Genomic DNA, 225033 nt, shown 5'->3' with positions numbered 1-225033 from the left:
CAACGTGTTAGCTGCTGGCTAGCGGGATGCGCGGCAGCTTGGGCCACTCGACGGCGTCGAGCATGTTCTTGACGATCAGCCCGAGTTCGGTGTCGCCGGTGATTTCCAGTTCGCGATTGAAGAACAGCGTATCCGGATCTTCCTGACGGGCGAGCAACTGCAGGAAAGCCGACAGGTTGGCGGCGAAGGCCAGGTCGGGTTCGCGTTCGGGCCTGAACACCGGGCGGAACAGGCCATTGCGGTAGGTGTAAGACGCCTCGCCACCGGTATCCAGGACGCGGACACGGAACAACTTGTCTTCCAGCATCGCCAGTTCGCTTTCCGGCAGCAGTTTCATTTTGAGCGCCGCGTTGAGCGCACCGACCAGAACCAGCGCGTGCGGCCATTGCGGGAGTTTCTGCCCGAGGCTGGCGAAGAAGTCGGGCAGCTTGAATTTGGGGATGGTGAAGTTGCCGTTCATGGTCATGCTCCCAGGGTTGCGAGGGCTTGCGTATGGTGTTGGCGGATGCCCGCATCGCCAAACCAGTAACCGTCGACCTGACCGCTGGTGCTCCAGTTCCGGCTGTCGGCCACGACCGGCAGTCCGCGCCGCGCGGTATCGAAGGCGGCGATGATGTCGTTCATGTGCTGTTGCTGCGGGCTGAGGCGGACGATGTCGATGCCCATGGCGAGCATGTCGGGAATCTCGTGCAGTAAATTGTAGCTCTGCGCCGACATGGTCTGGATGCCGTTGATGGTCAGGAAATCCTGCCCCTCGCGGGTTTTCAGCGTCAGGCCTTCGGCGTGGTCGAGGCACTTGAACTGGCAGTCGTCCTTGTTCAGGTTGTAATGGCGGGCCGTAAAGCAGCGAGCCGAGAAGGCGAGCGGAATCTTGCCAAAGGCGAATACCTCTGTTTCGACCCCGGCTGGACGGCTGCGGTGCAGGGTGTCGACCAGGGTTCGGGTGGCCTCAAGTGGAGGCACCCAGCGCTTCAGGCCGAAGCGGGCGAAGGTGGCCAGGGTTTCCTCGTTGTAGATATTGAGGTGCGGTCCGGCGACAAAGTCCTTGCCGGCGGTCAGATTGACCGCGCCTAGATCGTTGGCTTCGAGCTTGCAGCCGGCCTCATCGACCAATCGGCGCAACGCCTTCAGATCGCTTTCCGATTCGAGCAGTGCCTGGGCGGAGACGACGACTTCCTTGCCAGCATCGGTCAGGTCGCGCGCCAGGCCGATCCAATCGGCGGTGCGAAGTTGTTGGCGGCGCGAGCAGACGACCTCGCCAACGTAGATGATGTCGATGGCCGGGTTCTGCGCCATGTCGGCGTAGAACGCCATGAGTTCGGCCTTGGGCCAAAAATAGAGCAGGGGTCCGAGAGACAGTTTCATGGGTGATCCTTCAGCGCCACGGCCGGTTGTAGGCACCAAGGGTAGCCTGGCTGCCTTCGGAAACCTTGGCCAGTTCGGCCTGCCAGGCCGGCTTGACGTGGAAGCGTTCGGCGCTGTCGCGGGCTGCGTCGAGGGCGGCGCGCAAGGTGCGGGTGACCTGGGCGACATAGGTCGGGCTGCGCTGGCGGCCTTCGACCTTGATCGCCTTGACGCCGATCTTGATGATGTCGGGCAGCAACTCCAGCACGTTCAGGCTGGTCGGCTCCTCCAGCGCGTAATAGGTTTCGCCCTGGACTTCGAAGCGCCCCTTGCACAGCGTCGGGTAGCCCGCCGGCTCATCGTCGCCGAAGCGGTCGATCAGGATGCCGTTGAGGCGGGTTTCCATGGCGCCCGGCTTCTTGTCCCATTTGACGTACTTGGCCGGCGAGCAGGCGCCGACCGTATTGGGCGATTCGCCGCAGGCGTAAGAGGATAGCCAGCAGCGCCCCTCGTTCATGACGCACAGGCTGCCGAAGCCGAATACCTCGATCTCGACGCTGGTGTTCTTGATGACATGCTCGACTTGCGCCAGGGTCAGTACCCGCGGCAGCACGGCGCGGCGGACGCCGAATTCGCGCTGGCAGAAGTTGATTGCCTCGTAGCTGGTGGCCGATCCCTGAACCGACAGATGCAGCCGCTGTTGCGGGTACTTGTTGCGGGCATAGTCAAGCAGGCCGATGTCGGCCAGGATGATGGCATCGACACCTTGGTCGACTGCGCCATCGACAGCCTTGTGCCAGTCGCCCGTGCGGCCGGCCTGCGGGAAAGTGTTGATCGCCATCAGAACTTCGCGCCCCTTGGCGTGCGCGTAGCGGATGCCTTCGGCCATGGTTTTGGCGTCGAAGTTGAGGCCGGCGAAATTGCGGGCGTTGGTGTCGTTTTTGTAGCCGAGATAGACGGTGTCGGCGCCGTTGTCGACGGCTGCCTTGAGGCCAGGCAGGCTGCCAGCGGGACAGACGAGATCGGGCAAGGAGCTCATGGGAGGACTCCAGAATATCAAGCGCCGGAGTATAGCCACACCAAATTGCACGCCATTGATCCTCGTCAAACACCTTGGCGATGCGAAGATCAGAATCAAAACGGAGGGTAAGTAAAATGTGCGCACAATCTCGGCAAGCGATTCATGCGGACCCGGAGGGTCTTTCGGTGCGAGCCGCGCGACCTGCGGTGGCGTGGGGCGTGCTGTTGCTGATCCTGAGCCTGGTAATGCCTGGCGTGCATCTGCTGCTTGAGTATTTGCGTCTCTCCGAGGATATGGCGACGCAGGCCAACGCCCAGGCTGAAATTGCGGCGCGTTTCGCAGCCGAGGCGCCGGGGGCTTGGCGTTGGGCACCGGGAGAGATGCTCGACGCGATTGCCGAGCGTATTTATCCCGAGCACCGAACCACGCTCGAGGATTCATTGGGCTCGACTATCGCCGCACTCAGCGATCCACCTTCCTGGCCCAGTGTTTCCGGGAGCGCGCCGATCAAGCTCGATGAGCGTACCGTTGGGCTGCTGAAGGTCGAGAGCAGCCTGCGCGATGAAATCCACGATACCTTGTTTGCTTCGCTAGTCAGTGCGGTGCTTGCGGTACTCATTCTGTGGCCTCTCTATAATTGGCACCTGGCCAGCCTGCGCCAGGTGAACGCCGCCCTGGCGCGGAGTGAGGCGCGGTTTCGCGATCTGGCGACACTTTCTTCGGATTGGTTGTGGGAGCAGGAAGAGGTGGTTCCGCGAATCCGGACATCGAGTTAAGTGAAATCTCTGCTTCAATGGGCGATGGAAATCGCCTGCCTAGGAGCAGAAGCAATGAGAAGACCCCGCCGTAACCACACAGCCGCCTTCAAGGCCAAAGTGGCGATTGCCGCCCTCAAGGGCGATGAGACGCTGGCTGCGTTAGCAGAGAAGTTTGACGTTCATCCGAATCAGATTACGCAATGGAAGACACAATTGCTCGAGAACGCCTCGGGTGTCTTTGCGACGGCTGCCGAGAAGCAGGCGGCCACGCCGGACCTGAAGGATTTGCATGCAAAGATAGGCCAGCAGGCGTTGGAGATTGATTTTTTGGCCGTCGCGCTCGGTCGCATCGGCGATGCGAGCGCAAAACGATGATCGACAAGGCCCACGATCTGCCTGTCGTCAGGCAAGTCCAGTTACTTGAGCTTTCGCGTTCTTCTGTCTATTACCAGCCGCAGCCCACATCCGAAATCGATTTGATGCTGATGCGGCGGATTGATGAACTGCACCTGGAGCATCCCTTTGCCGGTGCGCGGATGTTGCGCGATATGCTCAAGCTCGAAGGCCATGAAATCGGTCGCAAACATGTCGGTACGCTGATGAAGAAGCTCGATATCCAGGCCATCTACCGCAAGGCCAACACCAGTCGGCGCAACCAGGCACACCGCATCTATCCCTACCTGCTGCGCGGCCTTGCCATCGAGCGTCCGAATCAGGTCTGGGCCATGGATACGACCTACATCCCGATGCGCCGGGGCTTCGTCTATCTGAGCGCGGTGCTTGATTGGGCAACCCGTCGGGTGCTGAGTTGGCGCCTGTCGAACAGCCTGACGGCTGATCCCTGCGTCGATGCTCTGGAAGAGGCCATCATGAAGTATGGCCGACCGGAAATCATGAACACAGACCAGGGCAGCCAATTCACCAGTTCGGCCTTCATTGGCTTGCTTCAGGAGCACAGCATTCAGGTCAGCATGGATGGCAAGGGCTGCTGGCGCGATAACGTATTCGTCGAACGCCTCTGGAAATCGGTCAAGTACGAGGAGATTTACCTGCACGGCTACGACACCGTTTCCGAGGTCCGACAGGCGCTGGCCCGCTACTTCGATTTTTACAATCGTCGTCGCCCGCACTCAACGCTTGACGGGCAAACCCCGGATACGGCTTACTTCAACCAGCCGCTGCTCGCCGCAGCGGCTTAACCCGCAGAGAACTCACTTAAGAAAACCAAATTTCTGTCCAACTGCGCGGGGCCACCTCTGGATGCCGATCTTCGTTTTTGCGAGCTCTCGTCCGGATTGAGCCGGGCAGGCATGTGTATCCGTGGTACCCATGGCAAGCGACGCTGGGAATTACCGATCTTGCTTGCCGAGGCGGATTGGGCGGCACACAAGGCATTGTTGGCGGAGCGCCGGCCATTTGCCGACTTCGAGTATCCCATCCGCGGAGACGATGGGCTTCTCCACTGGTATTCGGTGTCAGGCAATCCCATTTTTGACGAGGCGGGGCGCTTCGTCGGCTATCGGGGCACGGGCCGGGAGATTACCCGTGCCAAGGCTGCCGAGGCGGCGTTGCGCGAGCGCGGGGAGCATTTGCAAGCCTTGGTAGATAGTCGCACGACCGACCTCCTGCACGCCAAGGAGGAAGCCGAGTCGGCCAGCCGGGCGAAATCGGAATTCCTGTCGAACATGTCGCACGAACTCAGGACCCCGATGCATGGCATTCTTTCATGCGCTCGCCTTGGAGCAGACAGGGTGGGTAAAGTCGATGACGAGCGTCTGCGTGGCTATTTCCAGTTGATCCAGGATAGTGGAAAGCGCTTGCTTGTATTGCTCAACGATCTGCTCGATCTTTCCCGGCTGGAGGCCGGAAGGATGTTGACGCACCCGGTTGAGCTTGATCTTGCCGAGATCGTGCGTAGCGTGACTTTTGAGTTGAATGCCTTGTTCGCGCTCCGCGGACAACGGATTGCCTTTTTCTGCGAAGGGGATGCGCATATGCATGGCGATCCCGAACGCCTCGCCCAGGTCGTTCGCAACCTGCTTTCAAATGCCGGGAAGTTTGCTCCTCAGGGGAGTGTGGTCTCCGTCCGACTAAGCCCTGACAGCATGGTGTTGGGCGGTGATGGGGTGGCGGCCCTTAGGTTGGTCGTTGAAGACCGTGGGGCAGGCATCCCGGCGGACGAACTGGAGAGTATCTTCGATAATTTTGCCCAAAGCTCGCAGACAAATCGCGGGGCTGGGGGTTCGGGTCTGGGACTCGCGTTGTGTCGGGAAATTATTCGTCTGCATTGCGGTATGATCTATGCACAGAATCGCCAGGATGGCGGAGCATGCTTGACCGTGCAGCTACCGATTCGGCATCTGGCCCTTGGCGAAGGAGAGAGACTGAGCAATGGATAAGGAACGTGTTCTCGTTGTCGATGATGAACAATTGAACCTGTTCATCATCGAGGAGTTTCTCGAACAGGAAGACATCGAGCTCGAGATGCACAGTAATCCGTTGGATGCCTGGGCGAGCCTGAGCGCTCCGGAGAGCAATTTTTCGCTGGTTGTGCTGGACCGCATGATGCCGGAACTCGATGGCATGGAACTGCTGCGCCGGATGAAGCGCGAAGCGCGTTTTGCCGACGTTCCGGTCATCATGCAGACGGCGGCTTCGTCGCCCGATCAGGTGCGAGAGGGGCTTGAAGCGGGGGCTTATTACTACCTGACCAAGCCCTATGAGCCGGAAGCGCTGATCTCCATTGTGCGGGCCGCACTGGAGGACAGGCGTGGTCGCCGCCAACTGCGCAGCCGTGCGGCGCGCCTGGAGGAAGCGCAGGCGCTGATCCGGAATGTCGAGTACCGTTTCACGACACTTGAGGATATTACCTCGCTGGTTCCTGTGCTGGCCGATATGTGCCCGGTTCCGGATGTGGTCGCGCCAGGCTTGTCGGACCTGATGATCAATGCTGTGGAGCACGGGAATCTGGGCGTGACCTACCAGGAAAAGTCCCTGCTCAAATGGGAAGGCGACTGGGAGGGGGAAATCCAGCGGCGCTTGGCTTTGCCTCAGTTCCTGGGGCGCTTCGCCACGGTGCGGGTTGAACGCAACGTCGAGTGTTTGACGTTCACGATTGCCTATCAAGGGGCCGGCTTCGTGTGGGAGAAATTCCTGAGCTTCGATCCCGATCGGGCGTTCGATCCCAACGGCCGCGGTATCGCGATGGCCAGGATGATGAGTTTTGCGTCGCTCGAATATCAGGGCAAGGGCAACGTAGTGGTTGCCAAGGTCATGCTCTGAACTCGATCAGCGGGTGACGAAAGTCGGCTTGAAGCCGAGCACGGTGCGAATTTTGTCCGCGACTTTTTCCGCGTCGCCGCGATTGGCATAAGGGCCCAAGTGCAGGCGGTGAATGCCGCCTGCCGGATTGATCCGCATCGGCTCGACCAGCCAGTCCAGTTCGCGTGTCAGGTGGTTTTTCAGATTTTCGGCATTGTCGACGCTGGAGAAGGCCCCTAGTTGCAGATACACCCCTTTGGGGATATCCGCTTCGCCGCTCATTCCCGCCATGGTGGCGGTTTGCTGCGGCTTCTCCTCAAGTGCCATGCGTCGGGCGAGTTGGGCGATGTCGTCGCTCTCGCTGGCACTTGGGCGAGAGGGTGGTGTGACTTGGGCGTAGGTCGTCCCGCTTGCCTCACCCGGAATGATCGCCTCGACCTCAACCTGACCACTGCCACCGTTGATCAATCCAAGCTTGTAGGCTGCCGTGTAGGACAGATCGATGACGCGGTCGGCGTGGAACGGCCCACGGTCGGTGATGCGCACGATGACCGATTTGCCGGTCTGCACGTTGGTGACGCGCGCGTAGGAGGGCAGGGCCAGCGTGGTGTGTGCAGCGGTCATCGCGAACATGTCGTAAGGCTCGCCAATCGACGTTTTCTGACCATGGAACTTCTTCCCGTACCAACTGGCGATACCACGTGCCTTGTACGGTTTGAGCGCGGTGTTGGGAACGTATTCCTTGCCAAGAACGACATAGGGCTTGGTCGCTGGTTTGTGCAACGGTTCCCATTTGGGCTCGGCGTCCGGAATGTCTTCCAGGCCATCGGGAATTTCGTCGGCCGGGCCGTCGTCCTTGTAGAAACCGCCTCCCCGCTTGAGTACCGCAGTCGGTTTCCTGGTCGGTGTCTTGGCTGCCGGTGCCTTGGGCGCTTCAGCACCTGGCTCGCGAACCGGCCCAGGGCCTCCGCAGGCAGCCATGAGCAATGCTGCCACGAGGGGGGCGAGTAGTCGTCTCATTTCTTGACCAGCATCCGGTGCGTATGAATCGACATCAGGATGCCGATGCCCAGGAACAGGGTGACCAGCGCCGTGCCGCCATAGCTCATGAAGGGCAGTGGGACGCCGACCACGGGCAGGATGCCGCTGACCATGCCCATGTTGATGAAAGCATAGGTAAAGAAGCCGAGGGTGATGGCGCCGGCCAGCAGGCGGGAAAAAGTGGTCGGTGCGGCCGAGGCGATCATCAGGCCGCGGCCGATGAGCAGGGTGTAAAGAAAGAGCAGCGTGGCGTTGCCGAGCAGCCCCCATTCCTCGGAATAGACGGCGAAGATGAAGTCGGTGTGCTTTTCCGGAATGAACTCGAGGTGAGTTTGTGTGCCGTTCAGGAAGCCCTTGCCGAAGGCTCCACCTGAACCGATGGCGATCGTCGCCTGGATGATGTGGTAGCCGGACCCGAGCGGATCGGTCGTCGGGTCGATGAGGGTCAGGATGCGCTTCTGCTGGTAGTCGTGCAGCATGTTCCACAGCACGGGGGCGGCGGCACCAGCCGCGGCGATGAGGCCGACGATGATCTTCCATGGCAGGCCGGCGAAGAAGATCACATAGAAGCCGGCGGCACCGATGAGCAGCGCGGTGCCGAGGTCGGGCTGCTTGGCGACGAGGCCGAATGGCACGAGAAGCAAGAGCGCTGCGATGCCATAGTGCTTGAGTTTCAGGGTGGCCTCGTATTTGTGGAAATACCAGGCCAGCATCAGTGGCATGGCGATCTTCATGATTTCCGACGGTTGTACCCGTGTAAAACCGATGGAGAGCCAGCGTCGGGCGCCGTTGACCTTGATGCCGAAGAGGAAGACGGCAATCAACAGGATGATGCCAACGATATACAGTGGAATCGCGAAGCTCATCAGCTTTTGCGGCGGAATGCGGGAGATCACCCACATGACGACCATGGCGATACCCATGTTGGCAGCCTGCGACATCATGCGGTGGGTGCTGTCGTAGGTGGCGGAATACACCGTACCGAGGCCGACCGCCATGATGGCAGCGGTAATCAGCAGCAACGGGAAGTCGATATGGGCGATGGCGTTGGCCCAGGCACGACGCAAGGTTCCGGCGATATCCATCATTCGTCGTGTTCCTCTTCGATGGCGTCGCTGTCTTCCTTGGCGGCGCCGGCCGGCAGTTTGCCAAGCAGGTAGTAGTCGAGCACCATGCGGGCGATCGGTGCCGCCGATTGGGCTCCGAAGCCGCCGTTCTCAACCAGTACGGCGAGGGCGATCTTCGGATTTTCGACCGGGGCGTAGGCGATGAACAGGGCGTGGTCGCGCAGGTTTTTCTTGACGGCCGACTCTTTGTACTGAGCACCTTTCAGCGAGAAGACCTGAGCCGTGCCGGTCTTGCCGCCGACACTGTAGGGAACGCCGGCGAAGGCTCGCGTGCCAGTACCTTCCTTGTTTACCCCGATCATGGCGCGGTGGATGACTTCCAGATTCTTTTGTTTCCAGCCAAGATCGCGCAGGGGCTTGGGTTCGACCGGCCTTTTGTCACCGGTCTTGGTGTCGACGATGTTTTGAACCAGATGGGGGCGGAACATGACGCCATTGTTGGCCAGCGTAGCGGTCGCCTGGGCCAGCTGGATCGGCGTATAGGCGTTGTAGCCCTGGCCGATGCCGATGGAGATGGTCTCGCCGGCGTACCATTTCTGCTGTTCCGGCTTCTTGAAGCGTTGTTTCTTCCATTCCTGCGAGGGAAGCACGCCCTTCGATTCGCCGGCATCGTCCTTCCCCAAATCGATCCCGGTACGCTGACCCAGGCCGATGCTACCCATGAACTTGGCGATATTATCGATCCCCATGTCGTTGGCCAGGATGTAGTAATAGGTATCGCAGGAATGGACGATGGACTTGTACATGTCCACGATGCCGTGTCCGCCCTTCTTGTCGTCGCGGAAGGTATGGTTGCCGAAGGTGAAGAATCCCGGGTCGCTGATGGCCTGCTGTGCCGTGCGTTTGCCCATTTCCAGCGCGGCCAGGGCCATGAAGGGCTTGAACGTCGATCCCGGAGGGTAGGCGCCGTTGATGGTGCGGTTGACCATCGGTTTGTCCGGATGGTCGTTCAGTTCCTTCCAGTTTTCCGGTGTGATGCCATCGACGAAAAGGTTTGGGTCGTAAGTCGGTGTGGACACCAACGCCAGCACGCCACCGGTCGCCGGGTCGATGGCGACCAGGGCGCCCTTGCGATCGCCAAAAGCCTTCTCGGTGATTTCCTGCAGTTTGATGTCCAGCGTCAGTTGCAGGTTATTGCCCGAAACCGGGGGGATGCGTTTCAGGCTGCGCAGGGCGCGGCCGCCGGCGTCAATCTCGACCTGCTCGTAACCGGTCTCGCCGTGCAGTTCGAATTCGTAGTGCTGTTCCAGCCCGGTTTTGCCGATATGGTCGGTGCCCTTGTAGTTGGCTTGCCGCTCGGCCTCCTCGATCCACTTCAGGTCGCGTTCGGTGATCCGGCCGATATAGCCGATGGCGTGAGAGGCCACGCTGCCAAGCGGGTACTGACGGAACAGGCGAGCCTTGACTTCGACGCCAGGGAAACGATAGCGATGGGCTGAGAACTTGGCGACTTCGGCGTCGCTCAAGCGGGTGCGGATAGGAATGGATTCGAAGTTCTTGGCTTCGTCCATCAGGCGTTTGAAGCGTTTGCGATCCTTGGGCTGGATGTCGATCACTTCGGCCAGCGCATCGATGGTTTGTTCGAGGTTTCCCGCTTGCGAGGGCGTGATTTCCAACGTGAACGCGGAGTAATTGTGGGCCAGCACGACGCCATTGCGGTCGGTGATCACTCCCCGGTTGGGAACGATGGGGATCAACGCAATCCGGTTGTCTTCGGCACGGGTCTGGTAGAAGTCGTGCTGGATCACCTGCAGCCAGACGAAGCGGCCGATCAGGATGCCAAAACAGACAAGGACGAAGACAGCCGCAAAACCGAGTCGGAATCGGAAGCGGTCGAGGTCGGCTTCCGGATTGTTGAAATCACCCACTAGTGATCCGCTCCGTAAGTGGCCGGGCAGTATGGAAGTAGCGGATTCATCCCGATCGCTGGGCGCGAACCGTGGCGATAGGAATTTCTATCGCGAGGGTGGGCAACAACGCCAGGGAGGCAAAGGCAGGCTGTCATGTTCGGTTAATGGCGGAGCAGACCACTTGCCTCAGATTGGACGGTTGGGATCCTGCTCGACCGGGCGGTATTGCGGCAGCAGCAGGATGAAGGTGGCGGGAATCCACAGCAGTGTCGCCACGAAGGGGCCGATGAAGTAGCCCCAGCCCGGAAAGTCGGCGCCGACGGCCAGGCGCATCAGCGCCTGGATAACTTGGGTACCGACGAGCAGCGGCATGATCTGCAGGGCCTGTTGGGCAAGCGGGAACCACAGGATGCGGCGCGACAGCGACGAGGCGGTGTAGGCGAGCAGCACATAAGCAAAACAGTGCTGGCCGAGGACGGCACCGTCGGCGACGTCCATCAGCAGGCCGAGAACGAAGCCCCAGCCCATGCCGACGCGGCGGAATTCGCGTACGCTCCAAAAGCACAGGACCAGCGCTACCCAGTCCGGCATGCCGGGCCAGTGCGCGGTGGGCAGGAAATTGAGCACGGCCGCCGCGATCAGGCTCAGGAAAATGAACCAGGGGCGAACCGGTAGCAGGATGCGCGATGAAGAAAAGGTCGGTTGCATCAGTTCTTGGTCATCCGTTTTTTCTTGACGCGCTGCCCGTCATTGGGCGCAGCCCGACCCGCGCTTTCCGGGGGGCGCTCCGGTCTCGCCTGGCGGGGCGCGAGGATCATCACCTCGCCGAAGTTTTCGACACCGGCGATCGGTACGCAGAACACGCGGGCAAAAGAGTAGGCGCTGTCGCGCTCGATGTTGATCACCTTGGCAACCGGGAAGCCGGGTAGGTAGATATCGTCGAGGCCCGAGGTGACCAGCAGGTCGCCGACCTGGATGTCGGCGTTGGCTGGCATGTAGCGCAGTTCGAGCTGGCCGTTGCCGAGACCGAAGACCACGGAACGTTGGCCGGTACGTACTACCTGCACCGGGACAACCTGATCCTTGTCGGTGATCAGGGTGATTTCGGCGGAGAACGGGAAGACACGGGTGACCTGACCGACGACGCCAGCCTCGTCGATGGCCGGGAGCCCTGCCGCGATGTCGGCTTGTTGGCCTTTATCGACAATCACCTTGCGGGAGAACGGGTCGCGAGCTGTGTACATGATCTGGGCGACCTGGCCGTTGGCTTTTTCGCGTTCCTTGACGTCGAGCAGCTTGCGCAGGCGGGTATTCTCCGCCTCCAGTTGAGCGAGGCGCTGCAGGTCCGGAGCAGTGGTTAGCTTGGCATGCTTGAGTTCGTCGTTTTCGACCTGCAAAGAGCGCATGCCCTGCAAGTATTGTCCGGCGTAATCAACCAGGCTGCCCGGCGTCTGGGCCACGCGCTGAACCGGGTCGACGACCAGTGCGATGCTCTGGCGCAGCAATTCGAGGCTCTTGAAACGCAGGTCGACGACAAAAATCGCCAGCGAAACGGCGATGTAGAAAGTCAGAAGGGCCAGCGGTGCTGGCCCTCGCTTGAAGAACGGTGGTGGCGCGTGATCCATGCCGGCCATCGCTCACTCCTGCCTTGCAGCGGTCAAGGTTTAGTCCGAGGCAAAAATGCTGCCCAGCTTGTCCATCTTTTCCAGCGCCATGCCGCAGCCGCGGGCAACGCAGGTCAGCGGCTCGTCGGCGACGATCACCGGCAGGCCGGTTTCTTCCATCAGCAGACGGTCGAGGTCGCGCAGCAGGGCACCGCCGCCGGTCAGGACCATGCCCTTTTCGGCAATGTCGGCACCGAGTTCGGGTGGCGTCTTTTCCAGCGCGGATTTCACGGCGGAAACGATCTGGTTCAGCGGGTCGGTCAGCGCTTCGAGGATTTCGTTGGAGGAAATCGTGAACTTGCGCGGGATACCTTCGGCCTTGTTGATGCCGGAGACTTCCATTTCCTTGACCTCGGCGCCCGGGAAAGCGGAACCGATGTTCTTCTTGATATTCTCGGCAGTGTTCTCGCCGATCATCATGCCGTAGTTGCGGCTGATGTAGTTGATGATCGCTTCGTCCAGCTTGTCCCCGCCGACACGCACGGAGCCGGCATAGACCATGCCGCCGAGCGAGATGACGCCGACTTCGGTCGTGCCGCCGCCGATATCGACGACCATGGAACCCGTCGCGTCGGCCACCGGCAGGCCGGCACCGATGGCGGCAGCCATCGGTTCCTCGATCAGGTACACCTGGCTGGCGCCGGCGCCGAGGGCGGATTCACGAATGGCGCGGCGTTCGACCTGGGTCGAACCGGACGGCACGCAGATGATGATGCGCGGGCTCGGCGAGAACAGCTTCGAGTCATGCACCTTCTTGATGAACTGCTTGAGCATTTGCTCGGTGACGGTGAAGTCGGCGATCACGCCGTCCTTCATCGGGCGGATGACGGTGATGGTGCCCGGTGCCTTGCCGAGCATCTCCTTGGCTTCCTTGCCGACAGCCTGGATGGTTTTTTTGGCGTTGGGGCCGCCTTCGAGGCGGATGGCGACGACCGAAGGCTCATCGAGAACGATCGAGCGGCCGCGCACATAAATGAGCGTATTGGCCGTGCCGAGGTCGATGGCGAGGTCGTTTGAAAAATATTTGCTGAGGAAACCGAACATCAATAGCTCCGCGTTGGGGGGGTGCGGTAGGGAAAACTTTTATGATACCTTATAACGCTTTCCATTTTAAGACTTTGTGCACTGCAAAAAGTCTTTGGCTCCCATGTCGCTCACATTAGAACAGGTTAAGCGCATCGCCCATTTGGCTCGTATCGAGACCAGCGATGCCGAGGCACTTTCCACACAGGGCCACCTCAACGGAATCTTCCAGTTAATTGAACAAATGCAGGCGGTGGATACCACCGGCGTCGAGCCGATGGCGCACGCTCAGGATCTCGGTCAGCGCCTGCGTGAAGACACGGTGAGTGAAGCCGATCGCCGCGCTGCTTACCAGTCCGTTGCCCCGGAAACCGAAGCGGGTCTCTATCTTGTGCCGAAGGTAATCGAATGATCCACGCCAGCCTCAAGGAATTGTCGCAGGCACTGACCGCGAAGAAGATTTCCAGCGTTGAATTATCGACGCTGTTCCTCGACCGTATCGAGCGCCTGAATCCGGATATCAACGCCTTCGTTACCGTCGACCGCGACAAGAGCCTGGCCATGGCGCGTGCCGCCGATGCCCGCATTGCCTCCGGCACAGCCGGTCCGCTGACCGGCATTCCGGTCGCCCAGAAGGATATTTTCTGCGCCGAGGGTTGGACGACGACGTGTGGCTCGAAGATGCTGGCCAACTTCGTCTCGCCCTACGATGCGACGGTGATCCGCAAGATGCACACGGAAGCCGGCCTGGTGTCGCTGGGCAAGACCAACATGGACGAGTTCGCTATGGGCTCCTCCAACGAAACCTCGTACTTCGGCCCGGTCAAAAACCCGTGGGACCGCGCCCGTGTGCCGGGTGGCTCGTCAGGAGGCTCGGCGGCAGCCGTGGCGGCGCGCCTGGCTCCGGCAGCAACTGGCACCGACACCGGTGGATCGATCCGCCAGCCGGCCGCGCTGTGCAACCTGACCGGCCTGAAACCGACCTACGGTGTGGTTTCTCGCTATGGCATGATTGCCTTCGCCTCGTCGCTCGACCAGGGCGGCCCGATGGCAGCCAGCGCCGAGGACTGTGCGCTGCTGCTCAACACCATGGTCGGCTTTGACGAGCGCGATTCGACATCGCTCGATCGCCCGACCGAGGACTACACCCGCGATCTGGACAAGCCGTTGAACGGCCTGCGCATCGGCCTGCCCAAGGAATTCTTCGGTGAAGGCTGCGATCCCGAGGTGATGGCAGCCGTGCGCGCTGCCATCGCGGAATATGAAAAACTTGGCGCTACCTGCGTCGAAGTGTCGCTACCCAACTCCCACCTGTCGGTGCCGGCCTACTACGTCATCGCACCGGCCGAGGCCAGCTCCAACCTGAGCCGCTTCGACGGCGTGCGCTACGGCTATCGCGCTCCGGAATACGGCAACCTCGACGACATGTACATGAAGACGCGTGCCCAGGGTTTCGGTGCCGAGGTCAAGCGCCGTATCCTGATCGGCGCATACGTGCTGTCGCACGGCTACTACGATGCCTACTACCTGCAGGCGCAGCGCATCCGCCGCCTGATCGCCAACGACTTCGTCGAAGCATTCAAGCAGTGCGACGTGATCATGGGGCCGACCTCCCCGTCGACCGCGTTCAAGCTGGGCGAAAAGGCGGCTGATCCGGTCCAGATGTACCTGTCGGATATCTACACCATTGCTGTGAACCTGGCCGGCTTGCCCGGTATGTCGATTCCCTGTGGTTTTGCCGGGGGCCTGCCGGTCGGCTTGCAGTTGATCGGCAACTACTTTGCTGAAAACCAGCTGCTCAATGTTGCCCATCGCTTTCAATTGGCAACGGATTGGCATGCTCGCCGCCCGGGGGCGATCGACTGATGATGCGCTGGCTGGCGCCGATTGGGGTGCTGCTGGTGTTGGCGGGTTGCGCGAGCGAGCCGGAAACGCCAGCCCGGTCCGAACACCCGGAAGCTGTTCAGCCGGCCAGTCGGCCGTCATCAACCCGGCCCAGTCTGTCGCCCGCAGCGCAGCGCGCCTTGGCCAAGCACGGTATCAAGCCGCACGACACTAGCCCGGTTAGCGTCAAGTCGCAGTGTTCGCGTGTGGACGAAATTGGTACTGCGACCAAGCTCAAATTGGCTGTGGGTGATGGCGAGGTCAGTGATTTCAGTGCTGATATCCTGATCAAGGGGCGCGGGCGTTGCCGTTTTGACTTGGCCAATTTCCGCCAGGAGTCGCGTGAGCCGCAAGTCCTGTTGCGTCATGCCCGCGACCAGAAATGCACCGTGCGCATGTGGCGCGAGCAGGCCGAGCGGGTCACCATCGCCTTCACCGGTTGTCAGAAATCCTGCGAAGGCAAGGCATTTGATTATTTGTGGCCGATACTCGTCGAGTCGAAGACCGGCCAATGTTCGTGAAACGGATGAAGCTATGAATCAGTGGGAAGTCGTCATTGGCATCGAAACACACGCGCAACTGGCGACGGTTTCGAAAATTTTCTCGGGTGCTTCGACCGCCTTTGGCGCCGAACCAAATACCCAGGCCTGCGCGGTCGACCTTGCACTACCTGGCGTGCTGCCGGTGCTCAATAAAAAGGCTGTCGATTGTGCCATCCGTTTCGGCTTGGCGATTGGCGCCGAAGTAACAAGAAAATCGGTTTTCGCCCGCAAGAACTACTTTTACCCCGACCTGCCCAAGGGCTACCAGATCAGCCAGTTCGAACTGCCAGTGGTGGTCGGTGGCAACCTGACCCTGCAGATCGGCGCTGGTGACAAGGCTTACGAGAAAGTCGTCCGTCTGACGCGTGCCCATCTGGAAGAAGATGCCGGTAAGTCGCTGCACGAGGATTTTCACGGCAAGTCCGGCATTGACCTGAATCGCGCCGGAACGCCGCTGCTCGAGATCGTTTCCGAGCCTGACATGCGTTCCTCCGACGAAGCCGTGGCTTACGCCAAGGCTTTGCACGGCCTGGTGCGCTGGATCGGCATCTGCGACGGTAACATGCAGGAAGGCTCCTTCCGCTGCGACGCTAACGTGTCGGTTCGTCCTAAGGGCCAGGCCGAGTTCGGCACCCGCCGCGAAATAAAAAACCTGAACTCCTTCCGCTTCCTCAAGGAAGCCATCGACTACGAGGTCCAGTGGCAGATCAACGAGATCGAGGAAGGCCGCAAAATCCAGCAGGCCACCGTGCTGTTCGACCCGGATACCGGCGAAACCCGCACCATGCGAACCAAGGAGGATGCGCACGACTATCGCTACTTCCCTGATCCCGACCTGCTGCCGCTGCTTATCGGTGCCGACTGGATTGCCCGTATCGAGGGCGAGTTGCCTGAACTGCCGGGGCAAAAGCGCGAGCGTTTCATGAACACGCTCGGCCTGTCGGCCTATGACGCCAGCACGTTGACAGCCAGTCAGGAAATCGCTGCCTATTTCGAGGCGACGGTTGACGTGGCAGGCCAAGCTCACGCCAAACCCTGCGCCAACTGGGTGATGGTTGATCTGGCCGCCCGCCTGAATAAGGAAGGCAAGGAGATTGTCGAATCTCCGGTTTCGGCCCAGCAACTCGGCGGCTTGATACAGCGCATCGCCGACAACACCATTTCCAACAATATCGCCAAGAGGGTTTTTGAGGCGCTGTGGAATGGCGAAGGCGCGACGGCTGACGAAGTTATCGACAAGCAGGGGCTGAAGCAGATTACCGATACCGGCGCCATCGAAGCGCTGGTTGATGAGGTGCTCGCCGCCAATGCCGCCAATGTGGCGGAATTCAAGGCTGGCAAGGAAAAGGCTTTCAACGCCTTGGTGGGGCAGGTGATGAAGGCCGCCAAGGGCAAGGCTAACCCGCAACAGGTCAACGACCTGCTGAAGAAGAAACTGGCCAGCTGATCAGCGCATCGGCGTGGTCGCGCTGCCTGGCGGCGCGGCCGGCGAGCGACGGGTCAGTTCGAAATAGCGCTTGCGATCCGCGTCGTACTTGGCTTTGATGGTGTCGAACTCCTTTTTCTTGAGTTCGACCAGTTCCTGTTGCAGCCGGATCTCATGGTCGATGGCGCGCAAATCCTTGTCCAATTCGGGTGGCATGGTCTTTTTCTTGTAGAACTCTGCTTCATCGGCCAGTTTGTTGCGCTTTTTCTGGGCGGTTGCGATACGTTCGTTGGCTGCCTGTATTGTGAAATTAACGTCGGCCTCAGCCTTTTTCTGGGCGATGTCGATGTCTTCCGGCGTTGAATAGGTATCCAGCAATGCCTGGTCGCGTCGTCTTTGCTCGCGGCCGGCATCTTCCATCTGCTTGCGTCGCTTGTTTTCCAGTATCTGCTCGGCTCTTTGTTCGGGTGTCAGCGGTGCACCGACCTCCTTGATGGTATTCCCACCGTTGTCCAGAACCCGGTAAGCTCGCCCGCGACATTGCTCGGGCAAGGTGTCACCGCAGACGCGGCGGCCGCTGGCCGCATCCTGGCAACAATAGAACTCGCCCCCTGCCTGGACCGTGGAGGCCAGCAGCAAGGCGAGAAAAGGAAGGGCAGCGACCTTACGCATCGACCCCGTACTTTTCCCGGTAACGGGCAACTGCTTCGCGGTGGGTGGAAAACTCGGGGCGCTCGGTCAAAAAGGCCATCAAGTCCTTCAGCCCGGCGACGGCAACGACCGGAATACCGTAATCGCGTTGTACTTCCTGCACGGCCGAGAGTTCGCCCTGGCCGCGTTCCTGGCGGTCGAGGGCAATCAGTACGCCGGCCGGCGTGGCGCCGGCGGCACGGATCAATTCGACCGATTCGCGCACCGAGGTGCCGGCAGAAATGACGTCGTCCACGATGAGGACGCGACCTTGCAGCGGGGCGCCGACAATGCTGCCGCCTTCGCCGTGATCCTTGGCTTCCTTGCGATTGTAGGCAAAGGGGAAGTTGCGGCCGCGCTGGGCGAGGGCCATGGTGATTGTGGCAACCAGCGGAATCCCTTTGTATGCCGGGCCGAACAACATGTCGAACTGAACGCCGCCGGCTTCGGCGGCTTTGGCGTAGAATTCAGCGAGTTGACCGAGCGAATTGCCGTCATTAAATAGCCCGGCATTGAAAAAATAGGGCGACATGCGCCCCGCCTTGGTCTTGAATTCGCCAAAGCGCAGAACTTGGCAAGCGAGCGCGAATTCGATGAAGTCTTGACGAAAATCCATGGTTTCCTAATTACAAACGACCCAAAATACGGCCTAGTTTAAGCACAATGTTACGCATCATATCCCTGAACCTCAATGGTATCCGCTCTGCCTGGAGTAAAAATGTACTGCCTTGGGTGATCGCTCAAAACGCTGATGTTATATGCCTGCAGGAGTTGAAGGCTCAGCGCCCCGATCTGACGGCTGAAATGTTGGCCCCCGACGGTATGCATGCGTACTATCATTGTGCCGAGAAAAAAGGTTATAGCGGTGTCGGTATCTGGAGTCGGCACGCGCCGGATCGTGTCGTCGAGGGCTTCGATGGTGGTGAGTTCGATGCCGAAGGACGCTACATCAGGGCGGATTTTGGCAATTTGTCCGTGATTTCACTCTATCTTCCTTCCGGGTCGTCGTCGCCGGAGCGCCAGGAGGCAAAATTCCGTTTTCTCGACGTGTTTTTCCCGCACATGCAGGCATTACGTGCCGAAGGACGCGAGATTGTGTTGTGCGGGGACTGGAATATCGCCCACAAGGAAGCCGACCTTAAGAATTGGAAGTCGAACCAGAAAAATTCGGGTTTCCTGCCCGAGGAGCGAGCCTGGTTGAGCAAGGTCTTTGACGAGCAGGGCTGGATCGATGTCTATCGCCGTCTGTATCCCGATACCACTGGCGAGGCTTATACATGGTGGAGCAACCGCGGTCAGGCTTGGGCCAAAAATGTCGGTTGGCGGATCGATTACCAGATCGCCACCCCTGGAATCGCGGGGAAAGCGGTGGCCGCAGGGGTATACAAGGCCGAGCGTTTTTCCGATCATGCTCCCCTCAGCGTCGACTACGACGCCAAATAAGTATCCGGAGTGAATTGCTTTCGCAGCACGCTAGGGATACCCTTGAAACGTTCCGATCAACACGATTCACAACGAGGTTTGAAAATGTCTGAACAATTGTCCGTAGCCAACAAGGAAAAACTGGTCTCCGACCTCAAGGTCGTCATCTCCGATACCGAAGAATTGCTGCGTGCCACGGCAGGCGCTGCAGGCGAAAAAGTTGGCGAACTGCGCGAACGTCTGGGTGTCCGTCTGCGTGATGCCAAGGAGCGTGTGCTCGATCTGGAAGCCGCCGTTGTCGACAAGACCAAGGCTGCTGCTCGCGCTACTGACGATTTCGTGCACGAGCAGCCGTGGAAGGCGGTCGGCGTGGCGGCTGCACTGGGCCTGGCCCTTGGCGTTCTGATCGGCCGTCGCTAAGCGAATGACGCAGTCCACAGGGGGCGAGGAAGGCCGCGAAGGCCTTTTTTCCTCCTTGAAAAACCTCCTCGCGACCTTGCTCGCGATCGGGAAGACGCGCGCCGAACTGCTGATTACAGAGCTAGAGGAGGAAAAGTTTCGCCTCATGTCGCTCTGGGCGAGGGCAATCGGCGCGGCTTTCCTGCTCGCTCTGGGGGTCGTGATGCTCGTTTGTAGCATTGCCTTGGCGTTCTGGGAGCAACGTGTCATCGTCTTCGGCATTTTTGCTGTCGTGTTTGTAGGTGGCGGATTCCTGTTACTCAGATCACTCCAGCGTCAGGCCAGCCAGCCGAGCAAGATGTTCAAGGCCAGTTTGGCGGAGCTTGAAACCGACATGGCCCAGTTGCGCCGTTACCGCAACCGGTCGGAATGAACCCCAAGCTATTCGAACTGGCTACTCGTCATGCTGTGCTGCAGGCGCGTATCGCCGAGCAGCGCCGCCAGTTGGCACGCCATGCGGTACCGCTGGAAGCCGCGTTGGCCAAAGGAGACGTCGTGCTCGACGGCGTCGACTGGCTCAAGCAGCATCCGGCTGCCGTTGGCGTCGCCGCCGCCGCCGTGGCTGTTGTGCGTCCGAAAAGAGCGTGGCGCTGGGCTCGCCAGGGGGTTTTCCTGTGGCGCGGCTGGCAGGCCGTCAAGAGTCGCCTGGCCGGGGGGGGCTGAGCGTGCCTGGAGGCGGGGTCAAGGATGCTGCGCTACCGGGCTGGTGGCGCCAGATGGTCTTGTCGCAGCGGCGTGAAGCCGGCCGCATCCTGTCCGAATTGATGGAAACGCGCGGCATCATGCCCTTGCTGATGAAGGCACGTAATGGGCAATCCTGGAATGCAAGCGAAAAGGCCCTACTGCTAGCCCACCTGCGTCGTATGGCCCACCTGTCGCCTTATTTGATCGCCTTGCTGCTGCCCGGTTCGGTGCTGTAGCTGCCGGTCTACGCTTGGTGGTTGGACCGACGACGTCTCAGGCGGGGCGATTAGCCTCTGCTGCCGTTTCGTTCCACGGGGCTACTTTCAGTAGCAGCACCATGCCCGGTACAGCCAGGGCGGAACACAACCAGAAGAAATTTAGCCAGCCCAATTGCTCGACCAGCCAACCGGCTGAAGCGTTGATGAAGGTACGCGGTACGGCGGCCAGGCTGGTGAAGAGCGCCATCTGCGTCGCCGTGTAGGCGGGATGCGTGGCACGGGCGATGAAGGCGACGAAGGCTGCTGTACCCAGGCCGACGCCGAGGGCTTCGAGGCCGATGACGAAGGCCAGTGCCACACGCTCGCCGGCACCAATACTATCGTAGTGGCCTTGCGCGGCCAGCCAGGCGAAACCGAAAATCGACACCAGTTGGACCACACCGAACAGCCATAGCGCCCGGTTGATGCCCAGTTTGACCATCCACAGGCCACCGAGCAGGGCACCGATGACCGCCGGCCACAGGCCTGCATGCTTGGCGATCAGGCCGATATCGGTCTTGGTGAAACCCATGTCGAGATAGAAGGGGGTGGCTAGTGCGGTGCACAGGCTGTCGCCCAATTTGTAGAGAAAGATGAAACCAAGGACCATGGCGGCGCCGCGCCAGCCTTGGCGGCCCATGAATTCATGGAAGGGTTCCGTAACAGCCTGACGCAAGGTTTTCGGTACCCCTGTGACGGTCGGTTCGCTGACCAGCCAGGCCATCGCCATGCCAGGCAGCATGAAGGCGCCGGTAATCCAGAACACCTCGTTCCACGGCAGGCGGTCCGCCAGGATCAGCGACAAGGAGCCGGGAATGAGGCCGGCGATGCGGTAGGCGTTCACATGGACGGCATTGCCGAGCCCCAACTCATTGTCGCTCAGGATTTCACGGCGGAAGGCGTCAAGCGCGATATCCTGTGTGGCGGAAAAAAGCGCTACGCAAAAGCAGGTGACTGTTATTGGATGAGTTACGAAAGCAGTTACTGACGACCAATCTGGGACGGGAATGATTTGAAAGCCCCAGACCGAACGCCATTCGATGACAGGCGCAACCAGCCCTGCGGGCGAAATTGTGCCGAGGCCGGCAATGGCAAGTAGAAGCATGCCAGCAGTCAGGATCATCCAACCTCTACGACGACCAAAACCAGGTATAGAGAAGCGGTCGAGAAGTGGAGACCACAAAAACTTCCAAGTGTAGGGAAGCTGGATCAGGGCGAATAGGCCGATTGCTTTTAGACTAATACCTTCGCTCTTCAACCAGGCGGGGAGCAGGTTGAGCAGCAGGTAGAGGGGAAGGCCGGAGGAAAAGCCCGTGAAGATGCAGATCAGCATCTTCCGGGTGAGCAGGGCCGCGAGCCAGGCCGGCATCAGCGCTGCTGGGTCAGGCGATAGACCGCCAGGCTGCCGAGGAAGTTGAGTTCGCGTTCATCGTCGTTGGTGACCATATTGCCCTGCTCATCGAGGACGTGGCGTTCGCGGATGATAAGGCCCATTTGCGCGCACAGCGCTTCGAAGTCGAGCAGCGTGAAAAAGCGTACGTTCGGCGAGTCGTACCACTGGTAGGGTAGGTCTTCCGATACCGGCATGCGGCCGTCGAGGACTGACCGGAGGTTCTTCCAGTAGGCAAAGTTGGGGAAGGAGACGACTGCTTCGCGGCCGACGCGCAGCATTTCGCGCAGGACGCCCTCGGTATGGCGCACGGTCTGCAGGGTACGCGACAGTACGACGTGGTCGAAGGACTGGTCGGTGAATTCGTCGAGGCCCTTTTCCAGGTTGCCCTGCAGCACATTGATGCCGTTCTTGATGGCGGCGAGGATGTTGGCGTCGTCGATCTCGACGCCGACGCCTTGCACGCCGCGGGTGTCTATCAGGTGCTTGAGCAACGTACCATCGCCGCAGCCGAGGTCGAGTACGCGGTGGCCCGGTTCGATCCAGGCGGAGATGATGTCGAAGTCGGGACGTCCCAGCGTGTGCGCCGTCATAGCTTGATGTTCCGCAGGTAGGCATCGACGATGCCGTGATAGTGGGCATCGTCCATCAGGAAGGAGTCGTGGCCGAAGTTGAGGTCGATTTCGGCATACGACACATTGCGGTTGCAGGCGAGCAGGGCGGCGACGATTTCCTTCGAGCGTGCTGGGGTAAAGCGCCAGTCGGTGGTGAAGGATGCGATCAGGAAGCCGGTATTCGGATTGCTGCGGCTCATCGCCTTGGTCAGGTCGCCACCATCGAGGCGGGCCGGATCGAAGTAGTCGAGTGCCTTGGTCATCAGCAGGTAGGTATTGGCGTCGAAATAGCCGGCGAATTTATCGCCCTGATAGCGCAGATAGGATTCGACTTCGAATTCGACGTCGAAATCGAAGCCGAACGAGCCATTGCGCAGTTCTCGGCCGAATTTCTCGCCCATCTGATCGTCGGACAGGTAGGTGATGTGGCCGAGCATGCGCGCCAGGCGCAGGCCGCGCACCGGGCGGGTATTGTGTTCGTAGTAGTTGCCGCCGTGGAAATCGGGATCGGTCAGGATGGCCTGGCGGGCGACGTCGTTGAAAGCGATGTTCTGCGCCGACAGTTTGGGTGCCGAGGCGATGATGATGGCGTTGCGTACGCGCTCCGGCTGGCTGATCGTCCACCGCATGGCCTGCATGCCGCCGAGGCTGCCGCCGATGACAGCCGCCCAGGCGTCGATGCCAAGCCGATCGGCCAGCCGTGCTTGAGCTTCGACCCAGTCGCTGACCGCGACGATGGGGAAATCGGCGCCCCACGGTTTGCCGGTGCCCGGATTGATCGACGACGGGCCGGTCGATCCATGGCAACCGCCGGGGTTGTTCAGGCCGACGATAAAATAACGGTCGGTGTCGAGCGGCCGGCCGGGTCCGACGATGTTGTCCCACCAGCCGATATTGTTCGGGGCGTCGGCATAATGGCCGGCGACGTGGTGGTGGCCGGAGAGGGCGTGGCAGACGAGTATGGCGTTCGACTTGGCGGCATTGAGCGTGCCGTAGGTCTCGTAGACCAGATCGTAGGCCGGCAGAACGCCGCCGCTGCGCAGTTGCAGCGGCTGGTCGAAGTGGGCGCGTTGCGACGTGACGACGCCGACGGATTGTCCTGGCATGCTGTTCCTGAAAACAAAAAACCCAGTTGGCCGAAAACGCGAACTGGGTGGTTCCCGTTTTAGCAGTATTTATAAGCGCCCGCAATCAGAGCTCAAATCGGCGCGGCCGAACTTGCATTCGACGTTCACGGACGATACCGGCGGTGCATCGAAATGTCAATGAAACGAGGCGCTTAAGCCTTTTGGATGGTCAAGTTTTGTTAGAATCCACCGCTTGAACCTTTGGAAAGAATCTGGCCCATGTTGGATCAACGAAGGCATCAGCGCATTCGCTTTGGCACGCCGCAGACGATCAGTATCGGCTTTGGCGGGCAGGTGGGCGAGGGGGTGATCGAGAATCTCTCGCTATCGGGACTGATGCTGCGGACGCCGATGCCGCTCGAGATTTCCCATAACATCGGATGCGAATTCAGCGTTTTCGATTCGCCGGTGATTGACGTTCCGGCCGTGGTGGTTAGTCGTGTCTGCGATTTGTACGGGGTGCGCTTTCAGCAAGGGCCGATCAGTCAGATCATCATCGAGGATGCGATCAATGCGGCGCTGGCCTGTGGCAAGGCTTCCATCCTCTCCGTCCACGAACTGGGCGGGCGCAAGACGATGCGCATTACCGGCGGCCTGTCGGCCGTCTTGCGCAGCGATTTCATGCATGCCTTGACGCGCATGGGCGTCGATGAAATCGACCTGGAGGGCGTGACGGCGGTGGAGCAGGCGGGGCTGGCACTGTGCCTGGTTGCCACGAAAAGGCATGGCGTGACGATCGGCGACCAGTCCGCTTGTTTTGCCGAGGCTTGGGCACTGGCGCTGGCGGCCCCTGGCAACCTAGAGCGCTTGGACGTCGGCGGGTGAGCGAATCCCGGGGGGGGAGCGGTCGGCGGATGCTGACCGCCTGGATGGCTTTGACCTGGGGCGGGATCGCTCTGGCGGCGGATGAAGAGGCCTATTTCAGCGATTTTCCGGTGGTAGCATCGGTCAGCCGCCTGCCGCAGCGTCTGGCCGATGCGCCGGCTGCGGTGACGGTTATCGATCAGTCGACGATCAGGGCTTCCGGTGCGCGCAGCCTGAACGACGTGTTCCGGCTGGTGCCTGGGTTCCAGACCTATCCGCACAGCACCGAGCCGGCACGCGTGAGCTACCACGGATTGAGCGACGAGGATTACTCGCCGCGCGTGCAGGTCTTGATCGACGGCCGCTCGATGTATTCCCCCTTGTTCGGGAGCGGCGTCAACTGGGCGACCTTGCCGGTGGCGCTGGAAGATATCGAGCGTATCGAGGTTGTGCGTGGAACCAACAGCGTATCGTATGGCAGCAATGCTTTTCTCGGCGTCATCAACATCATCACTGTCGATCCGTCGCTGACGCGGGGATTCTCGGTATCGGCCAGCCACGGCAGCCAGAATGTCCGCGATTACGGTCTGCGCGTCGGGGGGCGGATCGGCGATGTTGGGGATTTTCGCTTCACCTATCGCCAGCAGAATGACGACGCCCTCGCGAACCGAGGGGATTGGATAGACGATTTCCAGTCGCGCTTGTTTGATTTTCGCGCTGATGTCGCCATTGACGACCGGAATGCCCTGCAGTTGAATGCCGGGCGAGCCGAAGCGGTGACCGGGGTCGGTCGCCTGAATCAGCTGACCGGCACCGGCAAGCCGGACAATCCGATTCGCGGCCTGCACCAGAGCGATACCTATGCCCAACTGATTTGGCGGCATGTGGTTTCTCCGTCAGCGGATTTCCAGCTGCGATATGCCTATGTGGTGGACCGCGCGAACGATGCATTCAATTTTGTATTTCCTACCGTTCCTCCGCAGACCTTTTACATCAATCAATCAGGTGACGAGGGTGTACGGCACGAGCTCGAATTCCAGAACAACGTTCAGTTTGCATCCGTCGGGCGCCTCTCCTGGGGGGGGAGTTGGCGGGACGATTCGATGCGATCGGCATGGGTCTTGCCCGCGCAAGGTACTGTTCATCGCGAGACGGCTCGGGTGTTTGGTAACTGGGAAGCCAAACCCGCTTCGTGGTTGACCACCAATATGGGCCTGGCCGGCGAGAATGATTCAATGGCTGGCTTCCTGTGGTCGCCGCGCCTCAGTGCCAATTTTCATCTGGGTGCCGAAAACACATTCCGCCTAGGCTATTCGCGAGCGCATCGGACAGGCAGTATCTATGATTACCGGGCTGACTACAGGTTGACGGTGAAGAGCGGCGGCATGACCGTGTATGACCGCTATCCCTATTCAGCCGACAGAAATCTGCAGCCCGAAAGCATGGATACCTGGGAGCTCGGATATCTCGGCAACTGGCGTAATTGGCGCGCCAGCCTGGATGTGCGCCTGTTCCACGAAAAGGTAACGGACAGGCTCTACACGATAGATCGAAATGCCAACAACAATCTCGTTCCCGGATTGACGACACCGATACAGGATGTCGTGATTCGTGGCATCGAGTACCAATTCAAATGGCAGCCGCTTGAACAAACACGGCTTGCACTTACCCAGTCATTTGCAAAGATCGACAGCGACTATCTGGCTTCGGCGCTGAGCTATCCAAACGGTACGTTGAGCCGCCCGGAAGATTATCGGAACATCGAAGACCTGACCGAACGCTCAATGCCGCGTCGCGCGACTTCCTTGCTGTGGATGCAGAGCCTGCCCTACGGAATACAGTTCTCGCTGGCCGGGTATTGGCAGGACAAGATGAAATGGTCGTCCAACTCCTGGTCGGCAAAATATCGTCGATTCGACGGCCGGTTGGCCTATCCGTTTCGCTTGGGCGGGGTCAGTGCCGAACTGGCCTACGTGGTTCAGTCGATCAACGGGGCGCATAGTGAATACAAGACCTTCGATGGATCAGGCAGCGACCCCGGTGGTTTCGGGAGAATCGTCGACCGCCGCCAGTGGATCAGCCTGCGTCTCGATTTCTGATTTGCCGCTGCGGCCTGGGCGTTTCAATCAGACGGAGCGCATGACAGCGCCTTCAAACCAGACATCGAACGGCTCGTTCGGGGCGATGGCCTTGCCCTGCGCAAAATCGATTCCCAGGTCGCGCAATTGTTCCAGCGTTTCCAGATCGTCGATGTCTTCGGCTATTGAACGAATATGCTGGTCGGCGGTGATTTCCTGCACGGCGCGCAGGAGGGCCGTGGAGGCGCGGCTGCCGCCCAGGTCGCGGGTCAGGCTGTGGCTGAGCTTGACGTAACCGGGATAGATGCTGCGCAGGTGGCTGAAGGAAGACAGCCCGCCGCCAAAGTCTTCAAGACCGATCTGGCAGCGCAGGTTCTTCATCTGGCGGGAGAATTCGATGGCCTGACTGGTCTGGTGCGTGAGGATGTCTTCGGAGAATACGAAGCATAGCCCTTCTCCAGAGAGGTTATGGGCGGTCAGGCTATGCGCAATGTAATCGACGGTTTCGCGGCTGCTGATCGACCCGCGGGACAGGGGTACCAGGCAATACAGCGAGCGCTGCTGCAGCCTTGCCCGGGCTTGGGCGGCGATGGCGCAGTCGATCAGACGGCGGTCGATGGCGGGTGCCAGATCGTAGCGCTCGGCCGCATCGATCAGCGCGGCCAGGGTGACGGGGGGTTGCCCCGGCTCGTTGAGGCGGGCGGTCAAAGACACGGTGTGGCCGCCGGAGGATACCTGCAGGGAACGCAGGGGAATGGCTTCGATCAGCAGGCGATCTTCGGAGAGGGCAATGGCGATCCGGCTTGCCCAGTTACTGCTTTCCTGGCGCCTGTCCTGCGTCTGAGCAACTTCCTGCTCGCAAACCCGGTTGCGGCCGCTTTCCTTGGCCCGGTGGCAGGCGGCATCTCCGGCGGCGAGAATCTCGTTGATGTTCCGGACCTTGCGGGTGACCGTCGTGACGCCGATACTGGCTCCGATGGCGAAGACCTTGTCCTGCCAGATGAAGCGATAGGCGGAGGCCAGTCCGCAAAGATCCTCGGCGACCTGACGCGCCCGGGCTCCGGTGCAGTTGGCCAGGATGATGCTGAATTCATCGCCACCGAGGCGGGCGAGCGTATCGTCTTCACGCAGGCGTCCCTGGAACAGCAGCGCAATCTGGCGTAACAGTTCGTCGCCAGCGAGATAGCCGCAGGTGTCGTTGACCTGCTTGAAGCGGTCCAGGTCGGCAAAAATGACGGTGAACTCCTCGTCCCCCGCTTGAACGCTGGCCAGCGCCTTTTCCAGTCGGTGTTCGAATTCGCGCCGGTTGAGCAGGCCGGTCAGTGCGTCGTGACGAGCCTGGAAGGCGAGCTGGGCTGTCGCTTCCTCGATGCGTGCCTGCATCGATAGGTGGACCTCCTCGATGCGCGCGGCCATCTGGTTGAAGCCGTTTTCGAGAACGCCGAGTTCACCGCTGGAGGTCGTGGGTACACGGGTTTCCAGCTTGCCCGACGACATACCATTTACCGCCTGGACCAGGCGCATGACCGGGCGGGCCAGGTTGTCGGCCATGGCGATGGCGAGCGCCGCCAGCACCAGCATGCCGAAGAGAACGATCATCAGGCCGCGCATGACCAGCTCCCGCTGCTTGTCGGCGAGCTCCGTCTTGTCCAGTTCGACAAAAATGTAGCCGATGATCTCGGGGGTCGAGGTTTTTCCGGGGTTTGACGGCGGATCGAAGAATAGGTCCGTATCGGTAGTCGAGCGCTTGACCGGGGCGCCGAACGCGATCCAATGCTTGGTTTCGGCCACCAGTCGTGGTTCGCTCAGTGTATTGCGGAGCTCCTCGGCGGACAGGGAGACCCGCCCGCTGACGGCGATGGTCCGGCCTTTCTGATTGACGACAACGGCCGCCTTGACCCCCGATTCCTGGACGGTGGCCTGGGCGAGCCCATGCAGGCTTTCGACCTGGCCGGCGATGATCCCGTATTCGCTGATCGGCGCAAGGTAGCGGACAGTGGCCAGGCCCTTGAGCCGTAGTTCGCCTTCGAGGGCCTGGATGCCGCTCAAGGTGAAATAAACGACCAGAACGACTGCGATCAACGCACTGGGGAGCAGCGTCAGAAAAAGCAATCGATGGCGCAGGGTCAGATGGTTCATCGCGACTCCCTGTCGGCGTTCATGGCGCGCCGGATGGCAGCTTCGTCTGAAATTTTCAGGCCAAGCGACTGTGCGACGTTGGCATTGATCGCAACGGCGAACTGGTTCGGCCCGCTCGGCGGGGGAAGGCTGGTTCCATTGGAGAGGATCAAATCCGCTGTCTGGCGTGCAATTTGTGTCGGCGTGGTGTGCAGTGCGGCCAGTGCGCCGGCGGTCACGAAGGCTGGCGAGTAGCCGATCACGGGACGCTGTTGGCGGAAGGCAGTAATCAGGATGGCCTTGATGTTGTTACGGCGGTAGATGCTGTTGTCCGGAATGGCAATCAGGGCGGTGGAGCGTTCCAGGACCGAATTGAGTGCGGGGAGCAAGGCGCGGTCGGTATCGGCATCCTCGACGTCGAGATTGAGCCCGGCGTTACCGAAGGCTTGCCTGAACTGGGGCAGCATCCCGCGGCTTTCGGCGCTGACCAGCATGCCAAAGCGTTTCTGGTCCGGGAACAGGTGGCGCAGGAAGGCCGCCTGGCGAGCCGCCGGCTGATCGAGGTAGATAGCGGTGATGCGGCCAGGCCGACGATGCTCGGCCAGAATGCGTTCATAGCTTTGACGAGGCAGCAGCGTGGCGATGATCGGTGGGCTGTCGCCGCGCGTGAGCGCCTTGCGCAAGGCATCGCTGCCGGCTGTAACGACCAGGTCGGAAGGGGGCGGTTGGCCGCCATCGGCCTGGATTGTCGAATTGATGTTCCAGGACGAGCCGCTCAGCGCATCCTCGAGGACGCCGGCAAATTCGCCGTAGGCACCCCCGCTTTCGCTGAGAATGAGCGCAACGCTACCGCCCCAGGCTTGAGTGGCCAGGGAAAGCAGAAAAAAGAGGAAAAATGACGCCAGCTTGCGCATTTGGAAAATATCGCATGCCCAGTATGCCAAGGCAATGAGGGATTTCGGCAAATCAGCGACTATTTAACAGTTGGCCAAGTTGTTTCGTCACTTCAATGACGGGCGTCGAGAAGGCGAATTTCTTGATGAATTCACCATCGGGACCCAGCAGGATCATTCCTGCCGAGTGATCGACGGCATAACGACCGGGGTCTGCACCGGGTTGGCGGACCTTGGCGTAGCGAATCTTGAAATTGTCGGCAGCGCGGCGAACCAGGGCGGGAGAACCGGTCAGGCCGAGAATGCGCGGATCGAAAAATTCGGTGTAGGTCTTCAGGACCTGGCCGCTGTCGCGCTCCGGATCGACAGAGATGAAAATGGCCTGGAAGCGGTCGGCCTGCTCCCCCAATTGCTTCAGGATTTCCGCCATTTCGACCAGGGTGGTCGGGCAGACATCCGGACAGTAGGTGTAGCCGAACGAAATCAGCTGGAAGCGGCCGCGAAAATCCTCGCTGGAGACGGCGCGGCCATTGGGGTCCTGCAGCAGATAGCGCGGGTTGATGCCGCTGTTTTCCCCGCGCAGCAATTCCAGGCTGTGGCCCGCCTGGGCGGCAGCCGGGCCGGCAAGCAGCAGCGCGAGGCAAAGTATTCCCAGGCGGATCATGGGGCCTTGGGGAAGGCGGCCTGCAGGCGCTTTTCACCGGCGGCGATCCGGCTGGACAGCGTGGCCCCGTCCGGGCAAGGGGTCTTGCCCTTGCCTTGCTCGAGATAGGCGGCATTGGTCGCATTTTCGAAAATCTCGCCGATGTCGCGGGTCTTGGGGGCGGTGGTGACGATGGCGTTGCGGGCGCGGGTGACCAGAGCCGGCTGCTGGCAGGCGAGGGCGATGCCGTTCAACTGGCCGAGCTCGGTAACGGCGGCAGCGCCGTCGTCGGCGGCATATCCCGGATTGCACAGGGCGGCCAGGGACAGGAACAGCAGCGGGGCAACGATCTTCATGGGGTATCTCCTCAAGTCTGGCCGCCGATTATAGGCGCTCGGTCGAGAGCGACCTTTTCACAGATCAAAAATGTCGAGCAGTGCCGGAAGGCCTTCGCTGATGGCGACCGGCCCCGGGGTCAGGATGACTGCCGACTTGATTTCATGCATCCGGCCGTCGCGAACCGCCGGGATGTTTTCCCAACCCGGGCGGGCGGCCACGCGCTCGGGGCGGAAATGCTTGCCGCACCACGATCCGATGATGATGTCCGGGGCCATGGCGATGACCTGCTCCGCTGTCGGCCGGCGATCCTTGGCCAGTGGGGAGTGGGCCTGTTCGGCGAAGACATCCTCGCCGCCGGCGATTTCGATCAGCTCCGAGGCCCAGCGGATGCCGCTGATCAGCGGTTCGTCCCATTCCTCGAAATAGACGCGCGGCCTGCGGCCGGTGCGGGCGAAGCGCTCGGCGGCGATGCGTCGGGTCTTGTCGATCTCGGCTTCCAGTTCGGCAACCATGGCCAGCGCCCTGGCTTCGGCGCCGACCAGGCGGCCGACGGTTTCGATCATGGCCAGGATGTCGTCGACGCTGCGCATGTTGAGGGCGTAGACCGGCACGCCGGCCTTGATCAGGTCGCGCGAAATCTCGCTCTGCAGGTCGGAGAAGGTCAGCACCAGGTCGGGCCGGGTGGCGAGGATTTTCTCGATGTCGCCGCTGGTGAAGGCGAAGACCTTGGGCTTTTCCTTGCGCGCCTCGGGTGGTCGGACGGTATACCCGGAAATGCCGACGATGCGGTCCTGTTCGCCGAGGGCGTAGAGAACTTCGACGGTTTCGGTGGTCAGGCAGACGATGCGTTGGGGCAGGCGGGGCATGTTTTATTTGGCGGGACGACGGCTTCTTGCGACATCGAGGTGGGCGCAAAGTTTCTCGGCGCCGTCGAGAATACGCGGCGTATGGCGTTGCATGATGTCCGGGTTGATATGGAACAGGTTGTCACGCTTGACGGCCGTCAATTGGGTCCATTTGTCCCAGTCGTGCAGCCATTCCGGCTTCGAGTCGCCCATGCCGGTGGCGACGATGGCCTCCGGGTCGGCTTCGAGCACCGCCTCGACGCTGACGGTCGGCGCCATCTTGCCGAGATGGCCGAAAACATTTTCCCCGCCGCACAGCTTGATGGCGTCGCTGATGATCTGCGGTCCGCCGACCGTCATCAGCGGGGCTTTCCAGATCTGGTAGAAAACGCGCACCTTGGGCTTGGCCGCATTGGCCTTGCGCAAGCTCTCCAGTTTTTGCCGGAAGCGCTCGGCTGCCGGCTTGGCAACCGCTTCGGTACCGGCCAGCTGACCGAGGCGTTCCAGTTGATCGGCGATGTTCTCCATCTTGTTCGGTTGGGAAACGTAGACGGTCAGCCCCAGCGCCTTCAGCTTGTTGACCTGGGTCATGTTGTTGCCGCTCTCCCAGGCCAGCACCAGGTCGGGCCTGAGTGCGGCGACGGCTTCAAGGTCGATGCGGGAATAACCGCCGACCCGGGCGAGTTTTTTCGCTTCCGGCGGGTAGTCACTGTAGTCCACGGTGCCCACCAGCTTGTCCCCGGCACCCGCTGCATAGAGGCTTTCCGCGATATGCGGGGCGAGGGCGACGATGCGCTTGGCGGGGACCTTGAGGCGGACTTCCTGGCCAGTATCGTCCTTGAGGTTGAGGTCGGCGCGAGCCAGGCCGGCCAGGGCAAAACCCGAGAGCAGGATTGCGAGCTGGCCGATGGTCATGCGGGCTGCCATTCGTTCAGGGCGTCTGCCAGGCGCTGCCATTCGGTCGCATCGCCGGGCAGGCCGAAGCGGAGCAAGGGTTGCTGGTCGAAGCGGCGGGTCAGGATGGCGCGGCTGGCCAGGTGTTCGTGGAGTTCGCCGGCCTGGGCCGAGTTCAGCGTGGCGAACAGCGAAGTCGCCTTGACCTCGCCGAGCGGCGATAGCAAAGCCTGCAGGCGGTCGGCCTGTGTCTGCAGACGGCTGCGGGTGGCGTTTTGCCATGTCGTGTCGAGCAGCGCCTGGCGGGCTACCTCGCGGGATGGGCCGGGGATTGTCCACGGGCCCATGGATTCCTGCATGCGGTTCAGCAACTCGGGGGCGGCGAACACGAAGCCGACCCGCGCCCCGGCCAGGCCGAAGAATTTGCCGAGCGAGCGGAAGACGACGAGGTTGGGCGCCTCGTCGGTGCCGGCCAGCGGCGTCAGGCTTTGTTCGGGCGTGGCATCGATGAAGGCTTCGTCGACGATCAGCCAGCCGCCGCGTTTTTTCAGCTGCCGGGCGGCGTCGATCACCACCTCGACCGGATGGCGGTCGGCGGTCGGGTTGTTCGGATTGCACAGCAGGACGTAGGGCGTGATCGCCGCCAGCGCGCGGGGCAGCGTGGCATTCTGCAGGAAGCGGAGCTTGTGGCCGGCCTGGTGCCATGCTTGCGGATGCTCGGCATAGATGGGAGCGATGCAGGCGACCGCGGCCTTGGGCAGCAGGGCCGGGAGGCACTGGATGCCGGCCTGGGAGCCGGCCAGCGGCAACAGATTGGCGTTGCCGTAATAGGCCGTGGCGGCCGACTCCAGGCCATCGCCGGTTTCCGGCAGGCGCTGCCAGACCGAGGCAGGCAGGGCAGGGACCGGCCAGCCCTCCGGATTGATGCCGGTAGACAAGTCGAGCCAACGGTCGAGCGGAATGTCGTAGTGCGCTGCGGCTGCGCGCAGGCGGCCACCGTGTTCAAGCATGCAGGAATCCAATCACGAAAAAGACGGCCAGCCATAGCCACAGGCTGTGCCGGATCAGGGCGATGGCCCGGTCGAGGTCGGCCGCTACCGGGGCGGGGCCGGTGCCGAGCGGCGGGCGGATTTCCTCCTGCCCGTGGTAGATGGCGGCACCGCCGAGCAGGACACCGAGGCTGCCGGCACCGGCCGACATCACCGGCCCGGCATTCGGGCTTTCCCAGCCCGGTGCCTGGGCGCGCCAGCAGGCCAGCGCCTGCCGCGTCTTGCCGAGCAGGGCGTAGGTCAGCGCTGTCAGGCGAGCGGGTATCCAGTTCAAAAGGTCGTCGATGCGAGCCGCCGCCCAGCCGAAGCGATTGAAACGCTCGGTTCGGTAGCCCCACATCGCATCCAGCGTGTTGGCCAGCCGGAACAGCAGGGCGCCGGGGCCGCCGAGCAGCGCGAACCAGAACAGGGCGCCGAAGATGGCGTCGTTGCCGTTTTCCAGTACCGATTCCATGCCGGCCTTGGCGACGCCGGACTCGTCGAGTTGCGTCGTATCCCGCGACACCATCCAGCCGACACGCTGACGCGCCTCGTCGAGTCGCCCTGCGCGCAGCGGGCGGGCGACCGCCTCGGCATGTTCGGCCAGGCTGCGGGCGCCGAGCGCGAAATAGAGCAGCGCGACATCGACGGCGAACGCTGCGTGCGGGCGCAGCACGGCGGCCAAGGCGACGAAAGGCAGCACGACGAGCGCCCAGGCGGCGATGCCGGTCAGGCGGCTGCGTCGGTTGAAACGTTTCTCGACGGCGCCGGCCAGTTTGCCGAAACCGACCAGCGGGTGAAAACGGCGCGGCTCGCCGAGCAGGCGGTCGAGCACCACCGCCGCGAGGGCGGCCAGCGGCATGGCGAGCGCGCCGTCCGGCATCATTTCGGGAAGATGCCCCGCTGCTGGATATCGTCCTGCATGGCGGCCAGCGCCCCGGTCAGCGATTCCTGCCGGGTGGCGTCGGCCTGGCCCCACTGGTCGTAATAAAGCAGGTCGGCAATCGGCAGGCGCGGCAGCCAGCCGGCTTTTTCCAACTCCGGCTTGTCGTGGAAGTGGCTGACGTAGCCGATGCACAGGTAGGCGATGGGTACGATGTCGGCCGGCATGCCCAGCGCTTCCTGCAATTCCGGCTGGTTGAAGATGCTGACCCAGCCGACCCCCAGCCCCTCGGCGCGGGCCGCCAGCCACAGGTTCTGCACGGCGCACACGCTGCTGTACAGATCCATGGTCTTGATGTGGGTACGGCCGACGACGACCGGGCCGGTGCGTTCGCGGTCGCAGGTGATGCACAGGTTGACCGGCGATTCGACGATGCCTTCCAGCTTGAGCTTGCTGTAGGTTTCCCGTTTGCCCTCCGGGAACATCATCGCTGCTTCGGCATGGGCCTTGGCGAAGACGTCGCGCACCCGCTGCTTGACCTCGGGCGAACGGACGAGCAGGAAGTTCCACGGCTGCATGAAGCCGACCGAGGGGGCATGGTGGGCGGCCAGCATGACGCGGGCGAGCACCTCGTCGGGCACGGGGTCGGGCAGGAACTGGCCGCGCACGTCGCGACGGTTGAAAATGGTGCGATAGACGGCGGCGCGCTCGGCGTCCGAAAAGGCGTGGTCGTTCTGGTTTTCCATGAATTCCCCTTGTGGAAAAACGCTGGCTGCCTGTCCATGCAGCCTTGTTTCGTCCCCCGGCCGGTCTTCTGACTTGGATTCATCCGTTGCCGCGCCTTCCCGGCCGAAGCCAGTGGCAATGTGCGGCAAACGTCCTCCTTACAGCGTTGGGCACGTGGCGGAATCGCACCGCCTTCCCGATTCTCCGCCTGCATGAACAAGCGGCACCGAGAGACTTGAAGTGCGAAGGATAACAGGTCGAGGCGGGGTCGCGCGACGGCGGTCTTACGACAGGTCGAGAGCGAGGAAGGCGGTGCCGGGAACGGGGTTGTAGCTGACCGGCGGCGCCGGCGCGAAGCCCAGCGTTTCATACAATTGTCGCGCGGCCGCGAACTCGGGCAGCACATCGAGGCACATCGTCGCATAAGCGGCCTTCTTCGCTTCGTCGATCATCCGTTCGACCAGCATCCGGCCGATGTGGCGACCTCGGGCGGCGGGGCGGACGTATACCCGTTTCAATTCGCAGCGCCGGCCATCGACCCGACGCAGCGCGGCGCAGCCGACGACCGCGCCATCGTGCCAGGCGAGGAGGATGCGGCCATCGGGTTCGGCGTATTTTCCGGGCAAGTCGGCGAATTCCGCTGCGTAGTCCTGGTACGCCAGACTGACCGTCGGGCTGGCGACGTATTCCCGGAAGATGGCGGTCACTGCCTCAAGATCGGCCGGTATCGCGGCAGGCCGGATCGCAATGCCCTGCTGCAGCATGATCAGCGTGGCCAGTGCCTGCTCTCCGCGCTCGACCGGAACGAAGAGGTGGTCGTGAAAGGTGCCGGCAACCACGTTGCAGCTGATGTCCGCCTGCCCCAGCGCGCCGGCAAAGGCCGCAGTCAGGCCGACAGCCTGGAGGTCCGAATGAACCGTCAGGGTGATCCATGCCGCGCGAAACACAATGGCCAGCCCGGCTTCGACGGCCTGTTCCTCGGGCAGGATCACCGTGATGCCTTCGCTCTCGACAATCGTCGCCACGGGCTTGAGACCCGCCATGTCGCTGCCGTGCGGAACGACGCAGTAGGCATAGGTGCCGGCATGGAGCACCGGTTCCATCGAACGGATCAAGGTGGCGAGGTTTGAGATGGCGGTCGTCATGGTTTTCGGTTTTTGAACGGGGCTGCCGGTGCGGATCGTCGCACCGCCGTCGATTCGGGATTTTATCGCCGTGGCGCACCGCGCGCTTTATCGCGTATTGCCGGTCCAGCCCATCCCATTTCCGCGATAATCCACGTTTTTGTCTATTTGGCTCGCCATGCTCCGTTCTGCCCTGATGGTCCAGGGGACCACTTCCGATGCCGGAAAATCCACGCTGGTCGCTGCGCTATGCCGCATTCTCAAGCGCCGGGGCGTGCGCGTCGCGCCGTTCAAGCCGCAGAACATGGCCCTCAATTCGGCGGTGACCGTCGACGGGGGCGAGATCGGTCGGGCGCAGGCGCTGCAGGCGCTGGCCTGCGGATTGGCGCCGCATACCGATTTCAACCCGGTGCTGTTGAAGCCGACCACCGACAAGAAGGCGCAGGTCGTTATCCACGGCAAGGTGGCGGCCGACCTGAACGCGCGCGACTATCAGGAATACAAGCCGCGGGCGATGAAGGCCGTGCTCGAATCCTGGGAGCGCCTGATGGCAGGCTACGACTGCGTGCTGGTCGAAGGCGCCGGCTCCCCGGCCGAGATCAACCTGCGCGCCCGCGATATTGCCAACATGGGCTTCGCCGAGGCGGTGGATTGTCCGGTGATCATCGTCGCCGACATCGACCGGGGGGGCGTGTTCGCCCATCTGGTCGGCACGCTCGAACTGTTGTCGCCATCCGAGCAGAACCGGGTCGTCGGTTTCGTCATCAACCGCTTTCGCGGCGACATCAGCCTGCTCGAATCCGGCCTGACCTGGCTGGAGGAGCGTACCGGCAAGCCGGTGCTCGGCGTCCTGCCCTACCTGCACGGCTTGATGCTCGACGCCGAGGACGCTATTGCCACGTCAGCCATCGGCGACAAGCGCGGCGCGAAACTGAAGGTCGTTGCGCCCGCTTATCCGCGTACCTCGAACCACAACGATCTCGACCCGCTGCGCCTGCATCCGGAAGTCGACTTCCGCTGGGTCGGGCCGGGCGAAGCGCCGCCGGCGGCCGACCTGATCGTCTTGCCCGGCTCCAAGGCGGTGCGGGCCGACATCGACTGGCTGCGCACGCAGGGCTGGGATCGGGCGATCCGCAAGCACCTGCGTTATGGCGGCAAGGTCATCGGTCTGTGCGGCGGCTACCAGATGCTCGGCCGGACGATTCACGACCCGCTTGGCCTGGAGGGAGGGGCCGGCAGCACGCCGGGCCTCGCGGTACTCGACGTTGAAACGACGCTGGAAAGCGAAAAGCAGTTGCGCAACGTGAGCGGTCGCCTGGCCCTGCCCGGAAATCCGGCCATGACCGGCTACGAAATCCATCTCGGCGTGACGCGCGGCGCGGGGCTGGCTGCTGCCGCCGTCGAACTGGCCGATGGCCGGCAAGATGGCGCCATTTCCGATGACGGCCAGGTACTCGGCACCTATTGCCACGGCGTGTTCGACCATCCGGAAGCACTCGGCGCCCTGCTCGCCTGGGCCGGCATGACCGAAAGTCAATCCGTCGATTTCGCCGCCCGGCGCGAGGCCGATCTGGATCGGCTGGCCGATTCGGTTGAGGCGGCGCTCGACTGGTCGAAGCTGGCCCCCTGGCTGCCGCGCTGAAGGGTGCCGCCGTTCAGGCGGCGGGTGTCTCGTGCTTGATGCGCTTGAGCGCGACCTGCTTCTGGATGTTGCGGAAATCCATTTCCCGTCCGTGCAGGGCGTAGAGCTTGCGCGTGCTGCCAAAGGTCTTCTTGGCGTCGTCGGCCTCCATCAGGGTTTCGGCCTGATGGTCGGCCAACTCATGGTCGCTTAGCGTCAGCGCGGCGCGCAGGATGTCCAGGCGCGGCGTGGATTCCAGTGCGGCCGACATCAGCGCCGGGCGCAGGCCGGCAAAGCGCGGCTTGCCTTTGCCGGGCGAAGAGATCGCCAGCAGCGCCGCATAGCTGGCCTGCAGATCGAGTGTCAGGTTCTGCAGTTCCGACTCCTTCAGGCCGACCAGCGTTTTTTCCGCCGATATCAGGTCGTTGGCGTTGACCTGGCTGCGCGCCAGGGCGAGCCGGTCTTCCGGCTGTACGGCGCCGGGCATGGTGTCGTTGGCGATGACGTCGGCCATCGCGGCGCGCGCAGCCTCATCGTCGCCATTGAGGGTCGCGGCTTCGGCCAGCAGGCGCTTGCGCAAGTAGTTGCGCGGGGTCTTCTTGGCTACCTCGTCGAGTACGCGCTGCGCCTCTTCGGCTTCGCCTTGGGCCATGCAGATGCTGGCCTTGAGATCGGCGGCATCGAAGAACGTTGGCGTGTTGCTGACCACGCGCTCGATTTCCTCGCGTGCCTCGCTCAGGCGCTCCTGCTTGTGCAGGCTGCGCGCCACGCCGGCGCGGGCCCAGGGAAATTCGTAGTTGTTGAGGATGGCGCGGTAGGTCTCTTCGGCGGTCTTGGCATCGCCGCTGGCCATTTCCGTTTCCGCCTGCTGGCGGAGAATCTCGAAGCGATAGGGGCGGCCCGCCTCGCTGTCGCGCTTCTGGGCGAGCATGGCCAGCGCCTCGGCATATTCCTGCTTGCGCTTGGCCTGGTAGTAATCCTTGAAGAACTCTTTCTTGGCGACGATGCGGTCCAGGCGCAGGAGCAGTTTCTCCGGCGAGAAAGGCTTGATGATGTAGTCGTCCGGCACCAGTTCGACGGCCGAAACGACCTGCTCGTAAGACTGCTCGCCGGTCACCATCATGAAGATGTTTTCGTCGGCGAGCAGGTTGAAGCGGCGCAGTTCCTCCAGCAGTTGCTGGCCGGAGCGGCCTTCGCCCAGCATGTAGTCGCACAGGATCACGTCCGGCGTATTGTTGCGGATGCGATAGAGCGCGTCCTGATAATTGGCGGCGAACTCGACCGAAAAGGCGCCGATGTTCTGCGCGACCGTGCGCAGGGCATCGCGGGCCGTCGGCATGTCGTCGACGACCAGGAAGCGTTTCTTGGCGTAGAGGTTGCTCATGGCAGCCACAACGTGAAGCGAGCACCGCCAAGCGGACCGCCGTTGTCCAGATGCAGGTGGCCGTGCCGCTCCTTGCGCGCATGCAGGGCGGCCAGCGTCTTGGCCAGCTTGAGCCCGGTGCCGCCGGCCGGTGGCAGTTCCGCGTAGCCCGGGCCGTCATCCTCGACGCGCAGCAGCAAGCCGCCGTTGTCCATCGCCGCGCTGAGGCGGACGCAACTCTTGGCGAAACGCCCGGCGTTCTGGACAGCATTGTTGAGAATGTCGGTCAGCAGGTCGCGGTCGAGCGGCCATTCGTCGAAGGCCTGGCAGTCGATTTCGAGCCGGATCTGCGCGGCGGCAAGGTGATGGCGCTGGGCCAGGGCAACCTCGTCGCAAAGGTCGCAGACCACGGTCGGCACGACGGCCAGCGCCTGGTCGTGGCGCCCGAGCCGGTAGGCGGTCAGCGTGCGCGACAGGCGCTGGGCAGCGGCCTCGATGGCGTAGCGCGCTTCGCCGAGATCGATGCCGTGTTTGCTTTCCGCCTCGATCAGCGTCGACTCGGCCTGGAACAGCTGATTTTTTGCGTCGTGGATGCCTGACGCCAGAATGTCGAGCAGCTTTTGCATATCGTTATATTGCCGATGGCGGTTGTCCCTTTGCGCGCAAGCATACGCCGGCCGGCGGGAGGAGGGAACCGTTGCCGCCGGTCGGGTGACCGGCGGTACAAGCCGGTATCTCAGCGGGGTTTCAGCTGCAGCGGCAGTCCGGCGCTGACCAGCGTTACCTGGTCGCAGACGGCGGCGACGCGCTGGTTCAAACGGCCTTGTTCGTCGGCAAACAGGCGGGAAACCGGGTGCATGGGCACGATGCCCCAGCCGACTTCGTTCGACACGAGGATGATGTGCCCCGGCAGCGTTGGTAGCGCTTCGATCAGGTTTGCGGTCTGCGTGCGGAACAGCGGGCAGTCGATGGCCTCGCCGGCTTCGGCCTGCGCGGCGGCCTTTCCGGCAAACAGCAGGTTGGACAGCCACAGCGTCAGGCAATCGACCAGGATGCAGGTATCCGGCGCGGCCAGGTCGTGCAGGCGGTCGGTCAGGTGCAGGGTTTCCTCGACGCAGCCCCATTCGGCCGGTCGCCGTTCGCGATGGTGGGCGACGCGGCGTGCCATCTCGCCGTCCAGGGCCTGGGCGGTGGCAAGGTAGATGACCTTGAGTCCGGATGCTTGGGCGCGCTTTTCAGCGAGCAGGCTTTTGCCCGAGCGCGCGCCGCCGAGGATCAGTTCTTTCATGGGCGGCATTGTGGGTGAAGGCGGGCAGGGCGGCAACCGCTATAATCGCCGCTTCGACAATACGGAACCCGGTGCGAGTTGGACTCAATTCCGGGGCGGGCCCGCCGCTGTAATCGGGGACGGTCGCTGCAAGATGTCACTGCCAAGGGGAAACAGACCCGGCGGGAAGGCGCGGCGAACGGACGATCCGAGAGCCAGAAGACGTGTCGAAAACGCCAACAAAATGATCCTGGCGTCGTTGTGCTGCCTTGCCGTACTTTTTGTACTGCCTTCAGCGGCGCGCCTAGCCAGGAACGCTTCGCTTCATGTTGTTGGCGTTTCTTGAAAATGGAAGCCTGTGGACAGGGCTTCGCGGCAGCGTTTGGACAACGTCGCCGCGAGGCCCTTTTGCTTTTGGAGAATCGGATGCATTCGTTTGACCACCAGTTCAACATCGCGGCCCCGAACCGCGACATCGACACCGCCCTGCAGCACAAGATCGACCGCAAGACCAAGCCGCTCGGCGCGCTCGGCCTGCTCGAAAAGACGGCCAAGAAAATCGGTCTGATCCAGCAGACGCTGACCCCCAGCCTGAACAACCCGCAGATGCTCGTCTTCGCCGGCGATCATGGTGCTGCCAAGGCCGGCGTGTCGGCCTACCCGCAGGACGTGACCTGGCAGATGGTCGAGAACTTCCTGGCCGGCGGCGCGGCGATCAACGTCTTCGCCCGCCAGAACGGCTTCGGGCTGTCGGTGGTCGATGCCGGCGTGGCGCACGATTTCGGCGGCGAGCGCGAAGGGCTCATCGATCTGAAGATCGCACCGGGTACCGCCAACTACATCGAGCAACCGGCGATGACCGTCGCCCAGTGCGCCCAAGCCATCGAGCAGGGCGCCGGCATCGTCCTCGGATTGGCAGCGGCCGGCTGCAACGTCGTCGGCTTCGGTGAAATGGGCATCGGCAACACCGCCTCCGCCTCGCTGCTCACCCACTGCCTGACCGGCCTGCCGTTGGCCGAATGCGTCGGGCGCGGTACCGGTCTGGATGACGCCGGCCTCGCCCGCAAGCAGGACCTGCTCGAACAGGCGCTGCTGCGCTACCGCAACGGCGGCGGCGACAACGATCCGTTCGCCGTGCTCGCCGAATTCGGCGGCTTCGAGATCGCCACCATGGTCGGCGCCATGCTCGCTGCTGCCGAAGCGAAGATGGTCCTGCTCATCGACGGCTTCATCGTCGGCTCGGCGGCGCTCGTCGCCTCGCGCCTCGCCCAGGCCCTGCTCGACTACTGCGTCTTCTGTCACCGCTCCGCCGAAGCCGGCCACCGCACGCAACTGCTCGCCATGGGCGCCGAACCGCTGCTCGATCTCGGCCTGCGCCTCGGCGAAGGCACCGGCGCCGCGCTGGCCTACCCGCTGGTCCAGGCGGCGGTGAATTTCCTCAACGAGATGGCCAGCTTCGAATCGGCCGGCGTCTCGGACAAGGAATAAGCCGCTTACCCAGGCAAACCCCCGCCCGTCTCAAGGCTTGCCTGAGGCGTGGGCGGGAATCGAGGGCTGCAACATGATCCGTCGCGAACTGGAATATTTCTTCGGTGCCATCCGCTTCTTCACGCGGCTGCCGGTACCCGGCTGGGTCGGGCATTCGGCCGAGGCGCTCAACCACTCGGCCCGCTACTTCCCGGCTGTCGGCCTGCTGGTCGGTGGCATCGGCGCGCTCGTCTATTGGCTGGCCCTGCACCTGTGGCCTCAGTCTGTCGCCGTCCTGCTGTCGATGGCGGCGACGCTGTACGCGACCGGAGCCTTCCACGAAGACGGCTTGTCGGACACCGCCGACGGCCTCGGCGGCGGCTGGGAAAAACAACGCATCCTCGACATCATGAAGGACTCCCGCGTCGGCAGCTACGGCGTCGTCGCGCTGGTGCTGGCCTTGCTCGGCAAGTTCGTGCTGCTCACGTCGCTCGACCCGGCGCTGGTCCCCGTCGCCCTGCTTGCCGGCCACGCCGTCTCCCGCTTCTGCGCGACGATGCTGCTGGCGACCATGGACTACGTGCGCGAAGACGCGTCGAGCAAGGCCAGACCGCTGGCGACGCGGATGTCCGGCGGCAATCTGCTCGTCGCGTTGTGTTTCGCCGCAGCGCCGCTGGTGTTGTTGCCGTGGTGGAAAGTGCTGGCCGGTGTTGCGTTGGCTGCCGTGGCGACGCTATGGCTGGTCGGGAAATTCCGGCGCTGGCTGGGGGGGTATACCGGGGACTGCCTGGGGGCGGTGCAGCAGGTGGCCGAGATCGGGTTTTATCTGGGTTTGGTGGCGAACTGGGTGGCGTTTGCGTCTTAACGCCGTTGTATAGCGGATGTCGAGATTCGGCCACAATCAGCCATCCAGAAGTCTGCTTCACGGCAGACAGCCACAATTAACTCGAACGAGAAGAAAAGCAGTTGGTATCCCATGTGATTTAATGCATGACTTTGGTATCAATCTGTAACCTCAACTTTTGCGGCTACCCAACCCGTAAGCAATGTCCTGTATATGATCAAATTTTTCGCGCTTCTCTTAGCTGTCATCGGATTGTTATTGCTCGGGATAGGGATAGCCTTAGCACGCGAGTATCCCGCTATGTTGGCAATTGGGCTTGCCGGAGCTGCCATTAGCTATTTTGCGTACTCTTTAGATAAGCGTCGAGAGAAATTACTCCAAGAGAAACATGCCAAGGAAATAAAATTTCGGGTCGAAGCTCTGGCGAAAGCTCCTTGGGAAAATGGAAAATCCCTGGAGGTGAAAACCAGCAGCACAAATGTTCTGATTACATTTCTAATGCTAATCGCGAGCGTTTTGTTTGCTTACTCTTCCGCTTCTGCCGCCGAACCCAGATGGGGAATGTTTGTTGGTAGCGTCTTATTGGCCACATTTGTTTTTCTTGCTTTATTTCGAATATTCCCCGGCATGGGAAAACCAGCTCTGGTGCTCAGTATCCGTGGCTTTCAAACGCCATTACACGGAATTGTTCCATGGTGCGAAGTTGGTGGAATAAATCTTCAACAGATCACGCTTCGAGGCACTACAACTAATACGCTGAATTTTCAAGTTGAGAACTACGCCAAAGGAGTTGGCCACATCCATTGGACGGATAGGGTATTGGCTGTTTTTGGGCTTGGCGTTCTAAAACGAAAAGTAATTCCCATACCGTTGAATGGGGCAAGTGAAGAGCCAGAGACTGTTTACGCAATCGCTAGGCTCCTTTGGCAACAAAATACTGGCATGAGCCATGAATGGAACCCGATGTTCTCAAATGAGTTTAATCAGGCTGCCCGGCGAGTTCATGAATTTCTCGATCACTATAAAGACCCAAATTCATCCGCAGGTGGCATTCTCAGCAACCCTGAAAAGGCACTTAAGGAAGTGGAACAATTTCGTCAGGATATGGGTACCGTAAATTCGGAACGTCGGCGCACCATAAGCAAGATCAATTGGATGGTAGCAATCAGCATATTCGGCATTGTCGCCACCCTTCTTTGGTCTATTTTGATGAGACATATTTAGTTGAAGGTCAGTTTCCCAAAGGCTTGACCGTCGGTATTGGGGCGAAAACCGACTCAATAGTTTGTAAATTACTTCGATGCACCTCCACCTAATCCGCCATCCCACGCCCTTGATCGATACCGGTATCTGCTATGGCCGGGTCGATTGTCCGGCGGAAAATGCGGTTTCGGCGGCCGCCATGCTGCTGGCTAAGCTACCGGCCGGACTGCCAGTGTGGACCAGCCCCCTGATCCGCTGCCGCGCCCTAGCCGCAAAACTTCACCCGCAACCCATCATCGACCACCGCCTCGCCGAGATGCATTTCGGTGATTGGGAGGGCCAGCGCTGGGAGGATATTCCGCGCGCCGAACTCGATGCCTGGGCGGCCGATGTGGCTGGGTATACGCCGCCGGGCGGGGAGTCGCCGCGCGATTTGCAGCGGCGGGCGCTCGATTTCGTGGCGTCGCTGGACGTGCCGGAGGCGGTGATCGTCACCCATGCCGGGGTGATCCGCACCTTGCTCGCCCACTGGCAGGGGCTGCCGCCGGAACGCTGGACGGAACTGAACTTTGCCTACGGTTCGTGCACGGTGGTCGATGTGCCGCGCTGAAGCGGCGTGAATGGCTACAAGGCCGCGAGCTAGTAGAATGCCGGCCATGGAAAACTTCAATCCCTTGCGCGACGCCATCCCGGTCGGCGAAATCCGTCGGGCGCTGGTCATCAAGCTGCGCCATCACGGCGACGTGCTGGTCAGTTCGCCGGTGTTCTCGGTGCTCAAGGCGCGTGCGCCGCAGGCCGAGATCGACGCGCTGGTCTATGCCGATACGGCCGAGATGGTGACGCTGCATCCGGCCATCGCGCAGGTGCATACCATCGACCGCAAGTGGAAGCAGTTGGGGGCGATGGGCCAGCTCAAGGCCGAGCTGGCGCTGTATAACGCCTTGAAGGCTCGGGGTTACGACCTGATCATCCATCTCACCGAGCATTGGCGCGGTGCCTGGCTGTGCCGGCTGTTGAAGCCACGCTGGGCGGTCGGTCCGGCGGTGCGCGGGCGGAGCAAGCGCTGGAAGCAGAGCTTCACGCACATTCAGGCGATGCACAACCCGCTGCGCCACATGGTCGAGACCAATCTCGATGCGTTGCGCCGGCTGGGCATCCAGCCGGGGGCGGATGAGCGGCGTCTGACGCTGGTGCCGGGGGCTCCAGCCGAGGCAAGCGTGGCGGCGCATCTGGCCGGCTTTGGCCTGCAGGGCAAGGATTTCATTCATCTTCATCCGGCTTCGCGCTGGTTCTTCAAATGCTGGCCGGTCGAGCGCATGGCGGCGCTGGTCGAGCGGCTGCAGGCGGCGGGCCACACGGTGGTGCTGACGGCGGCGCCGAGCAACGATGAGAAGAAGATGCTGGATGCCATCCAGGCGAAGCTGGCCAAGCCGGCGTTAAGCCTGTCCGGCCAGTTATCGCTGAAGGAGCTGGCGGCACTGACCCAGGCGGCCAAACTGTTCATCGGCGTCGATTCGGCACCCATGCACATCGCGGCGGCGGTGGGTACGCCGACCGTGGCGCTGTTCGGGCCATCCGGCGACAAGCAGTGGGGGCCGTGGAGTGCGAATAGCCGCGTCGTGGCCAGCACGGCGCATCCGTGCCGCCCCTGCGGCGTGGATGGCTGCGGCGGCGGCAAGGTCAGCGATTGCCTGGTCTCGTTGCCCGTCGATCAGGTATTCCTGGCGGCGCAGGCGATGCTGCATCAAGCGGGCGGGGGTGGGGAATGACCATCAGGCTTGCGTTGGTTCGCCAGCGTTATAACCCGTTCGGGGGGGCGGAGCGCTTCGTTGCGACGACCCTGGAAGCATTGATGCGCAAGAATGACGATTTGTCGCTGACGCTGATTACCCGCAAATGGTCGGGGGGCGAGCTCAAGCATGGGGTGATCGAGTGTGCGCCGCCGTACCTTGGCCGCCTTGGGCGCGATCGCTCGTTTGCCCGCTGCGTGCAGCGGACGCTGGCGCGCGAACGTTTCGATCTCGTGCAGTCGCATGAGCGGATTGCCGGGTGCGACATCTTTCGCGCCGGCGACGGCGTGCATGCCGCCTGGCTGGAGCAGCGAAGTCGCCAGCAGAGCCTGCTTGGCCGTATCGGTACGGCCTTGTCACCGTGGCATCGCTATACCTTGGCGGCGGAGCGGGCGATGTTTGCCGATCCGCGTTTGCGGGCGGTGATCTGTATTTCCGAGCTCGTTCGCGACGACATTCGGCGCTTCTACGGGGTGCCCGAGCAGAAGCTGCACGTGATTTATAACGGGATCGATCTCGAGCGCTACCACCCGGGGCTGGCGCTTGAGCACCGGGCCGAGGTGCGGCGGCAGCACGGCATTCCCGAGGCCGCGCCACTGTTTGTTTATGTTGGCTCCGGTTTCGAGCGCAAGGGGGTTGCTCCGCTGCTTGCCGCCTTGTCTCGCGCCCAGGCGACGGACAGCCATCTGGTGGTTGTCGGCGCCGACAAGAAGCTGGAATCCTATCGCCAGCAGGCGGAACGTCTCGGTTTGGCGGAGCGTGTCGTCTTTACCGGCGGGATCAAGAATGTGCTGCCCTACTACGGTGCGGCCGACGCATTCGTTTTGCCAACACTGTACGAGCCTCTCTCGAATGCGGTGCTCGAAGCGTTGGCCTGCGGTTTGCCGTGTATCGTCAGCGACCATTGCGGCGCGGCCGAGCTGATCGAACCGGGTGTCAACGGGCATGTTTGCGATGCGCTCGACGTGGCGGCCTTGAGCGCGCATCTCGACCGGCTGGCCCAGCCGGGAGTGGCTGCCGGCATGCGCGAGGCTGCGCGCGCGGCAGTCGGGCATCTTGGCCTGGCGGCGATGTCGGAGCGATTGCTGGGGCTTTATCGGAGCCTGCTCTGAGGCGGGTTGGTGAAACGGTATAATGCTTGTTTAACCGTCCTGCGCCCATGACTAAATCCGCGAGCAGTCGAGAGCTTTACCTGCGCCTTCTCCAGTACGTTCGTCCCTACTGGAAGGCCATCCTGCTTTCCTTGGGGGCAACCGCCATCATGGCGGCAACTGAGCCGATGTTTCCGGCCTTGTTGAAGCCGCTGCTGGACGAGGGATTCGCCAGTCAGGGCGGAGGCGTTGGCAATCCCTTGCTCATTCCGCTCGGCATTGTCGGCGTGTTCATTTTGCGCGGCGTTTTCAACTACTTGTCGTCGTATGGGTTTTCGTGGGTGTCGAACCGGGTCATTTCGGATATTCGTGCCGAGATGTACGGCCGAATGGTTCGCCTGCCCAATAGCTATTTCCAGAAAAACGCTTCCAGCGTGCCGCTGACCAAGATCGCCTACGACGTCAACGGGGTGGCCTCGGCGGCCACCAACGTTATCGTCACGGTGCTCAAGGACGGTTTGGTCGTGATCGGCCTGCTGTGCTGGCTGTTGTGGCTGAACTGGCAGTTGACGCTTATCTGCTTCGCGCTGATTCCGGCGGTGGCGTGGGCGATGCGGACTTTTTCCGGGCGCCTGCGCAAGGCCAGCCGAGCGGCTCAGGTCAGCACCGCGCACATGGTTCAGGTGCTGCAGGAAACCGCGCATTGCGAGCGGGTGATCAAGGTTTTCGGCGGCGAGTCGCAGGAGGCGGAGCGTTTTCACCGGACCAATGATGAGGTGCGCCGCCAGAACATGCGTCAGGCGGTGGCTGCTGCGGCGACCAACCCGATTGTCCAGATGTTTGCGGCGATGGCGGTGGCGGTGGTTATCTATGTCGCGCAGGTACAGTCGGCATCGGGGCAGATCACGGTGGGCAGTTTCGTTTCGTTTATCACCGCGCTATTGATGCTGCTTTCTCCGTTGCGCCACCTGGCCGATATCAATGCGCCGCTGCAACGGGGACTGGCGGCAGCTGAAAGCGTTTTCCAACTGCTCGACGAGGTACCCGAGAGCGACGACGGTAAGCTTGATGCCGGTCATGTCTCCGGACACCTGCTCTTCCGCGATGTGACCTTCCGTTATCCGCGTGCGGAACGTAATGCACTGTCCGGCATCAACCTCGATATCGCGCCGGGCCAGACCGTCGCGCTGGTCGGTCAGTCGGGGGGGGGTAAGTCGACGCTGGCGGCGCTGGTCCCGCGTTTTCACAACCCGGATGGCGGCGCCATCCTGATCGATGGCAACGATGTGCGGACCTTGAGCATGCATAGCCTGCGCCGCAATATCGCGTATGTCAGCCAGGACGTTCTGCTGTTCAACGATAGTGTTGCGGCCAATATTGCCTATGGCGACATGGCCGGGGCGCCGCTTGAGGCCATCGAGGCCGCTGCTGCTGCGGCCAACGCGCTGGATTTCATTCGCGCCTTGCCCAATGGTTTCGATACCGTGATCGGTGAAAACGGCAACAACCTCTCCGGCGGCCAGCGTCAGCGCCTGGCGATTGCACGCGCCATTCTCAAGGATGCGCCGATCCTGATCCTCGATGAAGCGACTTCTGCGCTCGATAACGAATCGGAGCGCCTGGTGCAGGGAGCACTGGAAAACCTGATGAAGAAACGAACCACGCTCGTCATCGCCCATCGTTTGTCGACCATCGAGAAAGCCGACCTGATTGTTGTGCTGGGCGAGGGGCGAATCCTGGAGTCCGGTCGCCACGGCGATCTGTTGGCCATGAATGGTGCGTATGCCCGTTTGCACAGCCTGCAAATGCAGACCGAATCGATGCGGGAAGAAGCATGAAAATTCTACATACCGAAGCCTCGTGCGGCTGGGGCGGCCAGGAAATCCGTATCCTGACCGAGGCGCGTGGTTTGATTCGGCGTGGTCATCAGGTCGAACTGGTTTGCCCGGCCGAGGCCCAGATTTTTGCTGCGGCGCCGGATTACGGCGTGCCGGTAAGGGCGTTGCCTATCGGCAAGAAGCGCCTCGGGCCGCTCATGGCAATGCGTGCCTTTCTTCGCGACAACCGTTTCGATGTCATCAATACGCACAGTTCAACTGACTCCTGGCTGGCCGCGCTGGCTTGCCGGACCCTGGCCGATGCGCCGCCCATCGTGCGCACCCGGCATTTGTCCACGGCGGTCAATCGTTCGAGCTCGACGCGCTGGTTGTACGAAAAAGGTTGCGCCCATGTGGTGGTGACCGGTGAAGCCCTCAAGGCGCAGTTGATTCGCGACAATGGCTTCCCGGCAGCGCAATTGACCTCGGTGCCGACCGGCATCGACCTCGAACGTTTTCGTCCGCAGCCGTGTGTGCAGGCGCGTGCCGAACTCGGCCTGCGCACCGACGTCACCTATATCGGCATCCTGGCCACGCTGCGCGACTGGAAGGGGCACACCGTCCTGTTCGATGCGCTGGTCGAGCTGTTGCCGCAACGCCCCGGCTTGCGCGTGCTGATCATCGGCGACGGGCCTTACCGCGACCGCCTCGATGCTCGTGCTGCGCTGCTGGGTATCGCCGACAAGCTCGATTTTGTCGGCCATCGCAGCGATGCCGAGCGCTGGCTTCCGGCCATCGATGTATTCGCCCTGCCATCCTGGGGCGACGAAGGCGTATCGCAGGCGCTGATGCAGGCCATGGCCTGCGCCCTGCCTATCGTCACCACGCCCGTCGGTAGCCTGACCGAGGTCATTCTCGATGGCGAAACCGGACTGATCGTGCCGCCGCGCGATGCCCATGCGCTGGCGGGTGCCATTGCCCGTCTGCTCGACGATCCGGCGCGGGCGGCACGTCTGGGGGAGGCGGCCCGCGAACTGGCTGTTTCCCGTTGTGGCGAAGCCCTAATGCTCGACCGCATGGAAGCTATTTTCCGCCGTTTCGGGCGCCCCGGAGCTCGCTGATCCATGTGCGGCATCGCCGGATTTTTTGGCCACCGTCCGCTCGCCGCACAGGCTGTCGATGCCATGCGCGCGGCCATTGCCCGTCGCGGTCCGGATGCCTTCCATGTTGCCGGAGTACGCGACCTGGACGCAGACTTTATCGAGCAGGCGGAGTTCGGTGGCCTGCAGCGCGCCCTGTTGCACGCCCGCCTGTCGATCCGCGATCCGCGTCCGGCGGCTGATCAGCCGATGCGCAGCGAGGATGGCGATATCTGGCTGTGCTACAACGGCGAGGTCTACGGCTGGGAGGCTGACAAGGCGGAACTGCAAGTCGCTGGTCACGTCTTCAACACGACGTCGGATACCGAATTCATCCTGCGCGCCTATCGGCAATGGGGTTGGGATGGCCTCCTGCCCCGCCTGCGCGGCATGTTTGCCCTGGTGATAGTGGACCGCAAGCTCGGAAAGGTGTTTGCCGCCCGTGACCGCATGGGCCTCAAGCCCCTAGTCTACTACCACGATCCGGCCAGCGGCGAATTCGCTTTCGCCTCGCTGGTGCGCGGTGTCCTGCCTTACTTGCCGGCCGATAAGCGCGAATTCTCGCCGGCGGGCATAGACGCCTACCTAGCGCACCGCACGATCCCGGCGCCGCATACCGTTTTCACGCATATCCGCCGTCTGGAAAATGCCCATGCGCTGGAGTTCGATCTCGCCAGCGGTACGCTGAAGAAGCACCGCTACTGGTCGCCCGATCCTTTGGACGACAGCGAATGCACGTGGCAGGCCGAACTTGATCGGGCGATTGCGCTGCGTACCGCAGCCGATCGTCCGGTCGGCCTGTTTCTCTCCAGCGGTATCGATTCGACCGTGATCGCCAGCCGTCTGGTCGAGCAGGGATATCGCAACATCAAGACTTTCACCGCGGCATTCGACAATCCGGCCATGGATGAAAGCCGCGATGCCGCCGCCATTGCCCGGCGCCTGGGCATGGAGAACGAGCGTGTCGCCATGCCGGCTGATACGGTGGCCGATTTTGCGCGGATTGTCGCCGATCTCGACGAGCCGTTCGCCGACCCGTCGAGCTTCCCGACCTGGTATCTGGCGCGGGCAGCGGTGGAGACCGTCAAGGTCGTGCTGTGCGGCGATGGCGGCGATGAGATGTTCGCCGGCTACAAGCGATATCGCCAGCATTTGCGCTCGGCCTGGCGGCGGCATCTGCCTGCCATCGGGGTGCTGCGCCCGGCGCCCTCTGTCCGCCCTGCCAAGTCCGGCCGCCTCGCACTCGAAGCATCGTTGAGTTGGATCGATGCCTACCCATTGCGCTTTTCCGGTATCGGCATGAGCGAGCGCGCCGCCTTGCAGCCGGCCTTTGCCATCAATGCCCATTATTGGCGAATACCCGAGAATCTGGACGAACAGACAGCGATCGAACAGTTACTGGCCATCGACGGCGAGAATTACTTGCCGGAATACATTCTGCGCAAGGGCGACCTGTTGACCATGGCCCACGGTCTCGAAGGGCGTGCGCCGCTGCTCGACCAACTGTTCGTGCGTCGGGTTCGCGCCATGCCCGCTGCCGAGCGCTTTACCGACCCCGCAAAGCAGGCACTGGCCGGCGTTTGCCCGCAGGCTGACGAATTCGCCTTTTTCTCGCGCAAGAAAATGGGTTTCAATCCGCCGGTCGCCGGTTTGTTGCAATCGCTGCAAGGCCGGTTCCACGGTTTGCCGGAGCGTCTGGAAAAACAGACCCGGGGCCAGCTATCCGCCGCCGCCTTGCATGAGGCACTGGTGCAATGGCGTGGCGACAAATCGTATGGCGAGCAACTGCTGCAACTGTTGATCCTTGACGAATCGCTGGGCCAACTCAAGGTGCTGGCCGAGGCCGCCCATGGCTAAGAAAAGCCGTTTATGGTCGCGTCTTCTGGTCGTGTCGCATGCCTTGCCGCGCCTGATATTCGGCCGGACCAAGCCGGGCCGTCCGCAGCGCATCCTTATCGCCCATCATTTGCTGCTCGGCGACACGATCATGCTCGCCGGCTTGTTCAAGAAATTGCGCCGCGATTACCCGGAGGCGCAAATCGATGTGCTGGTGCCGGCGGCCTGGCTGCCGATCTTTGCCGGCCGGCCTTACGGCGTGCGTGGCCTGGCTTACAACCCGCGCGTCCTGGATGGCCAAAGGAAACTGATTTCGGAAGGCCCGTACGATTGGGCGCTGGTACCGGCCGATAACCGCTGGGCATGGATCGCCCGTGCCATGGGGGCACGTTGGGTGAGCGCCTTCGCTGGAGGTGGCGGAGGTGTCAAGGATTGGCCGGTGGATGAATTCATCGACTGGCCGCTCATGCCGGAAGCCTGGGGCGATATCGCAGGTCGCTTGGCGCCGGGGCTGGAACCGGCACCGTTCACCCTTGGCGAATGGCCGGCGCCGCCTTTGCCGGCGCACGCGCCGGCCTTGCCGCTAAAGCCATACGTCGTTCTGCATCTTGGCGCCTCCAGTCCGCACAAACTGTGGCTGCCGGAGCGCTGGCTGGCTTTGGCCGATACCTTGAGCGCGGCTGGCCTGACGGTGGTTTGGTCGGGTGGTCCCAATGAGCGAGGCTTGGCCGAGGTGGCCGATCCGCAGGGGCGTTTTGCCAATCTTGCCGGGCAATTCGACGTGGCCGGACTCTGGCACCTGATCGCCGGTGCCGCCTTGCTGGTCAGCCCGGATACCGGCGTGGCCCATCTGGCTCGGCTGACCGGCACGCCGGCCGTGGTGCTTTTCGGGCCGGGTTCGCCCGTTGTTTCCGGACCGGGCCGTTTCTGGCAGGACAGCCCTTTCGCGGTGGTGTGGGAAGAGCAGATCGACTGTCGTAACCAGAATCTGTTGTTCGAGCGCCCCTTGCCGTGGGTGCGCCATTGCTGGCGTGGTGTCGCCGAATGCGGTCGTCCGCGCTGCATGTGGGAAATCGACAATCAACGGGTTATGCGGGCCATTGAACAAGTGACTGACATCAAACTGGTCGGGGAGCGGGCATGAGTCCGGAAAACAAGAAACGAGTCGGCCTGTTTGTCGATTCGCTGATGGGGGGCGGAGCCGAGCGTGTGGCGCTCAATTTTGCCGAGAAATTCATCGAGCTGGGCCACGACGCACGGGTCTTCGTGCTACATCCGCCGATCGAGCACCAGACCGGTAATGTGCCGATCCATCTGGTCAGCGAGCACTTCAAACTGGCTAATTGGCGACCATTGAACAAGTGGCTGTACGCCCGGCGCATCCGGCAATTGGTGCTTGAGATAGAGGCCGACGGCAAACCCTTCGATTTCTTCATTTCCAATGCAGAAGATTCAGATCGTTTGACGCGAATGGCTGGCTTGCGCCCGGTTTTTATCCGCTACCGCAACTCGCTGCTGCATTTCCTCGATGCCAAGGTTGGCGATACGCGGGGGATCAAGCGGCGTATTCGCCACCTGCGCTGGCTGAACAAATTCCGCCGCCTCTACAGCGGGCATCTTGTCACCGTGTCGCAGGCGCTACAGGACGAGCTGGTCAACGAGGTCGGGTTGAAGCCGCAGTCGATCAAGACCATCTACAACCCTTTCGATTTCGAGCTGCTGCGCCGTCGGGCTGCCGAGCCACGCGACCTGCCGAACGAACCTTACATCCTGTATCCGGCGCGCCTGACGCCGCGCAAGCGTCAGGATCTGCTATTGCGTGCCTATGCCCAATCGGGCGTGACGCTGCCGCTGGTCTTGCTGGGTGGGGTCAGTGGCGCCGAAGGCGAGCGTTACGAAGTGGAAATGAAGGCACTGGCCGACCAACTCGGTATCTCAGGGCGCGTCCGTTTTCAGGGCTTTGAGCAGAATCCGTATCCGTGGATCAAGGGGGCAGCCTTGGTCGCAATGTCTTCGGACAGCGAAGGGCTGCCCACGGTGTTGATCGAATCGCTGATTCTCGGCACGCCAGTGGTCAGCACCGATTGTCCGACCGGCCCGTCGGAAATCCTCACCGGTGATCTGGCGCGCTACCTGTCACCGGTCGGCGATGCGCCGTCACTGGCGGCCAACATCCGCGCGGCGCTGGAAAGCTATCCGCCGATTACCGAGCGGCATATCGAGCGTTTTCGCGCCGAAAACACCATACGCACCTATATCGCCCATAGCGAGGCGTTGATTGCGAAGGGGCTGGCATGAGCACGCCGCTGTTTGTCCAGATCAAGCTGCATACCTATTTCGGAGGCGGCGAGGTCTTCGCCGCCCATCTTGCTGAAGCAGCCTCCAATCTCGGGGGCAACTCGGTACTGGTCGTACATCCGGCCGCCCGGCATTGGGCCGACATGCATTTGCCGCAGACCCGGTTGATCGAAGCGCACGACTGGGCGGAGGCCGTGGTCAAACTGCCCCCGGGAATTCCGGTGATTGTCCATGCGGCACCGCCGGAGGCGATTGCTCGCGAGATTACGGCGACCCGACCTCTGATCGGTTTCGTCCATATGCCGCTGAACCATTTTTATGCCGAGAGCCGCCACGCCTATGCGGCTTGTACGCGGGTGGTCGGAGTATCGAACTATGTTCTCGAAACCATACGCGGGTTGGGTGTCGAACCCTGGCAGGAGCCGTTCTATGGGGTGGCCAGTACCAAGCGGTCGGGAGATGGGCTGGGCATCGTTTCCGCGTCCGAGTTCGAATGGGACAAGCGAAAGTTTCGCGACCGCCTGCTCGGGTTGAGCGAGCCGGTCTGGTCCAAACTGCGCCGCCGGGCTGCTTACCGGAAACGTGATGGCCTGACCTTGGGCATTGTCTCGCGACTGGCGCCGATCAAGCAGTTTCCCTTGCTGATGGGCTTGTTGGCACCGCATCTGGTCCGTCGACCAGACATTAATCTGGAAATATTCGGGGCCGGCGGCTATGCCGCTGTGCGCGATTTGCGGCGGGCACTCAGGCCGCTGGGCGATCGCGTGCGTTTCTGGGGGCACCAGCGCGACGTTGCCCAGGCCTACGCCGGTATCGATGTACTGCTTACCGGCCTGCCGGAGCGCGAGGCGCTGGGCTTGAACGTTATCGAGGCGCAGGCCTGCGGCATACCGGTCCTGGCGCCGGGCGCGCCACCATTCACTGAAACCGTGGTTCCTGGCGAAACGGGTTGGTTGTACGCCGATCCCAGGCGGCATGACCAAAACGGGCTTTACCCCGAATTCGCCGTGCTGCTCAAGAGCATTGCCGAGCAACGTGCTGGCGATAGCTGGCTCGACCCCCGCCGGTCCGTCGGGCACATGCAGAAATTCTCCAAGGAGGCGTTTGCCTCGCGACTGGGGCGTCTGCTCGCCGAGTTGGGCTGACTCCTGACGAACGTTCCGGAGCGCGTAGATCGCTATAATGTTGTCGCCATGCCCGGTGCCTGGCTTTCGTGTAGACGATTTTCGATAGTCGCCGCCAGGCGTCCTTATCGCTCACCCCAGAGGCCCATGTGATCAGAAAAGACGGTCGTACCATGCGTCGCTTGCGCAAGCTGCGTTTTGCGCTGAGCAAACCGAAAACGGCAGAGAACAGCGGCGTTTTCCTGCCGGTTGGGGCGCGGGGTATTTCAGCGTCGTTGCGACGGGCAATCTACCTGGACCCATACGAGGCACATGAGCGTGGGGTAATCGAGAAAAAACTGGGCGCTGACGATGTGGTGCTCGAACTCGGAGCCGGAATCGGCTTCATCTCGACGTTCTGCGCCAAGCGCATCGGCAGCGAGCGTGTCTTTGCGGTCGAGGCCAATCCGGTAATGGCGGAAACGATACGCGAAACCTATCGCCTGAACGGTGTCGCTCCGACATTGACCTGCGGCCTGCTGGGATGCGGCGACGGGGAGGAAACCTTTTTCGTTGAGGGCGACTTCATTTCATCCTCGACCCATCAGCGCAGTACTTCAGCACAACCGGTCAAGACCCGGCGCTATGATGCGCGGGCATTCATTGCGCAGTGCAAGCCGACCTTCCTGATTTGCGATATTGAAGGTGGCGAGCGTGAATTGTTGGCCTATATGCCCCTGACCGGGGTCAAGAAACTGTGTATCGAGTTGCATCCCCATGTGATCGGCAACACGGCCACCAGTGAAATTGTGGGGCGTTTGCTCGCAGAGGGTTTCGTCTGCGACTTTCTTTCTTCTTCCGGAAAAGTGTTCTTTTTCGAACGCTCGTGAGTTCTTGCATGTCGTTCGCTTCTGCCGACCGCGATAAGCGCTTCGCCTTGTTTGCCTGGGGCGGGATTTCACTGCTCGGTGTTTTTGCCTTGCTGGCCAACGCACCGGCACCCCGCCGTATATTTCTGTTGCTGGCCTTGGTGGCGTGCGCAATCGACTGCATTCGCCAGATACGGATACGCCCTGTTGCGCTGCTGTTCTTGCCGTGGCTTGCGGTGGTGCTGCTTTCTGCCGCATGGTCGCCCGCACCGACTGTCACCCTGGTGGATGCCCTGCAAGAAGTCGTTTCCCCGTTGGCTGCCGGCTTGCTCGCAGCCTCAGTGGCATCCCGCCTCGAATGGCGTCATGTCGGGTGGTTGTTTGGGGTGTTGGCACTGGGAGGGCTGTTGGCCGCTCTCGGTGCGCTTCATGTCCATACCGGTTTCTGGCCGACTGCACCGGCATGGCTGCGTGGGGCCTATGCGGGTCGTGGGGTGGCGAGCACGCTGGGCGTATTTCTGGTGCTGGCCGGGGGGGGCTTGCTTGTAGTCAACCGGGCTGCGCTGTCGGTTGGCACGCGCGGTATGCTTTTGCTGGGCGGCGGTCTGTTGCTGGTTGGCATGTTGCTGGGAATGCTGGGACATAACCGGATGTTCTGGTTTGCGCTGCTGGTCGGTGCGTTGCCGTGGCTGGTTTTGGCCGGGCAGATTTCGCGAAAGTGCCAACTTGCGGCCGGGGGAGCCTTGCTGCTCTTGTTCATGGGCGGGATGGCGTATTCCAGTTATTTTGCCAAGGCACAATCCGATTCGCCTGCGAATGCTGTCGTTACGCAGATCGGCGCCAGTTATGCCAGCGATCCGCGCTGGCTGCTCTGGCAAAGCTGGGTGCCGGTCATCGCTGAGCGCCCCTTGCTTGGCTTCGGTTATGGCAGTCGTGTGTTGCCCTTGGTTGGGGCGGCCCACGTTTCCTCCATTGGCAATTCCGAGCCCGACGAAGTAATCAAGCACCATACCCACAATGTTCTGTTCAATACCGTGGTACAGACCGGATTCGTCGGGTTAGCAGCTTTTCTGCTCCTTTTGTTCGGTGTCTGGCGCTGGATAGGTGGAGAGAGTTCGCCGGCCGACGATGTGGCGAGAAAGTGGCGCTTGGCGGCTATTTCCGTATTGATTGGTGGTTTGGCAAAGTCGATGACAGATGATTTCTTCTGGGGGCCGGCCGGTATTGTGATGTGGTTGCTGATCGGCACAATGGTCGGGCTCGGACGGCGTACAGGGCAAAGGTGATCATGATGGAGAATCGACAGTCCTTCCTGATCATCCGACGCGATAACATTGGCGACCTGGTGCTGACGACGCCGATGCTCGAAGCCATTCGGAAACGTTACCCCGAGGCCTATATCGCCGTCCTGGTGAATAGCTACAATGCGCCGGCAATCGCCGGAAATCCCTTTGTCGACGATGTGTTTTCCTATACCAAGGGCAAGCATGCCGCCGGGGCTTCCATTCTGCATGCCCATTGGCAGCGGCTGAAGCTGATCTGGCGTTTGCGGCAGTGCCGCTTCGATTTCGTGATCCTGCCCAACGGCGGCTTTGCTGCCCGTGCCTTGAGTTTCGCTCGTTTACTCAAGCCTCGGCGGATCGTCGGGTTCGTTTCGGGCGAAGCTCCCAGCGGACTCAGTCTGCCGATTGCTCATGCGGGCGGCGAACATTTGCATGAAACAGAAGATATCTGCCGCCTGCTTGCTCCGCTGGATGTGACGGAGCCGATCCCCGGTTTGACCGTGGTGGCGGACAAGGCGCTGGCGGCAAGAATATCCGCCGGCTTTCCTGCTACCTTCACCCAGGCGTCCGGGCCGGTTGTTGCCTTGCATTTGAGTGCGCGCAAGGAAAAACAGCGCTGGCCGGTGGAGCGCTTTGCAGAATTGGCGCATCGCCTGCATGCAGCGTATGGAGTGCGTTTCCTGGTGTTCTGGTCGCCGGGCGACGAGAACAATCCCTTTCATCCTGGCGATGACGGCAAGGCTGCACGCCTGTTGATCGAAATCGCCGATCTTCCGGTGGCTCCGGTTCGTACTGAAGCCCTGGCCGAACTGATTGCCGGTTTGTCGCTGGCCGACCATGCCGTCTTGTCGGATGGCGGTGCGATGCATCTGGCTGCGGGGTTGGGGAAACCCTTGGTCTGTTTCTTCGGCAACTCGCCGGCCTACCGCTGGCATCCTTGGGGCGTGCCCTATCGGCTGCTGCAAAAGCCATCGGAGGATGTCGGCGATATCAGCGTGGATGAGGCCTGCCAGGCTTACGGGGAGTTGGTGGCTGCAATCGCTCTGGCGGAAGACACCGGGCCAGAGAATTGAATCGGCGAACTTCCGAAAGATAACGAAGCTTTCTCGGCGCCCGCGTCACCGAGCAGGGGCTTGTGCCCCCCTGCTCAAGCAAGACTTTCCACGGCGCTGTTTTGCAGCTTAATGCGCCGCTTCCCAGTTCGGCCCAACGCCGACCTCGACGACCAGCGGCACCTTCAGTTCAGCCACCTGGCTCATCAGCTTCGGCAGGTGGGTGCGGACCTCCATCAGTTCGCCATCCGGCACTTCGAGCAGCAGTTCGTCGTGCACCTGTAGCACCACTTTTGATTGCATGCGGTTCGCCTCCAGCCAGTTCTGCACGGCGACCATGGCCAGCTTGATCAGGTCGGCGGCGGTGCCCTGCATCGGCGCGTTGATCGCGGCGCGCTCAGCGCCCTGGCGGCGCATGGCCTGGCTGGAGCGGATTTCCGGGAACCACAGGCGGCGGCCGAAGGCAGTTTCGACATAGCCCTTGTCGCGCGCCGTCTGGCGAGCTTCTTCCATGTACTGGGCAACGCCGGGGTAGCGGGCGAAATAGCGGTCGATGTAGGTCTGTGCGGCACTGCGCTCCAGCCCAAGCTGGCGGGCCAGGCCGAAGGCGCTCATGCCGTAGATCAGGCCGAAATTGATGCTCTTGGCGACGCGGCGCTGGTCGGGCCCGACTTCGAGCGGCGTGACGCCAAAGATTTCGGCAGCGGTTGCGCGGTGTACATCCTCGCCGTGCGCAAAGGCCTCGCGCAGTCGTTCATCGCCGGACAGGTGGGCCATGATCCGCAATTCGATCTGCGAATAGTCGGCCGACACGATGCTGCTGCCCTGTGGGGCAATGAAGGCGGTGCGGATGCGCCGGCCTTCCTCGGTGCGTACCGGGATATTCTGCAGGTTGGGGTCACTGGAGGCGAGACGCCCGGTGACCACGGCTGCTTGTGAGAAGTGAGTATGTACTCTCCCGGTCTGTGCGTTGACCATGCGCGGCAGCTTGTCGGTGTAGGTGCCTTTCAGTTTCGACAGGCTGCGGTGCTCGAGCAGTAACTTCGGCAGCGGGTAGTCGAGCGCCAGTTCGGTCAGCACTTCCTCGTCGGTCGACGGGCCACCGGTGGCGGTTTTTTTCTTGACCGGCAGGCCGAGCTTGTTGAACAGGATGTCGCCGAGTTGCTTGGGCGAAGCCAGGTTGAACGGCTGGCCGGCCAGTTCGTAGGCCTGGCTTTCCAGCGCCATGATCTTCTGGCCCATCTCGTGGCTTTGCCGCGCCAGCAGATCAGGGTCGATCAGGATGCCGTTGCGCTCAATCCGCCAGATGACCTGCCGTGCCGGCATCTCGATGTCGTGGTAGATGTGGTTGAGGCCAGGTTCGCTGGCAAATTGCGGATGCAGCACGTCATGGACGCGCAGGGTGACGTCGGCATCCTCGGCGGCGTAGGTCGCGGCCCGTTCGATATCGACCTGATCGAAGGTGATCTGCTTGGCGCCCTTGCCGCACAGGTCTTCGTAGGCGATGGTGTCGAGGCCGAGGTGGCGGCTGCATAGCTGGCCGAGGTCGTGGCCCTTGTCGGACTCGATGACGTAGCTCTGCAGCATGGTGTCGTGGGCGATGCCGGCCAGCGTAATGCCGTGGTTGGCGAACACGTGCTGGTCGTACTTGGCATTCTGCAGCACCTTGGCGTGCGTGGTCGATTCCAGCCAGGGCTTGAGCTTGGCGAGCATTTCGTCACGCGGTAGTTGGTCGGCGACGCCGGGCGCAGTGTGGGCAAGCGGGATATAGCAGGCTTCGCCCGGCTTAACCGACAGCGAAATCCCGACGATGCGGGCCGCGAACGAATCGAGACTGTTGGTTTCGGTATCGAGGGCCGTGAGCGGGGCCGCTTCCACCTTGGCCAGCCAGGCAGCGAACTGATCCCACGTCAGCACGGTCTCGTAATGAACGTTGAGTTTAGGGGGGGGCGGAACAGGCGGGGCTGTACCAACGGTTTGTGCCGGCATGTCGGCGACGGCATCCGGCCCATCGAGTTCGCCCAGCCAGGTGCGGAACTGGTAGCGGGTATACAACTCGCGCAGGGTCGGCACGTCGCGCGGCGTAGCCGTTAAAGCCGTCGGCGCCGGCAGGTCGGGCAGGTCGCAGACGACGGTAACCAGCTTCTTGCCCAGTGGCAGGAAGCCGAGGTGGTTGCGCAGATTTTGTCCGACGACGCCGGATACGGCGTCGGCATTGGCCACCAGATTGTCCAGTGTACCGTACTGGGTCAGCCATTTGACGGCCGTCTTCGGGCCGCATTTCTGAACGCCGGGCACGCCGTCGACGGTGTCGCCGACCAGCGCCAGGTAATCGATGATGCGTTCCGGCGGCACGCCGAACTTGGCCGCGACACCGGCCGAGTCGAGCATTTCGTTGCTCATCGTGTTGTACCAGCGGATCTTTGGGCCGACCAGCTGGGTCAAATCCTTGTCGCCGGTGGAGATCAAGGTATCGATGTCGATGGCGGCTGCTTGCGTGGCCAGGGTGCCGATCACGTCGTCGGCCTCGACGCCGTCGATCATGATCACCGGCCAGCCGGCCGCCTTGATCGCGGCATGGATCGGTTCGATCTGGGCGCGCAGGTCGTCGGGCATGGGCGGACGGTGCGATTTGTACTCGGGATACCAGTCGTCGCGGAAGGTCTTGCCCTTGGGATCGAAGACGACGGCCTTGTAGTCCGCCTTGTGGTCGCTTTCCAGACGACGTAGCATGTTCAGGACGCCGTAGATGGCGCCTGTAGGTTCGCCGGCCTTGTTGCGCAGGTCGGGCAGGGCGTGGAAAGCGCGATAGAGATAGGACGAACCGTCCACCAACAACAAGAGAGGCATACGAAGTGACGGAAAGCGATAAGCTGGTGATGGGTGTGGAGACCGAGGCGCTGTTGAAAAATACGACGGCCCGCGAGTCCTGGCGGATTTTCGGCATTATGTCAGAGTTCGTCGAGGCCACCGAACGTCTGGCGGCGATCAAACCGGCCGTGACGATGTTCGGCTCGGCGCGCGTGCGGCCCGACTCGAAGTACTACATGCTGACCGAGCAACTGGCCCGCCTGCTCTCCGACTCGGGCTTCTCGGTGATCTCGGGCGGTGGTCCCGGCATCATGGAGGCTGCCAACAAGGGCGCCTTCTTCGGCAAGTCGCCATCGGTCGGTCTCAACATCCAGCTGCCGCACGAACAGAAATCCAACCCATATCAGGATATCTCGCAGACCTTCCGCCACTTCTTCGCCCGCAAGTACATGTTCGTCCGCTTCGCCAGCGCCTACGTGGTGATGCCGGGCGGCTTCGGCACGCTGGACGAGTTGATGGAAGCGCTGACCCTGATCCAGACCGGCAAGGCGCGCAAGATTCCGCTCATCCTGGTCTGCTCGGAGTTCTGGGGCGGCATGATCGGCTGGTTCAAGGATCGGCTGGTCGCCGAAGGCATGGTCGATGCCGAGGACATGAACCTGATCCAGCTCATCGACGAGCCGGAAAAGGTCGTCGAGGCCATCTTCAAGCACTACGAGGCGCGCCCCTTCGGTCCGTTGCCGAACGAACACGAGATGCTGCTCAACCTGTAAAATTGGCTTACCGATTCCGAGGATTTCACCATGCGCCGTCTTCTCCCCATCCTGCTGCTTGCCGCATTGCCTGTCTGGGCGCAGAAGGGCGACCTCCAGCCGTTGCCCGCCGTGCCGCCGCCGCCGCCGGGCATGGAGGCCTTCGACGAAGCGCTTGAGCCGCAGGTCACCATCGTCAAGAGCGAGACAGAGACGCGTGAGGAGTTTCGCGTCAAAGGCAAGCTGTACATGGTCAAGGTCACACCGGCCGCGGGCAAGCCGTACTATCTGGTCGACCGCCAGGGCGACGGCGTCATGGTCGATGTCGGTCCCGACCAGCATCCGACCCGGCCGCCGATGTGGGTCATTCATAGCTGGTAAGTCTTGTCTGTCTATACCTCGGTCGGGCGGGCCGAACTCGCTGCCTGGCTCCAGCCGCTCGGGCTGGGTGAATTGATCGATCATGCCGGTATCGCCGCCGGCATGCAGAATTCGAATTACTTCGTGACGACCACGGCGGGCCGGTTCGTGCTCACGTTGTTTGAACACCTTGAGCCGGCCGCGCTCGATTTCTACCTCGCCCTGCAGGATCGCCTGGCGCACAGCGGCCTGCCTTGCCCCCAGCCTGTGGCCGACGGCCAGGGCCACCGTTGGCGCGTACTGGCTGGCAAGCCGGCCGCCCTGCTCTCCTGCCTGCCTGGCGCAACGGCCGATGCGGTGAGCGTCGAGCAGTGCCGGGTGGTCGGCGTACTGCTGGCACGCCTGCATCTGGCCGCCGCCGACATGCCCGATGCGCTGCCCAACCCCTGCGGCGCAGCGTGGCGCCAGCGCGTCGGCGAAAGCCTGCTGCCGCTCGTCGATGTCGAAGAGCGTCTCGTCCTGGCTGACGAGCTGGCCTTCCAGTCGGCGCAGGACTGGAAGGACCTGCCGCGTGGTGTGATCCATGCCGACCTTTTCCGCGACAACGTACTGTGGGATGTCTCTGGACAGCTGAGCGGCGTGCTCGACTTCTATTTTGCCGGTGAGGATGCCTGGCTGTTCGATCTGGCCGTTGTCGCCAACGACTGGTGTTCGGACGATCTGGCATTGGCCGCCCTGATCGACGGCTATACCGGCGTTCGTCCCCTGCTGGAGGCGGAAAGGCAAGCCTGGCCTGCCATGCGGCGGGCGGCGGCGTTGCGCTTCTGGCTGTTGCGTTTGGAGGTGCGGCACCGTCCCCGCCAAGGCGAAGTGGTAACGATCAAGAATCCTGATTATTTTCGTCGACTTTTGACGCGTTTTCGCCTTGCTCCGGCAGCGCTCCCCCGTTAGCATCCGCGCATGAACGAAACTCCTGCATTTCCGATGGTCCCGGCTCCGTTTACCGGCGACAGCCGCGAGGTCGATCCCGGTGCCTGTTTCGATTGGCTGCGCCAGGGGTGGGCCATGTTCCTGGTCAATCCCGGTATCTGGATCGGCACGACTGTTTTGTTGCTGGTCATGCTGATGGCCATTTCCATTGTTCCCCTGTTCGGCCAGATCGCTGCCCATCTGCTGGTACCGCTGTTCGGCGCCGGCATGTTCCGCATTTGCCGTCGCATCGCCGACAGCGAGGAGCCCGAGATCGCCGACCTGTTCGCCGGTTTCCGCCGCGGAGCGGGGGATCTGGTCATGGTCGGCGTTTTCTTTGCCGCCGGCATCTTCGGGATCGCCTTCATCGCCTTCCTGCTGGTCAGCGGCGGTGTACTGGGCGGCGTGGTGACCGGCAAGGTGGCGGGATTCGGCATCGCCCTGGGCGGCGTCATGCTGGCCGGCCTGCTGGTGCTCGTACTGTCGATTCCCGTGATCATGGCCACCTGGTATGCACCGGTGCTCGTGCTATTCCACGGCATGAAACCCATCGATGCCATGAAGGCCAGCTTTACGGCTGGTGCCCGGAATTGGCTGCCGATGTGCATCTTCGGGGTTTTCCTGGTCGTTGCCCTGTTTTTCGCCATGTTGCCGGTCGGGATGGGGCTCCTGCTGCTGTTACCGGTTTTTTCCGGCGCGGTTTACGCGTCCTATCGCGACATTTTCATGGGTAGCTGACCGTGCGGGCGCAAACACTTCCGCCGGCAGCCGGCTGGCAATGGCTCATGGGCGGCTTCGCCCTCTTCAGGCGCAATCCTGTCATGCTCGGCATGCTGGTCGTCGCCTACTGGTTCACCGTGCTTTTCCTGAACGTGGTGCCCTTCGTCGGCGTGCTGGTGGCGTCGCTCGCCATTCCCGGTCTTTCGGTCGGTCTGATGCAGGCCGCGCGCAATCTGGAACGCGGCCAGCCAATCGGCCTGCAGACCTTGTACGGCAGCCTTAAAGACAATGGGCGAACGCTTGTCGCGCTCGGTGCGCTTTATTTGTGCGCCACGCTTGGCGTGCTTGGCCTGTCGTCCCTGCTCGATGGCGGCGACTTGATGCGTTTCATGCTTGCCAGCAACCGCGCTGAGCGCGCGGCGGTCGAGGATTCCGATTTTCTATTGTCGGCCCTGTGCGTGATGACGCTGATGGTTCCCGTGCTCATGGCCTGGTGGTTTGCGCCGGTGCTCGCTTCCTGGCATCGCCTCAGCGTGGGCCGTGCGCTGTTCTTCAGCTTCATGGCTTGCTGGATGAACTGGCGGCCTTTTCTGACTTACGGAATCGCACTGCTCATCGTGGCCGGCATCGTGCCCGGCCTGCTTCTCGGCATCCTGCTCCTGATCCTGCCCGGCGCGGCCAATCTGGCGACGGCCATCCTGACGCTGCCCATGGTGCTGGTTGTCGCGCCGACCGTCTTCGCCAGCTTTTATGCCAGCTACCGCGACATCTTCGGCATTTCCGAAATTGTCTGAACCCCTGGGGCTGTTCGGCGGGACGTTCGACCCCGTGCATTACGGCCATCTGCGTCTGGCCGAGGAAGCCATCGCGCATCTGGCGCTGGGCGGTGTGCGCTGGATTCCGGCCGGCCAGCCGCCGCATCGCGGCCCGCCACGGGTCACGGCCAGACAGCGGCTGGAGATGGTGCGCCGGGCGACGACGGGAAATCCGCGCTTCTCGGTCGATGCCGGCGAGGTCGAGGCAGCCGCGCCGAGTTACACCGTGCATACGCTGGAGCGCCTGCGGGCCGAATTGGGCGATCAACAATCACTGGTGCTGCTGGTCGGTGCCGATGCCTTCGCCGGGCTGGCGACCTGGCACCGCTGGCGCGACATTTTCGCGCTGGCCCATGTCGCCGTCTCGCACCGCCCGGGTTTCCCGGTCGAAACCGCCAGCCTGCCGCACGAGTTGGCAACCGAATTCAACAATCGTCGGCTGACCGATAGCGGTGCGTTGCGGCTATCGCCGGCCGGCGGCATCGTCACCTTCGCGATGACCCAGCTGGCCATTTCGGCGACCCAGATTCGCAAGCTGCTGGCTAACGGACTTTCCGCTCGTTATTTGCTGCCGGACGGCGTTCTCGACTATATTCAACTCCATTCTCTCTATAGAAGCACCTGATGGACATCCGCAAGCTGCAAAAAATCGTCGTCAATGCCCTCGAAGACATCAAGGGCAAAGACATTGAAGTCATCAACACCACCAAGCTCACCTCATTGTTCGACCGCCTGGTCATCGCCACCGGCGACTCCAACCGCCAGGTCAAGGCCTTGGCGCGCAACGTCCAGGACAAGGTGCGCGAAGCCGGCGGCGAGATCGTCTCGGTCGAGGGCGAGGATGCCGGCGAATGGGTGCTGGTCGATATCGGCGACGTTGTCGTCCATGTCATGCAGCCCATGGTCCGCCAGTACTACAACCTTGAAGAGCTGTGGCAGCTCACCCCGGCCCAGCGTCGCAAGCAGCAGGCGGAGCAGGCTGCCGGCGAATGAAGCTGGCTATCCTCGCCGTCGGCCATCGCCAGCCCGGCTGGGTGAGCGAAGGCTGCGCCGAGTACCTCAAGCGCATGCCGCGCGAACTGCCGGCCAGCGTCACCGAAATCAAGCCCGAGCCGCGCGGCTCGAAAACGCGCGAACAGCTGTTGGCGGCCGAGAAATCGCGTATTCGCGAGATGCTGCCCGCCAGTTGCCGGATTGTCGTGCTTGATGAAAAAGGCGATGACCTGACCACCCTGAAGCTGGCTAAACGCCTTGAAGTCTGGATGCAGGACGGGCGCGATGTCGCCCTGCTCATCGGCGGCGCCGATGGTCTGGATGAGGAATTCAAGCAGCAGGCCGACGACCGGCTGCGCCTGTCGAGCCTGACCCTGCCGCACGGCATGGCCCGCCTACTCTTGTGCGAACAGCTTTATCGCGCTGTCAGCGTCCTGAAGAACCATCCGTATCACAGGGAGGGATGATATGCGCCTTTACCTAGCCTCACGTAGCCCCCGTCGCCGCGAACTCCTGCATCAGATCGGCATTGATTTCGATACCGTCGTCTTCCGTGACGGTATGCGGGCCGATCTGGAGACCGACGAAACCCCGTTGTTCAACGAAGATCCCGTGGTGTACGTCGAGCGCATCGCCCGCGCCAAGGCGCTGCATGGCCTGAAGATCGTTCAGGAGCGCCGTTTGCCGATGCGCCCGGTGCTAGCGGCCGACACCACCCTCGAATTTCGCGGCGAGATCATCGGCAAGCCGGTGGACATGGCCGATGCCAGCCATATCCTGCGTCGCCTGTCCGGCCAGACGCATCGCGTTCTGACCGGGGTGGCGATCAATCACATGGGGCACACGGAGTATGTGCTGTCGAGCAGCGAAGTCCGTTTCCGTGTGATCGATGACGAGGAAATCCGTCATTACGTGATGAGCGGCGAACCGATGGACAAGGCGGGAGCTTACGGCATCCAGGGCCGGGCGGGCCTGTTCGTCGACCACCTCTCGGGTAGCTATACCGGAGTCATGGGGCTGCCGGTCTGCGAGACCGGCGAACTGCTCAAGAAGCTCGGCTTCCGGCCGCTCTGATCCATTCGGCGGCCTGCCGCGCGCCATCGGGTCGTGGTGGGGGCGGAGCGCTGGTTTGCCACAGTCTTGTCAGCTGTTCGCCCAGCTGGCCACGCTGCAAATTTTCCTCCCGGATTTCTCCGCAGCGGGCATGCTGTTCCAGCCAGGTGATCAGGCAGTCCTGTTCCGGCCACTCCGCGCGCCGCTGATAGAGCACCGGCGTGCCGTTGCAGGCAGCTTCGGCAAAGGTGCCGTAACCGGGCTTGGTGACCACGACATCCACCGAGCACAGCAGGTCGGTAAAGCCCAGACCGAAGGATTCGAAAGCAATGGCATCGGGGTGCCGGCAGCGCCAGTCGGCACTGACCAGCCAGCGAATGCCGGGCAGGCGCGGCCAGCTATCGACCGGCAGATGGTGGGCGATGCCACCCATGGCCACGAGGACGGCCTTGTCGCCGCCCAGTTCCAGGTCGTGCCGCTGCCCCAAGGCGGCAATCGGGCCGACGGGCCGGACGTTGCTCAGCTCCGTCATCGGCATCCCGGGCGTCACTCGCAGAAAGGAATGGGCCGAACAGTAGGCCGACAGCATCTGGGCATGGATCGGCACGGCCCACGCTTCGTCGCGGAAGAAGTGGGCGAAGAGATCGGCCCAGTTCAGCGAGCACAGGCTGCAGGCGGGTATGTCGGCCTGCGCCGCGCCGGCCAGCGGCAGGTAGCTGACATTGGTCAGCACCAGGTCGGGGCGCAATCCAGCCAGGAATTCGGCTTCTGCCGCCACGCGTGCCGGCCAGTCGGCATGGGCGGCGCGATAGGCGGCCGCACTGGCTTCCCGGTCGATGCGCGTGGCGTCGATCATCACGTAGCCGAAATCGGTGCTTCCGGGGATTAGCTCGAACGGTACATGGATACGCTGGCGCAGCTTGGCCTCGGGCAGACCGCTGCGCAGCGTCAGGCGCAGATCCGGCAGCATGTTGGCCAGGGTGTTGAGCACCGGCGCGGTAATCGCGAGGTGCCCGAAGCCGTGGCTGGAAATGTCGACGAATAGATGCAAACCGGGGTGCAACTCAGCGGTTCTTGAACGTTGGTTTGCGCTTCCCGGCGAAGGCGGCCATGCCTTCCTTCTGGTCTTCGAGGGCGAAGGCGGAATGGAAGACGCGGCGCTCGAAGAGCAGTCCTTCGTTGAGGCTCGATTCGAAGGCGCGATTGACCGATTCCTTGATCATCATGACCACGGGCAGCGAGAAGCTGGCGATGGTCTGCGCGGCCTTGAGCGTTTCTTCGAGCAGTTGATCGGCCGGGATGACGCGGGCGACCAGGCCCGACTTCTCGGCTTCGGCCGCGTCCATCATGCGGGCGGTCAGGCACATGTCCATGGCCTTGGCCTTGCCGACAGCACGCGGCAGGCGTTGCGTGCCGCCGGCACCGGGCAGGGTGCCGAGCTTGATCTCCGGCTGGCCGAACTTGGCGGTATCGGCGGCGAAGATCATGTCGCACATCATCGCCATCTCGCAGCCGCCGCCCAGGGCAAAGCCGGCTACTGCAGCGATCACCGGCTTGCGGGCCGTCTTCACGCGTTCCCAGTTGCGGGTGATGAAGTCGGTCTTGTAGGCGTGCATGTAGTCGAAGTCCTTCATGAAGCCGATGTCGGCTCCCGCAGCGAAGGCTTTTTCATTGCCGGTGATGACGATGCAGCCGATGGCTTCGTCGGCTTCGTAGCGGTCGATGGCGGCACCGATGCCGTCGACGACGTCGTTGTTCAGGGCGTTCATCGCTTCCGGTCGGTTGATGCGGATCAGGCCTACCTTGCCGATGACTTCGGTGAGGACGACTTGGGACATGGGGTTCTCCTTGGATCGGTGATATTTTGCGGTTTTCGTCGCGCGACCGTACCTTGCATTGTCCGGATGGCGACAGTTGACGTTAACGTTAACCTGCTATCCTGTCATGCAAAATTGACAACACCGAGGAGACAACATGACCTACGCCCCCGCCGCGCAGCCCTTGTGGCGCCCCAATCCCCAAACCGTCGGCGATACCCGCATGGCGGTCTTCATGCAGGCCACCGGCCATGGTCGATACGCCGATTTGTGGCAATGGTCGGTCGACCAGCCGGAAGCCTTCTGGTCAACGCTGTGGGATTTCTGTGGCGCGGTCGGCGACAAGGGGCGCACCGTGCTGGTTGACGGCGACAAGATGCCTGGCGCCCGCTGGTTTCCCGAGGCGCGCCTGAATTACGCCGAAAACCTGTTGAAAAACCGCGATGCCGGCGAGGCGCTGGTCTTCTGGGGTGAGGACAAGGTCAAGCGACGCATGAGCCGGGCCGAACTTCATGCCGAGGTCGCCCGCTTCCAGCAATTCCTGATCGCGGCCGGTGTCGGCGAGGGCGACCGTGTCGCCGGCTACCTGCCCAACCTGCCGGAGACCCTGGTCGCCATGCTGGCTGCCACGTCCTTGGGCGCCATCTGGTCGTCTGCCTCGCCGGATTTCGGGGTGCAGGGCGTGCTCGACCGTTTCGGTCAGATCGAGCCCAAGGTGCTGGTCTGTGTCGATGGCTACTGGTACAACGGCAAGGCTGTCGATTGTCTGAGCAAGAATGCGGAGGTCGTTGCCCGTATGCCGTCGTTGGTCAAGACGGTGGTGGTGCCCTATCTGAACGAAAAGCCCGATCTGGGCGGCATTGCCGGGGCTATGAGCTGGAGCGAGTTGCCGCCGGCCGACAGCGCCACCGAGCTCGTCATCCGCCGCGTCGCCTTCGATCACCCGCTGTTCATCATGTTCTCCAGCGGTACCACCGGCGTGCCCAAGTGTATCGTCCATTGCCACGGCGGCGCCCTGTTGCAGCACCTCAAGGAGCACCAACTGCACAGCGACGTGCGTCCGGGCGACCGATTGTTCTACTTCACCACCTGCGGCTGGATGATGTGGAACTGGCTGGTGTCCGGCCTGGCCTGCGGGGCGACGCTGCTGCTCTACGACGGTTCGCCGTTCGCCGGCGGCGGCACGGTGCTGTTCGACTACGCAGCCGCCGAGAGGATGACCCATTTCGGCACGTCGGCCAAGTTCATCGATGCGGCGGCCAAAATGGGGCTGATGCCGGGCAAGACGCACGATCTCGCCAGCTTGCGCGCCATGTTCTCGACCGGCAGCCCCTTGTCGCCGGAAGGCTTCGACTGGGTTTATCGCGAAATCAAGCAGGACATCCTGCTTGCCTCGATTTCCGGTGGTACCGACATCATTTCCTGCTTCGTGCTCGGCAATCCGGTGTTGCCGGTCTATCGCGGCGAAATTCAGTGTCGCGGCCTGGGCATGGCGGTCGATGTTTTCGACGACGATGGCAGTCCGGTGCGCTCACAAAAGGGCGAGCTGGTATGCACCAGGCCTTTCCCGGCGATGCCGGTCGGCTTCTGGAACGATCCCGACGGCGCGAAATACCACGCTGCCTATTTCGAGCGCTTCGCCAACATCTGGTGCCATGGCGATTTCTCGGAACTGACGGCGCATGACGGCATGATCATCTACGGCCGTTCGGATGCGACGCTGAATCCGGGCGGCGTGCGCATCGGCACGGCGGAAATCTACCGCCAGGTCGAGCAGCTGCCGGAAATTCTCGAATCGTTGGTCATCGGGCAGGCCTGGCCGCCGGAGAAGGGCGACGACGTGCGGGTGGTGCTCTTTGTCCGCCTGCAGGAAGGCGCCATCCTCGATGCCGCTTTGATCGATCGCATCAAGAAGCAAATCCGCGACAACACGACGCCGCGCCACGTCCCGGCCAAGGTTGTGCAGGTGCAGGATATCCCGCGCACCAAGTCGGGCAAGATCGTCGAACTGGCCGTGCGCAACGTGGTACAAGCGCAGCCGGTCAAGAACGTCGAGGCGCTGGCCAATCCGGAGGCGCTGGAGTTCTTCCGGGGGCGCAGCGAACTGGCCGATTAGGTTCGGTTCGGGAGCAGGGTGCCGATGACCGGCACCTTGCGGGCAACTGCCAGCGTATTGGCGAATAGCCAGCCACAGGTGGCAGTAATGCGCCGGCTGGCTTCCGGGCTCTCTATCCAGCGATAGAACAGGGTTGCCGCAGCAATGCTGGCGGCCAGCGACAAGCCGAGCCAGACCAGGGTCGATAGCGACGAGTCGTAGTCGGTCTGCGTGTACAGCGTGTTGGTCAGCAGCAGGACCGGAAAGTGCACCAGGAAGACCGAGTAGGAAATTTGGCCGAGGAAGGCCAGCGGGCGGGCATTCGGCCACTGTTCGAGCAGGCCGGAGCGGCGGCCGAAACCGAGAAGCAGCGCGACGGCCAGGGCCAAGGCGATGCGCAGGCGGAAGTCGATGACCAGTGCGGCAATCGCGATGGTCAGCATGACGCCCAGCCAGGCCGACATCTGGCGGCGGTCGGAGGCCCACCAGGCGGCGGCGCCCAAGCCGTAGGAGCCGAAGAAATAGATGGCCCAGTTGTCCCAGCTGGCATCGCGGTTGAACCAGAAGAGAGAGGCGGAGGCGATGGCCAGCACCAGTGCCGGGGCGACGATGCGGACGCGTCCCGACCACAGCAGGATGGCCATCAGCGCGAACAACTGGAAATCAATGGCGATGTACCAGACGCCGGCTGATAGGGCGTCGAAGCCGAGCAGGCCGTGCAGCAGGGCGGCGTGGGCCAGCCACTGCAGGAAGGTGGCACGTGCCGGAATTGCGTCATCTTCCATCCAGCGGTCGGCGATGGCGGCGGCGATGATGGCAAGGCCGATGGCGGCCAGGTAAGGCACGACCAAGCGCAGATAGCGCTTCCAGATCAGCGGCAGCGGCGATCCGGAGAGCGCCTGACCGTGGGCCGACAGGCCGCGAGCAGCCAGGAAGCCGGCGATAACCAGGAAAACCTGAACCGCCATGCGTCCGTATTCGAAGAACCAGTTGAAAACAAGCGGAAAATAGTCGCGTGCGGCCTCGGCCAGCGGGCCGTAGGATGAAAAATGGTTCATCAGGACGAGCAATGCCGCGATCGCCTTCAGGGCGTCAACTAAGGGCATGCGGTTTGTGTTCTGGCTCATGGCGCGAATCTTACACCGTTTTGTTGCGGTGCACAAAGTTCTTTCGTGTTGATTTGTATGGACTTTATTGCACAAAACGCGCAATAAACGAATCGGTGTACCGGGCGGGCAGGTCGACCCAGACGCGATGACCGCTGCCGGGTGCGACGGGGACCGCTTGTCCATCCTTGTTTTCCATTCGCGTGAGGCGCGTGCGGAAGTTGCCGGCCGGGTGGACGCATTCCACTTCGTCGCCCAAGGCGAAGCGGTTCTTGACCGTAATTTCCATCAGGCCGCGCGCGGCGTCGAAAGCGACGGCATCGCCGACGTATTGGCTCTTGTCCGATTCGGAGTGGCCACGCAGATAGTTCTGGTAGTCGGCGTCGTGGTGGCGTTGATAGAAGCCGTCGGTGTAGCCGCGGTTGGCCAGGTTTTCCAGCTCGCCGAGCAGGCTGGCGTCGAAGGGGCGACCGGCCACTGCGTCGTCGATGGCCTGGCGGTAGGCCTGGCAGGTGCGGGCGACGTAGTAGGGGCTCTTGGTGCGGCCCTCGATTTTCAGCGAATCGACACCGATCTCGGTCAGGCGATGGACATGCTCGATCGCACGCAGGTCCTTCGAGTTCATGATGTAGGTGCCGTGCTCGTCTTCCTCGATTGGCATCAGCTCGCCTGGGCGCTGCTTTTCCTCGAGCAGGATTTCCGTATCGCGGTCCATGAATTGAATCGGCTGCTCGGCCGGCGTATGCACCTTGTAGTCCCAGCGGCAGGAGTTGGTGCAGGTGCCTTGGTTGGGGTCGCGGTGGTTGAAGTAGCCGGAGAGCAGGCAGCGGCCGGAGTAGGCGATGCACAGCGCGCCGTGGACGAAGACTTCGAGTTCGATATCCGGGCACTGCTGGCGGATTTCGGCGACTTCGTCGAGGGACAGTTCGCGCGACAGGATGATGCGGGTCAACCCCAGCTTCTTCCAGAAACGGACGGCGGCCCAGTTCACCGTGTTCGACTGCACCGACAGGTGGATGGCCTGCTCGGGCCAGGCCTCGCGGACCATGTCGATCAGGCCGGGGTCGGACATGATCAGCGCGTCCGGCTTGAGGGCGATGACGGGTGCCATGTCGGCGAGGTAGGTGGTCAGCTTGGCGTTGTGCGGGAAGATGTTGCTGACGACGAAAAACTGCTTGCCGCGGGCATGTGCTTCGGCAATGCCGTCGCCCAGTTTTTCCAGCGTTCCGAACTCGTTGTTGCGCACGCGCAGGCTGTAGCGCGGCTGGCCGGCATAGATCGCATCGGCGCCAAAATCGAAGGCCGTGCGCATCATGTCGAGCGAGCCGGCCGGAGCGAGAAGTTCGGGCGCCTTGCGCATAGTAGAATCCAGAAAAAACCGCGAATTGTAGAGCGTATGACCGAAGAAATCCTGATCAATTTCACGCCCCAGGAAACCCGTGTTGCCGTTATGCAACAAGGAGTTGTGCAGGAGTTGCACATCGAACGCACCGCCAGCCGCGGACTGGTCGGCAACGTCTATCTCGGGCGCGTGGTGCGCATCCTGCCGGGGATGCAGTCGGCTTTCGTCGAAATCGGGCTGGAGCGTACTGCTTTCCTGCATGTCGCCGATATCTGGCAGCCGCGCGAAACGGCTACCGAGCGACCGATCGAACGCATTCTGGCTGAAGGCCAAAGCATCGTCGTGCAGGTGATCAAGGATCCGATCGGCACCAAGGGGGCGCGCTTATCGACGCAGATTTCCATCGCCGGCCGCATGCTGGTCTATCTGCCGCAGGAAAAACATATCGGCATTTCGCAACGCATCGAGTCCGAGGCCGAGCGCGAGGCCCTGCGTGACAAACTGACCCGGCTGGTGCCAGCGGACGAGAAGGGTGGCTTCATCGTGCGCACCATGGCCGAAAACGCCAGCGAGGCGGAGTTCGCAACCGATATTGCCTACCTGAAGAAGACTTGGGCCGATATTCGCGACAGGGCTCGCACGTCGGCGCCGCCATCGCTGCTTTATCAGGAGTTGTCGCTGGGGCAGCGTGTCCTGCGCGATTTCGTCAATCCCGAAACCACCCGCATTTATATCGATTCGCGGGAAAATTTCCAGAAACTGGCTACCTTCGCCGAGGAATACACACCGGCTGTTCTACCGCTGCTCGATCACTACACCGGGCAGCGTCCGCTGTTCGATCTGCATGGTGTCGAGGAAGAAATCCAGAAGGCGCTGGCTCGCCGTGTCGATCTGAAGTCAGGCGGCTACCTCATCATCGACCAGACCGAGGCGATGACGACTATCGACGTCAATACCGGCGGTTTCGTTGGCGTGCGCAATTTCGACGACACCATCTTCAAGACCAACCTCGAGGCGGCCGTGACCATCGCCCGCCAACTCAGGCTGCGCAACCTCGGGGGCATCATCATCGTCGACTTCATCGACATGGAGAATGAGGAACACAAGAAAGCCGTGCTCGACGAGTTCAATAGGGCGCTGGCCCGCGACCACACTCGGCTGACGGTGAACGGGTTCACGGCACTGGGTTTGGTCGAGATGACCCGCAAGCGTACGCGCGAATCATTGGCGCATGTGCTGTGCATGTCCTGCCCGACCTGCGGCGGTCGTGGCGAGGTCAAGACGGCACGCACGGTTGCCTACGAGATCCTGCGCGAGCTGTTGCGCGAAGCGCGGCAGTTCAATGCCCGCGAATACCGGATACTGGCTGGGCCGGATGTGGTCGATCTCTTTCTCGACGAGGAGTCGCAATCGCTGGCCATGCTTTCCGACTTCATCGGCAAGGCTGTTTCCTTGCAGTCGGAGCCGAGCTATTCACCGGAACAGTACGACATCGTTTTGATGTAACACCACCCACCACCAGCAGGAGGCAAGCCATGGAAACCGAATCCGAATTCGACAGTCTTGTGCCGGCACAATCCTTCACACGGCGAAGTTTTATTGTCACGTCGCTGGGGGCGGGATTTGCGCTGGCTACCCAATCGGCCCTGGCGCAGACGGCGATCAAGACCGACGATACGGGTCTGGTTGCCGGTGAGATCAAGGTGCCGGTCAAGGATGGCGACATGGTGGCGTATCGAGCCGTACCGGCGGGGCAGCAAAAACCGCCTGTCGTGCTGGTGGTTTCCGAAATATTCGGGGCGCACGAATATATCCGCGATGTCTGCCGCCGTTTAGCCAGGTTGGGCTACTGCGCGATCGCCCCGGAACTGTTCGCCCGCCAGGGGGATCCTCGCCAGATTGCCAGCATCCCGGATATCCAGGCACGCATCACCAGCAAGACACCGGATGCCCAGGTGCTGAGCGACCTCGATGCCTGCGTGGCCTGGGCTGCCGGCAAGGGAGCGGATACCCGCCGGCTGGCCGTTACCGGTTTTTGCTGGGGGGGGCGGATTACCTGGTTGTACGCCGCCCACAATCCTGGCGTCAGGGCAGGGGTAGCCTGGTATGGCCGTCTGGTGGGCGTTGTCAACGACATTACGCCAAGGCACCCGACCGATTTGGCAGCTCAGTTGAAGGCTCCGGTACTGGGCCTGTATGGCGGCCTTGATGCCGGCATACCGCTGGAAACGGTCGAGGCCATGGAGAAGGCGCTCAAGCAGGGCGGTACGGCTGCGCAAGCTTCGGAAATCCATGTGTATGACAATGCGCCACATGCCTTCCATGCCGATTACCGGCCCAGCTACCGCAAGGAAGAAGCCGAGGATGGTTGGCAGCGGATGCTCGCTTGGTTCCGTAAAAACGGCGTCTGAATGCGGATTCGGGGCCGAAAATGTGTGCCGTCGTGCTAACCTTCGCGCCTCGACTCGTTCCCGTTTCATCATGACTACAGAAACCACTCCCGACAAACCGGTTGATGCGCGTACCCTGCTCAAGGACCTCCAGGCGCGTTTCGACGTCTTCCGCAATTTCAGTCCGCTGGCTATCGGCATCGACAAGCAGGTCTTCGCCCAGCTGCCCGAGGTCAGCAAGAAGTCCCTGCGTCTGGCCATGCGTAGCCACACCATTTCGACACGTTATCTGAAGGAAATGGAAAAAGGCAGCGTGCGCCTGAATTTGGACGGGTCGCCGGCCGGAGAAGTGACCGACGAAAACCGCCAGCACGCTGCCGAGCAGTTGAAGGAGCGCTTCAAGAAGCAGGCCGAGCAGCGCAAGGTTGCCCAGGAGGAAGTCAGGGCCGAGCAGCGCCGGCAGGAAAAACTAAACCAGCTGGCTGAGAAATTCGGGCGCAAGTAGCGCGCGAAAAGCCAACAGCAAAAGGCCAGTCGATCGACTGGCCTTTTGTTTGCAAGGCCCGAGCGGCCCGGGCAACGAGCGAGTCAGCTATCTGCGCTATCGGTCATGGGATACCAGTTACCCAGTACAAACTTTAATTGGCAAGCTTCTCCCGTGTTCGGGCCCGGCTCGTGTCGTGTCTTCTGCACGCGCACAACCTGCTCGCCAACGGCGATCTGGTAATCGACAATCTCGCCGAGCAGGGAGCGGCGCCGTACGATGCCGGGCAAGCCGCCCTCGTCAACGAAATCGGCGTCAGCAGGCCTGACCGCCAGCACGCCTTCGCCAGCGCCGACGATTTCAGGAGGTGCCGGAGTGGCGGCATCTAGCGGCATATCGATGTCATCCACAAAGCACCTGCCGTTGAAAAAGCGAATGCGCAGGAGGCTTGAGAGGCCAATGAAGCCGAATACGAAGCGATTGGCCGGTCGATAGTAGATCTCGGTCGGGGTGCCAACCTGTTGTACCACCCCGCCTTTCATGACCAGGATACGGTCGGAGAGCGCCATCGCCTCCGACTGGTCGTGCGTGACGTAGAGGATCGAAAAGCCCAGGCGGCGTTGGATGTCCTTGATCTCAAAGCGCATTTCTTCACGAAAGTGGGGGTCCAGACTGGAGAGCGGCTCGTCGAGTAGCATCACTTTTGGCTGGATTGCCAGTGCACGTGCCAGCGCGACGCGCTGCTTGCCGCCTCCCGACAGGTCGTCGGGGCGATTGTTGGCCACCTTGTGCAGATTGGTATGGCGCAGGGCGTCGCTGGTTCGCCTTTCGATTTCGGCGGCGGGCAGTTTGCGGATGCGCAGCGGGAAGGCAACGTTTTCGTACACAGTGAGGTGCGGCCAGACGGCGAACGCCTGGAACACCATGCCGAAATCACGTTTTTCCGGCGGCAGGTAGTAGTTTTTGATTTTCGAGGAAAGCACCTTGTCGGCTGTGAGAATCTCCCCTTCGTCGATGTCCTCGAAGCCGGCAACCATGCGCAGCGTGGTCGTCTTTCCGCAGCCCGACGGGCCGAGCATGGCGACGCATTCGCCGTGTTCGACCTCGAGATCGAGGGCGGAGACGGCGGTGACGTTGCCGAAACGCTTGGTGATGCGATCAAGTTTCAGTGTTGACATGGCGCTCTCCTACTTTGAACTGGTGGCTGTGAAGAATTTCTTCACTACCACCTCGGCGGTAACGATGATGATGAGCGCCACGCCGGCCATGGCAGCGGCGTAAACCGTTTCTCCATCCTCGTTCAGCGTGTAGATCGCCACGCCAATGGTGCGCGTGGTCGGGCCGTAGAGCAGTACGGAGACGGTCAGTTCGCGCAGTGCCGGCAGGAAAATCAGGAAGAACGCTGCGACCATGCCAGGGCGCACCAGGGGAACAACCACGTCCCTGAGCGCCTGCCACATGGTTGCTCCCGAGGCACGTGCCGCCTCGACGAGCGAGTCGTGCACCTGCTCCAGGGCGGCCGAGTTGGCTTTCAGCGAGAAAGCCATGTAGCGGGCGATGTAGGCAACCAGAATGATCCAGATCGTGTTGTAGATGTTGATGCCGTACTTGCCGCTCCAGGCAAGAATGACCCCCAGCGCGATCACCGAACCCGGCACCGAGAAGGGGAGCATGCCGAGGAATTCGAGGAAGCCCTTGCCCCGCACCTTCATCTTCACGATCACGTAGGAGATGATGACGCCGGCGAACATCGTGATCAGCGCCGAAGCCAGGCCGAGGCCAATGCTGTTCCAGATCGCATCGCGGGTCAGATCCCACTCGAAGAGAATGTGGTGATAGTTGGCGAAGGTCATGTTCTCCGGCGTGATCGGCAAGCCGTAGGTGTTCAGGCCGCCGACGAGGAAGATCGTGGCCGTGGGCAGGACGATGGTGAAAGCGATGTAGGCCAGGCAGAGTAGCAGTAGCGGCACGCGTAATCCGCGCAGGCGGATTTCCGCTGGACGGAAGCTCTTGCCCGCGATGATCTGGTAGCGTCCGCGCGACAGCACCTTGTTCTGAAACCAGATAATGAGCGCTGCAGTGACGACCAGTACGGTGGATAGCACGGTGCCGGTGCGGATGGCGGCAAAGCTGCCGGCGCTCTGGTGGATGCGCTCGTAGATCAGCGTCGGAATGTTGTAGATGCCGGCTTCGATTCCCAGCATGGCCACCGTACCGAAATGCGCCATCGAGTACAGGCAGATCAGCAGGGCGCCAGAGAGAATAGAGGGGGCGACGAGCGGGATGGTGATCTTGCGCGTGATTGTCAACAGGCCGGCCCCAGAGATACGCGCCGATTCTTCGAGTGTCGGATCCATGCGCTCAAGTGCGCCGCACACCTGGATGAAGACGAAGGGGAAGAGGTACATCGTCTCGACGAGAATGATGCCGGTGTAGGAGTAGATATTGAGCAAGGGTTCCGAGAAACCGAGCGTTTCCATCCAGAACACGTTGATGTAGCCGGAGCGCGGGGAGAGCAGCATCTTCCACGCCAATGCGCCGATGAACGAGGGCAGCATGAAGGGTACGAGGAAAAGCAGCTTCATTGCCCCTTTGTAGGGCAGGTCGGTGCGCGTTACCAGCCACGCGAAGAAGGTGCCGACCATGGTGCCGGTGATTGTCACGCCGAACGCGAGAATCAGCGAATTCAGGAGCGCCTTGTAAGTTTCGGGTTCACTCAGGACCTTGATCATGTCGACCAGATTGAGCGCGCCATCGACCCACAGGGCATTGAAAAAGATCAGAAGCACCGGTACGGCGACGAACAGTACCAGGATGCCGACGGCGATGCCGAACAGGATCTGCGGCGTGCCGAACGTGATACGGCTTAACCTAAGCATGGGCTTCTCCCTGATTGGCTGGCACAGCGTTTTCGAACCACTGCGCGGAGCGGAAGTTGACGAGGCAGTCCGTGCCTTCGGCAAAACGCTGCATTTGGTCGAGGGCGTGCCGACTATCGGTGGCGGCGCGTAGCGTCACGCCTCCCACCTCGATCAGATAGTCCATTTGGGCGCCGAGAAAACTTGCCCGCTTGATGATGCCGGGCAATCCTTGCCCGTCGTGCGACAAGACGATATCGAAAGGGCGGCAGCCTAGCGTCAGATGTTCACCCGGAAGATTTGGGGGGGCTCCCTTCCAGGTTTCAACCCCGTCGGGAAAATACCAGTTCGCCCCCCGCTTTTTCATCGGCACGAAGTTGGCTATACCGAGGAAGCGATAGACATACGCATCGATGGGTTGGTCGAACAGTTCGGCCGGTGCACCGATTTGCCGCAACCGCCCCTGCTCGTCCATGATGCCGATGCGGTCGGCAAGTGCCAGTGCGATTTCCTGGTCATGGGTGACATAAATCACCGTAATTCCCAGTTGTTGTTGCAACTCGCGAATCTCGAAACGCATTTCCTCGCGCAGGTTGGCATCAAGGTTGTTGAGCGGCTCGTCGAGCAGCAGTAGCGCAGGCTTGGAAACGAGGGCACGTGCCAGCGCCACGCGTTGCTGCTGACCGCCTGAAAGCTGCGAAGGCATGCGTGCTTCGAGTCCGCTCAGCCCGACGTGGTCAAGGGCTTGCTGGGTGCGGCGTTCGCGCTCGTCGGCTGGCACGGTGGCGAGCTTGAGCGGATAGGAAACGTTGTCGCGCACGCTCATGTGTGGCCAGACGGCGTAATCCTGGAAAACCATGCCAATGCCGCGCCGGTCGGGGGGGGCGTTGACACCATTTGCGGCGACTTCGACGTCACCGATGACGACACGCCCATTGTCGGGGGTCTCGAAACCGGCCAAGAGCCGCATCAGAACAGTTTTCCCGCATCCGGACGGGCCTAGCAGGACAAAGCACTCGCCTGCCTTGATGGCGAGATCAAGCCCGCGCAGGATGGCATGCTTGCCGTAGGCTTTGGCAAGGCCTTCTATTCGCACAGCACTCATGATTGCCCCCGGCTTATTTCTGCATGATTTCGGTGAACTTCTTGATCGTGCCTTCCTTCTCGGCCATCAGTTGCTTGTAGTCGATCGGGATGGCACGTTTCATCGCATCGGCCAGGGGGGGCAGCGGATAGCGTTCGGGTACCTTGACGTCGGCACGTACCGGGAGCGTCCCCTCGTTGGCGATGATGGTCTGGCCTTCCTTCGACAAGACGAAGTCCACGAATTTCTGTGCGGCGGAAAGGTTTTGTGTGCCCTTGAAGATGGCGATGGGGCTCGGGATCACCAGCATCTCCGGCGGGTAGGCGAGGCTCAGCGATGCACCCTTATCCACCTTGTCGAGCGTGATGTAGTCGACGCCGAGGCTGCCCAGCAAGTCCCCGGAGGCCGTGTCGTCCACTACCTGCCCGGAGCCCTTGCCCATCTTGGCTCCGTTGGCGCGCAAACCTTCGATGTAGGACCAGCCAAATTTTTTCACCAACAGCGCAACGCTCATGTAGGCAGTGCCCGACAGCGCAGGGTTGGCGATGCCGAATGCGCCTTTGTATGCCGGTTTCTGGACGTCGGCCCAGGTTTTCGGGGCTTCTTTGATGTGGCGTGTGTTATAGGTGATGCCGAGCGTGCCGAGCCGTACGGCGGTGAATGAGCCGTCATAGTCGGGCAGCGGATTCTGTACCGATTTGATTTCCTTCGGTACGTAGGCTTGCAGGGCACCCTGTTCCTTGAGTTTGTAGAAATCCGGTACCTCGCTGGTCCAGAGAATGTCGGCTAGCAATTTTCCCGACTCCCGCTCGGCGGCGATCTTGGCCATCAGCTTGCCGGCGCCGGCGGACTGGTAGTCCATTTTTACTTCGGGGTGCTTTGCGGCGAAAGCTTTCTTCAAGTCCCCGATCATTGATTCCTTCATCGAGGTGTAAACGTAAAGCTTTTCCTGCGCTTGCGCCTGAAAGGCTTGAAATCCGACCAGTGCGATCAGCGATAACAACAGGCTACGCATTTTCATGGCGATCCTCCATTTTGGAATGCGGGCGGTGATGCCCTGTTTTCCATTCCATGCGAGTTACCTTTCAAAAACCTTTCGCTCGGAGGTCGATGCTGTTTGTCTAAATGGGGAGGGGCAAATGTACGCGCGCGACAAGTCCGCGGCCATCGGGGCCATCGTCGAGTATGAGCGAGCCGCCGTGCGCTAGGGCGATCTGGTGGGCAATCGCCAAGCCCAAGCCTGATCCGCTGCCACCAGCACGGTCGAGGTGGCGGTGGAAGCGTTGGAACACTACCTCGCGGGCTTTGACGGGAATACCTGGCCCGGAGTCGGCGACCTCGACGCAGGCCCGGCCATCCGCGCAGGTCAGCGATACGCGTACCATGCCATCGCAAGGGGTGTAGCGCAGTGCATTGTCGATCAGGTTGGCAAACAACTCGTGGAGCATGATCTCGTTGCCGACAATATCAACTGCTCCACCTGTACATTCGAAGGCGAGATCGATACGTTTTTCGAGTGCGAGCATGCTCAGGTCGAGTGCGGTCTCGCGCAGCAGTGTTGCCAAATCGAAGCGCGACCCTTCCGCCAGCGTGTTGTTCGCCGATTCGACCCGCGAGAGCGAGAGCATCTGATTGCATAGGCGCTGTGCACCGCGTGAGGCGGCCGCGATCTCGCCGATGGTTTTGCGCAATTCGGTTGCATCGTCCTGACGCAAACCATATTGCGCTTGGGCACCAAGCAGGGTGAGTGGTGTTCGGAGCTGATGGGCGACATCTGCAGCGAAACGCCGGCTTGCGTTGAGCAGGCCGGCGAGTTTTGCCAGATGGCCATTAATGGCATCCGCCAGTGGCCTGGCATCCGGCGATAGCTCGTCCGTCGCCAGCGGGGCCAGGTTCTCGGCTTCTCGCCTGGCCAGTTGTTCGGCCATGCGTCCAAGATCATGCCGTACGGTACGCAAGCCAAGCCAGACAAGCACGATGCCCAGTGTGCTTAGCCAGAGCTGCCGTTGCAGGTCCGTGAACGTCAGCCGATGGACGAGTTCGACGCGCGTCGATACGCTTTCGGCCACGAGATAATCGTTGGCCCCGATATGTGCCGCAGCGATGCGTATGGCACGGCCGCGATAGTAGGCATTGCTGAAACGAACGGAATCGCCCGTGTGGGCCGAGGGGTAGGACAGGCCGCTTTCGCCTGCCAGCGTGTGGCCATCGGGTCCGGTGACGGAAAAAAAGACTTCCTTCTCTTCCTTGCTGAGGCTCGCCGCCAGGCGGCGGTGTATATCTTCCGAGATCAGCGGTTCCGTCGGCAAGTAGAGCAGCGCAGCGCGCAGGGCACGGTCATGGCTGGCGTAAACGGTATCGCGGGTTTCCAGGTAGGCGGTGATTGTGTTGCTCGCCAGAAGGAGTGCGAGAGCGGGCAGACCGACAAGTTTTACCAAGCCCGACCAGCTTCTCATTGTGAACGGTCTCCGTTTTCGACGGCAAGGGCATAGCCCAAACCGCGAAAGGTGATGATCGTCGCATCAGAACCTTCGATTTTCTTGCGCAGCCGATGCACGTAAATTTCGATGCTTTCGATGCGTGCATCCGAGTCGAATTCGAATACCCGCTTGAATACGGCTTCACGCGATACCGGTCTGCCCAGTCGGGGTACCAGTGCCTCAAGTACCGCCAATTCGCGTGGTGTCAGCGGCAGCAGCTTGCCATCAATCGTCACCTCGCGGGCCAGCGTATCAAAGACGAGGCGGCCAATCTTGGTTCGCGGCGTCTGGCTGCCGCTACGGCGCAGCAGCGCCTTGATGCGCGCCTCCAGTTCGTCAAGCTCAAAGGGCTTTGGCAGGTAATCGTCGGCACCAAGATTGAGTCCGCGTACGCGGTCCTCCTTGGCCCCGCGTGCAGACAGCACAAGAACCGGGGTGGAGTCGCCGTTGTTGCGCAGACGGCGCAGCACTTCAAGTCCATCAAGGCCGGGTAGCGATAGATCGAGAATGACGAGGTCGTAGCGCTCGTTTTTGAGCGCCAGATCGGCCAGGTCGCCTCGGCCAAGGGCGTCGACGACGAAGCCCCCGCGACTCAGCCATCCAACAAGCCATTTTGAGAGATCCGGGTGATCTTCAACGAGCAGCAGGCGCATATGTATTGGGTGGGGTGTGTGGTGCGGATAGACAGGTTAGTCGACTCCCTCTATCTGATTGGCCGGTGATCAGGTCTAAGAACCTGTTCACGATCTTCTGAGCAAAAGCGCGAGGAAGGCGAGATGAATGAACTGTAGGCTGGTGTTCAGCTTGCGTTCGCAGTTCCTCCAAAGACGGCGGCACTTTTCAATCCAGGCAAATGATCGCTCGACAACCCAGCGTTGAGGTATGACGGCAAAGGTATGCAATTCGCTGCGCTTGGCGATTTGAACCTCGGCGCCCAGCAGTTCATCTACTGCTTGGGCAAAAGGCTGGCCGACATAGCCACCGTCGGCCAGGATGCTCTGAACGGCTTGTAAATCCGCTGCACAGCGGCTCAAAGCCTGCAATGCCCCCTTGCGGTCGGCTACATCAGCGGTCGTGACGGCGATAGCGTGCGGCAGACCTTGGGTATCGACGGCAATATGGCGCTTGATGCCGGAAACTTTCTTGCCCGCATCGTAGCCTTTCTCGCGAGCGCTATCGCTGTTCTTGACGCTCTGCGCGTCGACGATCAAGAAGCTCGTCGAGGATTTGCGCCCCTGTTTTGTACGGACCGCGCCAACCACATTTTTTTAAAGCCCGTTCCAGAACGCTGAAACCGTCTGGACCAGGCTCACTCCACTTGGCAAAATAGGCATGCACCGTGCGCCATTTCGGATATTCGCTCGGGAGCATCCGCCATTGGCAACCGCTCTTCAGCAAATACAGCACGCCACAGAACACTTCATATAAATCCACCGTTCGGGGCTTGGTCTGCTTGCGCACACTTTCCAGCAAGGGCCTGATCTCTTCAAAGGCTTCCGGGCTGATGTCACTGGGGTATCTCTTTCTCATGCCCCAGTCTACGACATCCAATTGATCGTGAACAGCCTCTAAGGGGGGATGATCCGAAATAGTCTAATCGAGGGCTGAATGTATTGTCCGTTTATGGACTATGAAATTCAACGGCTGTGCTCGTGAGCCAATTGGGGCCAATGCGTGCCCGAGCATTTGGTGCTTTTATAGGCGAAGAAAGCAAGTGGGGCGTGTGCCGCAGCGTGTTCTCGCCAGGCCGAATGTTCGGCGGAACAAAATGACCAAAATGACAATGGCCAATCGATCGATTGGCCATTGTCTGAAATGCTGTGGTTGCGGGGGCAGGACTTGAACCTGCGACCTTCGGGTTATGAGCCCGACGAGCTGCCAACTGCTCCACCCCGCGTCCGGTGTTCGATTCGTTAAGATGAATCGGTGCTGCTGAAGCAAAAAGCCCCGGCACCAGGCCGAGGCTTAGAGCTTTTGATTCTGGTGGGTCGTCACAGATTCGAACTGTGGACCTACGGATTAAGAGTCCGCTGCTCTACCAACTGAGCTAACGACCCAGAATTTCCCTTAAATGACTGGTGGGTCGGGCGAGATTCGAACTCGCGACCAACGGATTAAAAGTCCGCTGCTCTACCGACTGAGCTACCGACCCGCCTAGGGAGCGCGAATTATATAGACCCCCCGGGGGGGCGTCAACGGCAAAGCGGAGTTTTGTGAAGATATGTGCAGGGGCATATTTTTCTTTGCCGGGCCAACTAGAATCTTTTGTACTCATTTTTGGGGGTGGAAGGAGAGCAGCAATGACCGAACAGGATATTTCCCGTTATCAGGATCTGATCGTAACCACAGCAACCGATGTCGGCGTCAAGATACTCGCCGCCATTGTTTTCTGGGTGGTCGGCCGTTGGTTGATCGGCGTTGCGGTTGGCATGGTGCGCGCGGCGCTAGAAAAACAGAAGGTTGATCCGACCGTGTTGCGTTATGTCGGTTCGATTGTCACCGTGACGCTGAATGTGCTGCTGGTGATCGGTATTCTCGGTTACTTCGGAATCCAGACCACGACCTTCGCGGCCTTGATCGCCGGTGCCGGTATCGCTATCGGAGCGGCTTGGGCGGGGCTGCTGGCTAATTTCGCGGCCGGCGCTTTCCTGATCGTGCTGCGTCCCTTCAAAGTCGGCGACTTCGTTACCGTGGCCGGCATAACGGGCACGGTGACTGAAATCGGCTTGTTCGCGACGACCATCAATACGCCGGACAACGTGTCGACGGTGGTCGGCAACAACAAGATATTCGGCGACAACATCCAGAACTTCACCCACAACCCGTTCCGACGGGTGGACCTGAAGTGCCAGTTGGCCGGGGGCGCCGATCATCAAGCCGCGATGGCCTTGCTGCGCGACAAAATTGCCGCGATTCCCAATGTGCTCGCCGAGCCGAAGGTCGATGTCGAGATTCTCGACTTCACGCTGGTCGGGCCGGTGCTGGCGGTGCGTCCGTACTGCCACAACGATCATTACTGGCAGGTCTATTTCGATACCAACCGGACGATCCGCGAGGCACTGGCCGAGGCCGGATTCCCTGCACCGATGCCAGCGCAGAACGTGATCGTGACGCAGGCCGCCTGATCCCGGTGGGTACAAAAAAGCCCGCGGGCAAGGCGCGGGCTTGTTCGGGCTGTCGCCCGGATCAGCCGAGACGGCGGCAAATCTCCGTGGTCAGCGCCGACTGGTTCATGCAATAGAAGTGCAGACCTGGAGCGCCGCCCTTGAGCAGGCGCTCACACAGTTCGGTGACCACATCGAGGCCGAAGGCGCGGATGGAGGCCGTGTCGTCGCCGAAGCTCTCGAATTTTTTGCGCATCCAGCGCGGGATTTCAGCGCCGCAGGCATCGGAGAAGCGGGCCAGCTTGGTGAAACCGACGATGGGCATGATGCCGGGAACGATGGGCACATCCACGCCCTGTGCCTGAGCCTCGTCGACGAAGCTGAAATAGGCGTCGGCATTGTAGAAATACTGGGTGATGGCCGAATTGGCGCCAGCCTTGACCTTGCGCACGAAGGCGTCGAGGTCGTCCTTCGGGCTGCGCGCCTGCGGGTGCCATTCCGGGTAGGCGGCGACCTCGATGCTGAACCAGTCACCGGTTTCGGCGCGAATGAACTCGACCAGTTCGTTGGCGTAGCGGAATTCGCCAGCCTCGGCCATGCCCGAGGGCAGGTCGCCGCGCAGGGCGACGGTGCGCTTGATCCCGGCGGCCTTGTATTCGGCAAGGATTTCGCGGATTGATTCGCGCGTCGATCCGATGCATGACAGGTGTGGCGCGGCGTCGAAGCCTTCGGCGGCGATTTCCTTGACCACGGCGAAGGTACGTTCCCGGGTGGAGCCGCCGGCGCCATAGGTAACCGAGAAGAACTCAGGCTTCAGCTTGGCCAACTCGGCGCGGACGGTGCGCAGCTTGTCGACGCCTTCTGGCGTTTGCGGCGGGAAAAACTCGATGGAAATATCTGTATTCATTTGTTCAACCAGATGAAGAATTCGCGGTTGCCGTCACCGCCGGCAATCGGGCTGTCCAGCCAACCACGAACGGTGAGGCCAAGGATACGGGCACAGTCGCGCAGCTTGCGCTCGACATCGATGTAGAGCGCGCTATCGCGGACGATGCCGCCTTTGCCGATGTTGGCGGGGCCGACTTCAAATTGTGGCTTGACCAGGAGCAGCATGTCACCGTGCGTGGCGAGCAAGGCGGGCAGTTGCGGCAGGATCAGGGTCAGCGAAATGAAGGAAACATCGCCGACGATCAGGTCGAAGCCGTTTTCCGGAAAAGCCTGGCCGAGATCGGCGGCGCTCAGGGCGCGACAGTTGACGCCTTCGATGGCGGTGACCGCGGGGTCAGCGCGCAATTTGGCGTGCAACTGGTCGTGGCCGACATCGACGCCGACGACATGCTGGGCACCGTTTTGCAGCAGGCAGTCGGTGAAGCCGCCGGTCGATTGGCCGACATCGAGACAGCGCTTGCCGCTAACGGTAATTCCGGTCTGCGTGAGCGCGCCGGCCAGTTTCTGACCCCCGCGCGAGACAAAATGGGCATCGGGGTCGGCGGCGATGATCAGCGGTGTGTCGTTCGGCAAATCCATCGCCGGTTTGCTGATCGGACCGCCTGCCCAACTGACCCGACCTTCCTTGATCAGCGCCTGGGCTGCTGTGCGGGAAGGGGCGAGTCCTTGGGCGACGAGCAGGGCATCCGCTCGTAAAACGCCGGCCGGTCGCTCGTACGACGGTTCGCGCGGCGGCCGCGGCTTTTTCTGCCGGGCGTGGAAGGAGTTCATGCTCATCCCTGCGCCTCAGTTCTTGCGCAGCAAAATCGCGCTCAACAACCAGGAAATCAGGCTGTAGCCGATTGAACCAAACAGCGCAGACCAGAAGTTGCCGACCTGGAAGCCATCGACCAGATGGCCGGCCAGCATGAAGAGCAAGGCGTTGATGACGAAGATAAACAAGCCCAGCGTCAGCAGCGTGGCAGGCAAGGTTAGCAGCACCAGTAAGGGCCTGAGCAGCGTGTTGATCAGGCCCAGCACGACGGCAACCAGCAGCGCGGTGCCGAACCCGGCTATCTGGATGGTCGGCACGACATACGGCAACGCCAGCAGGGCCAGCGCATTGACAATCCAGACAGCGAGCAGGTTCAGCATGGCTTCGCTTAGTAGCGGTAGTGGTCGGCCTTGTACGGGCCTTCCTTCGGCACGTTGATGTAGGCGGCCTGCTCGTCGGTCAGCTCGGTGAGCTGGGCGTTGAGCGTCTTCAGTTGCAGGCGGGCGACCTTTTCATCGAGGTGCTTGGGCAGGGTGTACACGCCGACCGGGTACTTGTTGGAACCCTTCTGCGCTTCGCTCCACAGTTCGATCTGGGCGATGGTCTGGTTGGCGAAGGAGGACGACATCACGTAGGACGGATGGCCCGTGCCGCAGCCGAGGTTCACCAGGCGACCTTTGGCCAGCAGGATGATGCGACGACCATCCGGGAAGATGACGTGGTCGACCTGCGGCTTGATCTCTTCCCACTGGTACTTTTCCAGCGAGGCGACGTCGATTTCGTTATCGAAGTGGCCGATGTTGCAGACGATGGCGTTGTTCTTCATCTTCACCATGTGGTCATGGGTGATGACGTGGAAGTTGCCGGTCGTGGTGACGAAGATGTCGGCCTTGTCGGCGGCGTATTCCATGGTGACGACGCGATAGCCTTCCATGGCGGCCTGCAGGGCGCAGATCGGGTCGATTTCGGTGACCCACACTTGGGCGGACAGGGCGCGCATGGCCTGGGCCGAGCCTTTGCCCACATCGCCGTAGCCGCAGATGACGGCAATCTTGCCGGCGACCATGACGTCGGTGGCGCGCTTGATACCGTCGACCAGCGACTCGCGGCAGCCGTAGAGGTTGTCGAACTTGGACTTGGTCACCGAGTCATTGACGTTGATGCCCGGGAACTTCAGCTCGCCGCGCTGATGCATCTGGTACAGGCGATGCACGCCGGTGGTGGTTTCCTCGGTGACGCCCTTGATCTGGGCCAGGCGCACGGAGTACCAGGTCGGATCGACGGCCAGCTTGGCCTTGATGGCGGCGAAGAGGATGGTTTCCTCTTCGGAGCCTGGCTTGGAGATAACCGACAGATCCTTCTCGGCACGGGCGCCGAGGTGCAGCAGCAGGGTGGCATCGCCGCCGTCGTCGAGGATCATGTTCGAGTAGACCGCCGCGCCGTTTTCATTTGGCCATTCGAAGATGCGGTGGGTGTAGTCCCAGTAATCGACCAGGGTTTCGCCCTTGACGGCGAAGACCGGGATGTTCTGCGCGGCGATGGCGGCGGCTGCGTGGTCCTGGGTCGAGAAAATGTTGCACGAGGCCCAGCGGACTTCGGCGCCGAGTGCGGTCAGCGTCTCGATCAGCACGGCGGTCTGGATGGTCATGTGCAGCGAACCGGTGATACGCGCGCCCTTGAGCGGCTGGGTCTTCGCGAATTCTTCGCGAATGGCCATCAGGCCCGGCATTTCGCCTTCGGCGATGTTGATTTCCTTGCGGCCCCAGTCGGCAAGGTTGATGTCAGCGATGACGTAGTCTTTGAATTCGGCCACAGTAAGCTCCTCGGTAACTGTGACGGGGAGGGGAATAACGGCGTTGATGCTCACCGGCGGCCCCCTGCGCCCGGCAGGGTTGATCAGTGAGCGCCGTTTTAAACCGAGCCTGGGAGCGATGTGATCACCGCGCTCCTGCAGCGCCCCTCGGTAGGTTTCGGATTATAAACCGTTTTTTGGCTGAGTTTCAGCCTTTGTCGCCGGCCCAGTATTGGTCGATATCCTTGATGCCCCACTTGGCGGCATCTTCGCGTCCGGCAATTTTTTCGGCGCTGCGTGCCAAGTCGATGACTTCAGGCTTGATATAGGCCTGTGACTTGGTCGAGAAGAAAACCTTGACCTTGGGCTTGAGCAGCGACTGTTCGCCTTGCTCGATGACGACCCCCAGTTTTCCGGATGCCAACTTGACCAGCGAGCCGATCGGATAAATACCCAGGCTCTTGACGAAGGCCTGGAAAACGAGCGGGTCGAAATGCCCTTTCCACTCGGCCATCCGCTTGATCGATTCGGCCGGATCCCAGCCTGCCTTGTAGGGTCGGTTGGAGGTAACTGCGTCGTATACGTCGCAGACGGCCCCCATCTTGGCGAACAGGCTCATCGTTTCGCCATTCAGCCCTTTCGGGTAGCCGCTACCATCGATTTTTTCGTGGTGATGCAGGCATACATCCTTGGTGATGTCGCTGACCCCTTGGCCTTCGAGGAGTAGTTTGTAGCCTTCCTCGGGGTGGGTTTTGACCAGATCGAATTCGTCGTCGGTCAGCTTGCCCGGCTTGTTGAGGATCTCGAGCGGAATCATCGCCTTGCCAAGATCGTGCAGTAGGCCAGCCATGCCTGCCTCGCGTATTTGCAGTTCGTCGAGGTCTAGTTGGCGGCCCAACGCGATCATCAGGGCGCAGACGGCGACCGAGTGCATGAAGGTATAGTCGTCGGCTGTTTTCAACCGGGCGAGGCTGATCAGGGCGCCCGGATTGCGCATTACCGAATTCGAGATTTCCTCAACTAACGGTGCGACTGCTTCAGCTTCGATGGCCTTGCCCATGCGGGCTTCGTGGAACATCGAAACGACGGCCTCCTTGCCCTTGGCGACAATTCTCGATGCACGCTTGATTTCGTCGTTGAATGAAGCTTTTTCCTGAACGACAGGTTGCTCGACCGGAATAACCTCGGCGCTGACAACTTCCTGTGCCGGTTCGCCAGTGTCGACGTCAATATCGATACCTTTCGCGACGTCGATCCAGACCTCCTTGATCGGGCTTTCTGCAATGAGGATCAGGTCGTTGGGATCGGTCAGGACGAACTTCGTTCGCCAGAATGGGTGGTCCAGCCAAGCGCCGCAAAAGGCCTGCAGGTGCATGCCCAGAACCAATCGTTCGACAGGGATTTTCTTCAACATATCTGATGATCTTAACGAAAAAGGGAGCCTGGTAGGCCCCCTTCTTGCAAAACTTCACAAAGCTGTTGCCTTACAGACCGGCATCCGAACGGAGCAAATTGGCGCGATCAGTTGCCTCCCAGGTGAATTCCGGCTCGTCGCGGCCAAAGTGGCCGTACGCAGCGGTCTTCTGGTAGATCGGGCGGAGCAGGTCGAGCATGTTGACGATGCCCTTCGGGCGCAGATCAAAGTGCTTGCGGACCAGCGCGGTCAGGGTTTCGTTGCTGACCTTGCCGGTGCCGTAGGTCTCGACCATGATCGAGGTCGGCTCGGCGACGCCGATGGCGTAGGAAACCTGAACCAGGCAGCGCGAGGCGAGGCCGGCGGCAACGATATTCTTGGCGACGTAGCGGGTGGCGTAGGCGGCGGAACGGTCGACCTTGGACGGATCCTTGCCAGAGAAGGCGCCGCCGCCGTGCGGGGCGGCCCCGCCGTAGGTGTCGACGATGATTTTGCGGCCGGTCAGGCCGCAGTCGCCTTGCGGACCGCCGACGACGAAGCGGCCGGTCGGGTTAACCAGATACTTGATGTCGCCCTTGATCAGTTCCTTCGGCAGCACCGGCTTGATGATCTGCTCGATGGTGGCTTCGCGCAGGTCTTCCAGGCTGATGTCCGGCGAATGCTGGGTGGACAGCACGACGGTATCGATCGCGTGCGGCTTGCCGTCGACGTAGCGGATGGTGACCTGCGACTTGGCGTCCGGGCGCGCCCACGGCAGGCGGCCATCCTTGCGCAGCATGGCCTGGCGTTCGACCATGCGGTGCGACAGGTAGATCGGCAGCGGCATCAGCGACGGGGTTTCATCACAGGCGTAGCCGAACATCAGGCCCTGGTCGCCAGCGCCTTGGCCGAGGTTGTCGTCGTAGGCGGCGTTGACGCCCTGGGCGATGTCCGGGCTCTGCTTGTCGTAGGCGACGAGCACGGCGCAACCCTTGTAATCGATGCCGTATTCCGTGTTGTCGTAGCCGATGCGCTTGATGGTGTCGCGGGCAACCTGGATGTAATCGACGTTGGCGGACGTGGTGATCTCGCCGGCCAGGACGACCAAGCCGGTGTTGCACAGGGTTTCGGCAGCAACGCGGGAATGCTTGTCCTGCGACAGGATGGCGTCGAGGATGGCGTCGGAAATCTGGTCGGCAACCTTGTCGGGATGGCCTTCGCCGACAGATTCCGAGGTGAAGAGGTAATCGCTCATGAAGCGCTCCAGTGGTCCTTTGATCCGGCGTTACCAGCTTTGGACCACGAGCAGGCGACGCTTTAGCAGAATTTGTGAATCGCCCCGCAAGTTGTCTGTTTAACTCGGCGATTGGATAATGGTAACCTTTTCTCAGGGGGAATCAACCCCCGGGGCCTCATGGTTTTCCTTTTTCGCCTCCTTTCCCAGCTCCCGTTGTGCGTGTTGCATACCCTTGGCGGGCTGCTCGGCCGGCTGATCTATTGGCTGTCGCCAACCTATCGTCGGCATTTGCAGGAAAACCTGGCACAGGCCGGCATTGATCCATCGTTACGCGGTGCCGTGGCAGCCGAAACCGGCAAGCAGATGGTTGAGTTGTCGCGCATCTGGATGCGCCCACTCGACGAGGCCGTGCCGCTGGTTGCCGAGGTGGTCGGCTGGGAATTGGTCGAGGCGGCGCGCCAGGCCGGCAAGGGTATTGTTTTCCTGACCCCGCACCTCGGCTGCTTCGAAATCACCGCCCAGTATCTTTCGTCCTTTGGCGATATCACCGTGCTGTATCGCGAGCCCAAGTCGGCTGCTGCAAACGACTTGATCCTGATGGGCCGCAAGCGCGAGCACCTGCACCTGGCACCGGCCGACCTGTCTGGCGTGCGGGCACTGATCAAGGCCCTGAAGAAGGGGCAGATGGTCGGCATGCTGCCCGATCAGGCGCCAAAGACCGGCGAGGGCGTATGGTTGAAATTTTTCGGTCGTTACGCCTACACCATGACGCTGGCCGCCCGCCTGACGGAGACAGATGCCGTTTCCCTGCTTACCTGGGGAGAGCGCTTGCCGGGCGGACGCGGTTTCCGCATTCATTTTTCGCAGCCAACCAGCCCCCTGGCTGGTTCGACTATTGAGCGGGCGCAGCAGATCAATCATGAGATCGAAGCGCTGATTCGCCAGTGCCCGAAGCAGTACCTGTGGGGCTACAACCGCTACAAACGACCGGGGGGTGCTGAAGCGCCGCCAGCGGAGTGATTCTTGAAAATCTTTCTTACCTACATCCTCGTCGCCTTTCTGTGGTTGCTGCACTGGCTGCCGCTCCCCGTCCTGCGAGCGTTGGGCGCTGGGCTGGGGCGTCTGCTCTACGCCGTCGGGCGCGAGCGGCGCAAGGTAGCGCTAACCAATCTGCGCCTGTGTTTTCCGGATAAAACGGAAGCGGAACGCGAAGATATTGCCCGCCGGCATTTCGTCGCCTTCGCGCAGGCCGTGCTCGACCGCACGCTGGGCTGGTGGGCCTCAAAGGAGCGGCTGGAACGCATCATCCGGATTCATGGTGTTGAGCATCTCACAGATCCTGGGGGGCGCCCGATCATCATGTTGACACCACACTTTGTCGGCCTCGATGCCGGCGGGACGGTGGTGTCGATGCACGTAGTGGGCTGCAGTGTATTTTCGATGCAGAAGAATCCCGTGCTCAACAAGCTGCTTTATGATGGACGGATGCGTTTCAACAAGGCGGTACTGTTGTCGCGCCAGGACGGCATGCGCAAGATCGTCAAGGCCATGAAGGACGGACATCCCTTCTATTACCTGCCGGACATGGATTTCGGCCCGAAGGAGTCGATTTTCGTGCCCTTCTTCGGGGTCCAGGCGGCGACCATCCCGGCGCTGTCCCGCCTGGTGCGGTTGACCGGGGCCCGCGTGGTACCGGTGATTTGCCGACAATCTCCCGATGGCTACGATATCGAAGTCATGCCGCCTTGGGAGAGCTTTCCCGGCGCCAGCGTCGAGGCCGACACTGAATATATGAACCAGTTTATCGAAAGCCAGGTACTGCGCATGCCGGAGCAGTATTTCTGGTTGCACAAGCGCTTCAAGACCCGGCCACCCGGAGAACAGAGGTTTTATAAATGAACAGCAACCTGAATGTCGAAATCCGCTCCGTGACGCCGCCCGATGTGCCGGCGATTGCGGCGCTGGCCCGTGAAATCTGGCAGGCGACCTATCCCGGCATCATCACCCAGGAGCAGATCGACTTCATGCTCGAGCAGCGCTATGGGCACGAGCGTTTGTACGATGATCTGGAGGACCTGCACAAATGGCTCGACCAGGCTTTCCACGAAGGGCGCCGCGTCGGTTTTGCCTTCAGCGAAATCTATAAGGGCGAGTTCAAGCTCGACAAGCTCTACATCCATCCGGACGTGCAGCGGCGCGGCGTCGGCGGGCAACTGATCGCCCACGTTGCCGAGCGGGCCAGGAAAGCCGGTTACCCCTGCGTCATCCTGCAGGTGAACAAGCGCAACGTGAATGCCATCGATTCGTACAAGAAGTACGGTTTCGCTGTTCGCGAAGTCATGGTCGACGACATCGGTCACGGCTACGTGATGGACGATTACGTGATGGAGAAGAAACTTTAAGAATTTGGGGCAACGTGCTGTCTCTGCTATGATTTTCCGAGTCATTCAGCGGAGCCGCACGTGAAACTCAAATTCTCCAAGATGCACGGCCTGGGCAACGATTTCGTTGTCCTCGACGGCGTGCGCCAATCGGTTTCCCTGAGCCCGGAACAACTGGTTTATCTAGCCGACCGCCACTTCGGCGTCGGCTGCGACCAGATCCTGCTGGTCGAAAAGGCCGGGCAGGAGGGTATCGATTTCCGCTATCGCATCTTCAATGCCGATGGTGGTGAAGTCGAGCAGTGCGGCAACGGCGCGCGTTGTTTCGTGCGTTTCGTCCATGAGCAAGGCCTGACCGAGAAGCGGCAGATCCGTGTCGAGACGCTCAAGGGCATCATCGAGCCGCGCCTGGAGGCCGACGGCAACGTCACCGTCGACATGGGCGAGCCGCGCTTCCTGCCAGCCGACATCCCGTTCATGGCTGACGACGACGTGATCATCCACTTGCTCGATGTCGCCGACGAAACGCTGGAAACCAGTGTCGTCTCTATGGGCAATCCGCACGCAGTGCAGGTCGTCGATAACGTCGAGACGCACCCGGTCGAGCGGCACGGGCCGCTGATCGAACGCCACCAACGTTTTCCCAAGCGGGTTAACGCCGGCTTCATGCAGATCGTCGACCGCCACACCATCAAGCTGCGCGTCTATGAGCGTGGCTCGGGCGAAACCCTGGCTTGCGGCACCGGTGCCTGTGCCGCAGCCGTCGCCGGCATCCGCCGTGGCCTGCTCGATTCACCGGTTAGGGTAACGACGCGCGGGGGCGACCTGACCATCGCTTGGGGCGGCCCGGGGCGTCCTGTCCTGATGACCGGCCCGGCGGTTACCGTATTCACTGGAGAAATCGAATTATGAGCGCCATGTTCCCCGAGGAAATCGCGGACTATCTGAAGAACAATCCCGGCTTTTTTGAGCAATACGCCGACCTGATGGCACAGATTTTCGTGCCGCATCCGCATGGCGGCCGGGCGGTGTCGCTGGCTGAGCGCCAGATGCTGACGCTGCGCGAGAAAAACCGGGCCACCGAGAGCAAGCTCGCGGAATTGATTGCCTTCGGCGAGGAAAACGATGCAATCAGCGAAAAGGTGCATCGGCTGGCGGTGGCGCTGGTGGCTGCCGAAACCTTTCAGGCGGTTATCCATCTGCTGAACTTCCATCTGCGTGACGACTTCTCGGTGCCGCACGTCGCGCTTCGCCTGTGGGACAAGCCGGAAGGCATCGAGGATTTGCCGGAGTTCGCTGCGGTCAGCGAAGAATTGCAGGTCTTTGCCGAAACACTTGCCCGTCCGTATTGCGGGTCGACGGCCGGTTTCGGCACGGCCTCTTGGTTTGGCGAACACGCCGCGCACATCCGTTCGCAGGCGCTGATCGCGCTGCGCAACGGTGGTGGCACCATCGGCATGATCGCCCTCGGCAGCGAGGATATGCAGCGCTTCTACACCGACATGGGCACCCTCTATCTCGAACGCCTCGGCGAGATGGTTTCCGCCGCGCTGGCCCGGGTGACCAAGAGCGTGCTGTGACCGCATTGACGCTCGCCGATTCGCATTTGGCCGACTACCTGGCCGAACTGGCGGATCAGCGCCGGGCGTCGCCACACACCGTCTCGAATTACCGGCGCGACCTGGAAAAGCTGCTGGCTGCGGCCAGCGACGTCCCGCTGGCTGGCTTGCAGGTCCACCACATCCGCCGCTTCGTCGCCCAATTGCACGGGCAAGGGCTGTCTGGCCGCTCACTGGCCCGCCTGCTGTCGGCCTGGCGCGGCTTCTTCCATTGGCTCGGCGGGCGCGGCATGGTCAAGGCCAATCCCTGCGACGGCATCCGGCCGCCGAAATCGCCGCGCCTGTTGCCAAAGGCCTTGTCGGTCGACGAAACGGCGCGTTTGCTCGAGGCGTTTGAAGACGACGATCCCGTCCAGGCGGCGCGTGACCTGGCGATGTTCGAGCTGTTCTATTCCTCGGGTTTGCGCCTAGCCGAACTGGTCGCCCTCGATAGCGATGTGCTAGATGTCGTGCTGCGCGAAGGCGAAATCCGCGTCCTCGGCAAGCGCGCTAAGGCGCGACTGGTTCCGGTCGGCAGCAAGGCTCGTCAGGCGCTGGCTGCCTGGGCCACCGTGCGCGGCGAGTTGGCTTTGCCGGGCGAAAAGGCCCTGTTTGTCGGCGTGCGCGGCGCCCGCATCGCTCCGCGCATGGTTGAGGCCAGGCTGGAGCGGCGAGCCCTTCAACTCGGCTTACCAAGCCACGTTCATCCGCACATGCTGCGCCATTCCTTCGCATCGCATCTCCTGCAGTCCTCGGGTGACTTGCGGGCGGTGCAGGAAATGCTCGGCCACGCCAGCATTGCGTCGACCCAAGTCTATACTCATCTCGATTTTCAGCACCTGGCCAAGGTTTACGATGCGGCGCATCCGCGGGCCAAGGCCAAATTGGGCGGATGAGTATCGAATCCATGTCGCTTGCTTCGACATCGGTCGATAATGACACTTTGCTATCTATCAGGATGAACGCATGACCATGACCGGTACAGCTGCCTTGATCGTCATCGATTTGCAGAACGACTATTTTGCAGATGGCAAGTTTCCCCTGTGGCAGGCCGAAACGGTCCTCTCCAAGGTCGAGTCGGTTATTGCGGTGGCACGGGAACAAGCGATACCCGTGATTCTCGTCCAGCATGTTGCGGATGCGAGCAAAGGCGTGGCACCGTTCTTCAACCCCGGGACGCAAGGTGTTGAGCTCCATCAGCGCATTCGTGCTGCGGCGCCGGATGCCGTTGTCGTCGCCAAGTCCTTTGCTGACAGTTTTCTGAACACGACACTGGAGCAGGAGTTGGCTAAACGGGGTGTCGACACGCTGTTGATCTGCGGCATGATGACTCAGAATTGCGTAACCCATACAGCCATTTCCAAGGCAGCCGAAAAGTACCGTGTTTCGGTCCTTGGCGACTGTTGCACGACGGTCAGTGAGATGATTCACCGGATTGCCCTGAGCGCCTTGGCGCCCCGCGTTCAGGTTGTGGATGCGGGGCTTGCTCTGAAGTCCTGACTGGATAGGGGTAAAAGGTCAGGAAAATCAACCCTCAATTGACCTTTTTTCGTCCACCTACTATGATTGGCGGTTTCGAAAAATCGCCGGACTCAAGGAGTTTTCATGGCCATCAACCGTAACCGCCGTTCTTCCCTGGAGCGCCGCTGCGTTTCCAAGTCTACCAAGCGCCTGTTCAAAGGCGATGGCAAGACCATGTTCAAGACCATGTACGCTGCCGAGTGCCATCAGCGTAACCGCAAGGCCCTGGGCGCCTAATTCCACGCCCGAACCAACCGTGACTTTGTCGACTTCGCGTTGCCGTGCTACGTGCACTGCCTGCGGCTCGTCTTCGCGTCACGCTTGATCCGGGCATGGAATAGTAGTTACCAGTTTTTTGGAGCCCCGGTTGCTGCAAGGTAACCGGGGCTTCTTGCATTTGAAGTCGGGAAAAACATGGCGCAATTGATTCTTTTGCCGGGTAAGGAACGTTCGGCGTTCAAGCAGCATCATCCGTGGTTGTTTGCCGGATCGGTCGGGCGGCTCGAAGGTCGTGCCCGGCCGGGCGATACCGTCGAGGTGCTGGCCGACAACCTGCGGCCGCTGGGGCGCGCAGCATATAGCCCGCAATCGCAGATTCGCGCCCGGTTCTGGACCTTCGATCCCGACGAATCGATCGACGATGCTTTCTTCAAGCGCCGCATCGCGGCCGCCGTGGCGCGTCGTCAGGCCTTGCCGGAACTCAAGGGGCAGCAGGGCCTGCGCCTGATTCACGCCGAGTCCGACGGCTTGCCGGGCATCATCGCCGACCAATACGGCGACACGGTGGTCGTGCAGCTGACTTCGGCCGGTGCAGACAAGTGGCGCAAGGCTATCGTCGCCGGACTGCTCAAGGCAACCGGTTGCGCCCGTATCTACGAGCGTTCCGATTCCGACGTGCGCGGCTTGGAAGGGCTGGAGCCGACCGTCGGCTGGCTGCACGGCGAGGCGCCGACGGGTGGCCTGAGCATCGATGAAAACGGTGTGCGCTTGGCGGTCGATGTTGTCGGCGGGCACAAGACCGGTTTCTACCTTGACCAGCGCGACAACCGTGCCTGGCTGCGCAGCGTGGCAGCAGACAAGGAAATCCTCAACTGTTTCTGCTACACCGGCGGCTTTTCGCTGCAGGCGCTGGCTGGTGGCGCGCGATCGGTGCTTTCCATTGATTCGTCAGGCCCGGCGCTGGCCCAGGCGAAGGCGAATCTGGCCCTGAATTCCCAGCTGCCGGCCGAGCGAGCGGAGTGGCTGGAGGCCGATGTCTTCCAGGCGCTGCGCGATTTCCGCAAGGCCGGGCGGACGTTCGACCTGATTGTCCTCGATCCACCCAAGTTCGCCCCATCGGCGGCGCATGCCGACCGCGCGGCGCGGGCCTACAAGGATATTAATCTGCTCGGTTTCCGCCTGCTGCGTCCGGGTGGTTTGCTGATGACCTATTCGTGTTCGGGCGGCATCGGCCTGGAGCTGTTCCAGAAGATCGTCGCCGGCGCGGCGCTGGATGCCGGGCGCGAGGCGCGTATTGTCCGTCGCCTGTCGGGTACGGCCGATCATCCGGTGGCATTGAACTTCCCGGAAGGTGAATATCTCAAAGGGCTGCTCGTCCAGGTCGATTAAACTGTCGTCGTGAATCCGCTTCGTCATCTGCTCCTCGTCATCGCGCTTGTCTTCGCCCAGTTGCTGGCGGGGGCGCATGCCGTCGAGCATGCGGCGGGGAACGACGATGTCTTGCCGACACACGCCTGCTTGCTGTGCCTGACAGCACACGACCTCGGCGTCGCCTTGCCGTCCGTGGCGAGCCTGCCGCCGGTAGTGGCGCATCAGCTTGTGCCGGAAACGCTCTTGGCGTACGCCAGAGCGAGCTTCCCGGCGCCGGTCGCCTGCCAGCGCGGACCACCCAACTCCTGAAAAAGCCGGTTTCCACCGGCCAACGTTTGTCATTTCCGAAGACCGCTGCCGAGCGCGCGGTCTGTCGTCATGCATTTTCAGGAGTTTTCCATGCAAAAAACCATTGCCATGGCTGCCATGCTGGCTGCCGCCGGAGCGGTACAAGCCGCCGATAACGCTGATCTGGCTGCCATTCGCGCACAGATCGACGAGATGAAAAAAAGCTACGAACAGCGTATCGCGACGCTGGAAAAGAGGCTCGCCCAAGCCGAATCGAACACCAGGACGCCAACTGCCGCTGTGCCGCCTGCCGTGAGCGAGGCCCGCCAGCCGGCGACCTCGACGGCCAGCGGTTTCAACCCCGAGGTATCGCTGATCCTGCAGGGGCAGTACAAGGGCATGAAGGACGTCGCCGAGCGCGGCATTAGTGGTTTTTATCCGGCAGCCGGACACGATCACGGCGAGGGCGCTATTCCCGGTATCAGCAAACGGGGCTTCTCGGTCGACCATACCGAACTGGTACTGGCGGCCAACATTGATCCCTACTGGCGGGGCCAGGCAATTGTCGCTCTGGTCGATGGCCAGGCCGAGGTCGAGGAGGCGTGGTTTCAGTCGCTTGGTCTGGGCTACGGCGTCGGCCTGAAGGGCGGGCGTTTCCGTTCAGGCATCGGCTATCTCAACGAGCAGCACCCACACATGTGGGATTTCGCCGATGCGCCGCTGATGTACCGGGCGATGTTCGGTGCGGAGGGAAGTTACGTACAGGACGGCGCGCAGTTCAAATGGCTGGCGCCGACCGAAACTTTCATTGAAATCGGTGCCGAAGCCGGGCGCGGCGCCAATTTCCCGGGAACAGACCGCAACAAGAACGGCAGTGGCGCGGTTTCAGCCTTCGCGCATGTGGGCGGCGATGTCGGCGTATCAAATAACTGGCGCGCCGGCGTTTCGTACTTGACGACCCAAGCCAAGGCGCGGGAAGGGCATTTCGAGGATATCGGTGGTGTCGAGGCGCTTGGCAAATTCACTGGCGATTCGCGGACCTGGCTGGCCGATTTCGTTTGGAAATGGGCGCCGAACGGCAATCCGAAGTACCGGAACTTCAAGTTCCAGGCCGAGTATTTCAATCGTCGCGAAAAGGGCGACTTCTCGTGCGAGGATGCGGATTCGGCCAATCCCGGCGCTTGCACGGGCGGCGTGCACAGCGTGTACCGTACTCGCCAGTCCGGCTGGTATGCGCAGAGCGTCTATCAATTCACGCCCAATTGGCGTGCCGGCCTGCGCTACGAGCAACTCGACAGCGGCCATCGCGATTTCGGCGTCAACGCGGCCAATCTGGCGGTGGTCGATTACCGCCCGAAAAAGGCAACGGCGATGGTCGATTACAGCTGGAGCGAGTTCTCGCGCGTTCGTTTGCAATTTGCACAAGACAAATCGATGCTCGGCATTACCGACAATCAGGTCACCGTGCAGTACATCATGAGCTTGGGTGCCCACGGCGCCCACAAGTTCTAGGAGGCGACACCATGAAATATCTGACCATTGCCCTGTTGCTGCTGGCGACAGGCTTGTCGGCCCGGGCCGACCTGAAGGTGTTCGCCACCGTGCCCGAGTGGGGGGCGCTGGCCAAGGAGATCGGCGGCGACAAGGTGCGCTTGTACAACGCGACCAATGCCTTCCAGGACCCGCACCGCATCGAGGCCAAGCCCTCCTTGCTGGCGCAGGCCCGCCAGGCCAACTTGGTGATCGCCGCCGGGGCTGATCTGGAAATCGGCTGGTTGCCGCTGGTCCTGCGTGATTCCGGCAATCCGGCGGTTCAGCCGGGGCGGCCCGGCTATTTCGAGGCGGTGGCCTTCGTCAATCGCCTCGAGGTTCCGGCCGTGATCGACCGCGCGCATGGTGATGTGCATGCCGCCGGCAATCCGCACATCCACCTCGACCCGCGCAACGTGCTCAAGGTCGGCGAAAAGCTGGCAGCGCGCATGGCCGAACTCGATGTCGCCAACGCCGCCGCCTATCAAGCCGGGTTCGCCGCTTTCTCCGGCAAGTGGCAAGCCGCCCTGCTGCGCTGGGAAAAGGAGGCTGCGCCGCTGAAAGGCGTGGCAGTGCTGGTCCATCACGCCTCGTTCGTCTATCTGTCGCACTGGCTGGGCCTGAAAGAGGCCGGCACGCTCGAACCGAAGCCGGGCATCGAGCCGACCAGCGGCCATCTGGGTGCGCTGCTGGCACGGCAGCAGACGGCACCGGCCAAAATGGTGTTGCGCACCGCCTACCAACAGGATGCGCCGAGCCAGTGGATTGCCGGAAAAACCGGTATCCCCGCTGTGCTGTTGCCCTATACGGTCGGCGGTACGCCGGAGGCACGGGATCTGTTCGGTCTGTTCGACGATACGCTCCAGCGCCTGCTCAAGGGGCTGCGCTGAGATGCTGCGCGCCGAGGCACTGGTCGCCGGATGGAGCAGGCCGGCCACATCACCGATCGATTTTTCGCTGCGGGCCGGCGAAATCGTTGGCGTGACCGGCCCGAACGGAGTCGGCAAGAGCACCTTGCTGGCTGCTTTCGCCGGCCGGGCCTCGGTCTTTTCGGGGCGTCTCGAATTGCAGCCGGGTCTCCGGCTTGCCGTGCAGACGCAGGATGTGCCGCCGGTCGACGGACTGCCGCTCTCCGGTCGCGATTTACTGGGGCTGACCGGAGCATCCCCGGAAGGTCTGCCACCCTGGCTGCTCGATCGGGTGGATCATCGTCTCGACCGCCTGTCCGGCGGTCAGCGGCACTACCTCGCGCTGTGGGCGGTTCTCCACGCGCCGGCCGATCTGGTGCTGCTCGACGAGCCGACCAACAATCTCGATGCCGCCGGGGTCCGCCATTTGACAGCGCACCTGCACGAACGGGCGCGCGAAGGTTGCGGCATCGTCGTGGTCAGCCACGATGCGGCGTTTGTCGCCGCCGCCTGCGACCGGGTGGTGACGCTGGAGGCCTGCGATGTCGAGTGATCTCTTCCTGATCCCTTTTTTGACCGGCTTGGGGCTGGCGTTCCTGCTGCCGCTGCTCGGCTGCTACTTGCGTTTGCGTGACGAGTGGCTGGCGGCACTGGCCTATTCGAATGTTTCCGCGGCCGGCGCGCTACTCGCACTGGCGGCCGGCTTGCCGCCGGCTGCCGGAGGGATCGCCGCCGCGGCGCTTGCCGGCGCCGGGAAGCGGCTGTTTGCTGCTCGTCTGTCCGGGGGGGCGGCGTATGCCTTGCTGCTGCTCGCCGGCTGGTCCGTGGCCGTCCTGCTGGCCGCTAACCAACCGCAGGCCGAGCGTCTCGGACATGCGCTCTTCGACGGGCAGCTGTATTTCAGCGGCAGCGGGCAGTTGTGGCTGGTTGCGCTCGGCGTGCCGGTTGCGTTGGGGGTTTTGTGGATGTTGTCCCGGCATCTGCTGCTCGCCCATACCTACCCCGATTTTTTCCGGATTCGCGGCTTGCGTGCCTGGCCGACGCAGATCGGCTTCGATCTGTTGGCGGCGTTGGCGTTGGCGCTGGCGACCATGAGCCTGGGTGTCATGGGGGCTTTCGCGCTGGTCTTCATTCCGCCCTGGCTGGCTTTCCGCCGAGCCAAAAGCTGGCGTTCCGGATTGCTGCTCTCCCTGCTATTCGGCCTTGTAGCCTATGTTGCCGCGTTTTGCGCCGCGCTGTGGCTTGACCAGCCGTTCGGGCCCATCCTGGCCATGATGCTGGTGGCGCTGGGATTGATCGTTGCGTGAACTTGGAGGGCATGCTAAAACTCCCCTTCTGCACGCGGAGTGGTCATGGTTTTTTCGTTTTTCAAGAAACAGCACAACAAGATGCCCGAACGGCCCGCTGCACGGCCGCGTCCGGCTGAGGTGCGGCCTGAAGCGAAGCCGACTGACGTGGCTGCGGAGATGCCAGTCAAGGCGCCGGCAGCCCCTTTGCCCGATCTGGAATTCTCGATCACCAAGCCCGCCGCACCCAAGCCGGCACCAGTTCCGCAAAGTCAATCAGCCCCCTCGCCTGCTGCCGCTCCGCTGCCGGAGATCGATGACGGGTTCAGTATTGATGATTTCGACAGCGCCTTTACTAACTCCAGCGTCATGGGCATCGACGTCGATCATGACGTTGACCCCCTGCAGTCCTGTGTCGAGCAGGTTGTTGTCCTCTACGCCAACGGTCAGGACGCGGCGGCCCGCTCCTTGCTCGAAACCTTTGTGCGCTCCTATCGCGGCCTGGAAGGCAAGCGTTTCTGGATGCTGCTGTTCGATCTGTTGCAAATCGGCGGCGATCGCACTGCCTTCGAGAAACTTGGCGTCGAGTATGCGGAAGCCTGCGAATCCTCGCCGCCGACTTGGAGTCAGGATGTGTCGGCAGCTCTTCCCGCAGCCGGCGGTCGTGCCGTGAGCAAGATTTTTCTGCAGGGCGTGCTGACCAGCGAGAGCGCCCTGCCGGTCGACGAGCTAGCCCGCTTGATAGCCGAGAAAGCCGAGATCAGCGTGGATTGTGCCAAGCTGATCGGTTGTGACGACGAAATTGCCGAACAACTGGCCGATCTGTTGCTGCGGGCGCGTCAGCAATCTCTGGCGGTCACGCTGGTCGGTGCTGAAGCCTTCATGGAAAGGTTGAACGAGCGCTTGATCGCCGGCGACCAGTCGCATGAGCCGGCCTGGCGATTGCTGTTGGAACTGCTGCAGCGCCATGGCACCCAGGATCATTTCGAGGAGCGGGCGGTCGATTACGCCGTGACCTTCGAACTGTCCCCACCTTCGTGGGAGATTCCCAAGAACCTTGGCGTAAAGGCCACGGCGGCCTCGCAGGGATCGAGGGACGATGCCCATTATTTTGTCGGAGAACTCAAAGCCTGTCGCTTCGAGGATCTGCCGCAGGTTCTCGAGGCACAGGCCCACCCTGTACTCGATTTTTCGCGGGTTACGCGCCTGGATTTCATCTCGGCTGGCCAACTGGTCAATCGCCTGGCACCGATCAAGGCGGCCGGCCGCGAGGTCGTCATCCGCAGCCCGAATCATCTTGTCGCCGAGTTGATGGCCGTCGTCGGCCTCAACAAGCAGGCGCGCATCATCGTTCCCAAGTCTTAATTCAGGAAGAAGCAATGGAGCAATATCACGGCACGACTATCCTGTCGGTGCGCCGGGGCAGTATCGTCGCCATGGGTGGCGATGGCCAGGTCACCTTGGGTAACATCGTCATCAAGGCGACCGCCAAGAAGGTCCGCCGCCTCTACCAGGGGCGCATCCTGGCTGGCTTCGCCGGTGGCACGGCCGATGCCTTCACGCTGTTCGAGCGTTTCGAGGCAAAGCTGGAAAAGCACCAAGGCAACCTTGTCCGCTCCGCAGTGGAACTGGCCAAGGACTGGCGTTCCGACCGTGCCTTGCGCCGCCTGGAGGCCATGCTGTCGGTCGCCGACCGAGAGTCCTCGTTGATCATCACCGGCAACGGTGATGTGCTGGAGCCTGAGCATGGCATCGTCGCCATCGGCTCGGGCGGCACCTACGCCCAGAGCGCGGCGCGCGCCTTGCTCGAAAACACCGATCTGCCGCCACTGGATATCGTCACCAAGTCGCTCGAAATCGCCGGCGACCTGTGCATCTACACCAACCGCAACTTCACGCTGGAGACGCTGGAATGACGACCATGACGCCGCAGGAGATCGTTTCCGAACTGGACAAGCACATCGTTGGCCAGAACGCCGCGAAGAAAGCGGTTGCCATCGCCTTGCGCAACCGCTGGCGGCGTTCGCAGGTAGCCGAGCCGCTGCGCCAGGAGATCACCCCGAAGAACATCCTGATGATCGGTCCGACCGGTGTTGGCAAGACGGAAATTGCCCGCCGCCTGGCTCGCCTGGCCAATGCGCCGTTCATCAAGATCGAGGCAACCAAGTTTACCGAGGTCGGCTACGTCGGGCGCGATGTCGAAACCATCATCCGCGACCTGGTTGAAATGGCCATCAAGTCGGGGCGGGAGAAGGCGATCAAGGGCATGCGTGCCCGAGCTGAGGATGCGGCCGAAGAGCGCGTGCTCGATGCGCTGCTGCCGCCGGCGCGCAGCCCCGGTTTCTTTGCCGAAAACACCGAGGCTGCCGGCACCGAAAATACGACTCGCCAGAAATTCCGCAAGAAATTGCGCGAAGGCGAACTGGACGACAAGGAAATCGACATCGAGGTCGCCGCGCCGAGCATGCAGGCTGAAATTTTCGCGCCACCGGGCATGGAGGAGCTGACTCAGCAGATCCAGGGCATGTTCCAGAACATGGGCGGCGGCAAGAAGAAGTCACGTAAGTTGAAGATCAAGGAAGCACTGAAGCTACTCACCGACGAGGAGGCTGCCAAGCTGGTCAATGACGAGGAGGTCAAGCTGGAGGCGGTCAAGGCGGTCGAGCAGAACGGCATCGTCTTCCTCGATGAAATCGACAAGGTGACCAGCCGCTCGGATGCTCAAGGCGCCGACGTGTCGCGCCAGGGCGTCCAGCGCGACCTGTTGCCGCTGGTCGAAGGGACGACGGTGTCGACCAAGTACGGGATGATCCGCACCGATCACATCCTGTTCATTGCCTCCGGTGCCTTCCACCTATCCAAGCCGTCGGATCTGATCCCTGAACTGCAGGGCCGGTTTCCGATTCGTGTCGAACTCGATTCCCTGTCCGTGGCCGATTTCGAATGCATCCTGACCCAGACCGATGCTTGCCTGACAAAGCAATACCAGGCCCTGCTGGAAACGGAGGGGGTCGCCATCGAATTTGCCGACGACGGCATTCGCCGGATGGCGGAGATTGCTTTCCAGGTCAATGAGAAGACCGAGAATATCGGGGCGCGGCGCCTGCACACGGTGATGGAAAAACTGCTCGAAGAATTGTCCTTTACGGCTGGGAAGGTCGGCCTCGACAAGGTTTCAGTCGATGCAGCCTACGTTAACGACAAGTTGGGCGAAGTCGCTGCCGACGAGGATTTGTCGCGCTACGTGCTGTAAAGCGAATGGCCGGAGCACAGGGAGATTCCCCATGTTTCCGGCCAGCTTGCCCGGGCGGAATCGGGTGCTGTTCCCTGTCTTCGAGAGAACCCGTTGGACGACCATAGCCTGAGTTTCCGCCTGCTGGCGATCATCTTTCCCATCTTCGGCATCGTGGCGGCCGGCTATGTTTATGGCCGCAAGCACAAGCCCGAGATGGCCGTGGCCAATCGGCTCAATATGGACGTTTTCGTCCCGGCGCTGGTTTTTGCGGCGATGGCGGGCAAATCATTTGATCTGACGGCGTATGCGCCTTTGGCGTTGGGCGGATTCATCGTACTCGCCGCCTGCGGGTTGCTGGCCTGGCCGATTTCGCGCCTGATCGGCATCCAGCCCAAGACGTTGGTGCCGCCGATGCTGTTCAACAATTCCGGCAACATCGGACTGCCGCTCGCCGTGCTGGCCTGGGGGGAAAACGCACTGTCGGCGGCGGTGATCCTCTTCATGGTCGAGAACACCCTGCATTTTTCCTTCGGGGCACGCCTCCTCGACCCGCACGCGCGGCTACTGACCCTGTGGCGGGTGCCGGTGGTGGCGGCTGCCATCGCGGGCCTGCTGGTCGCCATCTTCAAGCTGCCGGTCTGGCAACCGCTGGTCATCGCCATCAAGATGCTCGGAGACGTGTCGGTACCCTTGTTGCTGTTCTCGCTCGGCGTGCGGATGACTGACGTGTCGTTCCGCGACTGGAAGGTGCCCGTGGGGGCGGCCGTGCTGCGGCCCTTGGCGGGCATGGCCATCGCCTATGGCGTTATCCAGTTGCTGGGACTGCAGGGGCGCGATGCGGCCATGTTGTTGGTGTTCGGTGCCTTGCCGCCCGCGGTGCTCAACTTCCTGTTCGCCGAGCGCTACAAGCAGGAGCCGCAACGGGTCGCATCCATCGTCCTGATCGGTAATCTGGCGGCGCTTGTCTTTCTGCCGCTGGCCTTGGTGCTGGTGCTCTAAGTCCGGAAGCGGTCGATCTGGCGCCGGTCGCGTTTGGTCGGCCGGCCGTGGATGTCGGCCGACGGTTCGACCGTGAATTTGCGTCGCATCTGTTCGGCTTCACGGGCGGTCATGCTGTCCGGCGTTTCCTCGTAGAGCATTCGCGCTTCGCTGGCCGGGCCGCGTTTCTCCGAGAGGGCGCGGACAACGACCTCCCAGCGGGTGTCTCCGTTGAATATATCCAGCCGGTCGCCGATCTTGACGTCGCGTGACGCCTTGGTCGGCGCTCCGTTCAGCTTGACCTTGCCACCGCCGACCGCATCGGTGGCCAGGCTGCGCGTCTTGAAGAAGCGCGCGGCCCACAGCCACTTGTCGATGCGGATGCCGCTCATCGCGGCAGGGTAATCTCGCCAGCGTAAAGCTGCTCGACGGTTTCGCGCTGGCGAATGACGTGAACCTGGTCGCCATCAACCATCAGCTCGATGGCGCGCGGGCGGGTGTTGTAGTTCGAGGCCATGGCCATGCCGTAGGCGCCGGCTGACATGACGGCCAACAGGTCGCCCGGCTGCACGCAGAGCGGACGGGCCTGGCCGAGGAAGTCGCCGGTTTCGCAGACAGGGCCAACTACGTCGTAGTCACGGTGTGTGCCTCCACGCGGCGCCACCGGTTCGATGTCGTGCCAGGCTTCGTACAGCGCCGGGCGCATCAGGTCGTTCATCGCGGCGTCGATGATGGCGAAGTTCTTGCCCTCGCCTTCCTTCAGGTATTCGATCTTCGTCAGCAGCAGGCCGGCGTTGCCGACCAGACGGCGCCCTGGTTCCAGCACGACCTGCAGGCCACGCCCCTGCAACTTGTCGAGCAGCGGCGTCAGGTAGGAAGCGACCGTCGGTTGCACTTGGTCAGCCTTGTACTTGATGCCGAGACCGCCACCGAGGTCGAGGTGATGGATGCGGATGCCTTCGCTTGCCAGCTGGTCTACCAGGGCCAGGATACGGTCCAGGGCTTCGACGAAGGGTGACGGGTCGAGCAGCTGCGAGCCGATGTGGCAGTCGATGCCGGCTATCTGGATATTCGGCAGGGCGGCTGCGCGACGGTACAGCGGCAGGGCATCATCGTAGGCGACGCCGAACTTGGCTTCCTTTAGTCCGGTCGAGATATACGGATGGGTCTTCGGGTCGACGTTCGGATTGACGCGTAGGCTGATCGCCGCCTTTTTGCCGCACTGGCCGGCGACTTCGTTGAGGCGTTCCAGTTCCGGAATGGACTCGATATTGAAGCAGAAAATGCCGGCGTCGAGCGCCAGCTTCATTTCGGCTGCGGTCTTGCCGACGCCCGAAAAGACGACTTTCTTGGGGTCGGCGCCAGCGGCCAGCACGCGTTGCAGTTCGCCACCCGACACGATGTCGAAACCGGCGCCCAGGCGGGCGAACAGGTTGAGGATGGCGAGGTTGGAGTTGGCCTTGACGGCGTAGCAGACGAGCGCAGCGTTACCGGCTGGATGGCCGCCGAGGACATCCTGGAATTCGCGCAGTGATTCGGTTAGCGCGGCGCGGGAATAGACGTAGGCCGGCGTGCCGAATTGGTCGGCGATAGCTGGCAGGGCTACGGATTCGGCGTGCAGGACGCCTTTCTTCAGGGCAAAGTGGGTCATTGGGCGTTGGGACGAGTGGGCGTGCTAACATCCTTGGCAGGCGTCTTGCCGCTGCTGAGCAGCGGTTCCGGCGCCGGGCCGGATGGCCTTTCAAGCTGGCCTTTCATGCCACAGGCGGCAAGGCCGAGAATGATCAGCAGGGCAGCGATTCTGGACATGTTCTGGACGCTGTCAGCAAAGAGCGGGATGGTAGCACACGATGGATGACAAGGATTTCAACCGGCTTGCCGACGAGACGTTGGCCAGGATCGAGGCGGCTCTCGAAGCGAGCCGCGCCGATGTGGATTTCGAGTTGGGCGCGGGGGGCGTTCTGGAGATCGAGTTTGCCGATGGCAGCAAGATCATCGTCAACCGACATGGCGTTAATAAGGAAGTCTGGGTTGCTGCTCGGGCCGGCGGTTTCCATTTTCGCTGGGATGGTGCGGCTTGGCGCGACACGCGGGATGGCACTGAATTGTTCGAAAAACTGTCGACGCTCGCCAGCCAGCAGGCCGGCGAGTCAGTAGGTTTGTGCTGATCAGTCGCTCGGCGGCGAACTGAGATCCGGTTTGGGCAAGGGGGTTGCGTCCTGAGCTTCTTCCTCGGGGGCTCGCTCCTTGACGTTTTCGGCATACACATAAGTCCGCTCGCGTCCTTCGCCGTAAGCGACCAGCCCTTCTGGCGCTTGTTGCGTCTGCATCGGGACATCCTTGAGCGCACGGCCCATGTAGCCGATCCATATCGGTAGTGCAGCGACGCCACCGGTTTCCCTGTCGCCCAGTTTGCGCGGCTGGTCGAAACCTATCCAGGCGCAACCGGCGACCGTCATCTGGTAGCCGCAGAACCAGGCATCGACATATTCGTTGGTGGTTCCCGTCTTGCCGGCCAGATCCTGGCGCTTGAGGGCTGCAGAGGCCTTGGCGGCGGTGCCGTAGAGGGTCACGTCGCGGAGCATGGTGTCCATCATGAAGGCATTGCGCGGGTCGATGGCGCGAATGGCCTCGTTCCCAGCTTCGATCTCGGCCGAATGGGCGACGACCTGGTCGCGTTCGTCACGAATTTCGCGAACGACGAAGGGGTTAACCTTGTAGCCGCCATTCGCAAAGACAGCATAACCGCTCACCATCTGCCACGGCGTGACGGAGCCAGCGCCAAGGGCCATGGTCAGGTAGGGCGGGTGCTTCGCCGCATCGAAGCCGAAGCGTGTCGCGTAATCCTGTGCGTAGTTGGTGCCGATGGCCTGAAGGAGGCGGATCGATACCATGTTCTTGGATTTGGCGAGGGCTGTACGCATCTTCATTGGACCTTCGTATTTGCCATCGTAGTTATGCGGCTCCCACGCCTGAGCGCCGGTCTGGCTGGCGGGGATTGTGATCGGCTCGTCGGCAATCACGCTGCCGGGAGCGAAGCCTTTCTCCAGCGAGGCCGAGTAGATGAAAGGCTTGAAACTGGAGCCCGGCTGACGCCAGGCCTGGGTGACGTGGTTGAACTTGTTGCGGTTGAAGTCGAAGCCGCCGACCAGGGCGCGAATGGCACCATCCTGCGGTGAAATGGCGACGAATGCCGATTCGACTTCCGGCAACTGCGTAATCTGCCAATTTCCCTTGTCGTCCTTTTGCAGGCGAATGATGGCCCCGCGCTTAAGGCGCTTGTTGGGGGGCGCTTTGTCGTCGAGCATCTTGGCGGCGAACTTGGTAGCGTCTCCGGTCAGGGTGACTACTTCGCCGCCCTTGCGGTAGGCGCGTATTTGTTTGGTGTCGGCCGCAAGGACCAGGGCCGGAATCAGGTCGCCGGTATCGGCAATATCTTGCAGCGCCTCGTCAATCGCTTCGTCCTGATCGGACTTGATATCTTTCATATCCAGATAGGACTCGGCTCCGCGATAGCCGTGCCTGCGGTCATAGTCCATGACCCCTTTGCGCAAGCTGTTGTAGGCAGCTTCCTGCTCCGCCTTGATGATCGTGGTGTAAACCTTCATGCCGCGAGAATAGATTTCTTCCGGGAAGCGTTCGGCGGTGATCTGGCGTGCCATTTCAGCGACGTATTCGGCGTGTACGGCGTAGCCGGCGAGTTCGCGTTTGATGACCAGGGGTTCCTTCAGCGCCGCCGCTTGCTGCGTGTCAGTGATGTAGCCCAGTTCGTGCATCCTGCGCAGCACGTATTGCTGACGGAGTTTTGCGCGGTTGGGGTTGACTACCGGGTTGTAGGCAGAGGGCGCTTTCGGCAGTCCGGCCAGCATGGCGGCCTCAGCAATCGAGACCTCCTTGAGCGGCTTGCCAAAATAGATCTGGGCCGCAGCCGCGAAGCCGTAGGCGCGCTGTCCCAGAAAAATCTGGTTGATATAGAGCTCGAAAATCTGATCCTTGCTCAGATTGCTTTCGATTTTGAACGACAGCAGCGCTTCGTACAGTTTGCGGGTATAGGTCTTTTCACCGGTCAGGAAAAAATTTCGCGCTACCTGCTGGGTAATGGTCGATGCTCCCTGGCGCTTGCCGCCACCCAGCAAATTGGCACCTGCCGCACGCAGGATACCGGTATAGTCGATTCCGCCGTGCTGGTAAAAGCGATCGTCCTCGGCTGCAAGGATTGCATGTTTCAATACGGGCGGGACATCCTGGAAGGCGACGACCGCGCGGCGCTCCTCACCGTATTCGCCGATCAGAAATCCGTCGGCGGTGTAAACCCGCAGCGGAATTTTCGGGCGATAGTCTGTCAGTACCTCCAGAGATGGCAAATTCGGGTAGGTCAGGACAAGAATGATCAGAACCATTGCAACGCCCATTGCTGCCAAACCGACCAAAAATATGACGGGATAAAGAATCAGACGCAGTGCGGAAGGTAGGGAAGGCACGGTGTTCGGACGGGCAAAAATGAAGTTGCGCCGATTATACGCCGGGGCATATTCCGGCCGTGAAAATGCTTTACACACCTATAGGTTGTTGCTAGCATCTGAAGTGAATTATTGGTTATTTTTGTAACTTCGTAATCCGTAAGGACTTTTTGGGGGTCTGGTGGGCTTCGATATCTCAGCGTTGTTAAATCCTAAGGCGCGCTCCCTTTTCGGCCTGGACATCAGTTCCTCGGCTGTCAAGATGGTTGAGTTGACAGCCAATGGAAAAGACGGCTATCGCGTCGAGCGCTACACCATCGAGGTGTTGCCCAAGGATGCGGTTTCCGACGGCAATATCGCCAATCTGGATGGCGTGGTCGATTGCGTCAAGCGTGCGTGGAAACGGATGGGGACGTCGACGCGCAATGTCGCCATGGCCTTGCCGGGCTCTGCAGTCATTACAAAAAAAATCATCGTTCCGGCAGGTTTGCGTGACGACGAGCTGGAGGCTCAGGTCGAGACGGAGGCAAATCAATACATCCCGTTCGCGATCGATGAGGTTAATCTCGATTATCAGGTACTCGGGCCAGCCCCGGCGGTTCCTGATGAACTGGAAATCCTGATTGCAGCGTCCAAGAAAGAGCGGGTCGAGGATCGTGTCGCGGTTGCCGATGCGGCCGGACTGAAGGCAATGGTCGTCGATGTCGAGTCCTTTGCGGCACTTGCTGCATTCGAGTTGATTGAGCGTCAATTGCCCGAGTCGGGCAAGAATCAGGTTGTCGCCTTGATCGATGCCGGGGCAAACGTCATGAACCTGACGGTCTTGCGCAACGGACAGCAGGTTTATGCCCGCGAACAGGCCTTCGGTGGCGGGCAACTGACTCAGGATATCGCTCGTCATTACGGCATGACTATCGAAGATGCCGAATCTGCGAAGCGTGCTGGTAATCTGCCGGAAGGGTACGAAGTCGAGTTGCTGAATCCGTTCATGGAAAACCTCGCACTTGAAGTCTCTCGGGCGCTGCAGTTTTTCTTCACGTCGACCCAATACAACCAAGTTGACCATATCGTGCTGGCAGGCGGCTGTGCCGTCATTCCGGGAATCGATGAGGTCGTTGCTACGCGTACCCAAGTCAATACGCTGATCGCCAATCCCTTTGCCAATATGGTGCTGTCTGATCGTGTACGGGCGAAAAGCCTTCTGGCGGATGCATCTTCGTTGATGGTGGCGTGCGGCCTGGCGCTGCGGAGGTTCGATCCATCATGATACGTATTAACCTCTTACCGCATCGCGAGGAAGCGAAGAAGGCGCGACGCGAACAGTTTTTCGTCTTGGCCGGATTGGTGTTCGTGCTTGGTGCATTGATTGTGTTTGCCGGGTATACGCTCATCGACAATGCGATCAGCCAGCAGGAAAGTGCCAACAATTTCCTGAAGCAGGAAATTGCTGTTCTGGACAAGCAGCTCGATCAAATCAAGCGCCTTAAGGAGCAAACCCAGGCGTTGCTTGCACGCAAACAGGTTATCGAAAATCTTCAGCGTGACCGTGGAGAGACAGTTTATCTGTTGAGTGAATTGGTCAAGCAGGTGCCGGAGGGAATTTACTTGAAGTCCGTCAAGCAAGATGGCCTGAAGGTCAATCTCGTCGGGCATGCTCAATCGAATGCGCGTATTTCGGCGCTGATGCGAAATCTTGACGCGTCGCCTTGGATGGAGCAGCCGCAATTGATTGAAAGTAAGGCTGTGGTTGTCGGTGGCCGTAGAGTCTACGAGTTTGGCATGAGCTTTGTGCTGACCCGGGTCAAGCCCGATGATGGAAAGGAGAAAAAGTGAACGTGAAATCCGTCTCCTTGCCGAGCATCGATATTCAGTCTATAGCGGATGATTTCCGCTATATGAACCCGAACGATCCAGGTTCATGGCCGCTGATTCCTAAGATTGCTGTCTTGGTTGGCTTGTTCGTCGCTATCGTGACCGCTGGCTGGTGGTTTGTTTGGAACGATCAGTTTGTCGACCTAGATACGAAGGAACGGGAAGAGCAAACCCTGAAGCAGCAGTTTCTTGATAAAAAACGCCAGGCTGTCAATCTGGATTTGTATGTTCAACAGCTTGCCGAAATTGACCGTTCTTTCGGGGCCTTGCTCAAGCAATTGCCCGATAAATCTGAAATCGAGGCACTATTGATTGAAATCAACCAGGCTGGCCTTGGTCGGGGTTTGCAGTTTGAACTCTTCAAGCCAGGCCAGGAGCAGGTCAAGGATTTTTATGCCGAGCTTCCGGTGACCGTAAAGATCAATGGTGGTTATCATGATTTCGGTGCTTTCGCTGCCGATATCGCCAAACTCCCCCGCATTGTCACTCTGAATAATATTTCAATCGCCCCGATCAAAGAAGGAGGGCAATTGACGCTGGACGCAACGACAAAGACTTTCCGTTATCTTGATGAAGAAGAGGTCGCTCGCCAGAGGAAGTCAGAGCAGGACAAGAGGGCCGCACAAGGAGCGAAAAAGTGAACCGACTATTGCTCACGGTCGTCTTTAGCGTCTTGGGGGCCTGTGCTGGTGGGGAGCACGAGGATCTGAAGCAATGGATGGCAGAAAATACGAAGGATATGCGTGGGAATGTGCCCAAGTTGCCCGAGGTCAAGCCGTATGAACCGGTTCCCTACTCAATGGATGGTGTCCTCGACCCATTCAAGCCTAGCAAGATCGAGCCGGAGTCTCGGTACAAGCAGCTCGCCGGTAAGGGCGGGGCTTTTCAGCCGGATTTTGAGGCGCGGGAAATTCGCAACAGCATGCTGGAAAAATATCCCATTGAGTCGCTCAAGATGATTGGCTACATGAATGTCAACAAACGTCCGATGGCCGTCATACAGGTCGAAGACAAAGTCAAGCAGGTCAAGGTCGGAGACTATATGGGGCTTGACTTTGGCATGGTCACTCAGGTTTCCGACACTGAAGTGCAATTACGGGAATTGATACAGGATTCTGCTGGCGATTGGAGTGAGCGAAAAAGCTCTCTCTATCTGCAAAGCAAGGAGGGGAGCAAGAAATGAAATTCATTAAACACGCATTGGCCACTCTCGCGGTGTGTCTTGCTTTCTCGCCTTCCGCTTGGGCGGAGGCTCTTCCTTCAAATGCCATTGAGGCGGTCAACGTAGCTCAGCAGGGAAACGAGGTTTCGTTGCGTATTGATATGAAGGAAGCCTTGAGCGCCCCTCCGCCGGGTTTCAGTGTTGCGAATCCGGCAAAAATTGCCCTCGATTTCCAGTCAACGGCCAATGCGCTTGGAAAAAATAGCCAGGTTTTCAATCAGGGTGACTTGCGCAGCATGAATGTTGTACAGGTCGGCGACCGTACACGGGTTGTGCTCAATTTGGTTAAAAGCCTCAATTTCAAGACGCGCCTTGAAGGAAAGTCGCTTTATGTAACCCTGTCTCCGGTTGAGCGGGTTTCCGATTCTGCGGCTACGCGTTCGACCCGATTTGCCGAGGAAAGTCTGGTTGGTACCAAACATTCCGTGAACGACGTTATGTTTCGCCGCGGCAAGGACGGTGAAGGACGCATCATCGTCGACCTGAGCGATTCAGGGACGGGAATCGATATTCGCCAGCAAGGCCCGAGTCTGGTTGTCGATTTCATGAAGACGACGGTCACAGACAGATTGCGTCGCAAGCTCGATGTAACCGATTTCGCGACACCGGTGACAAGCGTGGAGACCCGGTCCAATGGCGATAACGTGCGGATGATCATCTCGCCCAAGGGCTTGTGGGAGCACAATGCCTATCAAAGTGACAACCAGTTCATTGTCGAAGTAAAACGTATCGTCGAAGACCCAAATAAACTGGTTCAGGGGGCCAAGGTGGGTTATCAAGGGCCGCGTGTAAGCATCAACTATCAGAATGGTGATGTTCGTGCCTTGCTCCGCCTGATGGCGGAGGAACTTGGCTTGAATGCGGTGATCAGCGAAACGGTCACGGGAACTACAACTCTGGTCCTAAAAGACGTGCCGGCAGATCAGGTGATCGATATCATCTTCCAGCAAAAAGGCTTGGATATGCGCAAAAAAGGCAGCATCATCATGATCGCTCCGCGCGATGAAATTGCCACGCGTGAAAAGCTAGAATTTGAGTCGAAGCAGCAGATCAGCGAGTTGGAGCCGCTGCGGCTTGAGCAATTTCAATTGAATTATCAAAAAGCCGTTGATGTGGCTCGCCTATTGGCAGGTCTTCCCCCATTGGGAGCAGCAGGGGGGGGGCTCTTCCTCCGGGGGGGGGCTCAGGCGCAGCGTATTCTCAGCAAACGTGGTAGTGCTGTGGCCGATCCGCAGTCAAATATCATTTTTATTAACGACATACCCTCCAAGCTGGAGGAGATTCGCTCTTTTATCAACGCAATCGACGTGGGGGCTCGCCAGGTGCTGATTGAGGCGCGAGTTGTAGAGGCAAGCGATAGCTTTAATCGAAGTATTGGGACGAAGTTGAATTTCTTGAACCAGAAGCAAAGTACGCTGGGCGGAAGTGGTTGGAATGTTACAGGGGGGCAGATTACTCCGGGAACTACGACGCCGACCGTTACAAACCCAACGCAGACGACCCCGCAAACTATTGGCGTGAACCTGCCTTCCTATACATCGAAAGGTGGGACGCTTGCACTATCGCTGTTTAATTCGAATTTAACGAAATTTTTGAATCTGGAGATAGCTGCTCTTGAATCGGATGGTATCGGAAAAATTATCTCCAGCCCGCGAGTGATTACGGCAAACAATGTCAAGGCGAAGATCGAGGATGGTACGGAGGTTCCTTATGTGACTACGCAGACCACCGGCACGTCGATTACTCAGACGGTGAGTTTCAAGCCAGCCAAATTGTCGCTGGAGGCAACTCCGCAAATTACGCCTGAAGGTACGGTGCGTATGGCCTTGGTGGTTAAGAAGGAAGAGCCAGATTGGACAAAGGCTGTTCTCGGTAATCCTCCAATCAAGAGTTCCATCGTCGAGACCAATGTGGTTGTCGAAAATGGCGGTACTGTTGTGATTGGTGGGGTGTTTATTACCAAAACGGAAGATACTGTTGAAAAGGTGCCACTGTTGGGCGACATTCCTTTTCTGGGATGGTTGTTCAAATACAAGAAAGATGTAGGGGAGCGTCGTGAGTTGTTGGTATTCATTACTCCGCGTGTGATTTCAGATAAGGTCCGTTTCGACTGATTTGAAGACTTCATTGCTAGAAAGGCCGGCAATAGCCGGCCTTTTTTGTGTCCATTCAAGACTCGGCTAAAATCACTTTGTGGAACAGAATCGAAACATATATCTGGTCGGCCTAATGGGGGCTGGCAAGACAACTGTCGGGCGTATGCTTGCCAAGCGCTTGTCTCGTCCTTTTATGGACTCGGACCACGAAATCGTCGAGCGAACAGGGGTGCCGATCCCGACAATCTTCGAAATCGAAGGTGAAGATGGCTTTCGTCGCCGCGAGGCGCAGACCCTGCACGATCTCACGGCGGGAACAGGCCTCGTTTTGGCAACCGGTGGCGGGGTGGTGATCAACCCGGAGAATCGCCGTCGTTTGAACGAAACGGGCTGGGTCGTTTATCTGAACGTTCCTCCCCGCCTGTTATTTGAGCGGACGCGCCATGATCGTAACCGTCCGCTGCTGCATGTCGAAGATCCGTTGGCTCGACTGGAGGAGTTGCATGCCGCCCGTGACCCTCTATACCGGGAAACGGCACATCTGATTGTGGACGGTTCGCATCTGGTTGCAGCGGGAATCGTCCAGCACTTATTAAGAGAGTTCAACCGTCTATGCAAAGTTTGATTCAAACCCTTGAGCTTGATCTCGGTGAGCGCTCCTATCCGATACATATTGGACCGGATCTTTTGGAGCGGGCGGATTTGCTCCTGCCCTTCATCAAGCAAAAAAAAGTGGTGGTGGTATCCAATGAGACAGTGGCGCCGCTTTACCTGGGTCGTTTGTGCGAAACGCTGGCAAGCGGTGGTATTGCTGTGCATTCCGTTGTTCTGCCCGATGGTGAAAAGTTCAAGACCTGGGAAACACTGAATCTGATTTTCGATGCCTTACTCACTGAGCGCTGCGAACGCAATACGGTTCTGATTGCCCTGGGGGGGGGGGTGATCGGGGATATGGGGGGCTTTGCGGCGGCCTGCTATCAGCGTGGAATGCCCTTCATTCAGGTGCCGACAACCTTGCTGTCGCAAGTCGATTCGTCGGTGGGCGGCAAGACGGCGATCAATCACCCGATGGGGAAAAATATGATTGGGGCGTTCTATCAGCCCAGGTTGGTATTGGCGGATATTTCGACGCTCGACACACTTTCCGACAGGGAGTTGAAAGCCGGCTTGGCCGAGGTGGTCAAGTACGGCCTGATCCGCGACCCCGAATTTTTCGATTGGCTTGAGCTCAATTTGGACAAACTGCTCGCGCGCGATAAGGCGGCACTGGTGTACGCCGTACAGCGCTCCTGTGCCAATAAGGCCGAGGTTGTTGCGGCTGACGAGCGTGAGAGCGGCGAACGCGCCTTGCTCAATCTCGGGCATACCTTCGGCCATGCCATCGAAACCGGCATGGGGTACGGCGAGTGGCTGCATGGGGAGGCGGTATCGGCCGGTACGCTCATTGCTGCCGAATTGTCATGCGCTTTGGGGTGGATCAACGCGGCAACCGTGGCTCGGATCGAGGGCATCTTTGTTCGGGCTGGTTTGCCAGTATGGGCTCCACGGCTTGGTGTCGAGCGATACGTCGAGCTGATGAGCCATGACAAGAAGGTTCTGGATGGAAAGCTGCGCTTGGTATTGCTGCAGGCTATTGGCAAGGCGGTCGTTTCCGATGTCGCGACGCCTGAGCAGATTGCGGCTGCTATCGAAGCGCGATGCACTGCGGCGGGGTGCAATTGACTCGCTGTGGGCGGGTTTGGTGCATCGCAGCATCTTGATTCGACAGGGGTTTGCCAGTATATTTAATGGTTGCCTCAAATTTTCGTACAGGCCGAAGCGTCAAATATGACGTTCGGCTTTTTTCATCATTGGTCCTGATGCAGGAGGACCAAGTACTATGAAGGAATGCGTGTGATGGAACCGGCAGTACCTGATCGGCAGGGTTTGTACGACCCCGCCAACGAGCACGACGCTTGCGGCGTGGGCTTTGTTGCCCATGTCAAAGGCCAGAAGAGCCACAATATCGTCGAGCAGGGTTTGTTGATCCTCAAAAATATCGACCACCGCGGCGCCGTCGGCGCCGACCCGCTGCAGGGTGACGGTGCCGGTATCCTGATCCAGATTCCGGATCAGTTCTATCGCGAGGAAATGGCCAAGCAGGGCGTTGAACTGCCGCCGAATGGCGAGTACGGCGTCGGCATGGTTTTCCTGCCGCAGGAAGCCGCTTCGCGCCACGCCTGCGTCGAAGAAATCGAGCGTTCCGTGTTGGCCGAAGGCCAGATCATCCTCGGCTGGCGCGATGTGCCGGTCAATGCCGACATGCCGATGTCGCCGACGGTCAAGGCCAAGGAGCCGGTGATCCGCCAGATCTTCGTTGGCCGCGGTCCGGATGTTTTCGTCACCGACGCTCTCGAGCGCAAGCTGTACATCATCCGCCGCCGCGCCGCCAACGCCATCAAGTCGTTGAAGCTGAAGCATGGCCAGGAATTCTATGTGCCGTCCTTCTCGGCACGTACCGTGAACTACAAGGGTCTGCTGCTGGCCGATCAGGTCGGCGTGTATTACCTCGACCTGCAGGACAAGCGTACCGTCACCGCCCTGGCTCTGGTACACCAGCGCTTCTCGACCAACACCTTCCCGACCTGGGATCTGGCCCACCCGTTCCGCTACATTGCCCACAACGGTGAAATCAACACCGTGCGTGGCAACGTCAACTGGTTCAAGGCCCGTGAACAGGCGATTTCCTCGCCGATTCTCGGCGATGATCTGAAGAAGGTCTGGCCGCTGCATTACCCTGGCCAGTCGGACTCCGCGTCCTTCGACAACGCGCTCGAACTGCTCGTCATGGGCGGCGGCTACTCGCTGGCCCAGGCCGTCATGCTGATGATCCCGGAAGCCTGGGAAAAGCACACGACGATGGACGAAAACCGTCGCGCCTTCTACGAATACCATGCCGCCATGATGGAGCCGTGGGACGGCCCCGCCGCCGTTGCCTTCACCGACGGTCGCCAGATCGGCGCCACGCTGGACCGTAACGGCCTGCGTCCGGCCCGCTACTTGGTTACCGACGACGACCTCGTGGTCATGGCCTCCGAATCGGGCGTGCTGCCGATCCCGGACAAGAAGATCGTCAAGAAGTGGCGTCTGCAGCCGGGCAAGATGTTCCTGATCGACATGGAACAAGGCCGCATCATCGACGACCAGGAGCTGAAGAATTCCCTGGCCAACGCCAAGCCTTACCGCGAGTGGATCGAGAAGATCCGCATCAAGCTCGACGAAGTGCCGGCTGCCGACGAAAAGTGCGCCGCATCGTCCGCCTCGTTGCTCGATCGCCAGCAGGCTTTCGGCTACACGCAGGAAGACGTAAAGGTCATCCTCGAGCCGATGGTCCAGAATGGCGAAGAAGCCACCGGTTCCATGGGTACCGACTCGGCTCTGCCGGTGCTGTCGGCCAAGAACAAGACGCTGTACGCCTACTTCAAGCAGTTGTTTGCCCAGGTGACCAACCCGCCGATCGACCCGATCCGCGAAGAACTGGTCATGTCGCTGGTGTCCTTCATCGGCCCGAAGCCGAACCTGCTCAACACCAACGACATCAACCCGCCCATCCGCCTCGAAGTGTCGCAGCCGGTCCTGTCCTTCGCCGACATGGAAAAGCTGCGCAACATCGGCAAGTACACGTCGAACAAGTTCCGCTCCTTCGAACTGGATATCTGCTATCCGGTCGCCTGGGGCAAGGACGGTATCGAGGCCCGCCTGGCTTCGCTGGCTGCCGATGCGGAAGATGCCGTGCGTTCGGGCGCCAACATCCTGATCGTCTCCGACCGTCAGGTCAGCGCCGAGCAGGTCGCCATCCCGGCGCTGCTGGCCACGTCCACCATTCACCAGCACCTGGTCAAGAAGGGCCTGCGCACCAGCGCAGGTCTGGTCGTCGAGACCGGTTCGGCCCGCGAAGTGCATCATTTCGCCCTGCTCGGCGGCTATGGTGCCGAAGCTGTGCATCCGTACCTCGCGCTGGAAACCATCGAATCCCTGGCCAAGGGCGATGCCGAGAAGGCCGAGAAGTTCACCAAAAATTTCATCAAGGCCATTGGCAAGGGCCTGTGCAAGGTCATGTCCAAGATGGGCATCTCGACCTACATGTCCTACACCGGCGCCCAGATTTTCGAAGCGATCGGCCTGCAAAAGGACTTCGTCGAGAAGTATTTCACCGGCACGCCGTCCAATATCGAGGGTATCGGTGTCTTCGAGGTTGCCGAGGAAGCCATCCGTCTGCATACCGAAGCCTTCTCGGCCGATCCCGTGCTCTCCAACATGCTCGACGCCGGCGGCGAATACGCCTACCGCACCCGTGGTGAAGAGCACGTGTGGACTCCGGACTCCATCGCCAAGCTGCAGCACTCGACCCGCTCGGGCAAGTACGAGACCTACAAGGAATACGCCAAGCTGATCAACGATCAGACCAAGCGTCACCTGACCCTGCGCGGCCTGTTCGAATTCAAGCCGCAAGGCGGCCCGATCCCGCTCGACGAAGTCGAGCCGGCCAAGGAAATCGTCAAGCGTTTCGCCACCGGCGCCATGTCGCTCGGCTCGATTTCGACCGAAGCACACACCACGTTGGCCATCGCCATGAACCGTATCGGCGGCAAGTCGAATACCGGTGAAGGTGGCGAAGACGCCAAGCGCTTCCAGCCGCTGAAGGCCGGCCAGAAGCTGTCGGAAGTTGTCGGTGCCTCGCGCATCGAGCGCGACTACGTGTTCAAGGAAGGCGACTCGCTGCGTTCCGCCATCAAGCAGGTCGCTTCCGGCCGCTTTGGCGTGACCACCGAGTATCTGGTCAATGCCGACCAGATCCAGATCAAGATGGCGCAAGGCGCCAAGCCGGGTGAAGGCGGCCAGCTGCCCGGTCACAAGGTGTCCGAGTACATCGGCTTCCTGCGTCACTCGGTGCCGGGTGTCGGCCTGATCTCGCCGCCGCCGCACCACGACATCTACTCCATCGAGGATCTGGCACAGCTGATCCATGACCTGAAGAACGCCAACTCGCGTGCTTCGATCTCGGTCAAGCTGGTGTCGGAAGTCGGTGTTGGTACGGTGGCTGCCGGTGTCGCCAAGGCCAAGGCCGATCACGTCGTGATCGCCGGTTTCGACGGTGGTACGGGTGCTTCGCCGCAATCCTCCATCAAGCACGCCGGTACGCCGTGGGAACTCGGCTTGTCCGAAACCCAGCAGACCCTGGTGCTGAACCGCCTGCGTTCGCGTATCCGCGTCCAGGTCGACGGCCAGATGAAGACTGGTCGCGACGTCGTCATCGGCGCGCTGCTCGGTGCTGATGAATTCGGCTTCGCCACCGCACCGCTGGTCGTCGAAGGCTGCATCATGATGCGCAAGTGCCACCTGAACACCTGCCCGGTTGGCGTCGCCACCCAGGATCCGGTGCTCCGTCAGCGCTTCTCCGGCCAGCCGGAACACGTCGTGAACTACTTCTTCTTCGTCGCCGAAGAAGCCCGCGAAATCATGGCCCAGCTGGGTATTCGCAAGTTCGACGACCTCGTCGGTCGTGCCGATCTGCTCGACATGCGTGCCGGTATCGAACACTGGAAGGCGAGGGGCCTGGATTTCAGCAAGGTCTTCTACCAGCCGAACGTTCCGGCCGAGGTTTCGCGCCGCCATACCGAAGGCCAGGATCACGGCCTCGAGAAAGCACTCGACCACAAGTTGATCGAACAGGCCAAGCCGGCACTCGAAAAGGGCCAGAAGGTCCAGATCGAGACGACCATCATCAACGTCAACCGTACCTGCGGCACCATGCTGTCGGGCGAAGTCGCCCGCCGTTATGGCAATGCCGGCCTGCCGGATGACACCATCCACATCAAGCTGACCGGCACCGCCGGTCAGGCCTTCGGTGCCTTCCTGGCGCGTGGCGTTACCCTCGACCTGACGGGCGAAGGTAACGACTACGTTGGCAAGGGATTGTCGGGTGGCCGCATCATCATCAAGCCGAACGCCGATTTCCGTGGCGATACGCAGCAGAACATCATCGTCGGCAACACCGTCATGTACGGCGCGACCGAAGGTGATGCCTTCTTTGCCGGCGTCGGTGGCGAGCGCTTCTGCGTCCGCAACTCCGGTGGCACGGCTGTCGTCGAGGGTGTCGGCGACCACGGTTGCGAATATATGACCGGCGGTACGGTCGTCGTGCTGGGCATGACGGGTCGTAACTTCGCGGCCGGCATGTCGGGCGGCATCGCCTATGTTCTCGACGAGGACGGTTCCTTCAAGAGCCGCTGCAACCTGGCCCAGGTCGCCCTGGAAAAGGTGTTGCCGGCCAACCGTCACGCCGCGGGCGAACCGCTGCACCGTGGCCAGGCTGACGAAACCCAGCTCAAGGAGCTGGTCACCCGTCATGCCGAATACACCGGCAGCAAGACCGCCAAGGCCATCCTTGCTAACTGGGATGCCTATCGCGAGAAGTTCGTCAAAGTCTATCCGCACGAATACAAGCGGGCGCTCACCGAGATGGCCGCTGCTGCACAGAAGGAGGCCGCATAATGGGCAAGCCGACTGGATTCATGGAGTTCGAACGCCTCGAAGAGGCCTACGAACCGGTCGAAAAGCGCCTGACGCACTACAAGGAGTTCGTCCAGACCCTGTCTGACGACGCTGCCAAGACTCAGGGCGCACGCTGCATGGACTGCGGCATCCCGTTCTGCAACAACGGCTGCCCGGTGAACAACATCATTCCGGACTGGAATGATCTGGTGTTCCGTGGCAACTGGAAGCAGGCGCTGGACGTGCTGCATTCGACCAACAACTTCCCGGATTTCACCGGCCGCATCTGCCCGGCACCCTGCGAAGCCGCCTGTACGCTCGGCATCAACGCCGCGCCGGTGGGCATCAAGTCGATTGAGCATTTCATCATCGACAAGGGCTGGGAAATGGGCTGGGTCGTGCCGCAGCCGGCCGCCGTCAAGACGGGCAAGAAGATTGCCGTGGTCGGCTCCGGCCCGGCCGGCATGGCCGCTGCCCAGCAGCTGGCGCGCGTCGGCCACGACGTGACCGTGTTCGAGAAGAGCAGCCGTATCGGCGGCCTGCTCGGCTTCGGCATTCCCGACTTCAAGCTCAACAAATCGGTCATCGACCGCCGCGTATCGCAGATGCAGGCTGAAGGCGTGACCTTCAAGACCAAGGTCATCGTCGGCGACAAGAACATCCCGGCCGGCATCAACAACGATGCCACCGAGACCGTTTCGGCCGATCAGCTGAAGAAGGATTTCGACGCGGTGATCCTCGCCGCCGGTTCGGAAGTGCCGCGCGACTTGCCGGTGCCGGGCCGCGAATTCAAGGGTGTCTATGCCGCGCTTGAGTTCCTGATCCCGCAGAACAAGGAAGTCCAGCAGGGCGTCAAGAACCCGATCAACGTCAAGGGCAAGCATGTTGTCGTCATCGGTGGCGGCGATACCGGCTCTGACTGCGTCGGTACCAGCTACCGCCACGGCGCTGCGTCGGTGACCCAGTTCGAACTGATGCCGGCACCGCCGGAGCAGGAAGACAAGCCGCTGGTCTGGCCGTACTGGCCGCTGAAGATGCGCACCTCGTCCTCGCACAAGGAAGGCGAGACCGTCCGCGAATTCGCGGTGGCTACCAAGTCCTTCATCGACGATGGCCAGGGCAACGTCAAGGCGCTCAAGGCTGTGCGCGTCGAGTGGAAGGAAGGCAAAATGCATGAAGTCGCCGGTTCGGAATTTGAACTGCCTTGTGACGCCGCCTTCCTGGCCATGGGCTTCACCAACCCGGTGGGTTCGTTGCTTGATGCCTTCGGCGTCGAGAAGGATGCTCGCCAGAACGCCAAGGCGACGACCGACGGCGAAGGCTGCTACAAGACCAACGTCGAGGGCGTCTATGCCGCCGGCGACGTGCGTCGTGGCCAGTCGCTGGTGGTCTGGGCGATTCGCGAAGGTCGCCAGGCCGCCCGTGAGGTTGATGCTTTCCTGATGGGTTCGACCACGCTGCCGCGCTAAGCCGATACGGCTGCAAGATCCAGGCCCCGCCGTGCGAAAGCCGGCGGGGCCTTTGTTTTGGCCGCCGGTCGGAAAAACTGTCAATTTTCGAACTTGCCCGGCGGCCGCTAGTCGAATAAGCAAATAAATAATGCAGGGCGAAGGCGTATCTTGTCCCATGGCAGCCAACCTTTTCCGGTTGCACGCGTTATTTTGGACAGGAAGACGGTAAGCCCCAGACAGCAGTAACCGACCACCCACTCAGCGGAGGTAGCCATGTCGATCTTCACGCGTTATCAGAGTCGCTATGAAGCGGCGCAGGAAGAGGAGCTGTCGATCCAGGAATACCTGGATTTGTGCCGCAATGATCCGAGCGCCTATGCCAGCGTCGCCGAGCGCATGCTGATGGCCATCGGCGAGCCGGAACTGGTCGATACCCGCCTCGATCCCCGTTTGTCGCGCATCTTCGCCAACAAGATGCTCAAGCTCTACCCAGCCTTCCGCGAGTTCTACGGCATGGAAGAGGTCATCGAGCACATCGTTTCCTACTTCCGCCATGCAGCCCAAGGGCTGGAGGAAAAGAAACAGATTCTCTATCTCCTCGGACCGGTCGGTGGTGGTAAATCCTCGCTGGCCGAACGGCTGAAGGCGCTGATCGAAAAAATACCGTTCTATGCGATCAAGGGTTCGCCGGTGCACGAGTCGCCGCTCGCCTTGTTCAACATCGACGAAGACGGTCCCATCCTCGAGCAGGATTACGGTATCCCCCGGCGTTACCTGGGCGGCATCATGAGTCCGTGGGCGGTCAAGCGCCTGCAGGAATTCGGCGGCGACATCACCCGTTTCCGTGTTGTTCGCCTTTGCCCGTCGGTGCTGTCGCAGATTGCCGTGGCCAAGACTGAACCTGGCGACGAGAACAACCAGGATATTTCTTCGCTGGTCGGCAAGATCGACATCCGCAAGCTGGAAACCTATTCGCAGAACGATCCGGACGCCTACTCTTACTCCGGCGGCTTGTGCCTGGCCAACCGCGGCATTCTTGAATTCGTCGAGATGTTCAAGGCTCCGATCAAGGTGCTGCACCCCTTGCTGACCGCGACGCAGGAGCAGAACTACAAGGGTACCGAAGGCTTCGGCGCGATTCCCTTCGACGGCCTGATCCTCGCCCACTCCAACGAGGCCGAGTGGCAGGCTTTCAAGAACAATCGCAACAACGAGGCTTTCCTCGACCGTATCTACATCGTCAAGGTGCCGTACTCGCTGCGGGTGACCGACGAAATGCACATCTACGAAAAATTGCTGGCCAATTCCTCGCTGGCGGCGGCACCCTGCGCCCCCGATACCTTGCGCATGATGGCCCAGTTCTCGGTGCTGTCCCGCCTCAAGGAACCGGAAAACTCCAGCCTGTTCAGCAAGATGCGCGTCTATGACGGCGAGAACCTCAAGGATACCGACCCGAAGGCCAAGAGCTACCAGGAATACCGCGATTTCGCCGGGGTGGACGAGGGCATGACCGGGCTGTCCACCCGCTTCGCCTTCAAGATCCTCTCCAAGGTCTTCAATTTCGATCACCGCGAAATCGCCGCCAACCCGGTGCACCTGATGTACGTGCTCGAACAGCAGGTCGAGCAGGAGCAATTCCCGCCGGAAGTCGAGGAGCGTTACTTGCGCTTCCTGAAGGAGTACCTGAGCCCGCGCTACGCTGAGTTTATCGGCAAGGAAATCCAGACGGCCTACCTGGAAAGCTATTCCGAATACGGCCAGAACATCTTCGACCGCTACGTCACCTACGCCGATTTCTGGATTCAGGATCAGGAATTCCGCGACCCGAATACCGGCGAAATGCTCGACCGCTCGGCGCTCAACGACGAGCTGGAAAAGATCGAAAAGCCCGCCGGTATCAGCAATCCCAAGGATTTCCGCAACGAGGTTGTGAACTTCGTCCTGCGCGCCCGGGCCAAGCACGACGGCAAGAATCCGGCGTGGACCAGCTACGAGAAGTTGCGGGCGGTTATCGAGAAGCGCATGTTCTCGAATACCGAGGACCTGCTGCCGGTCATCTCCTTCAACACCAAGGCCAGTGCCGACGAGCAGAAGAAGCACCAGGACTTCGTCGACCGCATGAGCGACAAGGGCTATACCGAAAAGCAGGTGCGTCTGCTCTGCGAGTGGTACCTGCGCGTCAGGAAGAGCAGCTGAGTAGACAAGGGCCGGGGTGGCTGCCAGACAGGCGTCCCGGCCAACGGGCAGCGGACAAACGGGAGGCGTCATGACCGTACGCATCGTCGATCGTCGGCAGGACAGCAGGAACAAGAGTTCGATCAATCGCAGCCGCTTCATTCGCCGCTTCAAGGGGCAGATCAGGAAGGCGGTGGCCGACGCCATCGCCAAGCGGGGCATCCGTGACCTGGAGAATGGCGAGAAGATCGGCATTCCGGGCAAGGACATCAACGAACCGCATTTTCGCCACGGTCGTGGCGGCATGCGTGAAACGGTTCATCCCGGCAACGACCGCTTTGCCCAGGGCGACCAGATGGATCGCCCGAGTGGCGGTGCCGGAGGACAGGGCAAAGGGCAGGCCAGCAACGAGGGCGAAGGGCTGGATGACTTCGTCTTTACGCTGACCCGCGACGAGTTTCTCGACATTTTCTTCGAGGAACTGGCCCTGCCCAACCTGATCAAGCGCCAGTTGGCCCGCATCGATGAATACAAGCGGGTACGGGCCGGCTACACGCAGAGCGGGGTGCCGACCAACATCAACCTGGTACGCACCATGCGCAGCGCCGCCGGCCGGCGCCTCGCCATCGGCGGCCCGTACCGCCGCCGGTTGCGCGAACTGCAGAACGAACTCGAATCCCTGCTCGACGAAGCCAATCCCGACCCAGACGAGATCACCCGCCTGCGCCACGAAATCGCCGTCCTGCGTGCCAAGCAGGAAGCGGTGCCCTTCATCGACCCCTTCGACCTGCGTTATTCCAATCGCGTGCGCATTCCGCAGCCGAGTACGCAGGCCGTGATGTTCTGCCTGATGGACGTTTCCGGTTCGATGGACGAGGCCACCAAGCAGATGGCCAAGCGCTTCTTCATGCTGCTCTACCTCTTCCTCAACCGGAACTACGAGCACATCGAGGTGGTATTCATCCGTCACCACACCGTCGCCGAGGAGGTGGACGAAGATACCTTCTTCCATTCGCGTGAGACAGGCGGCACCATCGTCTCGTCGGCGCTGAAGCTGATGGTCGAGATCATCCAGGCGCGTTACTCGAGCAGCCTGTGGAACATCTACGGTGCGCAAGCGTCCGACGGCGATAACTGGGATGCCGATTCGCCGGCCTGCCGCGAATTGCTCTCGGAGTCCATCCTGCCCGTGGTCCAGTATTTCGCCTACGTCGAGATCACCGAAGCCGAGCCGCAGAACCTGTGGCGTGAATACGAAAAGCTGGGCGACACGCATGCCGGTGTTTTCGCCCAACAGCGCATCGTCGCGGCGAGCGACATCTACCCGGTGTTCCGGGAACTGTTCAGGAAGAAACTGGCATGAGCCGGAAACGCCCCCCAAAGATCGCCGAAGGGTCGGACTGGACCTTCGAGGAACTCGACCGCGCCGATGCCGAGATTGGCCGTGTCGCACGCGCCTACGGCCTGGACTGCTACCGTCACCAGCTGGAGATCATCACCGCCGAGCAGATGATGGACGCCTACGCCGCCATCGGCATGCCGGTCTATTACCACCACTGGTCCTTCGGCAAGCATTTCCTGGAAACCGAGAACCGCTACAAGCGCGGTCAGATGGGCCTGGCCTACGAGATCGTCATCAATTCCGATCCGTGCATCGCCTACCTGATGGAAGAGAACACCATGGCCATGCAGGCCCTGGTGATCGCCCATGCCGCCTACGGCCACAACTCCTTCTTCAAGGGCAACCACCTGTTCAAGCAATGGACCAGCGCCGACGCCATCATCGATTACCTGGTCTTCGCCCGAAACTACATCGCGGACTGTGAGGAGCGCCATGGTGTCGATGTGGTGGAGCAACTGATCGACGCTTGCCATGCCGTGTCCAGCCTCGGCGTCGACCGCTACAAGCGCTCGCCCCCGCTGTCCCTGCAGAAAGAAAAGGAGCGTCAACGGGAGCGCGAGGCCTATTTGCAGTCGCAGGTGAACGAGTTGTGGCGCACCCTGCCGAAGCATGAAACGGCCGCGCAGACCGGTGAGGAGGCGCGTTTTCCGGCCGAGCCGGAGGAAAACCTGCTCTATTTCGTCGAAAAGCATGCCCCGCTGCTCGAACCGTGGCAGCGCGAGATCATTCGCATCGTGCGCAAGATCGGCCAGTATTTCTATCCGCAGCGCCAGACACAGGTCATGAACGAAGGCTGGGCCACCTACTGGCACCACACCCTGCTCAATACCCTGTACGACGAAGGACGCATCAACGACGGCTTCATGTTCGAGTTCCTGCAGTCACACACCAACGTCGTGATGCAGCCGCCCTACAACAGCAACTGGTATTCCGGCATCAATCCCTACGCCCTCGGCTTCGCCATGTGGCAGGACCTGCGTCGCATCTGCGAAGCGCCGGATGCTGAAGACCGCGCCTGGTTCCCGGAAATCGCCGGCTCGGACTGGCGGGAAACCTTCGACTTCGCGATGCGCAACTTCAAGGACGAGAGTTTCATCGCACAGTTTTTGTCGCCCCGCCTGATGCGCCAGTTCCGTTTCTTCGCCGTCCTCGACGATGATGCGCGGGCCAAGCTGGAGGTCAGTGCCATCCACGATGACCCGGGCTACCGCGCCTTGCGCCTGAAGTTGTCGGAGCAGTACAACCTGGGTAGCCACGATCCCGACATCCAGGTATGGAATGTTGACCTGCGTGGCGACCGTTCGCTGACTCTGCGCCACTTCATGCACCGCCGGCGCGATCTGGCGCCTGATTATGAGCGTGTCCTGGAACACCTGGCCTATCTGTGGGGTTTTGCCGTGCGCCTCGAACAGCAGGACGAAAAAGGGGAAGTGACCCTGCTCGCCGAGCGCATACATGACCGCCGGCGGGCGGCTGACGGGACTGCCTGAGCGTATGCCGACGCCTTCCCCTGTTTGCCGTAATCATGTGAAAATGGCGCAGGATAACAAGGGGGATTTATGTCGGCTGAGCTGCAACCTGCCTTGCAGGTGACGACTCCGAACGGAGCGCTTGATGGGCACATGTTGCTCGTTCTCGGAGTCATGGTGGTCATGGGGATATTGGGCGGGGCTGCCAACTATTTTCTCGCCGACCGACAGGGCGAATCGGCCCGCCGCGACTGGATCAAATACCCGGTTTTTGGCGTGGTCGCGGCGCTGACGGTGCCGATGTTCCTCAACATGATTTCCAGCACCCTGCTCGAAGGGGCGCGTACCAAGCCCATCGACTACTACGTCTTTGCCGGATTCTGCCTGCTCTACGTGGTCGCCTCGCGCCGCCTGTTCGAGAACATGGTGCAGCGCCTGATGGGGCAGGTTGACCAGGTCCGGCGCGATGTCGGGCATCTCAAGCAGCAAAAGCGCGAAGAGCCTGTCGTTCCGGCGCCGTCCGCGGTCAAGCCAGAAGCGGAAACACCGAAAAGCAGCGAACCGGACCCGCGAGAAGTGCTCTCCTACAACGATGTCGAGATTCTCCGTGCCCTGGCCGAGGAAAGCTTCGTCTACGGCAATCTGGCGGCGATCTGCGATACCACCGGCCTGGTGCGCGAACTGGTCAGCCAGCGCCTGACCGTCATGAAGACGCTGGGCGTCATCGAAACCCGCATCAACGAAAAGAATGTCCTGCACTGGGTCGTGTCGACACGCGGCAAGGCCGTGCTGGCCGACATCATCGGCGGACAGGAACAGAAAAAGATCGCATGAACCCGCCGGTGCCTGCCGCCGGCCCTTAACCTGAAATCAACCATGAACATCGTCATTCTCGCTGCCGGCCAAGGCAAGCGCATGCATTCCAATCTCCCCAAGGTGTTGCACCCGATTGCCGGCAAGCCGCTGGCGCAACATGTCATCGACACTGCCCGGCAGCTGTCTCCGGAAAAGCTGATCGTCGTCTACGGCCACGGTGGCGACGTCGTGCGCGCCACGCTGGCCGCCGACGACCTGGCTTGGGCCGAGCAGGCGCAGCAACTGGGCACCGGCCACGCCGTGGCGCAGGCCATTCCGGAACTGGGCAGTGCAGCCCAGACCCTGGTGCTCTACGGCGATGTGCCGCTGACTACCGTGGCGACCCTCAAGCGCCTGTTGCAGGCCGGCAAGGACGGCCTGTCGGTGCTCACCGTCGATCTCGCCAACCCGACCGGCTACGGCCGCATCGTGCGCGATGCCGCGGGCCACATGGTCAGCATCGTCGAGGAAAAGGATGCATCGCCGGAGCAGAAGGCGATCCGCGAGGTCAATACCGGGATCATGGCCATCCCGACCGCGCGTCTGGCCGACTGGCTCGGCCGCTTGAAGAATGACAACGCCCAGGGCGAGTACTACCTGACCGACATCGTCGCGCTGGCCGTCGTCGAAGGGTTGCCGGTGCGCACCGCGCAGCCCGAGGGTGAATGGGAGGTGCTGGGCGTCAACAGCAAGGTGCAGCTGGCCGAACTGGAGCGCCAGCACCAGCGCAACCTGGCCGACCAGTTGCTGGTCGGCGGCGTGCGCCTGGCTGATCCGGCGCGCATTGATATTCGCGGGCAACTGACCCATGGCCGCGATGTCGCCATCGATGTCGGCTGCGTCTTCGAGGGCAAGGTCGAACTGGCCGATGCCGTCGAGGTCGGCCCCTACTGCGTGCTGAAGAACGTCAAGGTCGGTGCGGGAACACGCATCGCCGCCTTCTGCCATTTCGAGGATGCGGTGATCGGTCCCGATGGCGTGCTCGGCCCCTATGCCCGTCTGCGGCCGGGTACCGAACTCGGTCCCGAGGTGCATATCGGCAACTTCGTCGAGGTCAAGAAGAGCAAGATCGCCGCGCAGTCGAAGGCCAACCACCTGGCCTACATCGGTGACGCCGAGATCGGCGAACGCGTCAATGTCGGCGCCGGCACCATCACCTGCAACTACGATGGCGCCAACAAGCACCTGACGATCATCGAGGACGATGTCTTCATCGGTTCCGACACACAACTGGTGGCACCGGTGCGCGTCGGGCGCGGCGCGACGCTGGGCGCCGGCACGACCTTGACCAAGGATGCGCCGCCGGACGCGCTGACCGTATCGCGAGCCAAGCAGCTGACCCTGCCGGGGTGGACGCGTCCGCAGAAGGTGAAAAAATAATGGATTGGGGATTCATGGCTTTTGCGGTGGCCTCGACCCTGTCGCTGGCGACGGGGGGGCTGCTCCTGCTCGTTGGCTACATCGGGACCGTTCCCGCCGCCTTCAGTTTCGGTTTGAAAACCGGCCTGCCGGTGCTGCTGTTGCCGGTGATCGGCCCGGTATGGTTTGCCTTGAGCCGGGGCGCCGATTTTCGCCGCCAGGCCATCCAGTTGATCGTCGGCGTGGCGCTGGTCGCCGTGGCGACTGGACTGATCCTGGGGTGGGGACCGCATTTCGCAGAAAAACTGGTGGCCGAGGCTGTCGAGGCTGCCAAAAACCGCTGATTTTATTTGTTCAGGGAGAACAAGATGTCCAAATACACTAGCGAGGCCCTTCGTTCTGTAGCCTTGGTCGGTCACGGTGCGGCCGGCAAGACCAGCCTGGCCGAAGCACTGCTCTTCGCGACCGGGTCGATTTCCGCCAAGGGCAGTGTGGAGAAGGGCAATACGGTCGCCGACTCGGATCCGCAGGAAAAGGAAGCGGGTCACTCCCTGAATTCGGCAGTGGTCAATTTCGGCTACGAAGACACCCATGTCCACCTGATCGATACACCGGGCTACCCCGATTTTGCCGGGCAGGCAATTGCCGCGCTGGCCGGCGTCGACACCGCCCTGGTCGTGGTCAACGCCCAGACCGGGGTCGAACTGATGACCGAACGCATGATGCGTCATGCGGCGGAGCGCAAGCTGTGCCGGATGATCGTCATCAACAAGATCGATGCCGACAACCTCGACCTGCCGGGCCTGGTGGCCGACATTCGCGAGCGTTTCGGCAAGCAGTGCATGGTGCTCGACCTGCCGGCACACGGCGGTGCCGATGTCGTCGAGGTGCTCGAACACGATGCCGGCGACGCCGATTTCGAGTCAGTTGCTGCTGCTCATCGCGCGCTGATCGACCAAGTCGTCGAGGAAGACGAGGATCTGCTCGCCCAATACCTTGAGGACGGCGCCGATCCGAGCGCTGCCGCGCTGCATGCGCCGTTCGAGAAGGCGCTGCGTGAAGGCCACCTGATTCCCATCCTGTTCACGTCGGCCAGGACCGGCGCCGGCATCAAGGAACTGCTGCACGTGCTGGCCTCGCTGGCGCCGAACCCGGCCGAAGGCAACCCGCCGCCCTTCTACAAGGGGGAGCCGGGGGGCGCTACCGAGTCCTTCCTGGCTGTGCCGGATGCCGGCAAGCATGTGCTGGCACACGTCTTCAAGGTCGTCGCCGACCCCTATATGGGTAAGATCGGCATCTTCCGGGTGCATCAGGGCACGGTGAAGAAGGATATGCAGCTCTTCGTTGGCGACGGCAAGCGGCCGATCAAGGTCGGCCATCTCTATCACTTGCTGGGCAAGGAGTCGGTCGAGGTCGACGCGTTGGTGCCGGGCGATATTGGTGCCATCGCCAAGGTCGACGAGATCGAGTTTGATAGTGTGCTGCACGATTCGCACGACGAGGATCACATCCATCTGGTGCCGCTCGAATTTCCCAAGCCGATGGCCGGCCTGGCTGTCGAAACGAAGAAAAAGGGCGACGAGCAGCGCCTGTTCGACATTCTCGGCAAGCTAGCGATGGAAGATCCGACCTTTGTCATCGAGCGTCATCCGACCAGCAACGAAACCGTCATCCGCGGCCTGGGCGAAATTCACCTCAAGGCCAAGCTGGCCAAGATGGCCAGCCAGTACAAGCTGGAAGTCGATACCCAGCCGCCGCGCATTCCCTATCGCGAAACCATCACCGGCAACGGCGAAGCCATGTACCGGCACAAGAAGCAATCGGGCGGTGCCGGGCAATTCGGCGAGGTCCATCTGCGTATCGAACCCAAGGGGCGCGGTGAAGGCTTTGAGTTCGTCGATGCGGTCAAGGGCGGCGTGATTCCCGGTGTCTTCATGGCGGCGGTCGAGAAGGGCGTGCGCCAGGGGCTGGAAGGCGGCGTCGTGGCCGGCTACGAGGTCGAGGACGTCAAGGTCACCGTCTACGACGGCAAGACGCACGCTGTCGACGGCAAGGAAGTGGCGTTCACCATCGCTGCCCGCAAGGCGGTGATCGATGCGGTGCGCAATGCCCGGCCGATCGTTCTCGAGCCTATCGTTGCCATCGAGATCGTCATTCCGGAGGGGGCCATCGGCGATCTTACCGGCGACCTGTCCAGCCGTCGTGGCCACATCACGGGTACCGACGGGCGCGGCCACGGCATGGCGGCGATTTCAGGCGAAGTGCCGCTGGCAGAGCTGAACGACTACCAGTCGCGCCTGAAGTCGCTGACCGGCGGGCAAGGCAGCTATACCATCGAATTTGCCCGTTATGCGGCCGTGCCGCCCAACGTGCAACAGCAGATGGCGAGCAAGTTCCAGCTGCACGACGAGGACGAGTGATTGTTGCGACACCGCACCAAAAGCCTGGTTTGAATTCCCGGGGAAAGTGCGCCTCCCTGTAGTGCAGGGGGGCATCGGTGCGGCCGGCCGGTCGCGGGGCCGTAAACAACGTCGCCAGCTCTGGTCTTCCGGTCACTGGCGACGTGGTCAAGAAATGGTTTTCCGGCAGGGGCACGCTGCCCGTGGTGCCGGTCCGCAAGAGCCGGCGCCGATCGGGTGCCTAAAGCTTGAAGCGAGCTGCAGCCTGATACAAATCCCTAGCCAGCTCGTCGAGTTGGCGCACCTGCTCGAAGGCGGCTTCAACTGCGGCTTCGGACGATTCGACCATTTCGGAAATCCGCTCCACGTTCTGCGCGATGCTGGCGCTGGTTTCGCTCTGTTCACCTGCCGCATGGGCCACGTCGCGGGTCTTGTCGAGCGTGGTCGTGGCCCCGGCGCTGATTTCGCGTAGCGCCCCCGCCGCCTTCTCCGCCAGGTCGACACCGACGAGAACCTGATGGCGTACGGCTTCCATATGGGAGGCTGCCGTTCCGGTATCGCCCTGAATGGCATGGATCGTATTGGTAATGTCCTGTGTGGCCGCAGCGGTACGTTCGGCCAGCTTGCGCACTTCGTCCGCCACGACCGCGAATCCGCGTCCCTGTTCGCCAGCACGGGCCGCCTCAATGGCTGCATTGAGTGCCAACAGGTTGGTTTGATCGGCAATGTCACGGATCACTCCGCTCATGCTGTTGATCTCATGCGAGCGTTGGACGAGGTTTTGCACCACGCTGGTTGCCGCATCCATGTTGACCGAGATGCGCCGGATTTCGCTGGCCGCATCGACAGCCAGTTGTTCTCCATGGCAGGCCAGGGTAACCGCTGACTGGGAGTTGCCCTCGGTTTGGTGGGCGCTTTCCGAGATGTTTTCGACGCTGGCGCTCATCTCCTGGATGGCCGCCGCCGTTGAATTGGTTGCTTCGGTGGTCTGCCGCGTGCCGAGCCTGACGCGGTCCATGTGCTGCTTCAGGCTGCCCGACGATGCGGCCAGTTGTTCGGATGCGCTACGGAAGCGCCCAACCATCTGGCGTAACCCATCCTGCATGCTGCGCATCGAACCGAGCAGGCTGGAGTCCGCTCCGCGAACCTCGATTTCGCCTGTCAGGTCACCTGCGGCGACTGCTTCGGCAAGCCGCGAGGCGTAGGCAGGTTCGCCGCCGAGCTGGCCGAGAATGACACGTGACAAACGAAACGCGAGTATGCCGACGACCGCGATCACGCTGCTGCAAATGGTGAGGAAGAGGCTGATGTTCTGCCAGAACAGGGTGTTGATGTCGTCAACGTAGTCGGCGTAGCCAACCATCCAGTCCCAGGGTTCGAACTTGATCACGGCATACAGCTTGGGAACCTTTTCGGTGACGCCGGGGCGCGTGCCCTCGCCCATGAGGTAACCAATCCTCACGCCGCTCAAGGCGGCCCTGTATTGGTCGCCCTTGGCTTTGCCGTCCTTGTCGACGAAGCCAACCCGCTTCGGATTGGGGTGAATCTGGATCACGTCGTCGCTGAAGCCGCGTGCAAAAATATAGCGGTCATCCTTGTGAAAGCTGCCGAGTGTTTGTCGCGCCAGCTTCTGGGCATCTTCCCGATTGAATTCGCCGGCTTTCTCACGCTCATGAATCTTGGTCAGCGACGCATGGGCAAGTTCTGCGATATCCGACAGTTCTTTCCGCCGCTCGTCCATCATCATGCTCTTCAGCTCGTAGAGAGCCACCAGCGACAGCGATGCCAAACCAAGCATCGCTGCAATCACCAGCATCAGTATGCGGGTTCTTAATTTCATTGTTTCCCCTTGTTTGCTAATTTTTTTCGTATCACCCTTGAGGGCAATCGGTTTTGGTGTCCCTGGCGATTCTGACGGTCCTGTCAGAATCATTGCGCCGTGCAGCTTACACTGGAGCCGATATCGACGAAACAGAAGCCGATCCTGCCTGCGCGAATATTCTCCGCGATGCCTTTTTGCCTAGTGGGATGCTTCGTACGTACGAGAAGCCATGGGCGCCTGCAGGCAAAAGCAAGATAAAAAGCGTTCACAACATTTCGTCTGGTTTTCCGGCGATGCCAACAAGCGGAACGAATGCAGCGAAGAGATTATGTTGCCCATTGCTGTCGATCTGCCGTTAACAAAGGAGATCGACGCACCGATGGGTTGTCTTGGTTAGCGTGCTGCCGGCGTGACATGGCGGGGAGTGTTTAGTCGTTGTCGCCGGACCAACTGACCGCAGCGAGGAACAGGTAGCCGGCGCCATACACGGTCTTGATGAAGGCGGGGCTTTGCGGGTCGGGTTCGAGCTTGCGGCGCAGACGCGATATGCGGACATCGATGGCGCGGTCGGTCGGGGCGACATCGCGGCTGCCCATCAGTTTTTCGCGCTGCAGGATGCGGTTCGGATTGTTGACGAAAACGCGCAGAAGCTCCGATTCGGCGGTGCTCAGCGCGTGCTCCTCGCCGTTGGGGGCGATCAGCCGGTTGTTGCCGAGATTGAAGCGCCAGCCGCCGAATTCGGCAATCTGGCGGGCCGTTGTTTCGCTGCCCTCGCGGCGGCGGACGATGCTGCGCACGCGGGCGACCAGTTCGCGTGGCTCGAAGGGTTTGAGTACGTAATCGTCGGCGCCGAGTTCGAGGCCCATGACGCGGTCGCTGACATGGGCGCGGCCGGTGAGAATGAGGATGCCGCAGGCCGACTGCGCCTTGACCCGTTGCATGGCTTCGATGCCATCCATGTCGGGCAGGCCGAGGTCGATGATGCACAGGTCGGGCGCCAGCGTGCGCAGACGGCGCAGCAGGTCGCCGGCACTGCGGCACCAGACGGTACGGAAGCCAAAATCGCGCAGCACCTGCTCGATGATTTTGGCGACATCCGGATCGTCCTCGACGATGGCGATCAGCTTGGCGGAATCGGTCTCTTTCATGGTGTCTCACGTTGGGTGCGCAACAGCGCGCGGGCCAGATCCTGGCGTACGAAGGGCTTGGACAGGATGGGCAGGTCGCTGGCCGGGGCGGTGCCGGGTTCGTCGGTGTAGCCGCTCATCAGCACCACGCGCATGTCCGGCCGCCGGTCCAGCACGGCTTCGGCCAGTTGCCGGCCGTTGATGCCGCCCGGCATGATGACATCGCTGACGACGATGGCGATGTCGATGATCTGGTCGATCATCTCCAGCGCCTGCATACCGTCCTCGGCCTCGATGACCGGGTAGCCGAGGTCGATCAGCTGCTGGCGGACGACGCGGCGGACGTTCGGTTCGTCCTCGACGAGCAGGACAAGTTCGCCGCCGTGCGGTAAGGCATTCTCGTCACCGGCTGTATCGAAATCGCTTTCCGGTGCGGTCAGTGGCAGCGCCATCAGCACCGTGGTGCCCTGTCCTGGCTGGCTCTGGATCGAAATGCCGCCACCGGATTGCCGGGCAAACCCGTAGGCCATGGCCAGCCCCAGGCCACTGCCCAGGCCCAGGCGCTTGGTGGTGAAAAAGGGTTCGCAGGCACGGGCAAGCGTCGCAGCATCCATGCCGCAGCCGTTATCAGCGACCTCGATCAGCGCGTAATGCCCGGGCGTAAGATCGAATGCCGCCGCATCTGTGGACAGCTCGACGGCGCGGGCGGCGATATGCAGGCGCCCGCCATCGGGCATGGCATCGCGCGAATTGAGGGCGAAATTGAGCAGGGCGCTTTCCAGCTGTCCCGGATCGGCCAGCGCATGCACCGTGGCTCCGCTGAGATCGGTCGATACGGTTATCGATTCTGGCAGCGAGCGGCGGACCAACTTGGCTAGGCCGACGATCAGCTGCCCGATATCGACAGCCTGCGGTTCCAGCGGTTGTTGGCGCGAGAAGGTGAGCAGACGCTTGATCAGCTGAACGCCGCGCCGTGCCGATTGCAGCGCCGGGTCTACGAACTCGTTCACCGCGGCATCGTCGGGTCGGTGATCCTGCAGGGCGGCCAGGTTGCCGATGATGACGGTGAGTAGGTTGTTGAAGTCGTGGGCCAGGCCGCCGGTCAGCTGGCCGATGGCCTCCATTTTCTGGGCCTGGACGAGGGCTGCCTGCATGCGCTTCTGCTCGGTGATCTCGTGCGAGAAAACGAAGAAGCCCAGCGTTTCGCCTTCACTGCTGATTTCTGGAACCAGCGTGCTTTGCGCGAATACGGCTTGCCCCTGGCGTTGCATCTGGTATTCGTAGGTGACCTGCTGGCCGGACAGTGCGCGGCGCACCGAGTCCCGAACCTGTCCATAGACAGCCGGCCCGATCACGTCGAGTACCGCCCGCCCGGTGACGCCGCCCTCCGGGTGGCCATACCAGTCCGAATAGCCTTTGTTGGCGTAGCGGTACACCTCGTCCTTGTCGACGTAGCCGATGAGGATGGGGATGGTGTCGTTGATCAGGCGCAGGCGGGCTTCGCTGCGGCCGAGTGCGGCGGCGATGCGCTCGTTTTCCTCGTTGGCGCGGCGCAGGTTGGCGTTGGCATTCTCAAGCTGGGCGGTACGTCGGCGGACGCGCTCGTCGAGCTGGATGTTCTGGTGCTCGGTCAGGTGCTCGATGTAGCGCTGCTCGGTCACGTCGCTGTACAGCGTGACGAAGCCCCGGTCCGGCAGGGGTTCGCCGCGCAACTGCAGAACGCGGCCGTTTGGGCGCTGGCGCTCGGTGACGTGCTGCGAAAAATTGCGGGCAGCGGCGACCCGTTCGGCGATCTGGGCTTCGCGGTCGCCAGCACCGTACTCACCGCGTTCGGCGTTGTAGCGGATGAAGCTTTCGAAGGGGGCGCCGACGAAAGCAAGCGTATCGGGAAACTCGAGCAACTGCAGGAAAGTCCGGTTCCAGGCGACGAGCCGCAGATCGCCGTCGAATACGGTGATCCCCTGGTCGAGCAGGTCGAGCCCGGCCTGCAGCATGTCGTAGCGCAGGGGGGCGTTGGCGTGGGGGGCTTCGGGCAGCATCGGACGATTCTAGAGCAGGCGAATGGGGGGATTTTGCGGTGTAACGATTCGTTACATTCTGCCAATAGTTGCGCAAGAGTGTTTTGCGATTCTCCTCAAACAATAAAAGAACGGTTACGGGCGCACACCAAAAAAGCCTGAATCGGCAATAACTTGCATCACGAGAACAGCACACTCGGCAAGAAAACGTGAGGAGAATCCCGTGGTTAACCCGTACACCGTAGGGCTGGACCGGAATCCGGCCAACTATGTTCCGCTGTCGCCGCTGACCTTCATCGAACGGTCGGCCTTCATCTATCCGAAGCGCGTTTCCGTCATCCAAGGCGCCCGCCAGTACACCTGGAAAGAAAGTTACGACCGCGCCCGCCAGCTGGCTTCGGCCTTGAAAGGGCGCGGCATTGGCAAGGGCGATACCGTCGCCGTCATGCTGCCCAATACCGCCGCCATGTTCGAATGCCACTTTGGCGTGCCGATGGTCGGCGCCGTGCTCAATACCCTGAACACCCGCCTCGACGCCGAGGCCATCGCCTTCATGCTGGCCCACGGCGAAGCCAAGGTGCTGATCACCGATCTCGAGTTCTCCAAGGTCATCAAGGCCGCCCTCGAACTGCTCGAAGGGCCGAAGCCGCTGGTCATCGACAGCCTCGATCCGGACTACACCGAGGGCGAGAAGCTCGGCGAGAAGGACTACGAGGCTTTCCTCAACGAAGGTTCTCCGGATTTCGCATGGCAGCTGCCGGAAGACGAGTGGGACGCCATTGCCCTGAACTACACCTCGGGCACCACTGGTAACCCGAAGGGCGTCGTCTATCACCATCGCGGTGCCTATCTGAACTCGGCATCCAACATCATTTCCTGGGGCATGCCGCCGCACTCGGTCTATCTGTGGACCCTGCCGATGTTCCATTGCAACGGCTGGTGCTTCCCGTGGACGCTGGCCGCCAATGCCGGCACCAGCGTCTGTCTGCGCAAGGTCGATCCGGCCCTGATTTTCGGCCTGATCAAGGAGCACACCGTCACTCACATGTGCGGTGCCCCGATCGTGTACGGCATGATGATCAATGCTCCGGAAACGCTGCGTGCAGGCATCGAGCACACCGTCTATGGCCTGATCGCCGGTGCTGCCCCCCCGGCTGCGATTATCGAAGGTGCCCAGCGCATGGGCTTCAACATCACCCACGTCTATGGCCTGACCGAAACCTACGGCCCGGCTTCCGTCTGCGCCAAGCAGCCGGAATGGGACAAGCTGCCGATTGACCTGCAGGCCGCCCGCAACGGCCGCCAGGGCGTGCGCTACCACATGCAGGAGGCGATCACCGTGCTCGACCCGGTGAGCCTGGAGCCGGTGCCCTGGGATGGCGAGACGATGGGCGAGATCATGTTCCGCGGCAACCTCGTCATGAAGGGCTACCTGAAGAACGAGAAGGCCACCGAGGAGTCCTTTGCCGGCGGCTGGTTCCACACCGGCGACCTGGCGGTCGTCCATAGCGACGGCTACGTCAAGATCAAGGACCGCTCCAAGGACGTGATCATCTCCGGCGGCGAGAACATCTCGTCGCTTGAGGTCGAGGATGTGCTCTATCGCCACCCGGCTGTCATCGCCGCTGCCGTCGTTGCCAAGCCCGACGAGAAGTGGGGCGAAGTGCCGGCTGCCTTCATCGAACTGAAGGTCGATGCCGCCTGTACCGAGGCCGAGATCATCGAGCATTGTCGTGCCCACCTGGCGCGCTTCAAGGTACCCAAGCAGGTCGTCTTCGGCGAACTGCCCAAGACCTCGACCGGCAAGATTCAAAAGTACGTATTGCGTCAGCACGCCAATTCGGCGCTGGCCATCGAATGATCCTTGCGTTTTCCCTGCCGGGCCTTTTGCCGGCAGGGATCCTTTTTCCCCTCGCTGGGAGGAGACACACATGAAGATTCTGGTCCCTGTAAAACGGGTTATTGACTACAACGTGAAGGTACGTGTGAAGGCGGACGGGTCGGGTGTTGATCTGGCCAACGTCAAGATGAGCATGAACCCGTTCGACGAAATCGCCGTCGAAGAAGCCGTGCGCCTGAAAGAAGCCGGCATTGCCACGGAAGTCATCGCCGTCTCCTGCGGCGTTGCCGCCTGCCAGGAAACCCTGCGCACCGCCATGGCCATCGGAGCCGACCGCGGCACTCTCGTCGATTGTAGCGAACTGAGCGACGTCGACCTCCAGCCGCTGGCCGTCGCCAAGCTCTTGAAAGCCCTGTGCGACAAAGAGCAACCGCAACTCGTCATCTGCGGCAAGCAAGCCATCGACGACGACGCCAACCAGACCGGCCAAATGCTCGCCGCCCTGCAAAACTGGCCGCAAGCCACCTTCGCCTCCAAAGTCGTCCTGGCGGATGGAAAAGCCACCGTCACCCGCGAAATCGACGGCGGTCTCGAAACCCTGCAGATCACCCTGCCGGCCGTCGTTTCCACCGACCTGCGCCTGAACGAACCGCGCTACGCCACCCTGCCCAACATCATGAAAGCCAAGAAGAAGCCGCTCGACACCGTCAAGCCGGCCGACCTTGGCGTCGACGTCACCCCGCGCCTGACCACCCTCAAGGTCACCGAACCTGCCAAGCGCAGCGCCGGCGTCAAGGTCGCCGATGTGGCCGAACTGGTGAACAAGCTCAAGAACGAAGCCAAGGTGATCTGATCATGACCATTCTCGTTATTGCCGAACACGACAACGCCGCCCTCAAGGCCGCCACCCTCAACACCGTCGCTGCCGCCCAGAAGATCGGTGGCGACATCCACGTCCTCGTCGCCGGAACCGGCTGCGCAGCCGCCGCCCAACAAGCCGCCGGCCTGCAAGGCGTCGCCACGGTCAAGGTTGCCGATGCCGCCCACTACCAGAGCCAGACCGCCGAGAACCTCACCGCCCTGGTCATCGCCAACGCCGCCGGCTACAGCCACATCCTCGCCCCGGCCACCACCTTCGGCAAGAACCTTGCCCCGCGTGTCGCCGCCTTGCTCGATGTTGCCCAGATCTCCGAAATCACCGCTGTCGAATCGGCTGACACCTTCGTTCGCCCGATCTACGCCGGCAACGCCCTGGCCACCGTCAAGAGCGCCGATGCGGTGAAAGTCATCACCGTGCGCAGCACTGCCTTCGACGTCGTCGGCACCGGCGGCAGTGCCGCGGTCGAAAGCATTGCCGCGGCAGCCGATACCGCCCAGAGCACCCTGACCCACCGCGAACTCACCAAGTCCGAGCGTCCGGAACTCGGTGCCGCCAAGATCATCGTCTCCGGCGGTCGTGGACTGGGTAGCGGCGAGAACTACCACAAGCTGCTCGAACCGCTCGCCGACAAGCTCGGTGCTGCGCTGGGCGCTTCCCGTGCCGCCGTCGATGCCGGCTTCGTGCCCAACGACTACCAGGTCGGCCAGACCGGCAAGATCGTCGCCCCGCAGCTCTACATCGCGGTCGGCATCTCGGGTGCCATCCAGCACCTGGCCGGCATGAAGGACTCCAAGGTCATCGTCGCCATCAACAAGGACCCGGACGCCCCGATCTTCCAGATCGCCGATTACGGACTGGTCGCCGACCTGTTTGAAACTGTTCCCGCCCTCGTGGCAGCCGTCTAAACCAAGAACATCCAGGAGATAACCCGTATGAGTACCTACATCGCCCCGATCCGCGACATGCAGTTCGTTCTCAATGAAGTCGTCGGTCTCGAAGACATCTGCGCCCTGCCGGGCAACGAGGAATGCTCGGTCGAGCTGGTCGAATCCATCCTCGACGAAGCCTCCAAGTTCGCCACCGGCGTGCTCGACCCGATCAACAAGGTCGGCGACCAGACCGGTCACGTCTGCAAGGACGGCGTCGTGACCACCGCGCCGGGCTTCAAGGAAGCCTACAAGCTGTTCGCCGAAACCGGCTGGATGTCCATGCCCTTCTCGCCGGAATACGGCGGCCAGGGCCTGCCGGCCGTCGTGTCGATGGCCGTCAATGAAATGTGGAAGGGCGCCAACATGGCCTTCGGCCTGTGCCCGATGCTGACCGGCGGCGCCATCGAAGCCATCGCCCACCACGCGTCCGACGAACTGAAGCAGAAGTACCTGCCGAAGATGGTCGAAGGCACCTGGACCGGCACGATGAACCTGACCGAGCCGAACGCTGGTTCCGACCTCGCTGCGATTTCGTCCAAGGCCAAGCCGGTTGGCGACGGCACCTACCTGGTGAGCGGCACCAAGATCTTCATCACCTGGGGCGAGCATGACGTCGCCGAGAACATCATTCACCTCGTGCTGGCCCGCCTGCCGGATGCCCCGCCGGGACTGAAGGGTATTTCCCTGTTCCTGGTACCGAAGTTCCTGGTCAATGACGACGGCTCGCTCGGCGCCCGCAACGACCTGATCTGCGCCTCCATCGAACACAAGCTCGGCATCCACGGCAGCCCGACGGCCGTCATGTCCTACGGCGAGAAGGAAGGCGCCATCGGCTACCTGATCGGCGAAGAGAACAAGGGTGTCGGCTACATGTTCACGATGATGAACCATGCCCGCGTCAACGTCGGCCTGGAAGGCGTCGGCATCGCCGAGCGCGCCTACCAGCACGCCCTGTGGTACGCCCGTGAGCGCGTGCAGGGGGCCATCATCGGCGACAAGTCGGGCGAGAAGAAGACCATCCTGCACCATCCGGATGTCCGCCGCCTGCTGATGGACTGCAAGGCCCGCACCGAAGCCATGCGCACGCTGGCCTACTACGGCGCCGCCAACATCGACAAGGCGCATGCCGGCGACGCCGCCGCGCAGGCCCGCATCGACCTGCTGACCCCGGTGATCAAGGGCTGGAGCACCGAGCAGGGCGTCGAGCTGTCGTCGACCGCGCTGCAGGTCTTCGGTGGTGTCGGCTTCGTCGAGGAAACCGGCGCCGCCCAGTACTACCGCGATTCGCGGATCACCACCATCTACGAAGGGACGACCGCCATTCAGGCCAACGACCTGGTCGGCCGCAAGCTGGCCCGCGAGAAGGTGCCGGGTGCCGCGATGAAGACGCTGATCGCCGAGATGACGGTGACGGCTCAGGAACTCGAAGGCCACGCGCAACTGGGCAACATCGCTGCCAACCTGAAGGCCGCCATCGCCGCCCAGCAGAAGGCCGTCGACTGGATCCTCGCCAACTACGAAAGCGCGCCGCAGGCCGTGCATGCCGGCTCCGTGCCGTTCCTCAAGCAGACCGGCATCGTCGTCGGCGGCTGGCTGATGGCCAAGTCGGCAGCCATTGCCGCCCAGCATCTGGCCAACGGCAGCACCGACGATTTCTACAAGGCCAAGCTGGCTACCGCCGAGTACTTCGCCACCCACCAGCTGCCGTTCGCCGCTGCCTATGCCGCCGAAGTCACCGGCGGTGCAGCATCGACCCTCGGCCTGGCCGAAACCCTGTTCTAAGCCATGACCATGCGTACCGATCGCGATGCGATGGAATACGATGTCGTGATCGTCGGCGGCGGCCCTTCGGGGCTGTCGGCAGCGATCCGCATCAAGCAGCTGGCCGAGCAGAACGGCAAGGAAGTCTCCGTCTGCCTGCTGGAAAAAGGCTCGGAAATCGGCGCCCACATCCTGTCCGGCGCCGTGCTGGAACCGCATGCCCTGAACGAGCTGTTCCCGGACTGGCAGGAGCGTGGTGCGCCCCTGAACACGCCGGCCGGCGAGGACCGCTTCCTGTTCCTCACCGAAAGCGGTTCGTTCAAGCTGCCGACGCCGCCGCAGATGTCCAATCACGGCAACTACATCATCAGCCTGGGCAACCTGTGCCGCTGGCTGGGCGAGCAGGCCGAGGCGCTGGGCGTCGAGATCTATCCGGGTTTCGCCGCCGCCGAGGTGCTCTACCACGAGGACGGTTCGGTCAAGGGCGTCGCCACCGGCGACCTGGGGATCGGCAAGGACGGTCAGCCGGGACACAACTTCCAGCCGGGCATGGAACTGCATGCCCGCCAGACGATCTTCGCCGAAGGCTGCCGCGGTTCGCTGACCAAGGAATTGTGGGGCAGGTTCAACCTGCGCGACGGCGTCGATCCGCAGACCTACGGCATCGGCATCAAGGAACTGTGGGAAATCGACCCGGCCAAGCACCAGCCCGGCCTGATCGTGCATACCGTCGGTTGGCCGGTGGATTCGGCGACCTACGGCGGCTCCTTCCTCTACCACCTGGAGAACAACCTGGTGGCGGTGGGCTACGTCGTCGGCCTCGACTACAAGAACCCGTGGCTGTCGCCGTACGAGGAATTCCAGCGCTACAAGACGCATCCGGCCATCCGCGGCTTCTTCGAAGGCGGCCGGCGCATTTCCTACGGCGCCCGCGCGCTGTCGGAAGGCGGCTACCAGTCGGTGCCCAAGCTGCACTTCCCGGGCGGCGTGCTGGTCGGCGATACCGCCGGCTTCCTCAATGTGCCGAAGATCAAGGGCACGCACATGGCCATGGAGTCCGGCATCGTCGCTGCCAAGGCGGTGTTCGAGCACCTGTTCAAGGAAGGGGTTGGTGCCGAGGTCACGGCATACGGCGAGCAGATCAAGCAGAGCTGGCTGTGGGCCGAGCTGTACAAGGTCCGCAACATCCGCCCGGCCTTCAAGTGGGGCCTGTGGGGCGGGCTGGCCTACGGCGCCATCGACACCTATCTGTTCGGTGGCAAGGCGCCGTGGACGATGCGTCACCACGACGATCACAGCCAGCTGGGCGACAAGAACAGCTACCCGAAGATCACGTATCCGAAGCCGGACGGCAAGATCAGCTTCGACCGCCTGTCGTCGGTCTTCCTGTCGGCCACCAACCACGAGGAAAACCAGCAGTGCCATCTGCGCCTGAAGGATGAATCGGTCGCGATCTCGGTCAATTACGCCAAGTACGGTGCGCCGGAAACGCGCTATTGCCCGGCCGGCGTATACGAAATCCTCGGCGAGGAGGAAGGCAAGCCACGCCTGCAGATCAATGGCCAGAACTGCCTGCACTGCAAGACCTGCGACATCAAGGACCCGACCCAGAACATCAACTGGACGGTGCCCGAAGGTGGCGGCGGGCCGAACTATCCAAACATGTAGGACCCGACAGGGCGATTCCGGGGCATCCGGGTCGCCCCCGTCAAAACCAATAAAAGCAAGAGAACAGCAAACAACTTTCGTTCCCATTCATCGGAGTTTCGAGGAGGATTCATGTCTCAACAAAACATTCAGGCGAAAATTCGGAGCAATCCGAAATTCGCCGAACTGGTCGGCAAGCGCACGCGCTTCGCGATCATTCTTTCGCTGGTCGTGTTGGTGCCGTACTACAGCTTCATGATGATCACCGCCTTCAATCCCGGCCTGCTGGCAACGCCGCTGTCCGAAGGCAGCGTGATGACCTGGGGCTGGCCACTGGCTGCCCTGATGGTGGTCGGCGGCTGGCTGCTGACCGGCGTCTACATCAGCCGTGCCAACGGCGAATTCGACGACCTGAACCAGCAGATCCTGAAGGAGGCCCAGAAGTGAAGCGCTCCCTCATCGCCTTGTCTGCCGGCCTGCTGATCGCCGGCTTGGCCATTGCCGCACCGGGCGCCCTCGACGGCGTCCAGAAGCAACCGCTCAACGTCAGCGCCATCGCCATGTTCATGGTCTTTGTGATCGCCACCCTTGGCATCACCAAGTGGGCTGCCGGCCGCACCAAATCAACCGCCGACTTCTACACCGCCGGCGGCGGCATCACCGGCTTCCAGAACGGCCTGGCCATCGCCGGCGACTACATGTCGGCCGCGACCCTGCTCGGCCTGACCTCGCTGGTCTATGCCAAGGGCTTCGACGGCTTCATCTATACCGTCAGCTTCTTCATCGGCTGGCCGATCATCCTGTTCCTGATGGCGGAGCGCCTGCGCAACCTCGGCAAGTTCACCTTCGCCGACATCGCTTCCTACCGCCTCGACCAGAGCCGCATCCGCACCTTCGCCGCCTTCGGCTCGCTGACGGTCGTCTGCTTCTACCTGATCGTGCAGATGGTCGGTGCCGGCCAGTTGATCCAGCTGCTGTTCGGGCTGGAGTACAACATGGCCGTGGTCTGCGTCGGCATCCTGATGATGGTTTACGTCACCTTCGGCGGCATGGTCGCCACTACCTGGGTGCAGATCATCAAGGCCTGCCTGCTGCTCGGCGGCGGCACCGTGCTGATGCTGCTGGCCTTCAGCCAGTTCGGCTTCTCCTTCGAGAACCTGTTCGGTCAGGCTGTCGCCGCCCACAAGGCTGGCATCAAGATCATGGCGCCGGGTTCGCTGATGGCCGATCCGATCTCCGCCGTGTCGTTGTCGTTCGCGCTGCTCTTCGGCACCGCCGGCCTGCCGCACATCATGATGCGTTTCTTCACCGTGCCGAACGCCAAGGAAGCCCGTAAATCGGTGTTCTACGCCACCGGCTTCATCGGCTTCTTCTTCCTCGTGGTGATCATCCTCGGCATCTCGGCCATCGTCATCGTCGGCCAGAATCCGGCCTTCTTCGAAGGCGGCCAGGTTGGCGGCAAGCTGATCGGCGGCGGCAACATGCCGGTCATGCACCTGGCCAAGGCAGTCGGCGGCGACATCTTCCTCGGCTTCCTGTCTGCCGTGGCCTTCGCCACCATCCTCGCGGTGGTGTCCGGTCTGGCACTGGCCGGTGCCTCGGCCATCGCCCACGATCTCTACGCCCGTGTCATCAAGAAGGGCGAAGCGACCAGCGCACAGGAAATGAAGGTCACCAAGATCGCCTCGGTCGGCATCGGCCTCACTGCCATCGCCCTCGGCATCCTGTTCAAGGACCAGAACATCGCTTTCCTGGTCGCGCTGACCTTCGGCGTCGCCGCCTCGGTCAACTTCCCGGTGCTCATCCTGTCCATGTACTGGAAGGGCCTGACCACGCGTGGCGCTTTGTGGGGCGGCATTGCCGGCCTGGTTTCCGCCGTCGGCCTGGTCATCCTGTCGCCGGCCGTGTGGGTCAAGGTGCTGGGTAATGCCCAGGCCGTGTTCCCCTACGATCACCCGGCCATCATTTCGATGACCCTGGCCTTCGTCGTCACCTGGCTCGGTTCGGTTACCGACAAGAGCGCCCGTGCCGCCAAGGAAGCCGATGCTTTCGAAGAGCAGTACATCCGTGCCCAGACCGGGCTCGGTGCTGCCGGCGCCCACGCGCACTAAACGACTCTGCGGGAGAGACTTCGGAGAACAGCACCGTTGTCTCATACCTTTCGGGAGCCTTCGGGCTCCCTTTTTTTGTCCTGCCGTAGCATGTGAGAAATTTACAAAAATTATTATTCCGTAATTGCTTTTGTATTACGCTTGAAGGGGATCTATTACTAAAGTAATGCCGCAAAGGAGTCGGTGACATGAGCGAGATGGGACATAGCCGCTTGCCGGGCCTGCTCGGGAAACTGGGAAAGATGACCTCGATCCGCGATACCGAGCTGCTCGAGCAAAGCCTGTTGCGCACGCTCGGCCCTTTGCTCGGCGTGCTGGATACCTCGCTGTATCGCACCGATGAACGCCAAAACCTGGTCCGCGTAATCAATTACCACCGTTCCAAGATCGTGGAGCGGGAAGGTGAAGCCCGGATGGTCGAGCGGGTGGAGGAGGTGTCGCGCCTGGCCGATCTTTCACCGGATGTCGTTACGCTGACCGACAATGTTCGCCTGTTGGGAAAGCCCTGTACGCGCAAACTGGAGAACGGTTTGCTGGTGGCCTATCCGCTGTTAGGCGGCAACGAGGTCTGCGGCTATTTCGTGTTCCAGCGGGACCGTGAAGTGCAGGCGGCCGAGGACGCGATCATCCGGGGTGTGCTGGAGGTTTTTTCCAATTATTATGCACTGCTCGACGTCAGCCAGCGCGACCGCCTGACCGGCCTGTTCAATCGTCAGGCACTGGAAAACAGCTTTGATCGTATCTGGCGACTACTCGGACGCCCGGATCGCTACGAGGAGCGCCATGAAGGACGCCAGGAGGGGCGGCGCCATTCGCTCGGGGAGAATTATTGGCTGGCGGTGATCGATATCGATCACTTCAAGAAAATCAACGATAACTTCGGGCACATGGTCGGCGACGAAATCCTGTTGCTGGCTTCGCGGCTGATGAGTCAGACCTTCCGTGCATCCGACCTGTTGTATCGCTATGGCGGCGAGGAGTTTGTCGCCATCATCTCGGCCGACGATGCGTCGATTGCCAAGAGCGTGTTCGAGCGCCTGCGCCTGGCCATCGAGGCATACCGTTTTCCGCGCATCGAGATGCTGACGGTGAGCATCGGGTATTGCCAGGCGGCACCCGATATCCTGCCGGTTGAAGTGTTGAGCCGGGCGGACCGCAGCTTGTACCAGGCAAAGCAGGACGGACGCAACCGGGTGTACTGCTATCGCGACCTCGTCGAATCCGGCGTATTTGCAGAGCCGAGCTACATTGATGCGGAGTTCTTCTAGCCGAACGAATAGCGGTCAGTCGTGGGGTGCGCTCATGACTCACCCCGACAAGCGTGGCGGTTCGAACAGCGAATTGATCGTTACCCGCTTGATTGCCGGGTGATCCGGCACAGCGTACATCACGTCGACCATCATCTCCTCGAAGATGCCGCGCAGGCTGCGCGCCCCGGCTTTGTATTCCAAGGCCAGCTCGGCGATCTGCGCGAAAACCGCCGGTGCCACTTCCAGCGTCACGCCGTCGCTCGCCAGCATGGCCTGGAACTGCCGGTAGATGGCGTTCTTCGGCTCGGTCAGGATGCGCACCAGCATGTCCTTGGTCAGGTCGTGCAGGCGGGTGACGATGGGCAGGCGGCCGGCGAATTCCGGGATCAGGCCGAACTCGAGCAGGTCGGTCGGCTTGATGCGGGCGTTCAGGCGTTCGAGAATCTTCTGGTCGTCGCCGCTCTGCGTGGCAATGAAGCCGAAGGTGTGCGTCTTGGTCAGGATGTGGTCGAGCCCGACGAAGGCGCCGCCGCAGATAAACAGGATGTGCGTGGTGTCGATGTGCCGGCCGTCCTTGAGCTTGACCGGGGCGCCTTCCATGATCTTGAGCAGGGCGTGCTGCACGCTTTCGCCCGAAGTGGCGCGTGCCTGGCCGTCCACCGCTTTCAGCTTGTCCACCTCGTCGACGAAGACGATGCCGCGCTGGGCCTTGCCGATGTCGCCGCCGGCCCGGTCGAGCAGGCGGTGCAGGATGGCCTCGATCTCGTCGCCGACGAACTGCGTCTGGGCCAGCGACGTGGCGTCGGCAGTGACGAAGGGCAGGTCGAGGATGCGGGCCAGGGTTTCGCAGAGCAGCGTCTTGCCGGTGCCGGTCGGGCCGATGAGCAGGATATTGCTCTTGGTCAGTTCGACGCTGTCGGGTGTGCGACCGGCCATGCGCCGGAAATGGCCGTAGACGGCGACGGCGAGGGTTTTCTTGGCAGTTTCCTGGCCGATCACGTGCTCGTTCAGACGGGCGACGATTTCGCTGGGCTTGAGCGCAATGGACATCGGGGCATTCCTTGACGGTAATGCCCCGATGCTATGCCGGTTTGGGCCGGCGGGTAAAGACGCCGGCGCTTTTACATCACGCCTTTTCCGGCAGCTCGATCTTTACTTCGAGCACTTCATAGCGATCCTGCTTCTCCAGCGAGACGCGGATGTCGTCCGGATTGACCTTGACGTACTTGGAGATCACGGCAATCAGCTCGCGCTGCAGGTCGGGCAGGAAGTTCGGGGTGCTGCCGCCGCCGTCGCGTTCGTGGGCAATGATCAGCTGCAGGCGCTCCTTGGCGACCTGGGCCGTTTTGGGTTGGTTGCCGAACAGTTTCTGGAGCCAGGACATCTCACTTGCCTCCGAACAGGCGCTTCAGCAGGCCCGGCTTGACGTAATCGACGAAGCGCAGCGGCTGCTCCTCGCCGAGGAAGCGGGCGATCACATCGTGGTAGGCGGCAGCGGCGTCGGTATCCTTCTGGTGGATGACCGGCGAGCCCTGGTTCGAAGCCTGCAGCACTTCCTCGGATTCCGGGATGACACCGATGATGGGCACGCGCAGGATTTCCTGAATGTCCTTGTACGACAGCATTTCGCCGGCCTCGACGCGGGTCGGGTTGTAGCGGGTGATGAGCAGATGCTCCTTGACCGGCTCGCGGCCTTCGATGGCGCGCCGCGACTTGGCCTGCAGGATGCCGAGGATGCGGTCGGAGTCGCGTACCGACGAAACCTCCGGGTTGGTCACGACCAGCGCCTCGTCGGCGAAGGTCAGCGCCATCACGGCGCCGGATTCGATGCCGGCCGGCGAGTCGCAGACGATGTAGTCGAAGCCCTGGTGGGTCAGCTCCTTGAGGACCTTCTCGACGCCTTCCTCGGTCAGCGCGTCCTTGTCGCGCGTTTGCGAAGCAGGCAGCACGAACAGGTTGTCGCAATGCTTGTCCTTGATCAGCGCCTGGGTCAGCGTCGCTTCGCCGTTGATGACGTTGATCAGGTCATAGACGACGCGGCGCTCGCAACCCATGATCAGGTCGAGGTTGCGCAGGCCGACGTCGAAATCGATGACGGCCGTCTTGAAGCCGCGCTGCGCGAGGCCGGTGGAAAAGCTGGCGCTGGTGGTGGTCTTGCCGACCCCGCCCTTGCCGGAAGTCACGACGATGATACGGGTCACGTTGGGTTCTCGCTGGTGGGTTATTGGATTGGGATAATTTTACCTGAGCGCCAGGGGGGCAACGTTCAGTCGTAGATCGGCGTCGTCGCCGACCAGGGAAACGGTTGCCGGCTGGCGGGCCAGTTCGGCCGGAACGCCGGCCTCGAAGGTGCGGTACAGGCCGGCCACGGAGACCAGTTCGGCCTCCAGGCTGGTGGTGAAGATGCGTGCCGTCTTGTCGCCGCTGGCTCCGGCCAGGGCGCGGCCGCGCAACGGCGCATAGACGTGGATGTTGCCGTCGGCGATCACCTCGGCCCCGGCACTGACCATGGCGGTGACGATCAGGTCGCTGCCCTTGGCGTAGAAACGCTGGCCGGAGCGCAGCGGCTTGTCGAGGGTGACGGTGCGCGGTGCCGGCTCCTGTACGGGAACCGGGGCAACGGCTGGTGTCGGCGGGGGCGGTGCCTCGACGGCGGGGGGCTGTGCGGGCTCGGTGGCCTTGGCCTTTTGCGGACGGCTCAGGGCGCTGGCGCTGATCGCCGGCAGGCCGGCCTGTTCGGCGGCGGCGGCTTGATCCGCGGGCAAGCCGAGGGTCGCCGCAGCGTGCAGGCCGGAAGCGCGCAACAGCTGCCGGATGGCTGCCCAGTCGGCCGTTGCCGGCAGGTGCTCGGCACCGCTGAAGTCGAGTACGGCGAGGTCGTTTTCGAAAAAATCCGGGCTGTTGCCGGTCAGTTCGGCCAGCGCGGCATGCAAAACGGCGATTTCGGTGGTGCGCACCTGCGCCTGGATGATCTTGAGCGCGGTGCCCTTGAATTGAATCGGTGAGTCTTTGGCCATGCCTGCTGCTTGTGCTGCGAAAGGAGGCAAATTATCCCACAGGCGTCGGGGGAGGTGTTTTCCTTACCCCAGCCATAGCTTGCGCCAGCCCTCGTGGCCGAGCTTTTCCATCGTCTCGATGTTGCGTTCGAAGATGTCGGCGGCGTCGGGGAAGGCCGCCACGGCGCGGTCGATACTGCTTTCGCGCAACAGGTGCAGCATCGGGTAGGGCGCGCGGTTGGTGTAGTTGGCCACGTCATCCGGCTCGCTGCCGGCGAACTCGTACTGCGGATGCAGGCTGGCGATCTGGAACACGCCGTCGTAGCCGTTGTTGCGGATCAGCGCCTCGGCCTCGGCCAGGAAAAAGTGATAGTCCAGGAAGTCGTTCATCACCTGCGGGTGAATGAGCAAGGTGGTGTCGAGTTCCTGTGGATCGGTGGCGGCCAGCAGGGCCAGTTCGTTGCCCAGTTCGGCCAGCAGTTCGTCGGCCGTTTCGGCGGCGGTCAGGGCGTAGCGGATCTGCTTCTTGACGAAGACGCTCTTGGCGAAGGGGCAGAGGTTGAGGCCGATCACCGCGCGTTCGAGCCATTGCCGGGTGGCGGCAAGGACCGGCTCGACGGCATCTTCGGCGCAAGGGAAAAGAACTTCGGACATGGCGGGGCTCGGCGCGTGATGGATGCCGGAGTCTAGCAGTTGGCCGGGTCTTCCGCGCGGGCGCGGGACAAGACAAAGCAGGTGCCGGAAAGACAAAACCCCGGCACTGGGCCGGGGTTTGCTCGGGATGCGCCTGCTTACTTGGTGGCGGGGGCCGGCGCGGCAGCCGGTGCGGGGGTAGCGGCCGGCTTGGCTTCGCCCTTCGGGCTGGCCTTCTCGGCCTTGGCCATCTTGTGGGTGTGCTTTTCATGCTTTTCGTGCGCGGCATGCTTCTCAGCCTTGAGCTCGGTCTTGGCGGCTTCAGCCTTCACCGGTTCGGCGGCCTTCGGGGCTTCGACCTTCTTGTCGGCAGCCGGAGCCGGGGTGGTCACCTTGGCGGCCGGAGCGGTGGTCGGGGCGGGAGCGGCGGCACCCTGGGCGAAGGAAGCGGAAGCGAAACCAGCGGCAACGGCCAGAGCGATGATGGTCTTGATCATTTTGAATCTCCTGAATGAGTTGGTTACTTCGTTTGTAGGTGCTGCGACATTGCAGCGCCTTGTGCCGAATAACGCGGCCTGTTGCCGTCCGGATGTCAGCGCGAATGTAAGGCTGTGTATCGCTTCGTGACCGAGATGTTTCCGGAGTTGTCTTGGTCTGGGCCGATTCGCGGCGAGGCGCGGTGCGGCGAGGTAAAATGATGGTTTTTCCAACGCGCCGCCGTCATGTCCGGCTGGCTTTTTTGCAGGAAACACGCCATGTTGCAGAAGCTTTCCACCTTCGCCGGCATCCAGGGCCCGGTTGTCACTATCGTGATGGACGGCTACGGCCTGCCCAAAACCGATGTCGGCAGCGCCATCGCCGCCGCCAAAAAGCCGACTCTCGACCGCCTGTTCGCCGATTACCCGAATATCCGCCTGCGCGCCCACGGTACGGCGGTCGGCATGCCGTCCGACGACGACATGGGCAATTCGGAAGTCGGCCACAACGCCATCGGCGCCGGACAGGTCTATGCGCAGGGCGCGGCATTGGTGTCGAACGCCATCACCTCCGGCGACATCTGGCAGGGCGAGGCCTGGCAGCAGATCGTTGCCGGTGCCAAGGCCGGTCGCGGCGTGATCCATTTCCTTGGCCTGTTCTCCGACGGCAACGTCCATAGCCATATCGACCACCTGAAGGCCATGGTCGTCCGCGCCAAGGAGGAGGGCGTCAAGACGGTGCGCATCCACGCCTTGCTCGATGGGCGCGACGTGCCGGAAACCAGCGCCCTGGACTACGTGGTGCCCTTCGAGGCTTTCCTGGGCGAGATCAGCGGGGACGGCTTCGATGCCCGCATCGCCTCCGGCGGCGGCCGCCAGTACATCACCATGGACCGCTACGACGCCAACTGGGCGATGGTCGACAAGGGCTGGAAGACCCACGTGCTCGGCCAGGGGGCGCAGTTCGCCAATGCCGCCGAGGCGGTCAACGGCCTGCGCGCCGCCCATCCGGGTACCATCGACCAGGACTTGCCGGAGTTCGTCATTGCCGACAACGGCCAGGCTATCGGTACCATCGAGGACGGCGATTCGGTTGTCTTGTTCAACTTCCGTGGCGACCGCGCCATCGAGATCACCCGTGCCTTCGTCGAGGCCAGCTTCGACAAGTTCGACCGCGTCCGCTTCCCGCAGGTGACCTACGCCGGCATGCTGCAATACGACGGCGACCTGCAACTGCCGAAGCGCTTCCTGGTCGCGCCGCCGGCGATCAAGGACACCTCGGGCGAATGGTTCAGCAAGTCGGGCATCGTCCAGTACGCCTGTTCGGAAACGCAGAAATTCGGTCACGTGACCTACTTCTGGAACGGCAACCGTTCCGGCAAATTCGACGGCGAAACCTGGGAGGAGGTGCCGAGCGACGTGGTGCCCTTCGAGCAGCGCCCGTGGATGAAGGCGGCCGAAATCGCCGACGCGATGATCGCCGCCATCCAGTCGGGCCAGTACAAGACCCTGCGCTGCAATTTCGCCAATGGCGACATGGTCGGCCACACCGGCAATTTCGATGCGGCGCGCATCGCCGTCGAGGCCGTCGACCTGTCGTTGGCCCGTGTGCTCAAGGCCATCGATGCGGCCGGTGGCGTGGCATTGATCACTGCCGACCACGGCAATGCCGACGAGATGTTCGAACTGGACAAGAAGACCAAGCAGCCCGCCCTGAACAAGGACGGCTCGTTCAAGGCGAAGACGGCGCATACGTTGAACCCGGTGCCGCTGATCCTCTACGACAATGTGTCCGGCGGCAAGCTGGGCCTGCAGCAGACCGAAACCTGCGGCCTGTCGAACATTGCCGCGACCATCGCCAACCTGCTGGGCTATGAGAAGCATGCCCGCTGGGACGACAGCGTGCTGCTGATCAAGTAAGGCGCCGCTCGGCGGGCGGCGGCGCGGCCATGAACGGAGCTTCAGAGCACGACCGGGCGGTGCACCTGCTGCGCCATCCGGTGGCTTTCGGGCTGCGGGTGCTCAAGGCCTTCATGGCCAATCAGGGCCTGCTGCTGGCCGGCGCGGTGGCTTACTACGCGCTGCTGTCGCTGGTGCCGTTGCTGATCCTGACCGTATTCGCGCTGTCGCACCTGGTCAGTGAGGCCGATCTCTTCGCGGTGCTCGGCCGTTATCTCGAATGGCTGGTGCCCAGCCAGTCGCAGGCAGTATTGGCCGACGTGTCGGCCTTCCTGAATAACGGCTTCGGCGTTGGCGTACTGTTGATCGGGACCATGATTTTCTTCAGTTCGCTGGCTTTCTCCGGGCTGGAGAAAGCGATGTGCATCATCTTCGCGCATCGCGGCCGCGAAAAGCCGCGCCATGCACTGGTATCGGCCATCCTGCCCTACTGCTTCGTGCTGCTGCTCGGCGTAAGCTTGCTGGCGGTCACGCTGGCCTCGGCCATGGTGCAGGCCGTGGCACGGGAAAGCATCGACCTGTTCGGCCGCAGCTGGAGCCTCGGCGGGCTTTCCGGCTTCCTGTTCTACGCGCTGGGCGTGCTGATCGAAACGCTGGTCCTGGCCGGCCTCTACCTGGTCATCCCGGTCGGCCGCACACGCCTGAGCCATGCGCTGATCGGCGGCTTCAGCGCCGCCATCCTGTGGGAAATCCTGCGCCACCTGCTGGTCTGGTATCTCGCCCATCTCTCCAAGGTCAGCGTCGTTTACGGCTCCTTGACGACAGCCGTCGTCGCGCTGTTCTCGATGGAACTGGCGGCCACCCTGCTGTTGCTCGGGGCGCAGGTGATCGCCGAATACGAGCAGTGGCAGAGGCCGTCGGACTGAGCGGACGGCGCTGTCGTCATGCAAACGGCTTGCGGCGGGCGAGTGGACGAATCCCGATAAGGGTTTATACGGTTGTAAGGCTGGGTCGATCGCGGGAAAATGCGCCCTTGGCTTCGCCGTGGCCAAGTTGAGCACGCGCGGGCAAGCCGATCACAACATACCGGATGAACAGCTCATGAAAAAGACGTTTTCCCTGATTCCCCTCGTTTTCGCCTTGGCTCTCGCCGCTTGCGGCAAGAAGGAAGAAGCGCCGGCCGCCGCCGCGCCTGCACCTGCCGCTGTTGCCAAGATCGTCGTCGGCCTCGACGACAACTTCCCGCCGATGGGTTTCCGCGACGAGAAGGGCGCGCTGGTCGGTTTCGACATCGACCTCGCTCGTGAAGCCGCCAAGCGCCTGGGTGCCGAAGTCGAGTTCAAGCCTATCGACTGGAATGCCAAGGAGGCCGAGCTGGGCGGCAAGCGCGTCGATGTGCTGTGGAACGGTCTGACCATCACCGAACCGCGCAAGGAAAAGATCGCTTTCACCACGCCGTATCTGGAAAACCGCCAGATCGTCATCGTTACCGCCAAGTCCGCGGTCAAGACCAAGGCCGATCTGGCCGGCAAGGTAATCGGCGTGCAGGAAGGTTCCAGCGCTGTCGAAGCCATCGCCAAGGATCCGGCCGGCAAGACGGTCAAGGAACTCAAGAAGTTCGGCGACAACGTCACCGCCTTGATGGACCTCACCACCGGCCGCCTCGACGCGCTGGTCGTCGATGAAGTCGTCGGTCGCTACTACACCGCCAAGAAGCCGGGCGAATACGCCATCCTCGACGAGCATTTCGGCACCGAGGAATACGGCGTCGGCGTGCGCAAGGACGATGCCGAACTGCTCGGCAAGATCCAGAAGGCCATGGACGAGATGAAAAAGGACGGCGCCGCCGCCCGTATCTCGAACCAGTGGTTCGGCAAGGATATCGTCAAGTAAGCAGCCGTTCCCGGCCGGCCCGCGGCATGCGGGCCGATACTCGCCGGGCGGCGCGCAGCCGGCCCGGTTTATTGGCGACAGGCCATGGATTACATCTTGAACATCATGGGTCCCCTGCTGGAGGGGACGGCGGTCACGCTGCAGGTCTTCGGCGCGACCCTGGTGCTGGCCGTCCCGCTCGGGCTGGCGCTGGCGCTGATCCGGCTTTCCCGCTTCCGTGCCGCGAGCACGGCGGTGGCGGGCTACGTCTGGCTGATGCGCGGCACGCCGCTGATGCTGCAGATGCTTTTCATCTACTTCGCGCTGCCCTTCGTTCCGGTGGTCGGCATCCGCCTGCCGGATTTCCCGGCGGCCATCGTCGCCTTCGTGCTCAACTATGCCGCCTACTTCGCCGAGATTTTCCGCGCCGGCATCCAGTCGGTCGGACGCGGCCAGTACGAGGCGGCTCAGGTGCTTGGCATGAGCCGGGCGCAGACCATGCGCCGCATCATCCTGCCGCAGATGGTCAAACGCATCCTGCCGCCGATGAGCAACGAAACCATCACCCTGGTCAAGGACACCTCGCTGATCTACGTGCTGGCCATGAACGACCTGCTGCGCGCCGCGCGCGGCATCGTCCAGCGCGATTTCACGACCATGCCCTTCGTGGTTGCCGCTGCCTTTTACTTGGTCATGACCCTGCTGCTGACCTGGGGCTTCATGCGTCTGGAGAAGAAATATGCCGTCTACGACGACTGAGCCGATGATCCGCGCTGCCCACCTGCACAAGCGCTTCGGCGACCACGAGGTGCTGAAGGGCGTCTCGCTGGAAATCGGCAAGGGCGAGGTCATTGCCATGATCGGCCCCTCGGGTTCCGGCAAGAGCACGTTCCTGCGCTGCCTGAATCAGCTGGAGCGCGTCGACCGCGGGGAAGTGATCATCGAAGGCGAAACCCTGGTCACGACGGATGCGAGCGGCCACTGCCGCTACGCACCGGACAAGGAAGCGCGCCGCATCTGCGCCAAGATGGGCATGGTCTTCCAGCACTTCAACCTGTTCCCGCACTTGAGCGTACTCGGCAATCTGATTGAGGCGCCGATGACGGTCAAGGGGCTTTCCCGCGACGCCATCGTGCCGGTGGCCGAGGAGTTGCTGCGCAAGGTGGGGCTGTTTGCCAAGTGCGATGCTTATCCGTCGCAGCTTTCCGGTGGGCAGAAGCAGCGCGTTGCCATCGCCCGCGCACTGGCCATGGCGCCGGACATCATGCTGTTCGACGAACCCACCTCGGCGCTCGACCCGGAACTGACCGGCGAAGTGCTGCGCACCATGCGCCAGCTGGCCGACGAGCATATGACCATGCTCGTCGTCACGCATGAAATGGCCTTCGCCCGCGACGTGTCGACGCGCACCGTGTTCATGGATGGCGGCGACATCGTCGAGGCCGGTGTGCCTGCCGATCTGTTCAGCAACCCGCAGCAGCCGAGGACGCGGGCTTTCCTCAATCACATGCTCTGATTTTTTTGGAAACACTTCGGGATTTCCGAAGTTTTTTTATGCGGGGCGGGCTGTATCGAAGGCTTCCCGTCCGCATAGAATGCGCGGGTTCTCCATTGAGGCCATTCCCGCCATGTTCGAATTCCTGCTCTCCCCCGAAATTTGGATCGCTTTCTTCACGCTGACCGCGCTGGAGCTGGTCCTCGGCATCGACAACATCATCTTCATCTCCATCCTGGTCGACAAGCTGCCCAAGGAGAAGCAGGAGATTGCCCGCAAGATCGGCCTGTTCCTGGCGATGTTCATGCGCATCGCGCTGCTGCTCGTGTTGTCGTGGATCGTCGGTCTGACCGAACCGGTGCTGACGCTGTTCGGCTACGGCATTTCAGGGCGCGACATCATCCTTATCCTCGGTGGCCTGTTCCTGATCTGGAAGAGCACCGGCGAGGTGCATCAGTTGCTCGAAGGCGAGGAGGGCAGCGAATCGGCCAAGGTCGCCTCCAGCTTCGCCGGCGTCATCGCCCAGATCATCGTCATCGACCTCGTCTTTTCGCTCGACTCGATCATCACGGCCGTCGGCATGGTCAGCCAGGTTGGCGTCATGATCGCCGCCGTCGTCGCCTCGGTCGGCCTGATGATGCTGTTCGCCAAGTCCATCGGCGACTTCGTGTCGAACCACCCGACGATCAAGATGCTGGCCTTGTCCTTCCTGGTCGTTGTCGGTGTCGTGCTGATCGCCGACGGCTTCGGTCACCACGTGCCGAAGGGATATATCTACTTCGCCATGGCCTTCTCGGTCGGTGTCGAGATGCTCAACATCCGCGTGCGCAAGAAGGCCGTCAAGCCGGTCGACCTGCACGAGCCGTATGCGCGCGAGATGGGTAGCGACTGATCGCTCAGACCGGCGACAGCACGGCGGCGACCCGCCCCGGTTCGATGCGGATCGAACGCAGCAGCCAGCGCGCCGCCTTTTCCTGCAGCGAGCCGTCTTCGCGCAGCACGTAGACCGGCTTGCTGCGGAAATAGGCGGTCATCAGTTGGGTGATCGCCTGGCGGGCCATCGGCTCGGCTTCGCGCGAGATGCCGGTGGACTGCACCGACTCGGCGACCGGGTTTTCCAGGAAGAAGGCCTTGGCGTTGTCGTCGTAGCGCAGGCCGGAGGTGCCGAGCACGTCGACCGGTACCGGCGGGTTGCCGAGCAGAGAAACATTCAGTCGCGCGGCGACGCTGGCCTTGCCTTCCGGTGCGCCGAGATGGATTTTCGGCGGCTCGATCAGGGCGACGACGATCATGCCCTTGCCGTAGCTTTTCTGCATGCCGCCGCTTTTGTCGACCTGCGCCTGGATGTCGGCTTCGGAGATGTAGATTTCCTTATCGAGCAGGCCGGCGCTCAGGGCGGCCGTGCTGACGGCCAAGGCCAGTGCGGCAAGTAGGGATTTCACGGTCATCAATTTTCTCGGTTGGTATCGGCGTATTTTCCCACCCATTGGCGCCGGTAGTGCACCGGTGCCATGCCCGTCCATTCGACGAAGGCGCGGTAGAAGGCCGAGGTGTCGGCGTAGCCCAGGTCGGCGGCGACCTTGGCGATGGAGTCCTTGCTCTTGGTCAGGCGGGCCAGCGCCATGTCGCGGCGCAGGGCGTCCTTGATGCCGCGAAAACTCGATCCTTCTTCTTCCAGTCGACGGTGGATGGTGCGCGGCGAGAGATGCAGGCGGTCGGCGATGTCGTCAAGGCTCATTGTGTCGGGCAAGGCGGCGCGCAGCAGGTCGCGGACGCGAATGACCATCTCCCGGTCGCGCCGGTAGAGCATGGTGATCTTGCCCGGAGCACCATCGAGGAAGCTGCTGAGTGCTGCTTCATCGCGGCGGATGGGCAGGTCGAGCAGATTGGCATTGAAACTGGCGACCAGCGTGCCCATGCCGCCCGGCACGGTCGGCGCGAAACGCGAGTCCTCGGTGAAGATCAGGGCGTAGTCGCCGAAGTGCGCTGGTTTGCGGTAGGGGAAGATCACGCTGTCGAGGCCGATGCCGCGTCCGGCCAGCCAGCAGGCAAGGCCGTGCAGCAGGCGGAGAAGCCACTCGAAAGCGAAGATGCGGCCGGGGTCTTCGGGGTTGTCGGAGAGTCGGCGGGTTTCGCCGATGACTAGTTCGGCATGGCCTTGCGAGCGGCGGACGCTGACCGCGAGGTCAGGCAGGACGATGTGCAGGAAGCGGCTGGCGCGGGCCAGTGCTTCGGCCAGGGTCGGCGCGCTCAGGCAACCACGGCAGAGGAACTCGAAACTGCCGACGCGCATCGGTTGGGCGAAAAGATTGAAGGCCTCGTCATCCAGCTGGCGGTTCAGCCGATTGTAGAGGGCCGCATAGCGCTCGATGGGAATGCGGCTGGCCGTGTCTGCAATATCAATTTCCAGCGCGGAAAGCAGGGGTGATGGATCGATCCGGCGATGGGTCATGCCGGCCAGCATGCCGGTAACAAATCCCATTGCGACAGTAGCTTGCGTTCTGCTTGGTGAGTTGGCGATCGTGCGGTGCACCATTTTGTGGGTCGGCAAGGTAGCGGTTCTCTTACTGTATCACCTTGGCGGAATTTGCACGATTATCGTCATTCGCCACAATGGCAGTGCGGTCAAAGCGGCCTACCATGAGCGCCTTTCCTACTTATTCGATGAGGCAGGCGTCATGACCGATTTGTCCGTAGCCAAGAAGTTGTCCCCGTACAAGCCGAAGAACAAGGTCCGTTTCGTCACAGCCGCCTCGCTGTTCGACGGCCATGACGCGTCGATCAACATCATGCGCCGCATCCTGCAATCGACCGGTTCCGAGGTTATCCACCTCGGTCACAACCGCTCGGTTCAGGAAATCGTCAATGCAGCCCTGCAGGAAGACGTACAGGGCATCTGCATCACCTCCTACCAGGGCGGTCACGTCGAATTCTTCAAGTACATGATCGACCTGCTCAAGGCCAATGGCGGCGAGAACATCAAGGTCTTCGGTGGCGGCGGCGGCGTTATCGTGCCGTCGGAAATCAAGGAATTGCACGCGTATGGCGTGACCCGCATCTACGCGCCGGAAGACGGTGTGCACATGGGCCTGCAAGGCATGATCAACGAGGTCGTGCAGCATGCCGACTACGATGTTGCCGATCAGGGCGTGCCGACCGCCGAACAGGCGCTGGCTGGTTTGCAGGCTGGCGACAAGCGCCTGCTGTCGCGCCTTATCACACTGCTCGAAAACGGCGAGGCACCGGCCCTCAAGGAGCCGCTGCTCAAGGCTGCAGCCGCGCTGGAAACCCCGGTGCTCGGCATTACCGGTACCGGCGGTGCCGGCAAGTCGTCGCTGACCGACGAACTGGTGCGCCGTTTCCGCCTCGACCAGGGCGACAGTGTCAAGATCAGCATCGTCTCCATCGACCCGTCGCGCAAGCGGACCGGCGGTGCGCTGCTCGGCGACCGAATCCGGATGAATGCCATCGAACATCCGAACATCTTCATGCGCTCGCTGGCTACCCGCGATACCGGCTCCGAAATTTCCGTCGCGCTGCCCGAGGTCATCGCCGCCTGCAAGCTGGCCGGCTTCGATCTGGTGGTCGTCGAAACCTCCGGTATCGGTCAGGGCAATGCCGCCATCGTGCCTTTCGTCGATCTGTCGCTGTACGTGATGACCCCGGAGTTCGGTGCCGCCTCGCAGCTGGAAAAGATCGACATGCTCGACTTCGCCGACTTCGTCGCCATCAACAAGTTCGACCGCAAGGGCGCCGAAGATGCGCTGCGCGACGTGCGCAAACAATACCAGCGCAACCGCGAACTGTTTACCACGCCGACCGACGACATGCCGGTCTTCGGCACCCAGGCCGCCCGCTTCAACGATGATGGCGTTACCGCGCTGTATCAGGCGCTGGTGCCGGCTCTCAGCGAAAAGGGCCTGAAGCTTGCTCAAGGCAAGCTGCCGCTGGTCACCGTCAAGCAGTCGTCCAGCCAGCGCGCCATCGTGCCGGCCCAGCGCGTCCGCTATCTGGCGGAAATCGCCGATACCGTGCGTAACTACCACGCGCATACCGCCGAGCAGGTCCAGATCGCCCGCGAGCGTCAGTCGCTGCGCATCGCCAAGAATGTCTTCGCCGGTTGCGACAAGAATGTCACTGATTTCGACGAGATGGTCGCTTTCAAGGATAGCCAGCAGGACCCGAAGGCAAAGAAACTGCTCGACATGTGGCCGGATACCGTCGCAGCCTATTCGGGCGACGAATACGTCGTGAAGATTCGCGACAAGGAAATCCGCACCCAGCTGACCAGCCAGTCGCTCTCCGGTACCAAGATCCGCAAGGTCATCCTGCCGACCTATACCGACGACGGCGAAATCCTGCGCTTCCTGATGCGCGAGAACGTGCCGGGTTCCTTCCCCTATACCGCCGGCGTCTTCGCCTTCAAGCGCGAGGGCGAGGATCCGACCCGCATGTTCGCCGGCGAAGGCGATGCCTTCCGCACCAACCGCCGCTTCAAGAAGGTCTCCGAAGGCATGCCGGCGCATCGCCTCTCCACCGCCTTCGATTCGGTGACCCTGTACGGCTGCGATCCGGACGAGCGCCCGGACATCTACGGCAAGATCGGCAACTCCGGTGTCTCGATTGCCACGCTCGACGACCTCAAAGTGCTGTATGACGGGTTCGACCTGCTCGCCCCGAGCACCTCGGTGTCGATGACCATCAACGGCCCGGCGCCGATCATCCTGGCCTGCTTCTTCAATACCGCCATCGACCAGCAGATAGCCAAGTTCGAGAAGGAAAACGGCCGTCAGCCGACCGAGGACGAAGCCGAGAAGATCCGCGAATGGGTGCTCAAGTCCGTGCGCGGCACGGTGCAGGCCGATATCCTGAAGGAAGACCAGGGGCAGAACACCTGCATCTTCTCGACCGAATTCGCGCTCAAGATGATGGGCGACATCCAGGAATTTTTCGTCCATAACCAGGTGCAGAACTTCTACTCGGTATCGATCTCCGGCTACCACATCGCCGAGGCCGGCGCGAACCCGATCTCGCAGCTCGCCTTCACGCTGTCCAACGGCTTCACCTACGTGGAAAGCTATCTGGCGCGCGGCATGCACATCGACGATTTCGCCCCGAACCTGTCCTTCTTCTTCTCCAACGGCATGGACCCGGAATATTCGGTGATCGGTCGTGTCGCCCGCCGCATCTGGGCGGTGGCGATGAAGAACAAGTACGGCGCCAACGAGCGCAGCCAGAAGCTGAAGTACCACATCCAGACCTCCGGCCGCTCGCTGCACGCGCAGGAAATGGACTTCAACGACATCCGTACCACGCTGCAGGCGCTGATCGCCATCTACGACAACTGCAACTCGCTGCACACCAACGCCTACGACGAAGCGATCACCACGCCGACCGAGGAATCGGTGCGCCGCGCCATGGCCATCCAGCTGATCATCAACCGCGAGTGGGGCGTCGCCAAGAACGAAAACCCGAACCAGGGCGCCTTCGTCATCGACGAACTGACCGATCTGGTCGAGGAAGCCGTGTTGAAGGAGTTCGAAGCCATCGCCTCGCGCGGCGGCGTGCTCGGTGCCATGGAAACCGGCTACCAGCGCGGCAAGATCCAGGAAGAGTCGATGTACTACGAGCACAAGAAGCATGACGGCTCGTACCCGATCATCGGAGTCAATACCTTCCTGAATCCGAAGGGCATGGCCCAGCAGGAAATCGAGCTGGCCCGCTCGACGGATGAGGAAAAGCAGTCGCAGATCAACCGTCTGCGCGCCTTCCACGCCCGCAATGCGGACAAGGCCCCGGCCATGCTCGAGAAACTGAAGCAGACCGTGATCGAGGATGGCAACGTCTTCGCCGTGCTCGTCGATGCGGTCAAGGTTTGCTCGCTCGGCCAGATCAGTAGCGCCTTGTACGAAGTCGGCGGTCAGTATCGGCGCAGTATGTAAGAAATATTGCAGGAAGGATTCCTCGGAGGGAGAACAGCAAACCCGAACCCGTAAGGGAGGAGGAGCCAAAAAAGGACGGCGAGGCTATGTACCTCGCCGTTTTTCATGGTGTTTTGATGGCTGGTGCGGAAATGAATCTACTGGCAAAGTGGCAATTCCGCATTAAAATTCAAAAAAGACACAAAATAATCAGGGGTATGTTTTGCCACCATTGATCGCGAACGAGAAAAATGTCCCGCGTGCCCATCTGATCGGGACGCTGGTCATCGTTCTCCTGATCACTATTGGTCTGGGCGCATTTTTCAGCTGGCAGCAACTGGTCGAGCAGCAGGCTGCGTTGGAGCGGCTTGAACTGGTGGTGACCGAGAAGCTAAAAGCCCGCTTGCGGGGCGAGATGGACAGCGCCATCAGCTTTCTCGAATACACCCGTTTGCGCACCGAGGACGTACTGAAGCGCAGCCTGGTGGAGCAGGTGGATAGTGCATTCCAGATTGCCGAGGCGATTCATGTGCGGGAGTCCGCGCGTCGTCCGGCGGCCGAGGTCAAACGCCTGATTGTCGAAGCCTTGCGGCCGGTACGCTTCTACGATGGTCGCGGTTACTACTTCATCGACGACATGAGCGGCCAGTTCATTCTGTTGCCGACCGCCCCACAGTTGGAGGGGCAGACGCTTCTCGACAATCGGGACGATACGGGCTATTTCATCATGCGCGGCCTGATCGACGCGGCGCGCAAACCGCGTGGCGAGGGTTTTGCGACCTATCGCTGGTATTCCCCGGACAATCCGAAACAGATGACGGAAAAGCTCTCCTATGTCCGTTACTTCGAACCCTACGGCTGGTTGCTGGGAACCGGCGATTACCAGAGGTGGCCCCGCGCAGTTGGACAGAAATTTGGTTTTCTTAAGTGAGTTCTCTGCGGGTTAAGCCGCTGCGGCGAGCAGCGGCTGGTTGAAGTAAGCCGTATCCGGGGTTTGCCCGTCAAGCGTTGAGTGCGGGCGACGACGATTGTAAAAATCGAAGTAGCGGGCCAGCGCCTGTCGGACCTCGGAAACGGTGTCGTAGCCGTGCAGGTAAATCTCCTCGTACTTGACCGATTTCCAGAGGCGTTCGACGAATACGTTATCGCGCCAGCAGCCCTTGCCATCCATGCTGACCTGAATGCTGTGCTCCTGAAGCAAGCCAATGAAGGCCGAACTGGTGAATTGGCTGCCCTGGTCTGTGTTCATGATTTCCGGTCGGCCATACTTCATGATGGCCTCTTCCAGAGCATCGACGCAGGGATCAGCCGTCAGGCTGTTCGACAGGCGCCAACTCAGCACCCGACGGGTTGCCCAATCAAGCACCGCGCTCAGATAGACGAAGCCCCGGCGCATCGGGATGTAGGTCGTATCCATGGCCCAGACCTGATTCGGACGCTCGATGGCAAGGCCGCGCAGCAGGTAGGGATAGATGCGGTGTGCCTGGTTGCGCCGACTGGTGTTGGCCTTGCGGTAGATGGCCTGGATATCGAGCTTCTTCATCAGCGTACCGACATGTTTGCGACCGATTTCATGGCCTTCGAGCTTGAGCATATCGCGCAACATCCGCGCACCGGCAAAGGGATGCTCCAGGTGCAGTTCATCAATCCGCCGCATCAGCATCAAATCGATTTCGGATGTGGGCTGCGGCTGGTAATAGACAGAAGAACGCGAAAGCTCAAGTAACTGGACTTGCCTGACGACAGGCAGATCGTGGGCCTTGTCGATCATCGTTTTGCGCTCGCATCGCCGATGCGACCGAGCGCGACGGCCAAAAAATCAATCTCCAACGCCTGCTGGCCTATCTTTGCATGCAAATCCTTCAGGTCCGGCGTGGCCGCCTGCTTCTCGGCAGCCGTCGCAAAGACACCCGAGGCGTTCTCGAGCAATTGTGTCTTCCATTGCGTAATCTGATTCGGATGAACGTCAAACTTCTCTGCTAACGCAGCCAGCGTCTCATCGCCCTTGAGGGCGGCAATCGCCACTTTGGCCTTGAAGGCGGCTGTGTGGTTACGGCGGGGTCTTCTCATTGCTTCTGCTCCTAGGCAGGCGATTTCCATCGCCCATTGAAGCAGAGATTTCACTTAACTCGATGTCCGGATTCGCGGAACCACCTCTACCTTTACAAATGGGAACGAATGCAGCAGCAGGAGGCGCTGGCGCGCTTGCGCGCCCTGCGTTTTGGCCGGGAAGGCTATTTCGTGGTGATCGACGGCACCGGCAAGCTGCTGTTGTCTCCCGCCAACACCGCATTCGAAGGGGCGAGCGTTAGCGATATTCCAGAACCGCACCGGACGAGCCTGATCAAGCTGTACGAATCCGCGCGGCAGGGCGGCCAACTGGTCGACTATCCGTTCTGGGGCGGCGGCAACGTCGGGCCACGGCAGAAGACAGCCCTGGTCGAAAAAATCGCTCCGTGGAACTGGGTCGTCATGGCGACCATCTTCAGCGATGAGGCGACTGATCTGGCGGCCGAAGAGGCGCGACACCAGTCCATGCTCGATGGCTCGCAACTGCTGCATCTAGCGATCGCGGCCTTGGTCGCGCTGGCCCTCGGGGTGGTCGCCTCACTGGCTTTTTCGCGTTGGTCGAATCGCCTGTTCGCTGCATATCACCGTCAAAATGAGGCGCAGCAGGAGGCTTTGCGCGCCAGCGAGGACAAGCTGGCAAGCATTCTCGATAGCGTCGAGGCCTATATCTATATCAAAGGCACGGACTACGCCTACCAGTACGCCAACGGCCGGGTATGCGAGTTGTTCGCTGCGTCGCTGGAATCGATCATCGGCAAGGACGACTATGCCTTCTTCGATCAGGCGACCGCCGACAATCTGCGCCGCAATGACCGGCGCGTGATCGAAGGCGGGGAGCGCGTCGTCGAGGAGGAGGTGAATACCACCGAGAACGGGGGGCTCACCAAGGCGTTCCTGTCGATCAAGATACCCCTGCGTCGTCCCGATGGCTCGATCTATGCGCTGTGCGGCATTTCAACCGACATCACGCTGCGCAAGAAGCAGGAGTTCGAGCTCGAAACTTACCGTCACGGACTGGAGGAACTGGTCGCCTCGCGAACCGCCGAACTGGCCGAGGCCAAGGATGCCGCTGAGGCTGCCAGCCGGGCCAAGAGCCTTTTCCTCGCCAACATGAGTCACGAGATACGCACGCCGATGAATGCGATTCTCGGCATGGCCTACCTGCTGCACAAGGAGACGACCGACGACAAGGCGCGCGAACGTCTGGACAAGATCACGGCTGCTGCCAACCATCTGCTCGGCGTCATCAACGATATTCTCGATTTGTCCAAGATCGAGGCGGGAAGCCTGGTGCTGGAGGATCGCGAGTTCTCCCCCCGCGAGCTGGTTGCCGATATCCTGCAGATGGTCGGAGAACGCATCCGCGAGAAGGGTTTGTCGATCCGGACGACGATCAGCGACGAGGTGCCGGAGCGGCTGCGTGGCGATTCCGTCCACCTGGGGCAGGCCTTGCTCAATTTCGTCGGGAATGCGGTCAAATTTTCAGAGCATGGGGAAATTTGCGTCGCTCTGCGTCTCGAGGCCGACCTGGGCAGCCATATCAAGCTGCGCATGGAGGTGACGGATCAAGGCATCGGTGTCAGTGTTGATCAGCAGGCCCGGCTGTTCAAGGCTTTCTCGCAGGCCGACGAATCGATTACCCGCAAATACGGCGGCACCGGCCTCGGTCTGGCGATCAACGGCCATCTGGCACGGCTGATGGGAGGCGATATCGGTGTCAGCAGCGAGGAAGGGGTTGGCAGTTGCTTCTGGCTGACGGCTCGCCTTGCCCGCGTCGAACCAATTGTTGACGAGCTTGCGCTTCCGGCGGGGCATCCCTTGCCCCTGCCGGAACAGGAGATCGCCAGCCGGTATGCCGGTCGCCGCGTTCTGCTGGTGGAGGACGACGAGATCAACCAGGAGGTGGCCGGCGAATTGCTGGGCATGGCCGGGCTGGCGGTGACGGTGGCCAGCAACGGGGCGGAGGCGGTCGAGTGCGTGCGCAACGAGGCGTATGCCCTGGTCCTGATGGACATACAGATGCCGGTCATGGGGGGCATCGAGGCGACCCGGCTCATCCGCCAGCTTCCTGGCCGGGAAAACATTCCCATCCTGGCGATGACGGCCAATGCCTTCGACGAGGACCGCCGCATCTGCATGGAGGCGGGGATGAACGACCATATCGGCAAACCGGTCGAGCCGGACCTTCTCTACGCCACTTTGCTCAAGTGGCTGCGTTGAAGTAGCCCCGGCGGGCGTTTCTGCCGCAAAATGCGTCTCTATCGACAGACGACCCGGGATGCCCATGAACGCCAACGACGATCTCGCCACCAGCCTGCAACGCAACCGCATCAGCCGCCGCCAGGTGCTGTGGCTGCTGGGTGCAAGCGCCCTCTCCGGCTGCGCCTCTTCGCCGGTTGGGGGCGGCTCGATCCTGGTCGGCATGAGCGAGGACGAGGAGAAAGCCGTCGACCAGAAGGTTGCTCCGCAACAGTTCTCGCAGGATCTCGGCGCGGTACAGGATGCCCAGATCAACCAGTATCTGACCGAAGTTGGCCGGCGCTTGGACGGCAAGACCCACCGACCGCAGATGCCCTACTCGTATCGCGTGCTCAACGCCAACTACGTCAATGCCTACACCTTTCCGGGCGGCGCCATGGGTGTGACGCGTGGCATTCTGGTCGATCTCGACAACGAAGCCGAGCTGGCAGGCCTGCTCGGCCATGAACTGGGTCACGTCAATGCCCGCCATGCCGCGCAGCGTCAGGGGCAGGCGATGGTGGCCTCGGTGGCGGCGACCGGCATCAACATCATCGGTTCGGCGGCCGGCTTTGGCGGGTTGACCGACATCGGCACGCAGCTTGGCGCCAGCGTGCTGCTTTCCAGCTATTCGCGCGACAACGAGCGGGAGGCTGATGCCCTGGGCCAGGAATACATGGTGCGTGCCGGCTACCCGGCGAGCGGCATGGTCGGGCTGCAGCAACTGCTGGTCGACCAGGAAAAGGCGTCGCCGGGCATGCTGCAGACCATGTTCTCGACGCACCCGATGAGCAGCGAGCGGCGCGACACAGCGCGGCAAATGGCCGAAAGCAAGTACGCCGCCAGCAACAAGCGCGATACCGGGCGCGAACGCTTCATGGACAGCACGGCATCGTTGCGGCGTATCAAACCGACCATCGAGGCTTGTCAGAAAGGCGAGGTAGCGCTGTCGCGCAAGGAGTTCGGCAAGGCCGAGGGGAGTTTTCGCAGTGCCCTGGCGGCCACGCCGCGCGACTACGCGGCCAATGTCCTGATGGCCAAATGCCTCTCCGCCCAGGACAAGGATGCGCAGGCACTGGAGTACGCACAGGCGGCAACCAAAATCTATCCTCAGGAGGCCCAGGCCCAGAAGATGGTCGGCGTTCTGGCGCTTGCCCAGAAAGACCCGGCCAAGGCGTACGAGCATCTTGATCGCTACGACCGCCTGATACCGGGCGATGCCGGCGTTACGTTCCTCAAGGGGGTGTCACTGGAAGGAATGGGGCGCAAGCAGGATGCCGCCAGCCAGTACGCCGCCTATCTGCGGCGTACCCAGAAGGGCAAGGCGGCGGAGTACGCCTACAGTCGCCTGCAGGGCTGGGGTTACGTCAAATGACGTGGTGCCGGGGGCGCTCTGAACGTCGGAGCGCTAAGGCGTGGGCGGGTTGTCCAGCCAGCGGAGCAGGGTGTCGAATAACTGGGGGGGATCGACCGGTTTCGGGATATGGTCATTCATCCCGGCGTCGAGGCAGCGCTTGCGGTCCTCGTCGAACGCATTGGCTGTCATCGCCAATATCGGTATCCCCGCACGGCCGGGCAGTGCGCGGATTGCCCGGGTTGCATCGAGACCGTTCATGATCGGCATCTGGACATCCATGAGGATGGCTCGATAAGCGGTTGTCGTGGCCTTGGCCAGCGCCTCGGTGCCATCATTCGCAATGTCGACGACCAGCCCGGCGGCTTCGAGCAGGGCGGTCGAGACTTCCTGGTTGATCGGTTCATCTTCGGCCAACAGGATGTGGCTTCCCGCGTAGCGCGCGAGCAGCTGGCGCTCGGCATCGGTGCTGGCCGCCAGCTGCGGATTGGATGAGGCGCTCGCCGCCGTTCGCAGGCAAACCGTAAACCAGAAGGTGCTGCCCGTTCCCGGTTGGCTATCCAAGCCGACACGGCCGCCCATCATTTCCGCCAATTGCTTGCTGATGGCCAGCCCCAGGCCCGTTCCGCCATAGCGGCGGGTGGTCGAGCTGTCGGCTTGGGCAAATGCGGAGAACAGGCGCTTTTGATCTTCGGGTGAAATGCCGATGCCCGTGTCGCGCACCGCGAAATGCAGTTGGCACGATCCCGGCGGTGCCTCGCCGCGGGTGACGGTGATGGTCACGCCGCCGCGCTGGGTGAATTTGATGGCATTGCCGGCGAAATTGAGCAGTATCTGTTCGAGGCGCAACGGATCGCCGTACAAGGCCAGTTGCATCAAGTCCGGCGTGATGTCCAGACGGAGTGCCAGGCCTTTTTCGGCGGCACGTTGTGCGACCAGACTGTGGACGTTCTCGAACAGGCCACCCAGCCTGAAGGTGGTTTCTTCCAGCGTGAGTTGCTCGGCTTCGATCTTCGAGATGTCGAGAATGTTGTTGATGATGCGCAGCAGGCGTTGCGAGGCCTGTGCCACTTTGCTCAATTGGTCGGCTTGCCTGGCATCCACGGGGTGACGTTTGGCCAGGTCGGTCATGCCGATGATGGCATTCATCGGGGTTCGCAATTCGTGGCTCATGTTGGCCAGGAAGCTGCTCTTGGCGCGGCTCGCCGATTCGGCGAGTTGCTTGGCTTGAGACAGCTCGGCAGTGCGTTCCGCGACGCGTCGCTCCAGCTCCGACGCGCTGCGCTTGCGTTCGGTGATGTCGCGCAGGAATCCCAGCAACTGGCCATTGCTCGGGTTGAAGGTGGCGTTGACCTCAACCGGCCAGCAGGAGCCATCCTTGCGTCGATGCACGGTTTCGAACTGGTCGCTGCCCAGGGCTGTCAGGCGGGCGATCCGGGCGGCGCTGGCGGCAGGGTCTTCGGTGACATCGAGATCGCTGATTGTCATGGTGAGCAGCTCGTCCCGGGAATAGCCGGACTGCCGGGAATAGGCCGGGTTGGTATCGAGCAGCCGGCCTTGGTTCGATACCCGCCAGAAGCCGTCGGTCGATGTCTCGAGTATGTGTTGGAGCGTTTCGTGTCCGTCGCGCAACTCGCGCTCTCTTTCCTTCACGATGTCGATCAGATGATTGAAACTCTCCAGCAATTGTCCGATTTCATCGTTCCGGGCAACCGGTAAGGGGGCCAGCGCTTGTTTCGGGCCGGACATGTCGCTCAAGGTCTGGATCGTGCCAAGCAGCGGGGCAAACTGTCGCTTGAGGATCCACCAGATCAAAAGTGTGACCAGCAGGGTGAGTGCGAGGGCTCCCAGCAACAACTGGCGCCGCAAATCGTTGATTGGCGCGAAGGCTTCGCTGGTCGGCAGGTAGACGGCGAGAATCCAGCCGGCACTGGGAATATTCTTGTCCGACGCCAGAATTTCGATGCCCAAAGGGTTGGTCGTGACAGCCGAACCCTCCTCGCCCGCAAGAAAGCGATCGATTACCGGGTATTGTCCGGGCGGCGGCAGAGTTTCCATGACCCTGCTTTTGTCGCTGCTGGTGACGATCATCCGTTCCCGGGGTGAAATGACCAGGTAGCCTCCGGTCTGGCCGTAGCGCCCGGCGGTAACGTAGTCGAAGAAACTGGGCAGGCCCAGATTGATGGCGCCAGCTAGGGCGCCGATAATCTTTCCTCGCGCATCGCGAACCGGGGCGGCGAGGCCGACCACGGGGGCATTCAGTATCTTGCCGACGATCGGTCGGCCAACACCGCTCAGTCCGTTATGGATGGCATTGGCGACGACTTCGATATCCATGTAATTGATGCCGCGTCGGCCAATCTGTACGGGGATGTCGGCAATCGCGGTGCCACGGGCGTCATAGACAATCACACCGCCATTGAACAGGGATAGCGCGAGCGGCCGATTCTCAAGCAGAGCCTGTATTTTTGCGGGTTCGGCGGTGACGAGCGGTGAGACGGCAGAGGCTAGTTGCTCGAGGGTTTTCAGGCGGTTATCGATCTCGTGGTCGAGTTGCCCGGCGACCAAGGTCGCCGTCGAGAGCTCCGCCGCGCTGAGTACCTGTTCAAGATCCTTGCGCAGTATCTGGCTGGCCATCAGGGCGAGCAGCCAGATGCCGGCGACGAAAATGGCGACCGTGGACAGCGTCATTCGCGTTTTCAGCGAGTGTTTCCGGGTTTTTCCTGGCGCCATTCGATTTCGAGCCTCGCACAAAAGCTGCATCCGATGTGCCAACCCTGGGGTCGGTAATGCTCAGTATAGCGCCATGAAACGCGGTCGGCGCGTGTGGCGAATGGACGGCCGCGACGGAGCGCTTCGCTCGCTCGCGAAGCGGTGCGCTAGTCTCCGAAGCGGCGCAATCCGTCGAGGTCGACGATATGGATGCCGCCGTATTCGCTGCGCACCAATCCGGCATCCTCGAGCACCTTGAGCGCCTGGTTGGCGCGCTGGCGTGAGACGCCGGACAGATAACCGAGTTCTTCCTGGGATATCTGCAGCAGGCGGTTGGTCCCGGGGTAGAGCACGGGGTTGAACAAGGCCGCCAAGCCGCGCGCGATGCGGGCGTCGGTGTCCAGCATGCGCTCGTTTTCGATCATGCCGATGAACTGGCCGAGTCGTTCATTGAGCTGCGCGATCAGGTAGCGGTTGAATGGGATGCTGTGATCCATCAGCCACAGGAAGGTTGCCCGGTTCATGAAGGCAACGCGCGTTTCGCGCAGCGCCATGACATCGTAGCGGCGGGTTTCCTTCTTGAGCAGCGATCCTTCGCCAAACCAGCCGCCGGTGCTGATGCCGGTCAGCGAGGTGGTCTTGCCGGTGGTCCAGTGGCTGGCCATCTTGCCCAGGCCGTCGATGATGCCCATCCAGTATTCGACAGGCTCGCCCTTCATGCAGATGAAGGCACCCGGGGCAAACGTGCGCTCCGTGGTTCCGGAGAGTGCCTTGTCCAGTTCCCCCTCGGTCAGCGACTGCCCCCACAGGGAGCTTCGCAGCAGTTCCTCAGCGTTATTCAAAATATTTTCCGGATTGTCTGCCGAGCGACAATTATACGTCCGCAATGTGCATACACTGCGCGACAAGCTCAGTGATTGTCGCTGGGGGTTGCAAGGTCTGCGTAAGCCAGCAATCCCCACAATGAATCAAACGAACGTTAGACCGCGAACCATGAGTCGCGGCGGAGGAGACGAGAAATGCCTACGCAGGTGAATTTCGATTCGCTGGACGGTTTGCACACCTTCCCGCGGCTGTTGTTTCATCACGCCAGGGTCCGGCCCAACGCGCCGGCCATGCGCGAGAAATATCTCGGTATCTGGCAGACCTGGACGTGGTCCGATGTTGCCGAGCGCGTCCGGGCATTGGCCTGCGGCCTGGCTTCGCTGGGCTTCAAGCGCGGCGACAACCTGGCCATCGTCGGCGACAACCGTCCGCACCTTTACATGATGATGAGCGCCGCCCAGTGCCTGGGGGGCGTTCCGGTGCCGCTGTATCAGGATGCGGTGGCTGCCGAAATGCTGTTCGTGCTGCAGGACGCCGGTGTCCGCTTCGCCATCGTCGAGGACCAGGAGCAGGTCGACAAGCTGTTGGAGATCAAGGATCAGCTGCCGTCGCTCGAGCACATCATCTATGACGATCCGCGCGGCATGCGTCACTACAACCAGCCTTTCCTGCACGATGTGCATGAACTGATGGAAATGGGGCGCATCCACGATCGCAACCACTCCGATTTCCTCAATGACGAGGTCGAAAAGGGGCATTTCGACGACGTCTCGGTGATGCTCTACACCTCCGGCACCACCGGCAAGCCCAAGGGCGTCTGCCAGACGCACGCTGCCTTTATTGCCGCGGCACAGGGCGGGGCGCAGGTCGACAAACTGGGTGCCGAGGGCGATATCCTCTCCTACCTGCCGATGGCCTGGGTGGGCGACCATCTGTTCTCGTTCGCGCAATCGCTGGTCTGCGGTTTCACCATCAATTGCCCGGAGTCCGGCGAGACGGTGATGACCGACCTGCGCGAAATCGGCCCGACCTACTACTTCGCACCGCCGCGCGTCTTCGAGAGCCTGCTGACCTCGGTGCAGATCCGCATGGAGGACGCCGGGCCACTCAAGCAGCGCCTGTTCCATCACTTCATGGCGGTCGCCAAGCGCTGTGGTGGCGACATTCTCGACGGCAAGCCGGTGTCCGGTGGCGACCGTTTCCAGTACTGGCTCGGCAACCTGTTGATCTACGGCCCGCTGCGCAACGTGCTCGGCATGAGCCGGATCAGGGTCGCCTACACGGCCGGCGCAGCCATCGGCCCCGAGCTGTTCAGTTTCTACCGTTCCATCGGCATCAACCTCAAGCAGCTCTACGGCCAGACCGAAACCTGCGCCTACGTCTGCCTGCAGCCGGATGGTCAGGTCAAATCCGACACCGTCGGCGCTCCGGCGCCGGGGGTCGAGATCAAGATTGCCGACAACGGCGAGGTGCTGGTCAAGGGTGCGATGTTGCTCAAGGAGTATTACAAGCGCCCCGACGCGACCGCCGAGTCGATCAACGCCGACGGTTATTTCCTGACCGGCGATGCCGGCTTCCTCGACGAGGACGGCCACCTGAAGATCATCGACCGCGCCAAGGATGTCGGCAAGCTGTCGAACGGCGCGATGTTCGCCCCGAACTACATCGAGAACAAGCTGAAGTTCTTCCCGTTCGTGAAGGAAGCCGTCTGCTTCGGCCACGACCGCGACATGGTCTGCGCCTTCATCAACATCGATGTCGGCGCCGTCGGCAATTGGGCTGAGCGTCGCAACATCGCCTACTCGGGTTATACCGACCTCGCCGGCAAGGCGCAGGTGCTGGAGATGATCAAGTCGTGCATCGAGGAGGTGAACGCCGCGCTCGCCCATGACGCCATGGTCGCCGACTCGCAGGTGCATCGCTTCCTCGTCCTGCACAAGGAGCTGGACCCGGATGACGATGAGCTCACCCGCACGCGCAAGGTGCGCCGCAATTTCATCGCGGAAAAATACAAGGTACTGATCGACGCCCTCTACGGGGGCAAGGGCAAGCAGTACATCGAAACCGAGGTCAAGTTCGAAGACGGGCGTCGCGGCAAGGTGTCCGCCGACCTCGCGATCATCGATGTCAAGACCTTCCCGATCGCCAAAAAAGCGGCCTAAGGGAGAGAGAACAATGAGCAGAAAAATCGGCGACGTCATCCTCGACCTGCAGAACATTTCGCTGCGCTTCGGCGGCGTCAAGGCACTGACCGACATTTCCTTCAATATCCGCGAGCACGAAGTGCGCGCCATCATCGGCCCCAATGGTGCCGGCAAGAGCTCGATGCTCAACGTCATCAACGGCGTCTACCATCCTCAGGACGGCAAGATTTTCTACCGTGGCGTCGAACGCAAGAAGATGGAGCCGCACATGGCGGCAAGCACCGGCATCGCCCGGACCTTCCAGAACATCGCGCTGTTCAAGGGCATGAGCGTGCTCGACAACATCATGACGGGACGCACCCTCAAGATGAAGAGCAACATGCTGTTGCAGGCACTGTGGCTCGGCCCGGCCCAGAAGGAAGAGATCGCGCATCGGCGCAAGGTTGAGGAAATCATCGACTTCCTCGAAATCCAGCACATCCGCAAGACTCCTGTGGGGCGTTTGCCTTACGGGCTGCAGAAGCGTGTCGACCTCGGCCGAGCCCTGGCCATGGAGCCGCAGATTCTGCTCCTCGACGAGCCGATGGCCGGCATGAACGTCGAGGAAAAGCAGGACATGTGCCGCTTCATCCTCGACGTGAACGACCAGTTCGGCACCACCATCGTGCTCATCGAGCACGATATGGGGGTGGTCATGGATATTTCCGACCGCGTGGTCGTTCTCGACTACGGCAAGAAAATCGGCGACGGCCTGCCGGACGAAGTGCGTTCCAGCCCCGAGGTCATCAAGGCCTACCTGGGCGCGGGTCACTAAGCGGAGAGCAACATGGGATTCTTTATCGAAACACTGATCGGCGGCTTGATGGCCGGTATGCTGTACTCGCTGGTGGCGCTCGGCTTCGTGCTGATCTTCAAGTCCTCCGGCGTTTTCAACTTCGCCCAGGGGGCGATGGTTCTGTTTGCCGCGCTGGCCATGGCGCGCTTTTCCGAGTGGGCCAACGCGGCCCTCGGCGGCAACAGCCTGTTCCTGGCCAACCTGATTGCCTTTGTCGGCGCCGGGGCGGTGATGTGGTTCGTCGCTTGGGCGGTCGAACGCTTCGTGCTGCGCAAGCTGGTGAACCAGGAGGGCGCCACCCTGCTGATGGTGACGCTGGGCATCACCTACGTCCTCGAGGGCATCGGCCAGACCATCTTCGGCAGCGAGATCTACAACATCGATGTCGGCATGCCGAAAGAGCCGGTGATGATGTTCGAGAGCCTGTTCGAAGGCGGCATCCTGATCAACAAGGAAGACTTCATCGCCGCCCTCATCGCCGCCCTGCTGGTCGGGCTGCTTACCCTGTTCTTCCAGAAAACGCCGGTCGGACGTGCGCTGCGCGCGGTGGCCGACGATCACCAGGCGGCCTTGTCGATCGGCATCCCGCTCAACCGCATCTGGGTCATCGTCTGGTTGGTCGCCGGGGTCGTTGCCCTGGTCGCGGGCATCATCTGGGGTTCCAAGCTGGGCGTCCAGTTCTCGCTGGCGACGGTAGCCTTGCGCGCGCTGCCGGTGGTCATCCTCGGCGGCTTGACCTCGGTGCCGGGCGCCATCGTCGGCGGCCTGATCATCGGTGTCGGCGAAAAACTCTCGGAGGTCTATATCGGACCGATGGTCGGTGGCGGCATCGAAATCTGGTTCGCCTATGTCCTCGCCCTCGTCGTTCTGCTGTTCCGGCCGCAGGGTTTGTTCGGCGAAAAGATCATCAATCGGGTGTGATCATGATGAACAAAGCATTCAATCTTTCGGCGCAGGCTAACTTGCGGGGCAAGTCAAGCGTCAGCGGCCGTAGCCAAAAGATCATCAATCGCGTCTGACCGTCAGGGAGAAAAACGTGCTCTATCGTGAAAACGGCCAGTTCAAGACCACTTACGCGGCCGACCAGCAAATCTTCACCATCGCCCAGGACAAATGGTTCGTCCTCGGGGTCGTCGCCTTCGCTTTCCTCGCCGTGCCGATGCTGGCCGACGAGTACATGTTCCGCGCCATCCTCATTCCCTTCCTGATCCTGTCGCTCGCCGCGCTCGGGGTCAACCTGCTGGTCGGCTATTGCGGCCAGATTACCTTGGGGGCCGGGGCCTTCATGGCGGTTGGAGCATATGCGGCCTACAACTTCCTGATCCGCATCGACGGCATGCCGCTGATCGGCGCCCTGCTGCTCGGCGGGCTGACTTCTGCTGGCATGGGCATCCTTTTCGGCATCCCCAGCCTGCGGGTACGCGGCCTCTATCTGGCGGTGGCGACGTTGGCGGCGCAGTTCTTCTGCGACTGGGCTTTCCTGCGCATCAAGTGGTTCACCAACGATTCGTCGTCGGGTTCGGTGTCGGTGTCCGATCTCAGCGTCTTGGGTTGGGTTGTCGACACGCCGGCCGAAAAATACCTGTTCTGCCTCGGCTTCATCGTCGTCTTCGCAATGATCGCCAAGAACCTGACGCGCGCCACCATCGGCCGCCAGTGGATGGCCATCCGCGACATGGACGTGGCCGCCGAAGTCATCGGCATCCGCCCGATGTACGCCAAGCTCTCTGCCTTTGCCGTCAGTTCCTTCTTTGTCGGCGTCGCCGGCGCCCTGTGGGGGTTCGTGCACCTCGGCTCCTGGGAGCCAGCGGCCTTCTCGGTCGATCGTTCCTTCCAGCTGTTGTTCATGGTCATCATCGGGGGCCTGGGGTCGATACTCGGCAGCTTCGTCGGCGCCGCGTTCATCGTCATCCTGCCCATCTTCCTCAACCAGTTCCTGCCGGCGCTCGGCGGTCTGCTCGGGTTGCATATCTCGACAGCCGCGGTGTCGCATGCGGAGCTGATCATCTTCGGTTCGTTGATCGTTTTCTTCCTGATCGTCGAACCGCACGGCCTGGCTCGCCTGTGGGCGATCGCCAAGGAAAAACTGCGTCTGTGGCCTTTCCCGCACTGACGCGGAGACAGCAAAATTTCACGATTCATAACCTGATCAACAGGAGGAGACAACCCATGAAATTCCGCGCTCTCGCACTTGCTGCAGCCGTTTCTGCCGTCGGCCTGACTTCGGCAACCGTATCCACCGCGGCCTTTGCCCAGGCCAAGGAGCAGTTCTTCCCGGTCCTGGTGTACCGCACCGGTGCCTATGCCGCCAACGGCAACCCCTGGGCCAACGGCTACGTCGATTACCTCAAGCTGGTGAACGCCAAGGGCGGCGTCAACGGCGTCAAGCTCTCCTTCGAGGAGTGCGAATTCGGCTACGCCACCGACCGCGGCGTCGAGTGCTACGAGCGCCTGAAGGGCAAGGGCGCCACCGTCTTCCAGCCGCTGTCGACGGGCGTCACCTTCGCTCTGACCGACAAGGCGCCGGTGGACAAAATTCCGCTGGTGACCGCCGGCTACGGCCGTAGCGAATCGCAGGACGGCTCGGTGTTCAACTGGAACTTCCCGCTCCTCGGTACCTACTGGGTCGGTGCCGATGTCGCCATCCAGCATATCGCCAAGCAGGCCGGCGGCCTCGATAAACTGAAGGGCAAGAAGATCGCACTGGTCTATCACGACAGCCCGTTCGGCAAGGAGCCCATTCCGCTGCTGCAGGAGCGCGCCAAGATGCACGGCTTCGAGCTGATGCTGCTGCCTGTGGCTCACCCGGGCGTCGAGCAGAAGGCAACCTGGCTGCAGATCCGCCAGGCGCGTCCGGACAACGTCCTGCTCTGGGGCTGGGGCGTCATGAACTCCACCGCCCTCAAGGAAGCACAGGCCACCGGTTTCGCCCGCGAGAAGATGCTCGGAATCTGGTGGGCCGGTGCCGAACCCGATGTCAAGGACGTCGGCGCCGGCGCCAAGGGTTATGCCGCGCTGACCCTGCAGCACTCCGCCGAGCCGAATTCCAAGGTGGTCAAGGACATGCTGGAGATGGTGCACGCCAAGGGCCAAGGCACCGGGCCGAAGGAAGAAGTCGGTTCCGTGCTCTATATGCGCGGCCTGATCTCCTCCATGGTCGCCGTCGAGGGCGTGCGCAAGGCGCAGGAACGCTACGGCAAGGGCAAGGTCATGACCGGCGAGCAGACCCGCTGGGGCCTGGAAAATCTCAATCTCGACCAGAAGACCCTGGACGGCATGGGCTTTGCCGGCGTGATGCGTCCGGTGCAGACCTCCTGCCTCGATCACATGGGTTCGTCGTGGGTACGCATCCAGACCTGGGACGGCACCAAGTGGACGCCGGGCGCCGACTGGTACCAGGCTGACGAGAAGCTGCTGCGCGGCATGGTCCTCAACGCTTCGCGCAAGTACGCCGAAGAGAAGAAGATCACGCCGCGTACGCCGGAACAGTGCAAGCAATAAGGTGAACCTCGGCTCCCGCGCTCACTCGCGGGAGCCTTTCACGAGAGTCGAATATGACCGCCACCCCGAATACCTTCCTCAGTGTCAACAACATCGAGGTTATCTACAACCACGTCATCCTCGTCCTCAAGGGCGTCTCGTTCACCGTGCCGGAAGGCAGCATTGTCGCCCTGCTCGGCGGCAACGGTGCCGGCAAGACGACGACCCTGCGCGCGGTGAGCAACCTGTTGCACGGCGAACGCGGCGAAGTCACCAAGGGTTCTATCGAGCTCAAGGGCGAGCGCGTCGAGTCCTTGACTCCGGCCGACCTGGTGCAGCGCGGCGTCGTCCAGGTCATGGAAGGCCGCCACTGCTTCGGCCATCTGAGCATCGAGGAAAACCTGCTCACCGGCGCCTATACGCGAACCGATGGCAAGGCAGCGGTGCAGGAAAGCCTGGAGAAGGTTTACAACTTCTTTCCGCGCCTGAAGACCCGGCGGACCAGCCAGGCCGCTTATACCTCGGGCGGCGAACAGCAGATGTGCGCCATCGGTCGTGCGCTGATGGCCAACCCGAAGATGGTGCTGCTCGATGAACCGTCGATGGGATTGGCTCCGCAGATCGTCGAAGAGGTGTTCAGCATCGTCAAGGAGCTGAACGAGAAGGAAAAGGTCACCTTCGTCCTGGCCGAGCAGAACACCAGCATCGCGCTGCGTTATGCCGATTTCGGCTACATCCTGGAAAACGGGCGTGTGGTGATGGAAGGCTCGGCGGCCGATCTGCGCGACAACGAGGACGTGAAGGAGTTTTACCTGGGCTTGTCGTCGTCGGGGCGCAAGTCGTTCCGCGAAGTAAAACACTACCGTCGCCGCAAGCGCTGGCTTTCGTAATGGCAGTGCGCCGCTCATGGCGGCGTTGTTGGCGGGCTTGTTTGCAAAAGCAAACGGCGCCCGTCTCCGCCTTGCCTTGAGCGGCTACTTTGCCATTCCAGGTGCCGTGCGGGGCTGCCATGACTAACCGGAACAAACGGAGAAATTTGAAATGAGCTATTACGACCCGCTCGAGACCCGCGATCCGGATGAGCGCGAGGCGGATTTGATGGACAAGCTGGCACGCCAGGTGGCGCATGCCAAGGAAACGACACACTACTATTTCCAGACCCTGGCCGGGATCAATCCGTTCGATTGCGCGACGCGCGAGGCGTTGTCGCGCTTGCCGCTGACCCGCAAGCGCGATTTGATCGAACTGCAGAAGAAGCATCCGCCGTTCGGTGGCCTGAACGCCTTGCCGCGCCACAAGGCCAAGCGCGTCTTTGCTTCACCGGGGCCGATCTACGAGTTGCAAGGCGTGGACATGGATCACTGGCGGATGGCCCGCGTGCTTTATGCCGCCGGCTTCCGCAATGGCGATCTGATCCACAACTGCTTTTCGTACCACTTCACGCCGGGCGCCTTCCTGATGGAGGGTGGGGCGCGCAAGCTGGGGTGCGCGGTCTTTCCTGGCGGTGTCGGGCAGACCGAGCAGCAGGTGCAGGCCATGGTCGACCTGCGCCCGGACGGTTATGTCGGTACGCCGTCCTTCCTGCGCATCATCGTCGAGAAGGCCGAAGAAATGGGCGCCGACATTTCGTCGCTCAAGAAGGCGCTGGTCTCCGGCGAAGCCTTGCCGGGCGTCACCCGCAACTGGCTCAACGAGCGCGGCATCACGGTGCGCCAGTGCTATGCGACGGCCGATATCGGTGCCATCGCTTACGAAACCGATGCCGAGGAGGGCTTGGTCGTCGAAGAGGAGTTGCTGGTCGAGATCGTTCGTCCAGGTACTGGCGACCCGGTCGCGCCGGGTGAGGTCGGCGAAGTGGTGGTGACGACCTTCAACCCGGATTATCCGTTGATCCGCTTCGCGACCGGCGACCTGTCCGCCATCATGCCCGGACGTTCGTCCTGCGGGCGGAGCAATATTCGTCTCAAGGGCTGGATGGGGCGCGCCGACCAGACGACCAAGATCAAGGGCATGTTTGTGCATCCGGAGCAGGTCGCCGAGATCGCCGGCCGTCATCCGGAAATCCACCGCATGCGCCTGGTGGTCGACAATCCGGGGGGGCAGGACCGCATGGTCCTCCATTGCGAGATCGAGGCCGGTCACGAGGCGCTCGACAAGGCCCTGGTCAACAGCCTGCGGGAAGTGACCAAATTACGCGGCGAAATCGCCTTTGCCGCGCCGGGGGGCTTGCCCAACGATGGAAAGGTGATCGAAGATAGCCGGGTCTATTGATCCGGAACGCTTCCATGCGCTATCTCCTTGCCGTGCTCGTCGCTCTGGCGCTCAACGCCCAAGCCGACGATGCGCCGTTGCGTCCTTCGGCACGCCTGCTTTTCAAACAGCCGGAAATGCTCCGTCCCGGCCAGTGTGTGCGTTACGAGGAGGGCGGGGCGGGCTGGGTGGTCACTGATCCGGTGTTCTACCTGAAAGGCGAGGTGCTTGCCAGCGAGGTGCGGACCCGTCGCCTGGGCCGGTGCCCGCTGGTCCCGGGCAAGAATATCGAGCAATACACGCGGGCCGAGTTCAACCGCCACGCACTGGCCTATCCCTGCGTTGATCAGGGGGTTCCTGAGCGCGACGAGCAGATCGGCATCGTTCGGATTCGGGTCATTGACTGGGAAACGCCGCATGCCCGCAAGGCGGAAAACGCCGGGCGGCTCTATCGTGGCGCGTTCATCGATCGCCGGCTGGAGAAAGGCATGGAGATCGAGCTCGAAGCCGATCTGCTCGGCATTTGCGAGCGCTGATGCGCCGGCTTAGGCGCTGCGCGGCAGGCTGACCGCCCCCGATTCGACCAGGCGGTCGATTTCCGCTGCCGACAAGCCGAGTCGGGCCAGGCATTCGCGGCTGTTTTCGCCGAGCAGGGGCGGCGGTCCCTGAATGGCGCCCGGTGTGCGCGACAAGCGCGGTGCCGGTGTCGGCTGGGTGACGCCGGCGATGTCGACGAAGGCTTCCCGGGCCTTGTTGTGTGGGTGTGCCGGGGCTTCCTTCATGCTCAGCACCGGCCACACGCAGTCGTCCGTATCGGCAAATAGCGCTTCCCAATGGGCGCGCGGCTGGCTGCGGAAAATGCCTTCCAGCCGATCCTTCATGGCCGGCCAGTGCTGCGTGTCGTATTGCCTGCCGGCGAATGCCGGGTCGCCGCCCAAGCCCAGGCGGTCGACGAAAGTCTGGTAGAACTGGGGTTCGAGCGGGCAGACGCTGATCCACAAATCGTCGGCGCACTGATATACGTCGTAGAACGGGGCGCTCGAATCGATGGCGCATTGGCCTTGCCATTCGCCCAGCGCCTCCAGATTGAACAGGCCATGCGCCAGCACCGCGGCGCCCTCGCACATGGCGGCATCGATCACCTGGCCGAGGCCGCTACGCCTGACCTCGAGCAGCGCGCAGGCGATCCCCCAGGCCAGCATCAGCCCGCCGCCGCCCATGTCGCCGACCAGGGTGGGTGGCGCCCACGGCGCGCCGCCGTGGCGGCGACCGGTGTCGAGCACGCCGGCAATGGCGGCGTAGTTCGCATCGTGGCCGGCGCGTGGGGCGAGCGGGCCGCTTTGCCCCCAACCGGTCATCCGGGCGTAGATCAATTTCGGGTTGCGCGCCAGGCACTCCTCCGGGCCGAAACCCAGGCGTTCCATGACGCCCGGGCGGAAGCCCTCAAGCACGACGTCGGCCTCGTCGACGAGGCGCTGCACCAGCGTCTTCGCGTCCGGGTGCTTGAGATCGATGCACAGCGATTTCTTGCCGCGATTGGCGACGGCCTTGCGCCCCCCGCCAAACAGTTGCGAGGCGAAGGTGCCGCCCGCCCGTTCCAGAAGGGTGACTTCCGCACCCATGTCGGCGAGCAGCATGCCGCAAAAGGGGCCGGGGCCGATGCCGGCGAATTCGACGACCTTGATGCCGGCCAACGGGCCGTTCTGTTGGACTTGGGCGTGTTCTTTTTCCATGATCTCGGTGAGCGCGGGAAGGGGCTTGTGGCAGTCAGGCCTCAAAAGGCCATTTTAGCGTGTGACGATGCGTGCATGATCGGGCAAACTGCCATGGTTTGGGTTGAGTACTTCACGGATCGGGAATCATGAACAAGCATGCCGACGAACTGCTGGCGCGCATTCGCGCCCTGCAGGATGAGCTGGAAGAAGAGTACCGCGCGAAACGCGAGGAATGGGCGCAGAAAAGAGATGAACTGGCCGACGAATTCCTGCGCCAGCAGCGTCGCTACAAGATCGGCCTGTTCCGCTTCCTGCTACGCAGCCGCCTGCTGGTCGTCCTCAGCGCACCGATCATCTACGCGGGCTGGATTCCCTTCCTGCTGATGGATCTGTTTGTGACCATCTATCAGGGCATCTGTTTTCCGATCTACCGGATACCGAAGATCAAACGCTCGGAATATCTGGTCTTCGATCGCGAAGATCTGCCCTACCTGAATATCATTGAGAAATTCAATTGCTTCTATTGTTCCTACGGCAATGGTGTCATCGCCTATGCGCGGGAGGTGGCGGCGCGGACCGAACAGTATTGGTGCCCGATCAAGCATGCGCGGCGTCTCCGGACAGCCCACGAACGCTATCCGAAATTCTTCGATTACGGCGATGCCGAAGCCTACCGCCAGGGGCTTAAACGGCTGCGCAAGCAGTACGAGGAGGATTGAGGCGACCTGGCTTTCCGGAACCGCCCGAAACCTGTCCCGGGCTGGCCGGAGAAGCCTGCGCATGTAGCGCACTCAGGCAGGGGGCTCCGGCCAAGGTTTGATCAAGCCTTGCGGCCGAACAGCCCGCGCACCGCTTCCTGAAGGTCGGCCGGCAGGACCACCAGTTTGGCGTTGTCCTTCTCACCCATGCGCTCCAGCGCGGCGATGTATTTTTCGCCCAGCATGTAGGACATCGGGCCGGTGTGCTCGCCGATTGCACTGGTGATGCGGCGAATCGCTTCGGCGGACGCCTCGGCCAGCATGACCTGGGCATTGGCATCGCGCTTGGCCGATTCGAGCCGGGCTTCCGCCTCGAGGATGGCGGACTGTTTTGCCCCTTCCGAGCGGGTGACGACCGCCTTGCGCTCGCGTTCGGCGGCGGCCTGCATTTCCATCGCCTTCTGCATCGATTGCGACGGCTTGATGTCCTGGATTTCGACCGACTTGACGGTCAGTCCCCAATCCACCGCTTCGTCAGCAATGCTCTCGCGCAGGCGTGCCTTGATCTTGTCGCGCGACGACAGGGCCTCGTCGAGTTCCATCTCGCCGACGATCGAGCGCAGCGTGGTCATGATCAGGTTGCGGATGGCTTCGGAGAAATCGGTCACGCCATAGACCGCCTTGACCGGATCGGTCACCTTGATGAACGCGATGGCGTTGGTCAGGATCACCGCGTTGTCGCGCGTGATGACCTCCTGCTCCTGAACGTCGAGGATGATGTCCTTGGTGACAAGCTGGTAGGCGATCTTGTCGAGATAGGGAATGACGATGTTGAGGCCGGGCTTCAGGGTGCCGTGGTACTTGCCGAGCCGCTCGACGATCCATTCCTCGCCCTGCGGCACGATCCGGACGCCTTTGGCGATGGTGACGGCGACAAAGGCCAGGAGGGCAAGAACGACGACGAATCCGGGGCTGACTTCCATGAGTGACTCCTTGCTGTGAATACGTCCTAAATCTTGCTGACCGTCAGGAAACTGCCTTCAACGGCGACAACCTTCACCCGCTCTCCCGTCGCGATGGGGGTGTCGGCCATGCAGACCCATTCTTCAGAGCCGAGGACAGGGCGCTGGAAACGTACCTTGCCGCGTTCGAAGGGGGCGACCGCGCTGACCAGTAGGCCGATTTCACCCACGGCTTCGCCGGCGGCGGTGCCGATCCGCGTCTTGTGAAAGCCCGGTTTGAAGACCTTGAACCAGAGCATGACCATGGCCAGCGAAGCGGCGGTCCAGATTGCCAGTTGCACTGTCAGGGACAAACCGGGGATGAGGACCGCGAGCAGCCCGACGAGCAGTGCGCCGAGGCCGAACCAGACGACGAAAAAGGATGGAATGAGCAACTCGGCCAAGATCAGGCCGATGCCGCCGACTATCCATGCCCACCATTCAAGTTGCATAGCGTTCTCCTTGCTGTACTGAGTATTTCGGGTTTGGCGCGCAGGGTCAAGGCCGATTGTGGATTGTCCCGATGTCTCCGGTTGCTGCCCGGAATTAGAATGGCCGGATGAGTACCGCCTTGCTCCTTCTCCCCGATTTCGCCCTGATCCTGCTCGGTGCCGGTATCCGACGCTGGATGCACCTGGGCGACCATTTCTGGAATGGCGTGGAGAAGCTGGTTTATTTCATTCTGTTTCCGGCCCTGCTCATCAACGCCATCGTAAAGACCCGTCTCGATCTCGCCGCGGCGCTGCCCTTGCTGGCCACCGCTTTTGCAGCGATGGCCGGCGGCATGCTGCTCGGCCTCGTGCCCCGGCTGTTTACCCGCTTGCCGGCGCTGACCTATGCCTCGATGTTCCAGTGTGCCTACCGTTTCAACTCCTACATCGCGCTGGCGGTCGCCGGGATGCTCTTCGGTGCGCCGGGTATCGCAACGATGGGCTTGATCGTCGGTGCGGCGGTTCCCTTTGCCAACCTGGTCTCGGTATGGATGCTTGCGCGCCATGGCGAGGTCGGGTTGTGGCGCGAGGTGGCGCGCAATCCCCTGATCTGGGGAACGGCCACCGGCTTCATTCTCAATCTCGCCGGCTTCGTGCCTCCGGCTCCGTTGCAGGCTTTCCTGGGGCGTCTTGCCGACGCCTCGATCGCCCTCGGCCTGATCACCGTCGGTGCCGCCTTGAGGCTGGATGGGGCTGCCGGCGTCAAGGTCTTCGCCGGCTGGCTGGTTGCCGTCAAATTGCTGGTGCTGCCGCTGATCGCGATTGGTGTGGCTTCCCTGCTCGGGCTTTCCGGGCTCAATTTCCAGATCGTCGTGCTGTTCGCCGCCTTGCCGACAGCTTCCTCCGCCTACATCCTGGCCATGCGCATGGGGGGGGACGGGCGCAGCGTCGCTTGGCTGATTTCCGCGACGACGCTGGGTTCGATGCTGACCTTGCCGGGCTGGGCTGCCTGGCTGTCGCGCTAGAGGCGTTTGCAAGGGCCGGTTTTTTGGCGCCCAGGTTGGTCGGGTTCCGGCTGACGCCGGAACCCAGTCGGGTGCCTACTTCTTGCCGCGTGGTGCTTTCGGCTTGCCGGCGACCGCTTCGGCGGCGGCAGTGGTTGCCACCTGGGCGGCCGCTTCGGCGTGTTGCTGCATTTGCTCGCGCATCTGCTGCATCATTTGCCAAGGCCACATGGCGGCGTCGGAAAGCGTGCCGTGCGCCGGGTCGGCTACACCCTGGAAAAAATGGGGTTGCGGGGCGGGGGCTTGTTGCGCAGCGTCGGGCGCCAGCGACTTCGCGGCATCGGACGCCATCTTGCTCATGGCCTGCACCGCGCCGACAGTCGTGCGTTGCATTTCGAGGCCCTGGATCGTCATCTGCAGCATCGACAGGTTCATGCGCAGCCAGCCCTCGACGGCCTTCATGTCCTTGATGCGCTTGTCCAGTTCGTCGACATCGAAAGTCGGTGCCACCATGCCGGGTAGCGAGAATCCCATGTTGCCCCACATGCTGCGCATGAAGTTGAGCGGGTCGTGCACTTGATCGTCAGCCATGTCGGTCTCTGAATCGCCCCGGGTTTCGTAGAGGCTCCGAGGTTTAAGTGCAGGCGGTCGTTGCCTGCACAAGGGATTGTGAATAGTACCGTTCCTCCGCCTCGGCGGGCGGGATGTTTCCGATGGGCTCGAGGAGTCGAGTGTGATTGAACCAAGTCACCCAAGTCAGGGTGGCCAGCTCCAGGGACTCGATGGTTTTCCAGGGGCCCCGGTGATAAACCAATTCGGCTTTGTAGAGGCCGTTGATGGTTTCAGCCAGGGCATTATCGTAAGAGTCGCCTTTGCTGCCGACAGAGGGCTCGATGCCTGCTTCGGCCAGCCGCTCGGTGTAGCGGATGGAAACGTACTGGCTTCCCCTGTCTGAGTGATGAATCAGTGCCCCGTCACGCTTGGGCTGTCGGTCATACAGCGCCTGCTCAAGCGCATCGAGGACAAAATCGGTACGCATTGACCTGCTGACACGCCAGCCGACGATACGACGAGCGAAGACATCAATCACAAAGGCGACATAGACAAATCCCTGCCAAGTAGAGACATACGTAAAATCAGAGACCCACAGTTGGTTCGGGCGCTCGGCCTTGAACTGGCGATTCACCCGATCCAGCGGGCAAGGCGTACGGGTGTCGCTGAAGGTCGTTTGCATGATCTTGCCGCGCCTGACGCCTTCCAGGCCAAGATGCTTCATCAGCCGTTCGACCGTGCAACGCGCCACGGGCGTTCCCTCACGGAGCAATTGCCGCCAAACCTTGCGGACACCATAGACTTGGAAATTGGCCTGCCAAACCCGTTGAATCTGAGGAATCAGCAATTCATCCCGTTGCGCCCTGGCGCTCCGCAGGGAAGGATTGCGTTGCCGGGCAGCGTGACGCCAATAGCCAGACGGGGCAACCTGCAATAGCTTGCAGAGCGGCTCGACCCCATATGTCTCCCGGTGCCGGTCAATAAATGTCCTCACTTCTTCTTGAGGCGGTCGAGCTCCGCCTGCGCGAAAAACGCACTGGCTAGCCGCAGAATTTCGTTGGCCTGACGGAGCTCCTTGTTCTCCCGCTCCAAGGCTTTCATACGCTCACGCTCATCGGTGGTTATCCCATCGCGCCGGCCCGTATCCACTTCATGTCGCTTGACCCAGTCATGCAACGTCTGGGCTGCGCAACCAATCTTCGGGGCTATCGATTCAATGGCTGCCCATTGCGACGGATGTTCTTTGCGGGCTTCTTGTACCAGCCTCACCGCACGTTCTCTGACTTCAGGGGAATATCTGTTTGATTTGCTCATCATGGCTCCATTCTCTCAGGTAATGGAGCCTCCTCAATTCCCGGGGCGATTCACTCCGTTCTTTTTGAACTTCCATCTTAAACCCGGAGCGAATGGTTTGGGTGATATTGATGTAGCCTCGGCCGACGGGCAGGGTCAAGTCGCGTGCAAGCCGTGATTTACCGCGCGGGGTATGCGAAAATGATAAATTGCCGTGCAGATAGAGAGGGGGGGGTATGTTGAAACTGTTGGTGGTTGAGGATCACGCACTGGTTCGCGAAGGCCTGGTTCGTCTGCTCGGGCAGATGGAGCCCGGGGTCACGGTCCTGGAGAGTCCGGATTTCGAATCAGCGCTCAATGTGCTCGATGCTGAGGGCGAGTTCGATCTGGTCCTGCTCGATCTGGCCTTGCCCGGCATCGACGGCTTTGCCGGCCTGGATATCCTGCGCCGCCGCTACCCAGCCATGCCGGTCGCCGTGGTCTCGGCTTTCGACGACGTGCCGACCATTACCCGCGTCCTCAATCTCGGTGCCTCCGGCTTCATTCCCAAGGCCTTCTCCGGCGAGGCCCTGCTTTCGGCAGTCCGCGAAGTGCTGGATGGCAACATCTTCCGTCCTGTCGGACAGTCCGCGGCGCCGACGCTGGATGCCGAAACGCCGATTCCGCCGGTCAAGCACGGCGTGCGTCCGGACGAGGTGGGGCTGACGGATCGCCAGGCTCAGGTTCTGGCCCTGATGGTCCGCGGCCTGACCAACCGCGAAATCGCGGATCAGTTGGGCTTGTCGGAGGGAACGGTGAAAATCCATGCAACTGCCGTGTTCAAGACACTCGACGTCAGCAGCCGCACCCAGGCCCTGGTTGCCGTGGCCCGCTACGGCATCGATTTCGAAAGCGTTTTCTGAAGCTGGCTGATCAGCGCGCGTAGTTTTGCGGGGCGTACCGGCGTTGGCAGCGCGTGTACGCCGCTGGGCAGGTCCGGCGATGACTCCACCGGCTGCTCGCCGAGCAGCACGATGAGCGGCATGCCGGGGGGGCGACCGCCGGGGCACAGGGCTGCCGCCGCCGCCAGGTCTGCGATGACCACGGTGCGTAGCGATGACTGGCCAGTATTGCCATCCGGCAGCATGCGCACCTCGTATTCCCAGCGCTTTGCGAGTTCGGCGCAGTTCTGCAGCTCTGGCGAGTTGCCGATGCAATCGACTTTTTCGGCTGGTGCGATTTTTCGGGGCGCGGCTGGTTGTGGGGCGACAGGCCGGAAACCGTCGACGTGGAGCGTGAAGCATGTTCCTTCACCGGTCCGTGATTTCAGCTTGACCTCGATGTCGAGCGCCTTGGATAGCCGGTCGACGATGGAGAGCCCCAGGCCGAGTCCCTTGTTCTGCTCGCGTGCGGCGTTGCCTACCTGATAGAACTCGGCAAAGATCGCCGCCTGGTGTTCGGATGCAATCCCGATACCGTTGTCCCTCACCTCAAGGGCGACTTTGTTGCCTCTTCGCCGTGCCGCGAGCAACACACGACCGCCGGGCGGGGTATAGCGCAACGCATTGGACAGCAGGTTGGCGATCATCCGTTCGAGCATGACCGGATCGGTTTCGACCCACAGCGGGGACGGGCGAATGCGTAGTGTCATGTTGCGATCGGCAGCCGCCCGGCGAAAGGCATCGGCGAGGCGCTGAAAGATCGGTTGCAGCGGCGAGGGGCGTGGTTCAGGCTTGATGCCGGCCACATCGAGTCGCGAAATGTCGAGCAGCGAATCGAGCAGTTCGCCGAGGAGCGTGGTCGAGGCGGATATTTGTTCGGCCAGATGGGGAAGCTCCTGCGTGTTGGCGCTGCGGATCTGGCGCTGCAGATCGGCGGCAAACAGCGAGAGGGCATGCAAGGGTTGCCGCAAGTCATGGCTTGCGGCGGCCAGGAAGCGGCTTTTTGCCGTGTTGGCGCGCTCGGCGGCGTCTTTTTGTCCGGCCAGTTCCAGTGTCGCTTCCTGAACGCGTTCTTCCAGATGCTCGTGGCTTGCTGCCAGTTCGGAAGTCATCCTCGCCATTTCGCGAACCTGTCGTCGAGCGAGTGTCGAGCTGACGAGGAGGACAATGACCACCAGCGTGGCGATGGTTCCCAATTCGAACAGCCGATTGTGCCAGCTGGCGAGTACGGTGCTTTCGGGAATGGCGCTCAGGATGCGCAGGTCGGGAAAACCGGGAACGGCGGTCAGCGAAACAAGGAGGCCGTTGTGGCGATTCAGGCCGAATTCACCGAGCTGGCCCTTCAGTTTTCCGGTAAAGAGCACGGCGTCGGCCTTGGCGCCCAAGATGGGGGATTGACGACTCAGGTCGGTCGGTCGGCAAGAGGCGACAATTTCGCTCTTCGCGTTGATGAGAACCGACTCGAAATCATCGGAGAGCCGGTTGGACCAACAGAAGTCCTGCAAGTAGGCCGGTTCGATGGCACCAAACACGGCACCGCTGAACAGACCGTTGTCGCCGGTGACGCGGCGGGCGATCCCGTAGGTATAGCGTGCCGAATTGCGTCCGATGTACGGACCATAGGTTGCCCCTTCGGCACCACCCTCCAGCGCCGTGAAGTAAGGGCGGTCGCGGACATTGATCTGGGGGGCCGGGAAATAGGTCGAAATGAAACGCTGGTTGCCTTTTTCGTCAAAGATGATCAGGTCACGCAACTGCGGCATGGCGCGCGAGTGGCGCTGGGCGATGTATTCCCATCCCTTGCTGGCATCCCAGTCGCGCCAGCTGCGCCGGCTATGCGACAGATCGGTGGCTGTTTCGCGCAAAAGAACATCGACCGCCTCGAAACTTCGCGCCGTATGCTCGGCCATCATCAGGCTGAAGTGTTGCAGTCGTCGCTCGCCGGCTTCCTGGTCGCGATGGCGGGCGACGACGAGGTCGGCAAGAAACAGCAACAACACGACCAGCGTGCCGACTAGCGAAATGCTCAGGGCGAGGGTTTCGGGCTTGCGCTTGGCCATGCCGGGCTAGCGTTGGTAGCAGTAGAGCGGGCGGGGCGGCACGCAGTCCACTTCGATCACACGGTCTGGCGTGGCGCCGGGCACCGGAAAGCTGTTGCTGATGAATACGCTGCCAGGCTTCATTTCGGCCTGTACTTTCTCCCATAGCCTGGCCATCGGAGCTGGGGAGAGGAAGGCGTAAACCACGTCGTAATCGCCGAGCCGGGCTTGCCACATGTCTTCCCAGCGCCAGTCGATATTGGGGCGGCCGATGCTGAGGAGCCGTCCGGCCAGGCAGGTCAGCGGTGCGTTTTCGTAGCCGGTGAAGCGGCTTTCCGGGAGCGTGTCGGCCAGCGGGATCGTGGTGCTGCCGAGTCCGGCGCCGAGATCGAGAAAACGGCTCGTACCGCGTTCCGCCAGCAGATCGGCCAGGGCCTGCACCGTTTGTTTGTTGGACAGGTAAAGCGGTACCTGTCCGGTTAACGCGCCACGATAGACGAGCAGCAGCAGGATGGCGGCGAGCAGGAACCAGCCCGGGTCGATGGCCAGCGTATGAGTGAACCAGACCAGCGGCATGAAACCGGCGTGGATTACCCGCCACCACCACGGCTGGCGCGACAGGGTGGCGAACAGCCAGGCGGCAGCACCGATGGCGAGGCTCGTTTCCAGCCAGGGCATGGCCTCTCCCCGCAGGCCGAAATACGGCCAAGCCAGGGAGAGGATGAGAATGGCAGCGGCGCCTTGTAGCGCCAGCTGGCGAATCGGGGGTGAGGACATCCGCCGATTTTATGTCATCAGGGCCTTTCGCGCCTTGTCCCTGCTTGCTTCGGCCTTCTCAGCGGCCGTCAGGCGGACGGGGCCGTAGCCGCGGACCTCGGCCGGCCAGTCGGCCAGCGCTAGCGCTGCGGCGGGCGTGCCGGAGGATGCCTGGATGAGGTCGAGATCCGCCTCGTAGGCCGCCAGCAGGCGCCGGTCGACGATTTTTTCCGGCCCGAAGCGGAAGGGATCAAGCCAGCTGCCGCGTAGCGAACGCCCCTTGGCCAGCAGCTTGAGCAGCGGTAGCAGCCGGCTGCTGAAGCGTATCTTCTTCGGCCGGCCGTCGGGGCCGATCTTGGCCAGGAAGGGCGGGGCCAGGTGGAAGGCGAGTTGCGGATCGCCGGCGAACTGCTCGGCCAGTCGCGCCATGAAGTCGCCTCCGGTGAACAGGCGAGCGACTTCATACTCGTCCTTGGGCGCCAGCAAGCGGGCGTACTGGGTGGCGACGACGCGGGTCAGCGCGTCATCGCCCAGCTTCCGGATGGCGTTTACGCGCTGCCGATAGCGTTCGGCCAGGCGGGCATCCTGGTAGGCCGTCAGGTGGCTGGCGCGGTGTTCGATCAGGTCGTCCAGGGACAGCTGCGGTGCCGGCTTGCCCATCAGCGGCCCGGCAATGGCCGCAACCTTATCCGGGAACAGTGCGGCACGCCGGCCCCAGGCGAAGGCCTGGCGGTTGGCGTCGACGGCTGCGCCATTCAATTCGATGGCCTTGTCGAGCGCGGCGCCGGAAACCGGCACCAGGCCGTTCTGCCAGGCATAGCCGAGCAGCAGCATGTTGGCGTAGAGGGCATCGCCCATCAGGCGGGTGGCCAGGTGCTGGGCGTCGATGAACTGCACGTGGTCGTTGCCCAGCGTGTCGGTCAGCTGGCGCTGCAGGCCGGCAAGCGGGAAATGCCAGTCGCGGTTGCGGGTGAATTCGGCGGTCGGTGTGTCGGTGCAGCTGACCACCGCCCGGGTCCGACCTTCGAGCATTTTCGACAAGGCTTCGGTGCTGGCGCTGACCACCAGGTCGCCGCCGATGATGGCGTGTGCCTCGCCGGTGGCAATGCGGGCGGCGTGGATGTCTTCCGGGCGGTCGGCGATGCGCAGGTGCGAAAAGACGGCGCCGTATTTCTGCGCCAGGCCGGTCATGTCCAGAGTCGAGATGCCCTTGCCGTCGAGATGGGCCGCCATGCCGACGAGGGCGCCGAGTGTGATGACGCCCATGCCGCCGACTCCGGTGAGGATCAGGTTGTATGGTTGGGCGGTGGCCGGCAGTTGCGGGGCGGGAAGGATGGGCCATTCGGTATCGTCGGTGGCGGCGCTGCGCTTGCGTGGCTTGGCGCCTTCGAGGGTGACGAAGCTGGGACAGAAGCCCTTGAGGCAGGAAAAATCCTGATTGCAGGCCGACTGGTCGATCTGCCGCTTGGTGCCGAATTCGGTTTCGACTGGCACCACCGACAGGCAGTTGGATTGCACCGAACAGTCGCCGCAGCCTTCGCAGACTCCCTCGTTGATTACGACACGACTGGTCACTGGTGGCAGTTTGCCGCGCTTGCGGCGACGCCGGGCTTCCGTGGCACAGACTTGGTCGTAGATGAGGATCGAGACGCCCGGGTATTCGCGCAGTTCGCGCTGAACGCTATCGAGTTCGTCCCGATGGCGGACCGGCACATGCGGCGCGAGGTCGGTGACCTCGGCATACTTGTCCGGATCGCTGGCGACGACGACCATCTTCTCGACCCCCTCGGCTTCCAACTGGCGGGTGATCTGGGCGACGCTGAGGTTGCCATCGACCGGCTGGCCGCCGGTCATTGCTACGGCATCGTTGTAGAGAATCTTGTAGGTGATCGGCACCTTGGCTGCCAGCGATTGGCGGATGGCGAGCAAGCCGCTGTGGAAGTAGGTGCCGTCGCCGAGGTTGGCGAAGATGTGCTTTTCGGCGGTAAACGGCGCCTGGCCGACCCAGGGCACGCCTTCGCCGCCCATGTGGGTGTAGGTCGAGGTGCTGCGGTCCATCCAAGTCACCATATAGTGGCAACCGATACCGGCGACGGCGCGCGAGCCTTCCGGCACCCTGGTCGAGGTGTTGTGCGGGCAGCCGGAGCAGAAATGCGGCTTGCGTTCGGCGAGCACCATCGGGGTCTGCGCAGCCTTCTGCTTGGCGGCGATGACCTTCAGTCGGGCCTCGATGCTCGGTGACGTGAAGAAGCGGCCGATGCGCTCGGCGATGACGCGGGCGATGACAGCAACGGGCAATTCGCCGGTCGCCGGCAGCAACCAGTTGCCTTCCGACCATTCGCCGATTTCGTCGAATTTGCCGATGACACGGGGGCGGACATCCTCGCGCCAGTTGTAGAGCTCCTCCTTGAGCTGGTATTCGAGCAGTTGCCGCTTTTCTTCGACGACGAGGATTTCCTCCAGCCCCTCGGCGAAGTGGCGGACGCCCTCCGGTTCCAGCGGCCAGACCATGCCGACCTTGTACAGGCGGATGCCGATCTCGCCTGCCAGCTTGTCGTCGATACCCAGTTCGTCGAGTGCCTGGCGCACGTCGAGGTAGCTCTTGCCGGCAGTGAGGATGCCGAGGCGCGGGGCGGGCGAATCGATGATCACCCGGTTGAGCTTGTTGGCCCGGCAATAGGCGAGGGCGGCGTAGAGCTTGTGGTTGAGCAGGCGGGCTTCCTGCTGCAGCGGCGGGTCGGGCCAGCGGATGTTGAGGCCGTCGGGCGGCAAGGTGAAATCGGTCGGATAGACGATATTGACAGCGCTCGGGTCGATATTGACCGAGGCGGAGGTCTCGACGGTATCGGCCAGCGCCTTGAAGGCGACCCAGCAGCCGGAGTAGCGGCTCATCGCCCAGCCATGCAGGCCGTAGTCGAGGTACTCCTGCACGTTGGCCGGGTAGAGCACCGGCATCAGCACGGCCTTGAAGATGTGCTCGGTCTGGTGCGGCAGGGTCGATGACTTGGCAGCATGGTCGTCGCCAGCGATGACCAGCACGCCGCCATGTTTGGCTGTGCCGGCCGCATTGGCATGCCGGAAGACGTCGCCGCAGCGATCGACGCCCGGCCCCTTGCCGTACCACAGGCCGAAAACGCCATCGTATTGGGCGCCGGGGAACAGACCAACTTGCTGACTGCCCCACACGGCAGTCGCTGCCAGGTCCTCGTTGATCCCCGGCTGGAAGGTGACGTGATGCTCGGCGAGGTGCTGTTTGGCTTTCCACAGGCCGAGATCGAGATTGCCGAGCGGGCTGCCGCGGTAGCCGGAAACGAAGCCGGCAGTATTCAGGCCGGCGGCCAGATCGCGTTCCCGTTGCAGCATGGGGAGGCGGATCAGGGCCTGGGTGCCGGTCAGGAAGACGCGGCCGGAACTACGGGTGTATTTGTCGTCCAGCGTCGCGGCGAGCGCGGCTGGTAGAGCGAGGTTGCTCATTGTTGTCTCCGTTATGTTCGCCTTGTGGGCGAGGTTTCGTCGCCGTGCCGCCGGGGGTGTTGGCGACACGGAGCTTGGAGATTTGAGTCTGGCCGAAAGCGAATGTTCCGGCAAATCGGGGTTAACCCGGAGGGAGAATCTTCCCGGGGTTAAGCAGGTTGTGCGGATCGAGCGCCTGCTTGAGGGTACGCATCACATCGACGGCCACCTCGCCGTGCTCCAGCGGCAGATATTTGCGCTTGCCGAGGCCGATGCCGTGTTCGCCGGTGCAGGTGCCTTCCATGGCGATGGCGCGCTCGACGACACGCTGGCTGATCCAGGCGGCCTCTTCCATTTCCTTCGCGTTGTCGGTGTCGACCAGCACCACCAGATGGAAATTGCCGTCGCCGACGTGGCCGAACAGGGCGATGGGGATGCCGACCCGGGCGATGTCCTCGTTGGTCGCCGCGATGCATTCGGCGAGGCGCGAGATCGGCACGCAGACGTCGGTCGGGAAGCTTCGGCAACCCGGCTTCAGTTGCAGGCAGGCGAAATAGGCGTCGTGGCGGGCTTGCCACAGGCGGCTGCGGTCTTCGGGGCGGGTGGCCCATGCGAAATCGGTGCCGCCCAATTCGTCGGCAATCGCCTGCACGGTTTGCGCCTGCTCCTCGACCCCGGCCGGGCTGCCATGAAATTCGAAGAACAGCGTCGGTGCCTCGGCTAGCGTGGTCTTGCTGAACAGGTTGATGGCCTTCAGCGACAGGGCATCGAGCAATTCGATGCGCGCCACCGGCACGCCGAGCTGGATGGTCTGGATCACCGTTTGCACGGCCGCCTCGATGCTCGGGAAGGTGCAGACGGCGGCCGAGATGGCTTCAGGAATCGGGTAGAGCTTGACCGTCAGCTTGGTCATGATGCCCAGCGTACCTTCCGATCCGACCAGAAGGCGGGTCAGGTCGTAGCCGGCCGACGACTTGCGGGCGCGGCCGCCGGTTTTCATGATGCGGCCATCGGCCAGCACGGTGGTTGTCGCCATCACGTTGTCGCGCATCGTGCCGTAGCGTACGGCGTTGGTGCCGGAGGCGCGGGTCGCCGCCATGCCGCCGAGCGTGGCATCGGCACCCGGGTCGATCGGGAAGAAAAGCCCGGTTCCTTTCAGGGCATCGTTTAGCTGCTTGCGGGTGACGCCGGCCTGAACGACGGCATCGCCGTCTTCGGCATGAATGGCCAATACCGCGTTCATGCCGGAGAGATCGAGCGAGACACCGCCTTGCGGCGCCAGGACATGGCCTTCGACGGAACTGCCGACCCCGTAGGGAATGACCGGTACACCGTATTCGGCGCACAGGCGGACGACGGCAGCGACTTCGTCGGTGCTTTCTGCCATCACCACGGCGTCGGGCGGCTGCGGCGCGTGGACGGATTCATCGCGTCCGTGCTGCAGGCACTGGGACTCGCCTTGCGAGAATCGTTGCTGGAACTGTTGCTGGAGAGTGTGGATCAGGGCTGCGGGAAGGGTATGGCTCACGTCAGGAATCGGGTTGCTTGGTCGAGATCCGTGTGAGTATGCCCTTCATAGAGCGCTGTGACGAATTTTCTCCACACCAAGTCGGGCTCGCCGATGCGGAAACCGCAGTAATGCTGGTCGTTCATTTCGGTTTCCTGGACTACCTGCACGGTAAGCCGTGACACCTCGTTGAGCCCCAGTTGTACCGTCGCGTTGAGCCACACGTCGGCGGGAATTTGCTGGGCGACGCGGGCGCGGAAGCCGTAGCGCGATACTTCGTTGACCTCGACCGGTATTGCGGAACCGGCCAGCGGATTGTTGTTGGCCAGCTTGGCCGGGCACTTGACCGAGAAGCGCTGGTGCTGGCGCACCTTGCGGGCGGCGCCGCCGCCGGGTTGGGCTGGCAGCACCTTTTTGTATTCCGGCAGGTCGTAGATCAGATGCAGCAGTGTTTTCTTGCGGTCGCTGAGGTCGGCGAACACGGTGGTTCGCTTGTTGAAGAAGTAGTCGATCAGGGTCGGGGTCATGACCGGATCGTTGGTGGTGAAGAAACGGCGATGCGGAATCTGGATGTTCGGCAGCTTGGTCTCGACAAAATAGCGATGGAGGTTGCGGTTGGGCGGCTTGCTGGCGTATGCCTTGCGCATTATTTCCGGGGCGTGCTTGAGGTCGAGGGTGGCGCCGACGGCCGGCGCGCCGTTCACAAAATCGTAGTTTTCGACCATGTTTGCCGTCAGTCGCTTGAAGAAGAGCAGCGACTCATACATTTCGATGTGCCGGGGATTGACGGCGATGACCAGGTGGCGCGTGTCGAAGAAGGTCGTGCAGTATTCGTACATGAACTTCATCAGCGGGAAAAGAATCGTCCCGCCGGTGCGCCGGAAGCGTGGATGTACCGCCAGGGCGGAGACCTCGGCGATCTGGCCTTCCTTCTCGCGCACATCGGTCAGGTCGAAAATGCGTTGCAGCGGGAAGCCGATGGCGCTCTCGCGAATCAGCGACAGTGTGCCGACCACCTGATCGTCGAACTTGGCGCAGAGCGTGGTTGTGGTTGGCAGGGCATGGTAAATCGTTACCCGCATGCCGGACGGGTCGGGCGTCATGAAACCGCTGCTGACGTAGGCGTCATGCAGCAGCTTGAAGCACGCTTCGAGCTCTTCCTGGGTTTCAGCAATCTTGAGCACCAGGCGCTTGTTGGGTTCCCGACAGTCGACGAACGAACGATAAACGTTATGCCTGCTCTTCTGGGGCAGCATCGAGAACAGCTTGCGCGCTGTCTTGGCAACCAGGAAGCGTAATCGGGCAATTACCGGCATCTGGCACTCTCATTAGGTAGCTACATTCCTTGATCATATCACCTAATGATTGACACGGATAAGATGCCTCGGGACAATCGCTTGGCCGTTGTCAACCCCAGAAAAATCAGGAGATAAATCGATGCACGCGAAGCTTTCCCTAGTTGCCCTCTCGATCGTGACCGCATTTGCCGTTTCCGCATGTGGCCAGAAAGAAGAACCGAAGCCGATCGCCGCGCCGGCTGCTCCCGCGGCCACGCCGGAAGTCGTGGTCAAACTCGGGCATGTCGCACCGATGACCGGCCCGCAGGCCCATCTGGGCAAGGACAACGAAAACGGCGCCGTGCTGGCGGTCGAGGAACTGAATACCAAGGGGCTCGAGATTGGCGGCGCCAAGGTCAAGTTCCAGTTGCTGGCCGAAGATGATGCTGCAGACCCGAAGCAGGGGGCCATCGTTGCCCAGAAGCTGGTCGACGCCAAGGTCAATGGCGTGATCGGCCACCTGAATTCCGGTACCACCATTCCGGCTTCCAAGCTCTATGCCGACGCCGGTATTCCACAGATTTCCGGCTCCGCCACCAACCCGAAATACACCCAGCAAGGCTTCAAGACGGCCTTCCGCGTGATGGCCAACGATGTTCAGCAAGGTAAGGTGCTCGGCGAATTCGCCGCCAAGCAAGGCGTCAAAACCGTCGCTGTCGTCGATGACCGCACCGCCTATGGCCAAGGCCTGGCTGACGAATTCAAGAAGGCAGCCGAAGCAGCCGGTCTGAAGGTCGTAGCAACTGAATACACGAACGACAAGGCGACCGACTTCAAGGCTATCCTGACCAAGATCAAGTCCACCAAGGCCGAACTGGTCTTCTACGGCGGCATGGATGCCCAGGGTGGCCCGATGGCCAAGCAGATGAAGGAGCTCGGCATCAAGGCCAAGTTCCTCGGTGGCGATGGCGTGTGTACGCCGGAATTCATGAAGCTGGGCGGCGAGGCCGCCGAAGGCAATTACTGTTCGCTGCCGGGCATGCCGCTGGAGAAGCTGGCCAAGGGGCCGGAGTTCAAAGAGCGTTTTACCAAGAAATTCAATGCCGATATCCAACTCTATTCACCGTATGTTTATGATGCTGTGATGGTCATGGCCGACGCCATGAAGCGCGCTGATTCGGTCGATCCGGCCAAGTACCTGCCGGCTATCGGCCAGACCAAATACGATGGCGTCACCGCGCTGATCGAGTTCGATGCCCAAGGCGACTTGAAGGGCGGTGCCATTTCCATTTACCAGTACAAGGGTGGCAAGCTGGAATACGTCGAGACGTTGGGTGGCACTCCGGTCGATGTTGCCAAGGCGGAGGTCAAGGAAGCCGTGGCCGAAGTGAAGGATGCCGCCAAGGCGGTGGCCGGTGCGGCAGCAGCCGTTGGCAAGGAAGTCGCTGCCGACGCCAAGGATGTAGCCAAGCATGCGACAGAAGCCGGCAAGGATGCCGTTAAGGCTGGCGCGGAAGCGGTCAAGAATGCCGCTGACGCGACCAAGGCCGCAGTGGAGAAAAAGTAGTAGACTCTTGTCTGGCAAAACGAAACGGCACCGCGAGGTGCCGTTTCCCATTCTGTATTTATAGAAATAGACTAAATGGATATTTTTCTCCAGCAGATCGTCAACGGGCTGGTTCAGGGCAGCATTTACGCGCTGGTCGCACTGGGCTATACGATGGTCTACGGGATCATGGGACTGATCAATTTCGCGCACGGCGAAGTGGTGATGATCGGTACGCTGGTGACCATTACCGTGGCCGGCTCCCTGATCAATGCCGGCATGCCGGTGGTATTCGCCGGCCTGGCCGGGCTAGGCGCATCGGTCCTGGTTTGCATGGCGCTCGGCTGGGGGCTGGAGCGCATCGCTTATCGCCCGCTACGCAACGCGCCGCGCCTGACGCCGTTGATTACAGCCATCGGTATGTCCATCGTGCTGCAAAACCTGGCCATGATGATTTGGGGGCGCAATTACCTGACCTTTCCGCCTCTGCTGCCGAAGATCAATTTTGAACTGGCTGGGGCGCATTTCACGGCGATCCAGGTCTTCATCGTGGTCGTTTCCGGGGCAACCATGGCCGGTCTGCTGGCACTGATCTATCGCACCAAACTCGGCATGGCGATGCGCGCCACGGCGCAGAACCCGGCGGTGGCCAGCCTGATGGGCGTCAATATCAATCGCGTCATTGCCGCTGCCTTCGTCATCGGTTCGGCGCTGGGCGCGCTGGCCGGAGTCATGGTCGGTACTTATTATGAAATCGCTCATTACCAGATGGGTTTCATGCTCGGTCTCAAGGCCTTTACGGCGGCCGTATTGGGCGGCATCGGCAACCTCGCCGGCGCCATGCTCGGCGGTGTGCTGCTCGGCATCATCGAGGCGCTGGGCGCCGGTTATATCGGCGACCTGACCGGCGGCTTCCTGGGAAGCCATTACCAGGACATCTTTGCCTTTATCGTGCTGATTGTCGTGCTGATGTTCAAGCCTTCGGGGCTGTTCGGTGAAAAGACGGGAGACCGCGCATGATGCAGCCACCCCTGCTCGCCAATACGTCGTTGGCTGCGTCGCCCACCTCCTTGCCGTCTTGTCTTGCCTTCGCATGGGAGGCTGCATGAATAAGTGGTTCAATCCCCGTTCCGCCTTCGGTATCACGCTGATCGCCGTCGCCCTGCTCGGCCTGCCCTTCGTGGCGGCGATGGGCGGCCAGGCCTGGGTGCGCATCCTCGACTTCGCCATCCTCTATGTGTTCCTGGCGCTCGGCCTGAACATCGTGGTTGGCTACGCCGGTCTGCTCGACCTCGGTTACATCGCTTTCTACGCGGTTGGTGCCTATACCTGGGCCTTGCTGGCCAGCCCGCACTTCGGCCTGCATTTGCCGATCTGGGTCATTCTTCCCATCGGCGCCGCGCTGGCCTGCATTGCCGGGGTGCTGCTCGGTTCGCCGACATTGAAATTGCGCGGTGACTATCTGGCCATCGTGACGCTCGGCTTCGGCGAAATCGTCCGTATCTTCATGAACAACCTGAATGCGCCGGTGAATATCACCAACGGGCCGCAGGGCATCACCCTGATCGATCCGGTGGCCTTCGGCGATTTCAAGTTTTCGGGCAATACCCAGCTTTTCGGGCTGACCCTGAGCGGGCCGATGAAGTATTACTACCTGTTGGTCGCGTTGGCTATCCTGGTCGTCATCATCAACCTGCGTTTGCAGAACTCGCGTATCGGCCGTGCCTGGCAAGCCATCCGCGAGGATGAAATCGCCGCCAAGGCAGTCGGCATCAATACCCGCAACATCAAGCTGCTGGCCTTCGCGATGGGCGCCAGCTTCGGCGGCATCGCCGGCGGCGTGTTCGCCGCCATGCAGGGCTTCGTTTCACCGGAGAGTTTTTCGCTGATGGAGTCGATCATGATCCTGGCCATGGTCGTTCTTGGCGGCATGGGCCACATTCCCGGCGTCATCCTTGGCGCCGTGCTGCTCAGCATCCTGCCGGAAGCGCTGCGTTACGGCGTCGGGCCGATCCAGATGGCGCTCTTCGGCAAGATGATGGTCGATCCCGAGAGCTTGCGCATGCTCGTTTTCGGCCTGGCACTGGTCCTTGTCATGCGCTTCAAGCCGGCCGGTCTGTGGCCGTCGCCGGAGCGCAAGCGGGAGCTGGGAGAGAAACAGGCGGAGGGTAAGGCATGAGCACGAATTTGCCCAGCACGCTTCTCGAAGCGAAAGCCGTCGCCAAGCATTTTGGCGGCGTCAAAGCCCTGCGTGATGTATCGCTGACCATCCGTCGCGGCGAAATCTACGGTTTGATCGGCCCCAATGGTGCCGGCAAAACCACCTTCTTCAACTGCATGACCGGGCTGTACGTGCCAGATGGCGGTGCTTTTACTTTTGACGGCGCACCCCTGGTCGCCGACGCGCCGCAGCATGCCGCAGCGCGGGGCATCGCCCGCACTTTCCAGAACATCCGCCTGTTCGGCAACATGACGGCGCTGGAAAACGTCATGGTCGGCCGCCATGTGCGTACCCGGGCCGGCGTTATCGGCGCCATGCTCAATACGTCGGCGACTCGCGCCGAGGAGGCGGCCATCCGCCAGCGCGCCATCGACTTGCTGCACTACGTGCGCATCGAGGATCGTGCCGACGATCTCGCCAAGAACCTTTCCTACGGCGACCAGCGTCGCCTGGAAATCGCCCGTGCCCTGGCGACCGAGCCCAAACTGCTCTGCCTGGACGAGCCGGCCGCCGGCATGAATGCGACCGAGACGGAGGAGCTGCGCGAGCTGATCGAGGGCATTCGCCATGATGGGACGACCATCCTGCTCATCGAGCACGACGTCAAGCTGGTCATGGGGCTGTGCGATCGCGTCGCCGTGCTGGACTACGGCGCGCTGGTCATCGAGGATGTGCCGGCAGTCGTGCAGAAAGATCAACGCGTTATCGAGGCTTACCTAGGTGCTTGAAGTAACCGGACTCCACGTCGCCTACGGCGGCATTCAGGCGGTGCGCAGCATCACCTTCCACGTCAACGAAGGCGAGACGGTCGCCCTGATCGGCGCCAACGGTGCCGGCAAGACCAGCACGCTGAAAGCGATTTCCCGCGTGCTCAACGCGGTCGGGGGCGATGTACATTTCTGTGGCGAGAAAATCAGCAAGGTCGCGCCGCACGACGTTATCCGCAAGGGCATCGCACTCGTTCCCGAGGGGCGTGGCGTCTTTCCGCGCCTCAGCGTTCTCGAAAACCTGCGCATGGGCGCCTTTGTTCGTGACGATACGGCGGCGATCGAACAGGATCTGCAGCAGATTTTCGCCTATTTCCCGCGTTTGAAGGAGCGGGAAAGCCAGTTGGCCGGCACGCTTTCCGGTGGCGAGCAGCAAATGCTGGCCCTCGGCCGCGCCCTGATGAGTCGTCCGAAAATGCTGCTTCTGGACGAACCGTCGATGGGACTGGCGCCGATCATGGTGCAAAAAATCTTCGAGGTGGTGCGCGCCGTCGCGGCAACCGGGATGACCATTCTGCTCATTGAGCAGAACGCCAAGCTGGCGCTGGAAAGCAGCCAGCGCGCCTATGTCATGGAAAGCGGCGAAATCACCCTGAACGGCGAGTCCGCGCAACTGCTCGACGATCCCAAGGTGCGGGCGGCCTATCTGGGCGAATAACCGGCGTTTTTCAACTGCATCAAAACTTTCCGCGCGGGCTTCGGCAACAATGTCGCCTTGTCGATCCCTCGCCCGCGAGCAGTCATGAAACTACGCACCATCGCCCGTATCGTCTCCCTGGCTCTGTTGAGCCTTCCCGCTTTGGCCGAAGAGGTGAATATTGCCGACCTGCCAACCAGCAAGCCTGTCGATACCAAGCCGCGACTGGCCTATGGGCAGGTTCTCAAGTACGGTGACAAGCTGATGTTCGCGCCGTGTCGCGACCGTACCTTCGTTTTTTTCGAGGATGTTTCGGCCGACGGCTCGGTTGGCAAGGGGCTTGATCTGATCGGCCTGGCGGCGGGCAAGAAGCTATATGTCGAACTGCTGGGTTTCGTCGAGCACGATCGCCTGAAGGCTTCGCAAATCAACTTTGCCCAGACGGATGGGCGTTGCCAGGTTCCGGGGACGTCCGACGAGGCGTGGCGCGCTTCCGGAAACGAGCCGGGCTGGATACTCGCGGCGGGCGGCGAGCGGGTGCAGTTCAAGCGCCAGGGGAGACCGGAAGTCGTGCTGCCCTATGCGCCGACGCTGCCGGATAACGGCGTGGCCTCTTATCGTGTTTCCGAAGGAGGGCGCGCCTTGACCTTGCGCTTCGAACAGAAACTGTGCCGCGATCAGCAGGCCAATTCGGTATTCGGCTGGACTGCAAGCGTGACGCTGGACGGCGAAACCTTGCACGGTTGCGCCTGGCAACGATAAGGCTCGTCGCTGCCAGGATGGCGCTCGTCAGTTGCTCGAAAAACTGAAGGCGTCGGCGAAAAATTCCTCTTCCGGTAGGCCCTGTGCCATGAAATCGCGCTTGGCCGCTTCGATCATCACCGGGGCGCCGCAGGCATAGACCTGATGGCCTGAAAGGTCCGGGAAGTCGGCCAGAACGGCCTGGTGGACCAGGCCGGTGCGACCGGTCCAATTGTCGCTGCCGGCAGGTTCCGAGAGAACCGGCACATAGCGGATGTTGGCATGTTCATCGGCCCATTTTTCCGGTAGTGCATTCTGGTACAGATCAACCCTGGCTCTGGCGCCCCAGTAGATAGCCATCGGACGTTGGCAATTCTCGGCGATGGCGTGCTCGACAATGGCCTTGATCGGCGCGAATCCTGTGCCACCGGCGAGCAGGATCATCGGCTTGGCCGAATCCTCGCGCAGGTAGAAACTGCCGTGCGGGCCGTTGAAGCGCAGGATGTCGCGCACCTTCATTGTCGAAAAAACCTGATCGGTGAATACGCCGCCCGGGACATGGCGGATGTGCAACTGAAGAAGGGCATCGTCGTGTGGTGCGTTGGCCAGCGAGAAGCTGCGCTTTCGGCCGTCCTTGAGCAGGATGTCGATATATTGGCCGGCGAGGAATTGCAGGCGCTCGCTGGCCGGCAGGCGCAAATGCAGCTCGATGACGTCCGGTGCCAGTTTTTCGAGTTTTTCGATGCGCGAGGGTAGGGTCTTGGCTGGAATCTGGTTGGCCGAGGTGATCTGCCGGCATTCGATGCTCAGGTCAGAGCGAGCCTTGGCGCAGCAGTAGAGCGCCATGCCGGCGGCTTTTTCGTCGTCTTTTAGGGCGTGTGCCTGCGCGTTGCCGTGGTCGACGGTGCCCGATTGGACGTGACCCTTGCAGGCGCCGCAGGCGCCATCCTTGCAGCCGTAGGGCATGGTCAGGCCTTGACGCAGCGCTGCGTCGAGCAGGGTTTCATCGGCTTCGGCGGTAAATTGGCGGCCGCTCGGCTGGACGGTGACTTGATAGCGCATCGGTTCCCCTCGTTGCTCGGCTAAAATGCCGACGTGCAAAAAATACTGATCGTTGGCAGCGGGGACGTCGCCCGCCGCATCCTGTCCCAACTGGCCTCGCATGCCCGGACGTACGCCCTGTTGCGCGATGCGGAGCGTGCGGCGGAATGGCGAAACGCCGGTGCCACACCGGTTCTGGCCGATCTCGACGACCGAGCCAGCCTCGTACGCCTGGCCGGTCTGGCCGACTGCATCCTGCATCTGGCGCCGCCGCCCGGAACGGGCAAGCGCGATACGCGCACCCGCAACCTGCTCGCCGCGTTGAGCAAAGGCAAAAGTCTACCACGCAGCCTGGTTTACGTAAGCACGACAGGGGTTTACGGGGATTGCAGCGGTGCCGTTATCGACGAAACCCGCAGGCTGAGGCCGGAAAGCGATCGTGCTGGCCGCCGCGTCGATGCCGAACGTTGCCTGCGTTCCTGGGGGGCGCGCAACGGGGTTGCCGTGTCCATCCTGCGGGCACCGGGCATCTATGCCGCGGACCGCCTGCCGGTCGAGCGCTTGCACAAGGGGGCGCCGGCCCTGGTCGATGGCGACGATGTCTTCACCAACCACATCCATGCCGACGACCTTGCGTCGGCCTGTATTGCCGCTATGCGCTTGGGGCGCCCCAACCGTGCCTACAATGCGGTCGACGATACAGAAATGAAAATGGCGGGTTATTTTGATCGTGTCGCCGAGGCTTTCGGCTTGCCCAAGGCGCCACGCCTGAGCCGGAGCGATGCCGAAAAACTGCTCTCGCCGGTCCAGATGTCCTTCATGCGCGAATCGCGCCGTATCGGCAACCGGCGCCTGAAAAACGAATTGAACCTGCGCCTCGCCTTTCCGTCGGTCGACGACGGCATAGCCGATGCGCTTGCCCGGAGAAACGCATGCTCATCGTAAAGACACTCCATATCTGGATGGTCATTTCCTGGTTTGCCGGCCTGTTCTACTTGCCGCGAATCTTCGTCAACCTGGCGATGGTGCCGCCGGATAGCGTGGCCGAGCGCGACCGCCTGCTGCTGATGGCCGGGAAACTGTACCGCTTCATGACGCCGCTCGGCGTCCTGGCCATCCTGCTCGGCCTGTGGCTGTGGTTCGGATACGGCTTCAGCGGTGGCTGGCTGCATGCCAAGACAGTCCTAGTTATCGTTCTCGCCCTCTATCACTGGCATTGCGGCAGGGTGTTGAAGGATTTCCAGATGGGTGGCAATGCCCGTACCCATGTCTGGTTCCGTTTCTACAACGAACTGCCCGTAATAATTCTCCTTGCCGTCCTTTTCCTCGTTGTCCTGAAGCCTTTCTGACATGAACAAATATTTTGCGATCTGCCCGCGCGGGCTTGAAGAACTGCTGCTCGAGGAATTGCGCGGCATTGGCGGCGAAGACCTGAAGGCGGTGCACGGTGGCGTCTTTTTCTCCGGGGAGTGGTCGGTCTGCTACCGCGCCAACCTCGAGTCGCGCATTGCCACGCGCATCTTGTGGCACATCGTCAAGGGGCCGTATGCCAAGGAAGAGGATATCTACCGTCTGGCGGTGCGCCAGCTCTGGCCGAATCACTTCACCGTGTCCAACACCATGCGCGTGGTCACCACGGCCATCAAGTGCCCACTGAAATCGCTGGATTTCGTGACCCTGCGTGTCAAGGATGCGGTTTGCGACCGTTTTCGGGAGGATCTTGGTGAGCGGCCGAATATCGAGACGCGCAACCCGGATGTCAGCGTCCATGTCTTCCTGACCGAGAACGAGTGCACGCTATACCTCGACACCTCGGGCCAGCCCTTGTGGCAGCGCGGCTTCCGCAAGGCCAGCGTCGATGCGCCGCTGAAAGAGAACCTGGCTGCCGGCATTCTGAAGCTGACTGGCTGGCGACCCGGCACCCCCCTGATCGATCCGATGTGCGGTAGCGGTACCTTCCTGCTCGAAGCGGTTCAGGTGGCGCTCGACCGCGCTCCCGGGCTGGATCGTACCTTTTCCTTCGAACGTCTGAAGAGTTTCGAAGCGCTGAACTGGGCGAACATCCGTGCCGCTGCCGAAGCGCGCGTCAAACCGGCGGAACCCATGGATATCCGTGGCTACGATATCGATGAGCGGGCCGTGCGCGCCACCCGCCGCAACCTGCAGGAAGCCGGCTTCGGCGGGGTAGTGACGGTCGATCATGGTGATATCCTCGAAACCCAGCCGCTGACAGATCATGGAATCCTGCTCGCCAACCCGCCGTATGGCGAGCGGATCGGCGAACAGGACGAACTGGCCGCCTTCTATCCCCAACTCGGCACGGCGTTGAAGCGCCACTGGGCTGGCTGGAACTGCTTCTTCTTCACCGCCGACCTGCGTTTGCCCAAGCTGGTCGGGCTGAAGCCCAGTCGGAAGACGCCGCTGTTCAACGGGCCGCTTGAATGCCGCCTGTTCGAGATCCGCATGGTGGCCGGCAGCAACCGAAAGGGCGGGACGTCAACGCCGGATTGAAGTCTATGGGCGCTTTTGCGCCCATACCGGGACGTATGTTTTTGCAGTGCAGCAAGCTTCTGGAATTGATTTGTGTCACTATTTTGGTCTGACCAAAATGGGAAGATTCAACTTTCATAACAAACGCAAGAGGAGAAGCAGAATGTCCGTACAGGCTGAATATCAACAAAAACGCATGACGGCGGCCGATGCGATCCACGTCGTGAAGAACGGCGACACCATCGTCGTTCCGACCGGGGTCGGCGAGCCGCCCGCATTGCTCACGGCGCTGTCCGATGTGCGCACCCGCTATCAGGATGTCAAGGTTTCCCAGATCCTGCCGTTGCGCAAGTACGGCTACATTGATCCCGAGACTACCCAGCACGTTCGCCACGTGGCGTACTTCTTCGGCGGCGTGACGCGTCCGGGTGGCCAGCAGGGCTGGGTGGATTTCCATCCCTCCTACTTCTCGGAAATGCCGATGCTGATCAACCGCGGCCTGATGCCGGCCGATGTCGTCTTCGCCATGGCTTCGCCAATGGACGAGCACGGTTATTTCTCCCTGTCGCTCGGCCCCGACTACACCATGGCTGCGATTGCCAAGGCGCGTGCCGTGGTGCTCGAAGTCAACCCGAACGTCCCGTTCGCCAATGGCGCCTGCCATATCCACATCTCGAAGGTTACCGCGCTCACCGAGAGCAACGACCCGCTGCTCGAAGTCGGGCTGCCGAAGATCGGCCCGGTTCAGGAAGCCATCGGCAAATACGTCGCCGACATGATTCCCAACGGCGCTACGCTGCAGATCGGCTATGGCGGCATTCCCGATGCCGTGGTGATGCAGCTGACGCACAAGCATGATCTGGGCATCCATACCGAAATGATCGGCGATGGCATCATGACCTTGGTCGAGGCCGGTGTGGTCAATAACAGCAAGAAAAACGTCAACAACGGCAAGATGCTGGCCACCTTCGCGCTCGGCTCGAACAAACTCTACCGTTTCATGCACCGTAACCCGGCACTTGAAATGCATCCGGTGGATATCACCAACGATCCGTACCTGGCCGGCCAGAACGACAACCTGCATTGCATCAACGCAACCATGCAGATCGACTTCATGGGCCAGTGCGGTTCGGAAAGCCTCGGTGCGGTGCCTTATTCGGGGACTGGAGGCCAGTCCGACTTCGTGCGTGCTGCCAACCGCTCAAACGGCGGCAAGGCCTTCATCGTACTGCCGGCGACGGCCAAGGATGACACCATTTCCCGCATCGTCCCGACACTTTCGGCGGGAACGCATGTGTCGACCAGCAAGAACGACATCAACTACGTAGTGACCGAATTTGGCGTGGCGCAGTTGCGCGGCAAGACCGCCAAGCAACGTTGTGAAGCCCTGATCGGCATTGCGCATCCGAATTTCCGGGGTGAGCTGCGCGAGGCAGCGAAGAAGATGAAGCTGCTGTGATCGTTGGTGGCGCTTGAGCGGGGTGCCTTACAATTTGTAGCAATTTTCCGCTCCCGCACAACCGATAATCCGCTAAGGTGATAGTGGGTTATCGGTTTTTTTAATGTCATGAAAATTCGCCGTATATTTTTCGCATTGCTTGCCCTGCTCATGCTGGGGGTCGGTACCGATGCGCTGGCGCATCGGACGCGTGTCTATATCGGAGCTTCCATCGGAGGGCCGGTTTGGGGCCCGGCCTGGGGTGGAGGTTGGGGGCCGACGTGGGGGCCTGCCTGGTATCCGCCACCTTATTACTATCCGCCGCAAGTTGTTGTGGTGCCCGCGCCGCAACCGCCGGTCTATATTGAACAGGCCGAACCGGCCGCGCAGCCGGTTCAGGCTCAGCAGTACTGGTATTACTGCAAGAGCGGCAAGGGTTATTACCCTTACGTCAAAGAGTGTCCTGAAGGTTGGCAGAAGGTTCTGCCGCAACCGGAGAAATAAGCATGTCCCAATTTGTTCGCTTGCCCCGCTGGATGTTGCTCGGCCCGGTTTTGCTCTTGGGCGCCTGTACCGTTATGCCGACCGGCCCAAGCGTCATGGTCCTGCCCGGTACCGGGCAGCCGTTTGATCGCTTCCGTGGCGACGATGTGGAGTGCAGGCAGTATGCGCATTACCAGATCGGCGGCAAGACGGCCGGCGATGCCGCGAAGGAGTCGGCCATGACCAGCGCTGCGGTAGGTACTGCGGTTGGTGCGCTCGCTGGTGCAGCTATTGGCGGCAACAGCAAGGGCGCTGCCATAGGAGCCGGGGCCGGTTTGTTGATGGGAAGCGCGACGGGTACGGATGCATCGCGTGCTTCGACGTTGGGTACGCAGCGCCAGTATGACAATGCTTACATTCAATGTATGTATGCCAAGGGGCACCGCGTTCCCGTGCCGGCCAACATGAGCTATTCGTCACCGGTTCGTTCGTCGGTGCAGAATCAGCCGCAAGACCCTGCTATTCCGCCGCCGCCCCCAGGAGCGCCGCCCCCACCGCCAGTGACACGCTGAGTTCTTCTTGGGCTGTCTTTCTTGAGCAATTGAAAATAAGCTCCCGAAAGAAGGACGAAAGGGTGGAAATGAAAACGGCGGCTCGAAGCCGCCGTTTTTATGTTGCGATTGGCTTACTCTCAGGCCGATTTGCGACGACGCGAGAAGCCAACACCCAGGAGTCCAACACCTACCAGAGCCAGAGAAACCGGCTCCGGAACTTGCAGGCTACCTTGCCGTAGCGAAGCGTAGTGGATGGTGCCGCCCATGTTCAGGACTTCGCCCCAGCCGTCACCCCAGAACGTCACTTTGGAGAAAGTGGCAACGTCATCGAAAGCGGCGACGAAAACACCCGCACCACGGTTGGTGAGAAAACCGTCACCAAAAACGGTAGAGTGGCCAACACGGATCGGAGCATTGCTATCGAAGGAGATATACAGGTCGGATACTTGGCAGCAGGTAGCCCAATCGCCCACTTCGAAACCGATGGCGTTCACCGATTTACCCTTGGCGCCAAAATCAAGGACCAGGCCGCTACCCTTGGATGACGATCCGTCGCCGGTGCCGTGACCCGTACCTGTACCTGAGGGGTCAATGCTGACCATGTAGCCAGAGGTTTGGCGGCTGGGGGAGGAGTTGCTGAGCGTGTAAATGCTTGACGACATGCTCGCATTGTTGGCGCGATAGACCGTGTAGTCGCCGCGATCAACGACAGTGCCGCTCAGTCGGGTGCTCCATACGTCATGCGTTGCGGTGCTGCCGGCGTTGCTTACCGTGGTGTTGAAATTGGCTAAGCCGCCGTCGAAGTCGTTATAGACGGTGGCAATGGTTGCGTTGGCGGAACCGGCGGCAACGGCAAGCGAGAGTAGTGCGAAAGCTTTCTTCAAGTTAGTCATGTCATTTTCCCCTGATTAAGTGCATTTCATGGCGAAACTCAAATCAATTCGAGTTTTCGCATGGAAAGCATGAGTCGTGCCAGAAATTTATTTCGTGTATTTTGTTTAATAAATCAATGTGTTGTGTGATTTCGAAAGACTGCTTTGGGGGGGCTGGAAGGGGAGTGTAAGAAATTTCGACAGTGCGCCTGCCGGAATTTCCTTGGAAATGTCGTTTGCGCCATTCTTGTCGCCAAAAAACAGGGGAGCTTCAGCCAGATGGCATGTCGGGGGGCGGGTTGCGGGCTGGCCGCGGTTTATGTGTTGACTAGGGCTTCTGGTTGTTTCAGCTGGATTTGAGCCCGGGCGAGATTATTGGAGCGGCGCCGGGTTGGGAGGGGCAAGGTAGGGCAATTTTGCAAGTATTGGCTACTTTTTGGCGATGCTTCTCTGTCAGAGTCGCCGTTGCCCGGTGAGAAGACTAGCAATCGGGGGGGGGCGGAAGTTTGCGAGGGCGTCCGTCAGTTAGTGATCGGTCGCCGGTTGTCGGTATATCGCAGCGAGTGTTTGTGCTGTCAATGTCGCGACTTCCAGGGGGGCGATCATTTGGCAAGAGGCTGTACGTCTCAGGGAGCTGCCTGAAAGCTTTGTGGCGGAGTGTTGGAAGCAGAGATGGCTACGATGTTGCTTATTCTTAGCTAATACCCTCTGTTAGGGCAGAAGGCGACTTTTTATGTCTATTCTGCCCTTTCGAGGTTTATCGCTGGAAAAGGTTGCTGCGAAAGTAGTGCAGGGCTTTGTTCGGTAGCTTTTGTCGCTGCGATTTACAAGGCGATTCCCGCACTATGTGCCTGCTGGTCAGCCCAGTAGCTGGAGCGCACCATGGGTGCGCAGGCGGCGCCGGAGAAGCCCATCTTCATCGCTTCTTCCTCGAACATCTTGAAGGTGTCGGGATGGACGTAGCGGCTGACTGGCAGATGGTGGCCGGAAGGGGCGAGGTACTGGCCGATGGTCAACATCTCGACGTCGTTGGCGCGCAGGTCACGCATCACTTCGAGGATTTCCTCATCGGTTTCGCCGAGGCCGACCATCAGGCCGGACTTGGTCTTGACGTCCGGATAGCGTGCCTTGAATTGCTTCATCAGCGCCAACGAGTGGGCGTAGTCGGCGCCCGGGCGGGCCTGTTTGTAGAGGCGGGGCACGGTTTCCATGTTGTGATTCAGCACGTCGGGGAGCGACTGGCCGAGGATGTCGATAGCGAGATCCATGCGGCCGCGGAAGTCGGGAACCAGCGTCTCGATGGTGGTCTTGGGTGAGGCCTCGCGCACGGCACGGACGACATCGACGAAATGCTGGGCACCTCCGTCGCGCAGGTCGTCGCGGTCGACGCTGGTGATCACGACGTACTGCAGTTTGAGCAGGGAGACCGAGTTGGCCAGTTCAGCCGGCTCGTTCGAATTGGGTGGCAGGGGCTGGCCGTGGCCAACATCACAGAACGGGCAGCGGCGGGTGCAGATGTCGCCGAGGATCATGAAGGTCGCCGTGCCGCGGCCGAAGCATTCGCCGATGTTCGGGCAGGCGGCTTCCTCGCAGACGGTATGCAGCTTCTTCTCGCGCAGCATGGACTTGATTTCGCCGAAACGTCCCGCGCTGTTGCCAGCCTTGACACGAATCCATTCCGGCTTGCGCAACGGCTGGTCGACGGGAACGATCTTGATGGGGATGCGGGCGGTCTTCAGTTCGCCTTTTTGCTTGACGCCTTTTTGCTTGGTTGCGCCTTCCGGTTTGGGTTCAGCCATGTTGTCTGTCCAATTGCTGCAGCAAGTGCTGCGATAGGTGCTCGCCGGCCTCTGTTACGGAAAGCGGAATGTTCAGGTTCTTGGTTTGTGTAACTTTCAGCCCGGCATAACCGCAGGGGTTGATCGCATCGAACGGGGAGAGATCCATGTCCACGTTGAGTGAAACCCCATGATACGAGCAGCCGTTGCGGATGCGTAGCCCGAGGGCTGCAATTTTTGCTTCGCCGACGTAGACGCCGGGGGCTCCGTCGCGCCGTTCGGCGCCAACACCATAGTCGGCGAGCAGGTCGATGACGGCTTGCTCGATGGCGGTGACCAGTTCGCGCACCTTGATTTTCAGGCGCGCCAGGTCGAGCAACAGATAGATGACCACTTGGCCGGGGCCGTGATAGGTGACCTGTCCGCCGCGGTCGATCTTGACCAGCGGAATGCCGACGTCGCGCAGGATGTGCTCCGGCTTGCCGGCCTGGCCGAGGGTGTAGACCGGCGGATGTTCGACGATCCAGAGCTCGTCGGTTGTTTCGGCTGTCCGATTGGCCGTGAAATCCTGCATGGCCTGGAAGGTGGGTTCGTAGTCGACCCGGCCCAGGCGTTTGACGACAAGATTCACGTTACAGAACGACTTTCACTAGCGGATGGGATGTCAGTTCCATGTACAGCGCGTCGAGCTGTGGCTTGGAGGTGGCGACAACCGTACAGGTCAGGCTCAGGTAGTTGCCTCCGGAACTGGCACGCATTTCCATCGTCGCGCCGTCGAAATCGGGCGCGTGCTTGGTGACGATGGTGAGCACCGCCTGGGCGAGTTCATCGTGCGCTTTTCCCATGATCTTCAGGGGGAAGTCGCAGGGGTATTCGAGGAGGGTGTCCTTGTAGGAAGCCATGTCAGCCTTTGCGCATTACGGTGTTCTTGAAGTCCTGATACCACTGCCACATCTGTTCGCCGTAGGGGCCGGGGCGGCCGGTGCCGACCGGCTGACCGTCGAGCCTGGTGATGGCCAGAATTTCCTTGGTCGAGGACGTCATCCAGACCTCGTCGGCGGCGCGAAGTTCCGCGTCGCTGATTTCACGAATCTCGAGGGCTTGCCGATGCGTTTCGGCCAACTCCAGGATGACGTCGTAGGTGATGCCAGGAAGCATCAAGTGGGTTTTGGGCGGAGCGATCAGCACACCGTTCTTGACGATGAAGATATTGGAGGCAGCGCCTTCCTTCATTCGCCCGTCGCGGATCAGCAGTGCTTCGGCGCAGCCTTGTTCGACGGCCTGCTGGCGTGCGAGTACGTTCGCCAACAGGGAGACAACCTTCAAGTCGCAGCGCGACCAGCGCAGGTCGGGTACGGTGATGGCCGCCACCCCTTTGGCACGGACTTCGGCCGAGGTCGTGACCAGGGGCGAAGCGAAGGCGAAGGCGGTCGGCGGCACGGTGGCCGGCGGGAAGGCGTGGTCGCGCTTGTCGTCAGCTCCGCGGGTGACCTGCAGGTAAATTGACTGGTCTTCCCACGGGGCATTCTCAACGAGCTTGAAAACAACGGCTTTCCAGGCATCGGCCGTCAGCGGATTGGCGAGTTGGATGCCGTCCAGTGTGGCCTGCAGGCGGTTGAGATGCTCATCGATGCGGAAGGTGCGGCGTGAGTAAACCGGGATGACCTCATAGACGCCGTCCCCGTACAGGAAGCCGCGGTCGAGCGGCGAGATGCCCGCTTCCGCCAAGGGCAGGAAACGGCCATTCAGGTAGACGGGGTCGGCGACGTAAGGTGTCATGCGTTTAGTTGAACCACAGGCGGATGGTGTCGATGATGCGAATGAAGATATTGCCGAGTTCGATTTTTTCAAGCGCCAGAACCGGATATTCACCATACGGCTTGTCTTCGACGGTGACCTTGACGACGCCCAGTTTCTGGCCGATCTCGATCGGCGCGATCAGGCGCGGCTCGGCGACGAATTCGGATTTCACCTTGTCGGCGTAGCCTTTCGGGACGGCAATGCCCAGATCGTTCGGGAAGCGGGCCTTGATCTCGCTCTGGGCGCCCTTCCAGACGCGCAGCTTGGCAATTTCCTGATCCTTGGCGAAGAGCGCGACGGATTCGTAGGAAATGAAGCCCCAGTTGAGCAGCTTCTGCGACTCGCTGGCGCGGGCATTGTCGGATGCCGTGCCGAGCATGACCGAGAGCAGGCGGCGCTTGTCGCGCAGGGCAGAGGAAATCAGACAATAGCCGGCGGCATCGGTGTGGCCGGTCTTGACGCCATCGACAGTGGGGTCGATGAAGAGCAGGCGGTTGCGGTTCGGCTGGGTGATGTTGTTGTAGCGGAATTCCTTCATCGAATAGTACTTGCCGTACTCAACCGGGAAGTCGCGGATCAACGCCGAGGCAAGCAGCGACAGGTCGCGTGCCGTGGTGTAGTGGTTGGCGTCGGGCAGGCCGGTCGAATTCGTGAAGTGGCTGTTCGTCATGCCCAGGCGCTGTGCTTCGCGGTTCATCATTTGCGCGAAGTTTTCCTCGCTGCCGGCAATGCCCTCGGCCAGCGTGACGCAGGCATCGTTCCCGGATTGCACGATCATGCCCTTGATTAGGTCTTCGACCGGAACCTGGGTGTCGACGCGGATGAACATCTTCGATCCGCCGGTGCGCCAAGCTTTTTCGGAAACCGGCAGCGGCTGGTCGAGGGCCAGGGTTTTCTTGTGGATGGCCGCGAATGTCAGGTAGGCCGTCATCAGCTTGGTCAGCGATGCCGGTTCGAGACGGTCATCCGGCTTTTCGGCGGTCAGCACCTGATTGGAGCCGAGATCAAGCAGTAGCCACGATTTGGCGGCTAGTGTGGGTGGAACGGGAAGTTGTTGGGCGAAGGCCGGGGCGGCGAGGGTGATACTGAGCAGAAGGACTGCCGTCTTGCGAAACAGCGACATGGTTTTTTTCTTTGGAGGTGCGTTGGGGGAGATCAATTATACCCTTGGCTCGGAGGTGTCCTGAGCCGCTGCCGCGCACAAGGCTTCGACGGCGGGATGGCGAATCCGGCGTTCGCTGGAGATGGCGTAGATTTGCTCGCTAACGCCTTGCATGGCTCCCAGCGGCCGGGCATCGAGCTGTTGGGCAACTTGCGCGACGAGGGCGAGCGGTGCGGGGAATATGCCCAGCCCACCCCGACCGAAGGTATTGAGCAACGCGCTGTCCTCAAATTCGCCGACGATTTTGGGACGAACTTCGGCGATCTCCAGCCAGCGGTCGATGCGGCCACGCAAGGCGTTGTGACGGGTAGGCAACAACATCGGTGCGCCATCGAGCGATGCCGGAAAATCCTTACCGTAACGTTCAACCAGGGCCGGGGTGCCGAACAGTCCGGTGGCAAACTCACCCAGTCGGGTACTGAATACTTTCAGGTTGCCGCCTACCGGTGCGGCACGATCGGTCAGTACCACGTCCAGTCGATGCAGGGCGAGGTCGGCGAGCAGCGTTTCGAATTCCCCTTCATCGCAGATCAGGCGGACATCGGCCGGCATTTCGGTTACTGTGGATAGCAATCGGTAGGCAAGGAGCTTTGGAATGCCATCGGAAATGCCGGCACGCAGGCGCAAGGTCGATTCGCTGTCGCTATGCTGGATCGCGTCGACCAATGCGTCGCCAAGCTGAAAAATCTGGTCGGCGTAGCCAAGCGCAATGCGGCCGGCGTCGCTAAGAACCAGGCCGCGCCCTTGGCTGTTGAACAGGGCTTTGCCGAGTTGCCGTTCGAGCAGCGATAGTTGCCCGGATATGGTCTGGATGGCGACTCCGAGGCGATCGGCGGCGCGGGTGATGCTGCCTTCCTGGGCGACAACCCAGAAGTAGTGCAGGTGTTTAAAATTGATTTGGCTCATGAGTTCAACAGAAAAAAACGAAGTAATAGTTAATTTTGCTCCGGTTTTATTGATTGTTGCAATGCAATACCATCGAGGCCGTTTCTCTTTGGAGGATATAGTCTATGAAACGCATCGTTCTGTTCTTGCTGACCAACCTGGCCGTGATGCTGGTGCTCAGCGTCGTGACCAGCCTGCTCGGCGTCAACAAGTTCCTGACCGCCAATGGCCTCAATGTCGGCATGTTGTTCGTGTTTGCCGCTGTGATCGGCTTCGGTGGCGCCTTCATTTCGCTGCTCATGTCGAAGACCATGGCCAAGTGGAGCACCGGCGCGCAGGTCATTGCGCATCCAAGCACATCGACAGAGGTCTGGCTGGTCGATACCGTCGCCAAGCTGAGCCAGAAAGCAGGTCTGCCGATGCCTGAAGTGGCGATTTACGACGGCGAGCCGAATGCCTTCGCGACTGGCGCGACCAAGAACAGCTCGTTGGTTGCCGTCTCCACAGGCTTGCTGCAGAGCATGACCCGTGAGGAGGCCGAGGCTGTACTGGCCCATGAGGTCGCGCACATCGCCAACGGCGACATGGTGACGCTGACCTTGATCCAGGGCGTGGTCAATACCTTCGTCGTTTTCCTGTCTCGTGTTGTCGGTTATGTCGTGGATAGTTTCCTGCGGCGCAATGACGAGGAAAGCAGCGGCCCAGGTATCGGCTACATGGTGACCAGTATTGTTTGCGAAATCGTCTTCGGTATCCTGGCCAGCATCATTGTCGCGTGGTTCTCCCGTCAGCGTGAGTTTCGTGCCGATGCGGGTGCCGCCAGTCTGATGGGTTCGCCGACGCCGATGCAGAATGCTTTGCGCCGGCTTGGGAACTTGCACACGGAGCCGTTGCCCCAGAGCATGGCGGCTTCCGGGATCGCGGGTGGCAAGGGGGGATTCATGGCTTTGTTCTCCACTCATCCGCCGCTGGAGGAACGAATTTCTGCTTTGAACGGTCGTTGAACGCGGTAATAAAGCGAATCCATGAAAAACAAGCTTAAAAATTGGGTGGCACTGCTGGGCATGGGAAGCTCCCTGGCTTTTGCTCAGGCGTCGTATGACTTGCCTCGCCTTGAGTCGTTGGCCCTTGAAACCAGCCGGGCGGTGCAGGCCATGCGCGACCAGGTGCAGTCGGCTCAGGCGGGGGTTGTCACGGCAGGTGCCTTCCCGAATCCGGAAGTCGAGTATCTGGGCGGTTCGGCGCGCCCGCGCGGTGTCGGCGGTACTGCCGGAGATGCACGCAGCGTGATGTTGACGCAGCCGCTGGATATGCCATGGGTACGCGGCCCGCGGATTGGTGCCGCGGAAGCAGTGGTTGCCTCGACGCAGGCTACGGCTGAGGTATTTAATGCCGATGTGATTGCCCGTTTGCGCGTACGCTATTTCGACGTCTTGCGGCGCGAGGCCGAGTTGAGGAACGCGCGCCTGGATGCGGAGTTGGTGGAGGGTGTGCGTTCGCGTATTGCGCTGCGCGTCGAGACGGGTGAAGCCCCGCGTCTGGAGCTGATGCGTGCTGAAGCCGAGTCGTTGAACGCGGAGAAGTCCGTTCAAGCGGCCACCTTCCGTGTCCAGCAGGCAAGAGCCTTGCTGCGTCAGGCAGTTGGCGATGCCTTGCCGCCAGACTTTGCGCTTGAGGGGCAGCTTTCGAATGTGCCCGAGTTGACTGAACTCGAGGGGGCGCGCCTGCAAATGCAGAGCACGAGCCCCGATCTGGCGCGTAGTCGCGCCGAATTGCAGCGGGCCGAACGCGTGCTGGAGCTCGAGCGCAAGAAGCGCTGGCCGACCTTCGCCGTGAAGGCGGGGCGCGATCAGGATCCGGATGTGCAAACTTCCCGCGTCGGGCTGACCATGAGCATCCCCCTATGGGATCGTCGCACCGGGCCGGTTGCCGAGGCCGAGGCGCAACTGGCGAGGGCGCGCAATGAGTTGCTTGCACAGGAGTTTGCGCTTGGGCAGTCCCTGGATTCGGCCTATCAGGTATATGGTATTGCACGGGCACAGGTGACCGCCCTCGAGTCGGGCATTGTCCGGAAAGCCGAAGCGGCCCTCAAAGTGGCGGATGCTGCCTATCGCTTTGGTGAGCGCAGCTTCCTGGAGGTTGTGGATGCTCAGCGCGTGTATCGCGCGGCCCGAGCCGAACTGATTTCGGCGCGCCATGAATTGGCTGCTGCCTGGGTGGAAATTGAACGACTACGGGCATTGCCCGGAGGTAAATCAGAATGAAAAAAGCAGTCATTGCGCTGTTGGTCGCCGGGTTGCTGGCCGGATGCGGCGAAGAAAAGGACTCGCATTCCAAGGCGGTAGCAGCGGACCCGTTGTCGGTAACGCCTGCTGCGGAGCTGAACAGCCAACTCAAGGTACTTGAGGTTGCGAAGGAGTCGGTCGCCGAGATGCTGCGGGTGACGGGCAATATCGATTTCGATGAGCAGCGCGTCGCGCGCATCGGTGCTACCGTCACCGGGCGCGTGGTCGAGGTGGATGTTTTGCCGGGGCAGGATGTGAAAAAGGGCGAGTTGCTCGCCCGTTTGAACAGCAGCGAGCTCTCCAGTCAGCAGTTGGCCTACATGAAGGCTCGTGCCCAGCTGGAGCTGAATCGCCGTGCGGCGGAGCGGGCCAAGGCACTGCTGGCCGCGGACGTGATCGGGGCGGCTGAGCTGCAGCGACGGGAAAGCGAATATCAGATCTCCGTCGCGGAAACCCGAGCGGCAGCCGATCAGCTACGCTTGCTCGGCTTTTCGGAAGCGGCATTGAACCGTCTGGGCGCTCAGGGGGCGGTGGATTCGGTTACGCCGGTCTCTGCCTCGCGTCAGGGTACGGTCGTCGAGCGTCGCGTAGCCGTGGGGCAGGTGGTGCAGCCGGCCGATACGCTGTTCGTGGTTGCTGATCTGTCGCGGGTCTGGGCGCTGGCGCAAGTGCCGGAGCAGCAGATCGGACAGGTTCGCGTCGGCCAGCAGGTGAGCATCGAGGTGCCGGCACTGGGGAACGAGCGGCGCGTCGGCAAGCTGATTTTTGTCGGTCACACGGTCGATCCCGAAACACGTACGGTTCTTGTTCGCACCGAATTGGACAACCGTGACGGCGCCTTGAAGCCCGCCATGTTGGCAACGATGCTGATCGAGGCGCGGCCAAGCGACAAGTTGGTGGTGCCGGCCAGTGCAGTCGTGCGTGAAGGTGAGGAGGAATTCGTATTTGTCGTCGGCGACGGTGGTCAGTATCGCCTGACCAAGGTCAAGCTGGCACCGGAGCATGGCGGGCGTCGCGTCGTGATATCCGGCCTCAAGGGCGGCGAGAAGCTCGTTGTCGAGGGGGCGTTTCACTTGAACAATGAGCGCAATCGCCTGGCTGCGGAGGGGTCATGATCGAGTCACTGGTTCGCTCGGCACTGGCGCAGCGCCTGATCGTGGCGGTGATCGCCGCGATCTGCCTGGCGTTCGGGCTGGATGCCGCCCGTAAATTGTCGGTGGATGCTTTCCCGGATGTGACCAACATCCAGGTGCAGATCGCCACCGAGGCACCGGGGCGTTCACCCGAGGAAGTGGAGCGTTTCGCGACCGTGCCGCTGGAAGTGGCGATGACCGGCTTGCCGGGCCTGACGGAAATGCGTTCGCTGAATAAGCCGGGGCTTTCCCTGATCACGCTCGTATTTACCGATAGCACGAACGTTTATTTTGCCCGGCAGTTGGTGATGGAGCGGCTACTGGAAGTCGGAACACGACTGCCGCCGGGGATTACCCCGGTGCTTGGGCCGGTATCCACCGGCTTGGGCGAGGTCTTTCAATACACCCTGGAGCGACCGGATGACGGCGAGCGTGCGCTGACACAAGAAGAGTTGATGCAGCGCCGGGTTGCCCAGGATTGGGTTGTCCGCCCCTTGCTGCGCTCGATTTCCGGCGTGGCTGAAATCAACTCGCAGGGCGGCTACGCCAAGCAGTATCAGGTGTTGGTGAACCCGGACAAATTGCGCCACTATGGCATCAGTGTCGCCGACGTCTATCAGGCTGTCGGGCAAAACAACGCCAATGCCGGGGGCGGGGTGCTGCCACAGTATGCGGAGCAGTATCTGATCCGCGGTATCGGCTTGGTGCGCGACGTGGAAGACTTGAAGGTGATCGTGCTGCGCGAGCGTGGCGGTGTTCCGGTCTATCTGCGCGACGTGGCCGAAGTCGAGATTGGCCACGAGGTTCGTCAGGGCGGCCTGGTCAAGAACGGCGTCACCGAGTCGGTGGGCGGCATCGTCATGATGCTGGCCGGCGGCAATGCCAAGGAAGTGGTCGGCCGGATCAAGGACCGGGTTGACGAAATCAACGCCAAGGGCATGCTGCCCGATGGCTTGAAGATCGTGCCTTACTATGATCGCTCCGAACTGGTCGATGCGGCGCTGTGGACCGTCACCAAGGTCCTGCTCGAAGGCGTGGCTTTGGTCGTGGTGGTGCTTTTCCTCTTCCTGGGGGATGTCCGCTCGTCGCTGATCGTCGTCGCCACCTTGATCCTGACGCCGCTATTGACCTTCTTCGCCATGAATCGCCTGGGGATTTCCGCCAACCTCATGTCACTGGGCGGCCTGGCCATCGCGATCGGCTTGATGGTGGATGGTTCCGTCGTGGTCGTCGAAAATGCCTTCGCCCAGTTGGGCCGCGCCGGTCAGGCTGCGGAAAACAAGGCTCGGGTCATTCTGCGGGCTGTGGTTGAAGTTGCAACCCCCGTCATCTTTGGCGTGGGCATTATCATTCTCGTGTTCCTGCCGCTGATGACGCTGGAGGGCATGGAAGGCAAAATGTTTGCGCCGCTGGCCTATACCATCGCCATTGCGCTGGCCATCTCCCTGGTCCTGTCGCTGACGCTGACGCCGGTGATGTCGAGCTATCTGCTCAAGGCGCCTGAACACGACGGCGATCACGACACTGCACTTATCCGGGCGATCAAGCGTCCCTACGTCAAACTGCTGGAATGGGCCTTGGGCAACGAACGCAAGACCGTGGCCATTTCCATCGGTGTGTTTGTCGCCTCGATCGCCGTCCTGCCCTTGCTCGGTACGGCATTTATTCCGGAAATGAAGGAAGGCTCGATCGTGCCGGGGATTACCCGGGTTCCGAATATATCGCTCGACGAGTCCATCAAGATGGAAATGGAGGCAACCCGCCTGATGCGTGAGGTGCCGGGGGTGAAGTCGGTGGTTTCCGGCGTCGGTCGCGGCGAATCGCCGGCTGATCCCCAGGGGGCGAACGAATCATCACCGATCGTCAGCTTGCTGCCGCGTGAAGAATGGCCGGACGGCTGGGGCGAGGAGGATATTGCCAAGGCCCTGCGCGAAAAGCTGAAGGTCTTGCCGGGCGTGCAGATCGTCATGTCACAACCGATCTCGGCGCGGGTGGCGGAAATGGTCACCGGTGTTCGCTCGGATATTGCAGTCAAGATTTTTGGCGACGACTTGGATCAGTTGCGTAAGGTGGCGGGACAGATCGGCCGCATCGCGCAATCGCTCGATGGCGCCAACGACCTTCGGGTGGAGCGGGTGAGCGGTCAGCAGTATCTGACCATTGAAATCGACCGCCAGGCCATTGCCCGCCTCGGTATCAACGTCGCCGAAGTCAATGATCTGATCGAGACGGCAATTGGCGGCAAGGTGGCCAGCGAAATCTTCGAAGGCGAACGCCGTTTTCCTGCTGCAGTACGCTTGCCCGAGCGTTTCCGCAATAATATCGAAGCCATTTCGAACATCCTGATCACCTCTCGGGACGGCGCGACTGCGCGTCTGGCCGATGTTGCGAAAATACGGGTCCAGGATGGACCGGCCCAGATTTCCCGTGAGCTCGGCAAGCGCCGTATCGTCGTTGGTGTTAACGTCAAGGAGCGCGATCTGGGTGGTTTTGTTGCGGAGCTGCAGCAAAAGGTCGGCCAACAGGTGAAGCTGCCTGAGGGCTATTATCTGGAGTGGGGGGGGCAGTTCCAGAACATGGAACGTGCACTGGGGCATCTCAGCGTGATCATTCCGATCACTATCGCAGCCATCTTCTTCCTGCTCTTCTTACTCTTCAACTCGCTGCGTTTTGCGACCCTGATTATCACGGTACTTCCGTTTGCCTCAATTGGCGGCATTTTCGGTCTGCTCATGGCGGGAGAATATCTGTCCGTCCCCGCGTCGGTGGGCTTTATCGCCCTGTGGGGCATTGCGGTACTGAATGGCGTGGTCCTGGTATCGTATATCCGGGGCTTGCGGGAAGATGGGTATAGCGTGCGCGAAGCAGTCGTCGAAGGTGCCAAGCTGCGCTTCCGCCCGGTGATGATGACGGCGACTGTGGCCATGCTCGGACTGATTCCGTTCCTCTTTTCCACAGGGCCCGGATCGGAGGTGCAAAGACCCTTGGCCATCGTGGTCATCGGTGGTCTGATTACGTCGACCTTGCTGACGTTGGTTGTCTTGCCAACGATCTATCGCTGGTTTGACGAAGAGAAGCTTGAAGCATGATGGAGGAAATATCATGAAGGAAATCAAGGCCATCATCCGTCCCAATAAACTGCCGCTCCTGCGCGAAGCTCTGGTTGCCATGCCCGGGTTTCCGGGCATGACGGTGGATCGTGTCGAGGGGTGCAGCGCGCCAAATCGCCACGTGCCCGCCAAGGCAAGGATCAAGGACGAACTGACCGACTATACCCCCAAGGTTCGTATCGAAATTGTTGCTCCTGACGACGTTGCTGAAACGATTTTCCAGCGTATTACCGAGGTAGCCCAGACAGGTCACTATGGCGATGGCCTGGTCTGGATTACCAAGGTGGAAAAAGCTGCATTCGTATTTAAGACGACGCTGGGACAGGACGACAAATAGCCGGTCGTTATTACTTTCGTTTGGTGTGGAGGAATTCACGGGTATCCGCCGGAGATATCACTATCATTGAGGCTGTCAGAAACGCCCGTAGGGCAATATTGCCGTCTCAGCAGCATGGAAACTCAACTCAGTCTTGTCTCCGCCACTACCCTGATGTCTCCGGAAGACCTTCAGGAGGGTATCGCCAGCCTTTCGCGCGGCACCTACTTCGCGGAAGCGAGTTTGGACATGATGATGAGCATCCTGACCGAATCGGCTGCCAATATTTGTGGTGTTGAGCGTGCCAGCATCTGGGCGTTGACAGACGACCGGCGCGAGTTGCGTTGCCTTGGCCTTTACGAGCGTTCAAAACGCTTGCACAGCAGCGGTAACATCATCGATGCCATTGGCCATCCGGTTTTTTTTGCGGCGCTACAAAAAGGTGACTGCATTGCAGTCGACGATGTCTATGTGCATCCGGTCACCGCTGAGTTTGTCAGCTATTACCTGCCGCGTCACCGAGTGACAGCAATGCTTGCTACGCCCATCCACGTTCGCGGCGAACTGCAGGGCGT

Annotated in this window: 209 protein-coding genes, 3 tRNA genes, 3 riboswitches and 1 other annotated feature (1 of these 216 only partly in view); of the genes, 128 read left to right on the top strand and 84 right to left on the bottom strand. The window is 61.5% G+C overall.

Annotation, left to right across the window (positions count from 1 at the left end; translation table 11 throughout):
• Positions 1-7: 7 nt before the first annotated feature.
• From ubiT to ubiU, 3 genes are read right to left on the bottom strand one after another with little or no spacing between them, the layout of a single operon-like run.
• On the bottom strand, positions 8-460 hold the full coding sequence (ubiT, locus tag AB6Q56_RS17300; protein WP_434514291.1) for a ubiquinone anaerobic biosynthesis accessory factor UbiT: 453 nt from the start codon (positions 458-460) through the stop codon (positions 8-10).
• A 2-nt stretch (positions 461-462) separates the two neighbouring features.
• Positions 463-1365 (bottom strand): U32 family peptidase, encoded by a 903-nt coding sequence (locus AB6Q56_RS17295; RefSeq protein WP_434514290.1) that lies wholly within the window; start codon positions 1363-1365, stop codon positions 463-465.
• Positions 1366-1375: 10 nt separating this feature from the next.
• Positions 1376-2383 carry a ubiquinone anaerobic biosynthesis protein UbiU gene (gene ubiU, locus AB6Q56_RS17290; protein WP_434514289.1) on the bottom strand — a complete coding sequence of 336 codons (1008 nt, stop codon included), beginning with the start codon at positions 2381-2383 and terminating at the stop codon, positions 1376-1378.
• A 200-nt stretch (positions 2384-2583) separates the two neighbouring features.
• Here ubiU and AB6Q56_RS17285 point away from each other — a divergent pair, with 200 nt between their 5' ends.
• The 4 genes from AB6Q56_RS17285 to AB6Q56_RS17270 all read left to right on the top strand — a co-directional run bounded on the left by AB6Q56_RS17285 (position 2584) and on the right by AB6Q56_RS17270 (position 6405).
• A complete protein-coding gene (locus AB6Q56_RS17285; RefSeq protein WP_434514288.1) occupies positions 2584-3141 on the top strand; it encodes a hypothetical protein in 558 nt (185 codons plus the stop codon).
• 54 nt (positions 3142-3195) lie between these two features.
• Positions 3196-4322, top strand: a protein-coding gene (locus AB6Q56_RS17280; RefSeq protein WP_374755713.1) for an IS3 family transposase whose coding sequence is annotated in 2 segments (ribosomal slippage) — positions 3196-3454 and positions 3454-4322 — 1128 coding nt in all. Because the reading frame shifts where the segments join, the coding sequence is not laid out codon by codon here.
• 159 nt (positions 4323-4481) lie between these two features.
• Positions 4482-5522 (top strand): ATP-binding protein, encoded by a 1041-nt coding sequence (locus AB6Q56_RS17275; RefSeq protein WP_434514287.1) that lies wholly within the window; start codon positions 4482-4484, stop codon positions 5520-5522.
• On the top strand, positions 5515-6405 hold the full coding sequence (locus tag AB6Q56_RS17270; RefSeq protein ID WP_434514286.1) for a response regulator: 891 nt from the start codon (positions 5515-5517) through the stop codon (positions 6403-6405). Before AB6Q56_RS17275 ends, AB6Q56_RS17270 begins: the two co-directional genes overlap by 8 nt.
• 6 nt (positions 6406-6411) lie before the next feature.
• On the opposite strand, the gene AB6Q56_RS17265 is transcribed toward AB6Q56_RS17270, so the two are convergent.
• The 6 genes from AB6Q56_RS17265 to AB6Q56_RS17240 all read right to left on the bottom strand — a co-directional run bounded on the left by AB6Q56_RS17265 (position 6412) and on the right by AB6Q56_RS17240 (position 13110).
• Positions 6412-7365 (bottom strand): septal ring lytic transglycosylase RlpA family protein, encoded by a 954-nt coding sequence (locus tag AB6Q56_RS17265; protein ID WP_434514285.1) that lies wholly within the window; start codon positions 7363-7365, stop codon positions 6412-6414.
• A 35-nt stretch (positions 7366-7400) separates the two neighbouring features.
• Positions 7401-8513, bottom strand: coding sequence for a rod shape-determining protein RodA (gene rodA / locus AB6Q56_RS17260; RefSeq protein WP_434514284.1), 1113 nt, complete (start codon positions 8511-8513; stop codon positions 7401-7403).
• Complete coding sequence (gene mrdA / locus AB6Q56_RS17255; RefSeq protein WP_434514283.1) at positions 8510-10420, bottom strand: penicillin-binding protein 2; 1911 nt, start codon at positions 10418-10420, stop codon at positions 8510-8512. Before mrdA ends, rodA begins: the two co-directional genes overlap by 4 nt.
• 168 nt (positions 10421-10588) lie before the next feature.
• Positions 10589-11110, bottom strand: a complete 522-nt coding sequence (gene mreD / locus AB6Q56_RS17250) for a rod shape-determining protein MreD (RefSeq protein WP_434514282.1) — start codon at positions 11108-11110, stop codon at positions 10589-10591.
• Complete coding sequence (gene mreC, locus AB6Q56_RS17245) at positions 11110-12036, bottom strand: rod shape-determining protein MreC (RefSeq protein ID WP_434514281.1); 927 nt, start codon at positions 12034-12036, stop codon at positions 11110-11112. Before mreC ends, mreD begins: the two co-directional genes overlap by 1 nt.
• Before the next feature lie 30 nt (positions 12037-12066).
• Positions 12067-13110, bottom strand: a complete 1044-nt coding sequence (locus AB6Q56_RS17240) for a rod shape-determining protein (protein ID WP_295005932.1) — start codon at positions 13108-13110, stop codon at positions 12067-12069.
• 103 nt (positions 13111-13213) lie between these two features.
• On the opposite strand from AB6Q56_RS17240, the gene gatC reads away from it, so the two are divergent.
• Genes gatC through gatB form a run of 4 tightly spaced genes read left to right on the top strand, consistent with a single transcriptional unit; the run spans position 13214 to position 16962 of the window.
• Complete coding sequence (gene gatC, locus AB6Q56_RS17235; protein ID WP_434514280.1) at positions 13214-13501, top strand: Asp-tRNA(Asn)/Glu-tRNA(Gln) amidotransferase subunit GatC; 288 nt, start codon at positions 13214-13216, stop codon at positions 13499-13501.
• Positions 13498-14955: an Asp-tRNA(Asn)/Glu-tRNA(Gln) amidotransferase subunit GatA gene (gatA, locus tag AB6Q56_RS17230; RefSeq protein ID WP_434514279.1), complete on the top strand. Its 1458-nt coding sequence runs from the start codon at positions 13498-13500 to the stop codon at positions 14953-14955. The genes gatC and gatA overlap by 4 nt, the downstream gene beginning before the upstream one ends.
• Positions 14955-15494, top strand: a complete 540-nt coding sequence (locus tag AB6Q56_RS17225) for a hypothetical protein (RefSeq protein ID WP_434514278.1) — start codon at positions 14955-14957, stop codon at positions 15492-15494. The genes gatA and AB6Q56_RS17225 overlap by 1 nt, the downstream gene beginning before the upstream one ends.
• Before the next feature lie 13 nt (positions 15495-15507).
• A complete protein-coding gene (gene gatB / locus AB6Q56_RS17220; RefSeq protein WP_434514277.1) occupies positions 15508-16962 on the top strand; it encodes an Asp-tRNA(Asn)/Glu-tRNA(Gln) amidotransferase subunit GatB in 1455 nt (484 codons plus the stop codon).
• Here gatB and AB6Q56_RS17215 read toward each other — a convergent pair whose 3' ends face one another.
• Both AB6Q56_RS17215 and pyrE read right to left on the bottom strand, forming a co-directional pair.
• Positions 16963-17613, bottom strand: a complete 651-nt coding sequence (locus AB6Q56_RS17215; protein WP_434514276.1) for a hypothetical protein — start codon at positions 17611-17613, stop codon at positions 16963-16965.
• On the bottom strand, positions 17606-18247 hold the full coding sequence (gene pyrE / locus AB6Q56_RS17210) for an orotate phosphoribosyltransferase (protein ID WP_434514275.1): 642 nt from the start codon (positions 18245-18247) through the stop codon (positions 17606-17608). The genes AB6Q56_RS17215 and pyrE overlap by 8 nt, the downstream gene beginning before the upstream one ends.
• 47 nt (positions 18248-18294) lie before the next feature.
• Between pyrE and AB6Q56_RS17205 the strand changes: the two genes are divergently transcribed.
• The 5 genes from AB6Q56_RS17205 (at position 18295) to AB6Q56_RS17185 (ending at position 20432) form a co-directional block, all read left to right on the top strand.
• On the top strand, positions 18295-19074 hold the full coding sequence (locus tag AB6Q56_RS17205) for an exodeoxyribonuclease III (RefSeq protein WP_434514274.1): 780 nt from the start codon (positions 18295-18297) through the stop codon (positions 19072-19074).
• A gap of 84 nt (positions 19075-19158) precedes the next feature.
• Entirely contained in the window at positions 19159-19473 is a 315-nt protein-coding gene (locus AB6Q56_RS17200) for a DUF883 family protein (protein ID WP_150428580.1), read from the top strand.
• Positions 19474-19477: 4 nt separating this feature from the next.
• Entirely contained in the window at positions 19478-19885 is a 408-nt protein-coding gene (locus AB6Q56_RS17195; protein ID WP_434514273.1) for a phage holin family protein, read from the top strand.
• On the top strand, positions 19882-20175 hold the full coding sequence (locus AB6Q56_RS17190) for a YqjK-like family protein (RefSeq protein ID WP_434514272.1): 294 nt from the start codon (positions 19882-19884) through the stop codon (positions 20173-20175). The genes AB6Q56_RS17195 and AB6Q56_RS17190 overlap by 4 nt, the downstream gene beginning before the upstream one ends.
• Before the next feature lie 2 nt (positions 20176-20177).
• Positions 20178-20432, top strand: a complete 255-nt coding sequence (locus tag AB6Q56_RS17185) for a hypothetical protein (protein WP_434514271.1) — start codon at positions 20178-20180, stop codon at positions 20430-20432.
• 37 nt (positions 20433-20469) lie between these two features.
• Here the strand turns inward: AB6Q56_RS17185 and AB6Q56_RS17180 are convergent, their stop codons facing one another.
• From AB6Q56_RS17180 to metX, 3 genes are read right to left on the bottom strand one after another with little or no spacing between them, the layout of a single operon-like run.
• A complete protein-coding gene (locus AB6Q56_RS17180; protein WP_434514270.1) occupies positions 20470-21822 on the bottom strand; it encodes an AmpG family muropeptide MFS transporter in 1353 nt (450 codons plus the stop codon).
• Positions 21822-22436 carry a methionine biosynthesis protein MetW gene (gene metW, locus AB6Q56_RS17175; RefSeq protein ID WP_434514269.1) on the bottom strand — a complete coding sequence of 205 codons (615 nt, stop codon included), beginning with the start codon at positions 22434-22436 and terminating at the stop codon, positions 21822-21824. Before metW ends, AB6Q56_RS17180 begins: the two co-directional genes overlap by 1 nt.
• Positions 22433-23563 carry a homoserine O-succinyltransferase MetX gene (metX, locus tag AB6Q56_RS17170; protein ID WP_434514268.1) on the bottom strand — a complete coding sequence of 377 codons (1131 nt, stop codon included), beginning with the start codon at positions 23561-23563 and terminating at the stop codon, positions 22433-22435. Before metX ends, metW begins: the two co-directional genes overlap by 4 nt.
• Before the next feature lie 240 nt (positions 23564-23803).
• Between metX and AB6Q56_RS17165 the strand changes: the two genes are divergently transcribed.
• A complete protein-coding gene (locus AB6Q56_RS17165) occupies positions 23804-24409 on the top strand; it encodes a PilZ domain-containing protein (RefSeq protein WP_434514267.1) in 606 nt (201 codons plus the stop codon).
• Positions 24410-24438: 29 nt separating this feature from the next.
• Entirely contained in the window at positions 24439-26487 is a 2049-nt protein-coding gene (locus AB6Q56_RS17160) for a TonB-dependent receptor plug domain-containing protein (protein ID WP_434514266.1), read from the top strand.
• A 27-nt stretch (positions 26488-26514) separates the two neighbouring features.
• Here the strand turns inward: AB6Q56_RS17160 and AB6Q56_RS17155 are convergent, their stop codons facing one another.
• The 10 genes from AB6Q56_RS17155 to AB6Q56_RS17110 all read right to left on the bottom strand — a co-directional run bounded on the left by AB6Q56_RS17155 (position 26515) and on the right by AB6Q56_RS17110 (position 35980).
• A complete protein-coding gene (locus AB6Q56_RS17155; RefSeq protein WP_434514265.1) occupies positions 26515-28605 on the bottom strand; it encodes a diguanylate cyclase in 2091 nt (696 codons plus the stop codon).
• Positions 28602-29498, bottom strand: coding sequence for an ABC transporter substrate-binding protein (locus AB6Q56_RS17150; protein WP_434514264.1), 897 nt, complete (start codon positions 29496-29498; stop codon positions 28602-28604). Before AB6Q56_RS17150 ends, AB6Q56_RS17155 begins: the two co-directional genes overlap by 4 nt.
• A 52-nt stretch (positions 29499-29550) precedes the next feature.
• Entirely contained in the window at positions 29551-30141 is a 591-nt protein-coding gene (locus tag AB6Q56_RS17145; protein ID WP_434514263.1) for an SCO family protein, read from the bottom strand.
• Positions 30138-30476, bottom strand: a complete 339-nt coding sequence (locus AB6Q56_RS17140; RefSeq protein WP_434514262.1) for a hypothetical protein — start codon at positions 30474-30476, stop codon at positions 30138-30140. Before AB6Q56_RS17140 ends, AB6Q56_RS17145 begins: the two co-directional genes overlap by 4 nt.
• A 57-nt stretch (positions 30477-30533) precedes the next feature.
• Entirely contained in the window at positions 30534-31325 is a 792-nt protein-coding gene (locus AB6Q56_RS17135) for a cobalamin-binding protein (protein WP_434514261.1), read from the bottom strand.
• A gap of 3 nt (positions 31326-31328) precedes the next feature.
• Positions 31329-32231 (bottom strand): cobalamin-binding protein, encoded by a 903-nt coding sequence (locus AB6Q56_RS17130; protein WP_434514260.1) that lies wholly within the window; start codon positions 32229-32231, stop codon positions 31329-31331.
• Positions 32216-33208, bottom strand: a complete 993-nt coding sequence (gene cobD, locus AB6Q56_RS17125) for a threonine-phosphate decarboxylase CobD (protein WP_434514259.1) — start codon at positions 33206-33208, stop codon at positions 32216-32218. The genes AB6Q56_RS17130 and cobD overlap by 16 nt, the downstream gene beginning before the upstream one ends.
• Positions 33201-34109 carry an adenosylcobinamide-phosphate synthase CbiB gene (gene cbiB / locus AB6Q56_RS17120; RefSeq protein WP_434517172.1) on the bottom strand — a complete coding sequence of 303 codons (909 nt, stop codon included), beginning with the start codon at positions 34107-34109 and terminating at the stop codon, positions 33201-33203. The genes cobD and cbiB overlap by 8 nt, the downstream gene beginning before the upstream one ends.
• Entirely contained in the window at positions 34109-34855 is a 747-nt protein-coding gene (gene bluB / locus AB6Q56_RS17115) for a 5,6-dimethylbenzimidazole synthase (protein ID WP_434514258.1), read from the bottom strand. Before bluB ends, cbiB begins: the two co-directional genes overlap by 1 nt.
• Before the next feature lie 41 nt (positions 34856-34896).
• A riboswitch (cobalamin riboswitch) is annotated at positions 34897-35081 on the bottom strand.
• A gap of 38 nt (positions 35082-35119) precedes the next feature.
• Complete coding sequence (locus tag AB6Q56_RS17110) at positions 35120-35980, bottom strand: ACT domain-containing protein (RefSeq protein ID WP_434514257.1); 861 nt, start codon at positions 35978-35980, stop codon at positions 35120-35122.
• Positions 35981-36137: 157 nt separating this feature from the next.
• Here AB6Q56_RS17110 and AB6Q56_RS17105 point away from each other — a divergent pair, with 157 nt between their 5' ends.
• Positions 36138-37601, top strand: coding sequence for a cobyric acid synthase (locus AB6Q56_RS17105; RefSeq protein ID WP_434514256.1), 1464 nt, complete (start codon positions 36138-36140; stop codon positions 37599-37601).
• A gap of 13 nt (positions 37602-37614) precedes the next feature.
• Here AB6Q56_RS17105 and AB6Q56_RS17100 read toward each other — a convergent pair whose 3' ends face one another.
• From AB6Q56_RS17100 to cobU, 3 genes are all read right to left on the bottom strand, one after another.
• Complete coding sequence (locus tag AB6Q56_RS17100; RefSeq protein WP_434514255.1) at positions 37615-38964, bottom strand: response regulator; 1350 nt, start codon at positions 38962-38964, stop codon at positions 37615-37617.
• The gene (locus AB6Q56_RS17095) at positions 38961-39569 is read right to left on the bottom strand and encodes a sensor histidine kinase (protein WP_434514254.1); all 609 of its coding nucleotides are present in this window, start codon (positions 39567-39569) and stop codon (positions 38961-38963) included. The genes AB6Q56_RS17100 and AB6Q56_RS17095 overlap by 4 nt, the downstream gene beginning before the upstream one ends.
• A 110-nt stretch (positions 39570-39679) precedes the next feature.
• Positions 39680-40240 carry a bifunctional adenosylcobinamide kinase/adenosylcobinamide-phosphate guanylyltransferase gene (gene cobU, locus AB6Q56_RS17090; protein WP_434514253.1) on the bottom strand — a complete coding sequence of 187 codons (561 nt, stop codon included), beginning with the start codon at positions 40238-40240 and terminating at the stop codon, positions 39680-39682.
• Positions 40227-40456, top strand: a riboswitch (cobalamin riboswitch). Its footprint overlaps the gene before it by 14 nt.
• Before the next feature lie 180 nt (positions 40457-40636).
• Between cobU and cobT the strand changes: the two genes are divergently transcribed.
• The 15 genes from cobT to AB6Q56_RS17015 all read left to right on the top strand — a co-directional run bounded on the left by cobT (position 40637) and on the right by AB6Q56_RS17015 (position 58023).
• Positions 40637-41698, top strand: coding sequence for a nicotinate-nucleotide--dimethylbenzimidazole phosphoribosyltransferase (gene cobT / locus AB6Q56_RS17085; RefSeq protein WP_434514252.1), 1062 nt, complete (start codon positions 40637-40639; stop codon positions 41696-41698).
• A gap of 73 nt (positions 41699-41771) precedes the next feature.
• A complete protein-coding gene (locus tag AB6Q56_RS17080; RefSeq protein WP_434514251.1) occupies positions 41772-42542 on the top strand; it encodes an adenosylcobinamide-GDP ribazoletransferase in 771 nt (256 codons plus the stop codon).
• A gap of 192 nt (positions 42543-42734) precedes the next feature.
• The gene (locus AB6Q56_RS17075; RefSeq protein ID WP_434514250.1) at positions 42735-43745 is read left to right on the top strand and encodes a hypothetical protein; all 1011 of its coding nucleotides are present in this window, start codon (positions 42735-42737) and stop codon (positions 43743-43745) included.
• Between the two features lie 76 nt (positions 43746-43821).
• Positions 43822-44334 carry an alpha-ribazole phosphatase family protein gene (gene cobC / locus AB6Q56_RS17070; RefSeq protein ID WP_434514249.1) on the top strand — a complete coding sequence of 171 codons (513 nt, stop codon included), beginning with the start codon at positions 43822-43824 and terminating at the stop codon, positions 44332-44334.
• A gap of 46 nt (positions 44335-44380) precedes the next feature.
• Complete coding sequence (gene rfaQ, locus AB6Q56_RS17065; protein WP_434514248.1) at positions 44381-45493, top strand: putative lipopolysaccharide heptosyltransferase III; 1113 nt, start codon at positions 44381-44383, stop codon at positions 45491-45493.
• Complete coding sequence (locus AB6Q56_RS17060) at positions 45490-46626, top strand: glycosyltransferase family 4 protein (protein ID WP_434514247.1); 1137 nt, start codon at positions 45490-45492, stop codon at positions 46624-46626. Before rfaQ ends, AB6Q56_RS17060 begins: the two co-directional genes overlap by 4 nt.
• A gap of 47 nt (positions 46627-46673) precedes the next feature.
• Positions 46674-48443: a lipid A export permease/ATP-binding protein MsbA gene (gene msbA, locus AB6Q56_RS17055; RefSeq protein ID WP_434514246.1), complete on the top strand. Its 1770-nt coding sequence runs from the start codon at positions 46674-46676 to the stop codon at positions 48441-48443.
• Entirely contained in the window at positions 48440-49543 is a 1104-nt protein-coding gene (locus AB6Q56_RS17050; protein ID WP_434514245.1) for a glycosyltransferase family 4 protein, read from the top strand. Before msbA ends, AB6Q56_RS17050 begins: the two co-directional genes overlap by 4 nt.
• A gap of 3 nt (positions 49544-49546) precedes the next feature.
• Positions 49547-51418, top strand: coding sequence for an asparagine synthase (glutamine-hydrolyzing) (gene asnB, locus AB6Q56_RS17045; RefSeq protein WP_434514244.1), 1872 nt, complete (start codon positions 49547-49549; stop codon positions 51416-51418).
• The gene (locus AB6Q56_RS17040) at positions 51411-52541 is read left to right on the top strand and encodes a glycosyltransferase family 9 protein (protein ID WP_434514243.1); all 1131 of its coding nucleotides are present in this window, start codon (positions 51411-51413) and stop codon (positions 52539-52541) included. The genes asnB and AB6Q56_RS17040 overlap by 8 nt, the downstream gene beginning before the upstream one ends.
• Positions 52538-53695 carry a glycosyltransferase gene (locus AB6Q56_RS17035; RefSeq protein WP_434514242.1) on the top strand — a complete coding sequence of 386 codons (1158 nt, stop codon included), beginning with the start codon at positions 52538-52540 and terminating at the stop codon, positions 53693-53695. The genes AB6Q56_RS17040 and AB6Q56_RS17035 overlap by 4 nt, the downstream gene beginning before the upstream one ends.
• A complete protein-coding gene (locus AB6Q56_RS17030; protein ID WP_434514241.1) occupies positions 53692-54840 on the top strand; it encodes a glycosyltransferase family 4 protein in 1149 nt (382 codons plus the stop codon). Before AB6Q56_RS17035 ends, AB6Q56_RS17030 begins: the two co-directional genes overlap by 4 nt.
• 128 nt (positions 54841-54968) lie before the next feature.
• Positions 54969-55688 carry an FkbM family methyltransferase gene (locus AB6Q56_RS17025; RefSeq protein WP_434514240.1) on the top strand — a complete coding sequence of 240 codons (720 nt, stop codon included), beginning with the start codon at positions 54969-54971 and terminating at the stop codon, positions 55686-55688.
• A gap of 8 nt (positions 55689-55696) precedes the next feature.
• On the top strand, positions 55697-56953 hold the full coding sequence (locus AB6Q56_RS17020; RefSeq protein WP_434514239.1) for an O-antigen ligase family protein: 1257 nt from the start codon (positions 55697-55699) through the stop codon (positions 56951-56953).
• Positions 56954-56955: 2 nt separating this feature from the next.
• Positions 56956-58023 (top strand): glycosyltransferase family 9 protein, encoded by a 1068-nt coding sequence (locus AB6Q56_RS17015; RefSeq protein WP_434514238.1) that lies wholly within the window; start codon positions 56956-56958, stop codon positions 58021-58023.
• A 108-nt stretch (positions 58024-58131) separates the two neighbouring features.
• Here AB6Q56_RS17015 and polA read toward each other — a convergent pair whose 3' ends face one another.
• Positions 58132-60852 carry a DNA polymerase I gene (gene polA, locus AB6Q56_RS17010; protein ID WP_434514237.1) on the bottom strand — a complete coding sequence of 907 codons (2721 nt, stop codon included), beginning with the start codon at positions 60850-60852 and terminating at the stop codon, positions 58132-58134.
• Positions 60853-60857: 5 nt separating this feature from the next.
• Between polA and AB6Q56_RS17005 the strand changes: the two genes are divergently transcribed.
• From AB6Q56_RS17005 to AB6Q56_RS16965, 9 genes are read left to right on the top strand one after another with little or no spacing between them, the layout of a single operon-like run.
• The gene (locus tag AB6Q56_RS17005; RefSeq protein ID WP_434514236.1) at positions 60858-61586 is read left to right on the top strand and encodes a TIGR00730 family Rossman fold protein; all 729 of its coding nucleotides are present in this window, start codon (positions 60858-60860) and stop codon (positions 61584-61586) included.
• 30 nt (positions 61587-61616) lie between these two features.
• Positions 61617-61946 carry a DUF2782 domain-containing protein gene (locus AB6Q56_RS17000; RefSeq protein ID WP_434514235.1) on the top strand — a complete coding sequence of 110 codons (330 nt, stop codon included), beginning with the start codon at positions 61617-61619 and terminating at the stop codon, positions 61944-61946.
• A gap of 3 nt (positions 61947-61949) precedes the next feature.
• On the top strand, positions 61950-62876 hold the full coding sequence (locus AB6Q56_RS16995) for a homoserine kinase (protein ID WP_434514234.1): 927 nt from the start codon (positions 61950-61952) through the stop codon (positions 62874-62876).
• Positions 62877-62885: 9 nt separating this feature from the next.
• Positions 62886-63632 carry a BPSS1780 family membrane protein gene (locus tag AB6Q56_RS16990; protein ID WP_434514233.1) on the top strand — a complete coding sequence of 249 codons (747 nt, stop codon included), beginning with the start codon at positions 62886-62888 and terminating at the stop codon, positions 63630-63632.
• 47 nt (positions 63633-63679) lie between these two features.
• Entirely contained in the window at positions 63680-64408 is a 729-nt protein-coding gene (locus tag AB6Q56_RS16985; RefSeq protein WP_434514232.1) for a BPSS1780 family membrane protein, read from the top strand.
• Entirely contained in the window at positions 64401-65054 is a 654-nt protein-coding gene (gene nadD, locus AB6Q56_RS16980; RefSeq protein ID WP_434514231.1) for a nicotinate-nucleotide adenylyltransferase, read from the top strand. Before AB6Q56_RS16985 ends, nadD begins: the two co-directional genes overlap by 8 nt.
• Positions 65054-65422: a ribosome silencing factor gene (gene rsfS / locus AB6Q56_RS16975; protein ID WP_434514230.1), complete on the top strand. Its 369-nt coding sequence runs from the start codon at positions 65054-65056 to the stop codon at positions 65420-65422. Before nadD ends, rsfS begins: the two co-directional genes overlap by 1 nt.
• Positions 65419-65889, top strand: coding sequence for a 23S rRNA (pseudouridine(1915)-N(3))-methyltransferase RlmH (gene rlmH / locus AB6Q56_RS16970; protein WP_434514229.1), 471 nt, complete (start codon positions 65419-65421; stop codon positions 65887-65889). The genes rsfS and rlmH overlap by 4 nt, the downstream gene beginning before the upstream one ends.
• 1 nt (position 65890) lies before the next feature.
• On the top strand, positions 65891-66496 hold the full coding sequence (locus AB6Q56_RS16965; RefSeq protein WP_434514228.1) for a Maf family protein: 606 nt from the start codon (positions 65891-65893) through the stop codon (positions 66494-66496).
• Here AB6Q56_RS16965 and AB6Q56_RS16960 read toward each other — a convergent pair.
• Complete coding sequence (locus tag AB6Q56_RS16960) at positions 66468-67526, bottom strand: hypothetical protein (protein WP_434514227.1); 1059 nt, start codon at positions 67524-67526, stop codon at positions 66468-66470. The two genes, AB6Q56_RS16965 and AB6Q56_RS16960, sit on opposite strands and share 29 nt — an antisense overlap.
• Positions 67527-67539: 13 nt before the next feature.
• On the bottom strand, positions 67540-68313 hold the full coding sequence (locus AB6Q56_RS16955) for an enoyl-CoA hydratase (protein WP_434514226.1): 774 nt from the start codon (positions 68311-68313) through the stop codon (positions 67540-67542).
• Between the two features lie 136 nt (positions 68314-68449).
• Between AB6Q56_RS16955 and AB6Q56_RS16950 the strand changes: the two genes are divergently transcribed.
• Positions 68450-70408, top strand: a complete 1959-nt coding sequence (locus tag AB6Q56_RS16950; protein WP_434514225.1) for an acetoacetate--CoA ligase — start codon at positions 68450-68452, stop codon at positions 70406-70408.
• Here the strand turns inward: AB6Q56_RS16950 and AB6Q56_RS16945 are convergent.
• Entirely contained in the window at positions 70405-71514 is a 1110-nt protein-coding gene (locus AB6Q56_RS16945) for an acyltransferase family protein (RefSeq protein ID WP_434514224.1), read from the bottom strand. The genes AB6Q56_RS16950 and AB6Q56_RS16945 overlap by 4 nt on opposite strands.
• Before the next feature lie 64 nt (positions 71515-71578).
• Entirely contained in the window at positions 71579-72853 is a 1275-nt protein-coding gene (gene yegQ, locus AB6Q56_RS16940) for a tRNA 5-hydroxyuridine modification protein YegQ (protein ID WP_434514223.1), read from the bottom strand.
• 36 nt (positions 72854-72889) lie between these two features.
• Between yegQ and rng the strand changes: the two genes are divergently transcribed.
• The 3 genes from rng to AB6Q56_RS16925 all read left to right on the top strand — a co-directional run bounded on the left by rng (position 72890) and on the right by AB6Q56_RS16925 (position 75730).
• A complete protein-coding gene (rng, locus tag AB6Q56_RS16935; RefSeq protein WP_434514222.1) occupies positions 72890-74341 on the top strand; it encodes a ribonuclease G in 1452 nt (483 codons plus the stop codon).
• Between the two features lie 29 nt (positions 74342-74370).
• The gene (locus AB6Q56_RS16930; RefSeq protein WP_434514221.1) at positions 74371-75246 is read left to right on the top strand and encodes a dienelactone hydrolase family protein; all 876 of its coding nucleotides are present in this window, start codon (positions 74371-74373) and stop codon (positions 75244-75246) included.
• Between the two features lie 70 nt (positions 75247-75316).
• Entirely contained in the window at positions 75317-75730 is a 414-nt protein-coding gene (locus AB6Q56_RS16925; RefSeq protein ID WP_434514220.1) for a ProQ/FINO family protein, read from the top strand.
• Positions 75731-75813: 83 nt separating this feature from the next.
• Here the strand turns inward: AB6Q56_RS16925 and AB6Q56_RS16920 are convergent, their stop codons facing one another.
• The 10 genes from AB6Q56_RS16920 to AB6Q56_RS16875 all read right to left on the bottom strand — a co-directional run bounded on the left by AB6Q56_RS16920 (position 75814) and on the right by AB6Q56_RS16875 (position 84283).
• The gene (locus AB6Q56_RS16920; protein ID WP_434514219.1) at positions 75814-76887 is read right to left on the bottom strand and encodes an ABC transporter ATP-binding protein; all 1074 of its coding nucleotides are present in this window, start codon (positions 76885-76887) and stop codon (positions 75814-75816) included.
• A 9-nt stretch (positions 76888-76896) separates the two neighbouring features.
• Entirely contained in the window at positions 76897-78588 is a 1692-nt protein-coding gene (locus tag AB6Q56_RS16915; RefSeq protein WP_434514218.1) for an ABC transporter permease, read from the bottom strand.
• On the bottom strand, positions 78581-79672 hold the full coding sequence (locus AB6Q56_RS16910; protein ID WP_434514217.1) for an ABC transporter ATP-binding protein: 1092 nt from the start codon (positions 79670-79672) through the stop codon (positions 78581-78583). The genes AB6Q56_RS16915 and AB6Q56_RS16910 overlap by 8 nt, the downstream gene beginning before the upstream one ends.
• Before the next feature lie 13 nt (positions 79673-79685).
• Positions 79686-80672 carry an ABC transporter substrate-binding protein gene (locus AB6Q56_RS16905; RefSeq protein WP_434514216.1) on the bottom strand — a complete coding sequence of 329 codons (987 nt, stop codon included), beginning with the start codon at positions 80670-80672 and terminating at the stop codon, positions 79686-79688.
• A gap of 100 nt (positions 80673-80772) precedes the next feature.
• Positions 80773-82107 (bottom strand): sensor histidine kinase, encoded by a 1335-nt coding sequence (locus AB6Q56_RS16900; protein WP_434514215.1) that lies wholly within the window; start codon positions 82105-82107, stop codon positions 80773-80775.
• Positions 82104-82784 carry a response regulator gene (locus tag AB6Q56_RS16895; RefSeq protein ID WP_434514214.1) on the bottom strand — a complete coding sequence of 227 codons (681 nt, stop codon included), beginning with the start codon at positions 82782-82784 and terminating at the stop codon, positions 82104-82106. Before AB6Q56_RS16895 ends, AB6Q56_RS16900 begins: the two co-directional genes overlap by 4 nt.
• An 87-nt stretch (positions 82785-82871) precedes the next feature.
• Positions 82872-83661 (bottom strand): IS5 family transposase gene (locus tag AB6Q56_RS16890; protein WP_434513899.1). Its coding sequence is split into 2 segments (ribosomal slippage): positions 82872-83400 and positions 83399-83661, totalling 792 coding nucleotides; the frame shifts between segments, so codons are not numbered across the junction.
• A gap of 291 nt (positions 83662-83952) precedes the next feature.
• Positions 83953-84028 (bottom strand) — tRNA-Met (locus tag AB6Q56_RS16885).
• 84 nt (positions 84029-84112) lie between these two features.
• Positions 84113-84188 (bottom strand) — tRNA-Lys (locus tag AB6Q56_RS16880).
• A gap of 19 nt (positions 84189-84207) precedes the next feature.
• A tRNA-Lys gene (locus AB6Q56_RS16875) sits at positions 84208-84283 on the bottom strand.
• A gap of 148 nt (positions 84284-84431) precedes the next feature.
• Here AB6Q56_RS16875 and AB6Q56_RS16870 point away from each other — a divergent pair.
• On the top strand, positions 84432-85256 hold the full coding sequence (locus AB6Q56_RS16870; RefSeq protein ID WP_434514213.1) for a mechanosensitive ion channel family protein: 825 nt from the start codon (positions 84432-84434) through the stop codon (positions 85254-85256).
• A 61-nt stretch (positions 85257-85317) separates the two neighbouring features.
• Here the strand turns inward: AB6Q56_RS16870 and metF are convergent, their stop codons facing one another.
• The 6 genes from metF to metK form a co-directional block, all read right to left on the bottom strand.
• Positions 85318-86142: a methylenetetrahydrofolate reductase [NAD(P)H] gene (metF, locus tag AB6Q56_RS16865; RefSeq protein WP_434514212.1), complete on the bottom strand. Its 825-nt coding sequence runs from the start codon at positions 86140-86142 to the stop codon at positions 85318-85320.
• Positions 86139-86960 (bottom strand): TlyA family RNA methyltransferase, encoded by an 822-nt coding sequence (locus tag AB6Q56_RS16860; protein WP_434514211.1) that lies wholly within the window; start codon positions 86958-86960, stop codon positions 86139-86141. Before AB6Q56_RS16860 ends, metF begins: the two co-directional genes overlap by 4 nt.
• 9 nt (positions 86961-86969) lie before the next feature.
• Positions 86970-87317 (bottom strand): phage holin family protein, encoded by a 348-nt coding sequence (locus tag AB6Q56_RS16855; RefSeq protein ID WP_434514210.1) that lies wholly within the window; start codon positions 87315-87317, stop codon positions 86970-86972.
• An 8-nt stretch (positions 87318-87325) separates the two neighbouring features.
• Positions 87326-88750, bottom strand: coding sequence for an adenosylhomocysteinase (gene ahcY, locus AB6Q56_RS16850; protein ID WP_434514209.1), 1425 nt, complete (start codon positions 88748-88750; stop codon positions 87326-87328).
• An 81-nt stretch (positions 88751-88831) separates the two neighbouring features.
• Positions 88832-88905, bottom strand: a riboswitch (S-adenosyl-L-homocysteine riboswitch).
• A 32-nt stretch (positions 88906-88937) separates the two neighbouring features.
• A complete protein-coding gene (locus tag AB6Q56_RS16845) occupies positions 88938-90143 on the bottom strand; it encodes an HD-GYP domain-containing protein (protein WP_434514208.1) in 1206 nt (401 codons plus the stop codon).
• A gap of 70 nt (positions 90144-90213) precedes the next feature.
• Positions 90214-91377, bottom strand: a complete 1164-nt coding sequence (gene metK / locus AB6Q56_RS16840) for a methionine adenosyltransferase (protein WP_434514207.1) — start codon at positions 91375-91377, stop codon at positions 90214-90216.
• Positions 91378-91578: 201 nt separating this feature from the next.
• Between metK and AB6Q56_RS16835 the strand changes: the two genes are divergently transcribed.
• From AB6Q56_RS16835 to AB6Q56_RS16750, 18 genes are all read left to right on the top strand, one after another.
• Positions 91579-92379 (top strand): lysophospholipid acyltransferase family protein, encoded by an 801-nt coding sequence (locus AB6Q56_RS16835; protein ID WP_434514206.1) that lies wholly within the window; start codon positions 91579-91581, stop codon positions 92377-92379.
• A 3-nt stretch (positions 92380-92382) separates the two neighbouring features.
• Positions 92383-93258, top strand: a complete 876-nt coding sequence (locus AB6Q56_RS16830; protein WP_434514205.1) for a lysophospholipid acyltransferase family protein — start codon at positions 92383-92385, stop codon at positions 93256-93258.
• Positions 93255-93761, top strand: coding sequence for a GNAT family N-acetyltransferase (locus AB6Q56_RS16825; protein ID WP_434514204.1), 507 nt, complete (start codon positions 93255-93257; stop codon positions 93759-93761). Before AB6Q56_RS16830 ends, AB6Q56_RS16825 begins: the two co-directional genes overlap by 4 nt.
• 60 nt (positions 93762-93821) lie before the next feature.
• The gene (gene dapF, locus AB6Q56_RS16820) at positions 93822-94652 is read left to right on the top strand and encodes a diaminopimelate epimerase (protein WP_434514203.1); all 831 of its coding nucleotides are present in this window, start codon (positions 93822-93824) and stop codon (positions 94650-94652) included.
• Complete coding sequence (locus AB6Q56_RS16815) at positions 94649-95320, top strand: DUF484 family protein (protein ID WP_434514202.1); 672 nt, start codon at positions 94649-94651, stop codon at positions 95318-95320. Before dapF ends, AB6Q56_RS16815 begins: the two co-directional genes overlap by 4 nt.
• A complete protein-coding gene (gene xerC, locus AB6Q56_RS16810; protein WP_434514201.1) occupies positions 95317-96234 on the top strand; it encodes a tyrosine recombinase XerC in 918 nt (305 codons plus the stop codon). The genes AB6Q56_RS16815 and xerC overlap by 4 nt, the downstream gene beginning before the upstream one ends.
• 70 nt (positions 96235-96304) lie before the next feature.
• Positions 96305-96838, top strand: coding sequence for an isochorismatase family protein (locus tag AB6Q56_RS16805; protein ID WP_434514200.1), 534 nt, complete (start codon positions 96305-96307; stop codon positions 96836-96838).
• Between the two features lie 105 nt (positions 96839-96943).
• The gene (locus AB6Q56_RS16800; RefSeq protein WP_157274975.1) at positions 96944-97096 is read left to right on the top strand and encodes a hypothetical protein; all 153 of its coding nucleotides are present in this window, start codon (positions 96944-96946) and stop codon (positions 97094-97096) included.
• Positions 97097-97273: 177 nt separating this feature from the next.
• A complete protein-coding gene (locus tag AB6Q56_RS16795; RefSeq protein WP_434514199.1) occupies positions 97274-98467 on the top strand; it encodes a class I SAM-dependent rRNA methyltransferase in 1194 nt (397 codons plus the stop codon).
• Positions 98468-98476: 9 nt separating this feature from the next.
• Positions 98477-98758, top strand: a complete 282-nt coding sequence (locus tag AB6Q56_RS16790; protein ID WP_434514198.1) for a hypothetical protein — start codon at positions 98477-98479, stop codon at positions 98756-98758.
• A 90-nt stretch (positions 98759-98848) separates the two neighbouring features.
• Positions 98849-100249, top strand: coding sequence for a TonB-dependent receptor (locus AB6Q56_RS16785; RefSeq protein ID WP_434514197.1), 1401 nt, complete (start codon positions 98849-98851; stop codon positions 100247-100249).
• A gap of 11 nt (positions 100250-100260) precedes the next feature.
• Positions 100261-101157 (top strand): metal ABC transporter substrate-binding protein, encoded by an 897-nt coding sequence (locus AB6Q56_RS16780; protein WP_434514196.1) that lies wholly within the window; start codon positions 100261-100263, stop codon positions 101155-101157.
• A 1-nt stretch (position 101158) separates the two neighbouring features.
• Entirely contained in the window at positions 101159-101728 is a 570-nt protein-coding gene (locus AB6Q56_RS16775; protein ID WP_434514195.1) for an ATP-binding cassette domain-containing protein, read from the top strand.
• The gene (locus AB6Q56_RS16770; RefSeq protein ID WP_434514194.1) at positions 101718-102482 is read left to right on the top strand and encodes a metal ABC transporter permease; all 765 of its coding nucleotides are present in this window, start codon (positions 101718-101720) and stop codon (positions 102480-102482) included. The genes AB6Q56_RS16775 and AB6Q56_RS16770 overlap by 11 nt, the downstream gene beginning before the upstream one ends.
• Positions 102483-102527: 45 nt before the next feature.
• Positions 102528-103826 (top strand): STAS domain-containing protein, encoded by a 1299-nt coding sequence (locus tag AB6Q56_RS16765; RefSeq protein ID WP_434514193.1) that lies wholly within the window; start codon positions 102528-102530, stop codon positions 103824-103826.
• A gap of 14 nt (positions 103827-103840) precedes the next feature.
• On the top strand, positions 103841-104377 hold the full coding sequence (gene hslV, locus AB6Q56_RS16760; protein WP_434514192.1) for an ATP-dependent protease subunit HslV: 537 nt from the start codon (positions 103841-103843) through the stop codon (positions 104375-104377).
• On the top strand, positions 104374-105714 hold the full coding sequence (gene hslU / locus AB6Q56_RS16755; RefSeq protein WP_434514191.1) for an ATP-dependent protease ATPase subunit HslU: 1341 nt from the start codon (positions 104374-104376) through the stop codon (positions 105712-105714). Before hslV ends, hslU begins: the two co-directional genes overlap by 4 nt.
• A 93-nt stretch (positions 105715-105807) precedes the next feature.
• Positions 105808-106695 carry an AEC family transporter gene (locus tag AB6Q56_RS16750; protein ID WP_434514190.1) on the top strand — a complete coding sequence of 296 codons (888 nt, stop codon included), beginning with the start codon at positions 105808-105810 and terminating at the stop codon, positions 106693-106695.
• Here the strand turns inward: AB6Q56_RS16750 and AB6Q56_RS16745 are convergent.
• From AB6Q56_RS16745 to lptM, 3 genes are read right to left on the bottom strand one after another with little or no spacing between them, the layout of a single operon-like run.
• Complete coding sequence (locus AB6Q56_RS16745) at positions 106692-107066, bottom strand: RNA-binding S4 domain-containing protein (protein ID WP_434514189.1); 375 nt, start codon at positions 107064-107066, stop codon at positions 106692-106694. The genes AB6Q56_RS16750 and AB6Q56_RS16745 overlap by 4 nt on opposite strands.
• Complete coding sequence (lysA, locus tag AB6Q56_RS16740) at positions 107063-108325, bottom strand: diaminopimelate decarboxylase (RefSeq protein WP_434514188.1); 1263 nt, start codon at positions 108323-108325, stop codon at positions 107063-107065. Before lysA ends, AB6Q56_RS16745 begins: the two co-directional genes overlap by 4 nt.
• Positions 108322-108483, bottom strand: a complete 162-nt coding sequence (gene lptM / locus AB6Q56_RS16735; RefSeq protein WP_434514187.1) for an LPS translocon maturation chaperone LptM — start codon at positions 108481-108483, stop codon at positions 108322-108324. Before lptM ends, lysA begins: the two co-directional genes overlap by 4 nt.
• Positions 108484-108524: 41 nt before the next feature.
• Between lptM and cyaY the strand changes: the two genes are divergently transcribed.
• Entirely contained in the window at positions 108525-108842 is a 318-nt protein-coding gene (gene cyaY, locus AB6Q56_RS16730) for an iron donor protein CyaY (RefSeq protein ID WP_434514186.1), read from the top strand.
• Here cyaY and AB6Q56_RS16725 read toward each other — a convergent pair whose 3' ends face one another.
• Complete coding sequence (locus AB6Q56_RS16725; protein WP_434514185.1) at positions 108843-111074, bottom strand: penicillin-binding protein 1A; 2232 nt, start codon at positions 111072-111074, stop codon at positions 108843-108845.
• Positions 111075-111315: 241 nt separating this feature from the next.
• On the opposite strand from AB6Q56_RS16725, the gene AB6Q56_RS16720 reads away from it, so the two are divergent.
• From AB6Q56_RS16720 to fusA, 16 genes are all read left to right on the top strand, one after another.
• Entirely contained in the window at positions 111316-112401 is a 1086-nt protein-coding gene (locus AB6Q56_RS16720; protein WP_434514184.1) for a pilus assembly protein PilM, read from the top strand.
• The gene (locus tag AB6Q56_RS16715; protein WP_434514183.1) at positions 112398-112967 is read left to right on the top strand and encodes a PilN domain-containing protein; all 570 of its coding nucleotides are present in this window, start codon (positions 112398-112400) and stop codon (positions 112965-112967) included. Before AB6Q56_RS16720 ends, AB6Q56_RS16715 begins: the two co-directional genes overlap by 4 nt.
• Positions 112964-113647, top strand: coding sequence for a type 4a pilus biogenesis protein PilO (locus AB6Q56_RS16710; protein ID WP_434514182.1), 684 nt, complete (start codon positions 112964-112966; stop codon positions 113645-113647). The genes AB6Q56_RS16715 and AB6Q56_RS16710 overlap by 4 nt, the downstream gene beginning before the upstream one ends.
• Positions 113644-114189, top strand: a complete 546-nt coding sequence (locus tag AB6Q56_RS16705) for a pilus assembly protein PilP (protein WP_434514181.1) — start codon at positions 113644-113646, stop codon at positions 114187-114189. The genes AB6Q56_RS16710 and AB6Q56_RS16705 overlap by 4 nt, the downstream gene beginning before the upstream one ends.
• On the top strand, positions 114186-116342 hold the full coding sequence (gene pilQ, locus AB6Q56_RS16700; protein WP_434514180.1) for a type IV pilus secretin PilQ: 2157 nt from the start codon (positions 114186-114188) through the stop codon (positions 116340-116342). The genes AB6Q56_RS16705 and pilQ overlap by 4 nt, the downstream gene beginning before the upstream one ends.
• Positions 116343-116487: 145 nt before the next feature.
• Positions 116488-116949: a shikimate kinase gene (locus AB6Q56_RS16695; RefSeq protein WP_434514179.1), complete on the top strand. Its 462-nt coding sequence runs from the start codon at positions 116488-116490 to the stop codon at positions 116947-116949.
• Positions 116937-118046: a 3-dehydroquinate synthase gene (aroB, locus tag AB6Q56_RS16690; RefSeq protein ID WP_434514178.1), complete on the top strand. Its 1110-nt coding sequence runs from the start codon at positions 116937-116939 to the stop codon at positions 118044-118046. The genes AB6Q56_RS16695 and aroB overlap by 13 nt, the downstream gene beginning before the upstream one ends.
• Positions 118047-118220: 174 nt before the next feature.
• The gene (gene gltB, locus AB6Q56_RS16685; RefSeq protein ID WP_434514177.1) at positions 118221-122858 is read left to right on the top strand and encodes a glutamate synthase large subunit; all 4638 of its coding nucleotides are present in this window, start codon (positions 118221-118223) and stop codon (positions 122856-122858) included.
• A complete protein-coding gene (locus AB6Q56_RS16680) occupies positions 122858-124327 on the top strand; it encodes a glutamate synthase subunit beta (RefSeq protein ID WP_434514176.1) in 1470 nt (489 codons plus the stop codon). The genes gltB and AB6Q56_RS16680 overlap by 1 nt, the downstream gene beginning before the upstream one ends.
• 255 nt (positions 124328-124582) lie before the next feature.
• Complete coding sequence (locus AB6Q56_RS16675) at positions 124583-126505, top strand: PrkA family serine protein kinase (protein WP_434514175.1); 1923 nt, start codon at positions 124583-124585, stop codon at positions 126503-126505.
• Between the two features lie 70 nt (positions 126506-126575).
• On the top strand, positions 126576-127847 hold the full coding sequence (locus AB6Q56_RS16670) for a YeaH/YhbH family protein (RefSeq protein WP_434514174.1): 1272 nt from the start codon (positions 126576-126578) through the stop codon (positions 127845-127847).
• Positions 127844-129376, top strand: coding sequence for a SpoVR family protein (locus tag AB6Q56_RS16665; protein ID WP_434514173.1), 1533 nt, complete (start codon positions 127844-127846; stop codon positions 129374-129376). The genes AB6Q56_RS16670 and AB6Q56_RS16665 overlap by 4 nt, the downstream gene beginning before the upstream one ends.
• A gap of 132 nt (positions 129377-129508) precedes the next feature.
• Positions 129509-130189: a YEATS-associated helix-containing protein gene (locus AB6Q56_RS16660; RefSeq protein ID WP_434514172.1), complete on the top strand. Its 681-nt coding sequence runs from the start codon at positions 129509-129511 to the stop codon at positions 130187-130189.
• Between the two features lie 42 nt (positions 130190-130231).
• A complete protein-coding gene (glmU, locus tag AB6Q56_RS16655) occupies positions 130232-131590 on the top strand; it encodes a bifunctional UDP-N-acetylglucosamine diphosphorylase/glucosamine-1-phosphate N-acetyltransferase GlmU (RefSeq protein WP_434514171.1) in 1359 nt (452 codons plus the stop codon).
• Positions 131590-131913, top strand: a complete 324-nt coding sequence (locus AB6Q56_RS16650; protein WP_434514170.1) for a hypothetical protein — start codon at positions 131590-131592, stop codon at positions 131911-131913. Before glmU ends, AB6Q56_RS16650 begins: the two co-directional genes overlap by 1 nt.
• 24 nt (positions 131914-131937) lie before the next feature.
• On the top strand, positions 131938-133989 hold the full coding sequence (gene fusA / locus AB6Q56_RS16645) for an elongation factor G (protein ID WP_434514169.1): 2052 nt from the start codon (positions 131938-131940) through the stop codon (positions 133987-133989).
• A gap of 220 nt (positions 133990-134209) precedes the next feature.
• On the opposite strand, the gene AB6Q56_RS16640 is transcribed toward fusA, so the two are convergent.
• Positions 134210-135808 carry a methyl-accepting chemotaxis protein gene (locus tag AB6Q56_RS16640; RefSeq protein ID WP_434514168.1) on the bottom strand — a complete coding sequence of 533 codons (1599 nt, stop codon included), beginning with the start codon at positions 135806-135808 and terminating at the stop codon, positions 134210-134212.
• Positions 135809-136019: 211 nt separating this feature from the next.
• Here AB6Q56_RS16640 and AB6Q56_RS16635 point away from each other — a divergent pair, with 211 nt between their 5' ends.
• Positions 136020-136187 carry a hypothetical protein gene (locus tag AB6Q56_RS16635; RefSeq protein ID WP_434514167.1) on the top strand — a complete coding sequence of 56 codons (168 nt, stop codon included), beginning with the start codon at positions 136020-136022 and terminating at the stop codon, positions 136185-136187.
• A gap of 31 nt (positions 136188-136218) precedes the next feature.
• On the opposite strand, the gene AB6Q56_RS16630 is transcribed toward AB6Q56_RS16635, so the two are convergent.
• Positions 136219-136938 (bottom strand): response regulator transcription factor, encoded by a 720-nt coding sequence (locus tag AB6Q56_RS16630; RefSeq protein ID WP_434514166.1) that lies wholly within the window; start codon positions 136936-136938, stop codon positions 136219-136221.
• Positions 136935-138956, bottom strand: a complete 2022-nt coding sequence (locus AB6Q56_RS16625) for a PAS-domain containing protein (protein WP_434514165.1) — start codon at positions 138954-138956, stop codon at positions 136935-136937. The genes AB6Q56_RS16630 and AB6Q56_RS16625 overlap by 4 nt, the downstream gene beginning before the upstream one ends.
• A gap of 202 nt (positions 138957-139158) precedes the next feature.
• Between AB6Q56_RS16625 and AB6Q56_RS16620 the strand changes: the two genes are divergently transcribed.
• From AB6Q56_RS16620 to AB6Q56_RS16585, 8 genes are all read left to right on the top strand, one after another.
• Positions 139159-140796, top strand: coding sequence for an acyl-CoA synthetase (locus AB6Q56_RS16620; protein ID WP_434514164.1), 1638 nt, complete (start codon positions 139159-139161; stop codon positions 140794-140796).
• A 70-nt stretch (positions 140797-140866) separates the two neighbouring features.
• Positions 140867-141628: an electron transfer flavoprotein subunit beta/FixA family protein gene (locus tag AB6Q56_RS16615; protein ID WP_434514163.1), complete on the top strand. Its 762-nt coding sequence runs from the start codon at positions 140867-140869 to the stop codon at positions 141626-141628.
• A gap of 2 nt (positions 141629-141630) precedes the next feature.
• Positions 141631-142560: an electron transfer flavoprotein subunit alpha/FixB family protein gene (locus tag AB6Q56_RS16610; protein ID WP_434514162.1), complete on the top strand. Its 930-nt coding sequence runs from the start codon at positions 141631-141633 to the stop codon at positions 142558-142560.
• 27 nt (positions 142561-142587) lie between these two features.
• A complete protein-coding gene (locus AB6Q56_RS16605; protein ID WP_434514161.1) occupies positions 142588-144366 on the top strand; it encodes an acyl-CoA dehydrogenase C-terminal domain-containing protein in 1779 nt (592 codons plus the stop codon).
• 3 nt (positions 144367-144369) lie between these two features.
• Entirely contained in the window at positions 144370-146013 is a 1644-nt protein-coding gene (locus AB6Q56_RS16600) for an electron transfer flavoprotein-ubiquinone oxidoreductase (protein WP_434514160.1), read from the top strand.
• A gap of 111 nt (positions 146014-146124) precedes the next feature.
• Entirely contained in the window at positions 146125-146439 is a 315-nt protein-coding gene (locus AB6Q56_RS16595) for a DUF485 domain-containing protein (protein ID WP_434514159.1), read from the top strand.
• Positions 146436-148103, top strand: a complete 1668-nt coding sequence (locus AB6Q56_RS16590) for a cation acetate symporter (RefSeq protein WP_434514158.1) — start codon at positions 146436-146438, stop codon at positions 148101-148103. The genes AB6Q56_RS16595 and AB6Q56_RS16590 overlap by 4 nt, the downstream gene beginning before the upstream one ends.
• A gap of 188 nt (positions 148104-148291) precedes the next feature.
• On the top strand, positions 148292-149371 hold the full coding sequence (locus tag AB6Q56_RS16585; protein ID WP_434514157.1) for a GGDEF domain-containing protein: 1080 nt from the start codon (positions 148292-148294) through the stop codon (positions 149369-149371).
• Between the two features lie 39 nt (positions 149372-149410).
• Here the strand turns inward: AB6Q56_RS16585 and clpX are convergent, their stop codons facing one another.
• The 6 genes from clpX to AB6Q56_RS16555 form a co-directional block, all read right to left on the bottom strand.
• The gene (clpX, locus tag AB6Q56_RS16580; RefSeq protein ID WP_434514156.1) at positions 149411-150403 is read right to left on the bottom strand and encodes an ATP-dependent Clp protease ATP-binding subunit ClpX; all 993 of its coding nucleotides are present in this window, start codon (positions 150401-150403) and stop codon (positions 149411-149413) included.
• 76 nt (positions 150404-150479) lie between these two features.
• Complete coding sequence (minE, locus tag AB6Q56_RS16575; protein WP_295009197.1) at positions 150480-150737, bottom strand: cell division topological specificity factor MinE; 258 nt, start codon at positions 150735-150737, stop codon at positions 150480-150482.
• Between the two features lies 1 nt (position 150738).
• Positions 150739-151554: a septum site-determining protein MinD gene (gene minD, locus AB6Q56_RS16570; RefSeq protein ID WP_434514155.1), complete on the bottom strand. Its 816-nt coding sequence runs from the start codon at positions 151552-151554 to the stop codon at positions 150739-150741.
• Between the two features lie 39 nt (positions 151555-151593).
• Positions 151594-152370: a septum site-determining protein MinC gene (gene minC, locus AB6Q56_RS16565; RefSeq protein WP_434514154.1), complete on the bottom strand. Its 777-nt coding sequence runs from the start codon at positions 152368-152370 to the stop codon at positions 151594-151596.
• Positions 152371-152433: 63 nt separating this feature from the next.
• Positions 152434-153003, bottom strand: a complete 570-nt coding sequence (locus AB6Q56_RS16560; protein ID WP_434514153.1) for a DUF1415 domain-containing protein — start codon at positions 153001-153003, stop codon at positions 152434-152436.
• Between the two features lie 137 nt (positions 153004-153140).
• Positions 153141-153479, bottom strand: coding sequence for an amine oxidase (locus tag AB6Q56_RS16555; protein ID WP_434514152.1), 339 nt, complete (start codon positions 153477-153479; stop codon positions 153141-153143).
• Between the two features lie 258 nt (positions 153480-153737).
• Here AB6Q56_RS16555 and gpmI point away from each other — a divergent pair, with 258 nt between their 5' ends.
• The 6 genes from gpmI to AB6Q56_RS16525 all read left to right on the top strand — a co-directional run bounded on the left by gpmI (position 153738) and on the right by AB6Q56_RS16525 (position 159616).
• A complete protein-coding gene (gpmI, locus tag AB6Q56_RS16550; RefSeq protein WP_434514151.1) occupies positions 153738-155378 on the top strand; it encodes a 2,3-bisphosphoglycerate-independent phosphoglycerate mutase in 1641 nt (546 codons plus the stop codon).
• Positions 155379-155407: 29 nt separating this feature from the next.
• Positions 155408-156283 (top strand): YihY/virulence factor BrkB family protein, encoded by an 876-nt coding sequence (locus AB6Q56_RS16545; protein ID WP_434514150.1) that lies wholly within the window; start codon positions 155408-155410, stop codon positions 156281-156283.
• A 175-nt stretch (positions 156284-156458) separates the two neighbouring features.
• Entirely contained in the window at positions 156459-157250 is a 792-nt protein-coding gene (locus tag AB6Q56_RS16540) for an amino acid ABC transporter substrate-binding protein (RefSeq protein ID WP_434514149.1), read from the top strand.
• 84 nt (positions 157251-157334) lie between these two features.
• Positions 157335-157988 (top strand): amino acid ABC transporter permease, encoded by a 654-nt coding sequence (locus AB6Q56_RS16535; RefSeq protein WP_434514148.1) that lies wholly within the window; start codon positions 157335-157337, stop codon positions 157986-157988.
• Positions 157969-158745 carry an amino acid ABC transporter ATP-binding protein gene (locus tag AB6Q56_RS16530; RefSeq protein ID WP_434514147.1) on the top strand — a complete coding sequence of 259 codons (777 nt, stop codon included), beginning with the start codon at positions 157969-157971 and terminating at the stop codon, positions 158743-158745. The genes AB6Q56_RS16535 and AB6Q56_RS16530 overlap by 20 nt, the downstream gene beginning before the upstream one ends.
• A 79-nt stretch (positions 158746-158824) precedes the next feature.
• Positions 158825-159616, top strand: a complete 792-nt coding sequence (locus tag AB6Q56_RS16525) for a TerC family protein (protein WP_434514146.1) — start codon at positions 158825-158827, stop codon at positions 159614-159616.
• A gap of 4 nt (positions 159617-159620) precedes the next feature.
• Here AB6Q56_RS16525 and AB6Q56_RS16520 read toward each other — a convergent pair whose 3' ends face one another.
• A complete protein-coding gene (locus AB6Q56_RS16520) occupies positions 159621-160172 on the bottom strand; it encodes a DUF1439 domain-containing protein (protein WP_434514145.1) in 552 nt (183 codons plus the stop codon).
• On the bottom strand, positions 160172-161206 hold the full coding sequence (locus tag AB6Q56_RS16515) for an AraC family transcriptional regulator (RefSeq protein WP_434514144.1): 1035 nt from the start codon (positions 161204-161206) through the stop codon (positions 160172-160174). Before AB6Q56_RS16515 ends, AB6Q56_RS16520 begins: the two co-directional genes overlap by 1 nt.
• A 196-nt stretch (positions 161207-161402) precedes the next feature.
• Between AB6Q56_RS16515 and icmF the strand changes: the two genes are divergently transcribed.
• Together icmF and AB6Q56_RS16505 are read left to right on the top strand one after the other, a co-directional pair.
• On the top strand, positions 161403-164666 hold the full coding sequence (icmF, locus tag AB6Q56_RS16510; RefSeq protein WP_434514143.1) for a fused isobutyryl-CoA mutase/GTPase IcmF: 3264 nt from the start codon (positions 161403-161405) through the stop codon (positions 164664-164666).
• A 202-nt stretch (positions 164667-164868) separates the two neighbouring features.
• Positions 164869-165576: a cache domain-containing protein gene (locus tag AB6Q56_RS16505; protein WP_434514142.1), complete on the top strand. Its 708-nt coding sequence runs from the start codon at positions 164869-164871 to the stop codon at positions 165574-165576.
• A gap of 12 nt (positions 165577-165588) precedes the next feature.
• Here the strand turns inward: AB6Q56_RS16505 and AB6Q56_RS16500 are convergent.
• A protein-coding gene (locus tag AB6Q56_RS16500) for an IS3 family transposase (protein WP_374755713.1) occupies positions 165589-166715 on the bottom strand; the annotation gives its coding sequence in 2 pieces (ribosomal slippage) (positions 165589-166457 and positions 166457-166715; 1128 coding nt in all).
• 108 nt (positions 166716-166823) lie between these two features.
• Here AB6Q56_RS16500 and AB6Q56_RS16495 point away from each other — a divergent pair.
• Both AB6Q56_RS16495 and AB6Q56_RS16490 read left to right on the top strand, forming a co-directional pair.
• The gene (locus AB6Q56_RS16495) at positions 166824-168935 is read left to right on the top strand and encodes a response regulator (RefSeq protein WP_434514141.1); all 2112 of its coding nucleotides are present in this window, start codon (positions 166824-166826) and stop codon (positions 168933-168935) included.
• A gap of 64 nt (positions 168936-168999) precedes the next feature.
• On the top strand, positions 169000-170328 hold the full coding sequence (locus tag AB6Q56_RS16490; RefSeq protein ID WP_434514140.1) for a M48 family metalloprotease: 1329 nt from the start codon (positions 169000-169002) through the stop codon (positions 170326-170328).
• Between the two features lie 33 nt (positions 170329-170361).
• On the opposite strand, the gene AB6Q56_RS16485 is transcribed toward AB6Q56_RS16490, so the two are convergent.
• Both AB6Q56_RS16485 and AB6Q56_RS16480 read right to left on the bottom strand, forming a co-directional pair.
• The gene (locus tag AB6Q56_RS16485) at positions 170362-172998 is read right to left on the bottom strand and encodes an ATP-binding protein (RefSeq protein WP_434514139.1); all 2637 of its coding nucleotides are present in this window, start codon (positions 172996-172998) and stop codon (positions 170362-170364) included.
• Between the two features lie 188 nt (positions 172999-173186).
• The gene (locus AB6Q56_RS16480) at positions 173187-173861 is read right to left on the bottom strand and encodes a Crp/Fnr family transcriptional regulator (RefSeq protein WP_434514138.1); all 675 of its coding nucleotides are present in this window, start codon (positions 173859-173861) and stop codon (positions 173187-173189) included.
• Between the two features lie 177 nt (positions 173862-174038).
• Here AB6Q56_RS16480 and AB6Q56_RS16475 point away from each other — a divergent pair, with 177 nt between their 5' ends.
• From AB6Q56_RS16475 to AB6Q56_RS16440, 8 genes are all read left to right on the top strand, one after another.
• On the top strand, positions 174039-176006 hold the full coding sequence (locus tag AB6Q56_RS16475) for an AMP-dependent synthetase/ligase (RefSeq protein ID WP_434514137.1): 1968 nt from the start codon (positions 174039-174041) through the stop codon (positions 176004-176006).
• Between the two features lie 13 nt (positions 176007-176019).
• Complete coding sequence (locus tag AB6Q56_RS16470) at positions 176020-176802, top strand: ABC transporter ATP-binding protein (protein ID WP_434514136.1); 783 nt, start codon at positions 176020-176022, stop codon at positions 176800-176802.
• A 12-nt stretch (positions 176803-176814) separates the two neighbouring features.
• Complete coding sequence (locus tag AB6Q56_RS16465; protein ID WP_434514135.1) at positions 176815-177744, top strand: branched-chain amino acid ABC transporter permease; 930 nt, start codon at positions 176815-176817, stop codon at positions 177742-177744.
• Positions 177745-177859: 115 nt separating this feature from the next.
• Positions 177860-178936 carry a branched-chain amino acid ABC transporter permease gene (locus tag AB6Q56_RS16460; protein ID WP_434514134.1) on the top strand — a complete coding sequence of 359 codons (1077 nt, stop codon included), beginning with the start codon at positions 177860-177862 and terminating at the stop codon, positions 178934-178936.
• Positions 178937-178992: 56 nt separating this feature from the next.
• Positions 178993-180324, top strand: a complete 1332-nt coding sequence (locus tag AB6Q56_RS16455) for an ABC transporter substrate-binding protein (RefSeq protein ID WP_434514133.1) — start codon at positions 178993-178995, stop codon at positions 180322-180324.
• Positions 180325-180377: 53 nt separating this feature from the next.
• Positions 180378-181193, top strand: a complete 816-nt coding sequence (locus tag AB6Q56_RS16450; protein WP_434514132.1) for an ABC transporter ATP-binding protein — start codon at positions 180378-180380, stop codon at positions 181191-181193.
• 151 nt (positions 181194-181344) lie between these two features.
• Positions 181345-182574: a phenylacetate--CoA ligase family protein gene (locus AB6Q56_RS16445; protein ID WP_434514131.1), complete on the top strand. Its 1230-nt coding sequence runs from the start codon at positions 181345-181347 to the stop codon at positions 182572-182574.
• A 14-nt stretch (positions 182575-182588) separates the two neighbouring features.
• A complete protein-coding gene (locus AB6Q56_RS16440) occupies positions 182589-183089 on the top strand; it encodes a hypothetical protein (RefSeq protein WP_434514130.1) in 501 nt (166 codons plus the stop codon).
• A 9-nt stretch (positions 183090-183098) separates the two neighbouring features.
• Here AB6Q56_RS16440 and AB6Q56_RS16435 read toward each other — a convergent pair whose 3' ends face one another.
• Positions 183099-184286, bottom strand: coding sequence for a CaiB/BaiF CoA transferase family protein (locus tag AB6Q56_RS16435; protein WP_434514129.1), 1188 nt, complete (start codon positions 184284-184286; stop codon positions 183099-183101).
• A gap of 128 nt (positions 184287-184414) precedes the next feature.
• Here AB6Q56_RS16435 and AB6Q56_RS16430 point away from each other — a divergent pair, with 128 nt between their 5' ends.
• On the top strand, positions 184415-184987 hold the full coding sequence (locus AB6Q56_RS16430) for a hypothetical protein (protein WP_434514128.1): 573 nt from the start codon (positions 184415-184417) through the stop codon (positions 184985-184987).
• A gap of 101 nt (positions 184988-185088) precedes the next feature.
• Here the strand turns inward: AB6Q56_RS16430 and AB6Q56_RS16425 are convergent, their stop codons facing one another.
• Positions 185089-185949 carry an SPFH domain-containing protein gene (locus AB6Q56_RS16425; protein WP_434514127.1) on the bottom strand — a complete coding sequence of 287 codons (861 nt, stop codon included), beginning with the start codon at positions 185947-185949 and terminating at the stop codon, positions 185089-185091.
• A gap of 26 nt (positions 185950-185975) precedes the next feature.
• Entirely contained in the window at positions 185976-186419 is a 444-nt protein-coding gene (locus AB6Q56_RS16420; protein WP_434514126.1) for an NfeD family protein, read from the bottom strand.
• Positions 186420-186526: 107 nt separating this feature from the next.
• Between AB6Q56_RS16420 and AB6Q56_RS16415 the strand changes: the two genes are divergently transcribed.
• Complete coding sequence (locus AB6Q56_RS16415; protein WP_434514125.1) at positions 186527-187423, top strand: AEC family transporter; 897 nt, start codon at positions 186527-186529, stop codon at positions 187421-187423.
• A 75-nt stretch (positions 187424-187498) separates the two neighbouring features.
• Here AB6Q56_RS16415 and AB6Q56_RS16410 read toward each other — a convergent pair whose 3' ends face one another.
• Both AB6Q56_RS16410 and AB6Q56_RS16405 read right to left on the bottom strand, forming a co-directional pair.
• Positions 187499-187993 (bottom strand): PhaM family polyhydroxyalkanoate granule multifunctional regulatory protein, encoded by a 495-nt coding sequence (locus tag AB6Q56_RS16410; RefSeq protein WP_434514124.1) that lies wholly within the window; start codon positions 187991-187993, stop codon positions 187499-187501.
• 43 nt (positions 187994-188036) lie between these two features.
• Positions 188037-189268 (bottom strand): IS3 family transposase gene (locus tag AB6Q56_RS16405; RefSeq protein ID WP_434517128.1). Its coding sequence is split into 2 segments (ribosomal slippage): positions 188037-188980 and positions 188980-189268, totalling 1233 coding nucleotides; the frame shifts between segments, so codons are not numbered across the junction.
• Positions 188874-188990 (bottom strand) — a sequence feature (AL1L pseudoknot). (Overlaps the previous gene by 117 nt.)
• 215 nt (positions 189269-189483) lie before the next feature.
• Between AB6Q56_RS16405 and AB6Q56_RS16400 the strand changes: the two genes are divergently transcribed.
• Positions 189484-190149: a response regulator transcription factor gene (locus tag AB6Q56_RS16400; RefSeq protein WP_434514123.1), complete on the top strand. Its 666-nt coding sequence runs from the start codon at positions 189484-189486 to the stop codon at positions 190147-190149.
• Here AB6Q56_RS16400 and AB6Q56_RS16395 read toward each other — a convergent pair.
• The 5 genes from AB6Q56_RS16395 to AB6Q56_RS16375 all read right to left on the bottom strand — a co-directional run bounded on the left by AB6Q56_RS16395 (position 190119) and on the right by AB6Q56_RS16375 (position 199238).
• The gene (locus AB6Q56_RS16395; protein WP_434514122.1) at positions 190119-192227 is read right to left on the bottom strand and encodes a sensor histidine kinase; all 2109 of its coding nucleotides are present in this window, start codon (positions 192225-192227) and stop codon (positions 190119-190121) included. The genes AB6Q56_RS16400 and AB6Q56_RS16395 overlap by 31 nt on opposite strands.
• A 6-nt stretch (positions 192228-192233) precedes the next feature.
• Positions 192234-192983 (bottom strand): class I SAM-dependent methyltransferase, encoded by a 750-nt coding sequence (locus tag AB6Q56_RS16390; RefSeq protein ID WP_434514121.1) that lies wholly within the window; start codon positions 192981-192983, stop codon positions 192234-192236.
• Positions 192984-192992: 9 nt separating this feature from the next.
• On the bottom strand, positions 192993-196436 hold the full coding sequence (locus AB6Q56_RS16385; RefSeq protein WP_434514120.1) for an indolepyruvate ferredoxin oxidoreductase family protein: 3444 nt from the start codon (positions 196434-196436) through the stop codon (positions 192993-192995).
• A 121-nt stretch (positions 196437-196557) separates the two neighbouring features.
• Positions 196558-197943, bottom strand: coding sequence for an FAD-binding oxidoreductase (locus tag AB6Q56_RS16380; RefSeq protein ID WP_434514119.1), 1386 nt, complete (start codon positions 197941-197943; stop codon positions 196558-196560).
• A complete protein-coding gene (locus AB6Q56_RS16375) occupies positions 197940-199238 on the bottom strand; it encodes a GNAT family N-acetyltransferase (RefSeq protein ID WP_434514118.1) in 1299 nt (432 codons plus the stop codon). Before AB6Q56_RS16375 ends, AB6Q56_RS16380 begins: the two co-directional genes overlap by 4 nt.
• A 121-nt stretch (positions 199239-199359) precedes the next feature.
• Between AB6Q56_RS16375 and AB6Q56_RS16370 the strand changes: the two genes are divergently transcribed.
• The 6 genes from AB6Q56_RS16370 to AB6Q56_RS16345 all read left to right on the top strand — a co-directional run bounded on the left by AB6Q56_RS16370 (position 199360) and on the right by AB6Q56_RS16345 (position 205132).
• Positions 199360-200766 (top strand): branched-chain amino acid ABC transporter substrate-binding protein, encoded by a 1407-nt coding sequence (locus AB6Q56_RS16370; protein WP_434514117.1) that lies wholly within the window; start codon positions 199360-199362, stop codon positions 200764-200766.
• A gap of 75 nt (positions 200767-200841) precedes the next feature.
• Positions 200842-201765 carry a branched-chain amino acid ABC transporter permease gene (locus tag AB6Q56_RS16365; protein ID WP_434514116.1) on the top strand — a complete coding sequence of 308 codons (924 nt, stop codon included), beginning with the start codon at positions 200842-200844 and terminating at the stop codon, positions 201763-201765.
• A gap of 85 nt (positions 201766-201850) precedes the next feature.
• The gene (locus tag AB6Q56_RS16360; protein WP_434514115.1) at positions 201851-202924 is read left to right on the top strand and encodes an ABC transporter permease subunit; all 1074 of its coding nucleotides are present in this window, start codon (positions 201851-201853) and stop codon (positions 202922-202924) included.
• Positions 202921-203694, top strand: coding sequence for an ABC transporter ATP-binding protein (locus AB6Q56_RS16355; protein ID WP_434514114.1), 774 nt, complete (start codon positions 202921-202923; stop codon positions 203692-203694). Before AB6Q56_RS16360 ends, AB6Q56_RS16355 begins: the two co-directional genes overlap by 4 nt.
• A complete protein-coding gene (locus AB6Q56_RS16350; protein WP_434514113.1) occupies positions 203687-204391 on the top strand; it encodes an ABC transporter ATP-binding protein in 705 nt (234 codons plus the stop codon). The genes AB6Q56_RS16355 and AB6Q56_RS16350 overlap by 8 nt, the downstream gene beginning before the upstream one ends.
• An 84-nt stretch (positions 204392-204475) precedes the next feature.
• Entirely contained in the window at positions 204476-205132 is a 657-nt protein-coding gene (locus tag AB6Q56_RS16345; protein WP_434514112.1) for a COG3650 family protein, read from the top strand.
• A 27-nt stretch (positions 205133-205159) separates the two neighbouring features.
• Here the strand turns inward: AB6Q56_RS16345 and AB6Q56_RS16340 are convergent, their stop codons facing one another.
• Complete coding sequence (locus AB6Q56_RS16340; RefSeq protein ID WP_434514111.1) at positions 205160-206173, bottom strand: CDP-6-deoxy-delta-3,4-glucoseen reductase; 1014 nt, start codon at positions 206171-206173, stop codon at positions 205160-205162.
• Between the two features lie 33 nt (positions 206174-206206).
• Here AB6Q56_RS16340 and AB6Q56_RS16335 point away from each other — a divergent pair, with 33 nt between their 5' ends.
• The 6 genes from AB6Q56_RS16335 (at position 206207) to AB6Q56_RS16310 (ending at position 211135) form a co-directional block, all read left to right on the top strand.
• The gene (locus tag AB6Q56_RS16335) at positions 206207-207097 is read left to right on the top strand and encodes an NAD-dependent epimerase/dehydratase family protein (RefSeq protein ID WP_434514110.1); all 891 of its coding nucleotides are present in this window, start codon (positions 206207-206209) and stop codon (positions 207095-207097) included.
• Positions 207085-207501: a CopD family protein gene (locus AB6Q56_RS16330; RefSeq protein ID WP_434514109.1), complete on the top strand. Its 417-nt coding sequence runs from the start codon at positions 207085-207087 to the stop codon at positions 207499-207501. Before AB6Q56_RS16335 ends, AB6Q56_RS16330 begins: the two co-directional genes overlap by 13 nt.
• Before the next feature lies 1 nt (position 207502).
• Positions 207503-208663 carry a THUMP domain-containing class I SAM-dependent RNA methyltransferase gene (locus tag AB6Q56_RS16325; protein WP_434514108.1) on the top strand — a complete coding sequence of 387 codons (1161 nt, stop codon included), beginning with the start codon at positions 207503-207505 and terminating at the stop codon, positions 208661-208663.
• 142 nt (positions 208664-208805) lie between these two features.
• Entirely contained in the window at positions 208806-210101 is a 1296-nt protein-coding gene (locus AB6Q56_RS16320) for an acetyl-CoA hydrolase/transferase family protein (protein WP_434514107.1), read from the top strand.
• 108 nt (positions 210102-210209) lie between these two features.
• Positions 210210-210584 carry a hypothetical protein gene (locus tag AB6Q56_RS16315; RefSeq protein WP_434514106.1) on the top strand — a complete coding sequence of 125 codons (375 nt, stop codon included), beginning with the start codon at positions 210210-210212 and terminating at the stop codon, positions 210582-210584.
• Positions 210585-210586: 2 nt separating this feature from the next.
• The gene (locus AB6Q56_RS16310; protein WP_434514105.1) at positions 210587-211135 is read left to right on the top strand and encodes a YMGG-like glycine zipper-containing protein; all 549 of its coding nucleotides are present in this window, start codon (positions 210587-210589) and stop codon (positions 211133-211135) included.
• 119 nt (positions 211136-211254) lie between these two features.
• On the opposite strand, the gene AB6Q56_RS16305 is transcribed toward AB6Q56_RS16310, so the two are convergent.
• From AB6Q56_RS16305 to AB6Q56_RS16275, 7 genes are all read right to left on the bottom strand, one after another.
• Entirely contained in the window at positions 211255-212010 is a 756-nt protein-coding gene (locus AB6Q56_RS16305) for a PEP-CTERM sorting domain-containing protein (RefSeq protein WP_434514104.1), read from the bottom strand.
• An 803-nt stretch (positions 212011-212813) separates the two neighbouring features.
• Positions 212814-213788: a lipoyl synthase gene (gene lipA, locus AB6Q56_RS16300; RefSeq protein ID WP_434514103.1), complete on the bottom strand. Its 975-nt coding sequence runs from the start codon at positions 213786-213788 to the stop codon at positions 212814-212816.
• Positions 213781-214341, bottom strand: a complete 561-nt coding sequence (gene lipB / locus AB6Q56_RS16295; protein WP_434517171.1) for a lipoyl(octanoyl) transferase LipB — start codon at positions 214339-214341, stop codon at positions 213781-213783. Before lipB ends, lipA begins: the two co-directional genes overlap by 8 nt.
• Positions 214342-214399: 58 nt before the next feature.
• Positions 214400-214669: an HP0495 family protein gene (locus tag AB6Q56_RS16290; protein WP_434514102.1), complete on the bottom strand. Its 270-nt coding sequence runs from the start codon at positions 214667-214669 to the stop codon at positions 214400-214402.
• A 1-nt stretch (position 214670) separates the two neighbouring features.
• Positions 214671-215546: a D-amino acid aminotransferase gene (locus AB6Q56_RS16285; RefSeq protein WP_434514101.1), complete on the bottom strand. Its 876-nt coding sequence runs from the start codon at positions 215544-215546 to the stop codon at positions 214671-214673.
• Between the two features lie 4 nt (positions 215547-215550).
• Complete coding sequence (locus tag AB6Q56_RS16280; RefSeq protein WP_434514100.1) at positions 215551-216690, bottom strand: D-alanyl-D-alanine carboxypeptidase family protein; 1140 nt, start codon at positions 216688-216690, stop codon at positions 215551-215553.
• Between the two features lie 36 nt (positions 216691-216726).
• On the bottom strand, positions 216727-217635 hold the full coding sequence (locus AB6Q56_RS16275) for a LysR family transcriptional regulator (RefSeq protein ID WP_434514099.1): 909 nt from the start codon (positions 217633-217635) through the stop codon (positions 216727-216729).
• A gap of 104 nt (positions 217636-217739) precedes the next feature.
• Here AB6Q56_RS16275 and htpX point away from each other — a divergent pair, with 104 nt between their 5' ends.
• The 6 genes from htpX to AB6Q56_RS16245 all read left to right on the top strand — a co-directional run.
• Entirely contained in the window at positions 217740-218618 is an 879-nt protein-coding gene (gene htpX / locus AB6Q56_RS16270) for a protease HtpX (protein ID WP_434514098.1), read from the top strand.
• 21 nt (positions 218619-218639) lie between these two features.
• A complete protein-coding gene (locus AB6Q56_RS16265; RefSeq protein WP_434514097.1) occupies positions 218640-219878 on the top strand; it encodes a TolC family protein in 1239 nt (412 codons plus the stop codon).
• The gene (locus AB6Q56_RS16260) at positions 219875-221014 is read left to right on the top strand and encodes an efflux RND transporter periplasmic adaptor subunit (protein WP_434514096.1); all 1140 of its coding nucleotides are present in this window, start codon (positions 219875-219877) and stop codon (positions 221012-221014) included. The genes AB6Q56_RS16265 and AB6Q56_RS16260 overlap by 4 nt, the downstream gene beginning before the upstream one ends.
• Positions 221011-224121, top strand: a complete 3111-nt coding sequence (locus tag AB6Q56_RS16255; RefSeq protein WP_434514095.1) for an efflux RND transporter permease subunit — start codon at positions 221011-221013, stop codon at positions 224119-224121. Before AB6Q56_RS16260 ends, AB6Q56_RS16255 begins: the two co-directional genes overlap by 4 nt.
• 13 nt (positions 224122-224134) lie before the next feature.
• Entirely contained in the window at positions 224135-224479 is a 345-nt protein-coding gene (locus tag AB6Q56_RS16250; RefSeq protein ID WP_434514094.1) for a P-II family nitrogen regulator, read from the top strand.
• A 114-nt stretch (positions 224480-224593) separates the two neighbouring features.
• Positions 224594-225033, top strand: the beginning of a protein-coding gene (locus AB6Q56_RS16245; protein WP_434514093.1) for a PAS domain S-box protein. The gene runs 484 nt beyond the window's last position; the window shows 440 of its 924 coding nt (coding positions 1-440); its start codon is at positions 224594-224596; its stop codon lies beyond the right edge, outside the window.

It is taken from the genome of Dechloromonas sp. ARDL1 (assembly GCF_051122455.1).
In the GTDB taxonomy this organism is placed as follows: Bacteria; Pseudomonadota; Gammaproteobacteria; order Burkholderiales; family Rhodocyclaceae; genus Azonexus.
This window is presented reverse-complemented; position numbering and strand designations above follow the sequence as displayed.

Bases quoted from the DNA above. Each gene is read 5' to 3' on its own strand.
- AB6Q56_RS16425 (WP_434514127.1), bottom strand. From the start codon at position 185,949: ATGGAAGTCAGCCCCGGATTCGTCGTCGTTCTTGCCCTCCTGGCCTTT.
- AB6Q56_RS16420 (WP_434514126.1), bottom strand. From the start codon at position 186,419: ATGCAACTTGAATGGTGGGCATGGATAGTCGGCGGCATCGGCCTGATC.
- lipB (WP_434517171.1), bottom strand. From the start codon at position 214,341: ATGCAGGATTTCACGGCCAATCGGACAGCCGAAACAACCGACGAGCTC.
- AB6Q56_RS16855 (WP_434514210.1), bottom strand. From the start codon at position 87,317: ATGCTGAACCTGCTCGCTGTCTGGATTGTCAATGCGCTGGCCCTGCTG.
- glmU (WP_434514171.1), top strand. From the start codon at position 130,232: ATGAACATCGTCATTCTCGCTGCCGGCCAAGGCAAGCGCATGCATTCC.
- aroB (WP_434514178.1), top strand. From the start codon at position 116,937: ATGCAAAGTTTGATTCAAACCCTTGAGCTTGATCTCGGTGAGCGCTCC.
- AB6Q56_RS16515 (WP_434514144.1), bottom strand. From the start codon at position 161,206: ATGGGATTTGTTACCGGCATGCTGGCCGGCATGACCCATCGCCGGATC.
- AB6Q56_RS16410 (WP_434514124.1), bottom strand. From the start codon at position 187,993: ATGGCTGACGATCAAGTGCACGACCCGCTCAACTTCATGCGCAGCATG.
- rng (WP_434514222.1), top strand. From the start codon at position 72,890: ATGACCGAAGAAATCCTGATCAATTTCACGCCCCAGGAAACCCGTGTT.
- AB6Q56_RS16400 (WP_434514123.1), top strand. From the start codon at position 189,484: ATGTTGAAACTGTTGGTGGTTGAGGATCACGCACTGGTTCGCGAAGGC.
- AB6Q56_RS16635 (WP_434514167.1), top strand. From the start codon at position 136,020: ATGGGCGCCTGCAGGCAAAAGCAAGATAAAAAGCGTTCACAACATTTC.
- AB6Q56_RS17200 (WP_150428580.1), top strand. From the start codon at position 19,159: ATGTCTGAACAATTGTCCGTAGCCAACAAGGAAAAACTGGTCTCCGAC.
- AB6Q56_RS16490 (WP_434514140.1), top strand. From the start codon at position 169,000: ATGAACGCCAACGACGATCTCGCCACCAGCCTGCAACGCAACCGCATC.
- AB6Q56_RS17160 (WP_434514266.1), top strand. From the start codon at position 24,439: ATGCTGACCGCCTGGATGGCTTTGACCTGGGGCGGGATCGCTCTGGCG.
- AB6Q56_RS16965 (WP_434514228.1), top strand. From the start codon at position 65,891: ATGCGCCTTTACCTAGCCTCACGTAGCCCCCGTCGCCGCGAACTCCTG.
- AB6Q56_RS16415 (WP_434514125.1), top strand. From the start codon at position 186,527: ATGAGTACCGCCTTGCTCCTTCTCCCCGATTTCGCCCTGATCCTGCTC.
- AB6Q56_RS16275 (WP_434514099.1), bottom strand. From the start codon at position 217,635: ATGAGCCAAATCAATTTTAAACACCTGCACTACTTCTGGGTTGTCGCC.
- cobC (WP_434514249.1), top strand. From the start codon at position 43,822: ATGCACCTCCACCTAATCCGCCATCCCACGCCCTTGATCGATACCGGT.
- minE (WP_295009197.1), bottom strand. From the start codon at position 150,737: ATGTCCTGGCTCCAGAAACTGTTCGGCAACCAACCCAAAACGGCCCAG.
- AB6Q56_RS17050 (WP_434514245.1), top strand. From the start codon at position 48,440: ATGAAAATTCTACATACCGAAGCCTCGTGCGGCTGGGGCGGCCAGGAA.
- AB6Q56_RS17080 (WP_434514251.1), top strand. From the start codon at position 41,772: ATGATCCGTCGCGAACTGGAATATTTCTTCGGTGCCATCCGCTTCTTC.
- AB6Q56_RS17035 (WP_434514242.1), top strand. From the start codon at position 52,538: ATGAGTCCGGAAAACAAGAAACGAGTCGGCCTGTTTGTCGATTCGCTG.
- AB6Q56_RS16610 (WP_434514162.1), top strand. From the start codon at position 141,631: ATGACCATTCTCGTTATTGCCGAACACGACAACGCCGCCCTCAAGGCC.
- AB6Q56_RS16255 (WP_434514095.1), top strand. From the start codon at position 221,011: ATGATCGAGTCACTGGTTCGCTCGGCACTGGCGCAGCGCCTGATCGTG.
- AB6Q56_RS17240 (WP_295005932.1), bottom strand. From the start codon at position 13,110: ATGTTCGGTTTCCTCAGCAAATATTTTTCAAACGACCTCGCCATCGAC.
- metK (WP_434514207.1), bottom strand. From the start codon at position 91,377: ATGAGCGATTACCTCTTCACCTCGGAATCTGTCGGCGAAGGCCATCCC.
- AB6Q56_RS16650 (WP_434514170.1), top strand. From the start codon at position 131,590: ATGGATTGGGGATTCATGGCTTTTGCGGTGGCCTCGACCCTGTCGCTG.
- AB6Q56_RS16260 (WP_434514096.1), top strand. From the start codon at position 219,875: ATGAAAAAAGCAGTCATTGCGCTGTTGGTCGCCGGGTTGCTGGCCGGA.
- AB6Q56_RS16390 (WP_434514121.1), bottom strand. From the start codon at position 192,983: ATGTCCTCACCCCCGATTCGCCAGCTGGCGCTACAAGGCGCCGCTGCC.
- AB6Q56_RS16595 (WP_434514159.1), top strand. From the start codon at position 146,125: ATGTCTCAACAAAACATTCAGGCGAAAATTCGGAGCAATCCGAAATTC.
- rfaQ (WP_434514248.1), top strand. From the start codon at position 44,381: ATGGAAAACTTCAATCCCTTGCGCGACGCCATCCCGGTCGGCGAAATC.
- AB6Q56_RS16430 (WP_434514128.1), top strand. From the start codon at position 184,415: ATGAACAAGCATGCCGACGAACTGCTGGCGCGCATTCGCGCCCTGCAG.
- AB6Q56_RS16920 (WP_434514219.1), bottom strand. From the start codon at position 76,887: ATGTCAACACTGAAACTTGATCGCATCACCAAGCGTTTCGGCAACGTC.
- AB6Q56_RS17095 (WP_434514254.1), bottom strand. From the start codon at position 39,569: ATGCAAAAGCTGCTCGACATTCTGGCGTCAGGCATCCACGACGCAAAA.
- AB6Q56_RS16785 (WP_434514197.1), top strand. From the start codon at position 98,849: ATGCAAAAAACCATTGCCATGGCTGCCATGCTGGCTGCCGCCGGAGCG.
- AB6Q56_RS16870 (WP_434514213.1), top strand. From the start codon at position 84,432: ATGACCGAACAGGATATTTCCCGTTATCAGGATCTGATCGTAACCACA.
- metF (WP_434514212.1), bottom strand. From the start codon at position 86,142: ATGAATACAGATATTTCCATCGAGTTTTTCCCGCCGCAAACGCCAGAA.
- AB6Q56_RS17150 (WP_434514264.1), bottom strand. From the start codon at position 29,498: ATGCGCAAGCTGGCGTCATTTTTCCTCTTTTTTCTGCTTTCCCTGGCC.
- AB6Q56_RS16780 (WP_434514196.1), top strand. From the start codon at position 100,261: ATGAAATATCTGACCATTGCCCTGTTGCTGCTGGCGACAGGCTTGTCG.
- AB6Q56_RS16825 (WP_434514204.1), top strand. From the start codon at position 93,255: ATGAACAGCAACCTGAATGTCGAAATCCGCTCCGTGACGCCGCCCGAT.
- metX (WP_434514268.1), bottom strand. From the start codon at position 23,563: ATGCCAGGACAATCCGTCGGCGTCGTCACGTCGCAACGCGCCCACTTC.
- AB6Q56_RS16265 (WP_434514097.1), top strand. From the start codon at position 218,640: ATGAAAAACAAGCTTAAAAATTGGGTGGCACTGCTGGGCATGGGAAGC.
- AB6Q56_RS16285 (WP_434514101.1), bottom strand. From the start codon at position 215,546: ATGACACCTTACGTCGCCGACCCCGTCTACCTGAATGGCCGTTTCCTG.
- pilQ (WP_434514180.1), top strand. From the start codon at position 114,186: ATGAAATTCATTAAACACGCATTGGCCACTCTCGCGGTGTGTCTTGCT.
- AB6Q56_RS16660 (WP_434514172.1), top strand. From the start codon at position 129,509: ATGTTGCTCGTTCTCGGAGTCATGGTGGTCATGGGGATATTGGGCGGG.
- AB6Q56_RS16630 (WP_434514166.1), bottom strand. From the start codon at position 136,938: ATGAAAGAGACCGATTCCGCCAAGCTGATCGCCATCGTCGAGGACGAT.
- AB6Q56_RS16695 (WP_434514179.1), top strand. From the start codon at position 116,488: ATGCTTGCCAAGCGCTTGTCTCGTCCTTTTATGGACTCGGACCACGAA.
- hslV (WP_434514192.1), top strand. From the start codon at position 103,841: ATGGAGCAATATCACGGCACGACTATCCTGTCGGTGCGCCGGGGCAGT.
- ubiT (WP_434514291.1), bottom strand. From the start codon at position 460: ATGAACGGCAACTTCACCATCCCCAAATTCAAGCTGCCCGACTTCTTC.
- AB6Q56_RS16560 (WP_434514153.1), bottom strand. From the start codon at position 153,003: ATGTCCGAAGTTCTTTTCCCTTGCGCCGAAGATGCCGTCGAGCCGGTC.
- AB6Q56_RS17270 (WP_434514286.1), top strand. From the start codon at position 5,515: ATGGATAAGGAACGTGTTCTCGTTGTCGATGATGAACAATTGAACCTG.
- AB6Q56_RS16765 (WP_434514193.1), top strand. From the start codon at position 102,528: ATGGTTTTTTCGTTTTTCAAGAAACAGCACAACAAGATGCCCGAACGG.
- polA (WP_434514237.1), bottom strand. From the start codon at position 60,852: ATGCCTCTCTTGTTGTTGGTGGACGGTTCGTCCTATCTCTATCGCGCT.
- gpmI (WP_434514151.1), top strand. From the start codon at position 153,738: ATGTTGCAGAAGCTTTCCACCTTCGCCGGCATCCAGGGCCCGGTTGTC.
- AB6Q56_RS17145 (WP_434514263.1), bottom strand. From the start codon at position 30,141: ATGATCCGCCTGGGAATACTTTGCCTCGCGCTGCTGCTTGCCGGCCCG.
- AB6Q56_RS16585 (WP_434514157.1), top strand. From the start codon at position 148,292: ATGAGCGAGATGGGACATAGCCGCTTGCCGGGCCTGCTCGGGAAACTG.
- AB6Q56_RS16375 (WP_434514118.1), bottom strand. From the start codon at position 199,238: ATGCCGGTAATTGCCCGATTACGCTTCCTGGTTGCCAAGACAGCGCGC.
- AB6Q56_RS16625 (WP_434514165.1), bottom strand. From the start codon at position 138,956: ATGCTGCCCGAAGCCCCCCACGCCAACGCCCCCCTGCGCTACGACATG.
- gatA (WP_434514279.1), top strand. From the start codon at position 13,498: ATGATCCACGCCAGCCTCAAGGAATTGTCGCAGGCACTGACCGCGAAG.
- AB6Q56_RS16475 (WP_434514137.1), top strand. From the start codon at position 174,039: ATGCCTACGCAGGTGAATTTCGATTCGCTGGACGGTTTGCACACCTTC.
- fusA (WP_434514169.1), top strand. From the start codon at position 131,938: ATGTCCAAATACACTAGCGAGGCCCTTCGTTCTGTAGCCTTGGTCGGT.
- AB6Q56_RS17180 (WP_434514270.1), bottom strand. From the start codon at position 21,822: ATGCCGGCCTGGCTCGCGGCCCTGCTCACCCGGAAGATGCTGATCTGC.
- gatC (WP_434514280.1), top strand. From the start codon at position 13,214: ATGTCGCTCACATTAGAACAGGTTAAGCGCATCGCCCATTTGGCTCGT.
- AB6Q56_RS16945 (WP_434514224.1), bottom strand. From the start codon at position 71,514: ATGAGCCAGAACACAAACCGCATGCCCTTAGTTGACGCCCTGAAGGCG.
- AB6Q56_RS16385 (WP_434514120.1), bottom strand. From the start codon at position 196,436: ATGAGCAACCTCGCTCTACCAGCCGCGCTCGCCGCGACGCTGGACGAC.
- AB6Q56_RS16895 (WP_434514214.1), bottom strand. From the start codon at position 82,784: ATGCGCCTGCTGCTCGTTGAAGATCACCCGGATCTCTCAAAATGGCTT.
- AB6Q56_RS16605 (WP_434514161.1), top strand. From the start codon at position 142,588: ATGAGTACCTACATCGCCCCGATCCGCGACATGCAGTTCGTTCTCAAT.
- AB6Q56_RS16395 (WP_434514122.1), bottom strand. From the start codon at position 192,227: ATGGCCAAGCGCAAGCCCGAAACCCTCGCCCTGAGCATTTCGCTAGTC.
- AB6Q56_RS17110 (WP_434514257.1), bottom strand. From the start codon at position 35,980: ATGACGACCGCCATCTCAAACCTCGCCACCTTGATCCGTTCGATGGAA.
- cbiB (WP_434517172.1), bottom strand. From the start codon at position 34,109: ATGCCGGACGGCGCGCTCGCCATGCCGCTGGCCGCCCTCGCGGCGGTG.
- cobD (WP_434514259.1), bottom strand. From the start codon at position 33,208: ATGCTTGAACACGGTGGCCGCCTGCGCGCAGCCGCAGCGCACTACGAC.
- AB6Q56_RS16365 (WP_434514116.1), top strand. From the start codon at position 200,842: ATGGATATTTTTCTCCAGCAGATCGTCAACGGGCTGGTTCAGGGCAGC.
- AB6Q56_RS17100 (WP_434514255.1), bottom strand. From the start codon at position 38,964: ATGAGCAACCTCTACGCCAAGAAACGCTTCCTGGTCGTCGACGACATG.
- AB6Q56_RS16600 (WP_434514160.1), top strand. From the start codon at position 144,370: ATGACCATGCGTACCGATCGCGATGCGATGGAATACGATGTCGTGATC.
- AB6Q56_RS17140 (WP_434514262.1), bottom strand. From the start codon at position 30,476: ATGAAGATCGTTGCCCCGCTGCTGTTCCTGTCCCTGGCCGCCCTGTGC.
- AB6Q56_RS16545 (WP_434514150.1), top strand. From the start codon at position 155,408: ATGAACGGAGCTTCAGAGCACGACCGGGCGGTGCACCTGCTGCGCCAT.
- rsfS (WP_434514230.1), top strand. From the start codon at position 65,054: ATGGACATCCGCAAGCTGCAAAAAATCGTCGTCAATGCCCTCGAAGAC.
- AB6Q56_RS16540 (WP_434514149.1), top strand. From the start codon at position 156,459: ATGAAAAAGACGTTTTCCCTGATTCCCCTCGTTTTCGCCTTGGCTCTC.
- AB6Q56_RS17130 (WP_434514260.1), bottom strand. From the start codon at position 32,231: ATGGCAGCCCGCATGACCATCGGCCAGCTCGCAATCCTGCTCTCGGGT.
- lysA (WP_434514188.1), bottom strand. From the start codon at position 108,325: ATGACCCACTTTGCCCTGAAGAAAGGCGTCCTGCACGCCGAATCCGTA.
- AB6Q56_RS16305 (WP_434514104.1), bottom strand. From the start codon at position 212,010: ATGACTAACTTGAAGAAAGCTTTCGCACTACTCTCGCTTGCCGTTGCC.
- AB6Q56_RS16555 (WP_434514152.1), bottom strand. From the start codon at position 153,479: ATGATCAAGACCATCATCGCTCTGGCCGTTGCCGCTGGTTTCGCTTCC.
- AB6Q56_RS16465 (WP_434514135.1), top strand. From the start codon at position 176,815: ATGGGATTCTTTATCGAAACACTGATCGGCGGCTTGATGGCCGGTATG.
- AB6Q56_RS16455 (WP_434514133.1), top strand. From the start codon at position 178,993: ATGAAATTCCGCGCTCTCGCACTTGCTGCAGCCGTTTCTGCCGTCGGC.
- AB6Q56_RS17135 (WP_434514261.1), bottom strand. From the start codon at position 31,325: ATGCCCCGCCTGCCCCAACGCATCGTCTGCCTGACCACCGAAACCGTC.
- minC (WP_434514154.1), bottom strand. From the start codon at position 152,370: ATGGCCAAAGACTCACCGATTCAATTCAAGGGCACCGCGCTCAAGATC.
- gatB (WP_434514277.1), top strand. From the start codon at position 15,508: ATGAATCAGTGGGAAGTCGTCATTGGCATCGAAACACACGCGCAACTG.
- AB6Q56_RS16320 (WP_434514107.1), top strand. From the start codon at position 208,806: ATGTCCGTACAGGCTGAATATCAACAAAAACGCATGACGGCGGCCGAT.
- hslU (WP_434514191.1), top strand. From the start codon at position 104,374: ATGACGACCATGACGCCGCAGGAGATCGTTTCCGAACTGGACAAGCAC.
- AB6Q56_RS17215 (WP_434514276.1), bottom strand. From the start codon at position 17,613: ATGCGTAAGGTCGCTGCCCTTCCTTTTCTCGCCTTGCTGCTGGCCTCC.
- msbA (WP_434514246.1), top strand. From the start codon at position 46,674: ATGACTAAATCCGCGAGCAGTCGAGAGCTTTACCTGCGCCTTCTCCAG.
- AB6Q56_RS16800 (WP_157274975.1), top strand. From the start codon at position 96,944: ATGGCCATCAACCGTAACCGCCGTTCTTCCCTGGAGCGCCGCTGCGTT.
- AB6Q56_RS16910 (WP_434514217.1), bottom strand. From the start codon at position 79,672: ATGAGTGCTGTGCGAATAGAAGGCCTTGCCAAAGCCTACGGCAAGCAT.
- AB6Q56_RS17060 (WP_434514247.1), top strand. From the start codon at position 45,490: ATGACCATCAGGCTTGCGTTGGTTCGCCAGCGTTATAACCCGTTCGGG.
- AB6Q56_RS16815 (WP_434514202.1), top strand. From the start codon at position 94,649: ATGAGCGCCATGTTCCCCGAGGAAATCGCGGACTATCTGAAGAACAAT.
- yegQ (WP_434514223.1), bottom strand. From the start codon at position 72,853: ATGCGCAAGGCGCCCGAACTTCTCGCTCCGGCCGGCTCGCTCGACATG.
- AB6Q56_RS16725 (WP_434514185.1), bottom strand. From the start codon at position 111,074: ATGGTTCTGATCATTCTTGTCCTGACCTACCCGAATTTGCCATCTCTG.
- cobT (WP_434514252.1), top strand. From the start codon at position 40,637: ATGCATTCGTTTGACCACCAGTTCAACATCGCGGCCCCGAACCGCGAC.
- ubiU (WP_434514289.1), bottom strand. From the start codon at position 2,383: ATGAGCTCCTTGCCCGATCTCGTCTGTCCCGCTGGCAGCCTGCCTGGC.
- icmF (WP_434514143.1), top strand. From the start codon at position 161,403: ATGACCGATTTGTCCGTAGCCAAGAAGTTGTCCCCGTACAAGCCGAAG.
- AB6Q56_RS17205 (WP_434514274.1), top strand. From the start codon at position 18,295: ATGTTACGCATCATATCCCTGAACCTCAATGGTATCCGCTCTGCCTGG.
- AB6Q56_RS16745 (WP_434514189.1), bottom strand. From the start codon at position 107,066: ATGAGCGGCATCCGCATCGACAAGTGGCTGTGGGCCGCGCGCTTCTTC.
- AB6Q56_RS16805 (WP_434514200.1), top strand. From the start codon at position 96,305: ATGACCATGACCGGTACAGCTGCCTTGATCGTCATCGATTTGCAGAAC.
- AB6Q56_RS16860 (WP_434514211.1), bottom strand. From the start codon at position 86,960: ATGAGCATGAACTCCTTCCACGCCCGGCAGAAAAAGCCGCGGCCGCCG.
- AB6Q56_RS16795 (WP_434514199.1), top strand. From the start codon at position 97,274: ATGGCGCAATTGATTCTTTTGCCGGGTAAGGAACGTTCGGCGTTCAAG.
- AB6Q56_RS17225 (WP_434514278.1), top strand. From the start codon at position 14,955: ATGATGCGCTGGCTGGCGCCGATTGGGGTGCTGCTGGTGTTGGCGGGT.
- AB6Q56_RS16470 (WP_434514136.1), top strand. From the start codon at position 176,020: ATGAGCAGAAAAATCGGCGACGTCATCCTCGACCTGCAGAACATTTCG.
- AB6Q56_RS17190 (WP_434514272.1), top strand. From the start codon at position 19,882: ATGAACCCCAAGCTATTCGAACTGGCTACTCGTCATGCTGTGCTGCAG.
- asnB (WP_434514244.1), top strand. From the start codon at position 49,547: ATGTGCGGCATCGCCGGATTTTTTGGCCACCGTCCGCTCGCCGCACAG.
- AB6Q56_RS16535 (WP_434514148.1), top strand. From the start codon at position 157,335: ATGGATTACATCTTGAACATCATGGGTCCCCTGCTGGAGGGGACGGCG.
- AB6Q56_RS17265 (WP_434514285.1), bottom strand. From the start codon at position 7,365: ATGGCTGCCTGCGGAGGCCCTGGGCCGGTTCGCGAGCCAGGTGCTGAA.
- metW (WP_434514269.1), bottom strand. From the start codon at position 22,436: ATGACGGCGCACACGCTGGGACGTCCCGACTTCGACATCATCTCCGCC.
- AB6Q56_RS17015 (WP_434514238.1), top strand. From the start codon at position 56,956: ATGATGGAGAATCGACAGTCCTTCCTGATCATCCGACGCGATAACATT.
- mreC (WP_434514281.1), bottom strand. From the start codon at position 12,036: ATGGCCGGCATGGATCACGCGCCACCACCGTTCTTCAAGCGAGGGCCA.
- AB6Q56_RS16355 (WP_434514114.1), top strand. From the start codon at position 202,921: ATGAGCACGAATTTGCCCAGCACGCTTCTCGAAGCGAAAGCCGTCGCC.
- AB6Q56_RS16290 (WP_434514102.1), bottom strand. From the start codon at position 214,669: ATGGCTTCCTACAAGGACACCCTCCTCGAATACCCCTGCGACTTCCCC.
- AB6Q56_RS16370 (WP_434514117.1), top strand. From the start codon at position 199,360: ATGCACGCGAAGCTTTCCCTAGTTGCCCTCTCGATCGTGACCGCATTT.
- AB6Q56_RS16525 (WP_434514146.1), top strand. From the start codon at position 158,825: ATGCGCGGGTTCTCCATTGAGGCCATTCCCGCCATGTTCGAATTCCTG.
- AB6Q56_RS16315 (WP_434514106.1), top strand. From the start codon at position 210,210: ATGAAAATTCGCCGTATATTTTTCGCATTGCTTGCCCTGCTCATGCTG.
- AB6Q56_RS16310 (WP_434514105.1), top strand. From the start codon at position 210,587: ATGTCCCAATTTGTTCGCTTGCCCCGCTGGATGTTGCTCGGCCCGGTT.
- AB6Q56_RS16445 (WP_434514131.1), top strand. From the start codon at position 181,345: ATGAGCTATTACGACCCGCTCGAGACCCGCGATCCGGATGAGCGCGAG.
- htpX (WP_434514098.1), top strand. From the start codon at position 217,740: ATGAAACGCATCGTTCTGTTCTTGCTGACCAACCTGGCCGTGATGCTG.
- AB6Q56_RS16770 (WP_434514194.1), top strand. From the start codon at position 101,718: ATGTCGAGTGATCTCTTCCTGATCCCTTTTTTGACCGGCTTGGGGCTG.
- AB6Q56_RS17195 (WP_434514273.1), top strand. From the start codon at position 19,478: ATGACGCAGTCCACAGGGGGCGAGGAAGGCCGCGAAGGCCTTTTTTCC.
- rodA (WP_434514284.1), bottom strand. From the start codon at position 8,513: ATGATGGATATCGCCGGAACCTTGCGTCGTGCCTGGGCCAACGCCATC.
- AB6Q56_RS16925 (WP_434514220.1), top strand. From the start codon at position 75,317: ATGACTACAGAAACCACTCCCGACAAACCGGTTGATGCGCGTACCCTG.
- AB6Q56_RS16900 (WP_434514215.1), bottom strand. From the start codon at position 82,107: ATGAGAAGCTGGTCGGGCTTGGTAAAACTTGTCGGTCTGCCCGCTCTC.
- clpX (WP_434514156.1), bottom strand. From the start codon at position 150,403: ATGTCCATTGCGCTCAAGCCCAGCGAAATCGTCGCCCGTCTGAACGAG.
- cyaY (WP_434514186.1), top strand. From the start codon at position 108,525: ATGGATGACAAGGATTTCAACCGGCTTGCCGACGAGACGTTGGCCAGG.
- AB6Q56_RS17020 (WP_434514239.1), top strand. From the start codon at position 55,697: ATGTCGTTCGCTTCTGCCGACCGCGATAAGCGCTTCGCCTTGTTTGCC.
- AB6Q56_RS16950 (WP_434514225.1), top strand. From the start codon at position 68,450: ATGACCTACGCCCCCGCCGCGCAGCCCTTGTGGCGCCCCAATCCCCAA.
- AB6Q56_RS16330 (WP_434514109.1), top strand. From the start codon at position 207,085: ATGCTCATCGTAAAGACACTCCATATCTGGATGGTCATTTCCTGGTTT.
- cobU (WP_434514253.1), bottom strand. From the start codon at position 40,240: ATGCCGCCCATGAAAGAACTGATCCTCGGCGGCGCGCGCTCGGGCAAA.
- AB6Q56_RS16665 (WP_434514173.1), top strand. From the start codon at position 127,844: ATGAGCCGGAAACGCCCCCCAAAGATCGCCGAAGGGTCGGACTGGACC.
- AB6Q56_RS16985 (WP_434514232.1), top strand. From the start codon at position 63,680: ATGGGCGGCTTCGCCCTCTTCAGGCGCAATCCTGTCATGCTCGGCATG.
- AB6Q56_RS16615 (WP_434514163.1), top strand. From the start codon at position 140,867: ATGAAGATTCTGGTCCCTGTAAAACGGGTTATTGACTACAACGTGAAG.
- AB6Q56_RS16520 (WP_434514145.1), bottom strand. From the start codon at position 160,172: ATGACCGTGAAATCCCTACTTGCCGCACTGGCCTTGGCCGTCAGCACG.
- AB6Q56_RS17105 (WP_434514256.1), top strand. From the start codon at position 36,138: ATGCTCCGTTCTGCCCTGATGGTCCAGGGGACCACTTCCGATGCCGGA.
- rlmH (WP_434514229.1), top strand. From the start codon at position 65,419: ATGAAGCTGGCTATCCTCGCCGTCGGCCATCGCCAGCCCGGCTGGGTG.
- AB6Q56_RS16670 (WP_434514174.1), top strand. From the start codon at position 126,576: ATGACCGTACGCATCGTCGATCGTCGGCAGGACAGCAGGAACAAGAGT.
- AB6Q56_RS17165 (WP_434514267.1), top strand. From the start codon at position 23,804: ATGTTGGATCAACGAAGGCATCAGCGCATTCGCTTTGGCACGCCGCAG.
- lipA (WP_434514103.1), bottom strand. From the start codon at position 213,788: ATGGCTGAACCCAAACCGGAAGGCGCAACCAAGCAAAAAGGCGTCAAG.
- AB6Q56_RS16775 (WP_434514195.1), top strand. From the start codon at position 101,159: ATGCTGCGCGCCGAGGCACTGGTCGCCGGATGGAGCAGGCCGGCCACA.
- AB6Q56_RS17030 (WP_434514241.1), top strand. From the start codon at position 53,692: ATGAGCACGCCGCTGTTTGTCCAGATCAAGCTGCATACCTATTTCGGA.
- AB6Q56_RS16360 (WP_434514115.1), top strand. From the start codon at position 201,851: ATGAATAAGTGGTTCAATCCCCGTTCCGCCTTCGGTATCACGCTGATC.
- AB6Q56_RS17000 (WP_434514235.1), top strand. From the start codon at position 61,617: ATGCGCCGTCTTCTCCCCATCCTGCTGCTTGCCGCATTGCCTGTCTGG.
- AB6Q56_RS16250 (WP_434514094.1), top strand. From the start codon at position 224,135: ATGAAGGAAATCAAGGCCATCATCCGTCCCAATAAACTGCCGCTCCTG.
- bluB (WP_434514258.1), bottom strand. From the start codon at position 34,855: ATGGAAAACCAGAACGACCACGCCTTTTCGGACGCCGAGCGCGCCGCC.
- mreD (WP_434514282.1), bottom strand. From the start codon at position 11,110: ATGCAACCGACCTTTTCTTCATCGCGCATCCTGCTACCGGTTCGCCCC.
- AB6Q56_RS16450 (WP_434514132.1), top strand. From the start codon at position 180,378: ATGACCGCCACCCCGAATACCTTCCTCAGTGTCAACAACATCGAGGTT.
- AB6Q56_RS16530 (WP_434514147.1), top strand. From the start codon at position 157,969: ATGCCGTCTACGACGACTGAGCCGATGATCCGCGCTGCCCACCTGCAC.
- AB6Q56_RS16675 (WP_434514175.1), top strand. From the start codon at position 124,583: ATGTCGATCTTCACGCGTTATCAGAGTCGCTATGAAGCGGCGCAGGAA.
- AB6Q56_RS16440 (WP_434514130.1), top strand. From the start codon at position 182,589: ATGCGCTATCTCCTTGCCGTGCTCGTCGCTCTGGCGCTCAACGCCCAA.
- AB6Q56_RS16280 (WP_434514100.1), bottom strand. From the start codon at position 216,690: ATGTCGCTGTTTCGCAAGACGGCAGTCCTTCTGCTCAGTATCACCCTC.
- AB6Q56_RS16955 (WP_434514226.1), bottom strand. From the start codon at position 68,313: ATGTCCCAAGTCGTCCTCACCGAAGTCATCGGCAAGGTAGGCCTGATC.
- AB6Q56_RS16905 (WP_434514216.1), bottom strand. From the start codon at position 80,672: ATGAAAATGCGTAGCCTGTTGTTATCGCTGATCGCACTGGTCGGATTT.
- AB6Q56_RS17075 (WP_434514250.1), top strand. From the start codon at position 42,735: ATGATCAAATTTTTCGCGCTTCTCTTAGCTGTCATCGGATTGTTATTG.
- lptM (WP_434514187.1), bottom strand. From the start codon at position 108,483: ATGTCCAGAATCGCTGCCCTGCTGATCATTCTCGGCCTTGCCGCCTGT.
- AB6Q56_RS16990 (WP_434514233.1), top strand. From the start codon at position 62,886: ATGAACGAAACTCCTGCATTTCCGATGGTCCCGGCTCCGTTTACCGGC.
- AB6Q56_RS16340 (WP_434514111.1), bottom strand. From the start codon at position 206,173: ATGCGCTATCAAGTCACCGTCCAGCCGAGCGGCCGCCAATTTACCGCC.
- AB6Q56_RS16640 (WP_434514168.1), bottom strand. From the start codon at position 135,808: ATGAAATTAAGAACCCGCATACTGATGCTGGTGATTGCAGCGATGCTT.
- gltB (WP_434514177.1), top strand. From the start codon at position 118,221: ATGGAACCGGCAGTACCTGATCGGCAGGGTTTGTACGACCCCGCCAAC.
- AB6Q56_RS16915 (WP_434514218.1), bottom strand. From the start codon at position 78,588: ATGCTTAGGTTAAGCCGTATCACGTTCGGCACGCCGCAGATCCTGTTC.
- AB6Q56_RS16715 (WP_434514183.1), top strand. From the start codon at position 112,398: ATGATACGTATTAACCTCTTACCGCATCGCGAGGAAGCGAAGAAGGCG.
- AB6Q56_RS16930 (WP_434514221.1), top strand. From the start codon at position 74,371: ATGGAAACCGAATCCGAATTCGACAGTCTTGTGCCGGCACAATCCTTC.
- AB6Q56_RS16345 (WP_434514112.1), top strand. From the start codon at position 204,476: ATGAAACTACGCACCATCGCCCGTATCGTCTCCCTGGCTCTGTTGAGC.
- AB6Q56_RS17040 (WP_434514243.1), top strand. From the start codon at position 51,411: ATGGCTAAGAAAAGCCGTTTATGGTCGCGTCTTCTGGTCGTGTCGCAT.
- AB6Q56_RS17295 (WP_434514290.1), bottom strand. From the start codon at position 1,365: ATGAAACTGTCTCTCGGACCCCTGCTCTATTTTTGGCCCAAGGCCGAA.
- AB6Q56_RS16495 (WP_434514141.1), top strand. From the start codon at position 166,824: ATGCAGCAGCAGGAGGCGCTGGCGCGCTTGCGCGCCCTGCGTTTTGGC.
- pyrE (WP_434514275.1), bottom strand. From the start codon at position 18,247: ATGGATTTTCGTCAAGACTTCATCGAATTCGCGCTCGCTTGCCAAGTT.
- AB6Q56_RS17155 (WP_434514265.1), bottom strand. From the start codon at position 28,605: ATGAACCATCTGACCCTGCGCCATCGATTGCTTTTTCTGACGCTGCTC.
- AB6Q56_RS16680 (WP_434514176.1), top strand. From the start codon at position 122,858: ATGGGCAAGCCGACTGGATTCATGGAGTTCGAACGCCTCGAAGAGGCC.
- AB6Q56_RS16435 (WP_434514129.1), bottom strand. From the start codon at position 184,286: ATGGAAAAAGAACACGCCCAAGTCCAACAGAACGGCCCGTTGGCCGGC.
- AB6Q56_RS16485 (WP_434514139.1), bottom strand. From the start codon at position 172,998: ATGACGCTGTCCACGGTCGCCATTTTCGTCGCCGGCATCTGGCTGCTC.
- AB6Q56_RS16845 (WP_434514208.1), bottom strand. From the start codon at position 90,143: ATGTTGAAGAAAATCCCTGTCGAACGATTGGTTCTGGGCATGCACCTG.
- AB6Q56_RS16325 (WP_434514108.1), top strand. From the start codon at position 207,503: ATGAACAAATATTTTGCGATCTGCCCGCGCGGGCTTGAAGAACTGCTG.